The 223834-nt window shown below is 67.4% G+C and carries 207 protein-coding genes, 3 tRNA genes and 7 pseudogenes (2 of these 217 running past the window's edge); 96 read left to right on the forward strand and 121 right to left on the reverse strand.

The genetic code is table 11. From position 1 onward, the window contains the following. Both ACWHYQ_RS02870 and pnpS read left to right on the forward strand, forming a co-directional pair. Nucleotides 1-82, forward strand: the end of a protein-coding gene (locus ACWHYQ_RS02870; protein WP_447974247.1) for a response regulator transcription factor. Its footprint begins 608 nt before the window's first position; the window shows 82 of its 690 coding nt (coding positions 609-690); the start codon falls outside the window, past its left edge; its stop codon occupies nucleotides 80-82. 72 nt (nucleotides 83-154) lie between these two features. Beyond that, the gene (gene pnpS / locus ACWHYQ_RS02875; protein ID WP_447974248.1) at nucleotides 155-1996 is read left to right on the forward strand and encodes a two-component system histidine kinase PnpS; all 1842 of its coding nucleotides are present in this window, start codon (nucleotides 155-157) and stop codon (nucleotides 1994-1996) included. A 4-nt stretch (nucleotides 1997-2000) separates the two neighbouring features. On the opposite strand, the gene ACWHYQ_RS02880 is transcribed toward pnpS, so the two are convergent. The 3 genes from ACWHYQ_RS02880 to ACWHYQ_RS02890 all read right to left on the reverse strand — a co-directional run bounded on the left by ACWHYQ_RS02880 (nucleotide 2001) and on the right by ACWHYQ_RS02890 (nucleotide 4784). Further along, nucleotides 2001-2996, reverse strand: coding sequence for an anion permease (locus ACWHYQ_RS02880; RefSeq protein WP_447974249.1), 996 nt, complete (start codon nucleotides 2994-2996; stop codon nucleotides 2001-2003). Between the two features lie 111 nt (nucleotides 2997-3107). Further along, entirely contained in the window at nucleotides 3108-3725 is a 618-nt protein-coding gene (locus ACWHYQ_RS02885; RefSeq protein ID WP_447974250.1) for a DUF47 domain-containing protein, read from the reverse strand. A gap of 66 nt (nucleotides 3726-3791) precedes the next feature. After that, a complete protein-coding gene (locus ACWHYQ_RS02890; protein ID WP_447974251.1) occupies nucleotides 3792-4784 on the reverse strand; it encodes a 3-oxoacyl-ACP synthase III family protein in 993 nt (330 codons plus the stop codon). A gap of 265 nt (nucleotides 4785-5049) precedes the next feature. Between ACWHYQ_RS02890 and ACWHYQ_RS02895 the strand changes: the two genes are divergently transcribed. Continuing rightward, complete coding sequence (locus ACWHYQ_RS02895) at nucleotides 5050-5955, forward strand: outer membrane protein assembly factor BamD (RefSeq protein ID WP_447974252.1); 906 nt, start codon at nucleotides 5050-5052, stop codon at nucleotides 5953-5955. Nucleotides 5956-6027: 72 nt separating this feature from the next. Here ACWHYQ_RS02895 and ACWHYQ_RS02900 read toward each other — a convergent pair whose 3' ends face one another. From ACWHYQ_RS02900 to resB, 6 genes are all read right to left on the reverse strand, one after another. Then, a complete protein-coding gene (locus tag ACWHYQ_RS02900) occupies nucleotides 6028-7098 on the reverse strand; it encodes an NAD(P)/FAD-dependent oxidoreductase (RefSeq protein ID WP_447974253.1) in 1071 nt (356 codons plus the stop codon). A 72-nt stretch (nucleotides 7099-7170) separates the two neighbouring features. Next, nucleotides 7171-7917 carry a cytochrome c biogenesis CcdA family protein gene (locus tag ACWHYQ_RS02905; protein ID WP_447974254.1) on the reverse strand — a complete coding sequence of 249 codons (747 nt, stop codon included), beginning with the start codon at nucleotides 7915-7917 and terminating at the stop codon, nucleotides 7171-7173. A gap of 2 nt (nucleotides 7918-7919) precedes the next feature. After that, nucleotides 7920-8492 (reverse strand): peroxiredoxin family protein, encoded by a 573-nt coding sequence (locus tag ACWHYQ_RS02910; RefSeq protein ID WP_447974255.1) that lies wholly within the window; start codon nucleotides 8490-8492, stop codon nucleotides 7920-7922. Between the two features lie 9 nt (nucleotides 8493-8501). Further along, nucleotides 8502-9131, reverse strand: coding sequence for a TlpA disulfide reductase family protein (locus ACWHYQ_RS02915; protein WP_447974256.1), 630 nt, complete (start codon nucleotides 9129-9131; stop codon nucleotides 8502-8504). 77 nt (nucleotides 9132-9208) lie between these two features. Then, nucleotides 9209-10120 carry a c-type cytochrome biogenesis protein CcsB gene (ccsB, locus tag ACWHYQ_RS02920; RefSeq protein WP_447974257.1) on the reverse strand — a complete coding sequence of 304 codons (912 nt, stop codon included), beginning with the start codon at nucleotides 10118-10120 and terminating at the stop codon, nucleotides 9209-9211. Between the two features lie 61 nt (nucleotides 10121-10181). Continuing rightward, entirely contained in the window at nucleotides 10182-11615 is a 1434-nt protein-coding gene (gene resB, locus ACWHYQ_RS02925; protein ID WP_447974258.1) for a cytochrome c biogenesis protein ResB, read from the reverse strand. 427 nt (nucleotides 11616-12042) lie between these two features. Between resB and metK the strand changes: the two genes are divergently transcribed. From metK to ACWHYQ_RS02950, 5 genes are all read left to right on the forward strand, one after another. Continuing rightward, nucleotides 12043-13191 carry a methionine adenosyltransferase gene (gene metK / locus ACWHYQ_RS02930; RefSeq protein WP_447974259.1) on the forward strand — a complete coding sequence of 383 codons (1149 nt, stop codon included), beginning with the start codon at nucleotides 12043-12045 and terminating at the stop codon, nucleotides 13189-13191. 157 nt (nucleotides 13192-13348) lie between these two features. Then, complete coding sequence (ahcY, locus tag ACWHYQ_RS02935) at nucleotides 13349-14605, forward strand: adenosylhomocysteinase (protein ID WP_447974260.1); 1257 nt, start codon at nucleotides 13349-13351, stop codon at nucleotides 14603-14605. A gap of 1009 nt (nucleotides 14606-15614) precedes the next feature. Further along, nucleotides 15615-16241, forward strand: a complete 627-nt coding sequence (locus ACWHYQ_RS02940) for a hypothetical protein (protein ID WP_447974261.1) — start codon at nucleotides 15615-15617, stop codon at nucleotides 16239-16241. Next, entirely contained in the window at nucleotides 16192-16455 is a 264-nt protein-coding gene (locus ACWHYQ_RS02945; protein ID WP_447974262.1) for a hypothetical protein, read from the forward strand. The genes ACWHYQ_RS02940 and ACWHYQ_RS02945 overlap by 50 nt, the downstream gene beginning before the upstream one ends. Nucleotides 16456-16967: 512 nt before the next feature. Beyond that, on the forward strand, nucleotides 16968-17249 hold the full coding sequence (locus tag ACWHYQ_RS02950) for an OsmC family protein (protein ID WP_447974263.1): 282 nt from the start codon (nucleotides 16968-16970) through the stop codon (nucleotides 17247-17249). 233 nt (nucleotides 17250-17482) lie between these two features. Here the strand turns inward: ACWHYQ_RS02950 and ACWHYQ_RS02955 are convergent, their stop codons facing one another. Further along, nucleotides 17483-18238 (reverse strand): Tll0287-like domain-containing protein, encoded by a 756-nt coding sequence (locus ACWHYQ_RS02955; RefSeq protein WP_447974264.1) that lies wholly within the window; start codon nucleotides 18236-18238, stop codon nucleotides 17483-17485. A 285-nt stretch (nucleotides 18239-18523) separates the two neighbouring features. Between ACWHYQ_RS02955 and ACWHYQ_RS02960 the strand changes: the two are divergent. Both ACWHYQ_RS02960 and ACWHYQ_RS02965 read left to right on the forward strand, forming a co-directional pair. Beyond that, a pseudogene (locus tag ACWHYQ_RS02960) lies at nucleotides 18524-19733 on the forward strand (FAD-dependent oxidoreductase). 107 nt (nucleotides 19734-19840) lie between these two features. Continuing rightward, nucleotides 19841-20809: a VIT1/CCC1 transporter family protein gene (locus tag ACWHYQ_RS02965; protein ID WP_447974265.1), complete on the forward strand. Its 969-nt coding sequence runs from the start codon at nucleotides 19841-19843 to the stop codon at nucleotides 20807-20809. An 18-nt stretch (nucleotides 20810-20827) separates the two neighbouring features. On the opposite strand, the gene sucD is transcribed toward ACWHYQ_RS02965, so the two are convergent. The 14 genes from sucD to ACWHYQ_RS03035 form a co-directional block, all read right to left on the reverse strand. Continuing rightward, nucleotides 20828-21700 (reverse strand): succinate--CoA ligase subunit alpha, encoded by an 873-nt coding sequence (gene sucD / locus ACWHYQ_RS02970; RefSeq protein ID WP_447974266.1) that lies wholly within the window; start codon nucleotides 21698-21700, stop codon nucleotides 20828-20830. A gap of 22 nt (nucleotides 21701-21722) precedes the next feature. Beyond that, nucleotides 21723-22175 carry a HEPN domain-containing protein gene (locus tag ACWHYQ_RS02975; protein WP_447974267.1) on the reverse strand — a complete coding sequence of 151 codons (453 nt, stop codon included), beginning with the start codon at nucleotides 22173-22175 and terminating at the stop codon, nucleotides 21723-21725. Then, on the reverse strand, nucleotides 22153-22485 hold the full coding sequence (locus tag ACWHYQ_RS02980) for a nucleotidyltransferase domain-containing protein (RefSeq protein WP_447974268.1): 333 nt from the start codon (nucleotides 22483-22485) through the stop codon (nucleotides 22153-22155). Before ACWHYQ_RS02980 ends, ACWHYQ_RS02975 begins: the two co-directional genes overlap by 23 nt. A 128-nt stretch (nucleotides 22486-22613) precedes the next feature. Further along, the gene (sucC, locus tag ACWHYQ_RS02985) at nucleotides 22614-23813 is read right to left on the reverse strand and encodes an ADP-forming succinate--CoA ligase subunit beta (protein WP_447974269.1); all 1200 of its coding nucleotides are present in this window, start codon (nucleotides 23811-23813) and stop codon (nucleotides 22614-22616) included. 96 nt (nucleotides 23814-23909) lie between these two features. Then, complete coding sequence (locus ACWHYQ_RS02990) at nucleotides 23910-25490, reverse strand: FAD-binding protein (RefSeq protein ID WP_447974270.1); 1581 nt, start codon at nucleotides 25488-25490, stop codon at nucleotides 23910-23912. Continuing rightward, nucleotides 25491-26210 (reverse strand): 4Fe-4S dicluster domain-containing protein, encoded by a 720-nt coding sequence (locus tag ACWHYQ_RS02995; protein ID WP_447974271.1) that lies wholly within the window; start codon nucleotides 26208-26210, stop codon nucleotides 25491-25493. Between the two features lie 100 nt (nucleotides 26211-26310). After that, nucleotides 26311-27579, reverse strand: coding sequence for an NADP-dependent isocitrate dehydrogenase (gene icd / locus ACWHYQ_RS03000; protein ID WP_447974272.1), 1269 nt, complete (start codon nucleotides 27577-27579; stop codon nucleotides 26311-26313). 118 nt (nucleotides 27580-27697) lie between these two features. Further along, nucleotides 27698-29944 (reverse strand): aconitate hydratase, encoded by a 2247-nt coding sequence (locus ACWHYQ_RS03005; RefSeq protein ID WP_447974273.1) that lies wholly within the window; start codon nucleotides 29942-29944, stop codon nucleotides 27698-27700. 77 nt (nucleotides 29945-30021) lie between these two features. Beyond that, nucleotides 30022-31848: a citrate/2-methylcitrate synthase gene (locus ACWHYQ_RS03010; RefSeq protein ID WP_447974274.1), complete on the reverse strand. Its 1827-nt coding sequence runs from the start codon at nucleotides 31846-31848 to the stop codon at nucleotides 30022-30024. A gap of 83 nt (nucleotides 31849-31931) precedes the next feature. Further along, complete coding sequence (locus ACWHYQ_RS03015) at nucleotides 31932-33134, reverse strand: ATP citrate lyase citrate-binding domain-containing protein (protein ID WP_447974275.1); 1203 nt, start codon at nucleotides 33132-33134, stop codon at nucleotides 31932-31934. A gap of 321 nt (nucleotides 33135-33455) precedes the next feature. Then, a complete protein-coding gene (gene mutM / locus ACWHYQ_RS03020; RefSeq protein ID WP_447974276.1) occupies nucleotides 33456-34283 on the reverse strand; it encodes a bifunctional DNA-formamidopyrimidine glycosylase/DNA-(apurinic or apyrimidinic site) lyase in 828 nt (275 codons plus the stop codon). 3 nt (nucleotides 34284-34286) lie between these two features. Then, the gene (locus ACWHYQ_RS03025; RefSeq protein ID WP_447974277.1) at nucleotides 34287-35018 is read right to left on the reverse strand and encodes a uracil-DNA glycosylase family protein; all 732 of its coding nucleotides are present in this window, start codon (nucleotides 35016-35018) and stop codon (nucleotides 34287-34289) included. Beyond that, nucleotides 34945-35463: a protein-tyrosine phosphatase family protein gene (locus ACWHYQ_RS03030; protein WP_447974278.1), complete on the reverse strand. Its 519-nt coding sequence runs from the start codon at nucleotides 35461-35463 to the stop codon at nucleotides 34945-34947. Before ACWHYQ_RS03030 ends, ACWHYQ_RS03025 begins: the two co-directional genes overlap by 74 nt. Nucleotides 35464-35486: 23 nt before the next feature. Further along, a complete protein-coding gene (locus ACWHYQ_RS03035; protein WP_447974279.1) occupies nucleotides 35487-36122 on the reverse strand; it encodes a hypothetical protein in 636 nt (211 codons plus the stop codon). A 161-nt stretch (nucleotides 36123-36283) separates the two neighbouring features. Between ACWHYQ_RS03035 and ACWHYQ_RS03040 the strand changes: the two genes are divergently transcribed. Both ACWHYQ_RS03040 and ACWHYQ_RS03045 read left to right on the forward strand, forming a co-directional pair. Then, nucleotides 36284-37042: a hypothetical protein gene (locus ACWHYQ_RS03040; protein WP_447974280.1), complete on the forward strand. Its 759-nt coding sequence runs from the start codon at nucleotides 36284-36286 to the stop codon at nucleotides 37040-37042. A gap of 208 nt (nucleotides 37043-37250) precedes the next feature. Further along, nucleotides 37251-37781: a CHRD domain-containing protein gene (locus ACWHYQ_RS03045; RefSeq protein WP_447974281.1), complete on the forward strand. Its 531-nt coding sequence runs from the start codon at nucleotides 37251-37253 to the stop codon at nucleotides 37779-37781. 151 nt (nucleotides 37782-37932) lie between these two features. Here ACWHYQ_RS03045 and ACWHYQ_RS03050 read toward each other — a convergent pair whose 3' ends face one another. The 8 genes from ACWHYQ_RS03050 to gltB all read right to left on the reverse strand — a co-directional run bounded on the left by ACWHYQ_RS03050 (nucleotide 37933) and on the right by gltB (nucleotide 47924). After that, nucleotides 37933-38250 (reverse strand): type II toxin-antitoxin system RelE/ParE family toxin, encoded by a 318-nt coding sequence (locus ACWHYQ_RS03050; protein ID WP_447974282.1) that lies wholly within the window; start codon nucleotides 38248-38250, stop codon nucleotides 37933-37935. Next, the gene (locus tag ACWHYQ_RS03055; protein ID WP_447974283.1) at nucleotides 38226-38423 is read right to left on the reverse strand and encodes a hypothetical protein; all 198 of its coding nucleotides are present in this window, start codon (nucleotides 38421-38423) and stop codon (nucleotides 38226-38228) included. Before ACWHYQ_RS03055 ends, ACWHYQ_RS03050 begins: the two co-directional genes overlap by 25 nt. Nucleotides 38424-38965: 542 nt before the next feature. Continuing rightward, nucleotides 38966-39181, reverse strand: a complete 216-nt coding sequence (locus ACWHYQ_RS03060; protein WP_447974284.1) for a type II toxin-antitoxin system HicB family antitoxin — start codon at nucleotides 39179-39181, stop codon at nucleotides 38966-38968. 526 nt (nucleotides 39182-39707) lie between these two features. After that, the gene (locus ACWHYQ_RS03065) at nucleotides 39708-40244 is read right to left on the reverse strand and encodes a hypothetical protein (protein ID WP_447974285.1); all 537 of its coding nucleotides are present in this window, start codon (nucleotides 40242-40244) and stop codon (nucleotides 39708-39710) included. 596 nt (nucleotides 40245-40840) lie between these two features. Beyond that, the gene (locus ACWHYQ_RS03070) at nucleotides 40841-41482 is read right to left on the reverse strand and encodes a nucleotidyl transferase AbiEii/AbiGii toxin family protein (RefSeq protein ID WP_447974286.1); all 642 of its coding nucleotides are present in this window, start codon (nucleotides 41480-41482) and stop codon (nucleotides 40841-40843) included. Next, nucleotides 41452-41682: a hypothetical protein gene (locus ACWHYQ_RS03075; protein ID WP_447974287.1), complete on the reverse strand. Its 231-nt coding sequence runs from the start codon at nucleotides 41680-41682 to the stop codon at nucleotides 41452-41454. The genes ACWHYQ_RS03070 and ACWHYQ_RS03075 overlap by 31 nt, the downstream gene beginning before the upstream one ends. A 228-nt stretch (nucleotides 41683-41910) precedes the next feature. Beyond that, nucleotides 41911-43338 carry a glutamate synthase subunit beta gene (locus ACWHYQ_RS03080; RefSeq protein ID WP_447974288.1) on the reverse strand — a complete coding sequence of 476 codons (1428 nt, stop codon included), beginning with the start codon at nucleotides 43336-43338 and terminating at the stop codon, nucleotides 41911-41913. A 47-nt stretch (nucleotides 43339-43385) separates the two neighbouring features. Further along, on the reverse strand, nucleotides 43386-47924 hold the full coding sequence (gene gltB / locus ACWHYQ_RS03085) for a glutamate synthase large subunit (protein WP_447975512.1): 4539 nt from the start codon (nucleotides 47922-47924) through the stop codon (nucleotides 43386-43388). Between the two features lie 191 nt (nucleotides 47925-48115). Between gltB and ACWHYQ_RS03090 the strand changes: the two genes are divergently transcribed. The 9 genes from ACWHYQ_RS03090 to ACWHYQ_RS03130 all read left to right on the forward strand — a co-directional run bounded on the left by ACWHYQ_RS03090 (nucleotide 48116) and on the right by ACWHYQ_RS03130 (nucleotide 59408). Then, nucleotides 48116-49189 carry a polyprenyl synthetase family protein gene (locus tag ACWHYQ_RS03090; protein ID WP_447974289.1) on the forward strand — a complete coding sequence of 358 codons (1074 nt, stop codon included), beginning with the start codon at nucleotides 48116-48118 and terminating at the stop codon, nucleotides 49187-49189. Nucleotides 49190-49296: 107 nt separating this feature from the next. Next, nucleotides 49297-49854: an AmmeMemoRadiSam system protein A gene (gene amrA / locus ACWHYQ_RS03095; protein WP_447974290.1), complete on the forward strand. Its 558-nt coding sequence runs from the start codon at nucleotides 49297-49299 to the stop codon at nucleotides 49852-49854. A gap of 34 nt (nucleotides 49855-49888) precedes the next feature. Continuing rightward, complete coding sequence (locus tag ACWHYQ_RS03100; RefSeq protein ID WP_447974291.1) at nucleotides 49889-51214, forward strand: DUF1015 domain-containing protein; 1326 nt, start codon at nucleotides 49889-49891, stop codon at nucleotides 51212-51214. A gap of 160 nt (nucleotides 51215-51374) precedes the next feature. Continuing rightward, entirely contained in the window at nucleotides 51375-52772 is a 1398-nt protein-coding gene (locus tag ACWHYQ_RS03105; RefSeq protein ID WP_447974292.1) for a sigma-54-dependent transcriptional regulator, read from the forward strand. A gap of 50 nt (nucleotides 52773-52822) precedes the next feature. Next, nucleotides 52823-55357 carry a heavy metal translocating P-type ATPase gene (locus ACWHYQ_RS03110; RefSeq protein ID WP_447974293.1) on the forward strand — a complete coding sequence of 845 codons (2535 nt, stop codon included), beginning with the start codon at nucleotides 52823-52825 and terminating at the stop codon, nucleotides 55355-55357. A gap of 231 nt (nucleotides 55358-55588) precedes the next feature. Further along, nucleotides 55589-57322: a hypothetical protein gene (locus ACWHYQ_RS03115; protein ID WP_447974294.1), complete on the forward strand. Its 1734-nt coding sequence runs from the start codon at nucleotides 55589-55591 to the stop codon at nucleotides 57320-57322. A gap of 234 nt (nucleotides 57323-57556) precedes the next feature. Then, entirely contained in the window at nucleotides 57557-58222 is a 666-nt protein-coding gene (locus ACWHYQ_RS03120; RefSeq protein ID WP_447974295.1) for a phospholipase D family nuclease, read from the forward strand. After that, complete coding sequence (locus ACWHYQ_RS03125; protein ID WP_447974296.1) at nucleotides 58219-58818, forward strand: excalibur calcium-binding domain-containing protein; 600 nt, start codon at nucleotides 58219-58221, stop codon at nucleotides 58816-58818. Before ACWHYQ_RS03120 ends, ACWHYQ_RS03125 begins: the two co-directional genes overlap by 4 nt. 65 nt (nucleotides 58819-58883) lie before the next feature. Next, nucleotides 58884-59408 carry a hypothetical protein gene (locus ACWHYQ_RS03130; protein WP_447974297.1) on the forward strand — a complete coding sequence of 175 codons (525 nt, stop codon included), beginning with the start codon at nucleotides 58884-58886 and terminating at the stop codon, nucleotides 59406-59408. Nucleotides 59409-59862: 454 nt separating this feature from the next. Here ACWHYQ_RS03130 and hpnR read toward each other — a convergent pair whose 3' ends face one another. From hpnR to ACWHYQ_RS03145, 3 genes are all read right to left on the reverse strand, one after another. Next, nucleotides 59863-61407 carry a hopanoid C-3 methylase HpnR gene (gene hpnR, locus ACWHYQ_RS03135; protein WP_447974298.1) on the reverse strand — a complete coding sequence of 515 codons (1545 nt, stop codon included), beginning with the start codon at nucleotides 61405-61407 and terminating at the stop codon, nucleotides 59863-59865. Nucleotides 61408-61533: 126 nt separating this feature from the next. After that, entirely contained in the window at nucleotides 61534-62283 is a 750-nt protein-coding gene (locus ACWHYQ_RS03140) for a DUF72 domain-containing protein (RefSeq protein ID WP_447974299.1), read from the reverse strand. Nucleotides 62284-62341: 58 nt separating this feature from the next. Then, a complete protein-coding gene (locus ACWHYQ_RS03145; RefSeq protein ID WP_447974300.1) occupies nucleotides 62342-64003 on the reverse strand; it encodes a glycoside hydrolase family 13 protein in 1662 nt (553 codons plus the stop codon). A 120-nt stretch (nucleotides 64004-64123) separates the two neighbouring features. Between ACWHYQ_RS03145 and ACWHYQ_RS03150 the strand changes: the two genes are divergently transcribed. Further along, nucleotides 64124-64897: a hypothetical protein gene (locus ACWHYQ_RS03150; protein ID WP_447974301.1), complete on the forward strand. Its 774-nt coding sequence runs from the start codon at nucleotides 64124-64126 to the stop codon at nucleotides 64895-64897. Nucleotides 64898-64916: 19 nt separating this feature from the next. Here the strand turns inward: ACWHYQ_RS03150 and ACWHYQ_RS03155 are convergent, their stop codons facing one another. Together ACWHYQ_RS03155 and ACWHYQ_RS03160 are read right to left on the reverse strand one after the other, a co-directional pair. After that, the gene (locus ACWHYQ_RS03155; protein ID WP_447974302.1) at nucleotides 64917-65681 is read right to left on the reverse strand and encodes a nucleotidyltransferase family protein; all 765 of its coding nucleotides are present in this window, start codon (nucleotides 65679-65681) and stop codon (nucleotides 64917-64919) included. A gap of 72 nt (nucleotides 65682-65753) precedes the next feature. Continuing rightward, nucleotides 65754-66911 carry an aminoglycoside phosphotransferase family protein gene (locus tag ACWHYQ_RS03160; RefSeq protein WP_447974303.1) on the reverse strand — a complete coding sequence of 386 codons (1158 nt, stop codon included), beginning with the start codon at nucleotides 66909-66911 and terminating at the stop codon, nucleotides 65754-65756. A 124-nt stretch (nucleotides 66912-67035) separates the two neighbouring features. Between ACWHYQ_RS03160 and ACWHYQ_RS03165 the strand changes: the two genes are divergently transcribed. The 5 genes from ACWHYQ_RS03165 (at nucleotide 67036) to ACWHYQ_RS03185 (ending at nucleotide 72722) form a co-directional block, all read left to right on the forward strand. After that, nucleotides 67036-67548, forward strand: coding sequence for a TIGR03546 family protein (locus tag ACWHYQ_RS03165; RefSeq protein WP_447974304.1), 513 nt, complete (start codon nucleotides 67036-67038; stop codon nucleotides 67546-67548). Next, the gene (locus ACWHYQ_RS03170) at nucleotides 67545-69386 is read left to right on the forward strand and encodes a TIGR03545 family protein (RefSeq protein ID WP_447974305.1); all 1842 of its coding nucleotides are present in this window, start codon (nucleotides 67545-67547) and stop codon (nucleotides 69384-69386) included. The genes ACWHYQ_RS03165 and ACWHYQ_RS03170 overlap by 4 nt, the downstream gene beginning before the upstream one ends. A gap of 68 nt (nucleotides 69387-69454) precedes the next feature. Next, on the forward strand, nucleotides 69455-70426 hold the full coding sequence (locus ACWHYQ_RS03175; protein WP_447974306.1) for an aldo/keto reductase: 972 nt from the start codon (nucleotides 69455-69457) through the stop codon (nucleotides 70424-70426). Between the two features lie 173 nt (nucleotides 70427-70599). Then, nucleotides 70600-70959, forward strand: a complete 360-nt coding sequence (locus ACWHYQ_RS03180) for a PAS domain-containing protein (RefSeq protein WP_447974307.1) — start codon at nucleotides 70600-70602, stop codon at nucleotides 70957-70959. A gap of 14 nt (nucleotides 70960-70973) precedes the next feature. Beyond that, the gene (locus ACWHYQ_RS03185) at nucleotides 70974-72722 is read left to right on the forward strand and encodes a putative bifunctional diguanylate cyclase/phosphodiesterase (protein WP_447974308.1); all 1749 of its coding nucleotides are present in this window, start codon (nucleotides 70974-70976) and stop codon (nucleotides 72720-72722) included. 184 nt (nucleotides 72723-72906) lie between these two features. Here ACWHYQ_RS03185 and ACWHYQ_RS03190 read toward each other — a convergent pair whose 3' ends face one another. Next, nucleotides 72907-74679 carry a caspase family protein gene (locus ACWHYQ_RS03190; RefSeq protein WP_447974309.1) on the reverse strand — a complete coding sequence of 591 codons (1773 nt, stop codon included), beginning with the start codon at nucleotides 74677-74679 and terminating at the stop codon, nucleotides 72907-72909. Between the two features lie 376 nt (nucleotides 74680-75055). Here ACWHYQ_RS03190 and ACWHYQ_RS03195 point away from each other — a divergent pair, with 376 nt between their 5' ends. From ACWHYQ_RS03195 to ilvD, 17 genes are all read left to right on the forward strand, one after another. After that, nucleotides 75056-75334 (forward strand): type II toxin-antitoxin system Phd/YefM family antitoxin, encoded by a 279-nt coding sequence (locus ACWHYQ_RS03195; protein WP_447974310.1) that lies wholly within the window; start codon nucleotides 75056-75058, stop codon nucleotides 75332-75334. Next, the gene (locus ACWHYQ_RS03200; RefSeq protein ID WP_447974311.1) at nucleotides 75334-75771 is read left to right on the forward strand and encodes a type II toxin-antitoxin system VapC family toxin; all 438 of its coding nucleotides are present in this window, start codon (nucleotides 75334-75336) and stop codon (nucleotides 75769-75771) included. Before ACWHYQ_RS03195 ends, ACWHYQ_RS03200 begins: the two co-directional genes overlap by 1 nt. Nucleotides 75772-76182: 411 nt before the next feature. Then, nucleotides 76183-76827, forward strand: a complete 645-nt coding sequence (locus ACWHYQ_RS03205) for a hypothetical protein (protein ID WP_447974312.1) — start codon at nucleotides 76183-76185, stop codon at nucleotides 76825-76827. Nucleotides 76828-76834: 7 nt separating this feature from the next. Then, complete coding sequence (locus tag ACWHYQ_RS03210; protein ID WP_447974313.1) at nucleotides 76835-78343, forward strand: hypothetical protein; 1509 nt, start codon at nucleotides 76835-76837, stop codon at nucleotides 78341-78343. 4 nt (nucleotides 78344-78347) lie between these two features. After that, nucleotides 78348-79343 (forward strand): galactose-1-phosphate uridylyltransferase, encoded by a 996-nt coding sequence (gene galT, locus ACWHYQ_RS03215; RefSeq protein WP_447974314.1) that lies wholly within the window; start codon nucleotides 78348-78350, stop codon nucleotides 79341-79343. Nucleotides 79344-79388: 45 nt separating this feature from the next. Beyond that, nucleotides 79389-79646 carry a MoaD/ThiS family protein gene (locus ACWHYQ_RS03220; protein ID WP_447974315.1) on the forward strand — a complete coding sequence of 86 codons (258 nt, stop codon included), beginning with the start codon at nucleotides 79389-79391 and terminating at the stop codon, nucleotides 79644-79646. After that, nucleotides 79643-80605, forward strand: coding sequence for an ATP-binding protein (locus tag ACWHYQ_RS03225; protein WP_447974316.1), 963 nt, complete (start codon nucleotides 79643-79645; stop codon nucleotides 80603-80605). Before ACWHYQ_RS03220 ends, ACWHYQ_RS03225 begins: the two co-directional genes overlap by 4 nt. A gap of 362 nt (nucleotides 80606-80967) precedes the next feature. Beyond that, on the forward strand, nucleotides 80968-81573 hold the full coding sequence (locus ACWHYQ_RS03230; protein WP_447975513.1) for a TAXI family TRAP transporter solute-binding subunit: 606 nt from the start codon (nucleotides 80968-80970) through the stop codon (nucleotides 81571-81573). A 74-nt stretch (nucleotides 81574-81647) separates the two neighbouring features. Beyond that, nucleotides 81648-82952 carry an ABC transporter substrate-binding protein gene (locus ACWHYQ_RS03235; protein ID WP_447974317.1) on the forward strand — a complete coding sequence of 435 codons (1305 nt, stop codon included), beginning with the start codon at nucleotides 81648-81650 and terminating at the stop codon, nucleotides 82950-82952. Further along, nucleotides 82949-83842 carry a carbohydrate ABC transporter permease gene (locus tag ACWHYQ_RS03240; RefSeq protein WP_447974318.1) on the forward strand — a complete coding sequence of 298 codons (894 nt, stop codon included), beginning with the start codon at nucleotides 82949-82951 and terminating at the stop codon, nucleotides 83840-83842. Before ACWHYQ_RS03235 ends, ACWHYQ_RS03240 begins: the two co-directional genes overlap by 4 nt. Next, the gene (locus tag ACWHYQ_RS03245; protein WP_447974319.1) at nucleotides 83839-84654 is read left to right on the forward strand and encodes a carbohydrate ABC transporter permease; all 816 of its coding nucleotides are present in this window, start codon (nucleotides 83839-83841) and stop codon (nucleotides 84652-84654) included. Before ACWHYQ_RS03240 ends, ACWHYQ_RS03245 begins: the two co-directional genes overlap by 4 nt. Nucleotides 84655-84657: 3 nt before the next feature. Beyond that, a complete protein-coding gene (locus ACWHYQ_RS03250; protein WP_447974320.1) occupies nucleotides 84658-85743 on the forward strand; it encodes an ABC transporter ATP-binding protein in 1086 nt (361 codons plus the stop codon). Nucleotides 85744-85811: 68 nt separating this feature from the next. After that, nucleotides 85812-86885: a DnaJ C-terminal domain-containing protein gene (locus ACWHYQ_RS03255; protein WP_447974321.1), complete on the forward strand. Its 1074-nt coding sequence runs from the start codon at nucleotides 85812-85814 to the stop codon at nucleotides 86883-86885. 137 nt (nucleotides 86886-87022) lie between these two features. Beyond that, nucleotides 87023-87253 (forward strand): YgaP family membrane protein, encoded by a 231-nt coding sequence (locus ACWHYQ_RS03260; protein WP_447974322.1) that lies wholly within the window; start codon nucleotides 87023-87025, stop codon nucleotides 87251-87253. A gap of 106 nt (nucleotides 87254-87359) precedes the next feature. Further along, entirely contained in the window at nucleotides 87360-88178 is an 819-nt protein-coding gene (locus tag ACWHYQ_RS03265; RefSeq protein WP_447974323.1) for a PepSY domain-containing protein, read from the forward strand. A 141-nt stretch (nucleotides 88179-88319) separates the two neighbouring features. Further along, nucleotides 88320-89174 (forward strand): hypothetical protein, encoded by an 855-nt coding sequence (locus ACWHYQ_RS03270; RefSeq protein ID WP_447974324.1) that lies wholly within the window; start codon nucleotides 88320-88322, stop codon nucleotides 89172-89174. Nucleotides 89175-89316: 142 nt separating this feature from the next. Continuing rightward, nucleotides 89317-90990: a dihydroxy-acid dehydratase gene (ilvD, locus tag ACWHYQ_RS03275; RefSeq protein ID WP_447974325.1), complete on the forward strand. Its 1674-nt coding sequence runs from the start codon at nucleotides 89317-89319 to the stop codon at nucleotides 90988-90990. 242 nt (nucleotides 90991-91232) lie between these two features. Here ilvD and ACWHYQ_RS03280 read toward each other — a convergent pair whose 3' ends face one another. The 28 genes and pseudogenes from ACWHYQ_RS03280 to ACWHYQ_RS03415 form a co-directional block, all read right to left on the reverse strand. Then, on the reverse strand, nucleotides 91233-92210 hold the full coding sequence (locus ACWHYQ_RS03280) for a hypothetical protein (RefSeq protein ID WP_447974326.1): 978 nt from the start codon (nucleotides 92208-92210) through the stop codon (nucleotides 91233-91235). Nucleotides 92211-92215: 5 nt separating this feature from the next. After that, complete coding sequence (locus ACWHYQ_RS03285) at nucleotides 92216-93154, reverse strand: DNA-methyltransferase (protein ID WP_447974327.1); 939 nt, start codon at nucleotides 93152-93154, stop codon at nucleotides 92216-92218. Nucleotides 93155-93362: 208 nt separating this feature from the next. Beyond that, nucleotides 93363-94154: a CBS domain-containing protein gene (locus tag ACWHYQ_RS03290; protein WP_447974328.1), complete on the reverse strand. Its 792-nt coding sequence runs from the start codon at nucleotides 94152-94154 to the stop codon at nucleotides 93363-93365. A 110-nt stretch (nucleotides 94155-94264) separates the two neighbouring features. Beyond that, complete coding sequence (locus ACWHYQ_RS03295; RefSeq protein ID WP_447974329.1) at nucleotides 94265-94720, reverse strand: VOC family protein; 456 nt, start codon at nucleotides 94718-94720, stop codon at nucleotides 94265-94267. Nucleotides 94721-94767: 47 nt separating this feature from the next. Further along, nucleotides 94768-95214, reverse strand: coding sequence for a VOC family protein (locus ACWHYQ_RS03300; protein ID WP_447975514.1), 447 nt, complete (start codon nucleotides 95212-95214; stop codon nucleotides 94768-94770). A 15-nt stretch (nucleotides 95215-95229) separates the two neighbouring features. Further along, nucleotides 95230-95813, reverse strand: a pseudogene (locus ACWHYQ_RS03305) (S1C family serine protease); the annotation flags it as partial. A gap of 155 nt (nucleotides 95814-95968) precedes the next feature. Continuing rightward, nucleotides 95969-97087: a DegT/DnrJ/EryC1/StrS family aminotransferase gene (locus ACWHYQ_RS03310; RefSeq protein ID WP_447974330.1), complete on the reverse strand. Its 1119-nt coding sequence runs from the start codon at nucleotides 97085-97087 to the stop codon at nucleotides 95969-95971. A 23-nt stretch (nucleotides 97088-97110) separates the two neighbouring features. Further along, nucleotides 97111-98325 (reverse strand): glycosyltransferase family 4 protein, encoded by a 1215-nt coding sequence (locus ACWHYQ_RS03315; RefSeq protein WP_447974331.1) that lies wholly within the window; start codon nucleotides 98323-98325, stop codon nucleotides 97111-97113. Then, the gene (locus ACWHYQ_RS03320) at nucleotides 98322-99665 is read right to left on the reverse strand and encodes a protoporphyrinogen/coproporphyrinogen oxidase (protein ID WP_447974332.1); all 1344 of its coding nucleotides are present in this window, start codon (nucleotides 99663-99665) and stop codon (nucleotides 98322-98324) included. The genes ACWHYQ_RS03315 and ACWHYQ_RS03320 overlap by 4 nt, the downstream gene beginning before the upstream one ends. Then, nucleotides 99662-100723: an MraY family glycosyltransferase gene (locus ACWHYQ_RS03325; protein ID WP_447974333.1), complete on the reverse strand. Its 1062-nt coding sequence runs from the start codon at nucleotides 100721-100723 to the stop codon at nucleotides 99662-99664. Before ACWHYQ_RS03325 ends, ACWHYQ_RS03320 begins: the two co-directional genes overlap by 4 nt. Further along, on the reverse strand, nucleotides 100705-101982 hold the full coding sequence (locus ACWHYQ_RS03330; RefSeq protein WP_447974334.1) for a glycosyltransferase: 1278 nt from the start codon (nucleotides 101980-101982) through the stop codon (nucleotides 100705-100707). The genes ACWHYQ_RS03325 and ACWHYQ_RS03330 overlap by 19 nt, the downstream gene beginning before the upstream one ends. Further along, complete coding sequence (locus tag ACWHYQ_RS03335; RefSeq protein ID WP_447974335.1) at nucleotides 101979-103271, reverse strand: glycosyltransferase family 4 protein; 1293 nt, start codon at nucleotides 103269-103271, stop codon at nucleotides 101979-101981. The genes ACWHYQ_RS03330 and ACWHYQ_RS03335 overlap by 4 nt, the downstream gene beginning before the upstream one ends. Before the next feature lie 14 nt (nucleotides 103272-103285). Continuing rightward, entirely contained in the window at nucleotides 103286-104536 is a 1251-nt protein-coding gene (locus ACWHYQ_RS03340) for a glycosyltransferase family 4 protein (protein WP_447974336.1), read from the reverse strand. Nucleotides 104537-104551: 15 nt separating this feature from the next. Beyond that, nucleotides 104552-105802, reverse strand: a complete 1251-nt coding sequence (locus ACWHYQ_RS03345) for an AZOBR_p60025 family cell surface glycopolymer formation protein (protein ID WP_447974337.1) — start codon at nucleotides 105800-105802, stop codon at nucleotides 104552-104554. Continuing rightward, nucleotides 105763-106707: a class I SAM-dependent methyltransferase gene (locus tag ACWHYQ_RS03350; protein ID WP_447974338.1), complete on the reverse strand. Its 945-nt coding sequence runs from the start codon at nucleotides 106705-106707 to the stop codon at nucleotides 105763-105765. Before ACWHYQ_RS03350 ends, ACWHYQ_RS03345 begins: the two co-directional genes overlap by 40 nt. Nucleotides 106708-106717: 10 nt before the next feature. After that, nucleotides 106718-107509: a class I SAM-dependent methyltransferase gene (locus tag ACWHYQ_RS03355; protein ID WP_447974339.1), complete on the reverse strand. Its 792-nt coding sequence runs from the start codon at nucleotides 107507-107509 to the stop codon at nucleotides 106718-106720. After that, nucleotides 107506-108843: an ABC transporter ATP-binding protein gene (locus ACWHYQ_RS03360; protein WP_447974340.1), complete on the reverse strand. Its 1338-nt coding sequence runs from the start codon at nucleotides 108841-108843 to the stop codon at nucleotides 107506-107508. Before ACWHYQ_RS03360 ends, ACWHYQ_RS03355 begins: the two co-directional genes overlap by 4 nt. Further along, nucleotides 108840-109664 (reverse strand): ABC transporter permease, encoded by an 825-nt coding sequence (locus ACWHYQ_RS03365; protein ID WP_447974341.1) that lies wholly within the window; start codon nucleotides 109662-109664, stop codon nucleotides 108840-108842. Before ACWHYQ_RS03365 ends, ACWHYQ_RS03360 begins: the two co-directional genes overlap by 4 nt. 7 nt (nucleotides 109665-109671) lie before the next feature. Continuing rightward, the gene (locus ACWHYQ_RS03370; RefSeq protein ID WP_447974342.1) at nucleotides 109672-110436 is read right to left on the reverse strand and encodes an ABC transporter permease; all 765 of its coding nucleotides are present in this window, start codon (nucleotides 110434-110436) and stop codon (nucleotides 109672-109674) included. 3 nt (nucleotides 110437-110439) lie between these two features. After that, complete coding sequence (locus ACWHYQ_RS03375) at nucleotides 110440-111399, reverse strand: ABC transporter ATP-binding protein (protein WP_447974343.1); 960 nt, start codon at nucleotides 111397-111399, stop codon at nucleotides 110440-110442. A gap of 25 nt (nucleotides 111400-111424) precedes the next feature. After that, entirely contained in the window at nucleotides 111425-112345 is a 921-nt protein-coding gene (locus ACWHYQ_RS03380; RefSeq protein WP_447974344.1) for a tetratricopeptide repeat protein, read from the reverse strand. Beyond that, a complete protein-coding gene (locus ACWHYQ_RS03385) occupies nucleotides 112324-114357 on the reverse strand; it encodes an O-antigen ligase family protein (protein WP_447974345.1) in 2034 nt (677 codons plus the stop codon). Before ACWHYQ_RS03385 ends, ACWHYQ_RS03380 begins: the two co-directional genes overlap by 22 nt. Nucleotides 114358-114460: 103 nt before the next feature. After that, on the reverse strand, nucleotides 114461-114928 hold the full coding sequence (locus ACWHYQ_RS03390; RefSeq protein ID WP_447974346.1) for a type IV pilin protein: 468 nt from the start codon (nucleotides 114926-114928) through the stop codon (nucleotides 114461-114463). A gap of 335 nt (nucleotides 114929-115263) precedes the next feature. Continuing rightward, entirely contained in the window at nucleotides 115264-117123 is a 1860-nt protein-coding gene (locus tag ACWHYQ_RS03395) for a tetratricopeptide repeat protein (RefSeq protein WP_447974347.1), read from the reverse strand. Nucleotides 117124-117208: 85 nt separating this feature from the next. After that, nucleotides 117209-118570, reverse strand: a complete 1362-nt coding sequence (dnaB, locus tag ACWHYQ_RS03400) for a replicative DNA helicase (protein ID WP_447974348.1) — start codon at nucleotides 118568-118570, stop codon at nucleotides 117209-117211. Next, complete coding sequence (gene hisZ / locus ACWHYQ_RS03405; RefSeq protein WP_447974349.1) at nucleotides 118567-119853, reverse strand: ATP phosphoribosyltransferase regulatory subunit; 1287 nt, start codon at nucleotides 119851-119853, stop codon at nucleotides 118567-118569. Before hisZ ends, dnaB begins: the two co-directional genes overlap by 4 nt. Nucleotides 119854-119971: 118 nt before the next feature. Next, on the reverse strand, nucleotides 119972-121564 hold the full coding sequence (gene serA / locus ACWHYQ_RS03410) for a phosphoglycerate dehydrogenase (protein WP_447974350.1): 1593 nt from the start codon (nucleotides 121562-121564) through the stop codon (nucleotides 119972-119974). Nucleotides 121565-121647: 83 nt separating this feature from the next. Further along, nucleotides 121648-122793: a pyridoxal-phosphate-dependent aminotransferase family protein gene (locus ACWHYQ_RS03415; protein ID WP_447974351.1), complete on the reverse strand. Its 1146-nt coding sequence runs from the start codon at nucleotides 122791-122793 to the stop codon at nucleotides 121648-121650. Nucleotides 122794-123159: 366 nt separating this feature from the next. On the opposite strand from ACWHYQ_RS03415, the gene ACWHYQ_RS03420 reads away from it, so the two are divergent. After that, complete coding sequence (locus ACWHYQ_RS03420) at nucleotides 123160-124500, forward strand: transglycosylase SLT domain-containing protein (protein WP_447974352.1); 1341 nt, start codon at nucleotides 123160-123162, stop codon at nucleotides 124498-124500. Between the two features lie 30 nt (nucleotides 124501-124530). On the opposite strand, the gene ACWHYQ_RS03425 is transcribed toward ACWHYQ_RS03420, so the two are convergent. Then, complete coding sequence (locus ACWHYQ_RS03425; RefSeq protein WP_447974353.1) at nucleotides 124531-125310, reverse strand: tetratricopeptide repeat protein; 780 nt, start codon at nucleotides 125308-125310, stop codon at nucleotides 124531-124533. A 96-nt stretch (nucleotides 125311-125406) separates the two neighbouring features. Here ACWHYQ_RS03425 and bioF point away from each other — a divergent pair, with 96 nt between their 5' ends. The 3 genes from bioF (at nucleotide 125407) to ACWHYQ_RS03440 (ending at nucleotide 129060) form a co-directional block, all read left to right on the forward strand. After that, the gene (gene bioF / locus ACWHYQ_RS03430) at nucleotides 125407-126675 is read left to right on the forward strand and encodes an 8-amino-7-oxononanoate synthase (RefSeq protein ID WP_447974354.1); all 1269 of its coding nucleotides are present in this window, start codon (nucleotides 125407-125409) and stop codon (nucleotides 126673-126675) included. 59 nt (nucleotides 126676-126734) lie between these two features. Then, nucleotides 126735-127787, forward strand: a complete 1053-nt coding sequence (locus ACWHYQ_RS03435; protein WP_447974355.1) for a type IV pilus twitching motility protein PilT — start codon at nucleotides 126735-126737, stop codon at nucleotides 127785-127787. A 100-nt stretch (nucleotides 127788-127887) separates the two neighbouring features. After that, nucleotides 127888-129060: a PilT/PilU family type 4a pilus ATPase gene (locus ACWHYQ_RS03440; protein WP_447975515.1), complete on the forward strand. Its 1173-nt coding sequence runs from the start codon at nucleotides 127888-127890 to the stop codon at nucleotides 129058-129060. Here ACWHYQ_RS03440 and ACWHYQ_RS03445 read toward each other — a convergent pair. The 5 genes and pseudogenes from ACWHYQ_RS03445 to ACWHYQ_RS03465 form a co-directional block, all read right to left on the reverse strand. Continuing rightward, nucleotides 129057-129860, reverse strand: coding sequence for a chlorite dismutase family protein (locus ACWHYQ_RS03445; RefSeq protein WP_447974356.1), 804 nt, complete (start codon nucleotides 129858-129860; stop codon nucleotides 129057-129059). The genes ACWHYQ_RS03440 and ACWHYQ_RS03445 overlap by 4 nt on opposite strands. A 71-nt stretch (nucleotides 129861-129931) precedes the next feature. Then, nucleotides 129932-130462: a c-type cytochrome gene (locus ACWHYQ_RS03450; protein ID WP_447974357.1), complete on the reverse strand. Its 531-nt coding sequence runs from the start codon at nucleotides 130460-130462 to the stop codon at nucleotides 129932-129934. Then, a pseudogene (locus ACWHYQ_RS03455) lies at nucleotides 130462-131837 on the reverse strand (nicotinate phosphoribosyltransferase). Before ACWHYQ_RS03455 ends, ACWHYQ_RS03450 begins: the two are co-directional and overlap by 1 nt. A 106-nt stretch (nucleotides 131838-131943) precedes the next feature. Beyond that, the gene (locus ACWHYQ_RS03460; protein ID WP_447974358.1) at nucleotides 131944-132822 is read right to left on the reverse strand and encodes a formylglycine-generating enzyme family protein; all 879 of its coding nucleotides are present in this window, start codon (nucleotides 132820-132822) and stop codon (nucleotides 131944-131946) included. Nucleotides 132823-133007: 185 nt separating this feature from the next. Then, a tRNA-Glu gene (locus ACWHYQ_RS03465) sits at nucleotides 133008-133085 on the reverse strand. A 205-nt stretch (nucleotides 133086-133290) separates the two neighbouring features. Here ACWHYQ_RS03465 and ACWHYQ_RS03470 point away from each other — a divergent pair. Then, nucleotides 133291-134196 (forward strand): TonB C-terminal domain-containing protein, encoded by a 906-nt coding sequence (locus tag ACWHYQ_RS03470; RefSeq protein WP_447974359.1) that lies wholly within the window; start codon nucleotides 133291-133293, stop codon nucleotides 134194-134196. A gap of 14 nt (nucleotides 134197-134210) precedes the next feature. Here ACWHYQ_RS03470 and ACWHYQ_RS03475 read toward each other — a convergent pair whose 3' ends face one another. From ACWHYQ_RS03475 to ACWHYQ_RS03500, 6 genes and pseudogenes are all read right to left on the reverse strand, one after another. Next, entirely contained in the window at nucleotides 134211-134828 is a 618-nt protein-coding gene (locus tag ACWHYQ_RS03475; RefSeq protein ID WP_447974360.1) for a response regulator, read from the reverse strand. A gap of 47 nt (nucleotides 134829-134875) precedes the next feature. Continuing rightward, complete coding sequence (locus ACWHYQ_RS03480) at nucleotides 134876-135244, reverse strand: hypothetical protein (RefSeq protein ID WP_447974361.1); 369 nt, start codon at nucleotides 135242-135244, stop codon at nucleotides 134876-134878. A gap of 20 nt (nucleotides 135245-135264) precedes the next feature. Next, nucleotides 135265-136323, reverse strand: coding sequence for an Ig-like domain-containing protein (locus ACWHYQ_RS03485; protein WP_447974362.1), 1059 nt, complete (start codon nucleotides 136321-136323; stop codon nucleotides 135265-135267). Nucleotides 136324-136424: 101 nt separating this feature from the next. Continuing rightward, nucleotides 136425-136661: pseudogene (locus ACWHYQ_RS03490) on the reverse strand (hypothetical protein); the annotation flags it as partial. Next, nucleotides 136658-137257 carry a c-type heme family protein gene (locus tag ACWHYQ_RS03495; protein ID WP_447974363.1) on the reverse strand — a complete coding sequence of 200 codons (600 nt, stop codon included), beginning with the start codon at nucleotides 137255-137257 and terminating at the stop codon, nucleotides 136658-136660. The pseudogene ACWHYQ_RS03490 and the gene ACWHYQ_RS03495, both read right to left, overlap by 4 nt. Nucleotides 137258-137425: 168 nt before the next feature. Then, nucleotides 137426-138949, reverse strand: coding sequence for a putative bifunctional diguanylate cyclase/phosphodiesterase (locus ACWHYQ_RS03500; RefSeq protein ID WP_447974364.1), 1524 nt, complete (start codon nucleotides 138947-138949; stop codon nucleotides 137426-137428). A gap of 168 nt (nucleotides 138950-139117) precedes the next feature. On the opposite strand from ACWHYQ_RS03500, the gene nth reads away from it, so the two are divergent. Next, nucleotides 139118-139837 (forward strand): endonuclease III, encoded by a 720-nt coding sequence (gene nth, locus ACWHYQ_RS03505; RefSeq protein ID WP_447974365.1) that lies wholly within the window; start codon nucleotides 139118-139120, stop codon nucleotides 139835-139837. Nucleotides 139838-139920: 83 nt separating this feature from the next. On the opposite strand, the gene ACWHYQ_RS03510 is transcribed toward nth, so the two are convergent. Then, a complete protein-coding gene (locus ACWHYQ_RS03510; protein WP_447974366.1) occupies nucleotides 139921-140328 on the reverse strand; it encodes a hypothetical protein in 408 nt (135 codons plus the stop codon). Nucleotides 140329-140528: 200 nt separating this feature from the next. Continuing rightward, entirely contained in the window at nucleotides 140529-140864 is a 336-nt protein-coding gene (locus ACWHYQ_RS03515; protein WP_447974367.1) for a hypothetical protein, read from the reverse strand. Between the two features lie 407 nt (nucleotides 140865-141271). Between ACWHYQ_RS03515 and ACWHYQ_RS03520 the strand changes: the two genes are divergently transcribed. Continuing rightward, nucleotides 141272-142312 (forward strand): IS630 family transposase, encoded by a 1041-nt coding sequence (locus tag ACWHYQ_RS03520; RefSeq protein ID WP_447972380.1) that lies wholly within the window; start codon nucleotides 141272-141274, stop codon nucleotides 142310-142312. A 61-nt stretch (nucleotides 142313-142373) separates the two neighbouring features. Here ACWHYQ_RS03520 and ACWHYQ_RS03525 read toward each other — a convergent pair whose 3' ends face one another. The 4 genes from ACWHYQ_RS03525 to ACWHYQ_RS03540 all read right to left on the reverse strand — a co-directional run bounded on the left by ACWHYQ_RS03525 (nucleotide 142374) and on the right by ACWHYQ_RS03540 (nucleotide 145308). After that, the gene (locus tag ACWHYQ_RS03525; RefSeq protein WP_447974368.1) at nucleotides 142374-142796 is read right to left on the reverse strand and encodes a hypothetical protein; all 423 of its coding nucleotides are present in this window, start codon (nucleotides 142794-142796) and stop codon (nucleotides 142374-142376) included. Between the two features lie 90 nt (nucleotides 142797-142886). After that, nucleotides 142887-143411, reverse strand: coding sequence for a hypothetical protein (locus ACWHYQ_RS03530; protein ID WP_447974369.1), 525 nt, complete (start codon nucleotides 143409-143411; stop codon nucleotides 142887-142889). Between the two features lie 418 nt (nucleotides 143412-143829). Continuing rightward, a tRNA-Lys gene (locus ACWHYQ_RS03535) sits at nucleotides 143830-143905 on the reverse strand. Between the two features lie 74 nt (nucleotides 143906-143979). After that, on the reverse strand, nucleotides 143980-145308 hold the full coding sequence (locus ACWHYQ_RS03540) for an adenylosuccinate synthase (RefSeq protein WP_447974370.1): 1329 nt from the start codon (nucleotides 145306-145308) through the stop codon (nucleotides 143980-143982). Between the two features lie 288 nt (nucleotides 145309-145596). Between ACWHYQ_RS03540 and ACWHYQ_RS03545 the strand changes: the two genes are divergently transcribed. Continuing rightward, nucleotides 145597-145672: transfer RNA gene (locus tag ACWHYQ_RS03545), tRNA-Ala, on the forward strand. A gap of 159 nt (nucleotides 145673-145831) precedes the next feature. Then, nucleotides 145832-147697, forward strand: a complete 1866-nt coding sequence (locus ACWHYQ_RS03550) for an ABC-F family ATP-binding cassette domain-containing protein (RefSeq protein WP_447974371.1) — start codon at nucleotides 145832-145834, stop codon at nucleotides 147695-147697. 446 nt (nucleotides 147698-148143) lie between these two features. Here ACWHYQ_RS03550 and ACWHYQ_RS03555 read toward each other — a convergent pair. The 4 genes and pseudogenes from ACWHYQ_RS03555 to ACWHYQ_RS03570 form a co-directional block, all read right to left on the reverse strand. Further along, nucleotides 148144-148419 (reverse strand): annotated as a pseudogene (locus ACWHYQ_RS03555) (DNA methyltransferase); the annotation flags it as partial. Between the two features lie 109 nt (nucleotides 148420-148528). Further along, nucleotides 148529-149959, reverse strand: a complete 1431-nt coding sequence (locus ACWHYQ_RS03560; RefSeq protein ID WP_447973018.1) for an IS1182 family transposase — start codon at nucleotides 149957-149959, stop codon at nucleotides 148529-148531. An 82-nt stretch (nucleotides 149960-150041) separates the two neighbouring features. After that, a pseudogene (locus ACWHYQ_RS03565) lies at nucleotides 150042-150812 on the reverse strand (DNA-methyltransferase); the annotation flags it as partial. Continuing rightward, on the reverse strand, nucleotides 150809-152326 hold the full coding sequence (locus ACWHYQ_RS03570) for a HEAT repeat domain-containing protein (protein ID WP_447974372.1): 1518 nt from the start codon (nucleotides 152324-152326) through the stop codon (nucleotides 150809-150811). The pseudogene ACWHYQ_RS03565 and the gene ACWHYQ_RS03570, both read right to left, overlap by 4 nt. A gap of 348 nt (nucleotides 152327-152674) precedes the next feature. Between ACWHYQ_RS03570 and ACWHYQ_RS03575 the strand changes: the two genes are divergently transcribed. Both ACWHYQ_RS03575 and ACWHYQ_RS03580 read left to right on the forward strand, forming a co-directional pair. After that, nucleotides 152675-152950 (forward strand): AbrB/MazE/SpoVT family DNA-binding domain-containing protein, encoded by a 276-nt coding sequence (locus ACWHYQ_RS03575; protein WP_447974373.1) that lies wholly within the window; start codon nucleotides 152675-152677, stop codon nucleotides 152948-152950. Further along, nucleotides 152940-153389, forward strand: a complete 450-nt coding sequence (locus tag ACWHYQ_RS03580; RefSeq protein WP_447974374.1) for a type II toxin-antitoxin system VapC family toxin — start codon at nucleotides 152940-152942, stop codon at nucleotides 153387-153389. The genes ACWHYQ_RS03575 and ACWHYQ_RS03580 overlap by 11 nt, the downstream gene beginning before the upstream one ends. A gap of 73 nt (nucleotides 153390-153462) precedes the next feature. Here ACWHYQ_RS03580 and ACWHYQ_RS03585 read toward each other — a convergent pair whose 3' ends face one another. Continuing rightward, the gene (locus ACWHYQ_RS03585) at nucleotides 153463-154767 is read right to left on the reverse strand and encodes a replication-associated recombination protein A (RefSeq protein WP_447974375.1); all 1305 of its coding nucleotides are present in this window, start codon (nucleotides 154765-154767) and stop codon (nucleotides 153463-153465) included. Nucleotides 154768-154928: 161 nt separating this feature from the next. Between ACWHYQ_RS03585 and ACWHYQ_RS03590 the strand changes: the two genes are divergently transcribed. Then, nucleotides 154929-155720 (forward strand): alpha/beta fold hydrolase, encoded by a 792-nt coding sequence (locus tag ACWHYQ_RS03590; RefSeq protein ID WP_447974376.1) that lies wholly within the window; start codon nucleotides 154929-154931, stop codon nucleotides 155718-155720. 18 nt (nucleotides 155721-155738) lie between these two features. On the opposite strand, the gene folE is transcribed toward ACWHYQ_RS03590, so the two are convergent. The 9 genes from folE to ACWHYQ_RS03635 all read right to left on the reverse strand — a co-directional run bounded on the left by folE (nucleotide 155739) and on the right by ACWHYQ_RS03635 (nucleotide 164737). Beyond that, nucleotides 155739-156365, reverse strand: coding sequence for a GTP cyclohydrolase I FolE (folE, locus tag ACWHYQ_RS03595; RefSeq protein WP_447974377.1), 627 nt, complete (start codon nucleotides 156363-156365; stop codon nucleotides 155739-155741). Nucleotides 156366-156390: 25 nt separating this feature from the next. Next, nucleotides 156391-156798 (reverse strand): 6-carboxytetrahydropterin synthase, encoded by a 408-nt coding sequence (locus tag ACWHYQ_RS03600; RefSeq protein ID WP_447974378.1) that lies wholly within the window; start codon nucleotides 156796-156798, stop codon nucleotides 156391-156393. A gap of 163 nt (nucleotides 156799-156961) precedes the next feature. Beyond that, a complete protein-coding gene (gene erpA, locus ACWHYQ_RS03605) occupies nucleotides 156962-157282 on the reverse strand; it encodes an iron-sulfur cluster insertion protein ErpA (protein WP_447974379.1) in 321 nt (106 codons plus the stop codon). 126 nt (nucleotides 157283-157408) lie between these two features. Next, on the reverse strand, nucleotides 157409-157819 hold the full coding sequence (locus tag ACWHYQ_RS03610) for a 2Fe-2S iron-sulfur cluster-binding protein (RefSeq protein ID WP_447974380.1): 411 nt from the start codon (nucleotides 157817-157819) through the stop codon (nucleotides 157409-157411). A gap of 81 nt (nucleotides 157820-157900) precedes the next feature. Beyond that, a complete protein-coding gene (gene nuoF / locus ACWHYQ_RS03615) occupies nucleotides 157901-159202 on the reverse strand; it encodes an NADH-quinone oxidoreductase subunit NuoF (RefSeq protein WP_447974381.1) in 1302 nt (433 codons plus the stop codon). Nucleotides 159203-159453: 251 nt separating this feature from the next. Beyond that, nucleotides 159454-160050 (reverse strand): urate hydroxylase PuuD, encoded by a 597-nt coding sequence (locus ACWHYQ_RS03620; RefSeq protein WP_447974382.1) that lies wholly within the window; start codon nucleotides 160048-160050, stop codon nucleotides 159454-159456. Nucleotides 160051-160187: 137 nt separating this feature from the next. Further along, nucleotides 160188-161129, reverse strand: coding sequence for a malate dehydrogenase (mdh, locus tag ACWHYQ_RS03625; RefSeq protein WP_447974383.1), 942 nt, complete (start codon nucleotides 161127-161129; stop codon nucleotides 160188-160190). 65 nt (nucleotides 161130-161194) lie between these two features. Next, the gene (locus ACWHYQ_RS03630) at nucleotides 161195-161602 is read right to left on the reverse strand and encodes a hypothetical protein (RefSeq protein ID WP_447974384.1); all 408 of its coding nucleotides are present in this window, start codon (nucleotides 161600-161602) and stop codon (nucleotides 161195-161197) included. A gap of 93 nt (nucleotides 161603-161695) precedes the next feature. Further along, the gene (locus ACWHYQ_RS03635; RefSeq protein ID WP_447974385.1) at nucleotides 161696-164737 is read right to left on the reverse strand and encodes a VWA domain-containing protein; all 3042 of its coding nucleotides are present in this window, start codon (nucleotides 164735-164737) and stop codon (nucleotides 161696-161698) included. A gap of 211 nt (nucleotides 164738-164948) precedes the next feature. On the opposite strand from ACWHYQ_RS03635, the gene ACWHYQ_RS03640 reads away from it, so the two are divergent. Together ACWHYQ_RS03640 and ACWHYQ_RS03645 are read left to right on the forward strand one after the other, a co-directional pair. Further along, nucleotides 164949-165401: a ferredoxin-thioredoxin reductase catalytic domain-containing protein gene (locus ACWHYQ_RS03640; protein ID WP_447974386.1), complete on the forward strand. Its 453-nt coding sequence runs from the start codon at nucleotides 164949-164951 to the stop codon at nucleotides 165399-165401. Nucleotides 165402-165495: 94 nt separating this feature from the next. Next, a complete protein-coding gene (locus tag ACWHYQ_RS03645) occupies nucleotides 165496-166743 on the forward strand; it encodes a M28 family metallopeptidase (protein ID WP_447974387.1) in 1248 nt (415 codons plus the stop codon). A 377-nt stretch (nucleotides 166744-167120) separates the two neighbouring features. Here ACWHYQ_RS03645 and ACWHYQ_RS03650 read toward each other — a convergent pair whose 3' ends face one another. From ACWHYQ_RS03650 to ACWHYQ_RS03680, 7 genes are all read right to left on the reverse strand, one after another. Then, nucleotides 167121-168221 (reverse strand): AIR synthase-related protein, encoded by a 1101-nt coding sequence (locus ACWHYQ_RS03650; protein WP_447974388.1) that lies wholly within the window; start codon nucleotides 168219-168221, stop codon nucleotides 167121-167123. Next, entirely contained in the window at nucleotides 168218-168544 is a 327-nt protein-coding gene (locus ACWHYQ_RS03655; protein WP_447974389.1) for a DUF167 domain-containing protein, read from the reverse strand. Before ACWHYQ_RS03655 ends, ACWHYQ_RS03650 begins: the two co-directional genes overlap by 4 nt. Before the next feature lie 111 nt (nucleotides 168545-168655). Continuing rightward, nucleotides 168656-169867, reverse strand: a complete 1212-nt coding sequence (locus ACWHYQ_RS03660; protein ID WP_447974390.1) for an NAD(P)/FAD-dependent oxidoreductase — start codon at nucleotides 169865-169867, stop codon at nucleotides 168656-168658. A gap of 58 nt (nucleotides 169868-169925) precedes the next feature. Then, nucleotides 169926-170363: a hypothetical protein gene (locus tag ACWHYQ_RS03665; protein ID WP_447974391.1), complete on the reverse strand. Its 438-nt coding sequence runs from the start codon at nucleotides 170361-170363 to the stop codon at nucleotides 169926-169928. A gap of 203 nt (nucleotides 170364-170566) precedes the next feature. After that, nucleotides 170567-171409, reverse strand: coding sequence for an AAA family ATPase (locus ACWHYQ_RS03670; protein WP_447974392.1), 843 nt, complete (start codon nucleotides 171407-171409; stop codon nucleotides 170567-170569). Between the two features lie 77 nt (nucleotides 171410-171486). After that, nucleotides 171487-174195 (reverse strand): ATP-binding protein, encoded by a 2709-nt coding sequence (locus ACWHYQ_RS03675; RefSeq protein ID WP_447974393.1) that lies wholly within the window; start codon nucleotides 174193-174195, stop codon nucleotides 171487-171489. Further along, nucleotides 174192-175772 (reverse strand): phosphatidylglycerol lysyltransferase domain-containing protein, encoded by a 1581-nt coding sequence (locus ACWHYQ_RS03680; RefSeq protein ID WP_447974394.1) that lies wholly within the window; start codon nucleotides 175770-175772, stop codon nucleotides 174192-174194. The genes ACWHYQ_RS03675 and ACWHYQ_RS03680 overlap by 4 nt, the downstream gene beginning before the upstream one ends. A 358-nt stretch (nucleotides 175773-176130) precedes the next feature. On the opposite strand from ACWHYQ_RS03680, the gene ACWHYQ_RS03685 reads away from it, so the two are divergent. The 9 genes from ACWHYQ_RS03685 (at nucleotide 176131) to ACWHYQ_RS03725 (ending at nucleotide 183056) form a co-directional block, all read left to right on the forward strand. After that, complete coding sequence (locus tag ACWHYQ_RS03685; RefSeq protein ID WP_447974395.1) at nucleotides 176131-177735, forward strand: hypothetical protein; 1605 nt, start codon at nucleotides 176131-176133, stop codon at nucleotides 177733-177735. A 104-nt stretch (nucleotides 177736-177839) separates the two neighbouring features. After that, complete coding sequence (locus ACWHYQ_RS03690) at nucleotides 177840-178103, forward strand: glutathione S-transferase N-terminal domain-containing protein (RefSeq protein WP_447974396.1); 264 nt, start codon at nucleotides 177840-177842, stop codon at nucleotides 178101-178103. A gap of 46 nt (nucleotides 178104-178149) precedes the next feature. Continuing rightward, nucleotides 178150-179286, forward strand: coding sequence for a KamA family radical SAM protein (locus ACWHYQ_RS03695; RefSeq protein WP_447974397.1), 1137 nt, complete (start codon nucleotides 178150-178152; stop codon nucleotides 179284-179286). Next, nucleotides 179283-180461 (forward strand): 2'-deoxycytidine 5'-triphosphate deaminase, encoded by a 1179-nt coding sequence (locus tag ACWHYQ_RS03700; RefSeq protein WP_447974398.1) that lies wholly within the window; start codon nucleotides 179283-179285, stop codon nucleotides 180459-180461. The genes ACWHYQ_RS03695 and ACWHYQ_RS03700 overlap by 4 nt, the downstream gene beginning before the upstream one ends. 14 nt (nucleotides 180462-180475) lie before the next feature. After that, the gene (locus tag ACWHYQ_RS03705; RefSeq protein WP_447974399.1) at nucleotides 180476-180904 is read left to right on the forward strand and encodes a hypothetical protein; all 429 of its coding nucleotides are present in this window, start codon (nucleotides 180476-180478) and stop codon (nucleotides 180902-180904) included. 8 nt (nucleotides 180905-180912) lie between these two features. After that, nucleotides 180913-181083, forward strand: coding sequence for a glycosyltransferase (locus ACWHYQ_RS03710; protein ID WP_447974400.1), 171 nt, complete (start codon nucleotides 180913-180915; stop codon nucleotides 181081-181083). Beyond that, entirely contained in the window at nucleotides 181080-181568 is a 489-nt protein-coding gene (locus ACWHYQ_RS03715) for a TIGR04283 family arsenosugar biosynthesis glycosyltransferase (RefSeq protein ID WP_447974401.1), read from the forward strand. Before ACWHYQ_RS03710 ends, ACWHYQ_RS03715 begins: the two co-directional genes overlap by 4 nt. Then, nucleotides 181565-182296 (forward strand): TIGR04282 family arsenosugar biosynthesis glycosyltransferase, encoded by a 732-nt coding sequence (locus ACWHYQ_RS03720; RefSeq protein WP_447974402.1) that lies wholly within the window; start codon nucleotides 181565-181567, stop codon nucleotides 182294-182296. Before ACWHYQ_RS03715 ends, ACWHYQ_RS03720 begins: the two co-directional genes overlap by 4 nt. A gap of 25 nt (nucleotides 182297-182321) precedes the next feature. Next, on the forward strand, nucleotides 182322-183056 hold the full coding sequence (locus ACWHYQ_RS03725; protein WP_447974403.1) for an SDR family NAD(P)-dependent oxidoreductase: 735 nt from the start codon (nucleotides 182322-182324) through the stop codon (nucleotides 183054-183056). A gap of 192 nt (nucleotides 183057-183248) precedes the next feature. Here the strand turns inward: ACWHYQ_RS03725 and ACWHYQ_RS03730 are convergent, their stop codons facing one another. The 3 genes from ACWHYQ_RS03730 to ACWHYQ_RS03740 all read right to left on the reverse strand — a co-directional run bounded on the left by ACWHYQ_RS03730 (nucleotide 183249) and on the right by ACWHYQ_RS03740 (nucleotide 184615). Next, a complete protein-coding gene (locus tag ACWHYQ_RS03730; RefSeq protein ID WP_447974404.1) occupies nucleotides 183249-183533 on the reverse strand; it encodes a HigA family addiction module antitoxin in 285 nt (94 codons plus the stop codon). Between the two features lie 13 nt (nucleotides 183534-183546). Next, nucleotides 183547-183825, reverse strand: a complete 279-nt coding sequence (locus ACWHYQ_RS03735; RefSeq protein WP_447974405.1) for a type II toxin-antitoxin system RelE/ParE family toxin — start codon at nucleotides 183823-183825, stop codon at nucleotides 183547-183549. Between the two features lie 424 nt (nucleotides 183826-184249). Beyond that, entirely contained in the window at nucleotides 184250-184615 is a 366-nt protein-coding gene (locus ACWHYQ_RS03740) for a hypothetical protein (RefSeq protein ID WP_447974406.1), read from the reverse strand. A gap of 386 nt (nucleotides 184616-185001) precedes the next feature. Between ACWHYQ_RS03740 and ACWHYQ_RS03745 the strand changes: the two genes are divergently transcribed. Further along, nucleotides 185002-185547, forward strand: coding sequence for a transposase (locus ACWHYQ_RS03745; protein ID WP_447974407.1), 546 nt, complete (start codon nucleotides 185002-185004; stop codon nucleotides 185545-185547). Between the two features lie 17 nt (nucleotides 185548-185564). Beyond that, on the forward strand, nucleotides 185565-185891 hold the full coding sequence (locus ACWHYQ_RS03750; protein WP_447975516.1) for a transposase: 327 nt from the start codon (nucleotides 185565-185567) through the stop codon (nucleotides 185889-185891). Nucleotides 185892-185944: 53 nt separating this feature from the next. Here ACWHYQ_RS03750 and ACWHYQ_RS03755 read toward each other — a convergent pair whose 3' ends face one another. From ACWHYQ_RS03755 to ACWHYQ_RS03780, 6 genes and pseudogenes are all read right to left on the reverse strand, one after another. Beyond that, a complete protein-coding gene (locus tag ACWHYQ_RS03755) occupies nucleotides 185945-186709 on the reverse strand; it encodes an ISL3 family transposase (protein ID WP_447974408.1) in 765 nt (254 codons plus the stop codon). A 76-nt stretch (nucleotides 186710-186785) separates the two neighbouring features. Next, nucleotides 186786-186941 (reverse strand): annotated as a pseudogene (locus ACWHYQ_RS03760) (transposase family protein); the annotation flags it as partial. 230 nt (nucleotides 186942-187171) lie between these two features. Continuing rightward, nucleotides 187172-187501, reverse strand: a complete 330-nt coding sequence (locus tag ACWHYQ_RS03765; RefSeq protein ID WP_447974409.1) for a phage integrase N-terminal SAM-like domain-containing protein — start codon at nucleotides 187499-187501, stop codon at nucleotides 187172-187174. A gap of 87 nt (nucleotides 187502-187588) precedes the next feature. Further along, nucleotides 187589-187726, reverse strand: coding sequence for a hypothetical protein (locus ACWHYQ_RS03770; RefSeq protein WP_447974410.1), 138 nt, complete (start codon nucleotides 187724-187726; stop codon nucleotides 187589-187591). Between the two features lie 216 nt (nucleotides 187727-187942). Beyond that, nucleotides 187943-188275, reverse strand: coding sequence for a glutaredoxin family protein (locus ACWHYQ_RS03775; RefSeq protein ID WP_447974411.1), 333 nt, complete (start codon nucleotides 188273-188275; stop codon nucleotides 187943-187945). Nucleotides 188276-188304: 29 nt separating this feature from the next. Then, nucleotides 188305-188547: a BolA/IbaG family iron-sulfur metabolism protein gene (locus ACWHYQ_RS03780; protein ID WP_447974412.1), complete on the reverse strand. Its 243-nt coding sequence runs from the start codon at nucleotides 188545-188547 to the stop codon at nucleotides 188305-188307. Nucleotides 188548-188963: 416 nt separating this feature from the next. On the opposite strand from ACWHYQ_RS03780, the gene ACWHYQ_RS03785 reads away from it, so the two are divergent. Beyond that, entirely contained in the window at nucleotides 188964-189095 is a 132-nt protein-coding gene (locus tag ACWHYQ_RS03785) for a hypothetical protein (RefSeq protein ID WP_447974413.1), read from the forward strand. Between the two features lie 4 nt (nucleotides 189096-189099). On the opposite strand, the gene ACWHYQ_RS03790 is transcribed toward ACWHYQ_RS03785, so the two are convergent. Next, nucleotides 189100-189471: a DUF2294 domain-containing protein gene (locus tag ACWHYQ_RS03790; RefSeq protein ID WP_447974414.1), complete on the reverse strand. Its 372-nt coding sequence runs from the start codon at nucleotides 189469-189471 to the stop codon at nucleotides 189100-189102. Between the two features lie 462 nt (nucleotides 189472-189933). On the opposite strand from ACWHYQ_RS03790, the gene ACWHYQ_RS03795 reads away from it, so the two are divergent. Next, nucleotides 189934-191505: a bifunctional metallophosphatase/5'-nucleotidase gene (locus ACWHYQ_RS03795; protein ID WP_447974415.1), complete on the forward strand. Its 1572-nt coding sequence runs from the start codon at nucleotides 189934-189936 to the stop codon at nucleotides 191503-191505. On the opposite strand, the gene ACWHYQ_RS03800 is transcribed toward ACWHYQ_RS03795, so the two are convergent. The 3 genes from ACWHYQ_RS03800 to ACWHYQ_RS03810 are packed head-to-tail and all read right to left on the reverse strand — an operon-like array spanning nucleotide 191499 to nucleotide 194585. Further along, the gene (locus tag ACWHYQ_RS03800) at nucleotides 191499-192878 is read right to left on the reverse strand and encodes a tryptophanase (protein WP_447974416.1); all 1380 of its coding nucleotides are present in this window, start codon (nucleotides 192876-192878) and stop codon (nucleotides 191499-191501) included. The two genes, ACWHYQ_RS03795 and ACWHYQ_RS03800, sit on opposite strands and share 7 nt — an antisense overlap. Further along, nucleotides 192875-193837 (reverse strand): helix-turn-helix domain-containing protein, encoded by a 963-nt coding sequence (locus ACWHYQ_RS03805; protein WP_447974417.1) that lies wholly within the window; start codon nucleotides 193835-193837, stop codon nucleotides 192875-192877. Before ACWHYQ_RS03805 ends, ACWHYQ_RS03800 begins: the two co-directional genes overlap by 4 nt. 37 nt (nucleotides 193838-193874) lie before the next feature. Beyond that, nucleotides 193875-194585, reverse strand: coding sequence for a TenA family transcriptional regulator (locus ACWHYQ_RS03810; RefSeq protein ID WP_447974418.1), 711 nt, complete (start codon nucleotides 194583-194585; stop codon nucleotides 193875-193877). A gap of 300 nt (nucleotides 194586-194885) precedes the next feature. Between ACWHYQ_RS03810 and ACWHYQ_RS03815 the strand changes: the two genes are divergently transcribed. The 16 genes from ACWHYQ_RS03815 (at nucleotide 194886) to meaB (ending at nucleotide 210925) form a co-directional block, all read left to right on the forward strand. Beyond that, a complete protein-coding gene (locus ACWHYQ_RS03815; protein ID WP_447974419.1) occupies nucleotides 194886-195467 on the forward strand; it encodes a VOC family protein in 582 nt (193 codons plus the stop codon). A gap of 68 nt (nucleotides 195468-195535) precedes the next feature. Then, complete coding sequence (locus ACWHYQ_RS03820) at nucleotides 195536-196639, forward strand: homogentisate 1,2-dioxygenase (RefSeq protein ID WP_447974420.1); 1104 nt, start codon at nucleotides 195536-195538, stop codon at nucleotides 196637-196639. 10 nt (nucleotides 196640-196649) lie between these two features. Then, on the forward strand, nucleotides 196650-197642 hold the full coding sequence (locus ACWHYQ_RS03825) for a fumarylacetoacetate hydrolase family protein (RefSeq protein ID WP_447974421.1): 993 nt from the start codon (nucleotides 196650-196652) through the stop codon (nucleotides 197640-197642). Beyond that, entirely contained in the window at nucleotides 197639-198394 is a 756-nt protein-coding gene (locus ACWHYQ_RS03830) for a hypothetical protein (protein WP_447974422.1), read from the forward strand. The genes ACWHYQ_RS03825 and ACWHYQ_RS03830 overlap by 4 nt, the downstream gene beginning before the upstream one ends. A 74-nt stretch (nucleotides 198395-198468) precedes the next feature. Then, nucleotides 198469-199476: a thiamine pyrophosphate-dependent dehydrogenase E1 component subunit alpha gene (locus ACWHYQ_RS03835; protein WP_447974423.1), complete on the forward strand. Its 1008-nt coding sequence runs from the start codon at nucleotides 198469-198471 to the stop codon at nucleotides 199474-199476. After that, complete coding sequence (locus tag ACWHYQ_RS03840) at nucleotides 199473-200477, forward strand: alpha-ketoacid dehydrogenase subunit beta (RefSeq protein ID WP_447974424.1); 1005 nt, start codon at nucleotides 199473-199475, stop codon at nucleotides 200475-200477. The genes ACWHYQ_RS03835 and ACWHYQ_RS03840 overlap by 4 nt, the downstream gene beginning before the upstream one ends. Before the next feature lie 99 nt (nucleotides 200478-200576). Continuing rightward, a complete protein-coding gene (locus ACWHYQ_RS03845) occupies nucleotides 200577-201758 on the forward strand; it encodes a dihydrolipoamide acetyltransferase family protein (RefSeq protein ID WP_447974425.1) in 1182 nt (393 codons plus the stop codon). Continuing rightward, nucleotides 201755-202960 (forward strand): thiolase family protein, encoded by a 1206-nt coding sequence (locus tag ACWHYQ_RS03850; protein WP_447974426.1) that lies wholly within the window; start codon nucleotides 201755-201757, stop codon nucleotides 202958-202960. The genes ACWHYQ_RS03845 and ACWHYQ_RS03850 overlap by 4 nt, the downstream gene beginning before the upstream one ends. A gap of 23 nt (nucleotides 202961-202983) precedes the next feature. Next, nucleotides 202984-203856, forward strand: coding sequence for a 3-hydroxyacyl-CoA dehydrogenase family protein (locus ACWHYQ_RS03855; RefSeq protein ID WP_447974427.1), 873 nt, complete (start codon nucleotides 202984-202986; stop codon nucleotides 203854-203856). A gap of 45 nt (nucleotides 203857-203901) precedes the next feature. After that, entirely contained in the window at nucleotides 203902-205497 is a 1596-nt protein-coding gene (locus tag ACWHYQ_RS03860; RefSeq protein ID WP_447974428.1) for an acyl-CoA mutase large subunit family protein, read from the forward strand. An 80-nt stretch (nucleotides 205498-205577) separates the two neighbouring features. Next, nucleotides 205578-206420, forward strand: a complete 843-nt coding sequence (locus tag ACWHYQ_RS03865) for an MBL fold metallo-hydrolase (RefSeq protein WP_447974429.1) — start codon at nucleotides 205578-205580, stop codon at nucleotides 206418-206420. Further along, nucleotides 206417-206818 (forward strand): cobalamin B12-binding domain-containing protein, encoded by a 402-nt coding sequence (locus ACWHYQ_RS03870; protein WP_447974430.1) that lies wholly within the window; start codon nucleotides 206417-206419, stop codon nucleotides 206816-206818. The genes ACWHYQ_RS03865 and ACWHYQ_RS03870 overlap by 4 nt, the downstream gene beginning before the upstream one ends. 2 nt (nucleotides 206819-206820) lie before the next feature. Next, nucleotides 206821-208434, forward strand: coding sequence for a carboxyl transferase domain-containing protein (locus ACWHYQ_RS03875; protein ID WP_447974431.1), 1614 nt, complete (start codon nucleotides 206821-206823; stop codon nucleotides 208432-208434). An 8-nt stretch (nucleotides 208435-208442) separates the two neighbouring features. Next, nucleotides 208443-209237 carry an enoyl-CoA hydratase-related protein gene (locus tag ACWHYQ_RS03880; RefSeq protein WP_447974432.1) on the forward strand — a complete coding sequence of 265 codons (795 nt, stop codon included), beginning with the start codon at nucleotides 208443-208445 and terminating at the stop codon, nucleotides 209235-209237. A 3-nt stretch (nucleotides 209238-209240) separates the two neighbouring features. Next, nucleotides 209241-210164, forward strand: coding sequence for a hydroxymethylglutaryl-CoA lyase (locus tag ACWHYQ_RS03885; protein ID WP_447974433.1), 924 nt, complete (start codon nucleotides 209241-209243; stop codon nucleotides 210162-210164). Beyond that, on the forward strand, nucleotides 210164-210925 hold the full coding sequence (gene meaB, locus ACWHYQ_RS03890) for a methylmalonyl Co-A mutase-associated GTPase MeaB (protein WP_447974434.1): 762 nt from the start codon (nucleotides 210164-210166) through the stop codon (nucleotides 210923-210925). Before ACWHYQ_RS03885 ends, meaB begins: the two co-directional genes overlap by 1 nt. On the opposite strand, the gene ACWHYQ_RS03895 is transcribed toward meaB, so the two are convergent. Further along, complete coding sequence (locus ACWHYQ_RS03895) at nucleotides 210920-212014, reverse strand: AI-2E family transporter (protein WP_447974435.1); 1095 nt, start codon at nucleotides 212012-212014, stop codon at nucleotides 210920-210922. The two genes, meaB and ACWHYQ_RS03895, sit on opposite strands and share 6 nt — an antisense overlap. A 115-nt stretch (nucleotides 212015-212129) precedes the next feature. After that, nucleotides 212130-212909 carry an enoyl-CoA hydratase-related protein gene (locus ACWHYQ_RS03900; RefSeq protein ID WP_447974436.1) on the reverse strand — a complete coding sequence of 260 codons (780 nt, stop codon included), beginning with the start codon at nucleotides 212907-212909 and terminating at the stop codon, nucleotides 212130-212132. A gap of 105 nt (nucleotides 212910-213014) precedes the next feature. Here ACWHYQ_RS03900 and ACWHYQ_RS03905 point away from each other — a divergent pair, with 105 nt between their 5' ends. Genes ACWHYQ_RS03905 through ACWHYQ_RS03925 form a run of 5 tightly spaced genes read left to right on the forward strand, consistent with a single transcriptional unit; the run spans nucleotide 213015 to nucleotide 219283 of the window. Then, nucleotides 213015-214448, forward strand: a complete 1434-nt coding sequence (locus tag ACWHYQ_RS03905) for an MmgE/PrpD family protein (protein ID WP_447974437.1) — start codon at nucleotides 213015-213017, stop codon at nucleotides 214446-214448. A gap of 3 nt (nucleotides 214449-214451) precedes the next feature. Beyond that, the gene (gene prpB, locus ACWHYQ_RS03910; RefSeq protein ID WP_447974438.1) at nucleotides 214452-215363 is read left to right on the forward strand and encodes a methylisocitrate lyase; all 912 of its coding nucleotides are present in this window, start codon (nucleotides 214452-214454) and stop codon (nucleotides 215361-215363) included. Further along, nucleotides 215344-216507 (forward strand): citrate/2-methylcitrate synthase, encoded by a 1164-nt coding sequence (locus ACWHYQ_RS03915; RefSeq protein ID WP_447974439.1) that lies wholly within the window; start codon nucleotides 215344-215346, stop codon nucleotides 216505-216507. Before prpB ends, ACWHYQ_RS03915 begins: the two co-directional genes overlap by 20 nt. Continuing rightward, on the forward strand, nucleotides 216507-218456 hold the full coding sequence (locus ACWHYQ_RS03920) for an AMP-binding protein (RefSeq protein WP_447974440.1): 1950 nt from the start codon (nucleotides 216507-216509) through the stop codon (nucleotides 218454-218456). Before ACWHYQ_RS03915 ends, ACWHYQ_RS03920 begins: the two co-directional genes overlap by 1 nt. A gap of 32 nt (nucleotides 218457-218488) precedes the next feature. Continuing rightward, nucleotides 218489-219283 (forward strand): 5-formyltetrahydrofolate cyclo-ligase, encoded by a 795-nt coding sequence (locus tag ACWHYQ_RS03925; protein WP_447974441.1) that lies wholly within the window; start codon nucleotides 218489-218491, stop codon nucleotides 219281-219283. 85 nt (nucleotides 219284-219368) lie between these two features. Here the strand turns inward: ACWHYQ_RS03925 and ACWHYQ_RS03930 are convergent, their stop codons facing one another. Further along, the gene (locus ACWHYQ_RS03930) at nucleotides 219369-219758 is read right to left on the reverse strand and encodes a hypothetical protein (RefSeq protein WP_447974442.1); all 390 of its coding nucleotides are present in this window, start codon (nucleotides 219756-219758) and stop codon (nucleotides 219369-219371) included. A gap of 355 nt (nucleotides 219759-220113) precedes the next feature. Between ACWHYQ_RS03930 and ACWHYQ_RS03935 the strand changes: the two genes are divergently transcribed. The 4 genes from ACWHYQ_RS03935 to soxC form a co-directional block, all read left to right on the forward strand. Then, nucleotides 220114-220281 (forward strand): hypothetical protein, encoded by a 168-nt coding sequence (locus tag ACWHYQ_RS03935; protein ID WP_447974443.1) that lies wholly within the window; start codon nucleotides 220114-220116, stop codon nucleotides 220279-220281. 146 nt (nucleotides 220282-220427) lie between these two features. Then, the gene (locus ACWHYQ_RS03940; protein ID WP_447974444.1) at nucleotides 220428-222881 is read left to right on the forward strand and encodes an energy-coupling factor transporter ATPase; all 2454 of its coding nucleotides are present in this window, start codon (nucleotides 220428-220430) and stop codon (nucleotides 222879-222881) included. Beyond that, nucleotides 222878-223669, forward strand: coding sequence for an energy-coupling factor transporter transmembrane component T family protein (locus ACWHYQ_RS03945; protein WP_447974445.1), 792 nt, complete (start codon nucleotides 222878-222880; stop codon nucleotides 223667-223669). Before ACWHYQ_RS03940 ends, ACWHYQ_RS03945 begins: the two co-directional genes overlap by 4 nt. 15 nt (nucleotides 223670-223684) lie before the next feature. After that, nucleotides 223685-223834: the start of a sulfite dehydrogenase gene (gene soxC / locus ACWHYQ_RS03950; protein ID WP_447974446.1), read on the forward strand. 1137 nt of this gene lie beyond the right edge of the window; 150 of the gene's 1287 nt are visible here — the first part of the coding sequence; its start codon is at nucleotides 223685-223687; its stop codon lies off the right edge, out of view.

A 223834-nucleotide genomic window follows, 5' to 3' on the forward strand; every position in this document is an offset into this window, starting at 1 on the left:
CAAGCAGAAGATCCCCGCACTCAACGACGCGATCGTCTCGGTGAAATCCCTGGGATACAAACTAAAGGAACGCGACTCGTGAAGCGTCGTCCGCAAACCGGCAGAGGCAGGAATGGCGCGCTTCACGAACGACGCTTCGCGAGAGACATCCTCCATGATCCTCTCGATCCGCTGGAAGGTGGCCCTGGGCGCGCTGATGGCGGCCACCCTGAGCCTGGCAATCGCCGGGTGGCTCACCGTCCGGTCCCTCGAGCAGATCGAGCTCGCTAGCCTGAGCGACTCCCTCGCGGCCCGTACGAGTCTCGCAGCCCACACCCTGGGCCCGTTGATCTCTCCCCTGCCTGCGACCGCACGTCCCGATGCTGCGCGGGACCTCCAGCGCCTCGCGCGGGAACTGGGCCGCGCCGCCGCGGCGCGGGTCACCGTGATGGACATGCGGGGGGTCGTACTGGCGGACAGCGACACGCCGGACGAGGCGGTGACCAAGCTGGACAACCACCTGACCCGGCCCGAGGTGCAGGAAGCCCTCGCTACCGGACAGGGCACCGACATCCGCCTGAGCCAGACGACCGGCCAGCGGATGTTCTACTTCGCGCGCGCGGTCCGCACCCCGGGAGGCACCCCCGCCGGGATCGTCCGCCTCTCTCTGCCCCTCACCGCGCTGGAGGCGCGGATTCGCGACGTCCGCCGGGCATTGGCGATCGCCCTGGCGGTCGCCTTCGCGCTGTCGCTCGCCGCGAGCGTGCTCCTGGCCCGGGGGCTCACCCGGCCGCTCTCGGACATCGCGGCCGCCGCCCGTCGGCTCGCGCGAGGCGACCTGAGCCAGCGCATCCGGACGTCGGCGCACGACGAGGTCGGGGTGCTGGCCGCGACGCTGAATCAGATGGCCGAGCAGCTCGAGGCCAAGATCCGGGAGGTCTCCGAGGACCGCTCGCAGCTCCTGGCCATGCTCACGGCGATGGTGGAAGGGGTGATGGTCCTGGACTACGGCGGCCGGGTTCTGCAGGTCAACCCCGCGCTCGAGCGCATGTTCGGTTTGTGCGACGCCGGGACAAAGGGCCGGCCGCACCGCGACGTCATCCGGCACGACGAGCTCAACGAGCTGGTGGACCGCGTGCTCGAGACCCAACGGAACCAGAGCGGCGAGATCACGATCCCGCCTGGCGGCCGGACGCTGAGGGTCCAGGCGTCGGTGGCCGGCTTCCGGCGCGAAGCCGAGCCCTTCGCCGTGCTCGTGTTTCACGATGTGACCGCGCTACGCCGGCTCGAGACCGTGCGCAAGGACTTCGTCGCGAACGTTTCGCACGAGCTGCGCACGCCGCTGACCTCGATCAAAGGCTACGTGGAGGCGCTGCTCGACGGGGCGAAGGATCATCCCGAGCAGGCCGGGCGGTTCCTCGAGGTGATCCTGAAGCAGACCGACCGGCTCAATTTGATCCTGGACGACCTGCTCCAGCTTTCGCAGATCGAGTCAGGGCAGGTCCAGTTCAAGCGCGACCCCGTCCGCCTCAAGGACGTGGTCGAGCGCACGGTGGCGCTGATCGCGCCGCTGGCGGACAAGAAGGGCCATCGCCTCACCGTCGCCGTACCAGCCGACCTGCCGGCAGTCATGGGAGATGAGGACCGGCTCGCCCAGGTTCTCACCAACCTGCTCGACAACGCCGTCAAGTACACGCCGCCGAACGGCGCGATCCACGTCGCGGCGCGGGCCGCTCCCCTGCCTGAGCCGGAATCCGGCGCCGACTGGGTGGAGCTGAGCGTGGCGGACACCGGGCTCGGGATCCCCGAAGCGGATCGGCCGCGGATCTTCGAGCGGTTCTACCGGGTGGACAAGGCACGCTCGCGCGAGCTGGGCGGGACGGGGCTGGGCCTCGCCATCGTCAAGCACATCGTTGAGGCGCACAGCGGGCGCGTCTGGGTCGAGACCAACGAGCCGACCGGGAGCCGGTTCGTGGTGCGGCTGCCCGCGGCGCGCGACTCAGAGGCGGGCGCCTAGCGGGCTAGCGGAAGAGCGCGGCGAAGCCCAGGTAGATCGCCGCCCCCAGCAGCGCCGACCCGGGCAGCGTGAAGACCCACGCGTACAGGATTCGGGCGGTGACCCCCCACCGGACCGCCGAGAGCCGCTTGATCACGCCGACGCCCATCACCGAGGATGTGATGGTGTGCGTGGTGCTGACGGGCAGGCCGATGTGCGCGGTGGCGAGCAGCACGGCGGCCGCGCCGGTCTCCGCCGCGAAGCCGTGCACCGGCTCCAACGTCAGGATCCGCATCCCCAGCGTGCGCACGATCCGCCACCCGCCGGCCGCCGTCCCCAGGCCCATCGCGAGCGCGCAGGCGACGATGACCCAGGTCGGGACCTCTGGGCTCGCGATCTGACCGGCCGACAGCAGCGCCAGCGTGATAATCCCCATCGCCTTCTGCGCGTCGTTGGCCCCGTGGCTGAAGGCCATGAACCCGGCCGACACGAGCTGGAGCCGGCCGAACAGGCGCGCCGCAAACATGCGGGGCGTGCGGAAGAACAGCCAACTGATCACGACCATCAGCACGAGGCCGATCAGGAAGCCCAGCAGGGGCGACAGGACCATGGCCTCGATCACCGAGCGGAGGCCCGTGAGCTTCACCACCGCCAGGCCGCCGTGCGCCAGGCCGGCCCCGACCAGCCCACCGATCAGCGCATGCGACGAGCTGGTCGGCAGCCCCAGGAGCAGCGTGAAGAGGTTCCACGCGATGGCACCTCCCAGCGCCGCGGCGACGACCCCCTGCGTGACCACCGAGGGCTCCACGATCCCGGCTCCGACCATCTTCGCGACGGCCGTGGACATGAACGCGCCGGCGATGTTCAGCACACCCGCCATCACCACGGCGACGCCCGGGCTGAGCACGCGCGTGGAGACCACCGTGGCGATCGCGTTCGCACTGTCGTGCCATCCGTTCGAGAAGTCGAACAGCAGGGCCAGCGCGACGACCAGCAACAGCATTCCGGTTAGGTCAGGCATCAGGTGGGCGATGGGTGACGAGTTGCGTTAAGAGGGATGCGTCATACCCAGCGAGCGACACGTGATGGGGCTTAGCCCTGATCGATAATCACCCATCACGCATCGCTCGCTTCAGATGTGCTTCAGCGCGATGCGCTCGAGGATGTTCGCGACGTCCTCGCACCGGTCCGTGCCGTCCTCGAAGTTCTCGTAGATCTCTTTCCACTTGATGACGGCGATTGGATCCTTCTCCTCCTCGAACAGGCGCGAGATCGCGTCCCGCGTGATCCGGTCCGCCTCGTTCTCCAGGCTGTTCACCCGGATGCAGCACTCGGTGATGTCTGCGTGCGGCTTGCCGAGCCGGTCTATGCCGGCGCCCACAGCCTCCGCGGCCTGGTAGAGGATGTTGGCAAGCTTGATCGCGGTCTCGGTCGGCTGCGCGATCTTGAACACGACGAACCGGTCGGCCACTGCCTCGACGAGGTCCAGCACGTCGTCCAACGCGCTGGCCAGCGCGTGGATGTCCTCCCGATCGATGGGCGTGATGAAGGTCTGGTTGAGCCGGCGGGCGATGTCATGGGTAATCCCGTCGCCCACGTGCTCGATGTCCTTGATCTGGCGCGCCTGCTCCACCGGATCCCGAAACGTCTCCATCATGTCCTTGAGCAGGCGGCTGCCCTCGATCATGTTGTGGGCCGCCCTCCGGAACAGCTCGAAGAACGCGACCTCGCGGGGAATGAAGTTGAACATCGCTCCCCCTTCCCTTCCTTGCCCTCACCCCTGCGCGAACGGTGCGCCGTCCCGCTGGGCCGCCGCTCACCAGCGGAGCAGGCCGGTCGCCCAGGTCAGCCCCCCGCCGAACGTCCCGAGCAGCACGACGTCCCCGCTCTGGATGCGTCCCTCCCGGACCGCGTGATCCAGCGCGATCGGGAGCGACGCCGAGGAGGTGTTGCCGAGCCCCTCAATCACGGAATACACCTTCTCGGCCGGCAACGCCAGCCGCTTACAGAGCGCGGCCAGCAGCCGGCCGTTGGCCTGGTGGAAGATAACCTGGGCCACCTCGTCGGCCCCGACCCCGAACTCCTTGAGGATCTCCGAGACCGCCTCGGCCAGGCGGGTGACAGCGATCCGGAAGAGCGGCCGGCCGTCCATGCGGAGCGTGTGCTGCCGTTCCCGCAGGGTGCGGTCGCTCGCCGGCTGCCGCGAGCCGCCCGCCCAGACCCTGATCAGCCGATGCCGCGACCCGTCTGCGTACAGGCGCACGCCGAGGAGGCCCGGCGCCACCGGGCCGCCGCCCCGCTCCTCGACGACCAGCGCGGCGCCGGCTCCGTCGCCGAATAGCATGACGGTAGCCTTGTCCTCGAAGTCCAGATACCGGGACTTCACCTCGGCTGCGACGACCAGACACCGCCGGGCCTGCCCGCTCCGGATGAGGACGTCCGCCATGGACAGGCCGTAGAGGAACCCCGAGCAGGAGGCAGCCAGATCGAAGGCGGCGGTCCCCTTGGCGCCCAGGCGCCGGAGCAGATGGCAGGCCGTTGCGGGAAAGACCGTGTCCGGTGACGTCGTGGAGACCAGCACCGTGTCCACGGCGGAGGGCACCACGCCGGCCGCCTCCAGCGCCCGCCGCGCGGCCTGCACCGCCAGATCGGAGCTGGCCTCGTCGGCGCCAGCCCAGTGCCGCACGCGGATGCCGGTCAGCCGGTGAACGGTCGCCTCGTCCACGTGGAGCATCCGGGCGACGTCTGCGTTGGTCACAGCTCCGGGGGGAACATAGGAGCCAGTCCCGACGATTCTGCTGTGCGCCACGGTCCTCCGGATTCGATAGGGGTGACCGCGCCCTTAGGGGTTTACCCGTTGGTCCGGCGGCTCCCAGCCACCGCCGGCCAGCCCTCACGGGTCCGCCGTTGCACGGGAACGTGTGTGCTGGTGCTGACTCTTCGGCGGGATTATAGATCGCCCTTCACCCCTCGTCAATGTGGGTTGCTTTTCGGGGAGGGATTTGCTAGCTTTGCCGCGTTGTGCCCGCCGAGGCGCGGCACAGCAGAATTCTCTACTCTACTCGGTGCCGTCCATGCGATTTGGCTGGCTCGTGATGTGCACCGCGCTCCTCGTGGGTGTGGTCGCAGGCTGCTCCAATAAGCCCAAGCCGACCGACCCGAACGCGCCGGCCGCGCGCGGCACCGACGAGCAAATCTTCATCGGGGACACGATCGAGAAGAACTACGACCCGAACGTGATCATGAAGCGGGCCGAGGCCTTCTTCGACAAGGAAGAGTATCCGGAAGCGATCATCGAATACCAGCACTTCCTGGACCTGCACCGCGTCCACACCCTGGCCCCTTACGCCCAGTACAAGCTGGCAGAAAGCCACTTCAAGATGTTCAAGACGGTCGACCGGGACCCCGAGCCGGTCTACAAGGCGATCGAGCATTATGAGAAGCTCCTGAGGACCTACCCCGGGAGCCGTTACGACGCGGAGGCCACGGACAAGATCCGCCGGTGCCACGAACTGCTCGCCCAGATGAACCTGATGGTGGGACACTTCTATCGGAAGAAGGAAGCCTGGCTCGCCGCCGCCCACCGGTACGAGTACGTGGTCAACGTCTACCCCGAGATGGAGCCGGCCTCCGAAGCCTTGTATTACCTGGCCGAGGTCTACCACGAGCTGCAGATCGACGATTGGGCGCGGGAGAGGCTGATTGCGCTGGCCGAGCGATATCCCGGCAGCAAGTTCAAGGAGGAGGGACGGAAGCTGCTGGCGAAACTGGCCCCGCCTGCGGCGCCGGCCGTCGATGTCGCCGCCGGATCGGAGCCGGGCGCGAACGGCAAGGGCGCGTCCGCAGTGGCCAGGCTCGACCATCTCCCAGCCGGGGCGGGAGCGGTCGTCGCCCCGGTCAGCACCCTTCCCAACGGGGCCGCCGCCGGAAACGGGATCGCGCCCCAGGTCACGCTCTGCCGCCTCGGCGTCCGCTGCTGATCCCCTGCTACCGGTTCCGCCCGCCCTCGCTGCCGGCCTCGGCCAACAACAGGACGGCGCCCGATCACGCCGCTACGGCTTGAGATGGCGGCGGCGCAGGCGCGCGACGAGCAGTGCGACGGGGTAGAGCATCTTGCGGCAGAATGACATGTTGTAGACCTTCGTCCAGAACCGGATCGGATCGTCCGTCCGCCCGCTTCTCCTGACCAGCAGCTCGTACGCGGTATGCCCGCCGAGCTCGTACCAGAACCGGTTGACGACCGACGTGCGAAGCTGGTGCCCAAACCGGCGGCGCCAGAGGGCGTTGTAATCCACGCCCTCGATGATGCTCCGCGCGGCCAGGTAGCCCGACATCATGGCGTACCGGATCCCGAACCCGAACAGGCAGTCCTGGAACCCAGCCGCCTCGCCCGTGTAGCGGCGCCCGTCCCGGGTCGCTGAGCTAGGCACGTAGAATTGCGCGTAGCCTCCGAAGCTCCTCGGATTGCGGACCTCGAGACCGAGGACTTCCTGGAAGCGCGCAATGGTACGCTCCAGGCACTGCTTACCGAGGGCGAACCGCTCGAACAGTGTGGTGGCCAGCGTGGCGCGCCCGTCGGCCACCAACAGGTACGAGTAGCCCTTGGGAGCCAGCGCGTTGTCCAGCAGCACAGCCGCGGTATCGGGCAGGTTCGTGTCGAAGATGATCCCGACGGCGACGGCCCAGACCCGCCTGGGGCCCGTCGCAACGATGTCGGCTGCCCGGTGGTCCACGGGGCTGTTGAACCGGATATCGACGCCGGCGTTTAGCGCCTGCTTCTTCAGCGAATCGTCGAGCGAATCGAGGCTCCGGCCCCGCCGGACCAGGTAGAAGAGCGGGTTAGGGGATTTGATCGTGGCCTGGGTCTGTGGCCCATAGATCACTCCGCTGTGGAACGGACGGCAGTAGAAGTCAGGCTTGACTCCCATCTCCCGCAGGGAGTCCAGCACATCGTCCTCGCAGCTCCAGTTCTCGAGCCCCTGGAAATCGTCGTGGAAGCGCATCCCGACGTCTTCCCGCTGCTCGTGCACCACCACCCGGTATCCGGAGTTGGCCAGGTTGATGGCCGCCGTGAGGCCCGCCGGCCCGGCCCCGGCGATAGTGACGGTCTGGGCTGGAGTCATTAGGCGGCTACGCTACCAGAAATGGAGACCGGAAGAAAGCGAGATGTGCCTGAAGGGCCGACGCGGGGCGGGTCACTGGCCGACGTACCACCCGATTCCGTAGCGCTCCAGCAGGCTGGTGACCATGGTGAGGGAGTTGGCGTAGATCAAGACGCCGACGACGACCAGGAGCACCCCGCTGACCGCGGACACGCCCCAGAGATAGCCGCGCACCTGCTTGAAGCAGGCGAGAAACCGGTCCACCCCGAGCGCCGCGACGAAGAGGGGCAGCCCCAGCCCCAGCGAGTAGCTGGTCAGGAGCGCCACGCCGTCCATCAGGGCGTCCGTGGTGCTGGCATACAGCAGGATGGTGCCTAGGACCGGGCCCACGCAGGGCGTCCAGCCGGCGGCAAAGGCGACCCCGATGAGGAAGGAGCCAGCGTAGCCCGCCGGCCGGCTCCGGAACTGCAGGCGCTTCTCGGTGGTCAGGAACTGAAGGTTCAGGATGCCCAGCAGGTAGAGCCCGAACACGATGATCAGCAGGCCGCCGATTTTTCGGAGGTATTCCTGGTAGGTGATCAGCACCTGGCCGATCAGGCTGGCCGAGGCGCCGAAGGCGATGAACACGCAGGAGAAGCCCGCGATGAACAGCAAGGAGTTGATCACGATGGCCTTGCGACGCCGTTGCCGCTCCGCGGCATCGGCGAGCTGCTCGATCGAGAGGCCCGTGATGTAAGAGATATAGGACGGCACCAGCGGCAACACGCAGGGCGAAACGAACGACAGCAGTCCCGCCATGAAGGCGGCAGCCATCGAGATCGGTTGCAGGGATTCGGGCATGCTCAGCGCGCCTTCAGCAGGGCCTGGATGGACTCCTTGGTCCCGGCCGCCTGCCAGTCCCGGGCGCCGGGGATTCGGTGGGTGATGACACCCCGGCGGTCCACGATGAACGACATAGGCAGCGTCCGGACCCCGTACGCGATCCCGACGCGGAAGTCCGAGTCGTGGAGGATCGGGAACGTCAGGCCCAGCACCTCTTTGAACGGCCGCGTCACCACCGTCCCCTGCGCATCGGTCGAGACGGCCAGGATCTCGAAGTCCTGGCCTTTGAACTGCCGGTAGAGCAGCTCCATGGCCGGCATCTCCACGCGGCAGGGCCCGCACCAGGTCGCCCAGAAATTGATCAGGACCACCTTACCCCGATAGCTGGCCAGCGACACGGGCTTCCCGCTCAAATCCCGGAGCTGGAAGGGCGGCGCCAGCGAGCCCACCATAGGGACCGTCGGCCGCTGCTGCACGGGCCACGGTCCGTGCGTGGAAGCTCCGGCCAGCTCATCGCGCCCGGCGACGGGCCATGAGCCGGCGACGAGCGACACGACTACGGCGGTTGCCCGAATCCAGCTCCTCTCCAGCATGGCAGGAGGTCACGTCGTGGAGGCGGCCGGCGGCGCCGCGCCGCCGGTCTTCAGCAGTTGCGTGATCACCTGGAGATTGCTCAGCAGGGTCCAGTCGCGCGGCCCGATGACCTTCTCCCGCAGGACGCCTTGCCGGTCAATAATGTAGGTCTCGGGGACGCCCATCAACTTATACCGCTTGTCGGTCTGTCCCCACGAGTCCACTAAAATGGGGAAGCTCAGGTTCAGGGCCTGGACGAACGGCGGGATGTCCTTCTTCGTGGTAACCCGGTCAATGCTGACGGCCAAGATAACGAGGCCGTCCTTCTCGAAGTTCTTGTACAGCACCTCCATGGAGGGCATCTCTTCCTTGCAAGGCTTACACCAGGTGGCCCAGAAATTGAGGAAGACCACTTTGCCGCGGAAGTCCGACAGCCGGACCGGCTTGCCGTCGAGGTCCGGCAACTCGAAGTCGGGCGCCTCCTTCCCTACCGTGAGCGGCTCGTACTTCGAGCTCTGCAGCCAGACCACCAAGAAGGCCAGCGCGACGATCGCCAGCGAGGCCACGATGATGACGAGCCGGTTCGACCGGGGCGGCAACGCCTCCGTGTCAGATGTCACCTGCTGCTGCATCTGCCCAGTGATCGATTCTTCGGCCATATGCACGACAACGAGTAGCGAGCCGCAAACAGCCAGCATGCGCTACCGGCTATTCGCTATCAGCTCTTGGCTGCCCTTCACGCGTACGCGTGCAGGCCCGAAAGCAGGAAGTTGACTCCCCAGAAACAGAAGATCACCATCAGGAACCCGAAGACCGCGTAGATCGCGGCGCGACGCCCTTCCCACCCCCTCGTCATGCGCGCGTGGATGTAGGCGCCGTAGATCAGCCAGACGATCAGCGACCAGGTCTCCTTCGGATCCCAGCTCCAGTAACCGCCCCAGGCGTAGTTGGCCCACATGGCCCCCAGGATGATGCCGAAGGCCAGCAGTGGGAAGCCCACCATGATCGCCTTGTACCCGAGTTCGTCAATTGTCTCCAGGTCGGGGAAGGCCGCCAGCACCCGGGACCGGCTCCCCTTCTTCTCACCCCGTTCCTTGATCAGGTACATGAGCCCCAAGCCTCCGGCCATCGCGAAGGCAGCGTAGCTGGTCAGGGTGACGGACACGTGGATATAGATCCAGTAACTGTTGAGAGCCGGCACCAGCGGCTCGGCCGTCTGGTAGCGATAGGGCAGCAACGAAGCCGCCCCCATCGCGATGAACCCGATCCCGACGACGAAGGCGCCGATCGCCTTGATGCGGTACCGGTACTCCAGCAGCATGTACCCCAGGATGACCGCCCAGGCTACGTAGGACATGGCCTCGAACTGGTTGGACCAGGGAGCGAACGTGCCGGACAACTGCATGCGTTCGTACGCCCGCGTGCCCAGCGCCAGGGTGTTTACGATCCAGCCGAAGAACGTCACGATCGTGGCCACCTGCCCGATCTGCGCGGCCCAGCCGTAGTCGCCGCCGGCCGCCGACACAGGATGGCCGGCCGGCGCCAGTTGCATCGTCGGGCGCCTGGCGAAGACGTAGAGGACGTACAGCGCCAGTGCCGCCAGGTACAGCCAGAAAGTCATGTCGAAGAGGAACAGCGACTTCAGCATGGATGCCCTCCTCGTGAAACGTCAAAGGTGAAACGTTAGGGAGATGGAGACGGTTCACCTTTCATGTCTTCAGCGTCTTGATCCGCTCGGTCAGCTTTGAGAACTCCTTCTGAAAATCAATCTGGCTCTTGTGCGTGTTCCCACCGATGTGGACCGTCACACCGCCGTCCCAGGGAATCACCTTGGCCCACAGCCGTCGGTGGTAGATGAAGGACGAGAGCGTGATGCCCACCACGATCATGGTGGAGCCGATCCAGACGATGGTCACACCCGGATCCTTCGTGATCTGAAGGCCCGTGAACTTCTTCGGCTGGTAGCCGACCAGCTCGAACTGATATTGGGACCCCTGAATCTCGAAGAGGTCGGGATAGTGATAGAAGATCCAGGGCGTCGCGTGCAGCGCGTCGCGCTCGAGGATCGCAAGTCGGACTGCCGGGTTGTCGTGCTGGACTGATTTCGAGAAGACCTTCTTCTCGGCTGAGCTAAAGCTGAAGTCTGCCACAAAATCGGTCAAGGTCAGCTTGAGCGGCAGGTTGTCCACCTGCTTCTCCTTCTGCCACTCGAGGTCCACCGTCGCGAGAACTTTGTCCGTCTCCTTGTCCTTCACGTTGATCCGAGCCATCTCGATCCGGTCCCAGGCGTCCCCATAGCTGGACTGGTAGAACCAGATGTCCTTGTAGACCAGCGGATCGTTGACCGTGATGGTCTTCGTCAGCGCTTCCCGGCCCTGATCCAGGACGGTCAGCGTGCTGTTGTAGGACTTCACCGCGCCGTTGTCGTAGTAGTCAATCCAGAACTTGTCGATCCGCAGATCGAAGTTGCCCTTGGGAATGTGGTAGGTCTGGCCCTCGAGGCAGACCCCGAACTCCTGAAAGCCCCAGTAGCTGCCGATGAGCCCACCCAGCACGATGACCGTCGCGCTCAGATGGGCCATGTGCGCGCCGACCCGCCCCATGATCCCCTTAGTGGCGTACAACGTGGTCTCCTGCGGGTCGTTTCGGGCCAAGACGCGGTAGCCCTTCTCCGCCAGGGCCTGCGCGATCCCCTCGGCCACCTGCTCCTTGGAGCCGGGCACATGCAGCGCGGCAGTGTGCTTCAAGGTCTGGATGAACGGCAGGGCGACGTTCACCTTGTCCTGCATCATCGAGCGCCAGATGGCGGGAAATCGCTTGTAGAAACAGGTCAGGGAGTTGATGCAGAGCAGCGCCAGCAGGCTGGTGAACCACCAGGTGTGATAGACGTCGGTGAACCCCAGGCGGAGAAACCAGCGGTACGCCTCCTCGCCGTATTCCTTGATATAGACGTCGGGTCGCTCGCCCTGCTGGATCACCGTCCCGATTGTGGCGGTCATCGCTAGAACGAGGAACAGGAACATGGCGAGCTTGATCGAGGCGAAGAACTCGACCAGTTCGGCCGACACCTCGGCCCACCCCAACCCGGACGCCGCGCGCCGGGCCGCCTCTCCCTCCGCCAGTACCGGGGGCTTGCCGTTCATAACACCTCCGCCTCTCCTTGTTGAGAGGTGGACGTTGGAAACACGGTTCCGGGGTAGGAGCTGCGCAACCCAGGGAATTTCGCGTAACTAATGGAAAGTGCGAGGATCATGGGTTAAGATGACACAAAAAACCCTTCCGGGCCTCGGGCTCGGATCGGCAAGCCGCCCCGCTATGGCGGATGAACAGGTATCTTACAGGCCGCCTCCGAAGGGTGTCAAGCAGACCGGACGACGCCCGGCCCGGGTTAGCCCGGAATAGTCGTTGACAAACTGGGGCTTCTGGGTTAAGAAGTAGCGCCGACACCGAACCAGCGCAGGCCTGCAGCCCCACATCTATCCTTTTATTTATCGGATGCCAGTCGTCAGGACTGACGTGGCTAACTTCCCTTCCGCTAGCGAAGCTGGGTCCTAACAAACGAGGAGCCTGATGAGGAACAATTACCTCTTTACGTCCGAGTCTGTCACCGAGGGTCATCCGGACAAGATCGCCGACCAGATCTCCGACGGCATCCTGGATGCGATCATCGCCAAGGACAAGCACTGCCGGGTAGCCTGCGAGACCATCCTGACAACCGGCATCGCGTTCGTGGCCGGCGAGATCTCGACGAAGGCCTACGTGGAAATCCCAGACATCATCCGGGAAGTCATCAAGGACGTCGGGTACACCGACGCCTCCTGGGGCTTCGATTACCATACCTGCTCGGTCATCACCTCGATCCATGCGCAGTCCCCCGACATCGCCATTGGCGTGGACTCAGGCGGCGCGGGCGACCAGGGCCTCATGTTCGGCTACGCCACCAACGAGACGGCGGAGCTGATGCCCATGCCGATCGTGCTGGCCCACCGGCTGACCCGGCGGCTGGCCGAGGTCCGGAAGAAGAACCTCCTGCCCTGGGTCCGGCCAGATGGCAAGTCCCAGGTGACGGTCGAGTACCGGAACGGGAAGCCGGTCCGGATTGACACCATCGTGGTCTCCACCCAGCACAGCCCCGACGTGACCAGCAAGAAGATCGAGCGGGACGTCATCGAGCACGTGATCAAGCCGGTGATGCCCAAGGACATCTTCGATCCCGTCAGCGTCAAGTACTACATCAACCCGACCGGCCGGTTCGTGACCGGCGGCCCGATGGGCGACACCGGCCTGACCGGCCGGAAGATCATCGTGGACACCTACGGCGGCCACGGCAGCCACGGCGGCGGAGCCTTCTCCGGGAAGGACCCGAGCAAGGTGGACCGCTCCGCCTCGTACATGGCCCGCTACATCGCGAAGAACCTGGTTGCGGCCGGGCTCTGCGATAAGTGCGAGGTCCAACTCGCCTACGCGATCGGCGTCCCAGACCCGGTCTCCATCCTCGTGGACACCAAGGGCACCGAGAAGGTGGACGTGGAAATCCTCGACAAGCTTGTCCGCAAGAATTTCCCGATGACGCCGCGTGGGATCATCGAGCACCTGAAGCTGCGCCGGCCCATCTACCGGAAGACGGCCGCCTACGGCCACTTCGGGCGGTCCGAGCCGGAGTTCACCTGGGAGCGGACCGACAAGGCCAAGATCCTGCGGAAGGAAGCCGGCCTGTAGACACACCGGAGCGAGCAGCAAGTAGCGAATAGCGAGCAGCCCGAATCGGTATCCACCGTTCGCTCCCATCCTTCGTCGCTCTTTCGCTGTGCACCTGGTGAGAAACTCTGGCTACTCGCTCTTATCGATTCGCTATTCGCTGAGGAGGAAGAGAAGAGTGGATTACGACGTGAAAGACATCGCTCTGGCGGGCCAGGGCAAGTTGAAGATCGAATGGGCCGAGATGAGCATGCCCGTGCTCCGGCTGATCAGGAAGCGATTCAGGAAAGAGCGGCCCCTGGCCGGCATCCGCGTGACGGCCTGTCTGCACGTCACGACCGAGACGGCGAACCTGGTCAAGACGCTCCAGGCCGGGGGTGCCGAGGTGCGGCTCTGCGCCTCGAACCCGCTCAGCACGCAGGACGACGTCGCGGCCTCGCTCGTCCAGCATGACGGGATCGCCGTCTTCGCCATCAAGGGCGAGGACAATAAGACCTACTACCGGCACATCGAGCAGGCCATCGCCCACCAGCCGCAGGTCACGATGGACGACGGCGCGGACGTGGTCTCCACGCTGCACGCCAAGCGGAAGGACCTGCTCAAGCATGTGCTTGGCGGCACCGAGGAGACAACGACTGGGGTGATTCGGCTGCGGAGCATGGCGGCGCGCGGGGTGCTCAAGTTCCCGGTGATCTCCGTGAACGACGCGGACACCAAGCACCTGTTCGACAACCGCTACGGCACGGGCCAGTCCACGATGGACGGGATCATCCGCGGCACGAACCGGCTGGTCTGCGGCTCGACCGTGGTCGTGGCCGGCTACGGCTGGTGCGGGCGCGGGGTCGCCATGCGCGCGAAGGGGCTGGGGGCCGACGTGATCGTCACCGAGGTGGACCCGGTCAAGGCGATCGAAGCCGTGATGGACGGGTTCCGGGTGATGCCGATGGAGGAGGCAGCGCCGGTGGGCGACTTCTTCGTGACGGTGACCGGCAACCTGAAGGTGATCCGCCGGGACCACTTCGCGGCGATGAAGGACGGCGCGATCGTGTCGAACTCGGGCCACTTCAACGTGGAGCTGGACATCCCCGCGCTGGAGAAGCTCTCCCGGAAGCGGCGGACTATCCGGCCGGGCGTCGAGGAGTTCACGCTCAAGAACGGGAAGCGGATCTGCCTGCTCGGCGAGGGGCGGCTCGTGAACCTGGCGCTGGCAGAGGGGCATCCGTCGAGCGTGATGGACATGAGCTTTGCGAACCAGGCGCTGGCGGCGGAGTTCCTCGTCAAGAACTACAAGAAGCTGGAGAAGAAGGTCTATCCGGTGCCGCCGGCGATCGACAAGGAGATCGCGCGGCTGAAGCTCGCCGGCATGGGTGTGCGGATTGATAAGCTGACGAAAGAGCAGGAGCGGTACCTGGCCTCGTGGGAGATGGGGACGTGACGGAGGGCCGGGGCTGCCCTGCTCAGCAGCTCCGGCTCGACCGCGCTAAGCCTCGCCTCTGCTCGGCTGCGGAACTTGCTCCATTTCGAGCTCCGCTCGAATGCAGCTTCGAACAGTCCTCCGCCGCCGGCTTCGCCGGCCGCATCGGCTCGCTAAGTCGCGGTAAGATCCGGCCGCCTCACCGTCTCGGCGGCGCGCACAACCGTGGCGCTCTTTATTCATCGCGCCGTGCGCTCCTCGCCTTCGCTGATTGCGCGAGGCAAGCCCGGCCCTCCGTTTTTCCCTGTTGGCCGGTCGCCTCATCAGAATAATAGTAGAACGGCCAGCGGCACCCTTCCAGCCTGCTTAGCCTCTCATCCCGCCAGCGCCCGATCCTCGCGACCCCTCCCTCCCAGCCTCGCCAGGATCACACAGCACTCCCTCTCCCTCCGGGGAGAGGGTATGGATAGCCCGACCTTGACGTTTCTGCTGATTGGGATTGCATTGGTGGCAGGTTGGGGCTTGCTATACGTCCAGGAACGGAAGAGTAAGCACCGATGAGCCAGACCCAGCTTCGAAGCGAGTTTGATCGCGAAGAAGACGGCCGGTAGATTACTGAAGCGGCTGAGCCACCTGGCGTGCTGGCCTCTGGCGCAACCAAAGAGCAGGCTCTGGTTTTCACTTCACGCATTGGCGCTTCGAGTCTTGGCCAATCGCCTCGAACGCGGCGTAGCCATCCCGAGAAGATGCTCAACGTATCCTTCGCATGAGGCTGTAAAGACTCCCGCCCCCCTTTTCTCACTTTCCTAAGCTATAATTGAGTGCGGCAGGCTTGGCTCCGGCAGTTCCGAGCGAACGGCGACCCGGGGAAGGCAAGGCGATGTTGGTCACGGCGCGCCCGTCTGAGGCAGAGGCGATTCTCCGGGCGATGGGCTGGGTGGCTACGGCTGGTGGGAGGAAGCCCCTGACGGATGCCGGCCGCCGGTCGCTCCAGGCCGCCGCTCGCCATGTCTTCGGTGCGCCAGACGCAGTGGCGGGTAAGGAGCTGAAGCCGATTCCCGCTCAGGAATTGTCCGCCTCGCTGTCCGGGCGATCCCTGGCCGAAGCTGCCTTACGCTTCATGGCGGTCACGGCGCTCGTGGACGGCGTCCTCGATCAGGCCAAGATCGAGATCGTGCTGGACTATGCCGGCACGCTCGACATCCGTGAGGGCTATCTCAGGCAGCTCGAAGCCGCTATCGGTCACAAGCTGGATTGGGCTTTGGCTGATATGACCAAGCAGAACATCAGGAGCTTGTGGGATCAACCCTGGCGGGACGAAGATGACGTCATGGCGCTCATCCTGCCGTACCAGGGCGACCGGGTTGATCCGGCTCTGGTGGCTCGGCATGAGGCTCTGGGCTCGCTGCCGCAGCACTCGTTCGGCCGGGCTTATTGGGAGATCTACAAGAAGAACGGCTACGCGTTTCCGGGCGATCCGCGCGGCGTCAACGCGGCCTTCGCCCGGCCCCCACGACTCCACACACGTGCTCAGCGGCTACGACACGACGCCGCAGGGAGAGCTCCTCGTCTCCACGTTTACGGCTGGCATGCATCCCAAGCTCCCGATGGAAGGCCACATCCTGCCGGTGATCTTCAGTTGGTACCTGGGCATTGAGATCAACAAGTTCGCCGGGTCCGCCATCGGCGCGCTAGACCCGGAGAAGTTCTGGGTGGCGTGGACGCGAGGCTCTTCGGTCACGGTGGACCTGTTCTCGCCGGAATGGGACTTATGGGCCGTCGCGGAGGAGCCGATCGAGCGCGTCCGGGAGCGCTATCAGGTCCCGCCGCTCGCCCCACGGCATGCAGCCGGTCACCAACTGCACGCGTGAGGCGAAAGGAGGGTGTTCCATGACCGAGAGAGCGGAAGAAAAGGGATCGGGAGTCTTTCTTAATCAGAAGGGTAGCATCACGCCTGCGGGCGAGGAGCGGGATGAGGGTCTTTCAGCGGGGTCAAGGCCGAGACAGTGCCGTCGGCGTAGTGGATGCGGCGGATGCCGAACGGAGTGAGGCCGATCTGTTCGAGAAGCGCCCCGGAATTTGGCTGAATGGGCGCCCGAGTCCACCAGCCCTTCTAGCTCACGGGCGCGCTGCGGAGCGGCAGGATTACGGACCGTGCATTTCACGTGGAACCTCCTTCTTGGCCGGTCATCCTAGCCCCCGGGGCGTACCTCGTCAACACAGCCGCTCAAAGGCCTGCGCAGCGTGGTTGCCGACGGGCAGCGCCACGCGGAAGACACCACGCAGGGGGCCATCCGCATCGCCCACCCGAAAGTCGGCGGCAAGATAATCGGCAAGGCGAGCCGGATCGGCGGCGCCGGCCTATCGCGGGAATCCCACCCATGTGAATCCGGAGGACGCCCTGGTCGCCGCCCTGTCCAGTTGTCACATGCTGACGTTTCTGGCGGTGGCGGCCAAGCGGAAATTCGTCGTGGATCGTCACAGCGATCAGGCCATGGGCTTCCTGGAGAAGAACCAGCAGGGCAAGCTGGCCGTGACGCGCGTGATCCTGCACCCGAAGGTCGTGTTCGGCGGGCCGACCCAGCCCGCGCCGAGCAGCTCCAGAAGCTCCATGAGGAGGCGCACCACGGCTGCTTCATCGCGAACTCGGTGGCCACCGCGGTGACCGTCGAGCCGGCGTGAGGGCCGCCGCGCCGTGCCCGGATCGCCATGCGGTGTTGCTCCGAGGATCTCCGCACCGCCTTGACGCGCCACGGCTCGCGCGCGAGCCGTGAAGATTGGCCGCGCACCTCGCCCCGACGCCACACATCCAAGGCAGGGGGCCGCCCCCTGCCTCGCGCCGGGGGGGCGGCCCTTTCGGCGGCGCTTCACGCGCGGCCGAACCGAGGCCGGAGCCCCTCACTTGACCGGGAGCTTGACGCTGATGGCGCCTCCCAGGTCCCCTTCCTTGGCCCCTTCCTTCTTGTAGCCGGAGATGTCGGTCTCGCCCTTCGGCTCCCCATGACAACCCAGGCAACCCTTTCCGTAAAAGAGCGGAAGCAGGACCCGGACGGCTTTTCCGCCTTCCACGGTCTCGCTGAGAATCTTATCTCCCTGCCGGGGGTAGGAGGGATCGGCGAACTTCTTGAGTAGGCCGGCCTCGAACTCGTCGGCCTTGTTCTTGGGATTCCGCAAGAGGTTGTCCGTGGTGGTCTGCTTGAGGTAGATGCCCGTCTTGGCGCTGAACGCCGCCGCGGCCTGGGTGCCGAAGTGCGCCGGGGTGAAGCCCTTGAATCCCACCCCCTTCCGGTTGATGTTGGCCTGGTTGTCGGCGACGGTCTTCTTGGAGGCGGCGACCAACTCCGGCAGGAGCGTCTTCGCTGTCTCCGGCACCTTGGCCGCCTTCAGATTGGCCAGGTCCACGCCGGACCGGGCCTTGAATTTTTCGATCAACTGTTTCTCGAAGACCTCGGGCGTGAAGCCCTTGTCCCCCTTGCTGGCATCGTTGATCAGCGGCTGGTTGGCGCCGACCGTCACCCGGCCGGCATCCAGCAGGATGGCCAGCAAGCGGCCGGTTTCGACCAGGTCGGGGCTAGCCGCGGCGGGAGCCGGGGCAAGAGCGATTGCCAAGAGGAAAGTGCAGAAGGCGAGCAAGACGACGTTGGGCCAGCTCATGGCGAACCTCCCTGCAGTTTGAGGGTGACTGGAGCGGCATTTCCTTGTGGTCACCAGGAAGGCCGAGGATTAGTATAGGCGGGCCGAACCGCTTGCACCAGACAATTTTGTCGTAGGAATAGCTACCACTAAAGATCCAAAACTAAGTGCTGGAGCGGTGATTACTTGGGGGGCAGCCGGGTTTTGGCTTGACACCTGCCCCACCGCTTGCGGCATATTGCCATCGTTTGTACCCCTCGTCGAGCAGAGTCACCCCACGCGCAGGAGGGCGTACCCGTGGGCACGATGACGACCCACTGCTGTATCGTCGGCGGGGGCCCGGCCGGGATGATGCTGGGACTGCTCTTGGCTCGCGCCGGCATCGAGGCCGTGGTGATCGAGAAGCACGCGGACTTTCTCCGGGATTTCCGCGGCGACACGATCCACCCTTCCACGCTCGAGCTGATGCACGAACTTGGCCTGCTGGAGGAGTTCTTGAAGCTCCCGCATGAGAAGGCGCGCGTGCTCAAGGTCCAGATCGGCACCAGTCCATCCCCCTGGCAGACTTCCGCCACCTGCCGACGCAGTGCAAATTCATCGCGCTCATGCCGCAATGGGACTTCCTGAACTTTCTCGCGACGCAGGGGGCTCGCTATCCCACCTTCCGCCTCCGGCAGAACACCGAGGCGATCGGGTTGATCGAGGAGGAAGGGGGGTGGTCGGGGTTCGGGCAAGGACGGCGGACGGCCCGCTCGAGATCCGGGCGGACCTGGTCGTCGGCGCCGATGGCCGGCACTCGCTCGTCCGGGAGCAGGCCGGCTTCCACGTCCAGGAGCTCGGCGCGCCCATGGACGTGCTCTGGTTTCGCATCTCCCGGCAGCCCAGTGATCCCGAGGAGACCATGGGCCGGTTCGACGCCGGGCGGATTTTGATCATGATCAACCGGGGAACATACTGGCAGTTCGGGTACATCATCATGAAGGGCTCAGCCGAGGAGAACCGCAAGCAGGGAATCGAGGCATTCCGCCAGGCCGTGGCGACGCTCGCGCCCTTCGCCGCCGACCGCAGGAGCGAGATCCGTGGCTGGGACGACGTGAAGCTGCTCACCGTCCGCGTGGACCGGCTGGCCCGGTGGTACCGGCCCGGCCTGCTGTGCATCGGCGATGCTGCCCATGCGATGTCGCCGATCGGCGGCGTCGGGGTCAACCTCGCGGTCCAGGACGCGGTCGCCGCCGCCAACCTGCTCGCCGAACCGCTGCGCGCGGGACGCCTCACGACCGAGCACCTGCACCGGGTGCAGCGGCGCCGGCTGCTGCCCACCCGTATCGTGCAGGCCATGCAGGTGCTTATCCAACAGCGCGTCGTGGCGCAGGTCCTGAGCGGATCCGGCTCCCTGGAGCCCCCGCTGCTGCTCCGGCTGTTCAACCGCTTCCCCGTTCTGCGCCGCCTGCCCGCGCGGCTGATCGGCATCGGCGTCCGGCCCGAGCACATCGCGACGCCGGCCGTCTCCACCTAGCCCGCAGCCGTCCGCGGCGGCCCGGAGGCCAGACTTCTGTCTCCTCGGCACCGACCAGGGACCGTCGCCGTCCTTGCTGACCGCTCTTCTGCTACAATGGGCGCATCATGCCGACCGACACGTCCTCCCCACTCGATCCTCGGCTCGCCCGCACGTTGATCCTCGACGAGCTGTTCGACCTCTCCCTCTATCAAGCCCTGCGAGACGTCTCCCAAGGGGACGTGCAGGTCATGCTGGAGGAGCTGATCGAGATCGAGACCAAGCACCTGGCGTTCTGGCAGGAAGCCTTCAGCCTCAAGCTGAACGCGCTGGACCTTCCGCGCCGGATCAAGCTCTGGCTTCTCGTGACCCTCTGCCGGCTTGTCGGGGAGCCGGCCATCCACCTGGTGCTGCAGGCGATCGAGGTGTACGGGATCCGCAAGTACCTCTCGCTGTGGAAGCGCCATCAGGAGAGCCCTTTGGCGGCCGGGGTCAAGGCCATCCTGTTGGACGAGTTCAAGCACGAGGATCGGATCGTCACCCGGATCGAGCAGCGGAAGATCAACCCGGAGCGGATCCGGAACATCTTTCTCGGGCTCAACGATGGGCTGGTGGAGATCCTGGGCGCGGTCAGCGGGTTCTTCGGAGCCTTCGGGGACGCGACAACGGTCCTGATCGCGGCCGCGACGACCGCCGTGGCCGGCTCGCTGTCCATGGGCGCCGGGGCCTATGTGGCGATGGGCTCGGAGCGGGAGGTCAGGAAGGCGGAGGCGGACAAGCGCCAGTTCCTGGGAGAGGCCATGGACGGGGCGGACCCGATCGAGCGGCCGGTCGGCGCGGCCCTCGTCGTGGGGGCCAGTTATTTCGCGGGGGCGATGATTCCGGTGCTGCCGGTGCTCGTCGGGGCGACGAGCGCGCTGGCCTCGGCCCTGACCGCCGGCGCCGTGGTCGCGCTCGTCTCGACCGTCCTGGCCTTCCTGGCCGGGATGGACATCCGGCAGCGCATCCTAATCAACCTCGCCATTCTCGCCGGCGCCGTCGCCGTGACCTACGCGATCGGAACCATCGCGAGGAGCCTGTGGGGCATCCCGGTCTGACCGGGCCGCGGCGCCGGCTCAGGCGCCCAGCGCGGCCTTGACCGTGGCGCCGATTTCTGCCGGGTTCCGGACCACGCGGACGCCGGCCGCTTCCAGCACCGCCATCTTCTCCACGGCCGTGCCCTTCCCGCCCGTGATGATCGCGCCCGCGTGGCCCATGCGGCGCCCGGGCGGCGCCGTGATCCCGGCGATGAAGCCGACGACCGGCTTCCTGATGCGCTCCTTGATGAACGCCGCCGCGCGATCCTCGGCGTCGCCGCCGATCTCGCCGATCATGACGACCGCCTGCGTCTCGGGGTCCTGTTCGAACAGCTCCAGCAGCTCGATGTATCCCGTCCCGATGATCGGATCCCCGCCGATGCCGATGCAAGTCGTCTCGCCCAGCCCGAGCGTCGTGAGCTGGTTGACCGCCTCGTAGGTCAGCGTCCCGCTGCGGGAGATGACGCCCACCCGCCCCTTCTTGTGGATGAAGCCCGGCATGATGCCGATCTTGCACTCGTCCGCCGTGATGATGCCGGGGCAGTTCGGCCCGATCAGCCGCACATCGCGGCCCCGCAGCGCGCGCTTGACCCGGACCATGTCGTTGACCGGGATGCCCTCGGTGATGCAGACGATGAGTCGGATGCCGGCGTCGGCGGCCTCGAGGATCGCGTCGGCCGCGAAGGCCGGCGGGACGAAGATCAGCGAGGTGTCGCAACCGGTCTTGGCCACAGCGTCCCGCACCGTGTTGAAGACCGGGATGCCCTCGACCTCCTGCCCGGCCTTCCCCGGCGTCACGCCCGCGACCACCTGCGTGCCATAGGCCTTGCACTGGGCCGCGTGAAAGGACCCCTCCTTCCCCGTGATCCCCTGCACAACCACCCGCGTCGCCTTGTTCACTAAAATGCTCACGTCCGTCTCCCTTCGGCGTCACTCAGTGCTGAGCGTCTTCAGCCAGGATCTCCTGCTCGCCACGGCTTCGATAATGTTCGGCAACCGATGCAACAATCGCCTCGGCCGCCCTCACGGCCTGTTCCGCGGTCACTTTCCCGTAGAACTGATGAGGATATCCGCTTGGCAGCCCGTTCGGGTAACGGGACGGGACATAGTGGATGTCGAGCGCCCGCGCCTCTTCCACTAGACCGGCCACCGCCGGCACCTGCGTCCCGACCTCCCTCACCATCTCCAGCAGCGAATGAGTCAGGAGGGCGGCTCGCCTACTGCCGTGATAGTACAAAAGCGACTTGAGCGCCTTCTCGGCAGACTGTTGGGCCAGGAAACAGGCTGTATTGAAGAACCCGCCTTCAATGTTCCACGCCGCGGCCTTCAAATCGTAGTTGGCCTGCTGGAACCACCGCCTGGCTTCACCGACCCGTTGGCCCGGCATAAATCACGCGGCCTTCCTCGACGATCAACTCTGCGAAGGCGTTTCCCTCCCGCTGCATCGACGTGAACTCTTCCGGTGTATACACCAAAACATCCACGGCGCCAAGCTCGATCGGCAGCAGCTTGACGACTTCCCGCAGTCGTTCCAGAAAGGGCGTGGCAGTCCGCTTGATCACCACCACGTCGAGATCGCTCAGCTCGTCCGCCTCTCCCCGCGCCGTGGAGCCGAACAGGTACACCCGCTCCGGTTGATAGCGTTTGAGCGCCTCGACCAGCGCCTCGATCCTCGCCTCTGTCCTGGGATTGGACATCCCCTCCCCGTTCCCTCTCCATCACCCGTTGCAAGGCGAGGGCTCTTTGGCACAGCGGGCGGGCCGGGCCTGCCGTCTCGGATTGCTCTTGGGGAGCCGGCCGCCCCTCGTCAGCCGAGGCTCCAAAGCTACGCCGTCGCCGCCGCCCGCGCCCGTTTTCTCCCCGTCATCGCCACGATCTTCTGGGCCGCCTCCCACAGATCGTCGGCCACGTCCACCTTCAGGCCCGATTCCTTCAGCAGCTTTCGCCCTTCCTCGGCGTTCGTGCCTTGCAGCCGCACGACCAGCGGCACCTCGATGTTCACTTCCTTCGCCGCCTCGATCACGCCGTGCGCGATCCGCTCGCAGCGGACGATCCCGCCGAAGATGTTGATGAAGATCCCCTTTACGTTCCGGTCCTTAAGCAGGATCCGGAAGCCCGCCGCCACCGTCTCCTTCGTCGCGCCGCCGCCCACATCCAGGAAGTTGGCCGGCTCGCTCCCGGCGAGCTTAATCACGTCCATCGTCGCCATCGCCAGCCCAGCTCCGTTCACCATGCAGCCGATGTTGCCGTCCAGCTTGACGTAGTTCAGGTTGTTCTTCCCGGCCTCGATCTCCAGCGGCTCCTCCTCGTGCAGGTCGCGGAGGGCCTGCACGTCGGGATGCTTGAACAGCCCGTTGTCGTCGAAGGAAACCTTCCCGTCGAGCGCCACGAGCTTCTTGTCCGTGGTGATCACCAGCGGGTTGATCTCCACGAGCGACGCGTTCTTTTCCATGAACAGGCGGTAGAGATTTCCGAGCATAGCGACGAAGGGGGTCAGTACGGCGGGCTCGATGGCGGGCAGGCCCAACCCGAAGGCCAGGTTGCGCCCGTTGTAGCCCTGGTAGCCGACCGCCGGATCAATGGCCTCCTTGAGGACCTTCTCCGGGGTCCGGGCCGCAACCTCCTCGATCTCCATCCCGCCCTCCGTGCTGGCGATGAACACGGGCCAGCCGGAATGGCGGTCTATCAGGAGGCTGAGGTACAGCTCCTTGGCGATCCCGACCCCCTCCTCGATCAGGACGCAGCGGACCTTCCGCCCCTTCGGGCCAGTCTGGTGCGTCACCAGCGTCTTGCCCAGCAGCTCCTTAGCTAGCGCGGGGACTTCCCCCCGGTTCTTAGTGAGCTTGACCCCGCCTGCCTTGCCGCGCCCGCCGGCGTGGATCTGCGCCTTGACGACGTACACCGGCGCGTTCAGTTTGGCCGCCCACTTCTCGGCCGCCAGGGCGGTCTTGACCTCCTTGCCCGTCGGCACCGGCACACCGAACTGCGCGAACAACTGCTTGGCCTGGAATTCGTGGATATTCATGGGGTACCTTTCGAGCAAGTAGCGAATAGCTGATAGCGAGCAGCTTCCGGAACCCTTTTTCTTGCCGGCTATGTGCTGCTCGCCCTTGGCTGCTGGCTAGTCCTTTTTCGCGTAGGCCGGAAGCACCATCGGGGAGACGACCTCGGTCGTGACGCCGTGTTTCCGGGCCTCTTCCCGGAATCGGGCGAGGTGGTCGAGGGTCAGCTTGCCCTGCGGGATGGAGGCGGCCCGCGCCGCCGCGGTGAGCCCTGCGCGCTTGCCGAAGACCATCAGATCCAGGAGCGAATTCCCCATCAGTCGGTTGCGGCCGTGCAGCCCGCCGGACGTCTCCCCGGCCGCGAAGAGATTCCGGACACCCGACTCGCCGTTCACGTCAATCTGGACGCCGCCGTTCTGATAGTGCAGGGTCGGATAGACCAGCACTGGATCCTTGGCGATGTCAATGCCGTATCGCTTGTACTGGCGGACCATGGCCGGAAAGTGCTTCTCGAGCGTCCCGGGTCCGTGCTCGACCTCAAGCAACGGGGTATCGAGCCAGACCCCGATCCGGCCCGACATGGTCCGGATACCACGCCCCTCCTCGCATTCGCGGATGATCGAGGAGGACACCACGTCGCGCGTATCCAGCTCGTTGACGAACCGCTCCCCCCGCGCGTTCACCAGGTGCCCGCCCTCCGATCGGATCCCTTCGGTAACCAGCGCGCCGACGAGCTGTTCGGGATAGGCGGCGCCAGTGGGGTGGTACTGGAAGGTGTCCACCTGGACGAGCTTCGCACCTATCCGGTAGGCCATAGCGAGCCCGTCGCCCGTGGCCCCGTAGTGGTTGCTCGTCGGGAAGCCCTGGATGTGCAGCCGCCCGATCCCGCCGGTCGCCAGGATGACGGCCTTCGCGGCCACCACGATGAAGCGCTTGTTGTCGAGGTCGCGGAGGACCGCGCCCGTGCAGGCCCCGTGGCCGTCGCTCAGCAGTTCCACCGCCGCCGCAAACTCGAGAAGCTGGATCTTCTGGTTCAGCACCTCGTCCTTGAGCACCCGCATGATCTCGAGGCCGGTGTAGTCGGAGCAGGTGAGCAGCCGGGGCTTGGTGCTGCCGCCACCCTTCTTCACGTGCAGGTTGCCGTCCGGATCGCGATCGAAGAGGACCCCCAGCTCCAACAGCCATTTGGCGACGGACGGGCCTTCCTCGACCATGACCTTCAGGAGGTGATGGTCGTTCTTCATGTGCCCGCCCTTGAGCGTATCCAGGAAGTGCTGGATCGGCGAATCCTCGCTCGTGATCGCGACCTGCATGCCGCCCTGGGCCATGATGGTATTGGAGTCGCCGAGCCGGAGCTTAGTCGCCAGCAGGACCTTCGCGCCGGATTGGTGCGCGTGCAGGGCAGCGGCGCAGCCGGCCCCCCCTCCACCGACAACCAGGACGTCCACGGTGTACTGGGGCGTCAGGTCGAGGTCCGTGGGCACAGGGCTTTCGCCCTCGAGCAGCGCGGCCAGCTCGCGCACGGTCAGCTCGTCCTTGTTGGGACCGAACCGGATGCGGCGGTAGGCGGACTCACGGAAATCCGGATGGTACTTCTTGATGAGCGTGTCCCGTTCGGCGGGCGAGTATTTGGGGATGGTTTGGCTGCGCCGCTGGTCTCGGGTCTTGTGGACGATCTTTTGGAGTTCGTGGATGTCCATTCACTTCAGCTCCGCGCAGGCCTGCTTCAGCTCCTCTTCGCTCATGTTCAGGATCTTCTTCCACTCCTCGTCGTACCGGCCCTCCTCGATCTCCTTGATCCGCACGTTCAAGCGTTCTGGCTTCGGCGTGAAGAAGACGCCCTGCACCCGGCTGGCGTAAAGCGCCACGAGGTTGGGCGCGATGTCCGCGATGCAGACCGGCGCGCAGAGGCCGCACATGACACAGTCCATGAACATCTCGGAGACGGCCTTGAAGTCCCCGAACACGGCGCGCCAGACTCCCTCCCGGACGTCAATTCCCTGGGGACAGGCCTCCGTGCAGGCGTTGCAGTTCCGGCAGAGGGGAGCTTCGGGGTAGAGCGTGAAGAGGTCCTGCTTCGGGTCCTTCAGCTCCGCCATGTGATAGGTCGCCTTGCGCGCTGGGAACGGCGGGACCATCGAGAAGGACATCCCGTCCTCGACGGCGGTCTGGCAGGCCAGGCACGTCTTGACCTTCGGATCGTCCTTCGTCCGGTAGTAGGTAGCGCAGGCCCCGCAGAAGCCGCCTAAGCAGCCGGCCCCGCGGACCACCTCGTGCCCCGTGTACCAGAGGGCCTTGATCACGGTGATGCCCTCCGGCACGTGATAGGTCTTGCCGGCGATCTCCACCGAGACCATGCGGGGGCGGAGAACCTCCTCCTGGTCAATAACGTCCTGCAGATTGTTAGACTCGCTGGCCATGCTGCTCATGGGCTAGCGGCAAGGGGCGAGGGGCTAGAGGTCCAGGGCCGTTCTCTCCCCCCAGCCTCTAGCCTCGTGCTTCTCGCCTACCAGCTCGCTCTTACATGTTCTTGATGATCTCCGTGCCGTACTCCGAGCACTTGATCTCTTTGACGTCGGTCCGGCCCTCCTCCCGCATAAGCCGGGCAAAGTCGTAGGTGACCGTCCCGTTGGCGATGGCCTTCGACATACCCTTCTCGATCAGCCGGGCTGCCTCGCCCCAGCCCATGTACTCGAACATCATGACGCCCGAGAGCAGCACCGCACCGGGGTTCACCTTGTCCTGACCCGCGTACTTCGGCGCCGTCCCGTGGGTGGCCTCGAAGCAGGCATGCCCGGTGACGTAGTTGATGTTGGCACCCGGCGCGATGCCGAGGCCGCCGACCTGCGCCGCCAGCGCGTCGGAGATGTAGTCGCCGTTCAGGTTCATCGTGGCGATCACATCGTACTCCGCCGGCCGCGTCAGGATCTGTTGCAGGAAGTTGTCCGCGATCGCGTCCTTGATCAGGAGCTTCCCGGGAGGCGGATTCCCGCCGCAGTCGTCCCAGGACACGGTCTTATCCGGGAACTCCTTCTTGGCCAGCTCGTACCCCCACTTCCGGAAGGCGCCCTCGGTGAACTTCATGATGTTGCCCTTGTGAACCAGGGTCACGCTCTTCCGATTGTGGGCCAGCGCCCAGTTGATCGCCGCCCGCACGAGCCGGTGGGTCCCCTCCTCGCTGATGGGTTTCACGCCGATGCCGGAGGTCTCGGGAAACCGGATCTTCTTGACGCCCATTTCCTTCTGGAGCCACTCGATGACCTTCTTGACCTCCGGGGTCCCCTTCTCCCACTCGATCCCCGCGTAGATGTCCTCCGAGTTCTCGCGGAAGATCACCATGTCCACGAGTTGCGGCTTCTTGACCGGCGCGGGGACGCCCGGGTACCACTTGACCGGCCGCTGGCAGACATACAGGTCCAAGATCTGCCGCAACGCCACGTTGATGCTCCGGAACCCGCCCCCGACCGGAGTCGTGAGCGGTCCCTTGATGCCGATCAGATATTCCTTGAACGCGTTGACCGTGTCGTCGTGCAGCCAGGTGTTCTCGCCGTAGACCTTGTTGCACTTCTCGCCGGCGTAGACCTCGAACCACTCGATCCGGCGCTTCCCCCCGTAGGCCTTTTCGACGGCGGCGTCGAAGACACGCACCGAGGCGGCCCAGATGTCCGGGCCGGTCCCGTCGCCTTCGATGAAGAGGACGATCGGATTGTCCGGCACGCGGAGCTTGCCGTCCGGTCCCATCGTGATCTTCTGCCCCTTGGTCGGCGGTGTCAACTTGACGTAGCCCATTCCTCACCTCGCTGGTTGAAAGGAAGTCTGTGGTGGCCTGAGCCCGCTGTCCAATGCCAAGGTCCCCCACAGACGACCTCCCGCACCGGACCCCGAACCGTCTTGTCTGTCTTCTTACCTAACTCAGGGCATTCAACGCCGATCCGGCCTTGAACCACCCGATCTGCTGCTCGGTCATGCTGTGATTCGCCTGGATCCGGACCTCCCGGCCATCCGGCTTGTGGAGAATCACCGTCACGGGCTTGCCGGGCGCCAGGTCCTTGAGTCCCACGACGCTGACCCGGTCCTGTTGCTCGACCTGGTCGTAATCCTTCGGGTCCGCGAAGGTCAACACCAGGATGCCCTGCTTCTTGAGGTTCGTCTCGTGGATGCGGGCGAAGCTGCGGACCAGCACGACCTTGACGCCCAGGTACCGCGGCGACATGGCCGCGTGCTCCCGGCTGCTGCCCTCTCCATAGTTCTCATCGCCGACCACGACCGAGCCGATCCCCTGGGCCTTGTAGCGCCGCGCGATCTGCGCGATCGTGAGCCCGGACTCGCCGGTCAGCACATCGGTGCCCTTGCCCAGCTCAGGAAAGAACGCGTTGGTCGCACCCAGGAACATGTTGTCGCTGATCTTGTCGAGGTGCCCACGATACTTGAGCCAGGGCCCGGCCGGCGAGATGTGGTCGGTCGTCGTCTTGCCCTTGGTCTTGATCAGGAGCGGCAACTTGACGAAGTCCTGCCCGTCCCAACGCGGAAAGGGCTGCAGGAGCTGCAGCCGCTCGCTGTCCGGGGGGATCTCGACCTGGATCGCGTCCCCGTTCTCCGCCGGCGGCACGTAGCCCTCCTCGCCCTTCGCAAAGCCCCGCGCCGGCAGCTCCTCGCCCTCCGGCGGCTGGAACTTGATCTCCCGCCCGTCCGCCCCCTTGAGCGTGCCGTGGACCGGGTCGAAGGTCAGGTCGCCGGCAAAGGCGTAGGCCGTCACGATCTCCGGGCTGGCGAGGAACGACAACGTTTCGTTGATCCCGTCGTTCCGGCCGGGGAAGTTCCGGTTGAAGGAGCTGACGATCGAGTCGGCGCGCCCCTTCACCGCGTCCGCCCGCTTCCACTGGCCGATGCAGGGACCGCAGGCGTTGGCGAGCACGGTCGCGCCCATCTGCTCGAAGGTCTCCATGAAGCCGTCCCGCTTCATCGTGTGGTAGATCCGCTCGGAGCCTGGCGTCACCAGGAACGCGGTCCTGGCCTTGAGGCCGGCTTGGAGGCCCTGCTTCGCGACGTGCGCCGCCCGGCTGATGTCCTCATAGGAGGAGTTCGTGCAGCTCCCGATCAGCGCCGCCTTCAGCTCGACCGGATAGCCCTTTTCCTTGGCCTCCGCCGCCATCTTTGAGATCGGGCGGGCCAGGTCCGGGGTGTGCGGCCCGACGACGTGTGGCTCCAGCGCCGAGAGATCGATCTCGACGAGCTGGTCGAAGTACTTCTCTGGGGCCTGGTAGACTTCCGGGTCGGCGACCAGCAGCTCGTGGTGGGCCTCCGCCAGCGCGGCGAGCTCCTCCCGGTCGGTCAGCCGCAGGTAGGCCGCCATCTTGGCGTCGAACGGGAAGATGGAGGTGGTGGCGCCCAACTCGGCGCCCATGTTGGTGATCGTCCCCTTGCCGGTGCAACTGATCGTTTCGGCACCGGGGCCGAAGTATTCGAGAATCTTGTTCGTCCCGCCCTTCACGGTGAGGAGGCCGCAGATATACAGGATCACGTCCTTCGGCGAGGCCCAGCCGCTCAGCTTGCCTGTGAGCCGGACACCGATCAGCTTGGGGTGGAGCACCTCCCAGGCCAGCCCGGCCATGACCTCGCCCGCATCCGCCCCGCCGACGCCGATCGCCAGCATCCCCAGCCCGCCCGCGTTCGGCGTGTGCGAGTCGGTCCCGATCATGAGCCCGCCGGGGAACGCATAGTTCTCCAGCACCACCTGGTGAATAATTCCGGCCCCCGGCTTCCAGAACCCGATCCCGTACTTCTTCGCCGCGGACGCCAGAAAGTTGTAGACCTCCCGGTTCTCGTCCATCGCGCGCAGGAGGTCCTTCTGCGAGCCGACCTCGGCCCGGATGAGATGGTCGCAGTGGATCGTGCTGGGGACCGCCACCTGCTTCCTCCCGGCCTGCATGAACTGGAGCATGGCCATCTGGGCCGTGGCGTCCTGCATGGCGACGCGGTCCGGCCGCAGCGCGAGCATGGCCTTGCCTCGCTCCCAGTGCTGGGCGTCGAAGTTATCTGCGTGCGCGACCAGGATCTTCTCGGTCAACGTCAGCGGGCGGCCGAACCGCTTGCGCGCCTTCGCGACCGCCTCGGGCATCCTTGCGTAGAGGTTCTTGACGAATTCGAGCGACATGGCTTCTCCCTCGGCTTACAGCCAGCAGCTCGTAGCGAGTCGCTGCGAGCTATCGGCGGCTGGCTGCCAGCTCTCTTTCAGTTCAGCGGCGGGACCTCCCGCCGTTTCGGCGCGGCATAGTTGACCAAGTAATCGAAGAGCCGGATCAGGCGGCTCTCCTGTCGCTTCTGGTCCACCCAGTGCCCGATCAACCCGATCGTCCGCGCCAGGATGAAGAACCCGTTCAAGCTGTCCACCGGGAACCCGATATCCACGAGCACCGCGGCCATCGTCCCGTCCACGTTTAGGATCAGGTTTTCCTTCTTCGCCGAGGTGACCTTCTCGACCTCGAGCGCGAAGTCCAGGTGCGGGGTCGGGATGCCCAGGCTCTTCACGTACCCGACCAGCTCCTTGACCCGCTTGTCCGGATTCCGGACGCTCTTGACTCGGTGGCCGATGCCGGGGACGGGCCCGACCTCCTTCTTCATGAAGGCCAGGAATTCATCGACCGACATCTTGTTGTCCACCGCGTACTTGAACCAGCGGCCCGCGTCCGTGACCGCCCCGCCGAACCGGGGCCCGATCATGATCAGCCCCGCCGCCACCGCCTGGGCCAGGCCGATGCCGGCGCAGGCCGCGAGAATCGTGGCGAGCGCCCCGCTCACGCAGGGCCCGTGGTCGGCCGAGAGCATGATGATCCGCCGGATGATCTCGGCCTCCTGCCGGGAGATCAGCCGCTTGTCCCAGAGCAGCCCGATGACATGCGGGATGTCGTAGCCCTTGTTGATCAGCTCGGAGGCGGGATAGCCGTCGTAGAGCGGCTCGTCGCCGCGGTCGTCGCTGATCGTGGTCTTGATCAGCGGCGTGACGACGACCTCGCCGGCCTTCATGCCTTCCTCGACGGTCTTCGGGAGCTTGGGGAGATCCTCGGACCGCAGTTCGGGGACCGGCACGACCTGGCCGGTCTTCACCAGCTCCTCGTACACCGCCTTGATCGCCGGGCCGAGGGCGCCGAAGGTTTCCGGCACGATCGCGCCCGCCTTCTTGAGCGCCTCCGACTTGGCGCGCGCCGAGCCCTCGCCCTTCGCGCCTTCCTTGGCGCCGGCGTGGCCGAACTTCATCCCCTTCGGCAGGCTCTCCTGGCAGAAGCCGGACACGACCGCCAGCAGCTTGATCCGCCGCTTCTTCGCCCCATACCACTCGGCCGCCCGCTCCTCGAGATCACCGCCCATCTCACCGACGATCACCACGGCCTTGGTCTGCGGATCCTGCTCGAACTTCTCCAGGTAGCTGACGTAATCCGTGCCGGGATAGGCGTCGCCACCGATCCCGATCGCAGTCGTAATGCCGTCGGCGAACTGAGAGCAGATCCAGATGATCTCGTTGGAGAGGCCGCCTGACTTGGTGATGACGCCGAAGGAGCCTTCCCGGTAGAGCTTGCAGGCGACGAGGTTATCGAAGGCGCCGCCGATCACGCCCAGGCGGCAGGACCCGGCGGAGATGATGCCGATCGAGGAGGGACCGTTGAAGATCTTCCCAAGCTTGCGCGCGTGGTGGCCGAGGAGCTTCGCGTCTTTCTCCGGCACACCCTCCGTGATCATGGAGACGAGCTGGATCCGTGGATCGTTGAGCGCTTCCATCCCGGCCTGGAAGGCCCGGTCCGCCCCGATATAGACGAGGCTCGTGTTGATCTGCGGATGGTTCGCCGTCGCCTCCGCGACCGTCTTATAGACCGGCACTGTAATCAGCCCGCTCCCGTAGGGGACCTCGTTCATCTTCCCCGCCTCCGGAGGATAGACGAAGGCGTCCACGTTCAACGGCCGCTTGATCATGTAACAGAACTCCGCCATCCGGCGCGCGGCGTTCAGCCCGGCCGCCCCGCCCTGGATGACCACCCGCGTGTCCTTATTCGCCACGATGCTCATGGGATTCTCCAGCTAACAGCGAGCAGCTTACAGCAAAGCAAGATTCCGGTTCTTCTTGCTGGCTATTCGATAGTCGCAATCGGCTATTTGCTCTGTTGCAGCGCCATGTCCACGATGTCGGTGAGCGGGGTGTGGCGGTCGAAGACGTGGATATCGAATCCCTCGTCCCGGAGCGCCCGCATGGCATCCAGCCCCTCCTTCTCGCGGGGTCCGCCGCGGCGGACCCAGATCTTGACGCCGTTGAGCTTGCCCTCGGCCTTGGCCTTCCGGAAGCCCGCGATGATGCCGCCGAAGGTCTTCTTGACATCGGTGAAGTTGGCGATGGCGCCGCCCACGATGATGTTCTTGATGCCGGGTAGCGAGCAAACCTTCTCGGTCAGGACTTCCACAGCCCAGTCAGGCGGATCACCAGAGTACTCCGCGTAGTTGGCGAGTTTCCCACCCCGGGCCACGACCGCGTCGCAATAGTAGACACTGGCGCCCCCGCCCGCCGGCAGCATCGCCGTGTCGCCCCCGGGAATCTCGATGAACTTCACCGAGCCCTTGATCTTGGCATCCACCGCCATCACGTCCAGCTCGTTCTGGGTGTAGGCACGGCCGAACTCGGCGGCGAAGGGGAAGGTCCAGTCGGGATGGCGGAACTTGGCGTCCGCGTCGAGGAGGGTCACCGCATCCAGGGCGACGAGCTCGCCGTCGCCCTCGCGGACGACCACCGGGTTGACTTCCAGATATTGCGCGTCTTCGTTGTCGAAACAGGAGAAGAGCTTCTTGGCGAACGCCGCGACCTGCCCGGCGAGCGGACCGGCGAACCCGGCCTCCTGCGCCAGCTTCTCTAGCGCCGTCTCCTCGGGCGTGCGCCCGATCTCCACGGTCAGCCGCTTCACCCGGTCCCAGTTGGACTCCACCTCGATCCCACCGCAGTTGGCCAGCAGGACCTCTGCGCCCTCCCGGGTGGACTTGACCGCAGCGTAATACTCCTCCTTGTGCGGCACCATCTCGGAGACGATCACCTGGGAAACAGTAATGCTGCCCACCTGGCGACCCAGCATCTCCTTGGCCGCAGCCACCGCGCCGGGCAGGTCCAGGCCGACCTTGACCAATCCCAGCTTGAACCGGGACCCCAGCGCTTCGTGCGCCTTGACGACCAGCTTGGATTGCTTCAACCACTCGTTCGCCTCCCCGAGCTTCGCCAACTCCTCGGCCGAGGCCACCACCGCGAAGTGAGGCACCGCGATCCCCCACTTCTTCATCAACCCCATGCCGGGGCCTTCTAATACTTTCGCCATGATGCGCCGCTCCTTGCCGGGTAAGAAATCCTCGTCGGAGAGCCGCCTAGCCTAGCGGAATTCCCTGCCCATCTCAATCCGCCGAAGGGCCCACTCGGGGCGAACAAAAGCCCTACCTGGCCGGTGCCGGTCCTGGGCGCAGGGGGCTGAATTTCTTGGATGGACGGGTGGTTAAGTCTAAGGACTCCGGTGAGGCCCGGTCAAGGCCAAAGTGCGCTTGCCACCCCCGAGCCACCGGCGGGGGCCTGTGGTGGGATGCGCAGCGCCGCGCCCCGGCCAGGAAGCCGGCCCTGACCCGCGCCACGTTCCTTCCCCTACGGACTACCCCCGCTGGCAGGCCGGGCAATAGAACGAGCTGCGCTCGCCCCGCAACCGCCGGATCACCTTGCCGCATCCGGACACGCAGGGTGCGCCAGCCCGGTTGTAGGCGAGGTGTCGCTCCTGATACCGCCCACGGGTCCCGTCCGGAGCCAGGAAATCCCGGACGCTGGAACCGCCGGCCGCAATCGCCTCGGTCAGCACCGTGCGCATGGCCTCATAGAGTCGCCGAACGCTCGCCTCGCGCAAGCGGCTGGCGGTACGGTACGGATGGAGGCGGGCCCGGTAGAGGATCTCGTTCGCGTAGATGTTGCCGATCCCGGCGAGGACCTGCTGATGCATGAGCAACGGCTTGAGGCGGCCGCGCCGGGCCCGCACGAGGGCGCGAAAGGCCTCCCAGCTCGTGTCCAGCGGATCCGCCCCGAACCGACGCGCGAGAAACCGATCGAGCCCGGGCTGATCGAGCAGATAGATCCGGCCGAACCGGCGCGGATTCCAGTACCGGAGTTCCGGCTCTCGTCCGCCCTCGAGCGACAGGATGAGGTGGGTATGCTTGTGATAGTGCGGCGACGGCGGCCGGAAGAAGAAGAGCCCGGTCATCCCCAGCTCGGCGACCAGGTAGCGGGTCTCATCCGTGCGAGCCAGGGCGAGCACCACGCTCTTGCCGCGGCGATGCACCCCTGTGATCCGAGCCCCTCGATACCAGTCCAGGGTCTCGAGGCCCTGCCGCACGATGTCGGGCCGGCCGACCCACCAGTCCTTGAGCACGGCGCCGACGATGGCGCCCCGGAGCTGGCGGGCGACGATCTCGGCTTCCGGCAACTCAGGCATACATCACCGGGACCCGGGACGCGGGACGCTGGACTGCCCTCCGGCCTGCTCGAGTCTCGCAATGAGGCGCCGGAAGGTCGCGGCGAGTGCCTCTTCGAAGGCCTGCATCGTCGGATACTGCTTCTGGATCGCGACCCGGTTGCGCGGCGAGGGGTGCGGGAACGACAGCACCTCGGGGACGCGCCCGCCCGGCCCCGCCGCCTGCGCCGCGTCCAGCGCCCGGGCGACCGCCTCGGCCGCCGTTTTGCCAAAGGTGACGATCACGGCCGGCCGCAGCACGCGCAGCTCGTCGGCGAGGAAGCCCGCGCAGGCGGCGATCTCGCCCCGACTGGGGGACCGGTTGGAGGCGGAATTGTGCGGCGGCGCCGGATGGCACTTCACCGCGTCGGTCATATAGAAGAGGTCTTCCAGGTCCCGATAGCGCGGATGGCCCACGTGCCGCAGCGCGCGCCGGATCAGGAGACCCGCGGGTCCGGTGAAGCGACGCCGGTTGCGCCAGCTCACGTAGCCCGGCGCCTCCCCGACCAGCAGGTAGCCCGTCGTTCCCTTCCCGTACGCCGCGAGCCCGAACCGGCGCCAGGGCTTCATCGAAGGACAGGCGCGGCAGGCCGCGATCGCGCGCTGGAGCAGGGGCAGGGAACGCCGGCGGGCCGGGAGCAGGTCAGCGCAGGCCGGAGGTGCGGAGCGGATTGTGCCCGGTGTCCTGGTCCGGGGTGCGGTCTTGCGTCGTCCCATGGCCTTGTCTCATCCGCTGGACCGCCATGATCGTTCGCTCCAGGTTCGGGAGCGGGGTGGCGCCAGGCCGTCGGGCCTTGAGCAACTGGACCGCCTCCTCGTACTTCATGCCCTTGACGCACACCAGGTAGGCGATGACCATGGACACCGACCGCCCCATCCCGGCCCGGCAGCAGACCATCAGGCGACCGGAGGAAGCCTGCCGCTCCATCCAGTCCACGGCCTTCTTGACATCATCCGGGCTGGCTTCTCCGAACTCCTTGAGCGGCACGAACTCGTAGGCGACCCCTCTGGGCGGCTTGATGTTGAACTCCTGCGCGAGGAAGAGCACGCCGTTGACGTAGGGCGGGGGCTTCTGCGCGTCGTCCACATTGCCGACCAGCAGCGATTCGGTCACGAAATGCATGGGCGCGATTATATCCAATCGTCCGGTGCGTTGCACCATCTCTTTTTCCTAGGCCCGCCCCCCTATTCCGGCGGCGGCGCGTCGGGTCTCGCGACCCACAGCACGTCGGTCTCCGTGACCTTCCACCGCGCGCCGGTCCGGTGCAGGAGCGCAAGGAAGCCCGCCCCGCTGCCGTCGGGCCGGTCGTCGCCGACGTAGACGAGGGCCTGGTCCCGCTTCGCGCTAAAGGCTACGCGCGAGAACTCCAGCACGCCGACGGTGGCGGGCGGCGCCTGTACTAAGGCCACCGGTATCGGTGCGAGGAAGACCTCGGGACCGGCCGGCTCGTCGCCGGCCCGCAACCGATAGGGCACGCCGAAATCGAACCGCGCCTCCAGCCGGAAGGGCCGGGCGGCCTTCAGCACGAAATCCCGGATCAGCTCCTCGCTGAGCCGGCCCTCGAAGAAGGCGCCTTCACGGAAGAAGGCGAGGGTGGCCGGTCCGCCCCCCGGCACGAGCCGGGTCGCCGTGATCGGGCGGATGACCACCAAGCGGGTTTGAGACGTGAGAAACTTCTGCACGACGACCTGGTCATAGACGGGATACTCCTCGGGGGGGACGGGATCGAGCTGGTCGGTGGGCGGGGCGGCTGGTGTGCCGGCGAGCGGGACTACCGGCCCCACTCCGAGCAGCACGGCGACGAGCAGCGCAGTCCGCATGGTCGGATGGTGCCATGCCCCTCCCATGCGCAGGAGGATAGCCCGGCCGGTCAGCGGGGTCAACGGCGCACGGGGCTGGACCTCGCAGCGACCATTTGCATTGCGGAGGCATCGAGCCTAGAATTCCGCCGCAAGCCCCTCTCACCGGAGCATCGCTTGACATGACTCAGGCTCGGTTCCCGCCTCGTGACTGGCAGACCTGGACTCGGCAGTGCCATTTCCTCGCCGCATGCGCGGCGGCCGCCTGGCTCGCCGCCTGCCAGCCCAACGACCAGCCGTTCAAATCCGAAGTCGAGACGCTCCGCAAGCAACTCGCCAAGCAGGAGTCAGTCATCGCCTCGCTCCAGGACGGGTCCAAGGTCATGCAGCAGCAGATCGATCTCCTGAACCGCGAGCTGCGGGAGGCGAAAAAGGAGACCGAGCGCGTCGAGGCAGAGCGGAAGGCGCTCGCCGAGAAGCTGGCGACCCAAGCGGCGGAGAACCGCAAGCTGGCCGCCGATGTCCAGCGTGTGGCCTCTCAGCGGGCCCGGGCCGAGGAGAACCTCCGCGTGGAGGACAAGGGCGGCCAGGTGGAAGAGATCGCCAAACCGATGGCGGCGGTCTGCAAGGCGGCCGAACAGGTGCTCGCCAAGCACGGCTACGCGCTGAAGGTCGCGATGAAGACCGAGCAGAAGGCGGTCTACCTCACCGAGCGCAAGGTCACCGCCCCCGCCTCGCTGGAAGTGTCCGGCGTCCGCAACCAGTATCTTCTGTTCCTCCAGACCCTGCCGTCCCGGGCAACGCGCCTGAGCGTAAAAGCCGAGTTCGAAAAGCTGACTGCGGGCGGCGCCCGGGCGGCGGGCGCCGAGGAGACGGCGGAGATCGAGCGGCGCCTCATCGGCGAGATCGCGAAGGCCCTCGGCGCGCCGGGGAAGACCTGAGCAATCCTGCGCTCCCATGCCTGCAAGCCGGGCTTTCGGCCAGTAGGGCGGCTGCCGCTGCCCTGGCCCCGTCTCCTCAACACTCCACCCACCCAAGTGATTGGCCCCAGAGAGGGGGCGATAGTTTGGCGGCTTGCCAGGCACGGCCTTCCCTCTAAAATCCCTCCCCTGCCCTACGCGATGTTCGTTCAAACCAGGAGGGACCCCCATGACAGCGACGAGTGGACTGGCCCGCTTGACGGTGTGCCTGTTCGCGGTCGGCAGCGCCTCGATCGCCACAGCGGAGGAACGATTCCTTGCGTCGCTCTCCGGTTACGACGAGGTGCCGGCCGTCTCGACACCTGCGGTGGGCGAGTTACGAGGCAAGATCAGCGGGGATGAGCAGTCCATCGCCTACGAGCTGAGCTATGGCGGACTGCAAGCTCCGGTGCGGTTCGCCCACATCCACCTTGCGCAACCCGGGGTCAACGGAGGCATCATCGTGTTCCTCTGCCAGACGGCCGGCTTCCCCGATCCCACCGGCCTGGCTCCGCCCTGCCTCCAAGAGGGCACGGTGACCGGGACTCTGACCGCCGCCAACGTCATCGGGCCGGCCGCGCAAGGCATCGCCGCGGGGGAGTTCGGGGAGCTTCTCGCGGCGCTGAGAGCCGGGGCGACCTACGCCAACGTCCACTCGAACCAGTTCCCGGGTGGGGAGATCCGCGGCCAGCTCCGCGGCAGCCGGCGCTCCGGGCCGTAGTGGAGGTGGGAGGGACAGCCGGCGCTCCGGCGAAAGCCAGGCCTCGTTCAAGAAATGGCTGGCGGCCGCTCAGGTCCCCGCAGCAAGCGCGTCGCCAAGGCCGCCGATGCGCCTGTGATCTCCCGGGAAAGACTCCCGATCCCTTTCCCGCCTAGGATTGCTCTCGAAGCCAGCGGACGAAGTCTCGCGCCCCATCATGAAGAAAGGCGACGACTTCGATTTCGGACTCTCGGATTTCATAGATGAGGCGATAAGAATACACGAAGACTTCGCGGATAGCGGGATTCTGGATCTCAGGAACGACACGCCCGCGCTCGCTGAGCGTCTCGAGGGAATCTGCAAGGTCGAGAGCCGCGTGGAGAATCTTTTGCGCCCCCTCCAACGAGTCTTGCGCAATATAGCCGAGCGCTGCATCCAGCGCGGCCTGAGCGCTGGGAGCCCAAGTTATGCGTCGGCGCCGAGTTGCCATTTCCGCCGGAGAGCCGCGGTCACCTGCTCATGCGTGACGCCTTTTCCCGCGGCGATCTCCGCACGACCCTTCTCAATCTCTTGAACGACGTACAGATGGTAGAGAACATCATCTAGGCTGCAGTCGTCCGGCAGGCGGTCCAACAACTCCCTTACGGTTTGTTTAGCACCCATGGGATCTTCCCCTTTGCCGCGGCCGATTCCACCTCAGCGGCCCCCATCATCGGCTCCCCGTGAAAGCCAGGCCTCGCCCAAGAAATGGCTGGCGGCTCGGTCGCCCCCCCGGCAGCCGACGCACCACCGCCCCCGCCGGTAAACCTCCGTTCTTCCCGAAAGAACTGTGGGACCTTTCCCAGTTCCCTCCCGCCGATTCGGATTGCCCTGCAGGGCGCGCAGGCCATTCTCCGGTAGAATTTCGGGTTGCATCGTGGCACCGCAGGATTCGCGCTACATGAGGTCACTGGTGGAACCGCCTGACGTCGGGCGTGAGCGGCTCGCTTCGGCGAGTGGGCTCCATATCTTCGTTAGGCTTCGCTTGATTCTTGGGCCCCCAAGATCCTTGCAGATCTTCCGTGCCAAGTCATCATCGATTTCGTTATGCCTCGGAACTGCCGAACGTTTGTTCTGGCTAGGATTATGCCATCACGAATGCCGACTGCCTTCCCTCAACAACTCACACTCATGCCTTCTGAGATGACGAAGAAGTTCTTCTCGTTTCATACGGCGATCGGCTCTTCTTCTTCGAAGCCTTCGCCTGCCGCCTCAAGCGCCTCACGCCGGTTGAGCTCCAGCGCCTCCTGGAGTGTGACCTTTAGGGTCTGAATCAATTCCTCCTTCGTCCGCTCCTGGCAGTTGACCCCAGGCACCTCCTCAATCCATCCAATCCACCAAGGACCGGACTGCTTGATGACCGCTGTGCAGTTTTCCCGCACGCAAACCTCCATCGGTTGTTGCTCGTAAGGCCTAACGCCGCGGTGACCGGCCGCTGCGAGCGAATGCGAGCCAGCGGTCCGGTCGACTGCGAAGTTGAACGCGTCGGTCTCGACCCTCCGTGTTCATCCTTCGTCTCACGGCGCTCTACCTGCGCAGCGGTCTCGATGAAAACGTCGCGCGCTCGGATTAGCATTCGAAGCCTTTCGGTCGTCAGTTGCTTCGTCTCAAGAAGCTCGGCGACTAGCGAGTAGAAGAGGATGAAGGAAAACACTGGCGCGACCTCAAAGTGGCGACCTAGCCACGCTCTCGCCATTGCATCGGCGTGCTCAAGTATGAGGGACCCCTCCCGAAGGCCGGCGTCGATTGCGAGCCGCTGATGCTGACGCTTCGTCTCGGCCCTGGCGGCGATATAGGCGGGGATCATAGCTTCAGCCGCGCCGATGGCAGCACCCTCGAGAATCCTGCGAGAATCCAGAGTTCCGGAACCATGGACCACCCTCCAAGTGGATGGTTGCGTCGCCACCCCTACATCACGACGACGGGAAGCACCGCGTGCCACCTCACGACGATGGAAAGCCCCAGGCACGACTCAACCGCTCTGGATCGCGCGCACTGCGGACACAGGGACGTCAGATAGAACACATCGTCTTCCGGATCCCAAAACGCGCCACAAGCTGGGCAGAGGTGATTCAGCGCATCGCCTAGCGTCAGGACTGCCGCCAGCCACCCAAGCGCGGTGACGCAGAAGGCTCCAGCGGCGATGTAGCTCTTCCAGCCAAGGCTTTCATATACCTCGGGTGCAAACGCTATGACGAGCGGCCATGCAAGGAGCGGCATCAGCCCACGTGCTGCTTCAAGATCTCCTCGTGCTCCAGATGGCCGACTCAGCGCGCGGCGTACACGGCGCATCGCCTCGAGCACGCCGACCGTCACAACGCTCAATGCTGCCAACCCGATGCCCACCAGCAAGTCGATTTGTTCGGTGGCCAGCATGAGCATGCCGACCGCCAGCGAGCCCAACACGGTCATCAGCAACCGATTCGCTACGCGAATCCGCTTCACCGCAACCACGCTACAGTTTTGCGATCTGAAAGAGCACTGAGGTCCTGGCCTGTCGCATCCTTAGGCGCCATGTCGACGTATTCCCCATCCGTCCGAACAGTGAGTATACAGATCAGTGTATGCCCTCCGACCACCGATCGACCAGTGACCGCACTCTCATTTATTCTCAAGTACTTGTCAATTTGATCCTTGTCCCCGCGCGGCCATGATAGGCGGTTCCGTATAGCACCGCTATACCTGACAAGAGCCCACGGGGCCCATCAGCCCGTCGGCCGGACTGCGGACTCCCTCGCCCCGCGATTCAACACACGCGGCGAGATCATCGTGGTGCTGACATCCTTCTGCCCCAAGGCTCCTTGAGCGTCCGAATACACTCGAACCATGCCTGCAATCGCAGGGTCCTGGACGCGGAAGGGCTCGGGACTCGAATGACGCGGATCAGGCTACCTTGTACGGAGGCTGGTGGCCTAACGGGCGGGCGGAATAATCGGAGAGCCGAGAGAGTGCCGGGCGCCGTTCTGTTATTCCGATGAGGCGAGCGGCCAACAGTACGGTCAAGGCCGGCCGCCTGCATCAGCCCCTCTCGGTCTGGCAAATCACTTCTTCTTTTTTCGGCGTGCGGGTTTTTCGGGTTTCTTCGTTCGTGGTAGCAGCGGCTCGATATCCGTCCAAAGCTCAGGCATGTCCGTCGCCCGGGCGAATTCGCGCACGGTCGCGCGAACCCGCGAGACGTCAAGGTGCGGGTTGGCAGCAACGATCGCGCGGATATCCTCAAGGTCATGAGGCCGGTGAGCGACAGCCTTCATGATCACCAGGTCTTCCGCTGTCGCGACGGGAACGTGCAGGTTTTGGATCACCATGTCCTGTGCCCTCGCGACCGCCTCCCTCTCAAAGGGTAGACGTCCGATCGTGACATCCACACCGACTCTGGTCGGCTCGTGTTCGAGCAGCAGGACGGCGCTCCTCTTGGCGAAAGCAATGGCATCAGGCCTTCTCGGCCGGAAGCCCTCGGCACGGGCCAGCTCCAGAAAACGCTCGAGCGCGCCCTCGTCAAGGACTACTGAGACATCCACGTCTTCGGTCGCGCGAGCCTGTCCGCGCAGACTGGCCGCGACCGCACCGATGATCATGCCGGGAGTCTGGGAAGTGTTGAGCAGGTTGCAGAGTGCACGGAGGACGGGAAAAAGAGAGACGAGAACGGGAGGCTCTATGGTTTGGTTGCCTTCAGTCGAAGCCACCGCCGTCTGACCTCGTGCTCGGTTTTACGCTTCTCGGCTTTCATCCGTGGCAGAAACCCCAACCCCACGGCCATCCGGTAAGCCGCATCCATCTGTTGAAATTTAACTTCGATCGGAGTGCGCCGCAGCTCCTCTTCGAGCGCCTTATTCACCAGGCGCCAGCGCTTCACGTAGTCCCTGGCTTCTTTCTTCGTTATCATTCCAGCCCTTAGCTCCTCGCCGTTCCGATTACGTCTCGGATGGAACGGATGCTTGGCGAGCGCAGCGCCATGGCGGGCGATTGCCTGGGAGAAAGGGAATCACGGCACAGGGAGCCGGTCCGGTAGTCCTATGAGGCGAGCGGCCAACAGGACGGATCGGAGTAGCCATTGGAGCACAACGCATCATGGCGCCAGCGAGCCCAAGCGCCGTTCGTCAGCCGAGACGCCCTATCTTTTCGCCGACTTTCCCGCCCGCAGCCACGCATCCACCCCGGCGGCCATCTTGCGGCCTTCGGCGATCGCCCAGACGATGAGCGAGGCGCCGCGCTTGACGTCCCCGCCGGCGAAGACCCCGTCGACGCTGGTCATGAAGCGCTCGTCCACGGCGACGTTCCCGCGCGCGTCATACCGCACGCCGAGGCTGTCGAGGAGCGGCTTCTTCACCGGCCCGACGAACCCCATCGCAAGCAGCACGAGGTCCACCTCCAGCTCGAACTCGCTGTTCGGGATCGGGATGAACTTCCCATCCTCGAAGCGCACCCGCTGCGCGTGCAGCTTGGTGACGTGGCCGTTCCGGCCGCTGAAGGCGGTCGTCGAGACGCTCCACTGCCGGTCGCAGCCTTCCTCGTGCGCGTGCGAGGTGCGGAGCTGCATCGGCCAGAGGGGCCAGGGGGTCGAAGGGGCCCGCTGCGGCGGCGGCTCGGGCAGCAGCTCGAACTGGTGGACCTCCACGCAGCCCTGCCGGTGTGCGGTCCCCAGACAGTCGGAGCCGGTGTCGCCGCCCCCGATGATGACGACGCGCTTGCCCTTGGCCGTAATCGGCTCGTCGGCGAGCACGTCGCCGGCGTTCCGCTTGTTCTGCTGCGTCAGGTATTCCATCGCGAGGTGGATGCCCTTGAGCTCGCGCCCGGGGACGGGCAGCTCGCGCGCCTGCTCGGCGCCCATCGCGAGGCAGATCGCGTCGAACTCGTGCCGCAGTTCGTCCGCCGTGAGGTCCACGCCGACGTGCACGTTCGGCCGGAACACGACCCCCTCCGCCTTGAGCTGCTCGAGCCGGCGGTCCAGCACCCACTTTTCCATCTTGAAGTCCGGGATGCCGTAGCGCAGGAGCCCGCCGATCCGGTCCGCCTTCTCGAAGACCGTCACGCTGTGCCCCGCGCGCGCGAGCTGTTGCGCGCAGGCGAGCCCGGCCGGCCCTGAACCGATCACCGCCACGGTCTTCCCCGTACGGGCTACCGGCAGGATCGGCTCGACCCAGCCTTCGTCGAAGCCCTTGTCAATGATGTTCCACTCGATGACGCGGATCGAGACGGGGTCGTCGTTGATCCCGAGGACGCAGGCAGACTCGCAGGGCGCGGGACAGAGCCGGCCAGTGAACTCGGGGAAATTGTTGGTCGTGTGCAGCGCCTTGAGCGCGTCCTTCCAGCGACCCCGATGGACGAGGTCGTTCCACTCGGGAATCAGGTTGACGACGGGGCAGCCGTTGGCGCTCTGGCAGAAGGGCACGCCGCAGTCCATGCAGCGGGCCCCCTGGGCCTTGAGCTTCTCCTCAGGAAACGGCTCGTAGAATTCCTTCCAGTCGAGGACGCGCAGCTCGACCGGCCGCCGCTTGGGGCCTTCCCGGCGATATTTCATGAAGCCCTTAGGATCTGCCATGTTTCAGCTCAAGAATGCGCGCCGGCGTTCGCATCATCCGTCACCCATCACGCCTTAACGGTTTTGTGCGCCTGCTCCTTCGCGGCCGCCGCCTTGCGCTCCGCCAACACCCGCTTGTAGTCGATCGGCATGACCTTGACGAACCGCGGCAGCATCACCTCCCAGGCATCCAGGATTGTCTTGGCCTTGCGGCTCCCGGTGTAGCGGTGATGGGCCTCGACCATCTCCCGCAGCGTCCGCTTGTCCTCCGCAGCCGCCACCGGCTCCAGCTCGACCATCCCCAGGTTGCAGCGCGACTCGAACTTGCCGTCTTCGTTCAGCACGTAGGCGATCCCGCCGGACATCCCCGCCGCGAAGTTCCGGCCCGTCCGCCCCAGCACCACGACGACGCCGCCAGTCATGTACTCGCAGCCGTGGTCGCCGGTGCCCTCGATGACGGCCCGGACGCCGCTGTTCCGGACCGCGAAGCGCTCGCCCGCCGTGCCGTAGAAGTAGCACTCGCCCTGCGTGGCCCCGTAGAGCGAGGTGTTGCCGATCAGGATCGTCTCTTCCGGCACGAACCGCGCCCCCTTCGGCGGGACGACGATGATCTTGCCGCCGGAGAGCCCTTTGCCCAGGTAGTCGTTGGACTCGCCCTCCAGGATCAGGGTCACCCCCCGGGCGAGGAAGGCGCCGAACGACTGGCCGGCCGACCCGGTGAACTTGATCGTGATCGTGTCGGGCGGCAGCCCCTCAAGGCCGTATTTCTTGGCGATCCGGCTGGACAGCATGGTCCCGGTCGCCCGATTCACGTTGCGGATCGGCAGGTCCAGCGTGACCTTCTCGCCGCGCTCGAGCGCCGGCCGGCACAGCTCGAGGAGCCGCCGGTCCAGCACCTCGTCAATCCCGTGGTCCTGCCGCTGCACGCAGTGGCGGGCGACCTCGGGGCCCACCTGGGGCAGGTACAGCAGCGGCGAGAGGTCCAGCCCTTTGGCCTTCCAGTGATCCACCGCCTTCTGCGCCTTGAGCTTGTCCACCCGCCCGATCATCTCGTTCATCGTGCGGAAGCCCAGCTTGGCCATCAGCTCGCGGGCCTCCTCGGCTACGAAGAAGAAGTAGTTAACCAGGTGCTCTGGCTGCCCGGCGAATTTCTTCCGGAGGACCGGATCTTGGGTCGCGATCCCCACCGGACAGGTGTTGAGGTGGCACTTCCGCATCATGATGCAGCCCTCGACGATGAGGGGCGCCGTCGAGAAGCCGAACTCCTCCGCGCCGAGCAGGGCCGCGATCACGACGTCCCGGCCGGTCTTCATCTGCCCATCGGTCTCCACCCGGATGCGCCCCCGCAGGTCGTTCAGCACCAGCGTCTGGTGGGTCTCCGCCAGACCCAGCTCCCAGGGGATGCCGGCGTATTTAATAGACGAAAGGGGCGAGGCACCCGTGCCCCCGCTGTCGCCGCTGATCAGGACCTTGTCCGCCTTGGCCTTGGCCACTCCGGCCGCGACCGTGCCGACCCCGACCTCCGCGACCAGCTTGACCGAGATCTCCGCCTCAGGGTTCGCGTTCTTGAGGTCGAAGATGAGTTGCGCCAGGTCCTCGATCGAATAGATGTCGTGGTGCGGCGGCGGCGAGATGAGCTGGACACCCGGCGTCGCGTACCGGAGCTTGGCGATGATCTCGTCCACCTTGTGGCCGGGGAGCTGGCCGCCCTCGCCGGGCTTGGCGCCCTGCGCCATCTTGATCTGCAGCTCGCCCGCGTTCACCAGGTAGTGGATCGTCACGCCGAAGCGCGCGGAGGCGACCTGCTTGATGTAGGAATTCTTGGAGTCGCCGTTCGGGAGCGGGACGAAACGCTCCGGGTCCTCCCCGCCCTCGCCGGTGTTGCTCTTGGCGCCGATCCGGTTCATCGCGATCGCGAGGGTCTCGTGGGCTTCCTTGCTGATCGCGCCGAAGGACATGGCGCCTGTGGTGAACCGCTTGACGATCTCCGTGGCCGGCTCGACCTCCTCGAGCGGGATCGGCTCCGGCGCGTAGTTGAAGTCCAAGAGCCCCCGCAGGTTGGAGCGCCGCTGGCTCTCGTCGTTCACGAGCGCCGCGAACTCCTTGTAGGTGTGCGGATCGTTGGTGCGCGTCGCGTGCTGGAGCTTGTAGATCGTCTCCGGGTTCCAATTGTGGTGCTCGCCCTGCACCCGGTAGTGAATCTCCCCGCCGAAGTCGAGCTGGCGGATCGGCGCGGGCTCGTAGGCCTGCCGGTGGCGCCGCAGGGTCTCCTCGCCGATCTCGCGGATGCCGATGCCCTCGATCCGGGAAGCGGTGCCGGTGAAGTACCGGTCCACCGTCTGGCGGTTCAACCCGATCGCCTCGAAGATCTGGGCGCCGCAGTAGGACTGGACGGTGGAGATCCCCATCTTCGAGAAGATCTTGAGCAGACCCTTGTTGATTGCCTTGATGAACTTGACTTCGGCGGTCGCTGCGTCAATGCCTTCCGGCAGGAAGCCCTCCCGCTCCATGTCCACGAGCGTCTCGAAGACGAGGTAAGGATTGACCGTCCCTGCGCCGTAGCCGATCAGGCAAGCGAAGTGGTGGACGTCCCGCGGCTCGCCGGTCTCGACGATCAGCCCGACCTCCGTCCGCGTGCACTCGCGGACGAGGTGGTGGTGCAGCGCCGAGATGCCGAGCAGGCTCGGGATCGGCGCCCAATCTTCGTTGACGCCCCGGTCGCTGAGGATCAGGAACTTGTACCCCTCGCGGATCGCCTGAGAAGCCTGCTGACAGAGATCGTCCACAGCCACCGCGAGCCCGTCCGGCCCGTCGGCGACGCGGAACAGCATCGGCAGCGTCTTGCTCTTGAAATGCGGGTCGGCGATCTCGCGGATCTTCTGCAGGTCCGCGTTGGTCAGGATCGGCTGCTTGACCCGGATCCGCCGGCAGGCCTCCGGGGTCTCGGCCATCACGTTGGGTTTCGGCCCGATGTTGGTCACGAGCGACATGACCAGCTCTTCGCGGATGGGGTCAATGGGCGGGTTGGTCACCTGGGCGAAGAGCTGCTTGAAGTACTTGAACAGGAGCTGCGGCCGGTCCGACAACACGGCGAGCGGCGTGTCCGTTCCCATGGAGGAGACCGGCTCCTCGCCGGTCACGACCATCGGGGTCAGCACCATCTTCAGCTCCTCGACCGTATAGCCGAAAGCCTGTTGCCGCTGCCGGAGCGTCGGGTGGTCGGGCTGCGGGACGTTGAGCGGCTCGGGCAGCTCGTCGAGCGACACCCGGTACTGGGTCACCCAGGCCCGGTAGGGCTTCTGGCTGACGATGTTCGCCTTGATCTCCTCGTCGTCGATGATCTGCCCCTGCGCCGTGTCCACCAGGAACATGCGCCCCGGCTGGAGCCGGCCCTTCAGCCGGATGTCCGTCGCGTCGGTCGGCAGGACGCCCGCCTCCGAGGCCAGCACGACGAGGTCGTCGGTCGTGACCTGGTAGCGGCAGGGCCGCAGCCCGTTCCGGTCTAGGGTCGCGCCGATCAGCGTCCCGTCCGTGAAGCAGACCGCCGCCGGCCCATCCCAGGGCTCCATCATCGCCGCGTGGTACTCGTAGAACCCGCGCCGATCGAGGTCCATCTGCGGGTTGCCCACCCAGGGCTCCGGAATCAGCATCATCATCGCGTGCGGGAGCGACCGGCCGCCCAGCACGAGGAACTCCAGCGCGTTGTCCAGGCAGGCACTGTCGCTCTGGTGCTCGTAGACGATCGGGAAGAGCTTGGGAATGTCCTGGCCGAAGAGCTCCGATTGGAGCCGGCCCTGCCGCGCCCGCATCCAGTTCACGTTACCCTTGAGCGTATTGATCTCGCCGTTGTGGCAGATGTAGCGGTAGGGATGCGCGAGCGGCCAGGTCGGGAACGTGTTCGTGCTGAAGCGCGAGTGGATCAGCGCGAGCGCGGAGACGACGTCGGGTTCGGCCAGGTCTTTGTAGTACCGATCCATCTGGCTCGGGAGCAGAAGGCCCTTGTACACGATGGTGTTGGCGGAGAGACTCGGGATGTAGACGTACTCCCGCCCCTCGATCGCGGACGCGCGGATCGCGTTCTCGACGCGCTTGCGGATGACGTAGAGCTTCCGCTCGAACTGCGCCGCGTTGAAGCTGTCGCGGGCGATGAACACCTGCCGGATGACGGGCTCGGTCCGGCGCGCCTGGACCCCGATCGCGTCGCTGTCCACCGGGACGTCCCGCCAGCCGAGGAGCCGCGCGCCCTCCTCCGCAATCACGCGCTCGAACAGCGCCTCGCACTGCCGGCGCGGCTCCGCAGCCCGCGGCAGGAACACCATCCCCACGCCGTACTCGCCGGCGTCGGGCAGCTTCACCTTGACGTCCGCCGCGGCGCGCTTGAGGAACTCGTGCGGGACTTGCAGCAGGATCCCCGCCCCGTCCCCGGTGCAGGGATCGCAGCCCTGCGCGCCGCGGTGGAAGAGGTTCTGGAGCACCTGCAGCGCCTTGAGGACGATCTCGCGCGACTTGTGGCCCTTGATGTTGACGACGAAGCCGATCCCGCAGGCGTCACGTTCCTGCCGAGGGTCGTAGAGCCCCTGCTGGGGAGGCAATCCCGGAACGGTCATGGTCGAATGATCCCGCGTGATGGTTAAGACACGTGTCCGCGCGGCCCGACCGGCCGCCGGCTGGGAGAGGCTGGGCCCCGCGGGGCCCTGCGCGAACGCGTCGTGCACCGGTTGCGGCGTCATGCGCACCTTACTGGAACGTGCGCCGATCTGTCAAGCGAACCGCGCCCGCGACCGCAGGCTCCGCTGGCGTGCAAACGGCCCTGACCGTCCACCTCTTCGGCTTGACAAACCGGGACCCCTCCACCTACTATCCCGCCATGAAAACCGGGCCGGCCACTCCCACACTCCACACGATGGCGGACGTGTGGGACGCCTATCGGGAAGAGCTGGACGAGGTCGAGGATCAGGTCCGTAAAAACCTCGATTCGACGGTTACCTTGATCAACACGGTGGCCGCGCACCTCCTCTCCAGCGGTGGGAAGCGCATCCGGCCCCTGCTCCTGCTCCTCTGTGCCCGCCTCTGCGGCTATACCGCGAAGGACCACCTCCTGCTGGGGAGCCTCGTCGAGTACATCCACACCGCCACGCTCCTCCACGACGACGTGGTGGACGACGCCGACCTCCGCCGGGGCCGGCGGGCCGCCCGGAAGGTCTGGGGCAACCAGGTCAGCATCCTCGTCGGCGACTACCTCTATTCCAAGGCAATCTGCCACATCGTCGGGTTCCGAAACCAAGCGATCAACGAAGTGCTCTCCGAGGCTTGCCGGAAGATGGCGGAGGGGGAGGTCCTCCAGCTCTACTACAATGGAAACCCCGCGCTTACCGAGCCCGAGTACCTCCGCATCATCGAGTACAAGACCGCCAGCCTCATCGCCGCCTCCTGCCGCATCGGGGCGATCGTGGGCGGGGCAGCGCCGGACAAGCAGGAGGCCCTGTTCCGGTTCGGCCAGCACCTCGGCATCGCGTTCCAGATCTCGGACGACACGTTGGACTACGCGGCGCATGGGGACCGCCTGGGTAAGACCCTGGGCCAGGATCTCCGGCAGGGCAGGGCCACGCTTCCGCTCCTGCACCTACTCCAGCACTGCTCGGAGGAGGATCGCCGGATGATCAAGGACCGGATGGAGACCCGGACCTTGCCGGAGCCAGACCTCCTCCGGATCGTTTCGCTCATGCAGGAATACGGTTCGATCACTTACGCGATGGACCGGGCGCGGACGTTCGTCGCCGCCGCGAATCGGGATCTGACGGTGTTCGAGGACTCCCCGGCGAAGCGGGCGCTCGCCATCGTGTCGGACTATATGGTCAACCGCGATCGCTAGTCCGAAAGCGGTGACACGTGGTGTGTGACAGGTGACGCGTGGAATCAGCGCTGATAAAGTAGGGGTCGTCGCGCATCACGCATCACTCGTCGCTGCTTATGAGTCGCGTGCCTGTCACTTGTCACCTGTCACCCGTCACCCGAGATTCCCCCCATCCGCTCCTCCGGCTGGCGGCCGAGGCCATCACCGTGTATCTCTCGGAGCAGCGCATCATCGAACCGCCAGCCGGGCTGTTCGTGGCCGTCCCGGAGGCCCTGAAGCCGGCCGGGGTGTTCGTGTGTCTGAAGCGGAAAGGCGAGCTTCGGGGGTGTATCGGGACGACCGAGCCCCTGTGCGAGACCGCGGCCCAGGAAGTGATTCACAACGCGATCGGCGCCGCCACCCGAGATCCCCGGTTTCAACCGGTCCGGCTCGACGAGCTGCTGGAGCTGGCAATCTCGGTGGATCTGCTCAGCCCGCTGGAGCCGGTGGCCGGACCCGACGAGCTGGATCCCCGCCGCTACGGCCTCGTGCTCCGGTCAGGCGAGCGGCGGAGCGTTCTCTTGCCGGACATCGAGGGTATCGAGTCGGTGGACGACCAGGTGAACGCGGCGCGGGTCAAGGCTGGGGTCGGCCCGCTCGAACCAGTTCAGCTATTCCGGTTCGAAGTGACCCGATACCAGTGACGGCAAAAGGCAAGTGGCGAGGGGCGAGCGGATTATGGCCAATCTGATCCCCTTCAGGGGCGTGCTCTACAACTCCGAGGTCGTCGGCGATGTGGCGAAGGTCGTGGCCCCGCCCTACGATGTAATTGACGCCGAAGCCCAACGGGTCTTGCACGCGCGCCACCCGCACAACGTAATCCGTCTCGAGCTGGGGCTGGACGAGCCTGGCGACGGCCCCGCGCGGAACAAGTACACGCGCGCGGCCGCCTGGCTGCGCGACTGGCTGGTCAGCGGAGCGCTTCGCCGAGACCCGGAGCCGGCTATCTATCCTTATACCATCGAATACCGGGCCCCCTCCGTGGGGGCGGACACCGCGGTGCGAGTCCTCAAGGGGTTCCTCGCGACCGTGCAGTTGGAGGAGTTCGGGACCGGCCGCATCTACCCGCACGAGAACACGCGCGCCGCGGCCAAGGCCGACCGGCTCCGGCTGCTGGAAGCCTGCCGGGCCAATTTCAGCCCGATCTTCTCCCTGTTCTCGGATCCGGAGGACTCCGTGCTCTCCCTCATCCAGAAGTCGGTCAACACCGAGAAGCCGCGCCTGGACTTTCGCGACGACGAGGGATTTCGGCAGCGGCTCTGGACGATCACCGATCCCGCCGTGTTGCGCGAGATCGCGGCGGCCATGCAACCGAAGCCGCTCTTCATCGCCGACGGGCACCACCGGTACGAGACCGCCCTGACCTACCGGCGGCAGCGTCGCGAAGCGGCCGGGCTGCCACCGACGGGCGGGGACCAACCCTACGACCGCGTGCTCATGCTCTTCGCCTGCCTGGAGGATCCTGGGCTGACCGTGCTCCCCACCCACCGCGCGCTCAAGCTCGGGCTCCCCGGCCTCGGCGAGATCACGTCCCTCCTGCGGGAAGCCTTTACCGTTGAGTGCCTGCCCTTCACGCCCGAGAGCGAGGCCGAGACCCGCGCGCAGTTCCTCCGCAAGCTCCGCGCGGCGGGCGAGGCGGGCCAGGCCTTCGGACTCGCGCTGGAGGGGGCTGACTGCTACCTGTTGCTCACGCTCAAGGCGGGCGCGGCCCTCCCGGCCGGCGCGCCGGCCAGGGACCGGCTGGATGTGTCGGTCCTGCACAACTTGCTTCTCCCGACGCTGCGGGTGCCTGCACTCGAAGAGGCGGATGTCCTTTACACGAAAGACGACCGCGAAGCCCTCGAGCTGGTCCGGCGCGGCGAGGCGCGGGCGGCGTTCCTCTTGAACCCGACCAAGGTGAGCGAGGTCCGCGCGGTGGCCGCGGCGGGAGGCCGCATGCCGCATAAGTCCACCTATTTCTTCCCTAAGCCGCTCACAGGCCTCGTGCTCCACCTCATGGAATAGATGGGCTGCTCTTCGTCCCCTCCCTATTAGGGACTGCGAATTTTCCACCGTTTGGCCTAACGTACGCCTGCCGCTGAGCGTCCTCCATGGAGACGGCGGCCGGGTGTTGGCACCGGTTCCACCGGCCGCCGCACCAGCCGGGTTGCGACGAGAGCCAGCGATGAAAGGCACCGTCCTCGTCGCCGATGACGATCCCGACATCGTCACGGTCCTGCGCGACCACCTCGAATCCCTCGGCTACGCCACCCTCGGCGCGGGCGATGGCCCCCGCGCGCTCGAGCTGATCGAGCAGCACCAGCCGAATCTCCTGCTGCTCGACCTCGAGATGCCCGAGATCCCCGGCCTCGAGATCCTCAAGCGGCTCGCCCAGGGACGCCAGGCCGGCCTCGACGGCTACGACCTGCCCGTCATCGTCATGACGGCCTACGGCACGATCTCGCGCGCGGTCGAGGCCATGAAGCAAGGCGCCTACGATTTCGTCACGAAGCCCTTCGACACAGATCACCTGGCCACCGTGATCCGGAAGGCGCTCGAGCGCGAAGCGCTCCAGCGCCAGATCGCCTGCCTGCGGTCCGACGTGGCGACGCGCTACGCCGCCATCGTCGGGAACAGCCCGGCGCTCCAAGCCGTCGTGGCCCTCGCCCAGCGAGCTGCCGCCTCCGACGCAGGCGTGCTGCTGCTCGGGGAGAGCGGCACGGGCAAGGAGCTGTTCGCGCGGTCCCTACACCAGTGGAGCCCGCGGCGCGCCATGCCCTTCGTCGTCATCAACTGCGTCGCGCTCACCGACACGCTACTCGAAAACGAGCTGTTCGGCCACGAACGAGGCGCCTTCACCGGCGCCGACCGGCTGCAGAAGGGCAAGATCGAGTTGGCCGACGGCGGCACGGTCTTCTTGGACGAGATCGGCGACATGCCGCCGGCGATCCAGGCCAAGCTGCTCCGCGTACTCCAGGACCACGAGTTCCACCGAGTCGGCGGGAGTCGGCTGGTACGGGTCAACATCCGGGTCATCGCGGCCACGAACAAGGACCTTCGGCAGGCGGTCCGGGCCGGCGCCTTCCGGGAAGACCTCTACTTCCGGCTCAACGTGGTGACCCTGACGCTCCCGCCGCTCCGGGAGCGACGGGAGGACATCCCGCAGCTCGCCGAGCATTTCCTCACGCGCCACGCGCGCGACGCGAAGCGTCCCCAGCTCCGGCTGACGCCGGAGGCGCTGGCCGCCCTGCAGGCTTACGCCTGGCCCGGCAACATCCGGGAGCTGGACAACGCCATCGCCCGGGCCGTCGTGCTGAGCCCGACCGACGCGATCGGGCCCGAGGACCTGGGTCTCGCCGGTGGCGACGGGCTCAGGGGGCCGAGTGCGCAGACCCTGGACGCGCTCCTCGACCTCCCCTACCACGCCTCCATGGAGCAGCATAGCCGGCGCCTGATCCAGCGGGCCCTCCAGCGTACCCACGGCAACCAGACGAAGGCCGCCGAACTGCTCCGGCTCCAGCGGACCTATCTCGCCCGCTTGATCAAGCAGAAGAACATCATGGCGACGCCCTCCGCGGTTTGATTTTGGCCGCACGGCTGGTAGGATACAGGCAGCTTCTCTGCGAGGGTCCGATGGCCATTGATCCCGTATGCGGCATGACGGTGGACGAGGCGACAGCACCCGCCTCCGCGGAGCACGGCGGCAAGACCTATTACTTCTGCGCCCCGGGCTGCAAGCGGACCTTCCTCGCCGATCCCGAGCGCGTGCTTCGTGAAGGGCCCAAGGGCATGGCCGCACCGCCGATGGTCACGCTCCTGCCGAAAGCCAGGCGCGAGGCCAGTGGCGAGAGGCGAGGGGCACCAACTCCCCGCTCGCCGCTCGCCGCTCGCCGCTCGCCCAGTCAGACGGCGACCATCCCTATCGAAGGCATGTCCTGCGCCTCCTGCGTCGCCCGGATCGAGGACGGCCTGCAGGCGACGCCTGGCGTCCTGCGCGCCGCGGTCAACCTGGCTACCGAGCAGGCGACCGTCGAGTTCCAGCCGGACGTCACCAGCCTGCAGACCATCGCCGACACGATCCGGGGGCTCGGCTACACCCCGGTGACGCCGCCGGCCGCCCCTGCGCATCACGCCCGCACCGACGCCCCCGCGCACGAGCGCCAGGCGCAGGCCACCCAGACGCTCAAGCGGCGTTTCCTCGTCTCGGCCGGGCTGACCCTGCCCGTCATGGTCCTCGGCATGTCGGAACACCTGGGGCTCCCGATCCCGCAGACGGTGTCGTTCTGGCTCCAGCTCCTGCTCACGACGCCGGTCCAGTTCTGGGCCGGCTGGCCGTTCTATCGGGGCGCGCTCGCTGCGGCCCGGCACGGTTCCACCGACATGAACACGCTCATCGCCGTCGGAACGTCGGCCGCCTACCTCTACAGCCTCGCCGCCACCGTCGCGCCCGGCCTCTTCACAGCCGGCGGCCTCGCGCCTGCGGTGTACTTCGACACCTCCGCCGCGATCATCACCTTGATCCTGTTCGGGCGGCTCCTGGAGGCGAGAGCCAAGGGGCGGGCGTCCGAGGCGATCCGGAAGCTAGCCGGCCTCCAGCCCAAACAGGCGCGGGTCATCCGGGACGGGCGCGAGCTAGACATCCCGATCGAAGAGGTCAAGGTCGGCGATCTCGTGATCGTGCGGCCCGGCGAGAAGGTGCCCGTGGACGGTATCGTCCGCCAAGGCATCTCAGCGGTTGACGAGTCCATGCTCACCGGCGAAAGCCTGCCCGTGGACAAGCAGCCGGGCGACCCGGTGATCGGCGCGACCCTGAACCGGACCGGCAGCCTCCGGATCGAGGCGACGCGGGTCGGGGCGGATTCGGCCATGGCCCGGATCATGCGGATCGTGGAGGAGGCGCAAGCGGCCAAGCCACCGCTCGCCAAGCTGGCCGACCGGGTGGCCGCCCACTTCGTCCCGGCCGTCATCGGCGTCGCGGCGGCCACGTTCCTGCTCTGGCTCTGGCTCGGGCCGGCTCCGGCGCTCACGCACGCGGTGGTGAACTTCGTCGCCGTGCTCATCATCGCCTGCCCCTGCGCCTTGGGTCTGGCGACGCCGACCTCGATCATGGTCGGCATCGGCAAAGCCGCGGAGCACGGGATCCTGCTGCGGGGCGGCGACGCGCTCGAGCGCGCGCATCGGCTCACGACCGTCGTGCTGGACAAGACCGGCACGCTCACGCGCGGCGAGCCGTCGGTGAGCGCGGTCGTTCCGCTCGCGGCCGACTGGCCAGTGGACCGGACCGTTGCGCTCGCCGCCGCGGTCGAGCGAGGCTCCGAGCACCCAGTGGGCCAGGCCGTCGTCAAGCACGCGCAGGCGCGCGGGCTCACGATCGAAGAGGAGGTGGAGGACTTCGCCGCCGTGCCCGGGCACGGCGTCCGCGCCAAGGTCGGCACCGGAGCCGGCGCCTCGACTGTCCTGCTCGGCAACCTGCGGCTGCTGGAGGCCGAAGGCGTGCCGGTCCCCCCAGAGGCACAGCGGAAGGCCGAGCAATTGGCGCAGGCGGGCCAGACCGTCATGTACCTGGCGGTGCGGCCCGCCGCCGCGCGGGAGGGCGGCGAGCTCGTCGGCTTGATCGCGGTCGCCGATCAACTGAAAGACCACGCGCGCGAGGCGGTCGAAGCGCTGCACCGGCTGGGCCTCGAAGTGATCATGCTCACGGGGGACAATCCGCGCACCGCCCAGGCCATCGCGAATCAGGTGAAGATTGACCGGGTCGAGGCTGAGGTTCTCCCGGAGCAGAAAGCCCAGGTCGTGGGAACACTGCAACAGGCAGGCAAGGTCGTCGCCATGGTCGGCGACGGGATCAACGACGCGCCGGCGCTGGCCCAGGCCGACGTGGGTATCGCGATCGGGACGGGCACCGACGTCGCGATGGAGGCGGCGCCGGTCACGCTTATGAGCGGCGACCTGCGGGGCGTCGTTACCGCGATCGCGCTCTCCCGCGCGACCACGACTAATATCAAGCAGAACCTCTTCGCCGCGTTCATCTACAATGTGCTGTTGATTCCCGCCGCTGCCCTCGGCTACCTCAACCCCATCTGGGCCGCCGCCGCCATGAGCCTGTCCTCCGTCAGCGTCGTTGGCAACGCCCTGCGCCTCCGACGATTTACGCCGCCCCTGTCCTGACTGTTCCTCCGCAAGGCCGGTCCCCTCTAATTCCCCCCTTGTCGAGCCGCCCTCAAACCGGTCGGGACAAAAAAGTCGTCAAAACGGGACAAATGACCCTACCCGACTTTCTCAGTCTGGCGTACCACTGTGCGGGCGCTTTTGTGCCTAGGCCTCGATCTGCCTTGGCAGCGCCTGAGGGAGATCCAACCAGAAGGGCCGATCGCGCCTCAGCAAAGGAGGGAGGGCACTATGTCTACGAGAGCGTCCCGATGGAGGGCCTGGCTGGTCGGCGGTACGGCGGTTTTTCTCTGGCTTTTCATGGGGGCCGGCGAGCAGCCTGCCTCTGGCTTCGACGGGGAACCCCATTCCGGCACATTCAAGACCTGGGCCGTCGGCGCCAGCCCACTGAACGGGTTCGATCCCCATGAAACCATCGATGATGTGGCGGGCTTGACCGTGCACGTGGGTGCGCCGGCGATGGTGACCTCGATGGAGAACACCTGCGGCGGATTCTGCGGACTGCTGTTCTGGAACCCGGTGGCGAACGCGTTTAAGACCTATTGTGTGACCGGTGGCTTCCAGTTCGCTCTCGACATTGACCGACGGGCCGCCTCGGGCGCCCCCTTGACGTTCGGCGGCGGCGACACTTGGGCTACGGTTCACGGCAACTCCGCGTTCAGCCCGTATATGAACTTCGCCGGCAGCGGGAGCTTCCGCAGATGGGATGTCAGTGCTTTCGGGGCAACCAGCATCCGGGTCGATCAGTCCAATGGAAAGGTGTACTTCGGGAACAACTTTCCTGGTCAACTCATCGAGCTGGATCCGCCGACGGGCGCAGTGAGAAAGTGGGACGTCGGCAACAACCCCTACTTCCTGGTCGTTGAGAGCGGGATCGTCTTCGCCACCGCGTTTGCCGATGGCGGCAAGCCGGATCAGATCCTCCGTCTCGACCCGGCGACCGGGGAGCTCAAGCGCTGGACGATCCCGACGCCCGGGTTTGCGACGGGAGGGTTCGGCATGCCCAACAGCATCGCCAAAGACGCCGAAGGGAGCCTCTGGTTTACCGTGACCGGGGCCAACCTCATCGGTCGCCTGCGGGCCGGACCGGATGGGAGCCTGGGCACGGCGGACGATGTGATCGACGAGTACACGAAGGCGGGCATCGACATGCCCCACGCTGTCGCGGCATCGGGCTCCGGCTCGACCCTGCAGAGCTTTTTCACCGAGGCGATGGCGGATAAGGTGAGCGTGTTGACGGTCATGGCGGCGAGCCCGACCAGCACCACCGTGGCTCCGAGCACGGAGATGCTGACGCCCACCGCCTCCACGGCGACGCCCGTGGACTTCAGCCCGAGCGTCCTCGAGGCCACGATCACCCCGGTCGTCACGCCAGTCGCCAGCACGGATCCGAGCGGCATCGATCGCTTCCCCATTCCGCCCGGCACATTGGACCCGACAGGGATGACCCGCGTCGCCTTTCCGAACACCGTGTTCGGCTCCATGCACGGCAGTGACCACGTCTTCGAGTTCAAGAGCGATGTGATCGTGGCCCCGCCCCCGCCGCCGCCCGGCACGGCGAAGGGTCGCATGACCGGCGGCGGGAGCGTCATGAGCAGCACGGTGGGCCGCGTGACACACGGGTTCGAGCTTCACTGTGACGCGACCAAGAGCCCCAACAACCTCCAGATCAACTGGGGAAAGGGCAACAAGTTCCACCTCGAGAGCCTTACCATGGCCTCCTGTAGCGACGACCCGGCCATCGCGCCGAACCCGCCGGCCGCTCCGCTGGACACCTACAAAGGCGAGGGGACCGGGCGGCTGAACGGTGTCGCCGGCGCGACGGCCAAGTGGACCTTCACCGATGCGGGCGAGCCGGGCAAGAGCGACATGGCCACGATCGAGATCAAGGACGCGAGCAATACCGTCGTCCTCAGCGTCTCGGGCACCCTTCGGAACGGGAACCACCAGGCGCACGCCGACTGAGGACCTCAGCGATCCTTCACCGGGGAGCGGGCCGGCCCGCTCCCCTTCGCGGCCCTGTCACGCCACTCCGCTACCACGTGCCAGTTGCCCGCTAGCATCAGGAACGCCCTGCGCCGCTGGTTGGCGCACCTGCCACCTGGGAATTCTCCTCCCCTTATCTTGACCCCTTCATAGCGGTTACAGTACAGTTCCTACCTACGAGTTCGGCTTCACCCGCACCGCACCGGAGGCATCATGCCGGACCGGTCCCTGGCTCGCGCGGATGCCTGCCGTGTCCATCCCGCCTTTGCCCAGCATCCGTGCGCCAGCGGATCGGCCACCTCGACCAAGGAGACCACCTGTCTCTTCGCCCGCGCCACCCTGATCATTGCGCTCACCTGCTGGCTGTCACCCGCCATGACGCGAGCGGCGTGTGGCAACGGCCAGCTCGCCGCCGAGCCGCAGTGGACCGTCTGCTTCACCCCGCCGGACAACTGCACCGAGCGCATCGTCACCGTGCTGAACGAGGCCGAGACCTCGGTGCTCGTCCAAGCCTATTCCTTCACCTCCGCCCCGATTGCCCAGGCGCTCGTGGACGCGCATAAGCGCGGCGTGGCCGTCGAAGTCCTCTTGGACAAGAGCCAGCGGCGGGACCAGTACACCGTCGCCGACTTCCTCGCCCATGCCGGGGTGCCGACCCGGATTGACGCCGAGCACGCCAAGGCCCACAACAAGATCATGATCGTGGATGGGCGGCTCGTCATCACCGGCTCCTTCAACTTCACGAAGGCCGCCGAGGAGTCGAACGCCGAAAACCTGCTGCTGGTCACGGACAAGGCGCTCGCGCAGAAATACGCCGACAACTGGCGGACCCACGCCGATCACTCCGAGCTCTACGTCGGCAAGGCAGGCGCTCCATGACCGCCGCGCGGCTCGGCGTCCTCACGGCATTGCTCGCGACCACCCTGTCCGCGGCAGGCGGCAAGGTCGCCGCGGGCGAGCCCGTCCCGGTGGAGATCATCGCAGAGGACACCTACACCTATGGCGACGGCGAGAGCCTGGTGCAGGCCCGGCAGACCGCGCGCACGCTGGCCGTTCGCAAGGCCGTCGAGCAGTATCAGGTGCAGATCCGCTCGGCCTCGACCATCAAGAACGCGCAGACCGTCGAGGACCTCGTTCAGACGCTTGCACAGGGTCGCGCGGGCAACGTGACGGTGCTGGAGCAGACCGAGCGGGGCCGGACCATCCATACCAAGGTCAAGGTCACCATCTTGCCTCTGGAGCCTCATGGGAGCCTCGAGCAGGAGGCACGCTCCGCCAGCGGCGCCCGACGGAAGGACGGCCGGCCCGGGGACCTGGACTGCCAGGACTTCCCCAGTCAAGCCGCCGCGCAGGCCGAGCTGCGGAAGGACCCGTCCGATCCGCACCGGCTGGATCGGGACCGCAACGGGATCGCCTGCGAGAGCCGGCCGGGCCCCTACGACCGGACACCAGTTCCGAGGGGACGGCGGCGCTGAGCAGGGTCGAGCGACGTGAAAGGACAAGCATTGTGCTGTGAGCCTCTAACCGAGGGGGTGCTCCGATGATGGCCTGGATCCAGTCCCTGATCGTCCTCGCGGTGCTGTTCGGCGCTGCCAACGGTGTCGAAGCCCAAGTGGTGTCCATTTACAACCAAGGCGGCGATCCCACGTCCATGCTCGTCGAGGGCGCGCTCAAGCGCCACCTCCGGGCGGAGGGCTACCAGGTCAAGAGCGGGACAGTGGACGGCTTCCTGATCATCCTCAGCGCCATGGAAGCGAAGACCGTCAGGGGAGAGCGGTTCGGCGTGTTCGGCAGCGTGCTCGTGGGGTCCGTGGATTGGAGCGAATGGGCGGACTCCCTGGTCGCAGAGGGATGCAACAAAGAGCTGGCGACCGAGGTCAAACGGTATCTGGGGACAGAATTCGTCTACATAGACAACACCATCGCCACCGCCGCCAGCGAGGAAGCGCTGGCCGAGATCCTGAGCACCTTCGTCAATACCTCCGTGCGCAACGGCGCCAAGAAGGTCAACACCCTGATGAAGCAAATTGAAGAGGCCTCGCAGCGGCGCCAGCCGATGCGATAACGAGATGAGAGCCACCACAAGGCCCACACCTGCGTGTTCGGGACCGTCCGGGTTCGCGCGCCGCGGGCTTCGCGGTCGAGAAGTCCTGCTGCCCGCCACGCTCTGCCTCGCTCTGACTGGCCGCCAGTCCTTCCGTGCAGAGGTGGGGCACGGCAAGGATTTCTGGCCGGGTCTTGAGGCCTCGATTCCGTACGTGGCGCATCTGGGCCTTGCCTATCCGGGAGGCTTCCAGTACGCGGGGCATCATGACGACAGGGGCTGGCACGCGGGACGGACCGATGAACATTACGAGCACAGCGCGCCCTTGCCCCTCGTTGCCGACTGGGCCAACGACCGCTCCTTGCGGATTTCCTCGAGGCTCAAGGCGGATGCCCGGGGATCAGCATCGAAGTGATGGGCGCCAGCACTCCGGCGCCTTGACCCGGCCGTCGTGCCGAACGCCGGGCGGGGGAGGCTAGGCACTCGTCCCCATGCGGGTGGCCTCGACGAACTGCTCGGTCGCGTCGTCCAGCGCGCGGCCTTGCCGGCCGCGGGCGCTGTGGATGTAGAGGAGGTTGGACTTGACCTTGTCCTGGTGCGGCGGGGGAAGGCTCATCTCGTACTTCACGGGGCGCTGGTGGTCCGCGAGCTGCAGCTCGGGATCATAGACGCTGTTGAACTTCCAGAGCATCTTGACGAAGTTGATCTGCCCGCGCAGGAGGTGGCCGATCGCGATCTTCGCCGTGTCCTTGAGCGCCGCCCAGCCGAGGTGCTTCATGTTGAGCACCTGCTGGGTCTTGACCAGCTCCTCGTAGAACTCGCGGAGCGGGAGCGTGGTCGGCAGCACCACGTGCTGGATGTCGAAAAGCCGGTAGTCGCGGGTCTGGATCTTCCGGGCTTCCGTATGCCAGGTCTCGGTCCCCGGATAGGGTGTGTTCACGCTGATGTTGACGATCTCCGGGATTTCCAGGCACCACTGGCGGACGACCTCGAAGCGCCGCTTGTCCCAGGAGGGATCGGCGATGAGGTTGATCGCGACCGTGATGCCCAGCGAGCGGGCGTACTCCAGGGCCTCGAAGTTCTTTCCGAGCGAGATGCGCTTGCGGTGCATCTTCAGGCCGTCCTCGTCGATGGCCTCGATGCCGAGAAACATGTACTGCAGGCCCAGCGTTTTCCAGAACTCGAAGACCTCCTTGTTCCGCAGCAGCACGTCGCCGCGGGTCTCCAAGTAGTACTGCTTCTTGATGCCCTTCCGAGCGATGGCCTCCCCGATCTCGAAGCCGTGCTTGGCTTGGATGAAGGCCACGTCGTCCACGATGAAGATCCCCGGCTCCTTGATCCGTTCGAGGTCCTCGATGACCCGGTCCGTGCTGACGGCGCGGTAGCTGCGGCCGTAGAAGGTCCAGGCGCTGCAAAAGGAGCAGTCCCAGGGGCAGCCGCGCGTGAACTCGATCGAGGCACAGGGGTCCAGCACGCCGATGAAGTACTTGCGGCGGTGGCGGAGCAAGTCGCGGGCGGGCCGGAGATCGTCCAGGCTCTCCACGAAGACCGGCGGCGGCCCCTCTCCGTCCAGCGCCACGACGCCGGGCACCTTGGTGATCGCTTTGCGGTCGTGCGCGATCGCCTGAAGAAGCTGGGGCAAGGCCGCCTCCCCTTCGCCGCGCAGCACGCAGTCAATCGCCCCCTCCCCGTGAGCCAGGAAGTCCCGGGCGACGAAGGACGCGCTGTGGCCGCCGACCACGATGAAGGCCCCGGGGAGCTGCCGCTTGCTCTCCTTGGCCAGGTCCACGATCTCCGGCACGTTCGCGAGATAGTTGCACCCGAAGGCGATGACATCCGGTTGCCACCGGTCGAGCAGCTTGAAGTAGTCGCGATGCGTCTCCACCTGCAGGTCAATGAGCTGGACCGCGTGGCCGGCCCGCCGGGCCGCCTCCGCCACCAGCTCGACCCCCAGGGGCTCCAGGCGGAGATAGATCTTCGTGTACATGAGCGGGCCCGGATGGACCGCCAGGACTTTCATCGGAGCGTCACCCTTTAGAAGGTTCGCGCAGGGACGACCGCCGGCACTGGCCGGCCGTGCGCAGAGCTCGCGAGGGGGCAAAGGCCCTCAAAGGCTCCTGCTTATACTCTTTTTCGGTTTAGGGAGTCAACGTATGCCTACCAGCAGCGCTTTCAACGCCCGCGCATTGGCGACCGCGTGGCCCTCCGCGTCGTTGTTGAAGTAGGCGTACACGTCGAGCCCGTTTTTCAAGAAGCGCCGCATGGCCCGGGCTTCCGCCGCCAGCTCCGCCTCCGTGTAGCGGGAGGCGAAGAGCTTGGTCCGCCCGTGGAACCGGAAGTAGGCGAAGTCGGCGGTCATCACATCGCGGCGGGGATACCGTGGCGAGTCGGCGATGCACAGGGCCGCGCCATGCCGGCGGAGGAGCCGATAGACCGGCTCCACAAACCAGGACTCGTGCCGGAACTCGAAGACCAGCCGCAGCCCGGTCTTTCCCTGCGCCGCCTCCTGCGCGAGCGCGAGGAAGGCCGCCAGCCGCATCTCGTCCTTCGCCCAGCTCGGGGGAAACTGCAGCAGGATGGGCCCCAGCCGCTCCCCCAGCGCCCGCGCGTGCTCGACAAATTTGCCCCAGGGCTCCTCGACTCCCTTGAGCCGTTTGATATGGGTCACCAGGCGGCTCGCCTTCACGGCGAAGACGAAGCCCTCCGGCACCTGGGCCGCCCAGTTGGCGTAGGTCTGAGGCTTGGGGAGATGGTAAAAGGAGTAGTTGACCTCGGTCGTGCCGAACTCGCCCGCGTAAAAGGCGAGATAGCGCCGGCTCGGCAGGTCCTCCGGATAGAAGGTGCCCCGCCAGCCCGGATAGTTCCAGCCTGAGGTCCCGACGAACGCCCGTGCCATGGGTTGATCCCCCCATGCGGGAGCCGGTGCACCGGCCCGCCTGCCTCGTCACGGCGCGTCAGGGTGAGCCGCCCCGGGGACCCATTCGCACCAGGATGCCCTCGTCGGGCCCGAGCCGCACGCGGGCCGAATCGAACGGCCCCCACCGGACCCCGGGATCCGTCGAGAGCAGCAGCTCGCCCTCCCCGCGCAGCGAGGGCAGCGCGAAGGTCTGGCCCCGGTCGGTGAAGTTGACCGCGACGAGCACGCGCTCGGATGCCGCCTCTCTGAGATAGACGAGGCAGTCATCGGGCGCCTCGGGGACCTCCCGGTAGGCGCCGAGGCGCAAGGCCGGCGAGGCCCTCCGCAGCCGGATCAGCCGCCGGTAGAGGGCGAGCAGGGAAGCCGGGTCCGCGGACTCCGCCGCCACATTCACCCGCGCAAAGTCGGGCGAGACGGGAAGCCACGGCGTTCCCGTCGTAAAGCCCGCGTGGGGCGACGCATCCCACTGCATGGGCGTCCGCGCGGGATCGCGTCCTCGCCGGAAGGGCCAGTAGCGGCGGGTGAAGGGGTCGCGAAGCTGGCTCCGGGTCAGGCGGACGTCGCCCATGCCGATTTCCTCCCCGTAGTAGAGGAACGGCGTGCCGCGCAGCGTGAGCAACAGGAGCGCCGCGGCGCGGGCGCGGCGCGCGGCGCCCGCCGTATCCGCGCCGCGGCCGTAGCGCGTGCGGTGGCGCGACTGGTCGTGGTTGCTCAGCACCTGGGTGGGCCAGGCTCCAGGCGGCACCGCCCGATCCCACTCGCGGATGACCTGCCGGAACCGATCGGCGCGCCAAGGGGACTTGAGCAGCCGGAAATTGAATGCCAGGTGCAGCTCATCGCTCCCGTCCCCGTAGAAGACGGCCGGGCCGCCCGGCGTATCCGCGGACGCCTCGCCGATCAGCACGGCTTCCGGGTATTCCCGCAGCGCCAGCCGGAGCTCACGCAGCACCTCGTGCGTGTCCGGCTGGTCCCGGTCGTAGCGATGCACCTGCCGCGTGTAGGCGCGCAACCCAAGCCGCCGGGGATTGTCTGGCCAGCTCGTGTCCTTCCCGATCCAGTTGATCGCGTCGAGCCGGAAGCCGTCCACCCCCCGCTCGAGCCAGAACCGCACGACCGCGAGCATGGCCTCGCGCACCGCGGGGTGGCGCCAGTTCAGATCTGGCTGCTCCTTCAAGAAGGAATGCAGGTAATACTGCCCGGTCCGCGCGTCCCACTCCCAGGCCGGGCCGCCGAAGACCGATTGCCAGTTGCTCGGCCTAGTCCGCCACCACCCACCGAGGCGCCGGCGAGGCTCCGCCCAATAGTACCAGTCTCGTTTCGGGGCGGCGCGGGAGGCGCGCGCCTCCCGAAACCAGGGGTGTTGATCGGAGGTATGGTTCAACACGAGATCGAGGATCACGCGGATGCCGCGCCGATGGGCAGCCTCAACCAGCCGATCGAAGTCCTTCAGGCTGCCGAAGCGGGGATCCACGTCGCAGTACTCGGCCACATCGTAGCCAAAGTCCTTCATCGGCGAGGGGAAGATGGGCGACAGCCAGACGGCGTCCACGCCGAGACTGTCCGGCTCGCCGTTCAGGTAGCCCAGCCGAGCCACGATCCCGGGGAGGTCGCCGATGCCGTCCCCGTCGGAATCCTGGAAGCTCCACGGGTAGATCTGGTAGATCACCGCACCCTGCCACCAGGGTAACTCCTGCGTCATGCGCCTGCCCACACCTCCGCGAGCCCGTCACGCGGCCCTGCAAGAAACCGCCCTTCGGCTTCGTCCTGCCGCAACCCCGTGGTAGAAAGGAAGGAGGGCTGGCTGGATGCCTGCACCCCGATGGACACGCTGACCGTCCCGGACACGCTTCCCTACCTGTTGGCCATCCTGGGCCTGCTCCTGCTCTGGCAGCTTCACGAGATCCAGGTTCGGGCCGGACGCATCAAGGCGGTGGACATCCTCCGCCGCGACGGCGTTCGCCTGCTCATTCATCTGACGCCAGACGACGGCGCCGCCTGCGACGCCTGTCGGGCTGCGAGCGGCACCGCGTTCCTGCCCGTCTTGTTCGCCCGCAAGCCCTTCACGCCGATCGAGGGCCGCTGCGCGAACCCGGCCGGCTGCCGCTGCGTGACGATTGGGCTCGCCGGGACCTGGCCGGAGGCCGAGCGTCTGGTGGCCCAGCTTCGCCTGACGCAGGGGCGTCTCAGGCTGTCCGCGGAGCAGCTCGACCGGTTGCTCGAGGGCACGCAGGCGCGGCGAAGCGGCACCGTGGCGGACCAGGTCTCCCTCTGCGTCCTCGGGGCGCTCCGTGCCGAGGGCCGAGACCCGCAGTTGGCGATCACGCAGTATCGGTTCGCGATCGAGCATGCGCAGCAGGATCGGGATCGCCCCCTGGCTCTGGCCTGCTACCCACGGCTGGCCGATCTGCTGGAGCGGACCGGGCGGTACCAGGAGGCGCTGGGCCTCGTGGACCGATTCCTCAGGACCCACGCGCAGGGCTCACGAAAGGCGCCGGCCCCGACGGAGGCCCAACTGGCTCTCATGTCCCTCCGCAAGACCCGCCTGATGACCGCGCTGCGGCAATCGCAGCCACCGCCCGCCCGCCCTGCCTGACCTCGCCTGGCCCAGCCAGTCACAGCGGCGGGCTCAGCGCGCCGAGGGGCGCGCGCGCCCGCGCGGTCAGGTTGATCCGGCCGTGCTCCACATCCCGCAGAGCTTGCTCGTACCGCTGGAGCGTCCCCAGATCGGACCAGTAGCCTTCCATACGGTAGCCCGCGACGAGCTCACCCATCCGGATCGCCCCGACGTACGCGTCAATGATCGAGGACTCGCGGCCGGCCGGCACGTCGCGCAGCAGCCGCGGGTGGATCACGTGGACGCCGGCGAACATGAGCCGCTCCGTCTGACCGGGGGCAGCCAGCCCCCGGCCGTTGATCCGGACCACCCGCTGCCCGGCCGCCACTTCCACGACCCCCCATTGCTCCGCGTCGCGGTCGTGGCGCAGCACCATCGTGGCGAGCGCCCCTCGTTCCTCGTGCAGCCGCGCGACCGTGCCGAGATCCACCTCGAGGAGGGTGTCGGCGTTCACGACCAGGAACGGCTCCCCGCCAAAGAAGGCTTCTACTTGCTTGATCCCGCCGCCCGTGCCTAGCAACACCGGCTCGCGCGAGTATTCGATATGGAGGCCGAGCTGCCCCCCATCGCCCAGTTCCTTCTCGATCAGATGGCCCAGGTGATGGAGATTGATGACCACCTCGCGGATGCCGTGCTGGCGGAGCAGGAGCAGGGTCCAGACGATCAGCGGCCGGCCGGCGATCGGCAGGAGCGGCTTGGGGAGGCTGTCGGTCAGCGGGCGCAGGCGCGTGCCCAGCCCTGCCGCGAGGAGCATCGCCTTCATGCGTGGCACTCAGCGCCCGGCGAAGAGCCAGTCGCCCCCAGACCCGGCTTGCCGCTGGCCATTCGCTGTTCGCTACTCCAATTCCGGCACATAGGGGCTCAGGTGCTTGCGCAGCGCGGCCAGCTCCGGGTACTTGGCGAGGTTGCGGCGGACGTAGCCCAGCACGCGGGGCACGTCGGCGAGGAACTTGGGGTTGCCCTTCACCCGGTCAATATAGACAAACCGGCCCGCGGCCTTCAGGTTCCGCTGGATGCTCGTCAGGTCGTGGAGCGTCCGGAAGCCTGCCCGGTCGGAGACCGGCCGTCCCGCCGCGGCCATCCGGTCCAGGTAGTAGGCGAGCAGCTCCTCGATCAGCGCCTCGTCGAGCGCGATGTAGGCGTCCCGGAGCAGCGAGGCCAGGTCGTAGGTGGCTGGCCCCATCAGCGCGTCCTGAAAGTCCAGCACCCCCAGCCGGCCGGATTCGTCCCTGTCCGTGCGGGGACCGGCATCGCACACCATCAGGTTGCGCGAGTGGTAGTCGCGGTGCGTGAACACCCGGGGCGCCGCCGCGAGCCGTTCGGCGATCCGCCGAAACTCGGCCCGGATCGCCTGCGCGTCCTCCGCAGGTATCGGCGCCTGACGCCGGGCGAGCACCCCGTACTCGAGGAAATGCTCGAACTCCCACATCAGCAGGGGCACGTCGAAGGCGCGGTGAAAGGCCAGGCACCCGCCGTCCCGCCGGTCGGACGCCTGCACCTGGATCCGGACGAGCCCGTCAATCGCCCGCCGATACAACCCCGCGACGCGTTCGGCCGGCGCCCCCTCGCAGGCCTGAACGAGCAGAAGGTCGCCGAAGTCCTCCAGGTACAGCAGCCCGGCCTCCTGGTCGTAGTGGTAGAGCGCCGGCACGGCGACGCCAGCCTTGGCCAGGTGCCGCTGGATATTGATGAACGGCAGCTCCGTGATCGGCACCGTAGTCCCACTGAGCGCCTCCTCGGACTGTTTGAAGGCCTCGGGCTCGGCAAGCTGCATGAGGATCACGGAGGCCGGCGGGCCGCCAGCGAGCGCGAGGCGGAAATAGCGGCGGTTGGAGGCGTCCCCGGCCAGGGGCGCCATCGCGATCAGCTCGGCGAGGAACGGCAACCTGGTGCGCACGGTCTCGGCGACCCGGACACGGTCGGGTGGCGCCAGGTCCTGTTTCGGCGGCGAGGGCTGAATCATGGCCATCCCGCGCGCATTATACTTCGCCACGCGTCATCCGTCATCCATCATCCGTCATCGGTCATCCGTGCCGGAAGAAAGACCCGACCCGCTTCTGCGCGAGCGCTTGTGCAAGCTCGGAGAAACGGGGTATCCTTCGGCTGCGATGCTCCAGATGCTCGCCAGCCTGTTGAAGGTCCTCAATTCCGAGACGGAGCCCGGGCAGATCAGCCTCGCCTTCTGCTTCGCGATGATCGCCGGCTTCACGCCGTTCTGGAGCCTGCACAACCTCCTAGTCCTGTTCCTCGTCCTCGTCATCCGGGTGAATCTCTCGGCCTTCCTGTTGGGCCTCGGGGTCTTCTCCGGGCTGGCCGTCGCGCTGGACCCGCTCTTTCATCGGATCGGGCTCGCCGTGCTGACCGCTCCGTGGCTCGAGGGGCTCTGGACCGCCCTCTACAACTCGACGCTCTGGCGGCTGGAGCGGTTCAACAACTCCATCGTGATGGGCAGCCTGGTCGTCTCGCTCGCGCTCTGCGCGCCGCTCTACGCGGCCCTGAACTGGGCCGTTCGCCGGTACCGCGAGCGCGTCATGCAGTGGGTCCTCAAGACCCGGATCATGCAGGCGTTCACGGCCAGCCGGTTCTACCAGCTCTACCAGAACGTCTCGGGCTGGGGAGGCGGCCTGTGACGGCGCGCCCCACCAAGCCCGGCGGCCAGCCCCCGCCCCCTTCCGCAGCCTCCCCAAAGAAGCCGCGGCGCAAGGGCTGGATCCGCTGGCCCGGCGTCGTCGTGTTCCTCGTCCTCGTGCTGGGTCTCGGCGGCATCTGGGTCCTGCTGGTGGACGCTGCCATGAAGCGGCTGATCGAGCGGACCGGCACCGCACTCGTCGGCGCGAAGGTGGAGCTGGACGCCGCCGACCTCTCGCTGTTCCCGCTGGGCCTCACGCTGACCCGGCTCCAGGTCACGAACCCCGAGGCGCCGATGACCAACGCCGTGGAGATCGCCCGGATCGCCTTCACGATGGACGGGCTGAACCTGCTCCGCCGCAAGGTCCTCATCGAGGAGCTGGCCGCGGAGCGCATCCGGCTCAACACCCCGCGGACCAGCTCCGGGGCGGTCGCCAAGCCGGTTAAAAAGGCCCCGGACAGTCAGGCGGAGCTCTTGGCCGGCGTGAAGCTCCCGCCGCTCCAACTCCGGGACCCGCGCGACATCCTCAAGCACGAAGCGATCGAGTCGCTCAAGCTCGTCGAGTCCGTCCGCGCCGACGTGGCGGGCGCGAAGGACCGGTGGCAGAAGCAGCTCGCGGCCCTGCCGGACAAGGCTAAATTCGACGGGTACAAGAAGCGCCTCGAGGGCCTGAAGTCGGCGGGGAAGGGCGGCCTCGGAGGCATCCTGGGCGGGGCCAGCGACGCGCTCGCCATCCAGGAGGACCTCAAGCGCGACCTGGAGCAGCTCCAGGCCGTCAAGAAAGAGTTCGAGGGCTCGGTCACCCTGCTCCGGAAGCGGGTGGAGGAGGTGCAGCAGGCGCCGCAGGCGGACTTCCGCCGCCTGCGGGACAAGTACGCGATCTCCCCGCAGGGCCTGGCCAACCTGAGCGCGGCCGTACTCGGGGGCCCGTTGGGCGAGTGGACCCGGACAGGGCTCCGCTGGTACCGGAAGCTCCAGCCGGTCCTGATGCGGAACGCCGAGCGCAAGGCGGAGGTCGAGGTCGTCACGCCCCTGCGCGGCGCGGGCGTAGACGTCCGGTTCAAGGAAGTCGCGCCGCGCCCCGACTTCCTGATCCGCACCGCGCGGGTCTCGCTCGAGATCCCGCAGGGGACGATCAAGGGCGTGGTGCGGAACATCACGCCGGACCAGGACGTGCTCGGCGCGCCGCTGACCCTCGAGCTGGCGGGGGAGCAGCTCCAGGGCCTGCAGGCGGCCAAGCTGACCGGCACGTTCAGCCGGGTCCATCCGACCAGCCCGAAGGACGAGGTGCAGCTCCTCGCCCGGGGCGTGAGCCTCGGCTCGCTGACCCTGGCGGCGGGCACGGACTTGCCCCTGACCCTGCAGCAGGGGTCCGCGGACCTGGATCTCCAGGCGACGGTCGCCGGGCAGGCGCTCGATGCGGGCCTGTCGGCACGGCTCCAGTCCCTCCAGATCGCGAGCGGCGCGAAGGCCGACGCCGGCGCGCTCCAGCAGGCGATCCAGGCAGCCCTCGCCGACGTCCACGGCTTCTCCGTGAAGGCCGGGATTACCGGCACGCTCGACCAGTACGAGGTCCAGCTCTCCTCCGACCTCGACCGCGTCCTGCAGGAGGCCGTGGGCAAGCAGATCCAGGCTCAGCTCGCCAAATTCGAGGCCCAGCTCCAGGCCGCCATCATGGAGCAGGTCGGTGGCCCGCTCGCCGAGCTCCGGGGCAGCCTGGGCGGACTCGACGGGATCGCCGCCGAGCTGGCCGGCCGGCTCAACCTCGGCAAGAACCTCCTCCATCTCGCCAAGCCTGGCGGCGGCGGTGCGCCGGGCGGCTTCGCGCTGCCGTTCTGAGCCGATCCGGCTCCGCCAGACCCGCTGGAACCGGAGGCTTGGCACTGAACATGACGGGAGCAGGCAGGATGCAGTACGTTCACCTGGGCCGCTCGGGTTTGCAGGTCAGCCGGCTCTGTCTCGGCACGATGAACTTCGGCCCTTACACGGGCGAGCCGGAGAGCTTCGCGATCATGGACTGGGCGCTCGAGCTCGGGATCAACTTCTTCGACACCGCAGACGTCTACGGCGGCCGGCGCGGCGAGGGGCTCACCGAGCAGCTCCTCGGGCGCTGGTTCGCGCAGGGTGGCGGCCGCCGGGAGAAGGTCGTGCTGGCCACCAAGGTGTACGGCCGCATGGGCGACTGGCCGAACGAATCCAAGCTCTCGGCCCTCCACATCACGCGCGCCTGCGAGGCGAGCCTGCGCCGCCTGCGGACCGAGTACCTGGACCTCTACCAGATGCACCACGTGGACCGCGCGACGCCCTGGGACGAGATCTGGCAGGCGATGGAACGACTCTCCCGGGACGGGAAGATCCTCTACGTGGGGAGCAGCAACTTCGCCGGCTGGCACCTCGCGCAGGCCCAGGAGGCGGCCCGGCAGCGTCACTTCCTCGGCCTGGTCTCCGAGCAGAGCCTGTACAACCTTACCGAACGGACGGTCGAGCTCGAGGTGATTCCCGCCTGCCAGGCCTACGGCATCGGGCTGATCCCCTGGAGCCCGCTGGCCCGCGGGCTGCTCGCCGGCGGCGCGACGCCTCCCTCCCAGGGCCGCCGGGCCTCGGAGGAGGTGCAGCGGGAAGCGCAGGAGCGCCACGCGCAGCTTGCGGCCTACGAGCAGCTCTGCCGCAAGCTCGGCGAGCAGCCAGCCGATGTGGCGCTGGCCTGGCTGCTCCACCAACCGGCCGTGACTGCCCCGATCATCGGCCCCCGGACCGTGGAGCAGCTCGACCAATCCCTCCGGGCGCTAGCGATCAGCCTCGCCAAGGACACCCTGGCCGAGCTGGACCGGATCTTTCCCGGTCCCGGCGGCCCAGCCCCGGAAGCCTACGCCTGGTAGCGTCGCGCCCCCACTCCTTCAGGGATTCCTACTCAAGGTTTTCCGGTAACATTCCGACTCTGTTGCGAGGCTCTGTGCTCCGTCCTCGCCCTTGATCGAGGCCGGTTTCCCTGGATGCACCACAGGAACGGGTCCTCCGCCCGAGGAGGCCCTATTGCCCTTGGAGGCTCGCCATGGCCACCATCGCCGACCTGTGCCAGAACGCCAACGTCCCCATGTTGCTCGCGGACCATCGCGGGATCGTTGTCGGCATCAACGACTCCTTCACGAGCGCCTTCGGGTGGACCGCCGACAACCTCGTCGGCCGGCCGCTCACCACGATCATTCCGCGCGCCATGCACGACGCCCATAACCTGGGCTTCTCCCGCTTTTTGGCCACCGGCCAGCCCAAATTGCTCAACCAGCCGCTCGAGCTGAAGCTGGTCGCCCGGGACAGGCGGGAGCTCGCCGTCGAGCTGCTGATCACCGCGGACCAGCAGGACGGCCAGTGGGTCTTTGCCGCGTCGCTCCGGCCGCTCGCGGCGCGGGCGTGACCGAGAGACCGGGCATGGGCGCTGATACGCACGGGCTCATCACTTCGCTCCGGGCGACGCTGGGCAAGATGGAGGTGACGCTGGACGCCATCGCGGAAGCCATCGTCTGGACCGACGGTGACGGGGTCGTCCAATGGTGCAACGCGACCTGCGACCGCCTCGTCGGCCGGCCGCACCTCAAGGTCTTGGGCGCCAAGCTGACCACGCTCCTGCCGCTGGAGCGGCACGGGATCGTGCTCCCCCCGGAAGACCATCCGGTGACCCGCATCCTGGCCGGCGACTGCGAGGGCCGCGACACCTACGAGTTCCGGCAGGGAGACGCACGACTGGCGCTGGAAATCGCCGGCGCCTGCACCCGCTTCCGCGACGACGAGAAGACCGCCATTCTGGCCATCCGCGACGTCACCGAGCGTCAAGCGGCGCAGGCGCGCCTGGACGAGCTGGCGCACTTCGATCCGCTCACGGAGCTGCCCAACCGCCGGCTCTTCATGAGCCTGCTCACCCACACCCTGGCGCGGGCCCGCCGGACGGATCGGCTCCTGGCCCTGCTGTTCATTGACCTCGATCACTTCAAATTGATCAACGACACGCTGGGGCACGGCACGGGCGACCTGCTGCTGCAAGCCGTGCCGCAGCGGTTGCGGGATTGCCTGCGGGCCAACGACGTGCTGGCCCGGCTGGGCGGCGACGAGTTTACCCTGATCCTGGAGGATCTCCAGGGTCCCGACGACGCGGCCTGCATTGCCCGCCGAATCCAGGAGCGCCTGGAACCGGCCTTCATGATCGGGGGCCATGAGGTCTTCGTCACCTGCAGCATCGGCATCGCCCTATATCCGACCGATGCCGCCGACGGAGACGGCCTCCTCCAGTGCGCCGACACCGCCATGTACGTCGCGAAACGCCAGCGTGGCGCGGTCCGGTTCTACTCGGCAGAGATGCACCGGGCGACCACAGAGCGCCTGGCGATCGAAACGGGGCTCCGGACGGCCCTCCAGCGCAACGAATTCCTGCTGCATTACCAGCCGCTGGTGGAGGCGGCCAGCCGGACCATCGTCGGGATGGAAGCGTTGATCCGCTGGCAGCATCCCGACCAGGGATTGCTCTTGCCGAGCGAGTTCATCGCGATTGCGGAAGACACGCAGTTGATCGTCCCGATCGGCGAGTGGGTGCTCCGCACCGCGTGCAGGCAAGCCGAGGCTTGGCATGCCCTGGGCTTTCCCCTGCTGCGCGTCGCCGTCAACGTCTCCCTGCGCCAACTCGAGCAAGCCGACTTTCCGAAGACCGTCGCGCGGATCCTCAAGGACACCGGCCTGCCGGCGCGCAATCTGGAGTTGGAGCTGACGGAGCGCCTCCTCATCGAGGATCGGGGCAGCGTCATGGCCACGCTCCGGGCCCTGAGCGAGATGGGCATTCACCTGGCCATTGACGATTTCGGGACCGAGTACTCGGCCCTGGGGTACCTCAAGCGCCTCCCGATCCACAGCTTGAAAATCGACCGATCCTTCATCCGGGAGATCCCAGCCGACGGGGACGATGCCTCCATCGTGAAGGCGCTCGTCGCCATGGCGCACTGCCTGAACCTGAAAGTGATCGCCGAAGGGGTGGAAACGGAGGCGCAGGCCGCGTTTCTCGAAGCCGCCCGCTGCCACGAGCTGCAGGGGTACCACTTCAGCCAGCCGGTGCCGCCCGACGACTTCGCCAAGTTGATGGCCCGATCACGGCGGCGCGCCGGCGGGGTCCTCGCCGCCCCCGTTCCGGCATGAAGGGCCTGGCCTGTGGGATGGATTCGGCCAGGGCCTCGATGTCCTGATCGCTGCGCCACTGGGGTCGGTCCTTCGAGCAATGGCCGGTCCCTGTCTCGAATTGCTGCAAGAACCGGATCAGCTCGATAGGCCCGCGTTCCCGGGCCAAGGCGGCGCGGCCGGCGGCGGTGAGGGGACCTCGGATTCAAGATTCACAGGGAGACAGGGCTACAGCCCAGAGGGTTACCTCGGAACGTCCTGGGCACAGCGGAACCCGATCTTGACGTCCCGGTTCGGCGGTCGGACCCCGTCCCGGGCCGCATATTCCCATTCGGCCTCGGTCGGCAGCCGCTTCCCCGCCCAGCGGCAGTAGGCCTCCGCGTCGTGCCAGGAGACGGAGACGACCGGATGCTCCCGCCAGTTCGAGACGAACACCGTCTGGCCCCCCCTCCGGCTGCCGCCAGGAGGCCCCGCGGACTTCCTGCCAACCCTTGCCCCCGACGAACGCGACGGCCGTGCTCTCCCGTTCCGCCGTCGTCTGGTAGCCCGTCGCGCTCACAAACCGCTCGAACAGGCGATTCGTCACCTCGTAGACGTCCAGGTAGAAGGCATCGAGCGTGACCCGGTGGCGCGGCAGCTCCGCGCTGATAAGGCCCCGGCACTCAGATTCATCTTCATATTTGCCGACGACCCGTTGGCACTCGTCCACCACCCGCTCGACCTCGTCCTCCGTACTCCCCATCCAGAAAGTGCCGGCGGGGATCAGGACCATCGGCGCCCCGTCCCGGCCGGTGATCTCCCGCCCAGCCTGCTGGGGCGCGGCAGAGGCCGGCACCTTGGCTATCTGGATCTCCTGCTGGATCTGCTGCTTGAGCGCCTCCGCCTCGGCGCCGTGGGGGGGTGTCCTCGGGAAAGTCCGCGAGGAACTTCTCCAGCGCGGCGAGACGCCGCGCCGTTGCGAGGCTGCGGTTGCCCGCAAAGGCCCGGACCTTCGCCCACGACTGCTCCCGCTGCTCGGTCCCAGCTTGGCCAAGGTGTCCAGGTGCTCATACACGCTCACGTCCACGTCCTTGCTCGGCGACAGCAGGAGCGTCGGCGCGCTCGGCATGGCCGGAGCGGCTGGCGCCACCCGAGCCACCGGCAGGGCCGCCCGTGCACCCAGCAGCTCCTTGCCCGGTAGCAGGACAGGCGTCTGCTCGCGGTTCAGCTCCTCCACGGCCGTCTCCGCCACCTGCTTGCGGACATAGGGATACAACTCCCGCACCGTCACCACCCCGTCGTGGTCCTGATCGGCCGCGCCCTGGAGCCCTGTCAGCAGCGCGTAGGTGAAGAGCCCGTGCCTCGCCTTGTCGTAGTCCGAGCTGATCTGGTCCCCGGTGGACGCCGCCAGCACTACCACCTTGCCCGCCGCCAGGAGGGAATGCTCCAAGGAGAGCCCCATCGGCCGAGCGCCGGTGGCCAGCACGGAGCGGCCAGCGGCCCCGGAAAAGCACGAATCTAGAAATACCAGCACGTTGGAGGCGGGCAGCTTGCCAAGCGTCTCTTCCAGCTCCTTGAGGGGATAGAGGCCGTCCGGATAATCGGGCAGACCGTCCCAGGGCACAATGGAGCCGGACTGGATCTGCACATTCGGCGTTCCGTGCCCGGCATAGTACACGTAGACAATCGAAGGGGGTTTGACCCGCCTCTGGAGCCATGGGCCCAGGGCGTACCGCAGGTCACTGAGCGTCGCCTTGGCGTCAGTCAGCAACCGGATGTGCGACTTCGGAATCCCCGTCTGGGTCTCCAGGAGCTTCGCCATCGCTTCGGCGTCCTTGACCGCGTAGGCCACCTTGGGAATGACCTCTTCCCGGTACTGGCTGATCCCGATCACGACGGCGTAGGCGTCGGGCTGGCTGAAGTCGGCGGCAGCCGGCGGGAAGGCGAGCACAGCGGTCACACCGCCCAGCAGCAGTCCGCTGAGGAGAGCCTGACGCATGGCGCCCCTCCTTCCGATGACGAGAAGGCCCCGGACATCTCTATGGTAGGCAATCCAAGGGCAGTGAAGGCAAGAGTCTCCCCATACGCCGAACGGCGTACGAGGAAGGCTCTCGCGCTCGAACCAATTGCGAGACTACGTCTTCGCCGTGACGCCCCGATCGGCGGTGGAGAGGGCCTCGATTGGCGCTTGCCCGTCTTCGAGGCCAGCCGGTATCTGCTCGCCTTCGATGGCCCGCCTGCCGCGCTGCGGCGCAGACAGGCGCGGCGCGGCTGCTAGTGGAACTCTGGCGTTGGAACCGATGTGGAGCCCGTTGACGAACGCCCGGCCAACGGATAGAGTAGTGACGTCACTACCTGCAGAGGAGGCTGGCGCCATGCGCATGGGGTTGCGCGAAGCGAATCAGCACTTTTCCAAGGCGGTCAAGCTCGTGAAAGCCGGCGAAGAGGTCGTGCTGACGGAACGCGGTAAACCGATCGCGGTGATCAAGCCGTTGCACGGGGACGCCAGGGGTGAAGTGCTGATGCGGCACCTCGAAGCGAGCGGGGTTCTGCGCCCCGCGTCCAAGCCGTCACCGCTGCCGCCCTGGACCCCGCGCCCACTGCGGGGAAAGCCGTTGTCCCGGACGCTGCGCGAAGAGCGCGACGCATCGTAATGCGGCCGGCCTGGGCTTATTTCGATACCAGCGCGCTGCTCAAGCGCTATGTCCGGGCGGACACCTCGGCGCAGGCCCGGGCCCTTCTTCGACGGCATCGGTTGTTGTCCTCGGCCGTTTTTCCGGTCGAGCTGATGTCGGCGCTGAGCCGTCGCCATCGAGCCGGCCACCTGACCGACCGGCATTTCCAGGCGATCATCGCTCGCCTCCGACAGGATCGCGCCTATTGGGAATTGGTGGAAGTAAGCCCCCAGGTTCTTGCGCAGGCTGAGGACTTGGTGCGCACCCTGGACCTTCGCACCCTGGACGCGATCCATGTCGCATCGGTGATGACGGTTCAGGTCGCCTCCGGCATCCGCATCCCGTTGGTCACGGCAGACGCACAGCAGCGGAAGGCGGCCGAGCTGGTGCGGCTCTCGATCTTGTGGGTCGGTTAAGGTGGCATGGCTCTCGCCGGCGCTCGACCGGGAGGTAGCCGTGATCCGGCCTGCGTGTTGGAAGGGATCGAGGGAGCGAAGCCGACGGGCTCCCCGCCAACGAGGAGGCGCCGAAGCGAGAGCGCGAGAAGCTCCAGCGCCTGATCGGCCAGCAGGCCATGGCGATTGAGGTGTTTAAAGTCGCATCGGCTTTGGCCCGCTTCTGGAACCAGGGCCCCAGCCCAGACCGCAGGTCACTGAGCGTGGCCTTGGCGTCGGTGAGCAGCTTGCCATGCGACTTCCCGATCCCGATCCACGACGGCGGAGGCGTCCGGCTGAGCGAAGGCGGCGGCCGCTCCCGGTTGAAGGAGCGGACGCCCTGTGCAATACTGCGGCGCTCCCGCGCAAGAGCAACCAAGCGAAAGGCGAGGGATGAAAACGGTCCGGCTCTGCTTTCTCTGGCACATGCACCAGCCCCTGTACGTGGACCGAGCGACGGGCGCCGCCGCGATGCCCTGGGTCCGTCTGCACGCGATCAAGGCCTATTTCGACATGGCCTTCCTCCTCGAGCGCGTTCCCGCGGTCAAGGCCACGTTCAACTTCACGCCGTCGCTGCTCCTGCAGCTCCGGGACCTGGCAGCAGGCACGAGCGGCGACCTCTTCCTGGAGCATGCCGCGCGCCCGGCCGCGGACCTGACGCTGACCGAGCGCGCGTTCATCCTGCGCCACTTCTTCGCCGCGAACTGGGACACGATGGTCCGCCCCTGGCCGCGCTACCACGATCTCCTGCTCAAGCGGGGTACCGACATCCGGAAGCTCGACTTCGAGCGGGCGGCGCGCCAGTTCTCGACGCAGGAGCTGCTCGATCTCCAGGTCTGGCACAACCTCGCGTGGTTCGGGTTCGGCGCCGTCGCGCGGCACCCGCGGCTCGCCGAGCTGCGCCTGCAGGACCGGGGGTTCACCGAGGCGGACAAGCGGGAGGTGCTCGAACTTCAACGGCGGGTCATCGGCGAGATCATCCCCCTGTACCGGCGCCTGGACGCCGTTCTACCATCCGATCCTCCCACTGCTCCTTGACTCGGCATTGGCCCGCCGAGCGCGGCCGGAGACCGCCCTGCCGCGGCGCTTCCGGACGCCAGAGGACGCGGAGGCGCAGCTCCAGCGGGCCGTCGCGTTTCACCATGAGGTGTTCGGGCGCCCGCCGGCCGGGCTCTGGCCCTCCGAAGGCGCCGTCTGTCCCGAGCTGGTTCCGATGGTGCGCCGCGCGGGCCTGCGCTGGCTGGCCACCGACGAGGGCGTGCTGGCGCGCTCGCTCGAGGCGGCGCACCGCCCGTGGCGTCGCGCGGACGCGTTGTACCAGCCCTATACGGTTGGGGAGCCGGGTGAAGAGGTCGCCATCCTGTTCCGCGACCGCGAGCTGTCCGACGCCTTCGGCTTCGTCTACGCCAAAACTCCGCCGGCCGCAGCGGTCGAGGACGTGCTCCGCCGGGTGGAGGCCGCGGGGCGGCAGGCACCCGGGGACCAGGCGCTCGTCGCCGTCATCCTCGACGGCGAGAACCCGTGGGAGCACTATCCCGGCGGGGGCGAGCCCTTCCTGACGGACCTCTACCGACGTCTGACCGAGCCGCCGCAGCAGATCCTTCACGGCGCGGTGCTGCAGACCGAGACGGTCAGCCGGGCCCTGGACCATCACCCCCCGGCGACGCGCCTGGAGCGGCTCCACTCGGGCTCCTGGATCAACGCCGATTTCGGCATCTGGATCGGCCACCCCGAGGACAACCGCGGCTGGGACTATCTCCGCGAGACGCGCGCCCGGCTGGCCGAGGCGAGCCCCGGCTTGGCGCCCGAGCAGGCCCGGCACGCCTGGGAGGAGATCTACGCGGCCGAGGGCAGCGACTGGTTCTGGTGGTACGGGGACGAGTTCCACTCCGACTACAAGGCCGAATTTGACCGTCTGTTCCGGACGCATCTCCGGAACGTCTTCCTGCGGGCTGGGCTTCCCGTCCCAGAGTTCCTCAGCGAGCCGGTGCTCGGCGCGCGGGAGCCGGACGCGATTCGCTGGCCCGTCAGCCTGCTGCGCCCGGTGATAGACGGCCTGGTCACGGATTTCTTCGAGTGGCGCGGCGCCGGGCACATCGATCCTGCCGCGCCGCTGGGCGCCATGTGGCGCGGGCAACCGCGCTTCGCCGCGATCCTGTTCGGGTTCGATCTCGAGACCCTGTTCCTCCGCCTCGATCCAGCCACCGACCAGGCAGCCGGACCGGCCGCCGTGGACCTTCAGATCGCCACCGAGACAGCCCGCCATAAGCTGGCCTTCCCGCTCGGCCCGCCCGGGCCGGACGCGTGCACCCTCTGGTCGGCCGCACCCGGCGGCGCCTGGGTCGAGGCCGGCCGGATCGACACGATCCGCCGGCAACGGGTCATCGAGCTGGCGGTACCGTTCAAGGTCCTGGGCCTCTCGGCAGGCCAGGAGCTTAGGCTCAGCCTGCTCGTCACGCAGGAGGGGCTGGAAGTGGAACGGCACCCGTGCCACCACCCCCTTCGCCTCCGAGTGCCCGACCGGAACTTCGAGTCCATCATGTGGAGGGTCTGACGGCATGCCCGAGTTGCGCCGCGACCCAGTGGTCGGCCGGTGGGTGATCATCTCCGCCCAGCGGCCAGGCGATTTCACTCGTCACCAGCTTGCGGGGCCCGCCGCGGGCGGCCAGTGCCCCTTCTGCCCGGGCCAGGAGTCGCTGACCCCGCCAGAGATCCTCGCCTACCGCCCGCCCGGAAGCCCGGCCAACCAGCCGGGGTGGCACGTGCGCGTCGTCCCCAACCAGTTTCCGGCGCTCCAGATCGAGGGCGAGCTGGGCCGGGAGGGCGTCGGGCTCTACGACCGCATGAACGGGATCGGCGCGCACGAGGTCATCATCGAGACCCCCGAGCACAAGGCCAGCCTGGCCGACCTCCCAGCCAAGCAGATCGAGGATGTGCTCTGGGCCTACCGCGACCGCATCGTGGACCTCAAGCGGGATCTGCGCCTCCGATACATCCTCGTCTTTAAGAACCACGGCGCGGCCGCCGGCGCGACGCTGGAGCATCCGCACTCGCAGCTCATTGCGCTGCCGATCGTCCCGACCAGTGTCACGGACGAAATCGAAGGCTGCCGCGCGCACTACCAACAGAAGGAGCGCTGCATCTACTGCGACATCATCCGGCAGGAGCAGGCCGACGGCTCCCGTCTCGTCGCCGAGAATCCGGAGTTCCTCTGCGTGACCCCCTTCGCGCCGCGCTTCCCGTTCGAGACCTGGATCCTCCCCAAGCGGCACGCCGCCTACTTCGAAGAGAGCCAGAAGACCCAGTTCGAGTTGCTCGCCCGCATGCTCTCGGAGGCGCTCCGGCGGCAGGACCGGGTGCTCGCCCGCCCAGCGTACAATTTCATCCTGCACAGCTCGCCGCTGCACGAGAAGACCGGCGACTTCTACCACTGGCACATCGAGCTGATCCCGAAGCTCACGCAGGTGGCCGGCTTCGAGTGGGGGACCGGTTTTTACATCAACCCGGTCGCCCCGGAGGAGGCGGCGACGTTCCTGCGGGACGCGGAGATCTAAGAACCGCCCCTTGCCCCGCGCCGGCGCTCAGCGTATCATCGCCCTATGAAGGTGCGCCTCAGCCATCCGGACCGGGACGTCGAGGTCAAGGGGCCCAAGCGCGCGGGCGAGCTGCTGCGCGAGCTGAACCTGATTCCCGAGGCGCACCTCGTCATCCGGGGCGACGATCTCGTAACCGAGGACGAGTGGCTGCGGGACGACGACCGGGTCGAGGTGCGGCCGGTGATCTCGGGCGGCTGCGCCACGGGCACGGGGTTCGCGGCAAGGGGCAGGGGGGAACGCGCCCGACTGGAAAAGCGATGAAGTGCATCAAGTGCAAGACGAAGGCGATGATCGGGCTACCGCGCCACAATGCGGCGTTCTGCCAGCCCTGCTTCAACGGGTTCGTCCACGAGCAGGTCGCGCGCGCGATCAAGAGCGAGCGGATGTTCGGGCGGAACGACCGCATCCTGGTCGCGGTCTCTGGCGGGAAGGACAGCCTCGCCCTGTGGGACATCCTGCTGAAGCTGGGCTACCGCGCCGACGCGCTGTACGTGGACCTCGGCATCCCCGGCTATTCGGCCAAGTCCCGCGAGAAGGTGGAGCGGTTCGCCGAGACCACGGCCAGAGCCCACGGGGCACAGCTCCTGATCCACCAGGTGAAGGAAGAAGAGGGGGCAGGCATCCGGGAGTTGGCAGACCTGGTCCATCGCCCCACCTGCTCCACCTGCGGCACGATCAAGCGGTACCAGTTCAACCGGGCGGCGGTGGCCCACAGCTACGACGTCATGGCGACGGGCCACAACCTCGACGACGAGGCGGCCCGCCTGCTCGGGAACCTCCTGCACTGGCAGGAGGAGTATCTGGAGAAGCAAGGCCCCGCGCTGCCGGCCTCCGTGGAGGGCTTCGCGAAGAAGGTCAAGCCGCTCTACCGGCTGACCGAGCGCGAGATCGCCGCCTACGCCGTCCTGAACCGCCTGGATTACATCGTCGAGGAATGCCCCATGGCCAAGGGCTCCAAGATGCTCCTGTACAAGGACGTCCTCAACCGCCTGGAGATGGAGTCGCCCGGCACCAAGCAGACCTTCTACTGGGGCTTCCTCGAGCGGCAGGCCCGGGCCCTGCAACAGGCCTCAGGGCAGGCGCAGACCACTGAGGCCTCGATGGCCGAGAAGGACCGAGCCGCGCTCCGCCCCTGCGCCACCTGCGGGCAGCCCACGACCGGCGAGACCTGCACCTACTGCAAGATGATGGCGCGCGCGAAAGCCGGCGCGACCGGCTAGCGCCCCGCTCCCCCTTGCACCGGGCTGAACACTCCGCTGCGCGGCTGGTCGCGCCACTCACCCACTCGCCGGCCCCTCGACCAACCTGACGAAGGGGACCACGGGCAGCGGCCTCGCGCTCGTGTGACACTGCAGCCTTCCCCGGCTTCCCGCGCGGGCGCCGGATCATCTTCAGCAACCTGCCGTCCCGCGGCGCTGTGGAGAACGTGATGCGTATCCGGCAGGGGTAAGCGCAGCTCGCCCTGGCCGAAGAGGGCATCGAGCTGCAGAAGCAGAGCGGAGCCGCCGGCACGGGCGGCCCAGGCACGCTCGAGCCGAGCGAGATCCGGACCCTCGCCAAGCAGCCGTCCGGCAAGGCCTTTATCGGCGCGGAGGGCAGCGGGACGCGGAAGGTGGCGAGCCTCGTGCTCGATCACTACGGGTTTTCCACGGATCTCGACGGGCGGCCCGACGGGCCGGTGGACCTTGCGATCGTCGGCCACGACTGGAGCTTCGGCCTGGCCAAAGAGGCGCTGGAAGCCAACGAGATCCAGATCGCCATCTTTCTCACCGCCTACAGCACGGAAGCGGTCAAGGACCTGGCCGGCAAGGGCCGGTTTGCCCTGCTGGAAGTGGACCGTGCCGAGGGCATCCACCGGTCGCATCCGTTCCTGGACGTGACCAGCATTCCCACAGCGAGCTATCCCACCCCCGCCAAGTTCCCGCCCAAGGAAACGAAGCCCCTCGCCGTGGACGAGGTACTGATTGGCAGCAGCACGCTGAGCGATCAGGAGGCCTACCGGATCGTCGAGGCCGTCTTTCAGTCGCTGGTCCGACAACTGGAGCTCGCGCGCACCAAGGACGCTGTCCTCGCCGTCGAGGGCGAGGCCTCCCGCCTGTTCGCCAGCAAGAAGATCGACAAGGAAACCTACGAGTCCGTGAAGGAATTCGCGCGGGTCCGCCTGAGCCGGCTCGACGAGAAGGACTAGCCCGCCCCCTCCCGCCCCAGAGATTTTTGCGCAAGCCCGGCGGCTGGTGTAAGGTGGGCGGGGGAGAGCCGACGATGCGCCTACGCCAGACGCTCGCAATGTGGGCGAGCAGCCTGCTCCTGATGCCCGGCGCGGGGCCCGCCGACGCGCCCGCCGGAGCCGCCCCCGCCATCGAGCTCCGGTTCATTTCCTGGAAGCCGGACCATCCGCGGGTCTGGGAGGAGGCGATCGCCCGGTTCGCCGAGGCCCATCCGGCGATCAGGATCGTGCGCGAGATCGCGCCCCACTCCTCGACCGCCTACCACGACCTCCTGACCCAGAAGCTCAAGAACCGCGACGCCGCGGTGGACCTCTTCTTCATGGACGTGGTCTGGGTGCCGGAGTTCGCAGCGGCCGGCTGGGTGCGGCCGCTCGACGACTGGTTTGGGCCCGCCGAGCAGGCGCAGTTCCTGCCCGCCGCCGTCGAGGCCGGCCGGTATCGGGGCCGCCTCTACGGCGTCCCGAGCCGGATTGACGGCGGGCTGCTCTACTATCGTGCCGACCTCCTCGAGCGGTACGGCTTCGCACCGCCGGAGACCTGGGAGGAACTCGTACACCAGGCGCAGACGATCGTAGCCAGCGAGGCCGCGAGGCACCCCGCGCTCCGCGGTTACACTGGCCAGTTCAAGCAATACGAAGGGCTCGTCTGCAACATGCTCGAATTCATCGTCAGCGGCGGCGGGCGGCTGCTCGCCGAGGACGGCCTCCAGACGATGCTGGCCGCACCCGAGGCGCTTGCCGCCGTCCGGTTCGTCCGCGACCGGCTGCTGACTGGGTTGGCCTCCCGGGCCGTGCTGACCTATCAGGAGCCGGAGTCGCTGGCCGCCTTCGTCCGGGGCCACGCGGTCTTCCACCGGAACTGGCCCTACGCCTGGCAGATCGCGAACGATCCAGCCCGCTCCACAGTCGCGGGCCGAGTCGGCGTCGCGCCGCTGCCGCGGTTCGCGGGCGGCCGGCGCGCCGCGGCGCTCGGCGGGTGGCTGTACGGCATCAATGCCGAGTCACGCCACCCGGAGGCGGCCTGGGCCTTCATCCGGTTCCTCGCCAGCCCGGAGATCCAGCGGCTCTTCGCGGTCCAGGCGGGGATCGCACCTTCCCGGGTCGCCCTCTTCGACGAGCCGGAGGTGCGCCGCGCGGCCCCCCAGTGGAAAGCCTTGCGCCCGGCCCTCGAGGCCGCGACGCCGCGGCCGCGCACGCCGCTCTACCCCGCCCTGTCGCACCGGCTCCAACGCTACTTCAGCCGCGCGCTCGCCGTCCGGGACACGGACCTCGCGGGCGAAGCGGCCGCGGCCGACCGGCAGATCGCCCGCCTGCTCGCGCTGACCGGAGGCGAGCCGTGAGACCTGGCGGCGAGACCCGCGCCGGCTGGGTCATGGTGACCCCGGCGCTCATCTGCACGGGGCTGTTCGCCCTCTATCCGGTGGCCGAGTCCTTCGTCCTCAGCCTCCACCGGATCGTGCTGGCGCTGCCGTCGCTCGGCGAGCCCTTCGTGGGGCTGGACCAGTACCGGGCCCTTGCCGCCGATCCCGCGGCGCGGCAGGCCTTCGTGGTGACGTTCGCCTTCGTGCTCAGCTCGACCGCCCTGGAGCTGGCCCTGGGGCTCGGGCTCGCCTTGGTGATCCACGAGCGGTTTCCCGCGCGCGGCTGGGTACGGGCCGCGGCGCTGATCCCCTGGGCGATCCCCACCGTGGTGGCCTCGCAGATGTGGCGCTACATCTTCAACGACCAGTTCGGGCTCGCCAACCTGCTCCTGTTCGGCGAGCGCGTGGCCCAGTATGTGCCCTGGCTGGCCTATCCGGGCTTCGCCTTTCTGGCGATCGTCCTGGCCGACGTGTGGAAGACCTCCGCCTTCGCGGGCCTGCTCATCCTGGCGGGGCTGCAGACCATCCCGGAGAACCTCTACGACGCCGCGCGGCTCGACGGGGCCGGCTGCTGGCGGCGCTTCTGGCACGTCACGCTGCCGCTCCTCCGGCCCGCCTTGCTCCTGGCCCTGCTGTTCCGGACGATGGACGCGTTCCGGGTCTTCGACCTGGTCTTCGTCATGACCCAGGGCGGGCCCGGCGGGGCGACCACGGTGCTCCAGTTCTACGGCTACCAGGCCCTGTTCGCCGAGGGGCGGGTGGGATACGGCGCGGCGGTCTCGGTGACGGTCTTCCTCGCAATCTTCGTCCTGTCGCTCTTCTACATCCGGGCGGTGGGCTCGAGCCTGCTCGCCAAGGAGCCGCGATGACGAGACGACTCCTGCTCGGCCTCGGAATCCTGCTGACCGTGGGCGGCAGCCTGTTCCCGTTCCTGTGGTTCCTCCTGACCTCTTTGAAGACCCAGCGGGAGGTGGAGGCCGTCCCGCCGACCTGGTGGCCCTCCGGCAGCCTGGAGTTCTACCGGTCCGTCCTGGGGTCGTACCATCTCACCGACTACCTCGCCAACAGCCTGATCGTCGCGGGCCTGACGACCGTGTTGGCGCTGGGCATCGGCCTCCCCGCCGCCTACGCGCTGGCGCGGCTCCGCCTGCCGGGGACACGGTGGATCCTCGGCGGATTGCTCAGCCTCTCGATGTTTCCCCAGATCGCGATCGCGGGGCCGGTGTGGCGACTCCTGGAGAGACTTGGCGGCTTGAACACCCGCTGGGGTCTCCTGCTCCCCTACGTCACGCTCACGCTGCCGCTCGTCGTCTGGATCCTTGCGACATTCCTTAAGGAGCTCCCGGTCGAGCTGGAGGAGGCCGCCCGCGTGGACGGTTGCGGCCCCTGGCGGACCCTGCGCTTCATCCTGCTCCCGCTCGCCGCGCCCGGCCTCTTCACCGCGGCGATCCTGACGTTCATCTACGCCTGGAACGAGTTCTTCTTTGCCCTCCTGATCCTCACGCGGCCGGAGCTGCAGACCCTCCCGGTCGGGATCGCGCTGTTCCAGGGCGAGTTCACGATGCCCTGGGGGGAGCTGGCCGCCGCCTCCGTGCTCGCGACGCTCCCGCTGGTGCTGCTCGTCGTGCTGTGCCAGCGCCGGATCGTCGCGGGCCTCTCGGCCGGCGCCGTCAAGGGGTGAGCGATGGCCGAGCTGGAGCTGCGCGGCATCCGGAAGTCCTTCGGCGGCGTCGCCGCCCTGGAGGACGTCTCGCTCCGGGTCGAGGACGGGGAGTTCGCCGTCCTGCTAGGCCCCTCCGGGTGCGGCAAGTCCACGCTGCTCCGCATCGTCGCCGGGCTCGAGCCGCAGACCGCCGGCCAGGTGCTCATCGGCGGTGCCCCGGTGGACGATCGCTCGCCGGGCGACCGGGACATCGCCATGGTGTTCCAGCACTACGCGCTCTACCCGCACTACACGGTCCGCGAGAACCTGGCCTTCGGGCTCCGGATGCGCGGCGAGCCGCGCGCCGTGATCGAGGCGCGGATCGCGGAAGCGGCGGAGCTGCTCGACATCGTTCCCCTGCTGGACCGCCGGCCCGGCGAGCTCTCAGGCGGCCAGCGCCAGCGGGTCGCGATCGGGCGCGCGATCGTCCGGAAGCCCAAGCTGTTCCTGTTCGACGAGCCGCTGTCCAACCTGGACGCCCGGCTGCGCGCCGCGACGCGGGTGGAGCTGAAGCGGCTCCACCGCCGATTGGGTGCGACCATCCTGTACGTCACGCACGACCAGGTGGAGGCGATGACCCTTGGCGACCGCATCATCGTGATGGAGCGCGGGCGGATCCGGCAGGCCGACACCCCCCAGCGCATCTACGACGAGCCGGCCGATCCCTTCGTGGCCGCGTTCATCGGCAGTCCCGGCATGAACCTGCTGGACGGGGTCCTCGAACGGCAGGGCGACACCTGGCTGTTTCGCGCGGGCGCGCTGACGCTCGAGCTGCCGGACCCGCGTGAGCTGCCGGCGCGGCCGACCTGTCCCGCCACGCTCGGGATCAGGCCGGAGGACATCCGGCTCGAGCCCGCAGGCCGCCCGGAGCTGTGCGTGAAGGCGGATCCGGACGTCATGGAGGACCTGGGCGCGGACCGGCTGCTCCACGTCGTCGTCGGCGACCGCCGGCTGGCCGTGCGGCTCGCGCGCGGCGTGTCCGTGGCTCCGGGCGCCCCGCGGACGTTGTATCTCCCGCTCGACCGGCTGCACCTGTTCCTTGCGGACCGCCGCATGCCTTGGGCCTGAGGCGTTCTTCAGCTTGCAAAGCCGCCGCCGAGCCCGTAAGCTGAGACTGTCTCGGAGCTTGTCGAAGCATGGCCACGACCCAGCGTGACTACTACGAGGTCCTCGGCGTCCCCCGGACGGCGAGCCAGGACGAGCTGAAGAAGGCCTTTCGTCGCCTGGCCCGGCAGTACCATCCGGACCTGCACACGGGCGCCCGCAAGAGCCAAATGGAGCAGAAGTTCAAGGAGCTGAACGAAGCCTATGAAGTCCTCAGCGACCCCGAGAAACGCAAGAAGTACGACCAGTGGGGACACCGCTGGCAGGAAGCCGAGGCGTACGAACGGGCGAGGGCGGAGGCGGCCGCGAGCGGCGGCGCCGCGGGCTGGGCCTCGACCTTCGGCTGGGAAGCGGAGCCCGGCGCGACCAGCGGGGAGGGCTTCGAGTTTGCCGATCTCTTCGAACGGTTCTTCTCCGGCCGGACGCGCGCCAGGTCGTCTCGGGGATTCTCGGAGTCCGCTGAGCCGGGCCAGGACCTGGAAACCTCGGTGCGCGTGACGCTCCGCGAGGTGGCAACCGGGACCACCCGCCGCCTGCAGCTTTCCGAGCCGGTCCCCTGCACCGCCTGCGCGGGCACCGGGGGCCAGCGCGGGCATGTCTGCCCAGTCTGCGCCGGCGCCGGCCATCGGACCGACACGCGCACGCTCGACGTGCGCATCCCGCGCGGCGTCGAGGACGGGACGCGGCTTCGGGTTCCCGGCAAGGGCGGGCCGGGCGCGAACGGCGGGCGACGAGGCGATCTCTACCTTCAGATCCAGGTCGAGCCCGACCCGGTCTTCCAGCGACAGGGCCACGATCTGCACGTGACCCTGCCGGTCTGGCCCTGGGAGGCTGCGCTCGGCGCCGAGGTCGTCGCCCCCACCCTCACCGATACGGTGCGTGTGAAAATCCCGCCGGGCAGTTCCTCCGGCAGCAAGCTCCGGCTCAAGGGCAAGGGGCTGCCGACCCGGTCGGGCGACTCCGGTGACCTGTTCTTCGTCCTCCAGCTTGTCCTTCCCGCCGCTGGCACGGAGGAGGAGCGGCGGCTCTACGAGCAGCTCGCGCGGATCCCGCGTCCGGACCCGCGCGCTGACCTGCTGCGCAAAGCCCGGGAGCGCCCGGCATAGACCCGCAACGACGCGGCTTGCACTTCCGAGGAAGGAACGGCCATACTGGAGGGCGCAACTAGGCCGCGGAGGTACGGCCCCGCCGCGCACAATAGGCAGCGCGGCGGCCCAGGCAAGCAAGGAATGGAGGTGTGGCTATGTCCTGCAACCTCGGCGGAGTCGAGCGAGCCATCAGGATTGCGTTGGGCGCGGGGTTGATCGTGTTGGGCTATGCGGCGGGGCTACCCGGCTGGGCCGCCGGCGTCGCCTACGTCGTCGGCGCCGTCGCGCTGGTCACGGGGGCCGTCGGCTTCTGTCCGGCGTGGAAGCTGTTCGGGATCAACACCTGCCCGGCGAAGGCGGAGCCGCGCGGCCACAAAGCGGCCTAGCGCTGACCCGTCCACGAGGCGGGCGTTCGCACCCTTACTTCGGCGGTCGCAGCAGCGACCAAGGGAGCGTCCGTCGCCACGCAAGCGAGCAATGGAGGAAAGAAGGATGAAATCCCAGGTCTTCATGCGAGCATTAGCGCTGATGGCGGTACTCGGGCTGAGCGTTCAGCCGGCTTTAGCAGACCCGGAGGTTGGCCACGGGAAGATGGAGGGCTACTCGAAGGAGTCCGGTCACGGGAAGGGGTACGGGCACGAGCAGGGCTACGGCAAGGGCCACGGCGGCGGCTACGGCAGCCACGGCGGGCATAGAAGCATGGCCCACGGCAGCACCGGACATTTCATCCGCAGTCTCCTCACATATGCCAAGGGATTCGGCCTCACGGACGAGCAGGTCGCCAAGCTCAAGGCCATCCAGCTCGACCTTGACAAGACCCGGATCAAGACCGAGGCCGACATCATGATCGCCGAGCGCGAGTTGCGAGCCCTGCTCGACGACGAGAAATCCGACCTCTCCGCGATCGAAGCGAAGGTGAAGCAGAGCGAGGAGCTGGAAGTGGGGCTCCGCATGGCGGCGATTAAGGCCAAGCGCGACGCGAAGGCGGTGCTCACACCGGAGCAGCGCGACAAGCTCAAGGCTGTCCATGAGCGGATGAAACTGTACGGCAAGCGGGACGGCAGGGAAGCCGAAGCGGAGCGGGAGAGCGAGGACAAGGAGAAGGTCCGCTTCGCCGGCAAAGCCAAGGTGAGCCTTGAGGAGGCGGTCAAGACTGCCGGCCAGAAGGTGGCCGGCAAAGTCGTCGAGGCCGAGCTGGAGGAGGAGGACGGCAAGCTGCTCTGGGAAGTCGAGATTGTCACCGGCGACGGGAACCTGCAGAAGCTCCACGTGGACGCCCACGACGGCAAGCTCGTCGAGGTCAAGGACTGACATAGCGCCGCGGCGGCGGGACACCCCGCCGCCCACAAGGCCCGCCCGACTTGGTCCGCCCGATCCTTTCCGAGGTCTTGACTTCCCACCGAGCTGCATTATTCCTTGATGCCGTGATCAGCAAAGGAAGGAGGGGTGTGCATGAACAACCGCGGAGGCAAGCTGCTTCAACTCAAGACGCGTGGAGTTGCCGTGCTCCTGGCTGTTCTGCTGGCCCTACCGGCCTCTGCCGGCACAGGAGCGGTACCGTCCACAGGTCTGGAGCCTGGCAAGTCCGGTGAGACCGGGCAGGCGAGCAAGGCCCAGATCGTCCTTCTCCCTGGACACCGGCTTCTTTCCGCGACCGTGGAGCGTGTGGTCGGCGACATGGTCCGGATAAACACGGGCGAAGTCGAGCCGCGTTTCATCCCGGTCAAGGAAGCCCTAGAGAAGGGGCTGCCCCCGTTGAAGCGCGGGGATCGGCTCACGCTCGCCGTGAACGACCAGAACCTCGTCATCGATTACCGTCTTGCCGACCAGGAACCGTGGTATCGGATCGTCCTGGGCCAACTGGCTCAGCCGTTGCCCGTCGGCCACGAGTGGGCCGTGATTCGCATGGAGGACGGCAAGGAGGAGGCTGTCGCGGTGCGGCCGCTCGCGCGAAGCAAGGTTGCCGCGATTCCGACCAATGTGCCGGCCATCTTCCTGCTCGACCAGGCCAACAAGGTCGTGGATGCGACCTTCGGGAGCGAGCATGTCCTGTATCGCGCCGCAATGACCTGGAAGAAGTCCCCGCCCAAAGCGCCCTATGAAGGCGTCAAAGGCACGATCGTAAAGCCAGTGAACTGGATCACGATCAAGACCGAGCGGGGCGAGGAGAAGCCTTACGAGCTCCGGCCGTTCGTCCTGGAGAAGCTCGCGAAGGTTCCGCCAGGCGAACAGATCCTCCTGCTCATTGACGAGGAGGGCAAGGTCGCGGACATCGCCCTGCCCCGCACGATTCCCGCCCGGAGCTGACCGTGCATTGCCTTTGCCGGGGCATCTGTGCCCCGGCGGGCGGGCCTTTGGCACCGATCCGCCCGCCCAACCCATCCGATTGACCGCCTCTCCCCTTCTGTGAGAAAGTGCCAGCTCGTCGTCACCATCACAGAGGAGCCCCATGTCGAGCGAACTCAAGCGCAAGAGCCGCGACCTGACCGAAGGCCCGGGCCGGGCACCGGCCCGGGCCATGCTCAAAGCGGTCGGTTTCACCGACGAGGACTTGGCCCGTCCCCTGGTGGGCGTCGCGAACACCTGGATCGAGGTCATGCCCTGCAACTACCACCTCCGCCGGATCGCCGAGCGCGTGAAGGCGGGCATCCGCGCGGCCGGCGGGACGCCGATCGAGTACAACACGATCGCCGTGTCCGACGGCATCGCGATGGGCACCGAGGGCATGAAGGCTTCGCTCATCAGCCGGGAGGTCATCGCCGACTCGATCGAGCTGGTCGCGCGCGGCCACCTCTTCGACGCCGTCGTCGCGCTCTCCGGCTGCGACAAGACGATCCCCGGAACCGTCATGGCGTTGGCGCGGCTGAACGTCCCCTCGCTCATGCTCTACGGCGGCTCCATCCTGCCCGGCCAGTTCCGGGGCCGGCCCGTTACGATCCAGGACGTCTTCGAAGCGGTCGGTGCCCACGCGGCCGGCACGATGACCGACGCGGAGCTGAAGGAGCTGGAGGACCACGCCTGTCCCGGCCCGGGTGCCTGCGGCGGCCAGTTCACCGCCAACACGATGGCGATCGCCTTTGAGTTCCTGGGCATCTCCCCGATGGGCTGGAATGGGATCCCCGCCATGGACCCGCGCAAGGACGACGTGGCCTTCGAGGCCGGCCGGCTCGTGATGGCGCTGCTCGAGCGCGACCTCCGCCCCCAGCAGATCATCACGCGCAAGTCGCTGGAGAACGCGATCGCGGCCGTAGCGACGACCGGCGGCTCCACGAATGCGGTCCTGCATCTCCTGGCGGTCGCCCGCGAATCGGGTGTCAAGCTGACGCTGGACGACTTCGACCGAATCAACCGGAGGGTCCCGCTGCTCGCCGACCTCAAGCCCGGCGGCCGGTTCATGGCCGCCGACCTCTACGCGGCAGGCGGGACCACGCTGGTCGCCAAGCGGCTCCTGGACGCAGGCCTCCTCCACCACGACCGGCCGACCGTGACGGGACGCACCATCAGCGAGGAGGCGGCCCAGGCCGTCGAGACGCCTGGCCAGGAGGTCGTCCGGCCGCTGACCAACCCGATCAAGCCCACGGGCGGGCTCGTGATCCTGAAAGGCAACCTCGCGCCGGAAGGCTGCGTGGTCAAGGTGGCGGGCCATTCGATGGCGAAGTTCCGCGGCCCGGCGAAGGTTTTCGACCGGGAGGAGGACGCCTTCGCGGCGGTGAAGGCCCGGCAGATCCGGGCCGGCGACGTGGTCGTGATCCGGTACGAAGGGCCGGCGGGCGGGCCCGGTATGCGCGAGATGCTGGCGGTGACCGCGGCGATCGTGGGCGAGGGGCTCGGCGACTCGGTTGCGCTCCTGACCGACGGCCGCTTCTCGGGCGCGACGCACGGCCTGATGGCCGGCCACGTGGCCCCGGAGGCGATTAAGGGCGGCCCGATCGCGGCGCTGAGGAACGGCGACATGATCGTCTTCGACGTGGCGAAGCGGCGGCTGGACGTGGAGCTGACGCGGAAGGAGATTCAGGCGCGGCTCAAGAAGGTCAAGCACCCCGCCCCGCGCTACACGAGTGGCGTTATGGCCAAGTACGCCCGGCACGTGTCGTCGGCATCAGAGGGTGCGGTGACGAGCTAGCGGCCTCGGCTGACGAACGGCGCACGCGCCTAGCGGCAGCATGATGCGTTGGTGAAAGGGCCGCCTTCCGCAGCCATACTGTTGGCCGCTTGCCCGATCGGAGTCACAGCATGGCTCGGGGCGCCCTCACGGTTTTCCACAGGCAGTTTCCCGCCATGCTGCGCGCCCTCACGCACCCTCCGCTCCATCCGTGGCTCCAGCGAGAGGAAGCGAGCAGTGGCAGAAGAGCCCCGATGGATTGGTTAATAATCCCCGATGTAGAGGCCGACGGCGAATTTCTGAGGGCTTTCACGGACTAGGAGTTCAAGAAAGGTCCGGATGGGGGTCAGCTCGGTTGACAGTGAGAAGTGCATGTCCACTTCGGCGTTCCGGAATCTCCTGGTGAAGCCCTTTAACGTTAGGGCATGGACTCGTTCAAAAAGCTTCTCGCGGAGCAACTTGTACGCTTTCTGAGCCGAAATGATCCGGAATTGGCCCTCTGTCATTCGCTCGAATATTGGACGGAAGTGATCGCGGTGGCCCGTTGAGCGAAGCCGATCAACAATGGCTTCTTCCAGTGCTCGCTTACCTTCGAGGACCGCCAAAGCCCAGACATAGTCATCGGGTATGAGCGGACCCAAGTCCGCCGACCTTAGGTCTGGGATACTTAGGACAAGAAAGACATACGGCAATCGTTCAGCCTCTTGTCGCTTGAGCGCGTTGTGAATTTTGTACGTCGCCAAAGCAAAACAATCCAGCGGTTCGAGACCGACATAGCGCGCGGCGTCTCGGAACAGGGTGCCATGGAACTTGATGTTCAGGCGACAGATCGGGTTCCCATTCCCGTTAAGGAGCCTGTAGTCGGTGTCGCTCCTCGAGGGGCGATGATCCTCAATCTTCAGGACCCTCCCGCCAGTGATGATATCTGTGAGCTCTTCGAAACGGCGCTCCGCGAGCGCGCCCAGGAGCATCTGGGAGATCCCCTGTCGCCTTGCGGCCAAGTTATCCAAGCTGATCGGGTATTCGGCGACAGAGAGTCCGGCCACGTCTTTGGCGCGAACGCGGTTGGCATGGTTCTCGACCCGGCGGCGTTGGAGTTTCAGCTCAGCACAGACTTTAGCCAGGGGCTCCCCACTGAGAACTCTTCCAACCGCTAGGGCCAGACGGATTTCTCGAACGGGAGGGATGGAGTCGCCGTAAATGTCAAGGAGGGTCCGGAATAAACGCTTGAAGTGCCTCAACTGACTCAGGCTTGTGCAGCGCCTTTCCCTTTCGGCTTGTTCTTATGCATGAAAGCCAGAAGCGGAGGCTCGGCGAACCGAAACTTCGAACCTTCCAAGTAATCCCTCACCACCTCGATCGCGATCCACCGTCGGCCGAGTCGTTCGGCCGCTTCACCGGTGACGTTTGACCCGGCGAACGGGTCCAGGACGAGGTCCTCGGGATCGGTGCAGAGTTTGATGAAGAACTCAGGCAATCCCCTGGGGAACCGTGCCGGATGCACCGGCAGCCCCGCCTCCAGACAACGCTTGAGATAGTCACCGTTTGAGTCGTTGTTCCCAAGTTCGATCAAGTTTGGCGGAATCGCACCGCCGTGGTTCCTGTTGAACTTCGCGGTGATGTTGTGGCCGCTCGGGCGAGCCTTCACGCGATATCCACGAGCGAGGAGGCGGAGCATGTCGTCGCTGTACTCCTTGAGGACGTTCCGGTTGTTCGCCTTTGGCCAAGGCGTCTTGCTGAGCCACCACACTTGGTTGACGGCACATTTGACCCGAATTCGACGGACGTTCACCCACTCGGCAGGCGCAGGCATGGCACCCGGGTTGTACCAGTAGAAGTCTTGGGCGAAATGGAACCCGACTCGTTCACACAGTGCCAGCAACAAGTGGTACTGATACAAACTTCTCGTTGGGACGCCTTTGTTCCATACACCACCGATGTCAATGATCAGACTTCCGTCTTCCTTGAGCAATCGCTTCCACTGCACGGCGAAAGGGAGGATCCACTCGACGAATTTGTCCAAGCGCGCGGCCTCATAAGGCTTTTTCTTCTGAAATGTAAGAGGAAATGGTGGGGACGTCACAATGAGGTTTACGGAGTCGCTCGCCATCTCGGTCATGATGGGCAGTGCATCGCCGAGGTATGCTTTTCCGAAACCCGTCGTGTGAAAAGGTTTGAAGGTCATGGACTTGTTCGGTGGCGATGTCCTCAACAAGTGAACCTTATACTACATCTTGTGGGCTATGGGCAAGCTTTTCATATATATGGTCAAGTCTGGATTTCCGCCGCTAGCGAACCTTCTTGCCAGAAAGCGGTGAGGTTGGTCGAGAAACAGAGGCGAAGGGGTAGCGTCCACCCGGCCTAGACGAGCACGTGCAGCGGCCGGATTCGCCTCAAGCCACGCCGGAGTAGTAGCGGAGAATATTGGATACGGAGATGACCCCGATGATCTGGCCGTCCTGGGTCACCGCGAGGTGGCGGGTGGCCTGCTCCTTCATCAGGCGGACCGCCTCGATGATCGGCCGGTCCGCCTCGATCGTCACGGGCGGCTGCCGCATGCAGCGGCGCACCGGCGTGACGGCGGGATCCAGCCCGCCGGCGACGACTTCGCGGGCCAGGTCCGTGTCCGTGATGACGCCGACGTACCGGCGGTCGTCGGCGACCAGGAGGGAGCCGACCTTCCAATCCCGCATCAGCCAAGCCGCCTCCTTGAGCGACGCGTCGGCATGCACGCTACGGACGTCGGCCGTCATGTGGTCGGCCACCTGGGGCCCGATCATCGCCTGCGAGACCCAAACCGGTTTGCCGCCGACCTGGGCCCGGCGCGCTTCGAGCTCCGCCAGGCAACTTTCCAGCACCCGCTTCCGCTGGAGCAGGCTTTCGTAGCCGGCGTCGTGGGTGCCGACTTCCGGCGCCTCCTCGGTGAGATTGACCAGCCCGGAGGCGTCGCCGAGCTGAGCGTACTGGTAGGCCTCGAGCAGCTCGGAAGCCTCCCCAAAGGCCCGCGTGATCACGCGCTCGGTGTCCAGATCGAAGTCCTCTAAGTTTGGCGCGGCCTGCGCCTTCGTCTTCGTCAGCACGGCGGTCAGGTGGGCGAGCTGCTCGCGCAGCCGGCTGATGTTTTCGTCAAGCGGATCGCCCCGCTTGTCCTGACGATCCGACCTGGGTGCCAGGTGCTGACTCATGGCGTCGCCTCCACCACCGGCTCACCCCGACAGGATGGTACGCCTCTCGACGCGAGTCGGCAAGAGCCGGGGCGACGGGCGGGCGCCGCGCGGGGAATTGTGCGACAACCTCAGGGAGTTCGGTTCTTTTTCCGCCTTGCTGGTCGGCGTGCAGCCTGAGGCTCAAACGTGATCCCGAGCGACTGGACCTCCGCATACGGCAGCAGCCAGGCCAGCGATTCATCGTGGAGATCCCCGACCTGGATCCGGTTGCCCCAGGGGTCGCGAAAGTCGCACTGGAAGCCCGGCTCCAGCTTGAGGCCGTACTTCTTGACAAGCTTCTCGCGGACTTCCCGGACCTGCGCCTCGTCCCGCACCATGAGGCCGAAATGCCTGGCGCGGTCCGGCTCGAGCCTCTCCACCTCCAGGATGGCCATGAACTGGTGCTCCCCGAGCTTGCACCAGGCGGCGCCTTCTCCCCCACGCAGCATCTTCAGCCCGAATACGTCCTCGTAAAACTTCACCGCGGCCCTGACGTCCGTGACTTCGATCGCGACGTGGTTGCAGCCGTACACCTGAACCGCCATCGGGTCTCCTCCTTGGCTCTGTCCCCGGCGAGGTCTTGCGGTGGACCTTATAACCGAAGCGGCTTGATCGGCGCGAGGACCGCTTGCGGATTCTGCTTCCAGATCGCTTCGTCCGCATCCACGTACAGCTCCACTTCGTTCCCGTCCGGGTCCGCGAGATAGAGGCTCTGGCTCACCGTATGGTCGCTCATACCGGTGATCGGGATGCCCGCCTGATCCAATTCCCGCTTGGCCGCGCGCAGCTCTTCCAGGCTGTCCCCGACCTTGATCCCGATGTGGTAGAGCCCGCGACGTCGGCCCGGCGGCGGGCCCGGCGCGTCGCCCACCTCGATCAGCAGCAGCTCATGATGCGTGCGCCCCGAGGTCAAGGCGGCCGCCGCGCCACCGAATAGCCGGCCGATCTCCATGAACCCCAGCAGATCACGGTAGAAACCCAGCGACCGCTCCAGATTCCCGACATACAGCACCACGTGGCCCAGGCAGCGCGCCTTCATGAGGTCACCGTCCTTTCCGCCCAAGTTGCCGGGATTCAACGCCGCGTCAGTCTGGATGACGCTGTCAATAAGCCGCCCGGACCGCGACCGAAGCGTTCGCTCCAGCGCGCTGACGACCCCGGCCGTGACCGTGGATTAGAAGCCGTAAGGATTGCCAATCGCGACGACCAGTTGCCCCGGCCGGATGGCCTGAGAGTCCCCCAGGGCCGCCGCGACCAGGTTCGGCGCCGCGATCCGGATCACCGCGAGGTCCGTGTCCGGGTCGTCGCCGACGAGGTCGGCCCGGACACGCTGGCCGCCAGGAGCGTGACGTCGATCTCGGCTGCCCCGTGGACGACGTGGCTGTTGGTCAGGATGAACCCGTCCGGCGTCACGATAAACCCCGAGCCGCTGCCCTCCACGTCCGGCAGGCGCCTGCCCCTGGGACGGCGCCGCACGGCGATGTTTACGACCGAAGGGCCGACCCGCTCGGCCGCACGGACCACCGCCTGCGAGTAGGCATCCAGCCACTCCGCATCCCCGGCTGCCGGCTGGTCGCTGCCCCGATCCTGGTCGGGCTCCACCAGACCCGTAGCCGCGAGGGTAAGCCCCCCCTTCATCATTATCATTGTTCCCTCCCACCCAACTCGGTTTTTGATAGTATAGTCCTACATAGAACCAAGTCAACCGACCCGATCCGTCGTTCCGCGACGGCAACCCGATCCATCTCATTTCGTTGACGATTCAGCCGCTCGCAAGGGCGCTCCGGCCCCGGTCAGTGGCTTTGGTAGAAGGCCTTGATGGACTCGACGACATAGGCGAGCTGGTCGTCGGTCAGCTCGGCGTAGACGGGCAGGGAGAGGACTTCTTCGGCGGCGCGTTCCGACTCGGGGAAGGCCCCTTTCTGGTAGCCCAGCGTACGGTAGCAGCTTTGGAGGTGGAGCGGGAGCGGATAGTAGATCTCGGTGCCGACGCCGCGATCCTTGAGCCAGGCCCGCAGCTCGTCGCGCCTCTGGGCGCGGATCGTGAACTGATTGAACACGTGCTCGTTGCCCGGCTGCGTCCTGGGAAGCACGACGCGATCCAGCAGTGCCGCCTCCTCGAAGAGACGCTCATAGCGCGCTGCGTTCCGGCGCCGCCCCTCGGTCCAGCGGTCGAGGTGCTTGAGCTTGACGGTCAGCACGGCGGCCTGAAGCGCGTCCAGCCGGCCGTTGATGCCGATCCGCTCGTGCACGTACTTAGTCCGGCACCCGTGGACGCGCAGCATCGCGACCGCGTCCGCGAGACGCGGGTCGTTCGTCGTGACGAGCCCCCCGTCCCCGACCCCCCCCAAGTTCTTCGTCGGAAAGAAGCTAAAGCAGGCCGCATCCCCCAGCACGCCTGCTTTGACTCCGTTCCGGCTCGCGCCGATCGCCTGGCAGGCGTCCTCGATGACCGCCAAGCCCCGGCGTCGGGCGACCTCGTTGATCGCCTCCATCTCCGCGCACTGGCCGAACAGGTGCACGGGGATGATGGCTTTCGCCCGCGGCGTGACCGCTCGCTCGATCCGGGACGGATCCAGGTTGAAGGTGTCGGGCCGGATGTCCACAAAAACCGGTTTCGCCCCCAGCCTGGACACGGCGCCGGCGGTGGCGAAGAAGGTGAACGGGACCGTGATCACTTCGTCGCCGGGCCCGACGCCGGCCGCCATGAGCGCGAGCAGCAGCGCGTCGCTCCCGGAGGTCACGCCGACCGCGTGAGTCGCGCCCACGTAGCGGGCGACCGCCTGCTCGAGCTCGACCACCCGAGGCCCGAGGATAAACCCTTGCTCCTCACAGACCGCCTCGATGGCGGCCATGACCTCCGCCTTGATCTGCCGATACTGCGCCTTGAGATCCAGCAGGGGCACCTGCACGGGGCATGTCCTCCGAGCGCCGCTCAGCGATGCGCTGGTGTACCACAGTCACGCGCCGCGCTCAAGCCTTTTAGCCGTTCCTGCTCCAGCAGCAGCCGTTCGTACTCCCGCTCCTGCCGCCGCACCATCTCCCGGATGTCGAATTCCTGCGGCAGGGCCTGTCCGCGCCTGCCCAAATCAGCCGCCAAGTGCGGGTCGGCCAGCACGCGCAGGACGCGCTCCGCGAGCGCCGGCACGTTCCCCGGTTCGACGAGGAAGCCGTTCTCGCCGTCGCGAATGACTTCGGCCGCGCCGTCCGCCGCGGTGCCGACGACCGGCACCCCGCTCGCCAGCGCTTCTAGGTACACCCGCGGCAGCCCCTCCCAGGCGGAGGTGAGCGCGAACACGTCCAGGCACCGGAGGATCTCCGGTACGTCGCGCCGCCAGCCGGGGAGCACGAAGAGCTCGGACAGGCCAAGCCGCCGGATCTCGTGCTCGATCAGCGGCCGCAGCTCGCCGTCGCCCACCAGCAAGAACTGCGCGTCGGGTCGGCGCACCCGGACCGCGGCGGCGACCCGGACGAAATCCAGCGGCCGCTTCTGCGGCTTGAGCGGCGCGATCATCCCGACGACGGGTCGGTCCGGGCCGAGCCCCAGCTCCGCCCGCTTCGCACGGCGATCCACGCGGCACGACCGGAACGCCGCCAGGTCCACCCCGCTCCGGACCACCATACACCGGTCCGGCGGGAACAGGCCGAGCGCGACGCCCGCCCGCCGGTTCGCCTCGGACACGGCGAAGAACCGCGTGGTGAATCGGCCGGTGCAGCGCTCGAGCACGATCAAGGCGCGGCGCAGCGCCGCTGGCTGATCCGGCGTAAACCCGAACCCATGGATGGAATGGATGAGGATCGGCACGCCCGCCAGCCGGGCCGCCCAGCGGCCGAGGATGCCGGCCTTGGAGCAGTGCGTATGGACGATCGCGGGGCGCAGCCGCTTGAGGAGCGCGGTCAGCGCGAGGAGCGCCCGGAGGTCGGCGAGCGGCGAGAGGAGATTGATCGGACGGACCAGCGCGGGGACCTGATGGAATTCGACGTCGGGGAGCGCCCGGGCCTCGTCGTCCAATAGGCCAGGTTCGCCAGTGATCAGGACGGGACGGAACCGCGCGCGGTCTAGATGCGAGACCGTGTAGAGGGTGTTCTGCTGGGCTCCACCCAGCTCCAGCTTCGTGATGACATGGGCGACGGCGGCCGGCCAGGTCATGTCCGGGCCAAGGCCGGCTCCGCGAGCGGCTCGCCCTCCCGGCCCCTTTGCAGCCGCTCGGCCAGCCGTTTCCCCTGGCTGAGCGCATCCTCCATGGAGCTGTGCTCCCAGCGTCCGTAACGGCCGATCGAATGGATCCCCCGGCGCTCTAGCCATTCCAGGAGCGGCCCCACCACACGAGCCCGGTGCCGGTCGAAGAGAACGTAGGCGTAACGGATGTCCCGCACATCGGCCGCCACGATCTCCTCGTCCGGCCGGAAGATCCCCGCCCGTTCCAATCCGACCCGAACTCGCCTGAGAACCTCGGCCTCGGGGATGGCTTCCTCCGGCCGGTGCGAGATCTCCACGTAGAGGGAGCTGCACCCGGCGGGGCCGAGGGACGGCGAGAAGTTCATGGGGAAGCCGGCCCGGTAGAAGGGATACTCGGGCTCGGGGAAGTAGATCCAGTGCTTGTCCGTGAGCCGCTCGCGCACCACGCCGAGGTTCACGCTATACACCGACACGCAGCGGAGCCCCACCGCCGCCTCGCGCAGGGGCGGCGGCAGGTCCGTGCAGCGCCGCACCAACTCCGGAAGCGGGATTGTCGAGACCAGCCGGTCGTAGTCCACGACGCGGGTCCCGTTCGCGCCGCTGCGGAAGGCCGCGCGGCGCCTCGCCGTGTCCACTTCGACCAGCTCCTCCTCGTAGGCGATCTGGCCGACCGCTGGCAGCAGGGCCTTCGGCAGGATCTCGATGCCCCCCTCCACCGGGTACAGGAAGGTCGGATTGTAGCCGAACGCCTTGTCCTTGATCCCTAGGGCGCCGTTCACCACGTCCCGCAGTTCCGGCTTCGGAATGAGCCAGGAGACCCAGTCGGCCGTCAGCTCCTCCAGCGGCACCTGCCAGAGCTTCTCGTTGAACGGCACCATGAAATGTCTGGCGAAACCCTCGCCCAGGTTCTCGAGGATCCAATCCTTGAACGAGGCCGCCTGGGCGGGAAGGGGGCGGGAGGGGGTGAGCGTGGCGATGAAGCCCAGCAAGCAGTCCCGGACGATCTCCTTCGGCAACCCGTGTGTATTCACCTGGAACGGATACTCCGTATAGGTGCCGTAGGAGTAGATGTAGGAACGGCGTTGGTGTCGCGCCAGGCGGCCGGCCAACAGGCCCTCGACCAACGCCTTGATCTCCGCCTGGCGGAAATGCAGCAGATGGCCAGTCATGTCGAAGGTGAAGCCGTTGACCTGGTAGGAACGGCAGAGCCCACCGGCCTCCCGCTCCCGCTCGAACAGGCGGTAGGGCAGGGTCTGGAGATGGAAGGCGGTGCTGAGTCCGGCCAGGCCGGCGCCGACGATGGCGATCATCGGGTGCTCCCTCCGGCCTGCAAGCCCCGCCCGTTCGCGTCCGCGAGCGGCGCCGTCGCCGACGGAATCGGCATGGGGACGCGCGTCAGCGCGACTGCGGTAAACGCCAGCCCGCCAACCGTGACGCCGATCAACAGGAGGGCCGTCTCCAGCCCCACGAACATGACGGCGAGCCCGACCCCGCCCATGACCACGGAGGCCGCGCAACTGAGCGTCACCACCTGCGGGACCGTCAACCCCCAGTGCCGCAGCCGGAGCGCCATGTGGTCCGGGCTCCCCAGGAAGATCGGTAGTCCCCGGAGCGACCGGATGTATGCGACGAAGAGCGTGTCGAAGATCGGCACGCCCAGGATCAGCAGCGGCGCCGCGAGCGCGACCGGATGATCCCCGGGGTACTGGCCGATCATCGCGAGCGCGCCCAGCATGAAGCCCAGGAACAGGGCCCCCGTGTCACCCAGGTAGATCTTCGCCGGATGGAAGTTGTAGCGCAGGAAGCCCAGCAGGCTTCCGGCCAGCGCGGTCACCATGAAGGCGATCACTTGGTCGCCGTTGAGCAGCGCCACGACGAGCAGGAAGATAGCGCTCACGAGCCCGACCCCGGCCGAGAGCCCGTCCATGATGTCCAGCAGGTTGAAGGCGTTGATGATCCCGATCATCCACAGGACCGTCAGGGCCAGGGCCAGCCAGTCCGGCAGCGCCGCGATCTTGATCTGCACCCCGCTCTTGATCAGGACGAAGACGGCGAGGCCCTGGCCCGCGAGCTTGACGCCCGGCGAGAGCACGCCGAAGTCGTCAATGAGGCCGAGCAGCACGAGCAGCGTGCCCGCTAGGATCATCCCGAGCACGTCCTGGCGGAACTCGAAGGTGAACGCGAGGCTCACCAGGAAGGCCAGGTACACGGCGAGCCCGCCCAGGTAGGGCACCGGCTCCCGTTGGTGCTTGAGCCGCCCGTCCGGCGCATCCACCAGGCCGTACCTGAGCGCCGCCCGGCGCGCCACGGGGACGCCGTAGAGCGCGAGCAGGAACGCGAGGACGAAGGTCAGGAGGAGCAGGACCATGAGAGAGCCTCCTTCTGGTCTGATGCCAGCGGCGCAGGAACGGCCCGAGACTCAGCCCGTTGCTCCGACGGGCCGCCGGCGAGCTTCGCGCCATCGGGCCGGCGCCCGATCAGGTGCGCGTAGAGAGCTTCGTGCTGCCGGACAATCGTCTCGATGGAGAACCGCGCCCGCACGTGCTCCCGGCCCTGCCGGCCCAGCACCCGGGCCCAACCGGGCGCTGCGAGCATCATCTGCAGGGCCCGGCACAGGGCCTGGGGATCGCCGGGCGGGACGAGCAGCCCGGTCTTCCCGTGGGTGACAATCTCGGGGATGCCGCCCACGGCCGTGGCCACCACCGGCGTCCCCGCCGCCAGCGCCTCGAGGATCGCGATGCCGAACCCCTCGTGGAGGGAGGGCAGGACGAACAGATCCATCAGCGGCAGCAACCTCGGAATATCCCGGCGGAGCCCGGTGAACCCCACGGCCGGCTCGATACCCAGCGCCGCCGCCTGCCGCCTGAGCGGCTCCAGGGCCGGCCCCTCCCCGACGATGAGGAGCCGACAGGACGTTTCAGGGCGCTCCCGGGTCAATTGGGCGAACGCGCGGAGCAGGACCGAGAGCCCCTTGGTCGGTTCCACCAGTCGGCACACGGTTCCGATCACCGGCCCCTCGGCCGGCAGCCCGAACTCTCGCCGATCGGCCGCGGGCACGTCCCGGAACCGCTCTGGGTCCACCCCGAAGGGGATAGTCACGTACCGCGCCGGGTCCCCGCCGACGCGGTCCAGGATGAACGTGCGTACGGCCTCGGAGCAGCAGCTCATCGCCGAGGACCACCGGGCGGTCCACCGATCCAGCAGCCGGTAGCGGAGCACGCGCAGCAGCTCCAGCTCGTGGTAGGAGGAGATGACGACGGGCACGCGCAGGAGCCTCCCTGCCACGCGCGCCAGCAGGTTGGCTCGAAACAGGAACGCATGGAGGACATCCGGGCGCTCGCACCGGATGAGGCGCAGGAGCCGGGGCAGGACACGGACATCGAGCCGGCCGGCGCCCCCAAGCGTTGCGACCGGGACCCCGCGCCGCCGGAGTTCCGCGGCGAGGCAGCCGTCCCCTTTGAGGCCGCAGACAGTCGCCCGATAGCGGCGGGGGTCGAGCCGCGAGGCCAGCTCCAGGACGTGCGCCTCCGTCCCGCCGACATCCAGCCCGACGGTCAACAGCATCACCTTGACCGGCCTCGAGGCAGCAGCCGCGCCGGCCATCGCCCTCCCGTGCCTCTCGGTCATCGTCCCGCCTCTCCGCAAGGCTCACCCGGCCCACCGGCGGATCCCGCGACCGGCTCCGACTCCTGAAAGATCCGCCGCAACTCGCTCCGGATGAGCGACCCGACGGCGGCCGGAGCCAGCCGCGCGCGGATATCTGCGGCGGCGCGCCGGCCCACTTGCCGGGCCGCCTCCCGGTGGGCAAAGACGTAGCGCATCCACCGGGCTGCGTCGTCCACCTCCGGCTCCGCCCAGACCTGCCCCTTCTCGTAGGCCCCGTAGCTCCGCGCAAGCGCCGTCAATCGGGCTCGCACCAGGAAACTGTTCTCCGGGGTCATGAAGTCCCGGTTCCCCGAATAATCGGTCGCGATGACGGGCTTGCCCAAGGCCATGGCCTCGGCGAGGGTCAGGCCGAACCCCTCGGCCCGGTGCAGCGACACATAGGCGTCGCAGCAGGCCAGCAGGACCCGGAGCGTCTCCTGAGGCATCCAGCCGTCCAGCAGACGCACGTTCGGTCGTCGGGCCGCCTCTCGCAGCCGCGCATGGCCAGCCGGATTGATCTCCGCGTTATAGAACTTGAGCACCAGCAGCACCGGCTCGGCAGGCGCAAAGGCGCGCTGGAAGGCCTCCACGACGGCGAGGGGATTCTTGCGCTCGAACACGCTGTAGAAGTCGAACATGAACAGAAACACGAACCGGTCGTCCGGCAACCCGAACCGCCGCCGAGCCGGCGCCCCCCCGTTGCCGCTCGCGATCGGATGCGGGACGACCCGCACCGGGACCGGCGCGACGGCTTCCAAGGCCTCCCGGCAGAACGTGCTGGGCGTCCAGATCTCGTCGAAGTAGGCGAAGCGATCCAGCCAGCGCCGCGGGAACGCGGCGAGCTCCCAGGCCCAGAATCCCACGTTGTACCGGCCCGCGGCATAGTCCCGCCCCATTGCCCGGAAGAACCGGGGGACCTGGTTCGGATTGAGGTGCACGAGGTTCACGCCGTAGGGGTTGTCCCGAGATGCCCGGTGCTCAAGGGCTCGATCCGCGTACCGCGGCACCCCGATGTCGAACCGGTTCACGACGTGGGGAATCGCCCCCGCCTGGGCCGCCCGGATGATCCCGCGCGCCCCCTCGGCCACCCCGCCTTCGGAGACGACCGAGCCGGCGATGTTAACCCCAAACGTGGCCCGGTCACGGCGGAAGCCTGGCGTCGCCCTCCGGGGCCCACCCCCGGCCGACAGGCTCCCGAGGCGCTCCAGGAGCGCGTGCGCGGCCAGAAAGCCCCGCTCGCCGACCACGCGGCAGAACAGTCGCCGCACCATGCTGGGCACGGGCCTCATCGGGCCAGCCTCGCCGCCGCCACGTTGAGGGTCTCCAGCACCAGGCGGGCGCTGTCCTCCCACTTCGGCGGGACGAACTGGGTGCGAATCGCCGCCGCGAGCGCCGCGTACCGGGCCGGATCGTTGCACAGCCGCTCGATCCCGTCCGCGATGTCCCGTGCATCCCGCGGATCCACGTACACTCCGAAGGGGCCGACGACTTCTCGGAAGACCGGAATGTCGCTGCACACACAGGGTTTCCCCCGCGCGAGCGACTCGAGGAGCGGCAGACCGTACCCCTCGATCACGCTCGGCAGGACCGTGACGTCGCACCGCCGGTAGAGCACTTCCAGCTCGCTGTCGGGGCATCCGGGGAAGTAGAAGAGCCGGTCTCCCCACAGCCGATGCCGATGGATCCGCTCCATGAGGTCCTCGTAGTCGAAGGACGGGATGCCGACCAGGACCAGCGAGAGGTCCACCCCGCGCTCCCAGAGGAGGTCGAAGGCGTCTAAGAGCACGCGATGGTTCTTCCGCGGCTCGAACGTCGCGACGCAGAGCGCGAACCGTCCGGCCGGAATCCGCGGCTCGTGGTCCGAGGGCGCCTCCCTGTCTGGCTGGGAGAATCGGTACCCCATCGGGATCGTCACCACATGGGGGGGCACCGGGTGCCCGCGCTCCCGGCAGAACTGGATCAACTGCTCCCGCACGAAGTTCGAGATGCAAAAGACGACGTCATAGGACGGCAAGGCCGCGGCATAGGGCACGAATCGGATGCGATTGTTAACATGGACCAGGTGCGGATGGGTGATCGGGATCAGATCGAGGAGCACGATCGCCGTCCGCACGCCGCTGGCCTTGAGCAGGGGCAACTGGTCGAAGATCTCGGGACTCGTCCAGATCGAATCCGCGGTAAAGTACCAGTCCCCGGCCGTAAGCTTGAGCGCCGTCTTGCGGCTTTCGACGATCTCGAGGCACGAGAACATCCACCGCTTGAGCCGCAAGAGGGTCCGATTGCGATTGCTCAGCCGCCGCAACGCGGCCAGCGGGCCATCCCCCAGCTTCCACGCCAGCTTGCGAACGCCGTGCGACACGGTCCCGTCGAGCTGTCCCCCGATCGGAAGGGGATAGAACCGGCCATTGCGCCGCACGCTGGGCACGATGAGCCCTGGCGCCTGCTCTTCCAGGGCCCGCCCCAGTTGCCGAACCACCCGCTGGATCCCGGTGTTCAATCCGCTGTGGACGCAGTCGGTCTGGTCATAGACGATCATGCGGATTCCCTCTCGTCAGAGCCTGCCCGTCAGGAGCGACAGACCGATGACCCCCCAGAGGGCACCGGCCCCCGCCAGCGCCAGCCGTGCCGGCCCCGGCCACGCCTGCAACAGCACGAGCGCGCCCAGCCCGTAGCCCTCCGAGAGGGCGCGCATGAACGCCCAGTCCTCCACCCACACCGCCTGGGTCAGGAGGCAGGCCAGCCCCACGTACAACGCCCAGGACAGTTTTTCGTGAGCGGCCGCCCCGGTCCTGCGCAGATGGCCGAAGACCGCGACGGCAAACGCCAGCATGACGAAGACTTCGACCAGCCGCCGGGGGCTCCGGGGCGGCGCGAACGACGCGAACAGGAACTCGCCGAGCCCCTGGAACGGCGGGCCCAGGTTGCCCGAGCCGTGGTGATGGCCGGCCAGCACGGCGGAGACCGACTGTTCCCAGTTCACGGCCAGGAGGCACTGCCAGCCCGCATAGGTCAGGATCGGAACCCATCCCACGGAGGGCGGTACGCCCCCGGGCCGGTCCCGGGCATCCGTCCCCCGGCCGCTCGCCACGCCGACGAGCCACAGCAGGAGCAGCGCGACGCTCACCAGCAGCGTCGTCTCCTTCGCGAGCGCCGCGAGCGCGAGCAGGACCGTGGCGCCGACATCGCGGCGCTGCCGGAGCAGCAGCAACGCGGCCAGGAGGACGCACGCGGCGACGATCTCCACCAGGTTCCGCGAGAGCGTCAACAGAAACCCGGGATAGAAGGGAAACACCAGCCCCCAGAGGGCCGAGGTTCCGGCGCTCCTCGCCAGCAGGCCTCCGATCCATCCCAGCAGGCAGAGGGCAGCGAAGTTCACCCCCACCATCCAGCGCAGCGCCGCCTCCGGGTCGCCCCCCGACAAAGCCCGCACCAGCACCGGGTAGAGAATCCGCTGGTGCCGGTACATCGGGCTGTCCAGTTCGATGCCGAATTCCCTCCGTTCCGCGGTGAAGGGATTGAGGGCCAGCCGATAGTAGAACTGACCGTCGTAGCCATCCTGGTTCCTCAGCACGCTCAGGGGCTCGGGAACCTCCGCAGGGTTCGAGAAGCGATCCCCCGCCGTGACGAACCGGGACAGGTCCATGCCCGGCTGACTGAGCCGGAGCGCCAGGAACAGCGCATAGAGCACCGCGGTCACCAGGGCGGGAGCCCAAGGCGACACCATCAGGTCCGCGCGGCGCCGCAGCCGCCAGGCGCCGATCGCTACTCCAGCATCCCCTCCGGGTAACTTCGGTAGAGCCATCTGGGCTTCTTGGTTCTCGCCGCCCGCGCCTTCCGGCACCGGGCAAAGAGGTACTGCCCGAGATCTCGGGACCGCGCGGCCACGAGCGGGATCATGCGCCTCACGTCGCAGGACGAGGCCGCGCTGTTCGGATGGACGTCCGCGGAGAACAGGGTCTCGACGTGAAACCCGCAGTGCTCGAGCAGGAGCACCAGCTCCTGCCTGTTGTACTCCCGGTTATGCCGCCCGTACGGGCCGTATCCGGAATAGGGGTCATACAGGTTCTCGCCACCGATGAGCCGGGCCACGTTCTCAAGCCGGGCGACGTTGGGCGTCGTCAGAATCAGTACACCGTCGTGCCGCAGAACCCGGTGTACCTGATTCAAGGCGAACACCGGGTCGCTCACCAGATGCTCGATCACCTCGCACAACAGCACCGTGTCAAACTGCGCATCGGGATACGGAAACGGCTCCGCCTCCAGGTTGAACTGGTCGAACTCCAGCGTGTCCGTCACCTCCCGCCCGTCGAGGTCCACGTAGACGACCCGCTGGGCGCCCCAGGTCTGGGACCAGCCGAAGTAATTGGCCAGCCGCAGCTCGCCGCGCCGAAAGAGCTTGAGCAGGAGCGTGGTGAAGTAGGGGTTGGCGCCCAGCTCCAGGATCCGGCCTGCGTCCGTCGGCACCAGCTCCAACGTATAGACAAATCGCCGAAAATCGGTTCGGCAGTAAGTCTCGAGCTCCGCGGCGACCGGCCGCTCATCCGACAGCCGCAGCGAGGACAGCACGCGCACCAGCTCCGCCTCCGACACCCCCGCCGGCAGGGGCAGCGGGGGGCGCAGCGGAAGCCTGTCCAGGGCGTCACGCGAGGCCAGGCGGTCGCGCCATCGCCGGACTCGGCCTGTGGCCCGGCGCAAGACCTCCCACACGCGATGCCCCTCACGACTTCTCACAAATGACCGCATAGTCCTCGCACTCGTGATAGCGGTCCGGGACCAGCTCGTTGCCCCAGAGATACCACGTGGTGATCTTCGTGAACCCGCTAGACCGGCCCAGGAACTCGACAAACTCGGGGAACAGGGGCGCCTTGTGCGTCGGGTCCAAATGGAACAGCTTGAACGCGTGGAGACAATGGGGATTGATCGTTTCGGCCACCAGCACCCCTCCCGGCCTCAGCTTCCTGTACCCCAGCTTGAAGAAGGCGTTGAGCTGCTCGAGATCGAGATGCTCGATGACCTGCGCGCAGAAGATGCCGCCCAGGTGATCGTCCGGCAGCCGTCGGAGATAGTCCTGGAAGTCGCCTAGCTCGACGTTGGGGAGGCCTCGCTTCTGGCATTGGGCGATCATGTCCGGGTTGCTATCAACGCCACTTCCTTCGACGCGGTGCTCGCGAAGCAGCTCGAGAAATTCCCCCCGACCGCAGCCGACGTCGAGCACAGGCTCCTTGCCGAGGAAGAACGGCACGTAGAGCTTTTGCCGCTCCCGGACGACGACCTCGTCGTGGAAGACCTCCTCGAACCCGAAGTAGTCGAACCCTTCCAGGACGCGGGCTGGGCCGGCGGCCCAGGCCTTCGAGAGGTGCGGCCGGATCCGGAGCCGCTGCTCGAGCACCGTGAGGCGGTTGTCCACCCCCTGCAGGTGCGTCTGCAGCCCGTAGAGCATCTGGATGTCTTCTCTCAGCACGCGCCGGAGAACCGCGCGCAGGAGCTGCCCCAGGCGACGCGTGATCATTCCGTGCCCCTCCGGCCACCCCTTCCCATCCGCTCCCGGTCTCCTCTCGAGAGATCCTGCCGTCCCAGGCCTCGGTTCCCAAGCTGCACCCCCTCGAACTCCCAGGAGTGGGCGAGCGTCATCACCCCTCTCCCGGTCGGCCGCACCTGCCGGATCGTGAACGCAAACCGCCGGGCCCGCCAGCTCACGTAATCCAGGTCCAGGTAGTGCCCGTGCAGGTCCACCTGCGAGGCCGCCACCTCCACGAGATACTCCCCGGCCTGCAGCGGCACCCGGTTCAAGGTCACTCGGATGACCCCCGCCCCTTGAGCGACATCGAGCACGTGGCGGTCCAGATGGGTGTTGAACCCGAAGCAGGGCACTCCAGCCTGGGAGAACACGCCGATCCCGAACACGGCATTCCGGACCGCCACGTGGGCCGTGAAGCCGATTTCAACCCGAATATCCTCCCCCTGCTCGAAGACGTGCGTCTCCTCACCGGCGGCCGTCAGCAACCGGCACGACGTAATCTCGATCTCGCCGGAGCCCCAGCGATAGTCGTCCTGCCCACCGGGAGCGCGCGGCCTGGCCCTCGCATCACGCTCCCGGCTCCGCTGGGTCTCCAGATCCCGCACGTAGGCGTCAACGACCTCGGGCGGCGGCCCGAGGCGACGGACGCGGCCCCGGTCCAGATAAATCGCCTTATCGCACCATTGCTCGACTGTCCCCAGATCATGCGAGACGAAGACGATGGTCTTGCCACGGTCCTTGAGCGATGCCACCTCCTCCGTGCACTTGCGGCTGAAGGCCGTATCGCCGACCGCCAGGACCTCGTCAATCAGCAAGATGTCCGCCGTCACATGCACGGCCACCGAAAAACCCAGCCGGGCCAGCATCCCGCTGGAATAGGTCCGGATCGGCTGATCCAGGAACTCCGCCAGCCCGCTGAACGCCACGATCTCGTCCAGGCGCGCCAGCACTTCCCGGCGCGTCAACCCGAGCAGAACCCCGTTGAGCACAATGTTCTCCCGCCCGCTCAGCTCGGGGTGAAACCCGGCCCCCAGCTCCAGGAGCGGGCAGACGCGTCCGTGTACTTCCACCTGGCCTGCCTGCGCCGCCAGGACGCCGGCGATGAGCCCGAGCGCGGTGCTCTTGCCCGAGCCGTTCGGCCCGATCACCCCGACCGTCTCCCCCTGCTCGATCTCGAACGAGACGTCATCCAGCGCCAACAACCGCTGTCGGCGGAGGGACCGGACCGTCTCGGGCAGACGGACGAGCGAGGCCTTCACTCCGCAGAGAAGTTGATGGTACCGCGGGTACCACTTGGAGACATGCTGGAAGCGAATGGCCGTCACAGGACCTCGGCGAATCTCGGTGCCAGCTTGCGAGAGACCAGCACACCCACCCCGCAGGCCGCGAGCCCGTAGACCCCGCTGAGGGTGGCGAGCGTCCAATCGAGGCTGCCGTGCAGAAACAGCCCTTGCCAGCTCAGCATCAGGGGCGCGACCGGGTTCAGGTACATGAGGTCCCGGTACCGCTCCGGAATCATCGTGCTCGAATAGGCGATCGGGGTCAGGAAGAACAGGAACGTCACGAACAGCGTCGTCAGTCGGTCCAGGTCCCGGAAGAACAGGTTGACGGAAGCCACCGCGAGGGCGGCTCCGTACACCAGCAGGAACTGGACGGCGAACAGCAGGGGGAGCCCGACGAGCCAGGTCCAGGACGGGAGCGCCCCGTAGGCGAGCACGAACCCCAGGATCACGGGCACGGACAGCAGCAGGTGGAGCCCGTCGGTGAGGACGGTCGCGGCAACCAGGATGTTGTGCGGAAACCGCACCTTTTTGACGAGGGTGGCGTTCGCGAGAAAGATCGTCGGCGCCGCGCTCAACGAGTGGGCCAGCCAGTGCCAGGGAAAGAGGCCGGCGATGAGAAACAACGGATAACGCGGAATGTCCACCCGCATGACGAGCCCGAACACCATGAAATAGAGCAAGGCGAAGACGAGCGGATTGACCACGGACCAAGCGTATCCCAGCCAACTGCTCTTGTAGCGGGCCTTCAGCTCCTTGGCGGTCAGCACGAGGAACAGGTCGCGCAGGTGCGCGGCGCGCGCCCCGGGTCCCGCCGCCAGCCGCAGCCAGGGGGGCGCAGCCACTGTGTGCAGTCCCTCCGCCATTCGGACCTCAGAAGTCCCGCCGTTGAAACACCGCACAGGAACCCGTGAGCAGCAGCACGATATAGACTGCGCCGTACGCCGTGGCGAGCGCCTGGTATGACAGGCTGACCGGCTCGCCGTAGGCCGCTGCCCCCTTCACGTTGAACAGCTCCAGGTTGGGAAACAGGTAGTACAGCCCGCTCGTCACCGCCTTGACGGCCTCGCTGTGGCTCTTCTCCGCGATCCCCTTGAGGTCGTTGGTGAGGTGGCCGATCACGTAGAGTCCCAGCGTCATGATCGCGCTGAGCGTCGTCGTGCTGAAGGTCGAGAAGAACAGCGCGAGCGCGGTCACCAGGAGGATCTCGACGAACATGAGCGCCACCGCCTGGAGCAGGCCCGCGTGCACCGGCGCCTGGACCATCCAGAGGACGGCCAGGAAGACGACCAGCATGACGGTCACGTTCACCAGCAGGGTCAGGGCCAGGCCGGCATACTTGCCGAGGATGAACTCGCTTCGGCTGATCGGCCTCGCCATGATCGTGTAGATCGTCCGCCGGTCAATCTCCTTGCTCACAAGCCCGATCCCGACGAAGATCGCGATGACCACGCCGACCAGGTTGATGGCCGCCAGCCCCGAGTCCGTCACGATCTTCTCCTGCTCCGCGATGGTCAAGCCGCCCAGGACGACCGACGCGCCGATGAGCAGCACCGCGAACACCAGCAGGTTGTACAGGATCCGGTCCCGGACGTTCTCCCGGAAGGTATTGAGCGCGATGACGCCAATCCGCCACACGGCCTATGCCCGCCCCTCCGCCCCAGGCGGCGTCCGCTCGTCGAACAGCTCCTCGAGCGAGCCTTTCTCGGGCGTCACGGAGACAAGTCGGCCACCCTGCGCGCGGATCGCCGCAAGGACCTCCTCCAGGCGCTCCGGCCCAGGCAGGACAATCAGCGATTGCCGCCCCTGCTGCAGGACCCTGGTGGCCGCCCCGGCGATCGCGGGGATCCGGGCGACCGAGAGCCCCTCGCAGACGACCTCTACGGATTGCGTGCGGCCGCGGCCGACCAGCTCGTCAATCCGCCCCTCGGCCCGGAGCCGCCCCTTGACGAGGACGCCCACGCGGTCACAGAGCAGCTCCACGTCGGGCAGGATGTGCGTGCTGAAGAATACGGTCTTGCCCTGGTCCCGCAGGCTCAGGATCAGGTCGCGCACCTGCTTGCGGCCGATCGGGTCCAGCCCCGACATGGGCTCGTCCAGGATCACCAGCTCGGGATCGTGGATCAGCGCCTGGGCCAGGCCCACCCGCTGCAACATGCCCTTGGAAAATTTCCTGAGCTGCCGCGCCCGGGCGTCCGCCAGCCCGACCTGATCGAGCAGGCGCGTCACGCGCTCCGCCAGCTCACGCCCCCCCAGCCCCGCCAGGCGTCCGTAGAAGGTCAGGAACTCTTCCGCGGTCAGGTAATCGTAGAAGTAGGGCGCCTCTGGCAGAAAGCCGATGCGGGCGCGCGTCCGGACGTCTCCGGCCGGCTTGCCCAGCACCTCGGCGGTGCCACCCGTCGCCCGTGCCAAGCCCAGCAGAATCTTGAGCGTGGTCGTCTTGCCGGCGCCGTTCGGCCCGAGAAAGCCGTAGATCTCGCCCCGCTGCACGGAGAGAGAGAGCCCGGCCAGCGCCATCACCGGTGGCAGCCCCGGCCAGCCCGGCTGATAGACCTTCTGCAGCCCCTCGACCAGCACGACGTCCATCGCGTCGAGCCCCACCTCCTCTTCTCTTCCTCAGCGCTTCCTATGGCACCGGTTGCGGCAGGGTCCGATGGACCCGGAGCCGCTCGCCCAAGCCGGTGCTCGTCACGGTCCCGTCGGCGACGTTGAGCCGGTACTCGCCGCCGAACGGCTCCTCGGGAATGCGGGGGAGGATCCCGCCGGTCACCAGGTCCTCGAGCCGACCAGGCAGGGCCCCGTACCGGGTGCGGTAGCGGCGCACGCCCTCCTCGAGCAGCCGGATATCCCGCTCCGCCACGACTTCCTTGATGCGCCGCGCCAGGCCATCCCGCACCCGGTCGTCCTGCGTCTGCGCGTACAGCCGCTGCAGCAACTCCAAGGCGGCGGCCGGGTCACCCGCCTCGACGCTCATCCGCGCAGCGAGCCTCGGCAGATACTCCGGGGCGCCGGGCAGCGCGGAGGCCAGGCGGAAGTACTTCGCCGCTTCGGCCGGATCGTGCAGCTCGAAGTAGTAGTTGTAGCCCAAGAAGAACGGGAGCTGCCAGACGTCCGGGTTGTGCTGCATCCCTTTGGCGAGCAGCACGTTGCTTTCCTTGGGCAGGCGGGCCCACACGCTCAGGATGCTGCCCGTCGCCTGGTAGGCAAAGGCGAACTTGGGATCCAGATCGGTCAGCACGTCCACTGCATGGAAGGCCCAGCGATAGCCGGCGACCGTCTGGCTCCGCTCGCCAAGCTGCTGGACGACCTGCAACCAGATCAGGTCGGCGACGAGCTGGCGGTACCCCAGGACCGCCACTTTCAGATAGTCGCCCTTCGGCAGGTAGGAGAGCTCGGTCGCGCGGACCGCCGCCGGCCGCTGGCGTTCCAACGCGACGAGCAGGCCTGCGGCCGCCGCGGCGCAAGCCAGGAGCAGCGCGGCGGTCCGCAGCCCGGTTCTGCCGATCGCAGCGGTCGCCGGCGGACTCACGTGCGGGCCCTTTGCCACGCGGCCCGCTGCAGCGCGGCCGCCAGCCCAGCCGCGTCGGCCGTGAGGAACCGCTGCGCGATCGGGTCCTTCGGCCGGTTCGCATACCGTTGCTGGCGGACCAGGATCTCCCGATGCTCGAGCTGCGCCGCCTCGAGCCGGCCGATCTCCAGGTACAGCCTCGCCAGCCACTCCCGGCCCGGGAGGAAGTTCGGCTCGACCTCGACCGCGTGGCGGACCGAGGCCTCGGCCCGATCCCGTTCCCCCAGGGCCAGGTACAGCCGACCGAGATCGAACGGATAGGAGGGAGAAAAGGGCTCCAAGGCCGCGGCCCGCTCGTACAGGGAGACGGCGGCGCGCAGCCAGGCGGCCCGTTGCGCCTCGCTGAACTCCGATCGGCTCATCGCCAAGGCCACGGACACGTGCCCGAGCAGCGCAGGCAGCCGGCCGTCCAGCGGGTTCAGCGCCATCGCGGCCTCCAGCGCCTCGACGGCGGCCTTGGCCGCCTCGACCTGGCCGGTCTGCTCGTAGAGCCGGAAATACACGGCCGCGAGCGCGCTCCGATACAGGGCCTTGCCCGGATCCCAGGCGACCGCCGCGCCGAGCCGGGCGAGCGCGCCACGCACGTCCTGGCGCGCCGCCGCCCGCTGTCCCACCTCGTAAGCCGCCCACCCCAGCCCGATCCGGAGAACCTGCGCGGCCGCCACGATGACCACGAGCGCGCCCGCCGCGGCCCACGCGAGCCGGAACCGGAGCGGAACGGTCCGGAGCGCCGCCGGCCCGCGGCCCCCCAGCCGCCGGACCGAGAGGATCACCGCGACGCACAGCGTCAGCACGATCGCGATCGCCGGCTCATGGAGGTTGGAGTCCACGGCGGCGTGCACCAGGATCGAGGCGGCTCCGCCCGTGACGCCGGCGAGCACGCCCCGTTGCCAGCGCCGGAGCCGCGTCCGCCAGCCGGCGGCGGCTTCCCGCACCACGAGGGCGAGTCCCCAGCCGAAGGCCAGCAGGCTCGCCGGGCCGAGCTCCACGCCCATTTGCAGATATTCGTTGTGCGGGGTCACGGCCATCCGGCCGTAGCGGGCCACCTCGCCGTCCACCGGAAACGCGTAGCGCGGGTACACGTACTGGTAGAGGCCGAGCCCGACCCCGAGGGGATGGTCGGCCATCTGGCGCAGGGCGGCCTCCCACATCTGCCAGCGGGCGTAGCCCACCGGGTTGGTCAGATGCTCGGTGACGATCCGGTCGCGGACCGGATTTGGCGCGACCGCGCCGAGCAGCGCTACCAGCACGATCGCGAACAAGCCGGGCCGGCCGAACCGCAGCACGCACACGATCCCGGTTCCCGCCAGCAGGGCCAGAGCGCCGCCGCGGGATCCGGTCCCCACGATCGCCAGCAGGAGCAGCGCGAGGGCGCCCGCCGCCGCGACCGCGTGCATCCAGCCACGCGCCCCCCAGCGGCGGATGCGGTTCCACCGGCGGTAACTCAGGAACGCCAGGACGATGCAGGCGATCGCGGCCAGGTACCCGGCCAGGAAATTCGGGTTGAAAAACGTCCCGGTCGGCCTCACCTTCCCCATCCATCCCCACTGGACCAGCGCCAAACCGGCCTCGAACAAGCCCACGCCGGCCACGACTAGCAGGAGCGCGGCCGTGCGACTCCAGGCATCCAGCAGCAGCACGAGCAGATAGAGCAGGGCCGCGTAGCCGAGGAGGATCAGCAGCCAGTGGTGGCTCTGGTTGACGTAGGGTGAAGTCGCGACGGAGACGGCGGCCAGCCCCAGGTAGGCCGCGACGGCCAGCCCGAGCGCCATCCGCGGCCAGGCCAGCCGGCCGGCGCGGATGGCGCTCGCCCAATAGAGGCCCAGCAGCAGCAGGATCATCAGCCGGATGACGAGGGCGGCGCCGTGGGTGGTGCCGCCTTCGATCAGCGGGGAGAAGATCAGCAACGCGCCGACGATGAGCAGACCCGCCGCCCGGAAGCCCGAGCCTCGAGGATGAAGGGAGGAGGCGGTGCCCGACAGACCTTCCATCGAGAAATTATGTGCCCGTCACACGCGAAGGATCCTCGCGGCAAGTCGCTATGGAGGGGACCCCTGCACCGTGGGTCCCCTCCGCAGGACGAGTCATCGGCGCCTAGTTCGTGGTCACATCGTTCGGGTTATTAACCATGCTCTTCTGATCGTTGATGGTCCAGCCATCGCAAGTGGCATCGTTGTCAATGTTGCCGGCCGCGCCAGCGGTAAAGCCGGGCGGCGTGGTCCCCGAGGCCGCCTGGACTCCGATGCCGCTCGGCAGCGTGCAGCCGTTCGTCGTGGCGCCAATCGCCGTGCCGCCAAGCGAGTACTGGTAGCGCGCCGTGGACCCGGCGATGGTGAACCCGATCTGCCCGAAGTCGTTGCTGTATGCGTTGTTTTCGCCGAAGTACGAGACTTCGGAGGTGTAGACCGCGCCCAGGTTCGTCTTGGCCTCCGACTGTTTAGCCTTCGCCTGGTAGCTGAGGAAGTTGGGGATCGCGATGGCCGCCAGAATGCCGATGATGGCCACCACGATCATCAACTCGATGAGGGTGAAGCCCTGCTCCTTCCGAATTGCGGTCACCATGTCGTCTCCTCCTGGTTGTTGGGGTTGACCTGTCAGCAGCAGACAAGAGGACCCTCATCTCCCCTCAGTTCAGGCCCTCCACTTTGCAGGAGCAAGGAACGTACTTAAGCAGATTCCATGCCCCGCTGAGCCAGCAACACAGACAGTTCCTTTCTCAGGATTCCAATGGGTTAGGGCCCGCGGTCGAGCCGAAGCGGGGTCAAGCGGGCGGGTGCACGTCCGATTTCTGTCCGCCTGAGCCAAAAATTGGCACGCCACGGGAACGTGCAGGGGGCCGTCATTCGTCGGGTTGCCAGGGGTGGGCGGGAAACCGGCGGACGAGAAGGCAAGGGCTGTCAGGGCGCGGGCTTGGCACCAGAATTGTTCTGGGACACCTTGCGCTGCGCCTGTCGCACCCGTTCGTCGAGCATGGGATCGCCCCAGCCCTGCGCCCGGTAGCGCTCGGCGAGCTTGGTGTTGGAAGGATCGAGCATGAGGGAGCGCAGCCAGGCTTCCCGGGCTTCCTGGATCTGGTTCTGCTTTAGATAGATTTCGCCGAGGTGCTCGAAGATGACTGGGTCGTCCTCGACCAGCGAGGCCGCCCGCTTGAGCTCCGCGAGGGCCTCGTTCAGCTTGCCCATCTTGTAGAAGGCCCACCCGAGGCTGTCCACATAATACCCGTTGTTGGGTTTCAGGGCGACGGCGCGCTGGGTGAGCGCCACCGCCTCCTCGATCCGGATGCCACGCTCGGCGTAGGTGTACCCGAGGTAGTTCAAGGCGTCCGCATGCTTCGGGTCGAGGCGGAGAGCCGCTTCCATCGCGCGCACGAGGTCATCAAAGCGGTTCAGCTTGTCGTAGGCCGTCCCCAGGTTGAAGTGCAGGTCCGGGTTGTCCGGGTTCTGCCGGACCCCCTCCTCGAAGGTTTCGGTGGCCTTCGCATACTGCTCTGTCTGCAGGTAGGTCAGCCCGAGCAGGAGGTACGCGTCCGGGTGCTTCCCGTTCAGCTTCAGGACCTGGGTGAGGTGGGTGATGGCCTCCGGATAGCGCTTGAGTTTGTACAGGAGAAAGCCCATGTGCATGTGGCCGTCAACGTAGCTCGGCTGGATCTTTAGGTTCTCCTGGTAGGCCTGGATTGCCTTCTCGTAGTCCCGCTGCTCCTCGTAGATCATGCCGAGGTAGTCGCGCACCCGCAGCTCCGCGGGCCGCGCGGCCAGAACCTTGTTCAATTGCGCGATCGCCTTGGCATATTCCTTGGTCTCACCGTAGACGAGACCTGCGCGGAGCTGGGCGTCGAGATCGTCGGGGTCCTGCGCGAGGATGACCTCCAGTTCCGCCAGCGCCTCCCTGTACTGCTTGCCGTGCAGGTACAACCGCACCAGGTGCTGGCGGACCTCCTTGCTGTTCGGATTCACCGCCTGCAGGTACCGGCGGTACACCGCCGCCGCGCGCTCGTAGTCTTGGCGCGATTCGTGGACGCTCGACAGGGCGACATAGGCGGGCTCGAAGCTGGGGTTCACGGCGATCGCGCGCTCAAAGCTCTCGATAGCCCGCTCGTACTGTTTCAGCTCGAGCCCGATGCGCCCCAGGTAGTAGAAGCCCATCGGCGACCCGTTCGCCTTCTGGACCCCCTGCTCGAACGCCTGCTGGGCCTCCTCGTAGCGCTTCAGGTTCATGAGGAGGAGCCCTTTGGAGAAATAGGCGTCACCCCCTTCCCCGCTCGCCGCGATCGCGCGGTCGTAGAGAGAGAGCGCCTGCTGGACCTGGCCCGCTGCGGCATAGACGCCCGCAACCGACAGCAGGACCGAGACGTCGCGGACGTCCGCCTCGGCGACGCGCTCGGCGAAGCGGAGCGCCGCGGCGGTATCTCCCTTCGACAGGTAGAGGGTGGCCAGCCGGGCTTTGAGGAACATCGAGGCCGGATCCGCGCGCAGCGCGGTCAGGTATTCGCTGATCGCCCGTTCGTGGTCCTGGGCCAGCTCCGCCTGATGACCGAGGATGAAGTGGTAGTAGGCCAAAGGGTCCGACGGCGCGGGCGGCTTCGGGGGCGGTGCGGTGGCGGCCTGCCCGACGCCGTTGCCGCCCGTCCCAGCCTCCGGGACGGCGGCGCAGGAAACGACGACCAGCGGGATGGCGAGGACGGCGAGCAGCCCCCGGCCGCAGCGACACGGCAGGTCCCCTCGCAGCGCTTTCCCCTGCCTGGTGGTGCTTCCGGTCATCAAATTGGAACCTCGGGAACCTCGCTCACGCTCAGGGCCGCCGAGGGCGCGTAAGGCGGATTATACGAAGCCCGCTCGGAGGGTGTCAAACCTCCCGGTCCGAGCGGTTTGCGAACTTCGCGTACTTCTCCAGGAAGGTCAGCTCGATGTCGCCGGTCGGGCCGTTGCGGTGCTTGCGGACCAGAATGTCCGCCACGCCCGGTTTCTGGGTGGTGTCCGGATTGTACACCTCGTCCCGATAGATGAAGATCACCACGTCGGCGTCCTGCTCGATGGCGCCCGACTCCCGGAGGTCAGCGAGCACGGGGCGCTTGTCCTGGCGGGTCTCCACTGCGCGGCTGAGCTGCGACAGGGCGACGATGGGGATGTCCAGCTCCTTGGCCAGGGCCTTGAGCGAACGGGAGATGTCCGAGATCTCCTGCTGGCGCGACTCCGCGTCGGCCCGGCCTTGCATGAGCTGCAGATAGTCCACGACCAGGAGATCGAGCCCGCGTTCGGCTTTGAGGCGCCGCGCCTTGCCCCGCATCTGCTGGACGGTGAGGGCGCCGGAGTCGTCGATGAAGATCGGCGCCTGCGAGAGCTTGTCGGCCGCCGCCGTCAACCGCGTCCAGTCCCCCGGGGAGAGCTTGCCGGTGCGCAGCAGGTGGGAGTCCACGAGGGCCTCCGAGCTGAGCATCCGGAGCACGAGCTGGATGCCGGACATCTCGAGGCTGAAGACCCCGACCGCCTTGCGGTACTCGAGCGCGGCGGTCTGAACCATCCCGAGCGCCAGGCTGGTCTTCCCCATGCTGGGCCGGCCGGCGATCACCACGAGGTCGGAAGGCTGGAGCCCGGCCGTGATCGCGTCGAGATCGAGGAAGCCGGTTGGGATACCGGTGATCTGCTCCTTCTTCTTGTACAGCTCGTCAACCCGATTGATGCCCTCGAGGATGAGCTGCTTCATCTCGGCGAACGACCGGCTAATCTTGCCTTGCGCCAAGCCGAAGATCGAGCGCTCGGCGAACTCCAGCAGCTCGTCCACAGAGCCCGTCCCCTCGTACCCGCGCGCGATCACCTCGGTCGCCGTGCCGATCAGCCCGCGCAGCATCGCCTTGTCCCGGACGATCTTGGAGTGGTAGCGGATGTTCGCGGCCGAGGGGACGACCTGGACCAGCTCCGCCAGGTAGGCCGCCCCGCCCACGGCCTCCAGCTCACCGCGGGTTTTGAGGTGCTCCGAGAGCGTGATGAGGTCAATGACCTCCCCGTGCTCGGACAGCTCGAGCATCGCCTGAAAAATCTTCTTGTGGGCGGTCCGGTAGAAGTCGTCCTCGGTGAGCAGCTCCATCGCCTTGGCGAGGGCGGCGTTGTCGAGCAGGACCGCGCCGAGGACCGACTGCTCGGCCTCGAGATTCTGGGGCGGCAGCCGCGGCTCCGACAGGTCGCGGAGGCGGGCGGGTTCCGCGGTCATGAGGCCCCTCCCCCAAAGGCCCCTCCCCTGAGCGCGGCGGGAAGGTCCTCGATCTTGACGATCCGCGACGTCCTGGTGCCCGCGCCGAGCAGCAGCGCCTCGTCGGCAGCGCAGCCCGGCAGTCCCACGAGCACCGCGGCCAGCGCTCCGGCGCGGCGCGCCGCGGCCAGCGCCGCCTGCTGCGCCGCGGGCCCCGCGGGCCCAACCGTGTCCTGCAGCACGCGCAGGCCCGCCGCCCGCAGGCGTTGCGCCGCCTGGAACAGCCGCGCACCCGCCCGGGCCTGGGCCGCGACCAGGACGTCGGCCCGGACGGGCGGGCTTCCGTTCCCGCTCCGCTCCATTGCCCGGAACAGGCGGTCCACGTCGAAGGCGAACCCGGTGGAGGGCTGCGGCCGGCCGAACCGACCGATCAGGTGATTGTAACGGCCGCCGCCGCCCAGCTCGCACCCCAGCCCCTCCGCGAACACGTCGAAGACGACCCCGTCGTAGTATTCGAAGCCTCGGAACTCCCCCAGGTCCAGCAGCAGATGCCCTTTGAGCCCGGCCGCGTCCAGCAGCCGGTAGACCTGCGTCAGCCGGTCCAGCGCCGCCCGCAGCTCGCGGTTCCGGCCGGCCAGCGCGCGGCCACGCTCCAAGACCTCGTCGCCTCCGAAGAGCCTGGGCGCCTCCAAGAGGGCCCGCGCGGTCCGCCCCGGCACCCGCTCCCGGAGCAGAATGTCCGCGAGCTTGGGAAGATCTTTTCGCGCGGCGGCCTGCTCGGCCCGCTTTTGCCCCTCCTGCGAGAGGCCGGAGCGGGCGAGCAGGCCCTTGAAGAACCCCACGTGTCCGAGGGAGATCCTAAACGCAGACAGACCAAGCTGCCGGAGGCAGTCGCCCATCAAGGCGATGATCTCCCCGTCCATCGCAACCGAGTCCACGCCGATCAGCTCCGCGCCGACCTGGAAGATCTCGCGCTCCCGGCCCGCATGCTCGGGTTCGTAGCGGAACACCGTGGTCCGGTAGCAGAGCCGGAGCGGCACCTCCGCGCCCGCCATGCCCATCGCCACGATCCGGGCGATCTGCGCGGTGACGTCCGGCCGCAGGAGCAGGATCCGGCCGGTCGTCCGGTCGGCGATCTTGTAACACTTCTCGATCAGCTCGGGTTCCAGGCCCGCCGCGAGGACATCCAGGTACTCGAAGGTCGGCGGAATGACCTCTTGGTAGCCCCAACGGCCCAGGCAGGCCAGCAACGTGTCCTCCAGCCGGCGGACCCGCTGGGCCGTGTGGGGCAGGATCGTGGCCATCCCCGAGGGGATAAGCGAGCGGGCGTCCCGGGACGAGGACGGCGCCTCGGGCCGAGGCGGCTGACGCGAACCGCTGGATGAGGATCGGCGTGGCATAGGCTGGGCAGGGTTGCCCGGGCTACAATCCCCGGGTGAGATCAGCGAGCTTGACCGACAGGATGTGCTTGAGCGTTTTGATCGTCTCGAACACGCCGGCGGGCAGCGCGGCATCGAGCCCGATGATGAGGAGCGCGGTGCCGCCGCGCTCCTCCCGAGCGCATTGCATCCGCGCGATGTTGATCTGATGGTCGCCCAGAGCCTGGCCGACCGCGCCGATCACGCCTGGCTTGTCTTCGTTCAGAATCAGGATCATGTGCCCCTCCGGCACCACCTCGACCTGGAACTCGTCGATCTCGATGATGCGGGGGTCCTTCCGATGGTAGAGGGTGCCCGCGACGCGACGGGCCTTCCGGCCCGCCTCGACCCGCACGCGGACGACGCTGGTGTAATCGCCGGCGTCGCTGCTCTTGACCTCCTTGACCTCGATGCCCCGCTCCTTCGCAAGCACGGGTGCGTTGACGTAGTTGACCACGTCCTCGAGGATCGGCGTCAGCAGCCCTTTGAGCACCGCGATCGTGAGCGGGGCCGCCGCAAAGCCGGAGACCTCCCCATAGTACTCGACCGTCACGCGCTCGATGCCCCCCTCGCAGAGCTGGGCCTGCAGCAGGCCGATCTTCTCCGCCAGGCTGAGGTAGGGCTGGATCCGCGGGAGCACCTCGGGCGGGACGGAGGGGATGTTGACGGCGCCACGCGCGATCCCCTTGGTGAAGTAGTCCACGATCTGCTCGGCGATGCCGATCGCGACGTTCTCCTGGGCCTCGCTCGTCGAGGCCCCGATGTGCGGCGTGCAGATGAAGTTGTCCAGCGTCAGTAGCGGATGATCGGGCTTGACCGGCTCCTCCTCGAAGACATCGAAGGCGGCCGCGGCCACCCGCTTGCTCTTGAGCGCCTCGTAGAGATGGGCCTCGTTGACGATCCCGCCGCGCGCGCAGTTCACGATCACGACGCCCGGCTTCATCTGCGCGATCGCGTCAGCGTTGATAAGTCCCCGAGTCTCGGGCGTGAGCGGCGTGTGGACCGAGATGACGTCCGCGCGCCGGAATAGCGCCGGCAGCGCCACCAGCTCGACGCCCATCTTCCGCGCCCGCTCCTCGGCCAGGTAGGGGTCGTAGGCGATCACGTTCATCGCGATGCCCTGGGCCAGCTTGGCGAGGTAGCCGCCGATCTGCCCCATGCCGACGATGCCGAGCGTCTTGTTGTACAGCTCCATCCCCATGAACTTCTCTTTTTCCCACCTGCCCGCCTTCATGGAGGCCGTGGCCTGGGGGATGCGGCGAACCGCCGAGAAGATCATCGCCAGCGTGTGCTCGGCCGTGGTGACCGTGTTGCCGCCCGGAGTGTTCATCACGACGATGCCGCGCCGCGTCGCCGCCGGCGTGTCCACGTTGTCGAGGCCCGAGCCGGCCCGCCCGATCACCTTCAGGCGCTGGCCCGCCTCGATCACCTCGGCCGTGACCTTCGTCGCGGACCGGACGATCAGCCCGTCGTACTGCGCGATCTCCTTGAGCAGCTCCTCCTTGGAGAGCTTGGGCTTCACGTCCACCGTGAAGCCGGCCTTCTGGAGGATCTCGATGCCCTGCTTCGAGAGGCTGTCGCTAATGAGGATCTTCATGGTCTGTTCCAGCTAGCAGCTCGTTGCGAGCCGCGAGTAGTTCCGGGCGAGACGCGATGGGCTATTCGCTGCTTGCTAGGCTCTCAACCCTTCACCATCAGCAGCTCCTGGGCCTTGGCGACCCCGCTGCCCAGCGTGACCGGATAGCCCAAGCCCTTCAGCACCATCTCGATCGCGGCGAGCGCCGTGATGATGTCGAAGGTGTCCGCGTAGCCCATGTGGGAGATGCGGAAGATCTTCCCCTTGAGATGGTCCTGCCCGCCCGCCGCGGTGATCCCGTACTGCACGCGGAGGTTCTTGTAGATCGCCTGGCCATCCACGCCCTCCGGCGCCGAGATCGCGGTGAGCGCGTTGCTCGGCGCCTGCTTGGGGAAGAGCGCCAGCCCCGCGGCCTTGGCGCCCTCGCGCATCGCCTGGGCCAGCCGCGCCTGCCGCCCGAAGACCTGGGCGAGGCCTTCGGCCTTCAGCATCCGCAGCACCTCTCGCAGGCCGAGGATCATGGAGACCGCCGGCGTATAGGCGGTCTGGTTTTTGATCTGGGACTCTCGCTCCTTCTTGAAATTGAAATAGAAGGCAGCGTTCTTGGCCTTCTCCGCCAGCCGCCAGGCTTTCTCGCTCACGCTCACGAAGGCCAGGCCCGGCGGCAGCATCAGGGCCTTCTGCGACCCGGTGATGACGACGTCCAGGCCCCAGGCGTCGGTCTGGATGTCGAAGACGCCCAGCGCCGTGATCGCGTCCACGACGAGGATCGTGTCCTCCAGCGGCCGGACCACTTCGGCCAGCGCCCGAACGTCATGGGCCACCCCGGTCGAGGTCTCACTTGCCTGGACGTAGACCGCCTTGATGCCGGGATCCTTCTTGAGCGCGTCGGCGACCTGCTGGGGATCGACCGCGTAGCCCCACTCCACCTTCAGCTCGATCACCTGGGCCCCGAACGTCTTGCAGAGTTTCCCCCAGCGCTCGCCGAACTTCCCGCCGTTGACGACCAGCGCCTTGTCGCCCGGCGAGAGGAAGTTCGACACCGCCCCTTCCATCGCGCCAGTGCCCGACGCGGCCAGAATCAGAACGTCGTTGCGCGTCTGGAACAGCCACTTCAGGTCCTCACGCACCTCGCCGAACAATTGCGCGAACTCGGGCGCCCGGTGATGGATCATGGGCTGAGCCATCGCCAGCAACACCTCCGGCGGCACGGCCGTCGGCCCCGGAGCTAACAGATAGCGCTTCAGCATCGTTCCGCTCTCCTTACCAGCATCGTGAACTGATCATCCGGCAGACCGGTTGGACGGGTCATGCGCTGGCGGCGTGGGGAGCCCGCACGCTACCACACCCCCTACCCTGTCAAGGCGACTGCGGAGCGGGCGCTGGGGCGGCGGCGAGACGGCGTCCCCCCGCAAAACGGACTGCCCAAGCGATGCCGCCAGGGACACCGGTTCGACCGGTCCCGTCCCCGAAAGGGAGCAGGCTGCGATCTTTTTATTGACAACGTCGCCGTTCGCCGCTAGGCTCACCGGCTGTGCCGGACGTCCCCCGGTACTGGACAATCCCTAGGAGTGCCCATGTCGTGTCCCCAAAGAGATCGGATCAGCCCGGGCCGCATGGCGATCGTATTGGCGGCGGTCGGGCTGTCCTTCGGCCTCGCCCCGGCTCCGGCAGCGGCCCAGACTCTGCCCGCCGACGCCAAGGCGACGGCGCTGGCGATGGCCGCGGACCCGCCGGCCCCTTCTGCCAACCTCCCGTCGGAGCCTGCAAGCCAGGAGGCGGTCGCCGCGGCAGAGGAGGACGCCGACGGCCCGCTCACGCTCCTGAGCCCCAATGCTCCCGTGGTCCAACTCAGACCGGAAGGCCAGCTTTCACGGTACGGCGAGTTGTTCGAGCCCGGGCTGGACTCCGGGCCCGCACAGGACAGCACCGCCCCTGAGCCGAGCCTGACCGCCCAGAGCCCCGACAATCCCTTCGACGTCCCGATCATCCGCAACGAAAAGGTCGAGACCCACATCCGGTTCTTCAACGTCGCGATCCGCGACCGGTTCGAGCAGTGGCTCCACCGGCTGGGCCGCTACTGGCCACACGTCGAGAGCATCTTCAAGGAATTCGATCTGCCCAGCGACCTGGTGTACCTCTCGCTCGTCGAGAGCGGCTTCAACCCGCATGCCTACTCCCGCGCCCGAGCGACCGGCCCCTGGCAGTTCATCAAGAGCACCGCCCGCCTGTACGGGCTGCGGGTGGACGAGTACGTGGACGAGCGGCGCGATCCGATCAAATCCACGGTGGCCGCCGCGCGCTACCTCCGCGACCTCTACGATCTTTTCGGGACCTGGCCGCTCGCGCTCGCCGCCTATAACGCCGGCGAAGGGAAGATCCAGCGGGCCCTGGAGAAGGCGCGGGCTGAATCGTTCTGGGAGATCGCCAAGACGCGCTACCTGCGGCGGGAGACCAAGGACTACGTTCCCCGCTTCATGGCCGCCACCATCATCGCCAAGCACCCCGACCAGTTCGGCTTCTCCGCCGTTCCGCCCGACCCGCACGAGTTCGAGGAGGTGGCGGTCCGCCGTCCGCTTCACTTGAGCGAGATCGCGAAGGTGACCGGCGTGCCTTACGCCGAGTTGCGGCGGCTGAATCCGGAGCTGCGCAAGGACGTCACGCCGCCGACGGATCCTGTCTATCTCCTGAAGGTGCCCGTCGCCATGAAGGAGCAGATCGCGCAGGCGCTCGATCGCGTGCCGACCTGGAAGCCCGCCCGCACGTCCCCGTCCAAGAAGAGCCGGAGCCTCGTCCGGCACGGCAACGCCAACGGCAGCTGGTATCGGGTGCAGGCCGGCGACAGCCTGTGGAAGATTGCCAAGCGATTCCAGATGAGCGTGAAGGACCTGGTCGCGCTCAATCGCCTCGCCGGCCGCAAGATCAAGCCGGGCGACCTCCTCGCCGTCCAGCGGTGACGGTGTCTTCCCGTTCGGGCCGCGCAGCAATCAGGGTGTCGGTGGCGGGTTTGTCGGGGCGGCCTGGCCCGCCGCGGATGCAGGCGCAGCGGGCGCCGGGCCCTTCTTCGCTTCCAGCGCCTTCAGGCGCACCGAGGCCTCACCGGCGAAGGGAGAGTTGGGATAGCTCTTCATCAGGTCCTGGTAGCGGGCCAGGGCGCCTTCAGGCCGATCCATCGCCTCCTCCAGCTTGCCCAGCTCGAAGAGGGCCTGATCCTTGTTGACCGCGCCGGGGACCTCCAGCACCGCCGTAAAGGCCTTGAGCGCCTGCTCGCGGTCTCCGTTCACCAGGTGCGCGTAGCCCATCCGCTGATACACCAACCCGAGCAGGGTCTTGTTGGCCCCGTAGGCCGCGATGAACTTCCGATAGGCCTCGAGCGCGCCCGTGACGTCGTTGGCCTGCATCAAGGCGTTCCCCAGCTCGAAGAGGGCGATCGGCGCGCTGGGGCTACGCGGGAACTGCTCCACGATCTGCCGGTACAGCGCGATGGCCTGCTTGAGATTATCGCTGGCCTTGGCCGGCTGGTCGAGTGGGCGGTCCAGGTACAGCCGGGTCGCCTGCGCGCTCAGCTCGGCGGCGCGCTCTGCATTGCGCAGGTCATACCAGATCACACCGGCGATCCCCGCCACCACGAGCAGGAAGACGGCCAGCCCGACCAGGACGGCCTTTCGGTTCTGCTCCACCCAGAACAGAAAGCGCTCCGCCCCGCTCAGCAGGTCGGCTTCGTCCACCGGCGCGCGCTTGGACTCGATTTTGATCTTGTACGGCATGGGTGAACGGGTTATACGCGCGTCCTGCGCGTCTTGTCAACGCCGCGTTCCGGAGGATGCGCAGCGCCGCTCGTCGCTCGTGAAGCGTCGCTCGCGGTGGCGTGCATCCGCCGCGCCGGCGTTGACAGGGCCGAAGCCACGGGGGTAGCGTACCGGGCCATGTTCGACGAGGAGCTGCGCCAGCTTGCCGACCGGGGACTGCTGCGCCGCCTGCGGCTCGTGGCGTCGGCGACCGGCCCGGTCGTCACGGTCGAGGGCCGCGCGGTGATCCTGCTGGCCTCGAACGACTACCTGGGGCTGGCGGCGCATCCGCGGCTCAAGCAGGCGGCGATCGAGGCGATCGGCCGCTACGGCGTCGGCGCCGGCGCCGCGCGCCTGATCTCCGGGACGCTCCCGCCGCACCAGGAGTTGGAGGCGGCGCTGGCGCGCTTCAAGCACACGGAGGCCGCGCTGGTCTTCGGCTCCGGCTACCTGGCCAACCTCGGCCTGATCCCGGTCCTCGCCGGCCCGGACGACGTGGTCTTCGCGGACCGCCTCTGCCACGCGAGCCTGATCGACGGCTGCCGGCTCAGCGGGGCGACCTTCCGGGTGTTCCGCCATCGGGACCTCAACCACCTGGAGCACCTGCTGGCCAAGCACGCGCGCCGCCGGAAGCCGCTCATCGTCACCGACGGGGTCTTCAGCATGGACGGGGACCTCGCGCCCCTGCCCGACCTCTTGGCCCTGGCCGACCGGTACGGCGCGCGGCTCCTCGTGGACGACGCGCACGGGACCGGGGTGCTGGGCGCGCACGGGCGCGGCCTCGCCGAGCACTTCGGCGTGGAGGCCCGCCTCCCGTTCCAGATGGGGACGCTCGGCAAGGCCCTCGGGACGAGCGGCGCCTACGTGGCGGGCCCGGCCAGGTTCATCGAGTACCTGATCAACCGGGCGCGGCCCTTCCTCTACACGACCGCGCCGCCGCCGGCGCTCGCCGCCGCGACGGTCGCCGCGCTGGAGCTTGTTGCGCAGGAGCCGGAGCGCCGGGCCCGGCTCTGGGAGAACCGCAAGCGCCTCCACGCCGGGCTCGTCGCCTTGGGGTTCCGGACGACGGAGACGGAAAGCCCGATTATCCCGGTCCTGATCGGCGACCCGGCGCAAGCCCTCGCGCTGGCGGAGCGGCTGTGGCAGCTCGGCGTCTTTGCGCCGGCGATCCGGCCTCCGACCGTCCCCAAAGAGACGAGCCGGATTCGCACGACCGTGACGGCCGAGCATACGCCGGAGCAGATCGAGACGGCGCTCAACGCCTTCGAGACTGCCGGCCGCGAACTGGGGTTGATCGGCGAAGCCGGCCCGGGGTCGGCCTGCACCAAATCCCCGCCTGCGTAGCCGGCCCCGGCGAGCTGTGCTATCATCGCTCCCCATCCGGTCCTTAGGGGGAGGAACCGATGGACATCACCCAGTTACTCACCTTCGGCGTTGAGCAAAGCGCCTCGGACTGCCACCTCAGCGCGGGCGAGCCGCCCATGCTGCGCATCCATGGGGACCTCAAGAAGCTGGACCATCCGCCGCTGACCAAGGAGGAGGTCCATGCGATGGTCTTCGACATGATGAACGACGCGCAGCGTCGCGTTTTCCAGGAGACCCACGAGTGCGATTTCTCCTTCGAGCTGGGCGAAATCGCCCGGTTCCGCGTCAACGTCTTCCTGCAGCGGCGGGGCGAGGCGGCCGTCTTCCGGACGATCCCGACGAAGATCCTGTCGCTCGAGCAACTCGGCATGCCGCCGGTCATCCGCCAGCTCTGCGACAAGGAGAAGGGCCTGATCCTGGTGACCGGCCCGACCGGCTCCGGTAAATCCACGACCCTGGCCGCCATGCTGGACTACCTGAACGACACCTTCGAAGGCCACATCCTGACGATCGAGGATCCGATCGAGTTCGTCCACAAGTCCAAGAAATGCCTGGTCAACCAGCGGGAGCTGGGCCCGCACACCCATTCGTTCGCGAATGCGCTCCGGTCCGCCCTCCGCGAGGACCCCGACATCATCCTGGTCGGCGAGCTACGGGACCTCGAGACGATCCAGCTCGCACTGACCGCCGCGGAGACCGGCCATCTGGTCTTCGGCACCCTGCACACCTCCAGCGCGCCCAAAACCGTGGACCGTATCATCGACGTCTTTCCGCCGAACCAGCAGGCGCAGATCCGCGCCCAGTTCGCCGAATCCATCGAGGGCGTCATCACGCAGACCCTGCTGAAGAAGAAAACCGGCGGCCGGGTGGCCGCGCTGGAGATCATGGTCGCCACGACGGCGGTCCGGAACCTAATCCGCGAGGCCAAGCTCCACCAAATCCCGGGCATCATGCAGGCGAGCAAGAAAGACGGGATGCAGACCATGGACATGGCGCTCATGGACCTCGTAGCCAAGGGGCTGGTCACGAAGGCCGAGGCCCAGAGCCGGAGCATGACCCCGAACTTGTTCGGCGCCGCCGGCGTCGCATAATTTCCGAGTTTTGCATTATGCATGTTGAGCGTTGAATCGGAGAAGCCTCGACTCATACCGCAACACTCACAACGGTTCGGCCACGCGAGGTTCGCATATGGTGGACATCCGCGAGCTCCTGAAGGTCATGGTCGAGCGCAACGCATCCGACATCTATTTGACCGTAGATCTGCCGCCCATGTACCGGATCGAGGGCGTCACCCAGCCCATCGGGACCACTCCCTTCACGAACGAGGAGCTCGAAGGCCTCGCCCGCGAGATCATGCGGGAGAAGCAGCGGAAGGAGTTCGAGGAGCAGATGGAGATGAACCTTGCGCTCCACTATCCCGAGCTGGGCCGGTTCCGGGTGAACATCTTCCGGCAGCGCGGCAACGTCGGGTTCGTCATCCGGCAGATCAAGGTGGAGATCACGCCGATTGACAAGCTCGGGCTGCCCCCGATCATCAAGGACATCGCGATGAGCAAGCGCGGGTTGGTCCTGTTCGTCGGGGCCACCGGCTCCGGCAAGTCCACCTCGCTCGCAGCGATGATCGACCACCGCAACACCACGGCCCCCGGCCACATCGTCACGATCGAGGACCCGGTGGAGTTCGTCCACCGGCACAAGCAGTCGGTCATCACCCAGCGCGAGGTCGGGTTTGACACCCTCTCGTTCTCGGCCGCGCTCAAGAACACGCTCCGCCAGGCGCCCGACGTCATCCTGATCGGCGAGATCCGCGACACCGAGACCATGGAGGCCGCGATCGCCTTCGCCGAGACCGGCCACCTCTGCCTCGGGACCTTGCACGCGAACAACGCGAACCAGGCGATCGAGCGTATCATGAACTTCTTCCCCGCCCAGCGGCATCCCCAGATCTACCTGCAACTCTCCATGAACCTCCGGGCCATCATCTCGCAGCGGCTGATCCCCGGCGTGGACGGCAAGCGCGTGGCCGCGCTCGAGATCCTCATGGACACGCCGCGGGTGAAGGACCTGATCAAGAAAGGCGAGGTGGACAGCCTCAAGGAGGCGATGGAGCAGGGGGTACAGGAAGGCTGCCAGACCTTCGACCACGTCCTCTTCCAGTTTTACAAGGAAGGCAAGATCAGCCTGGACCAAGCCCTGGCCAATGCGGACAGCGCCAACAACCTGCGGCTCAAGATCAAGCTGGCCGGGTTGTTGAAGGGGGAGGACGAGGAAGGCGCGGGCGTCGCCGCCAAGGACGAGCTGGGCAAGACGCCGGGGTTCCAGATCAAGGGCCTGCCGCCGGGCGGACCGGTGAGAAAATTCTAGCGCAGCGCGTCGAACAACGCGTCCACCCCCCGCGCCGTGCCCAGGATGGTCGGGTGCCCGACCCGCTCGTTGTGGCGGTTCTCCCGGACCCGCTTGAGGTTCAGCACCAGGTTGTGGAAGTCCTCCAGCTTCGCAGTCTCGAAGTAGGTCACGAAGTCCCAGTCGTCCAGCCCCGTCGAGTGGTACAGCTTGCGCCGGACCGTTTTCAGATACCCCAAAGTCGCTTCGGTGTGCTCCTTCATCATCTCTAGACGCGACTCCTCGGAGCTCAGCCACCAGGCCGCATCCTTCTTGATCGGGACCACGATCGCGTAGGGCATCGGCCCCGCGTCCGTCAGCGCCGCCTTCATCTTCGCGCTCAGGTCTTCGAGCTTCGGCAGGTAGTTTAGCGGCTTGGTCAGCCCGTTCAGCGTCTGGGTGTTCCGGAGGTAGTGGCCGAACTCCGTCGCCATCAGATCCACCAGCAGCTCCTGATTCCGGGCCAGCTCGTAGGCGTGTAGCCGGAGGAGAAAGTCCGCGTTCTCCAGCAGGCCCCGCACCAGGTACGTCTCGACCAGCACCGTGTCCGCGTGCCGCGCGAGCACCGCCTTGGCCTCCGCGACGCCCCGGTCCCGCGAGGCGCGGTCGAGTCGGTACCACTCGGGATCAATCCTGAACAGCGCGTAGGTGCCGTAGACGCCCGTGTCCGTGAGGATCTTCGCACGGTCAATCGGGCCCGCTGCCCGAAGCGGCGAGGCCCCGGACAGCGCGAACGCCACGAGGCAGGCTCCGACGATCAGCGCACGCATGCGCGTTCCCATGAGCGACCTCCTTTCCACAGAGAACCGACTGGCACCCGGGAGCGGCAGGGTTCCCTCGGGACCCCGTCGGCTCACGAGCCCGCCAGCGGCTCCTCCTTCAGCCCCTCCAGATAGGCTGCGATCTTGTCCAGGGCAGCCGCGCTCAACTTCTGCCCGTACCAGCGCGGCATGGCGCGCTTAGGGAACCCCGGCACCTCGTAGGCACCGGGATCGAGGACGGACTCGACGATGTATTCCCGCACCGTCTTGGCCTTGCCGCGGTATTTGGGATTGGCCAGGCGCTCCGGTCCGGTAGTCCCCAGCACGAGCTTTGGCCCCACCCGTCCGTCAGCTCCCGGGATGCCGGGGATCGTGTGGCAGACCGCGCAGCCGGCCTTCGTGAAGATGGTGCTGACCGTTTCTTCCCCGGTCACCAGCGGCACCGACTCGGGCGTCACCTGGACCGGCGTCTCGGGCGGCGGCGCCGGGCCCTTTTTCTTCGGCCCGAGGTACAGGAACGACAACAGCATGAGCCCCAGCGAGATCGTGACGACGATCAGGGTCCACTCCTGCTCGGTGCGCGGCCGCTTGGGGCCACGCTCGGCGTCCTTGACCGGTTCCATTAGGTCCCGTGGGCCGCCCGGTCGGTGGCCACCGCCTCCGTCCCTCCCCCGATCGCCTGCCGGCAGGCCTCCGTCAGCCGCGCCAGCCCTGCGCTGACCCGGACCGGATAGGGCCGGCTCACCTCCAGCCGTCGCAGGCGCGCCGGGAGCGCGGCCCGCTCATGGGCCGCGTGCCGGCGGCTTTCCGCGAGCGTCGGCAGCGGGGCGACCGGCCGGCCCCGCGCAGCACCGGGCGCAGCAGGGGCCGCCCGCGGACGGGCTCCCCTTCCAGCGCCAGCACGTCCTCGAGCAACCGCCCGTCGCGCTCGCGCCGGTACACCTGCTTCCGGCCGGGAAAGGTCTGCTTCCCGGGGCTGAGCTTGAGCGCGGGGACCCAGCGCCCGTCGCGCTCGACTTCGCTCAGCTTGTAGACCGAGTCCAGGCTCGGCGCATCGCCGGAGACGCTCAGGTCGGTACCCACGCCGAACGCGTCAATCGGCGCCCGCTGGCGGAGGACCTCGGCCACCCGGGCCTCCGTGAGGTTCCCGCTCGCGAAGATCTGCACGTCGTGCAGGCGCTGGGCGTCGAGGATCCGCCGCACGCGCCGGCTCAGCTCCGCCAGGTCCCCGCTGTCGAGCCGGACGCCCCCGAGGCGGCGCCCGCGGCGCGCCAGCTCCCGGGCCACCTGCCCAGCCCGCCGGGCGCCTTCCAGCGTATCATACGTATCGATCAGGAGGGTGGTCCCCTCCGGAAAGGTCTCCACGAAGGCGCGAAAGGCGTCCAGCTCGGAGGCGTAGGCCTGGACGAACGCGTGCGCCATCGTCCCGAAGATCGGGAGCCCGTAGAGCTGTCCGGCCAGCACACTCGAGGTCCCGACGCATCCTGCGAGGTAGGCGCTGCGGGCGGCCTTGACCGCCGCGTCCAGGCCCTGTGCCCGGCGCTGCCCGAACTCCACGACCGGGCGGCCCTGCGCGGCCTCCACGACCCGGGCGGCTTTCGACGCAATCAGCGTTTGGAACGTCACCGTGTTCACCAGGAAGGTCTCCACGAGCTGGGCTTCCACGAGCGTCGCCGTCACGCGCAGCACCGGCTCGTTCGCGAAGAAGACGGTCCCTTCCGGCATCGCGTCCACGTCCCCGCGGAACCGCAGCCGGCTCAGGTACGCCAGGAACGGCTCGGCAAACAGCCGCGTGGCGCGCAGGTAGCGGATCGCTTCGGCGCCGAACGAGAGGCGGGTCAGGTAGAACAGCGCCTGCTCCAGGCCGGCGAAAATCAGATACGAGCGCTGGGGCGGCAGCCGCCGGACGAACAGGTCGAAGGTGGCCCGGTCCCGGGGCCGGTGCTCGAAATAGCTGGCGGCCATGGTCAGCTCGTACAGGTCCGTGAGCAGCGCCATGTTCTCTTCGGTGACGAAGCCTGGTCGCATGGGGCTGCCTATCTCAGAAGGGGAACTCGTGGCGAGACGGGGCAGGCGCCGCGGGCCCGCGGCGCCCTTCGCAAGATCACTTTGGCGCGTCCATCGCGCACCGGAATCCGATCGTTTGATCCTCGTAGGAAGGCTCGGCGACAAACCGGGCGGTCACCCGCAGGTTGCGGGGCGGGTCGTTCCAGCTCCCGCCGCGGAAGACCTTGCGGTCCCCGCTCACAGGTCCGGTTGGATTGTCCTTGGGGCTCTTGCTGTAATAATCGCGCTCGTACCAATCGGCCACCCATTCCGCTGCATTGCCCGCCATATGGTACAGGCCGTAGGGGCTGCGCCCTCCCTGCTTCGTGCCGTGGCGCACGCTCATCCCCGCGATGCCGCTCTTGACTGGTGCCAGCGTGATCGGATAGCTCACCCACTGGCCGCGGTTGTAGTTGGCGATGTCCACGAACGGCTGCATGTGCCCCCAAGGATAGCGCCGTCCGTCCGTCCCGCGGGCAGCCTTCTCCCACTCGGCCTCCGTCGGCAACCGCTTGCCCGCCCACTTGCAGTAGGCCTCGGCCGCCGTCCAGGTCACGCCGACCACCGGGCGATCGCCCGCCGTCGCGACCGCCTCGTCGTCCCAGAGCGAGGGAGGATCGTATTTGGTCTCCTCCAGGAACTTCGCGTAGAGAGCGATCGTGACCTCGAACTGATCAATGTAGTAGGGCTTCAGACAGACGGTGTGCTCGGGGCTCTCGTTGGGAAAGCCCTGGAACTGCTCCGTTCCCACGTTGTCCGTGCCCATTTTGAAGCAGCCTTCGGGGATCAGAATCATCGGCGCGCCGTCCTTCCCCATCGGAATCCCCTCCTGATCGGAGGCACCCGCGCTGTCCTTGCCATCGGGCTGCCCGCCAGCCCCCAGGGTCAGGGTCCCGGCCAGGATCAGGACGCCGGCCTGCAGGATCGTTCTGGTCACGCTTCTCATCGCCGCCCCCCGCTCATGAAAGCTCCGGAGTGAAGGATGGATCGGCCGGAAGAGATCCGGCCTCAGGAAATGCAAGTATGAGGATGGGTCAAATGCGGGCGGAAGTCAACACCTCTGGACGGAGCGGCAGGAGCCGCTCGCCACAGGATCGGGGGCTCGCGGCCGCGCAAGCGAGGTGGCGTCCCCAACGGGATTTGAACCCGTGTTGCCGGCTTGAAAGGCCGGCGTCCTAGGCCTGGCTAGACGATGGGGACGACCGTTGGTGATGGATGATGCCAGCAATGACCGTCCAGGAAGTCCGCCGTGCGCCCATACAGTAATGCAAACAAGCTGAAATCGCAACCGGGAACCGCGCCGGCGGTCGGGGCTCCTTGCGCAGCGCCCGGCGATCTGCTAAGAACTGCTGCGCCGCAGCCAGGGTCTGCCCCCGTGAGCGCGGTGCCGACTGGGAGTCACACGATGGGTGGCCGTACAGCCCGGGAGCTCTGCACCGCCGCCTGCTGCGCTGCGGTCTTCCTCTCCGCGTGGCTGCCCCCCCGTTCGGCTGGCGAGGGTCCCCAGGCCGGCCCGACCCTGCAGTTCGACCTCCCCGGAGGAAGCGAGACCGGCCCACTCGCCCCGGGACAGGCCTTCGCCCTGTCGGTCCGCTTGATGGAGTGGAAGTCCACCGGCGCGGAAGAGCTCGTGGCCATCTTCGAGAGCCCCGCCTTCCCCAGAAGGCTCGCGCCCCTGCTGCCCGATGGGCCCTCAGGGGCCCCTGTCACATCCGTGGTGTTCGAGCCTCGGCCCTTCGCGGTGGGGATGGATGACCGCGCCCTGCGGATTGAGGTCGCCATCGCCCGCCTCCGGGGGATGCGCATCGAGCCGGTGCTCAAGCGCACGGTGTACCTCACGGTCGGAACTCAGCCCCCTGCGACACGCCCCGACGCGGCCGACCCCGCGCCCAGCGCGGACAAGCCAGCGCCCATGCCGGATCCCGCCTCGGCCCCTGAGCAGCCAGCGGCCCAGGGCCAGCCCGTCCTGCCCCCCGAGGAGGTGCAAGAGGAGGATCTCGGCAGCGGTTCTCCCGCGGCCCAAAGCCCGGTGTACTGGAGAGCGGTTCGGGAAGCGCTGAGCCGACGCTGGCAACATCAACTCGCGCAGATCGGGTCGCGCGCTGCCGCCCGCGGCCTTCGCGTCCGGTTCAGACTCTACGCCGACGGGTTCGCGCAACTGATCCAAGTCGAGCGCAGTTCAGGAGACCCCAGGGTGGACGAGGCCGGCCTGCAGGCGGTGCTCGCCTCTCTGCCCTTCCCCCCCTTCCCGCCCGCCGTCCGCGAGTCCTCGGTCGAGGTCCATCTCGATTTGCCAGGCGCTCGGCGCTGAGCCCGCGCCCCTTCCTAGCCCGGCGGCTCCGCGGGGCCTGCGTCTTCCCGGCCCAGGAGCGCGCGAATTCTGGCGATCAGTACTTCGACCGTGAAAGGCTTGGGCAGGTAGTGGGCAGCCACCCGGGCGATCCGTTCTGGGTCGCCGCCACTGGGGAAGTGGCCGGACATGAAGAGCACCTTCACCTCGGGATGGGCCACCGCGAGGCGTTCGGCCAGCTCGAGCCCGTCCATGCCGGACATTTGGACGTCCGTGAGGACGAGATGGATCGGCTCCCAGTTGTGCGACAGCAGTTCAAGAGCTTCCGCGCCGTCTGAGGCTTGCAGGACCGTATACCCGAACTGCTCGAGCGCGGATTGGAGCCATTGCCGGATCATGGGCTCGTCATCCACCACCAGGATCGTGCCCCGATCCAGCGCCGGCGGCTGGAAGAGCGTCCCGCGGTCATGGATGGGCCCGCACCCGGTCTGGCGGCGCTCGTGCCGCCGCCGTTCCCCCTGTCGCCGGTCGGCCATCCGGCGATCCTCGCCGCCTCGGCAGACTCCCCGCCGCTCGCCCACTCGGCGCTCCGACCGGCGCCGGTCCTGTCCGGTCCTCCGGTCCCGGCCTGACCGCTTCTCCTCAATCTCCATGGAATGGCCTCCACCAGGGATCGTGCGTTGAATGGGGCCCGAGTCGCTCACTCGGCCGTCGCAAGCGGCAGGCCTACGTACCCCTCGGGGGTGTAAGTCAGCGGCGACTGCGCGCCATTGGTCATGAGTGGGACCGCGTCGGAAATGTACGCGTCGAGTTCCGCGACAGTGACCCGCCGGTCCTTATTGAGATCGCCTTTGCCTTCGGCACCGAGCCCCGTGACCAGCGCGAAAGCGAAGGCGCCGCGCCCCCAGCGCTCGTACTCCTGCGACAGCTCCCGTCCACGGGTCGCCGCGAACACCGCCGCGTTGAACTCCTGCAGGTCCTTCACGAGCCGGTCGCCGTCCAGCGGGCCGACCTTGGCCTCGGTCGCCAGCTCGGCGCGGCTGACGTCCAGAAAGATGACCTTCTTCATTGGAAGCTCCAGAACCGGCTTCAGATCGTGCCAGGTGATCGCCCGGGCCAGGCCGGACGTGCCGGCGCTATGCAACGCGGCGTCGGCCGGCAGGAACACGAAGCTGCCGGCGGCATCACGCACCCCCTGTCCCGCGAGGAACAACACCAGCAGATCCGGCCGGCCTGGCCCAGCAGGGCGAGCTGGCGGAGGATGTTCTCATGGGTCGGGGCCATGCGGCTGCTCGACGAGTCCTGAGGGGCAGGTGGCCCGTCCGTCAGCCGGAAGGCACGGACCTCGCGGAACAGCTTGCCCGCCTGCTGCTCGAAGGCCTTCCCCACCGCCTCGGCGTCCGCCGCGGCATAGGCGAGTGAAGGGATCGCACGGTCCTGATAGATATTGATCCCGATGGCGATGACCCACAAGGTGGGCAGGTGACGGGCCGCCGCATCCCGCCGGGGCGGCGGGGCGGTCACCCGGAGCGTCCGGCGCATGTCGGCGAAGCCGTTCGAGGCCACCACTTCCAGCACATTCACCCCGGGTTCGAGCCGCACGGGGATCGAGAGGTCTGTAGCCCGCTGTCCGGCGGGGAGCGGAAGCGCGGCGAGGACGGTCGTGCCCCCGATCGGCCGCGGCGCGGCCGCGGCGCCCGCCTCAGCGACCTGCGCCCCGTTCACATAGACCCGGACCGACTGGATCGGGCGATGCCCGTCCTCCACTCGGATGGAGAGCGTGGCCTCCGGCGCGGGCAGCGTCGCGCCGTCGGCCGGCGCCTGCACCGTCACCCGTGGCGGCTCGATACCATGGAACCGGAGGTCGGGCCCGGCTGGCGGCCCGTCTTTCGTCCCGCCGAGGCCCTGGGCCAACGCCTGCGTGCTACTGCCGAGCCGGAGCGCCGCTTCAACGACTTCCGGGCGATAGAGCGTGGGGCGAAAGCGATCCAGCCCATACACGCGGGAGCCGATCCGCACACTCATGTCCGCATCCCCTCCGACCGAGGCCTTGTAGTACCCCTGAGGGGTGAGCACGATCCACTCGCCGTCGCGAAACCCGACGAGCGTCGCGATTGGAAGGCCGCTCTGGAGCTCCCAGAGCCGCATCGTGCCGTCGAGGCTGCCGGATAAGACCAGGCAGCCGTCACCACGCCTTGGTGCCCGCTGAAGGAGCGGACTTCCTGCCCGGTCGCCACGTCCCAGAGCTTGAGCGTCTGGTCCTCGCTCGCCGAGAGCGCCTGCCGCCCGTCCGGCGAGAAGGCCACCGCTATGACCCCGCCCGCATGGCCCAACGGCACGAAGACCTCGCCGGGCTCATCCGAGACATGGGCTCCGGCCCGCCCGGCCAAGGCCAGCATCCCGCCCAGCAGCGCCGTCGCCAGCGCCCCCGCCGTCCCTACCCGGCGCAGCGCCTGCCCGGCTCCTCTGGAGCGCCCCCCTCTCATCGCTTGATCCTGACGATGATCGCGCCCATGACGTCACCCTTCTTGAAGTCGCGCTTCGGGCTGTTCGGATGGGCGTTGTGGCAATCCACGCAGGATTGGACAATCGCGAAGTCGGCCGACAGGCCCTTGAACTGGTCGCCGTCGACGAAGGTCACGATCTTCTGCTGGGGATTGGCGATCATCTTCTCGAGCGCGTCGGCTTCCGCCTGGGTCTTCGGAAGATTCGACTTGTACACGGGCGTGAGGCCGATGAGCCCGATCTCGAAGCTGCCGATGTCCGCGCCCGCTACCTTGACGAACTGGGCCGGCAGGGGAATCGCGTGGACATCCTTGACCCACTCTTCTTTGGGCAGGACGCCGGAGTCCTTGACATGGTCCACCACGAGGAGGACGTAGGCGGTCCGAAAGGCCTTCACCGTTTCCAGGATGTACCGCGCAAGCTGATCGTAGGTGACCTGGGCCCCTCCGCCAGTCGGCGCCCCGAGCCCGAGGGCCAGCGCCAACAACCCGACGCCCGCCGGCCATCGCATCTTGCGCATCGTGCGAATCGTGCGCATCCCACTCGTCCCGCCGGCCTCGCCGATCGCGCGTGTCATGGATTCCTCCCCGCCGCCTCGTCGCCCCGGCCTGGTCCGGACACAGGGCAGAGACTATTGCAGAGCCGGGTACGCGCGTCAAGTGCAACATGGGCGAGACCTCGGCAACAGGCGGGAGGGGACTGCCCGGACGCCGGTGCGTGGCGGGTGGGAGCAAACTGATGCGGATTAGGCGCGCGGGCCGGCGATCGCGAACTCGCCCAGGTGCCGGGCGCACTCTTCCGCAGACAGGGGCGGGCTGAAGAGAAAGCCCTGCATCTCGAAGCAACGCTGCATGCAGAGGAAATCGGCCTGTTGCGGCTCCTCCACCCCTTCAGCGGTCACCTGGAGCCTCAGGGACCTCACCAACATGATGATGGCCTTCACGATCGAGACGTCCCGGTCGTCGCCCGGGATCGAGCGCAGGAACGCACGGTCAATCTTCACGCGGTCCACCGGGAGGTGCTTGAGGTAGCTGAGCGACGAGTAGCCGGTCCCGAAGTCGTCAATGGACAGCCGGATGCCCCGCTCGTGCAGGGCCTGCAGCGTCGAGAGGATCTCCGGGGAATGCTGCATGAGGAGGCTCTCCGTCAACTCCAGCTCGAGCCGGCGCGGATCGAAGCCCGTCTCCCGGAGCGTTCGGGTGATCGTGGCGAGCAGGTCGCCCTGCGCGAACTGGCGGCGGGACAGGTTGACCGCCAGGCGGAGCGACGGGCGGCCGGCCGTCTGCCAGGTCTTGACCTGCGCGCAGGCCGTGCGCAGGACCCATTCGCCGATCGGGACGATCAGGCCGGTCTCTTCCGCCAGGGGGACGAACAGGTCGGGCGGCACGAGCCCTCGCTCGGGGTGCTGCCAGCGCAGCAGGGCTTCGACGCCGACAATGGCGCCGGTCCGGACGTCCAGCAGCGGTTGATAGTGCAGAACCAGCTCGCTCCGCGCGAGCGCCTGCCGCAACTGCATCTCCAGAGCCAGCCGCTCGGCGGTCCGCTGGTTCAGTTCCGCCGAATAGAACCGGAAGCTGCTCCCGTTCTGCTTGGCGGCGTGCATCGCCGCGTCGGCGGCGGCGACCAGGCGATCGAGGTCGGCGGCGTCCGCCGGGGACAGCGCGACCCCCACGCTGCCCGTCACGTGGAGCTCCTGCCCATCCACGACCAGGGGAGCCGCCAGCGCATCGAGCAGACGGCGGGCGACCTCGGCGGCGTCATTCGCGCCGCCGAGGTCCTCCACGATCACAGCGAATTCGTCGCCGCCCGGTCGAGCCACGACATCGGCCACCCGCAGGCATCCCCGTAACCGCTCCGCGACGGCCGCGAGCAGCCGGTCCCCGGCCGCATGGCCGAGCGAGTCGTTGATGAGCGTGAAGCGGTCCAGGTCGAGGGCGTAGAGGGCCATCGCCCGGCCCGTCCGCTGCGCGCGGGCCAGCGCCTTCCGCAGCAGGTCCAGGAACAGCCGCCGGTTGGGCAAGCCCGTCAGCGGATCGTAGTGCGCCAGCGTCTCGAGCGAGGTCTCGGTCCGCGTGTGTTGGGTGCGCGCCTGCGCCAAGCGGACCGAGGCCCACAGGGCGAAGGCAAGCAACGGCAGCAGCGCGGGCAGCCCAAGCCCGCCGAGGCACCCCAAGAGGCCCAGGGCACCGACCAACCCCAGCGACACGAAGGGCGTCACGCGGTCAAGGCCCGCGACGGCGGGCACGCGCCAGCGCCTACATGGCGGCACAACCTGCTCCTATGTGATCGGGCGGGTCCGGCACGGCCCCGCCCGCAATCGTCACAAGCCTCCAGACCCGTTGTCGGCGGAAGCGGGCCAAAGCTGAAGCGGGGACCCGGCTTGCCTGAGCCGGAGCGACTGTGTCATGCTTCGAGCGCGGCGAGGCGGGTCGTACCAATGGGGCGAACGGAGTCCGCGGAAGCCAAGAAACGCCGGGTCCGAGAGATCTACCGGATACTGGACCGCACCTATCCCGACACTCGGCTGGCCTTGCGGTTCACGACTCCACTCGAGCTGGTGATCGCGCTGATCCTGGCCGCCCAATGCACGGACGAGCGGGTGAACCAGGTCACCGCGGAGCTGTTCAAAAAGTATCGGACGCCCCAGGATTGGGCCGGCCTTGACCGGCGCGTGCTGGAGACGGAGATCCGGAGCACCGGCTTCTACCGCAACAAGGCGAAGGCGATTCAAGAATGCTGCCGGGAGCTGATCAGGCGTTTCGGCGGGACGGTCCCGGACCGGCTGGACGACCTCATCTCGCTGTCTGGCGTGGGGCGCAAGACCGCCAACATCCTCAGAGGCAACGCCTTCGGCCAGCCGGCGATCGGCGTGGACACCCACGTCGGGCGCTTGGCGCAGCGCCTGGGGCTGACGACCCAGACCAATCCGGACAAGATCGAAGCCGAGCTGAATCCGCTCGTCCCGGACCCCCAGAAGGTCCGGTTCTGCCACCTGCTGCAGGCCCACGGGCGAGCGGTCTGCCTGGCGCGCAAGCCGGACTGCCCGGCCTGCCCTGTCAACCGGCTTTGCCCCTACCCGACCCAGACCGCCGCCGCGTCGGGAACGACCCGTGGCGCAAGGCAGGTCCCGCGTCAGGAAGCGTCCCAGCGATCTTAAAAAAACGCGGGCACCCGCCACCCCGATGAGCAGGGAAGGCGCGCCCGCGCCACGATACGCGACCGGCCGGTCTGAGGCAGCGCTTAGCCAGCCTGCGCGGCTACCTTTTCATAATGGTTCTTGAGGAGCTTCAACATCGCATCCACGCTGTTCCGCATCTGCTCGGCCGTCCACTTGGACCCCTCCGGCTGGTTCTCGATCTTGTAGATCTCCCGCAGGACATTGTCACGCGTCTGCATGAGATCGAGGACTGCAGCCAGCGCCTTGGCGTTGTCCTTGTTCTTGCCAATCAGCGCATCCACCTTGGCGATAATCTGATCCACCTGCGCCCGGTAGGCCTTCGCATCCTTTGGGAGATTCTCGACGTTCAGCTCCTCTGCCGCCGCAGAGCCGAAGCCTCCCCACTGCCCCAGCGGGCTGCCAAGCCATGTCCCCAGGCCAGCCAGCACCGCAACCAAGACTACAAGCCCTCGCATCACCGTCCTGCCCATGCCATCCTCCTTTCTCGCAGAGAACCTGTCCTGTCCAAGACGTTTCCCGTTCCCGTCCTTTCCTCCCCCCGGTCCTTTCGAGGGGCCGCAAAGGCGAGTGAGGGTATTAATCAATCTCTTGGCGGTTGTCAATGGGTGGGCGGGCCACCCCCGGGCGAAGTTGAGGCAACGGGACCGAGGCGCGGCCATTCGAGGTGGGATTACTTCGGCCGTGCGACCCACACCGTATTGCCCTGCTTGTCGAAGAGCGTGAGCTGCGGCTCGCCGCCGGCGTCAACCAGGAACTGCCCGCTGACCGTCTGACCGTTCCGCCGCATCATGTAGAGGCCGGTCGCGCCTTCCTTCGTCGCCGTCCAGATCCCACGCACGGTGCCGCTTTCATCGAGCAGCACGAAGGAATTGGCGGAGACAATTCGGGGGGCGGTACTCGGCGCAAAGGCCCAGAGCGGCGGATCCAGCACCAGGACCGCGGCCAGGACACCCCCCAGAAACCCAGCGAGCATGGGAACCAGCAACATGAAGGCTTTCGATTTCACGGTGCCTCCTTGCGTTGATCGGAACGCCTTGGCCCGATGGCCCTCCCTACGGGGCCGCCTCCCGCCCTATCGCCCCCACCGATCGGAGGGAAGTGTAACAGGTCACGAGAGAAAAGCAACCGCACGGCTCCCCGGCCGCCGCTAGCCCCTATAGGGGGAAGCGTGAGCCTCGCCGGGCGAGATATACTCGCCCCCATGCTTCATTGTCCTGACTGCCGCAGCACACATCTCTGGCGACTCCGCCGGAAGGGCTGGGAGCGCGTCCTGAGCCTGCTGGGCTTCTTCCCCTTCCAGTGTCAGAACTGTGCTCGCCGCTTTCGCGCCAGACCGCTCAGGTATCGGATCATCTTTTATTAATCGGAGCATGAAATACTTGACATTTGACGGGCGATGGTTATCACGTGGCCATGCGTGCTCGAACCCGGGATGCGCGGCACCTGTCGCCCGAAGCTCAAGAAGTCTTGCGCGAGAAGGCCGTGGCCGCTGTCAAGCAGCAGGGGCGCTCCAAGGCCGAAGTCTGTCGGCTCTTGGGCATCAGTCGGCAAGCCCTGTACACCTGGTTGAAGCGCCATGCGCGGGGGGGCCGGCACCCGCTGAAAGCGCGACCCCGGGGCCGACCGCGCGGCGGCCAGCTCAAGGGCTGGCAAGCGGCCCAGGTCGTCCGCACCTTGACCCACTGCTGTCCGGAGCAGATGCACTTGCCGTTCTACTTGTGGACCCGCGAAGCGGTCGGCGAGCTGATCGCGCGCCGGTACGGGCTTCGGCTGTCGGTCTGGACCGTCGGTCGCTACCTGCGGGCCTGGGGCTTCACCCCGCAGAAGCCGCTGCGACGGGCCTACGAGCGGGACCCGAAGGCGGTGCGACGCTGGCTGGAGGTCGAGTACCCCCGAATTCGGGCAGCGGCCAAGCGCGCGGGGGCCCAGATCTACTGGGGTGATGAGATGGGGCTGCGCTCGGATCATCAGGCGGGGACCAGTTGGGGCAAGCGCGGCCAGACCCCGGTGATCCGTGGCCCCGGTCGGCGCTTTCGCTGCAACATGATCTCGGCCATCACCAATCGCGGCCGGTTGTACTTTATGGTGTTCCGGCATCGCTTCACCGCACGAGTCTTCCTCCGATTCTGCCACCGCTTGCTCCGGCACGTGAGGCATCCGGTCTTTCTGATTGTGGATGGGCATCCCGTGCATACCGCGGCTGTCACCCAGCGGTGGCTCCACCGTCACCGCGATCGGCTGCGTCTGTTCTTCCTGCCACCCTACAGCCCGGAACTGAATCCCGACGAATATCTGAACCAAGACGTCAAGACCAACGCGCTGGGCCGTCGGCCGCCCCAGGACGCAGATGAGCTGGCGGTCAACGTCCGTCGCTATCTTCGCAGCACCCAGCGCATGCCGGCCGTGGTGCAATCCTTCTTCCATCACCCTGCGGTCCGCTATGCGGCTGAGTGAAAGGCGTCAAGTATTTTGCGCTCCCGGTAATAAGGCGGCCGGAGACCGCCTTGGAGGATGCTCACAGACAGGCGGGATCGGCGACCAGATCGCAGGCCAGCGGTCCAATCACCAGGGGGCTCATGTAGCGGGCCGAGGGGTCACCAGCCCCCATCGGCGCGTTGACGGGCGGGCCACCGGACATCCCCGGTAAGCCGTGGCCGGCGGAGGGCGACAACCTCCCGGAGCTTGAGGCCTGGAGTTGGGTCACCCCAGGCACTTGAGCCGTCCCCTGGACCTGGACGGCCCCAGGAGCCTGGCCCGGCATCGGGCCAACCCCGCCGCCGGGCAACGCGGGCAATTGCGACCCGACGGCAGGGGTCTGCGCGACCTGCCCCTGGGCGCCGACAGCACTTGGCGTCACTTGCGCGGCCGCCGGCAGAGCTACGGCCCCCACACCTCCGAGCGCGCCAGCCACCAAGACGATCACCAACCGCTGGGTCATGCCCCTCTCTCGTGCCCCCTGCTCCGCCAGGCTACTCGGCAGACCGCCCAAATGGCAAGCCAGGCGGCCCCCCACCGTGCAGCCTGCCCGCTAGAACTTGCAGACCTCCGGTGACGGCATCCCGGGCCGCTGTTCGATCCCCTTCCACAGTGCTCGGCAGTCCTCCCTGGCCGCCTCCCGCTTTGCGTATCCCTTGGCGACCGCAGCCTTCCAGGCCGCGATCTTCTCGCCGAGGGGATCGTACCGGCAGGCCGCTCCGTCGCCACCTGTCACCGCGCGGCATTCCCGTTCCCAGTCGGCGACGGTCATGAGGCCGCGCTCCACCGCCTTCGTGAGCTCATACTTCTTGGCAGCCGGCGAGTCGAACGCACACACCTCCTCGGTGTAGGGAGGGGGCGCCTTGTGCCCGGCGTGCACGGACCGCAGGAGGAACCGGCAGGTGCGCTCGGCATCGGCCTTGGCCATCCGGCCGGCCTCAACTTGGTGCTTCAGGGAGGTGCGCGCCTCGTCGAAGTCGCTGTGCGTCGCCTGAGGACCCCAGAACTCCGGAAACAGGCAGCCGGCGAGGGCGCCGAACAAGGCGCCGAGGATGAGGATCCGAGTTGCGAGCTTCATGATTGATTCAACGGTTCAAGTCCTCTGCAAAGTGTAGAGCCAACTTGCCGGGCTCGGTGCAACTCCGCGTTGACTTCCTTCTCCGACGACTCGAGCTGCGTCAGGCGCGGCACAGTCACCAAATGTTCTGCAATCGGCGGCGGCTTCGTCCCCCGGCGTGATCGTGCCGACCAAGGGCGTGACGGTCATACCCTGACGCCTTCACGCAAGACGGCTTGGAAGAACGAGCCTCACCCAGCCGGAACTTCTCCTCTCGGTGCTTCCTTCTCGTAGAATGGAGATGAACTTCCGTTCCCGATCGGCGGCACAGGCAAGGCAGGCGCGACTGTCGTCCGAGGTTCACGGGCTGCGATCGTAAAGTTGGGGTCAGACAGCCCGGGAGGACGGGACCTCAGGACCTCATGCGCCGGGAAGGACATGGTGAGCCGGCTGGGGGTCGAACCCAGGACCCTCGCCTTAAAAGGGCGATGCTCTACCGGCTGAGCTACCGGCTCATCTGCCTATTTGATATTTGATGAAGAGAGTGTCCAGAAATGCGCGCCTCCTTGCGGAGGATGCCGAACGCCGATTACCGGCGCGGGCGCAACCCGGTCGGCCGGCGCCGCGCCGACGCGAGCGGGTTCCGCAGCATGATGGTTTCGTCCCGGTGCGAGCCCGTGGAGATGATATCGATCGGGCACTCGGCCAGATCCTCGATCCGGCTCAGGTAGCGCCGCGCTTGGAGCGGCAGGGCCTTGTAAGCCGTCACCCCGGTCGTCCCGGTCGTCCACCCCGGCATGACTTCGTAGATCGGCTCGCACTCGGAGAGCACCTGGAGATCCGCCGGCATCTCCCGGTACACCCGGCCCGCATGCCGGTAGCCCACGCAGATGCTGATCTCGGGGCAACCGTCCAGCACGTCCAGCTTGGTGACCGCCAGCGACGAGAGCCCGTTGATCCGCGTCGCGTACCGGACGAGCACGGCGTCGAACCAGCCGCAGCGCCGCGGCCGTCCTGTCGTTGCGCCGAACTCCCTGCCGCGCTCCTGCAGCCCCCCGCCCACCGCGTCCTTCAGTTCCGTCGGGAAGGGGCCGCTGCCCACCCGGGTCGTGTAGGCCTTGGCGACGCCCATCACGGCGTCAATCGCGGTCGGGCCCACGCCGGTCCCCGTGCAGGCGCCACCGGCCGCCGCGCTGGAGGACGTCACGTAGGGGTAGGTCCCGAAGTCCACGTCCAGGTGCGTCCCCTGCGCGCCCTCGAACAGGATCGTCTGCTTTCGCGCCACGGCCTTGTGCAGCAGCAGGGCGGTATCGGCGATGTGGCCCTTCAGCCGCTCGGCGTAGGCCATGTACTGCTGGAACACCTTCTCGAGCTGGAACCCATCCACCTTGTAGAGGCGCTCGAGGAACCAGTTGATCTCGACCAGGTTCTCCTCCAGCTTGCGCCGGAAGAGCGGCGGATTGAGCAGGTCCCCCATCCGGATGCCGATCCGGGCCATTTTGTCCGCGTAGGAGGGGCCGATTCCGCGGCCGGTCGTGCCGATCCGCCGGGACCCCTTGGACTGCTCCGACGCTTTCTCAATGGCCTTGTGGTAAGGCATGATGAGATGGGCGCGCTGGCTGATCGCGAGGTTCTTGCCGATCTTGACGCCCTTGGCCTGGAGCCGGTCCATCTCCTCGATCAGAGCCTCGGGGTCCACGACGACGCCGTTCCCGATCACGCAGAGCGTCCCCCGGTACAGGATGCCTGAGGGGACCAGGTGGAACACGAAGGTGTCGAGCCGGTTGACCACGGTATGGCCCGCGTTGGACCCGCCCTGGAAGCGGACGACGACGTCCGCATCCCGAGCCAGGATGTCCACGATCTTCCCCTTCCCCTCATCACCCCATTGGGTCCCGACGACCACCAGGTTCGGCATGGCCTGAGCTTCCAGCCAGCAGCAAACGCACCGCCTACCACGAACTTGGTCGCTATGCGCCGCGGGCTGCTCGCTTTCTCCGCAAAAAAAGAGCCCTGACCGCATCGATCAGAGCCGACGCCCAATACCCAAGGCGCCGGTCATACTATGATGCCCCCCGGGGTTTGTCAAGCAAGCCGGTCTCTGCGTCGGAGAGCCAAGCCGCGCCTTGACTGCCTCCCGGCTGCGTGTTAGCATGCGCGAAATTTCGCGGGTTTCGTCGAACTCTCCTCGTCAGCGCACTGGGGTGGGGCTGTGGCGCAGTTGGGAGCGCGCGTGAATGGCATTCACGAGGTCGCGGGTTCAATCCCCGCCAGCTCCACCAACCGTTCGGCAGGCGAGAGGCGCGAGGCGAGAGGATAGAAGGGAAGCCTCGTGCCCGGCTCTCGTTGCGCCGGTTCCTTAGTCGTTTACCCCCTACCCTCTAGCCCCTAGCCCCGCGCCGTTTGCCCGTCGCCACTAGCCGCGAGCCCAGGCTGTTTGTATGCTCCAGATCGAATCGGTTAGCAAGCAATTCGCACACCGTGTCCTGTTAAAGGAGGCGTCGGCCCACCTGCGTCCCGGCTCCCGGGTCGGCCTGGTCGGGCCCAACGGTGCGGGCAAGACGACGCTGCTCCGCATGATCCTCGGCGAGGAGTCTCCGGACAAGGGAACGATCCGGAAACGCCCCCGGCTCCGGATCGGCTACCTGCCGCAGGAGCTCGAAGCCCTGACCGGGACGACGGTGCTCGATGCCACCCACCGGGACCAGTACCCGGAGCACGAGGCCAAACGGATCCTCTCCGGCTTGGGCTTCGCGGAGGCGGACTTTGGCCGGCCCGTCGAGTCCCTCTCGGGTGGCTACCGCATGCGCGTCGCGCTCGCCCACCTGCTCCTCAGCCAGCCCGACGTGCTGCTGCTGGACGAGCCGACCAACCACCTGGACAAGCCCACCCAGGCCTGGTTCGAGCAGTTCCTGCTCAAGTCGCCCATGACGATCCTCGTGATTAGCCACGACACCGGCTTCCTGGACCGGATCGCGACGCACATCTGGGAGATCCGCCACCACCGCATCCTGGAATGCCGGGGCAACTACTCCACGTACCTCGCGTGGCGGAAAGCGCGGGAGGCGCAGCAGGAGGCGGCCGCCGACCGCCAACAGAAGGAGATCGCCCGCGTCCAGAAATTCATCGACCGGTTCCGGTACCAGGCGAACAAGGCCAGCCAAGTCCAGTCCCGGATCAAGCAACTCGAAAAGATCAAGCTGATCGAGCGGACGCGCGACCCTAAGCGCGTGCGGTTCAAGTTCCCGGACCCGCCGCCGAGTGGCCGGCTGGTGCTGGAGCTGCGCGGGGTCGCCAAGCGGTACGGAGAGACCGTCGTCTACCGGCACCTGGACTTCGTCGTCGAGCGCGGCCAGCGGGTCGCGCTCGTCGGGGAGAACGGCGCGGGCAAGAGCACCCTGCTCAAGATCCTGGCCGGCGTGCTCCCCTTCGAGCGGGGCGAGCGGCTCGTCGGGCACGGCGTCACCCTGCACTACTTCGCTCAGCACCAGGCGGAGGCCCTGAACCCCGAGCACACGATCCTGGAGTCCCTGGCCGAGATATCCAACCAAGCGGAGATGAACTTCCTGCGCGGGATCGCGGGCGCCTTCCTCTTCTCCGGGCCGGATCAGAAGAAGCCGATCAAGGCCCTGAGTGGAGGCGAGCGCAACCGTGTGGCGCTCGCGCGCATGCTGGTCGAGCCAGCCAACACCCTGCTGCTCGACGAGCCGACCAACCACCTCGACCCCGCCTCGGTGGACGTGCTGACCGACGCGCTGACGGCGTTCCCCGGCACGATCGTCTTCATCTCGCACGACCCGACCTTTCTCAGTCGGGTCGCCACCCGCGTCGTCGAGATCGAGGCCGGTCAAGCCCGGGACTACTTCGGCGACTACGAGTACTACCTGTGGAAGCGGGCCCAGGAGCTGGAGTCCATCAAGGAGACGCGCGAGGAGCTGGCCGCGGCACCCGCGCGACTCGGAACGGCCAACCCGGCTGGGAAGGCCGCCCCGACCGCGGCGCCGACCGCGCAGCAGGCCGTCCGGAGCCTCGGCGGCGGCGAACGGCGCGAGCTGTCGAAAAACCAGGCGCGGCTGGAGAAGCAGGTCGCCAAGGCCGAGGAGGAGATCGCGGCGTTGGAGGCGAAGGTCCGCGCGCGCGACCAGGAGCTGGCCGACTCCACGCTCTATCAGGACTACGGGCGCTGGCACGCGCTCTACGAGGAGCAGGAGCGCTGGAAGCGGGAGCTGGACCGGCTGACGGGCCGCTGGGAGACCCTGTCAAAGGAACTGGAGGCGGTCAAGCAGAGGCTGGCCATCGCGACGTAAGCCGCATGATGCCATTCCCGCGCAGGCGGGCATGCGGCATCTTGCCCTTCAACGGTCCGTTGTCCTTCCGCGCCCAGCATCGTGCTTGCCTCCAACCTTGCTGCAAGAACGGCGTGTTCCTCTTCCAGAATGCGGCGGCTGCGTCACACCGATGGACGCCGGAGGTGTGCCCACGACAAGGGAAGCATTACTCTCCCGCATCTCGAGCGATCCCAAGGTGTGCTTCGGCAATGGGTCTCGCTGATTCTGGACCTGCTCGGCGCACGAGCGCCAGCGAGCTGCCTTGGCCGGGCGGTCAGTACAAGTTGCCTCAGGTCGGCAACGTGGAGACGCCCAGAACGGCAACGGCTGGACAAGGCACTGGAACGGGGCCGAGGAGCGGCCGACTGCCGTGGAGCCGGGCCGACGCCCCGATTCAGCGGCGGACCGTCCGCTGCAACCGGTTGTTAGACGCTACCTTCCACCTTTGCTTGATCGAACAACATGGGTGGTCCGGCAAGGTTAACGGGGGTGCTCCTTGAACTTGCCGACAGTCGGGCGAAGCATGCTGCCACTTCACTCTCCGGAAGGTGGTCCATGAACCGAAGTGCCGAACTAGCCACGTAGCCCGCATCTATCTCCATAGCAATCCACCTGCGTCCAAGTTGCTCTGCCACTCTGCCCGTCGTGTTTGAGCCTGCGAAGATGTCCAGAACTAGGTCATTCTCAGTCGTTAGGAGCCTGTTGCTCAAACTCATGATCGAGCCCTCTGGTCACCAGACATTGATTCGCTTCGCTCCCATGTGGGCTTCTCGCTGCCGAGACCGCGAGGGAGCGTGGCCTTTGAGAGAGTCATCCCCTTGTCTTCTTTCCGCTTCCCCGGCCAAGCCGTCGCGGTTCGCTGCCCCTGCGCCGACCGGTCCAGGCCGCCTTCCCACTCCGCCAGAGCTTCAACAAGTTATGCGTGGCGCAGAGCAGCTTCCACTCGCCGTCACAGGCTTGGCGGCCACGGCGCATGAAGCGATCACAGCCACGGGTGCTCTTGATCTGGCCGAATACCGGCTCCACCGTCTGGCCGCGCTGCGTGTACAGACGACGTCCGCGCTGCGTCAGCAGCGTGCGCTCCATGCGGTCGCGGGCCGTCAGCCCCTTCGGACAGCGGCCTCGTGGCGGTGGCTGCTCCCGCAGCGCCTTGCGCTGTTTCCAATCTTGGTTCGGCGCGATCAGCAACTCAGGTCCGGCGGGATCGGCCTCCGTCAGGTTGGCCTCGCTGCAATAGCCGGCATCTGCCAGGGCGGTCTTGATGGCCTGCGGGTGCTCGATGGCCTGCAGATTCTCCTGCGCCTGCGTCAGCATCGGATGCAGTTGCCGGACATCGTTCGCCTCCTGCGTGACGGCGGCCGCCACGATGATCTGCGCCTCCGTCACGACCGCTTGGGCATTGTAGCCTTGCACGTACCCGGCCTGGGTCTTCATGATGCGACTGTCCGGGTCTGTCACGTTCGCCTTGGCCGTGGCATCCGCTGCCGCTTCGGCCGCCTTCGGCTTGCGGCCCCGCTTCTTCTGCCCGGTGGCGGCTTCCTCGGCCTGGCGGGCCTCAAGCTTGGCCTGCTGCTGCGCGGTCGCCTCGGCCGCCGCCTGCGTCAACCGTGCCTGGCACGCCTTCAACCGGGCCAGTCGGCTCCGCCGATCCCGCAACGCCTCCGGCAGTTCGTCGCCCCGCTGCTCCGGTCCGTACAGCCGATCCTCGGCGGCATCGGTGGCCTGAGCCTCGGTCAGCATCCGCGTCACCTCCGCCGCAATCGTCTCGGCGGTCCGATTCGCTGCCAGCGCCGCGTCGGCCTTGATCTTCGTGCCATCCAGGGCCACCACCCCGACCTTCACCAACCCCGCCGCCGCACACAGCGTCAGCACCTGCGTAAACAGGGCGGCCAACGCGGCCTCATGGGTCTGCCGGAATCGGGCGATCGTGGTGTGATCGGGCCGCTGATTGGCCGCGAGCACCCGAAAGGCCACATCCCGCTCGCACAGCCGTTCGATCCGGCGGCTGGAGCGCTCCCCCAGGCAGTACGCATACAGCAGCAGCGCCACCATCATGGCCGGCTCGTAGGCCGCTTGGCCCCAGCCATCGGCTCGGTACGTCCGCTCGATCTTCGTCAGATCCATCTGGGCCACCGCATCCAGGATGAACCAGGCCAGATCGCCCTCCGGCAGCCAATCCTGCAACGCCGGCGGCATCAGATACAGTTGCTCGCGCTCACACGGCAGAAAGTTGTAGCCCATCGCATCCTCCCTTCGGTCATGACTCGGGAAGACAGTATACATATAATTGCCTAGGTGTCAAGGGGTTTGTGCAACAGGCTCTTAGAAACTTGATGAAGAACTCTGGAAGCCCCGCGGGGAAGCGCGCAGGATGTGCTTCGATCCCTACGAGCGTGGAGAGCCGTAGATAGGAAGAGTTGCTTTCGGTATTGGGAATCTGCAGCAGGTTTGAAGGGATAGCACCACCGTTGTCAGATCCAAAGCCTTTACTGATGTCGTGGCCTGACGGACGGTCCTTTGGCTTGTAGAACGCATCCGGGTTTTTCAGAAGCGTTTTCATACGCTCGGAGTAAGGGGCAAGAACCCGTTGCACGTCGGCCTTCGGCCACTCGGATTTTGAGAACCACCATACGGTGTTTACGGAATCCTTCACCCGGAGTTTTCGCTTGTTAACCCACTCAATAGGAGAAGGCAGTTTCGCAGGGTTGTACCAGAAGAACTCTTCCGCGAGGTAAAAGCCGACCTCATCGCACATCCTCAGGAGCACGCGATACTGATACAGCGAGCGTACCGGAACGCCTCGTTGATATGCACCACCCAGGTCGAGAACAAAGCTGCCCGTTTCGCGAAGCACACGACGCACTTCAGCCCCGAACTGACAGAGCCACTCGACGTATTCGGATTGATCCTTATTGCCGTATGCCTTCTGCCGCAGGAGGGCGAATGGAGGAGATGTGACAACAAGGTCAACGCAGTCGTCCGGGAGGAGCTTGAGAAGTTCGAGAGAATCACCGAGGTAGCACGCCCCACGCCGGGTGGTATAGACCGGCGCTGGTAGTGCCCAGAAGGGCGTGGTGGTGTTGATTCTTGTCATGGTGTTGCCCTCGGCGTCCAGTCGTTGGCGATCCAGCTCTCTAGGAAGTTCCAGAGCACAGATATCGCGTAATGGACGTCTGGCCGCTTGCTTTGCAGGGCTGCGACGTAGGGGGCGACCGCATCCTTGGAGAGATGCGCGAGCGTCCAAGTCGGCCAAGTGGAGCTGAATTTTTCTGCTAGTGCCGCAATCTCTTTTGCTGGTGCGCCGCGAATCCGGCGCAACGACTCTGCAGCACCCGCGGCGATTGCTGCGGAGGACGCCTCCAGCCCCCTCAAAAGTGGATCGAATCCGACGGCCCCAAGATCATGGAGCGCAACGAGTGCCTCTTCACGAATCTCAGGAGCAACATCTGCAAACGCCTGAACGAGAACTTGTGCAGCCTCCTTGGTCCCGTGGCACCCGATTGCCCAAGCGCAAGCGCTCCTTAGAAAGAGCGGTTGTGTGACGTCCTCAAGCACTATGCGTAGGAGATTGAAAGAGGTCGGAGTGCGCGTCTCGGCCAAGGTCACCGCAGCCTCTAATCGCATCTGTTCGTCGTGGTCTTCGAGCAGAATTTCGCGGAATTGATTGTCAGCGGAGTCTCCGGCAACCTCGCAGAGGTATGATTTCGCCTCCATGCGAACGTAGGCGTCTTCTTCGCTGTCTTCTGCCAGTTCCCGGACTTCATTCACAAGCGCGGCCGCTTTCGCCAACCTAGCGAGTTTGCAGCCAGTGAAACGGACGGTGCGCTCGCGTGAAGCAAGCATCTGCGCAATCTTAGCTGTGTCACATCCTCCTACACAGCGAGATGCGGCAGTTCTCAAGGGCTCGATTTGGCCAGCGAGTACTTGGTTGGGCTGAAAGTTCTCTCCGGCGGCCAAGAATGGTCGCTCATCTGTGGCAAGCCGGAAGTGCCGGGGTTTACTGGGGTCGTCATCCAGCAGATAGTCCAGACGCCCGCTATTTGCCACGACGACTCTCCCGCTGCTGGCCGCGAAGCGAGCCTTCCACTTCACCTGGACCTCGGACCCCTCACTGACTCCCTTGGGTTTGAGCTGTTTCGGTGCGACACGTCTAAAAGATGCCACCGTGAACAAGTTTATCCAACCTTCGACGTGCCAAGTCGTCAACGTACGCTCTCTCCAGAGTGAGCGCTGCTCATGCAGACCGCCCGCACTCCAGACGCTTTCGTCCGCTGAAAGGATAGGAAAGGCAACCCAGTCCGAGTCGAGCATACCGTAGTGCCAGGCTCGCTCCGCGTCGCTGGGCGAGTGCGACATGCTCAGGTCTGCGTTCGTCTTCGCGCGCGACTCGATGCGTACTCCACATCGCGTACAACACAGGTCGGGTATTCGAACGCGTTTTCGCTTCACATCGCGCCAAATCCGGGTCGCAAGCGATTCGCGCTCCAGCTCGACGATATCGTGTCCGAGCGAATTCAAATACTGTTGGACCGTCAGGGCACCGACAGCGCCGACTGCCAGCATTCGGAAGAAGCTAGAGTTCGTCTTAAATGCGTTACGCTGGGCCACTCGGTCTCCTCATGCTGCCTCTCGTCATAAGCGAGTCTTGGCGCCCTAACCACCGAGTATACTGACCTGCCTATCCCGCTCTGGCGAGACCGGGGGGCGGCTGAGCGATTCTCCACCGGTCTCGGAGGCTTGTCAACGATCTCCAGATCGCGTTACCAGCGCGTTCAACCGACGGGCATGGTTCCGTTAGAGCTGCGAAGGGCTTTGTTCTTCATCAGCCCAACGACTTGACTCTCTCCTCCTGTCGGTCCCAATCCAACGCGTGCGCGTAGATCAAGGCACCGAAGGCAATCTTGACCTCAGGCTTGTGACATTGTAATCTTGTATCACTGTGTAGGAGGGTCACAAGTGGCCAGGATCGTGAAACGGGATGGTCCCCTTCTCGTGGCGCTGCGAACCGAGGGGGCTGTGATTATCCCCAAGGCACTCCGGGAGCGGCTTGGGTTGCGAGCCGGTGATCTACTCGAAGTGGCAGTCAAAGAGGGCGACTTGATTCTGCATCCCAGACCGGTCAGGCGGCTCGGGTTGGAGGGCGTCCCGGCCAACCGGTCCGACAAGCTGACGGGATTGGTCCGGGTGGGGGGCGACGCGCTCAAGGACAAGCAGCGACTCTATGACCGATAAGGTCCTTGTGGACGCGAGCTTTCTGGTTGCGCAACTGGACGAACGGGACGTTCATCATCGAGCCGCGCGGGCGCTGCACGAAGCTTTCCGGGCCCGTGAGGCAGTTTATATCTATCTGGATTTCGTGGTGAATGAAACCGTGACTGTCCTCGCGAGGCGAGCCCGGGAGCGAAAGCTGGAGAGCAAGCCCATCATTCGGCGGGTCCGGAGCGAATTGCCGGTGGCGCAGTTGGCCTGGACCGGGAGTGAGGTTCCTAGACTATGGGAACGCGCCCTGGACACGCTGGAGGAACACCAGGGTCATCTGTCGCTGAATGACTGCCTACTGACGCTCATCGCCCAGGAAGGAGGCGTCCAGTGGATAGCGAGTTTCGACAAGGGGTTCGATCGGGTTCCTGGTATCAAGCGGATCAGGAAGGCGGCCGACTTCCACACGTAACCAGCCCGCGCAAGAAGGGCGCCGAGTGCCTGCAGAGCAGCCGCCCGCGCTGCAGCAGCCATCCAATTGGCCTTTATCCCTGTTTCTTCGGCCGGTAGTAGCGCTTGCCCTTGAGCGGCGGCGGGAGGTGCTTCTGCTCCTTCTTCGCCGCCGGGTCCTCGTGGACGTACCGGTAGCCCTTCCCGTACCCCAGGTCCCGCATCAGCGAGGTGACCGCGTTCCGCAGGTGCAGCGGCACCGCGAGGTTCCCGTGCGCCCGGGCGTCCTGAATCGCCTCCAAGAGGCCGGCGTAGGAGGCGTTGTCCTTCGGGCGCGTGGCGAGATAGGTGGTCCCTTGGGCCAGGTTGATCTGGGCCTCCGGCAGTCCCACGAATTCCACCGCGTGAGCCACCGCCGTGGCAACGAGCAGCGCCAGCGGGTCGGCGTTGCCGATGTCCTCCGAGGCGAAGATGATCATCCGGCGCGCGATGAACCGCGGGTCCTCCCCGCCCTCCAGCATCCGCGCGAGCCAGTAGAGCGCCCCGTCCGGATCGGAGTCCCGCAGGCTCTTGATGTAGGCCGAAATCAGGTTGTAGTGCTCCTCCCCGCCCTTGTCGTAGCGGAGCGCCTTCTTGAGCAGCGCCGCATCGAGCGCCCGCTCGTCCAGCCGGATCCGGCCGTCCGCGCCCGGCGGCGTCTGGGTGACGACGAACTCGAGCGCGGTCAGCGCCGCCCGCGCGTCGCCGTTCCCGAAGCCGATCAGTCGGCGACGGGCCTCGGGCGCCAGGTCCACCCGCCGCCGGCCCAGCCCGCGCGCCTCGTCCGCGAGCGCCCGGTCGAGGAGGCGCCCGATCGCCTCGTCGGAGAGCGGCTGGAGGACCACCACCAACGAGCGCGAGAGCAGCGGGCCGATCACCTCGAACGACGGATTCTCGGTCGTCGCGCCGAGCAGGATGATCGTCCCCCGCTCGACGTGGGGCAGGAAGGCGTCCTGCTGCGCTTTGTTGAACCGGTGGATCTCATCCACGAAGAGGATCGTGCGCTGCCCACGCAGCGCGCGGCGCTGCTCGGCCGCCTTGATCACCTGGCGCAGCTCGGGCACACCGCTCGTCACGGCCGAGAAGGGCACGAAGGCGGCCTTGGTGTGCCGCGCGATCAGGCGGGCGAGCGTCGTCTTCCCGCAGCCGGGCGGGCCCCAGAGAATGACCGAGGAGAGGGTGTCGGATTCGATCGCGCGGCGGAGCGGCCGGTCCGGCGCCAGGATCTCCTCCTGGCCGACGAACTCCGCGAAGTCGCGCGGGCGCATCCGCTCCGCCAGCGGCGCCCCGGCCGCCGGCTCGGGCTCGGCGGTCTCGGACGCGGGCTGAAACAGATCGGGGCTGTCCGCATCATCCTGCATCGCGCACCACGTCGGCATGAGGTCCAAGAAGAGGATTCTAGCCGGAACGGCCGGGGGCCGCAAATGCGGCCTGCCGTCGGCGCTTCGATCCCGCACGATCGGTTGACGCTCCGTTCCCCGTTGTGCTAGCAAGGCGCGGCGAAGCTTCGAGGAGGCGAGGCATGAAGGCGCAGATCAACGGCATCACGCTAGCCTACACCGACGAGGGGCAGGGGCTGCCCATCGTTCTGCTCCACGCCTTTCCGTTGAACCGGCGGATGTGGGAGCCGCAGATCCCGGCGCTGCGGGAGCGCTACCGAGTCATCGCGGTGGATCTCCGCGGGCACGGCGAATCGGACGCGCCCCTGTGGCGCTACTCGATGGACGAGTTCGCGGACGACGTGAAGGGATTGCTGGACCACCTGGGCATCGAGCGGGCAGTCCTGGCCGGGCTTTCGATGGGCGGCTACATCCTGTTTGCCTTCTGGCGGCGGCATGCGGGCCGAGTCAAGGCCCTCGTGCTCGCCGACACGCGGGCGACCCCGGACACCGAGGAGGGGCGCGCCAAGCGGATCGCGATGGCGCAGGCCCTGTACAAGGACGGCCCGGCGGCCGTCGCCGACCTCATGATGCCGATCATGCTGAGTCCTCACGGCCAGACGGGTCGGCCCGATCTGGTCGAACGGATCCGGGGCCTGATCGTGAGCACGCCGTTCAGCGGCATCCTCGGCGATCTCCTCGCCCTGCACGACCGCCCGGACTCCGTGCCGACCCTCAAGGCGATCGCCTGCCCGACGCTCGTCATCGTGGGCGAGGAGGACGTCGGTACCCCGCCGTCGGACGCCCGCCTCATCGCCGAGGGCATCGCGGGCGCGCGCCTGGCGCTCATCCCCGGCGCCGGCCATCTCTCCAACCTAGAGCAGCCCGAGGCGTTCAATGCCTCCTTGCTGTCGTTCTTGGAAACGGTGGGATGATAGGCACGAGGCTCGGGGTCAGAACGGATTACTGGCGGGACCGCTGCGAATCAGCCGGAGGAATTCGTCGCGGGTCTGCTGCTGGGTCCGGAAGGCGCCGAGCATCTCGCTCGTGACGGCCAGGGTGTTCTGCTTCTCCACCCCCCGCATCATCATGCAGAGGTGGCGCGCCTCCATCACCACCCCCACGCCGTGCGCGTCGAGCTTGGCCTGGAGCGTCTCGGCGATCTGGACGGTCAGGCGTTCTTGCACCTGCAGGCGCCGGCTGAACGCGTCCACGACCCGGGGGATCTTGCTCAGGCCGACGACCTTCTTGTTGGGCAGATAGCCGACGTGGCAGCGACCGTAAAACGGCAGGAGATGGTGCTCGCAAAGGGAGAAGAAATCAATGTCCCGCACGACCACCATCTCGTCGTACTCGACCGGAAAGAGGGCGCCGTTCAGCAATGCGTCAATGTCCTGGCTGTAGCCCTGGGTCATGAACCGGAGGGCTTTCTCGACCCGCTCGGGTGTCTTTTGCAAGCCGATCCGGCTCGGATCCTCGCCCAGCATGACGAGCAGGCGCGCCACGAGGTCCCGCAGCTCGTCCGGACCCCCGTTGCCCCGCACGTCCAGCTTCTGGCTCCCCAGCTTCTTCGTCCCCACGGGCCCGCCGTCCTCTCTCCTGAACCTACCCGGCATATTCGAAATAGTTGTCGCGGGTCTCGATCAGGCCGACTTTCTCCAGCCGCCCCGCGGGAATCCGCTTGACTAGCAGATCCCAGATGAACCGCACCAGGTTCTCGCCGGTCGTCACGCGGGCGGCGAACTCCGGGTCGCCGTTCAGGTCGCGGTGATCGAATCGCTGCACCACCGTCTCGGTCACGAGCCGGTCCAGCTCGTCGGCGTCGGTGACCTGGCCGGTCCGCGGATCCACCGGTCCCCGCACAGTCACCAGCACGACGTAGTTGTGCCCGTGTCCATTCGGATTGTTGCACTTCCCGAACACGCGCCAGTTCTCTTCCTCGGACAAGCGATCCGAGTGCAACCGGTGCTGTGCGACGAACCGGTATCGCCGCGTGGTGCTGACTTCGTCCATGGAAAACCCCGGCTGTCTGCGCTCGGCTTTCAGCCGTCAGTCAAGGAGGCCCAAAAGAACGAAGCCGGATTGGGCTTGGCCATCCGCCCGCAATCCGGCCCCTTCTGCAGCCTTGCTCCTCCGTTTGCTGACGGCTGAGCGCCGACGGCCGATGGCTCTTCGCTTACGCGCTAAACGAGCTGCCGCACCCACAGGTGGTCTTGGCCTGCGGGTTCTTGATCGCGAACCCCGATCCCTGGAGACTGTCCACGTAGTCCACTTCCGCGCCCTGGAGCAGCGGGGCGCTCTGGGAGTCCAGGATAACCTTCACCCCGCCCTTCTCGAGGACGGTGTCGTCGTCCGAGACCTTGTTCTCAAACGCCATGCCGTACTGGTACCCGTGGCAGCCGCCGCCGCGCACGTAGATGCGCAATCCGACGGCGTCCTGCTCCTCCTTCATCAGCTCCAGGATCTTCTCTTCCGCCTTCGGCGTGATCGTGACCATCGCGTCCTCCATTCCACGCTTGCCTGGGCCGCTCGCCGAGGGGACCCCTTGCTCTCCCTCGTGCAACGGGTCAAGCGCGCGGCGGGGCCGCACCACCCTACGCTTTCCGGCCCGCTCCTGTCCTCCCTATGTAGCCACCGACCGAGGATCGGCCGTCGAGGCCTCCGACACCGCACGCCCCCCGGCTTGGTCCATCTCCACCTGCCCCGCCCGGGGCTCCCCGCCCGAGGTCGGACGCTCCCACTTGTGCTCCGGAACCCGGACCACCACGTCGCCCAGAATCCGCGACTGGCACCCCAGCCGGTGGTAGGGCTCGGTCAAGCCCTCGCGGTCCAGGAGGTCCTGCTCGTCGAAATCAATTTCGGATAGATTCTCCAGCCCGACCTGCACCTCGACCCGGCAGGTCGTGCAGGAGGCGTTGCCGCCGCAGTCGTGGTTCAAGGGAAACCCCAACTCCAGCGCCGCCTCGAGCAACGTCAGGTTGGCCGCCACGTCGCCGCTCTTGCCGTCCGGATGCAGAAACGTGACTTTCGGCATAGGCTTCACGCGCGAACAGCGAATAGCTCGCCGCGAATCGCTGAGGCCGCGAGCGTCTGGGTCCCGCCCGCGCGCCGTGGGCTATTGGTTGTTCGCCGCCAGCACGTTTTCCGGCTTGAAGGGACATCGCCCCAAGGCGATGTGCTCCTCGAACTCGTGGCGAAACAGCCGGAGGGCGCTCTGCACGAGCACCGCCGCGCCGGTGACCAGCGTGCAGTACCCGGTGCCCTTCACGAACCCGCACACCTGGAGCAGCGTGTCCAGATCCTTCGGGGTACCCTCGCCGTGCTCGATCTTGGCCACGAGCGTCGCCAGGTTGATCGTGCCCATCCGGCACGGCGGGCACTGGCCGCAGCTCTCGGTCTTGAAGAACTCCGAGAACTTGAGCGTCTGGGCCACCATGCAGGTGGCGTCGTCCACGACGATCACCCCGGCGGAGCCCAGGCCCGTGCCAGCCTTCTTCAGCGAGTCGAAGTCCATCGGCAGGTCCAAGTCCGCCGGGGGCACCATGGAGAAGGCCGGTCCGCCCGGAAAGACCGCCTTGACGTTTCGGCCTCCGGCCACGCCGCCGCCGAACTCCTCGATCAGGCGCCGCAGCGGCGTCCCCAGGGGCATCTCGTACACGCCCGGCCGGTTCACCGCGCCGCTGAGCGAGAACAGCATAGTGCCAGGGGACTTCTCCGTGCCCACCGAAGCAAACCAAGCGGCGCCGTGGCGAAGCACGAGCGGGATGTTGCAGAGCGTCTCGACGTTGTTCACGAGGGTCGGCTTGCCGTAGAGCCCGAAGTCCGTGGGATAGAAGGGCGGCTTCTGGCGCGGCATCGCCGGCCGGCCCTGCATGGATTCGAGCATCGCCGTCTCCTCGCCAGCGACGTAGCTGCCCTGCCCCGAAAAGATCTCGATCTCGAGGTCGAGCCCGGTGTCCAGCACGTTCTTGCCCAGGAAGCCCCGGGCTCGGGCCAGCTCGATGGCCTGCTCCAGATGCTTCCGCTCCTCCTCGTACTCGTGGTTGAGGTAGATGAAGGAGGCCTTGGCCTGGACCGTGTAGGCGGCGATCAGGCAGCCTTCTAGCAACCGGTGCGGATAATGCCTGAGGAGGTAGCGGTCCTTAAACGTGCCGGGCTCGTGCTCTCCCGCGTTGCAGACGAAGTACCGCTCCTTGATCCGGTGATTGAGGACCTTGTCCCACTTGACGCCCGTCGGAAACCCGGCCCCGCCGCGACCGCGCAGCCCCGATCGTTTGACCTCGGCCACGATGGCTTCGCGGCTCAGCTCCGTCAGGCATTTGCGCCAAGCCTCGTAGCCGCCCAGCTTGAGGTAGGCCTCGATATCCCAGGGAGCCCCGTTCAGGGGTTGCAGGAGCCGTGGTGCAGCGGCCGTCACTCGCCAGTCCTCCAAGGGCAACTCACATCTAACCGAATGGCTAAGAGTCCCTCACTATAAAGCCGCCTTCTCGCTCCCGTCAAGGCCGAATCGTCCCCTTGGGCCTGAAAGTCAATCACTTAGGGCCACAGCCTCATCCCGGTCTGGACCGGTCGGGCCCGCGCCGCCGCAGCATCGGCCTGGAAACAGGCTCGCCCCGAGCCCCTCCTGCCGAGGGACCGGGGCGAGCCGCATCCGACCGGTCTATGCCCTTATTTCACGGGAAGATGGCTGGCGGCGCCCATGAAGAAGAGCATCGGGATCGAGAGCATGAAATTGATCCGCGAGGCGTAGAGCGCCTTCTTGGCGAGGGCGGCCATCTCGGGCGGCGTCGGCTTCCCGCTCTCCGCGGCTTCCTTGGTCATGCGGATGATCTCTTTCTGGCAGGGCCAGATGATCGCGTGCACGTTGATCATCATGACGATGCCCAGCAGACCGCCAAGCCAGATGGCCTTGTCGCCCGTCCCCGCCAGGGTCGGATGGAGCATGAAGATCAACACCAATCCGGCCAGCACCGTCACCGTCGCGCCATGCCGGAACCAGGCGAGCGCGACCGGCATGAGCCGCGGGATGACCACGCCCTTCTGCCCCGCATCCAGGGACTTGAGGAAGCCCGCGTTGATCAGGTTGAAGAAATACAGGAGGCCAATCCAGGTGATCCCCGCCAGAAAGTGCGTCCATCGGAACAGTTGTTCCACCCAGGCGCCGCCCTCCGGCATCCCCGCGATCGCCACCCACAGTCCGGCCAAGACCACGGTCAGGCCGAATCCCGCCCCCATCGTCTTGTATGGGTCTTCGAGGAACGTCATCGCTTCACCACCCCTAGGTTAACTGCTGACGGGGAACTCTCTAACGCAGTCGGACCGGAATGTCAAGGGCGCAGCCCGCGCAAACGGGGCGGCGGAACGCGGCGACGGGAGCGATCTGTGGTGGGTACGTACGGCTGTCAGTGACCGAGCAGCCGGTCCACCACCGCGCACAGCTCCCGCACGGCTGCAGCCGAGGTCTGGAGGGCCGCCCGCTCCGCGTGAGTCAGCTCGTACTCGACGATGGCCTCGACCCCACCGCGGCCGAGCCGCACGGGGACACCGACGAACAGCCCCTGGATGCCGTATTCCCCGTCGCAGCGGGCGGCGCAGGGCAGGATCTTCTTCTGGTCCTTGAGGATGGCCTCCACCATCTCGACGACGGCCGCCGAGGGCGCGTAGAAGGCGCTCCCCATCTTGAGCAGGCTGACGATCTCCGCCCCACCGTCCCGGGTCCGCTGGACGAGCGCCTCCAGGCGCTCCTTCGGCAGCCACTCGCTCACGGGCCGGCCCGCGACCGTCGTGTACCGGATCAACGGCACCATCGTGTCGCCGTGCCCGCCCAGGACCATCGCCGCGACGTCGTCGCCGGCCACGTTCAACTCCGCGGCGATAAAGCTCCGCAGCCGCGCCGCGTCCAGCACGCCGGCCATGCCCATGACCCGGGCTTTGGGGAACCCGCTCACCCGGTGCGCCACATAGGTCATCGCGTCCAGAGGGTTCGTGACGAGCATCAGGATCGCCTCCGGCGACTGGGCTGCCGCTTGACGAACGACGTCCTGCACGATGCGCGCGTTGGTCTCCAACAACTGGTCGCGGCTCATCCCCGGCTTGCGGGCCACCCCGGAGGTGACGACGACCACGGCGGAACCGGCCGTTTCCTCATAGCTGTTGCTGCCCACGATGGCAGCGTGGTACCCGCAGATCGGGCCGGCCTGGGCGAGGTCCAAGGCTTTGCCCTGCGGCAACCCCTCGACGACGTCCACCAGCACCACGTCGTAGCAGTTCCGCTCCACCAGCCGCTGCGCGACCGCCCCCCCGACGTTCCCGGCCCCCACCACCGTGACCTTCGGTCGTCCCATTGCTTCTCCCTATGGAGCGAGTAGACAACAGCAAACAGCGGGCAGCTCTGAGCTATTCGCGTCAGCTATTGCTGTGCGCTGGTTTCGTGCTCCGTCCAGCCGCCCACCTTGAAGTTGATCGTGCAGACAAAGTTCTCGCCGTCGTAGAAGTTGACCTTGATCTTCTTCTTGCCGTACGTCCTGGCCAGGAACTCCTCCGGATGGTCAATCAGCTCCTGGTAGGTGCCGGGCGGATAGCTCCCCAGCTCGTTGAACGCGACGATCATGCCGGTTTTCACTTCCTCCAGCACCTTGGCCGTGCACCGGGGGAAGATCTCCCAAAACTTGGCATCAATCTCCTCCTTCGTGGGCTCCCGGCGCTCCTCGCCCGGCACCGAGGCTGTCCGCGCGAACTTCGCCTGCCGGCGCACGTAGGGATACTGGTGCCCGGTGAAGAGCTTGTAGAGCCAAGGGGGCACGGTGCGCTCAGTCATCGCAAATAGCCGCCACCTGCTAGCATAGAGCAAGAAGCAAACCCGCGCGCTCCTTTTCCGAATCCGAAGGTGCTCGCCGTTCGCCGCTGGCTTCTAGCTGCGAGTCAGGCGTTGGTACATACGTGGCAGCCGCTCGGGGAGCGCGGCCGCGCGGTCTATGATCAGGAACCGCACCTCGCCGTACATGCGGCGCAAGTAGCCGTCGGCCTCGCGGTCCACCGTGATGCAGAAGGGCTCCACCCCCTGCATCCGCGCCTCCCGCAGGGCCATCTTCGTGTCCTCCAACGAGTACTCGTCCGCATACCCGTCGTCAAGGGGCCGCCCGTCGCTCAGGAGCACGAGCAGGCGGAGGCGGGCGCGCCGCCCGAGCAGCTTGCGCGTCACGTGGCGGATGGCCGCGCCGTCCCGGTTCTGCTGGAGCGGGGCCGCGGCGCCGATCCGGGCGCCCGCGATCCCGCGGCCCCGCTCGTCGAAGTCCTTGAGCACCAGAAAGTCCACCTGGCGGCGGCCCCGGCCCGAATAGCCGTAGACCGCGTATTGGTCGCCGACGGCCTCCAGCGCCTCGCAGAGTAGCACGAGCCCTTCCTTCTCCACGTCAATGACCCGGCACCCGTCCGGCTCGATCCGGCGGCTGGTCGAGCCGCTCAGATCCACGAGGAAGGCTGCAGCGACTTCCCGCTCCCGCTTCTCGCGGCGGACGTAGATCCGGTCCGCGGCATCGGCCCCGGCTGCGCGGTCCGCCCGGCGCGCTACGGCCGCGTCCAGGTCGAGGTCGTCGCCGTCCGCCTGGCCGCGCACTCGGCGCAGCCCCGGCGGGCGCAGCGACTCGAAGTACCGGCGCAGGAGCCGCACCGCAGGGCCATGGGCGGCCAGCGTCTCGGCCGCGAACCCGGCGTCGCCGGCGGGCGCCGCCCGTTCCACGACCCGACACCAGGCGGAGCGGTAGTCCCGAATGAGCCCGTCCCATTCCTCGTACAGAAAGACCCGCCCGTCCGCCGGCCCCGTGTCCTGCCGCTCCCGGCGGTCCTCTGCGACCTGTAAGATCTGCTCGACCGCCGATGGGGGGCTGGCGCCGGCGGCGCCGCCGACCTCCTGACCGTGACGGGTGCCGCCTGTCAGCGCACCGCCCGCGGCCCCGGCGCCCGCCAGGCCCGGCTCGTCCTGGGCGCTCTCACCTGCTTGCCCGCTCGCGCCAGCCTGGGCGTCATCGAGCGCCTCGCGGGCACCGATCAGCTCCGGACGCATCTCCCCGCGGTAGGCCCAGTTGGTGACCGGCCGGTAGGTCGTCGCCATCGGCTCAGACGCCTGGGGCCCGGCGCCCACGTCTGACTCCGTGGCCGTCCCGCTAGCGGCTCCTTCGATGCCGGACGCAGATGGGAGCAGCTCGTCCAGCAGCCCGTAGATCCGGTCTGCGATCCTGACAGCGTCCTCGGCGGTGGCCCCGGGGGCGAAGACGCGCTGAGCGACCGTCCAGGCCCGTTCCACCACGTCGGCGATCGCCTCGGGAATCCGGATCGCGTCAGGCTCGGCGGTCGTGCGCAGGAGCAGCGCATCCACCACCAGCTCGCGGACCGACATGCCGTGCCGCAGCGTGCGGGTCGTCACTGCGTCCCGCGCGAGCGCCGCGAGGTCTCGGCTGAGACCGGGATAGTCCTGGCGCAGCCGGTGCTCGACCCGCGCGTCTTCGAGCACAGTCCACAGGTCCCGGATCACGCCGGGTTGCGGATAGAGCCGGAACAGGTCGTCCAGATGCCGGACGGCGAGAGCAGACTGAAGGGCGGAGGCGGAGCGGCGCCGCACGGCCTCGATCAGGTCGGCCAGCCGCGCGAGCGAGAGATCATAGGTTCCGAACTCCAAGTGTCCCGCCTCGTGGGCCACCATGACGAGGTACAGCCGGACGTTCTCCTCCCGCGTCGGATAGCGGCGCAGGATCGCCGGCAGCGCGATCGTGCGCCCATCCGGGCTCACCGCCGGCCGCGCTGGCTTCTGCTCCGGCTCCACCGGCTCCGGCAGCGAGCGGATCGTCACGTCTCGGCCGCACAGGGCCTGGACAAAGAGCGTGAGCGACCGGGCGACCTGCCGGAGCGGCACGCCGCTCAACGCCTGCTCGACCGACGCCAGCGCGCGCCGGGTCTCCAGGGCGAAATAGGCCCGGGCCCCTTCGGCACTGTACTCCAGCACCTCCATCCCACCCTTGAACCAGGTCTCGAAGGCGGCCGCGGCGCCCGCCGCGCTCCCCAGGAGGCCGAGGATCTCCGGGCACCGGCGCAGGTAGTCTAGCGCCGCGCCGGCGTCCTTTTCCGCCACCAGGGCGCCATACCGAATCGCCCGAAGCCGCCACTCTTCGCTCGGGATCCGCCGGACGAGGGCTGGCACCTCGGCCAGCCAGGCGATCGCCGCGGCGGGCTCGTGGTCGGCCAGCAGCGAGCCGACGTCAAGGACGGCTTGGCGCAGGGCCGCGCCCTCCAGCTCGCCGAGGATGGCCGGGCTCGTCCGGAAGAACTCCAGGGTGCCGATATAGTCGGGCTTCCCGAGGCTGTTCCTCGTGATCAGCTTCATGCCGAACCCGACCCAGGCCCGGACCTGATCCAACGGGATCACGCGCGCCGCGGCGGGGCTCTGTTTGAAAAACTCGATGCCGAGCACGTAATCCCACCGGGCGAGCTCGACCCCGACCTCGACCCAGGGCTTCAGCTCGGCCCCCGATAGCACCCGGAGCAGGTCGGGCGCCTGGCGGAAGCACTCGAGCGCGACGTTGGCGTCGTGCTCCGCTAGCTCGAGCGCCAGGGCCAGGGCAGTCCGGCGCGCGGGCGGCGGCGCGATCAGGGCCAGCCCTGCGGGGCTTTCCTTGAAATACCTGAGCGCCGCCGCGCCGGAGGAGCCGGCCAGCGCCACGCCCAGATCCAACCACGGGACGACCACGTCCAGCCCGCCGTGCCGCGCTAGCTCCGGGAGGGCGGCGAGAGCCGCCCCGGCAGCCTTGGGCGACGCCTCGGCGAGTTCATCGAGCAACGCCAGCACGGCGGCGAGCGCCTGGGGCCCCGCGGCCCGCGCCAGCTCGGCCGTCAGCGCGGCCGCCTCGGCCCGACCGAGCGAGCTGGCAAGACGGGCGGTCAACTGTTCATCCGGCGTCATACCTTTTCCCCGCGCCCTGCCCTTGAGGTTCCGGATTCTATAGGGAGCCATCTCCGCTTGTAAACGTCGAAATGGCCCCGCCTCTTGACTGGCAGATCCCGCCGAAGCCAGGGCCCCAATGGCGATCGGTCTGCAGGGGATGGTAAGATACGCGCCGCCGGACGGTCCGGAACCAAGGCCACCGCACTGACCAGAGAGAAAGGACCACAGGATGGGCGCTCCGTCGCAACAGAGCCTGGACCGGATGTGGAAATTTGTGACAGGGTTCGCCGAGAAGAGCGGGACGACCTTCCATCCCAACAAGGCGGTGACCGAGGCCGTGGTGCATGGGCTCGCCGCACACGTGGACGAGCTGGGCAAGCCGCTCTGTCCGTGCAACTTCTACCCGGACAAGCAGGCCGAGGCCAAGCTGCGCCGGTGGATCTGCGCCTGTGACGAGATGCAGATCTATAAGTACTGCCACTGCCTCCTGTTCGTGCGCGAGGATGGGCTGCCGATCACCGAATATCTCCCCGCGGACCACGAGGGGCGCCAGGTCTACGGGCTCGTCCGCGACCCGACGCCGGACAAGGGCCGCGCGCTCCGGCACCGGGCCTCCGCGCCGCCGGCGGCGAGCCCCGAGGAGGCCGCGGCCGGCCCGCCCGAGGCGTCGGCTCCGCCTTGAGCCGGCCCCCTCGCCGCACCGCGGGCCGCGGGCCGCGCCGGCCGCTCTCCTTGCGATCGCCGGTACGGCGACCGTCGCGTTCGCCGCGGGCCTCATGGCCATGGCCGCGATTGATCCCTGCACGCTCCCCCTGGCCAGCGACCTGGCCCAGCAGCTCCGCGCCCATGTCCGCTACCTCGCCAGCCCGGAGCTGGCGGGTCGCAAGCCAGGCACGCCGGGGAACCGCGCCGCCGCGGCGTACCTGGCCGCTCGCTTCCGCGAGCTGGCCCTGCAGCCGCTCCCTTCGCTCGGGGGGTACGGCCAGCGGATCTCCGAGGCGCTGGGGGACAACCTGATCGGCGTCCGTCCCGCAAGCGGCGCGGGCACTGGACGCTGGCTCCTCCTAGGCGCCCATTACGACCATTTGGGTGGGGCTTACCTCGGCGCGGACGACAACGCCTCGGCCGTCGCCATCCTGCTGGAGACCGCGCGGCTCCTGCCGCCGCTCTCGAACTATGCCCTCCTCTTCGTCGCCTTCAACACGGAGGAGCCGCCCTACATCCGCACCCCGCAAATGGGCTCGCAATACTTCGCCGACCACCTGCCGGTCGAGATCGGCTCGCTGGCCAACCTCCAGGCCGCGGTCATCATGGACCTCATGGGCGGCGCGCACTGGGAGCCCCTGCGGGACTCCGTCTTCGCGGCCGGTGCGGAGAAAAGCCCCGGGCTGTATCGGCGCGTGAGAGAGGCGGCACCGGCTAGAGGCAAGGAGCTAGAGGCTCGCGGAGGGCTTTCTCCCGCTAGCCCCGAGCCCCAAGCCCCGAGCCCCGGACAGCGGGGAAAGCGCGCAGACGCAGGCGAGCTTTCCGTACTGCCCGTCGGCATGCACCTGGTCGAGGCGGTTCCCCTCGTGGGGCCGGTGTCGTTCAGCGATTACGACGCCTTCCGGAACGCGGGCGTGCCGTTCCTGTTCCTCTCGGCGGGGCGGACGCCGCGCTACCACCGGCCGACCGACCTGCCCGACACGCTGCATTATGAACGGATGGCCGCGACGGTCCGGTGGCTGGTCGCGCTCTTCCAGCGGCTCGACCAGGACCGGGCACCCTACCGGTTCGAGCCGAACCGGATCGAGCTGGCCGACGAGGTGGCCACGCTCCGCCCACTCGTGGCGCTCGCCGCGCGCTGGGAGACGCGCATTCCTGGCACCTCGCCGCTCTCGCTCCTGAAGCTGAAGTGGGACCACGAGTGGCTGCAGACGTTTGACCCCGCCGAGCCGACGGCCGCGGACCTCACGCGGCTGGAGCGGCTCTCCATCCGGATGCAGTGCCTGCTCGCGGATTTCCCGGGGTGCTTTCTGCTCTAGGCGCCGGCCCGCAGAAACTCTTGAAGCGGTTTGCCGGCCAGCTTGCGCGTCACGAGCTCGACATCAATCATGAGGAGGTCCGGTATCGAGCCAGCCGGCGCTCGAGCTCTAGGAACCGGCGGTGGTCCTGATACCGCTTGAACGCGGAGAGCCGGAGCCGTTGGACTCCCTCGGATCTCCGTAGCGCAGACGACAGGACTCCAGCATCGTCTTGAGGAACAGGGGGTCCGCGACGAATCCCATGCCGGCGGGCGAGCGCTTCCAGATCGGCTCGGCTTGGCGCCACGTCCTGCACGCGACTTCTCCCCCTCCCCGGCTAGAGCCGCTGGCGCATCGCGCCGCATCGGGGCAGATCCTGCGAGACCGAGCGTAGTCCCCTACGGCCCCTGACGCAAGCGGTCAGGAAGCGCCTGTGCGAGGCGGCCGCAAGGACGGGACCGGCCGGGCGCCGCCAAAGCTCGTGCGACTTCATCAACGCGGAAGCGAGGGAAGGCCCGCTGGCGCCCGTCCCGGGTCGCCAGCCGCACCCCGTCGCGCCGCGGCCGCACCATTCCGATGCGAACGGCCGGCACGCCCGCCCGGACCAGACGGTGCAGGATGGCTGGCGCCCGCCGCGGGTCCGCGCAGATGAGCAGGGCCCCGGAGGCAAGGGCGCCGAGCGGGTTGAGCCCGAACGCGGCGCAGAGCGCCGCCCCCTCCGGCAGCACGGGAATGGCGCGTTCCTCCACCAGCAGCCCCACCCCGGCCGCCTCAGCCAGCTCGTAGAGCGCCGCGCTCAATCCGCCCTCGGTGGGATCGTGGAGGGCGTGCACGCCGCCCGCAGCGAGAGCAAGCCGGGCGTCGCGGACGATGCTGATGCCCGGGTCGGTCAGGTAGCGCCGGCAGCGCGCGACGAAGCGCGCCGAGTGGAGTCGCCGCAGCGCAGCGGCGCGCTCTCGCGCCAGCACGGACACGGCCTCGATCGGAATGCCCTTGGTGAGCAGGAGCACGTCGCCGACACGGGCGCCGGCGGCGGTGATCAAGCGCCCCTTGGGACAGTCGCCGAGCAACGCGCCGGCGATCACCGGCCGCGTGACCGCGTCGGTGACTTCCGTGTGGCCGCCGCAGAGCGCAACGCCGAGCGCGCGGCAGGATCGGCTGAGCTGGCGGAAGATCCGCGACACCGTGCCGGCGCGCGTCGCGCGGGCCGGAAGGAGCACCGTTGCCAGCAGCCAGCGCGGGCGCGCACCCAAGCAGGCCAGGTCGTTCGCATTGATCGTCAGCAGGTAGGCAGCGGCATCCTCGGCGAGGAACGTGATCGGATCGGTTTTGGCGACCAGGTACCGGTCACCGAGGTCAATCGCCGCCGCATCCAGGCCGATTCCCGGCCCGACGGCTACGGCCGCCCGCCGGGTGGTTCCTCGCCGGACGGCAGTCAACAGGGAGCGGAGCAGACGCACGGGCAGCTTGCCGACCGGGAGGGAGGGACCCGCTGTCATCGAGGGGCCAGCCCGGCGTTCGGGAGCCGATCCAGAGCTTCGCGGACTCGGTGGGCGGACAGGCCACGGAGCAGGACGCGTTTCTCCCGCGCGGCCCGGCCCAACCGCACCTCGACGGCGCCCTTGGGGAGGCCGAAGCAGGCGGCGAGGTAGGCGCAGAGGGCCTCGTTGGCCGCCCCCTCAGCCGGCGGCGCGGCGACCCGAATCTTGAGCGCCGCCCCGTGCAGCCCGGCATATTCGGTCTTTGCCGCCTTCGGCTGCACATGGACGCTCAGCACGGCCCCTTCCGGGGTGTCGCGGATGAGGGGACTGGCATTAGTCATGGGTCCTGGTGACACGTTATTGGCCAGTTGTTTTTCCTGCGAGAGGGCAACGCCATCGGGTCTTCGAGGCGTGCCTGGGCTGAACGACTGACGAGCAACGAATAACGAGGCTCAAATCTTCCCCATCAGACCGACCCGAAGCTGGTAGAGCACCAGCCGGAGGCCGCCGATCGAATACAGGTATTTCAGGGAGATCAGCAACTTGAGCAAGGAGGCGAGCCGGCCGAAGAACCGCAGGCGGCCGATCACTGCCACGGCGGCGTCCGCCCCCAGCGCGATGACCACGCCGGTCGTGTGGGGGACGAAGGGGAAGCTCCAACGACCCGTGAGGTAGCCCGCGAGCCAGGCGGCCTCATTCAGCGCGAGCCGCGCCGAGGGGACGCAGGGCTGGCCGGTCTGCGGATGGAGCACGAGCGCGCAGTCGCCGATCGCGTACACGTCGGCCTGCCCCTCGGCCTGCAGGTAGCCGTTGACGCGGACGCGCCCCTGCGCGTCCAGCGACAGCCCCGAGTCGGCCAGCACCCCGGGCCCGCGCACCCCGCCGGCCCAGACCAGCAGCGCCACCGCCACTTCCTCCCCGGAGGCGAGCACGAGCCGATCCGGCTCCACGCGCACGATCGGAGTCCGGACCCGGATCCGCACGCCCTTCCGTGCCAGCACGGTGGCGGCATAGTCGGCGATCCGGGGATGGACCCCGGGCAGGATGCGGTCCTGCGCTTCCAGGAGCCACACCTGAATTGCGTCGGGCGGGAGCCGGTATTCGCGGCACCAGTGACCGGCCTCGTCAGCCAACTGCCCAGCGACTTCGACCCCCGTCATGCCCGCCCCGCCGACCGCGAGGATCAGGGGCTTGGGGCCACGGCCGTCCTTCGCATAGCGATAGACCGTCTCCTGCAGCCGGGCTTGGACGGCGTTGGCCTGCTGCATCGTCTGGATGCCAATGGCGTGCTGGCGGAGACCCGGGATGCGTGGGGCGGGCACGTCGAAATAGTCCACTTCGCCCCCCAGGGCGACCACCAGAACATCGTAGACCAGGGGGCCCAGGGTCGTGACGACCCTGCGGTCGGCGAGGGCGAAACCCGTGACTGCGGCCTGGCGGAACGCGATGCGCCGGCCGCCCAGGACCTTGTCCAGAGGAACCGTGACGAAGTCGGAGAGGACCGAGCCGGCGGCGACCTGGTGCATCTCGGTCACAAGCTGGTGGAGCGGGTACTGGTCCACCAGCATGACCTGCCCCTTCCACTGCCCGCGGCGCAGGCCGCGGTCCAGCTCCAGCGCCAGGCGAAGGCCACCGTACCCCGCTCCGAGGATCAGGACCCGCATAGTGTCGTCGGGGCGGAGCCCAGTGAGGCGGGCGCCGCAGCCCAGGCCAGGTTCGGGTTCAGCCCTTGACCCCCTGGAGGGCGTCCCGAAGCTCCTGGACCCGTTTGGCGAGCAGCTCTAGGTGCATGTCCCGCAGCGCCTGGTCCTCCCGGTTCTTCCAGAGACGGTGGAAGACGGTGCCGACCTCCCGCCGCAGCGTCACGGCCTTCGCGTAGGCGACCGTCTTGGCTTGCCTCTCCGTGACCTGGCAGCCAGCCTTCTTGAGGGCGTAGAGCTGATTGTGCAACCTATCGAGCCCGGCCTCGTAGTCGGACTTGCCCTGAAGCTCGGCTATCGTCCTCTCGATCATGGTCGTGAGATTGATCGCGGTCTCGACGCCGCTGGCCCCCCTCGCCTGCGCCAGGAACTCGCCCGCCTTCGGATGCATCAGGCTTCCGCACCCCGCCAGCATGAGCGTCATGAGCCCTATCGCTGCCAATCGTCCCGACCTCGTCATGTCGCCTCCTGATCCCGACTCACTCCTAGAAGTCGTTTCCAAAACCCTCCGTTCACCCTTCGACAGGCTCAGGGCGAACGGAGTGCCATGGAAACCATGCGCGTGTTCCGTTCGCGCTGCGCCGATGAAGCATGGCCCTGAGGTTTTGAAACGACTGCTCGCGGTCCGCAACCAGCCCCCAGGCACGCCTCGCCCGTCGCTCGTCACCCGAAAATTGCCCCGACCAGGTCCAGGATGCTCCGCTGCATGTCGGGATCGTCCGTGATCGGCCGCGCGACCGCCGCTTCGCAGGCGCGGGCCGGCGGCACGCCTTGCCGGATCAACTCGCCTGCGTAGATCAGCAGCCGGGTGCTGACGCCCTCCTCCAGCCCGTGGTTGCGGAGGTTCCGGACCTTCTCGCCGAGCTTGACCAGCCGCAACGCGGTGTCCTTGTCCACGCCCGCCTCGTGCTCGATCACCCGCGCCTCGATCTCGCGCGGCGGATAGCCAAACTCGATCGCCATGAACCGCTGTTTGGTGCTCTGCTTCAGGTCCTTGAGCACGCTCTGGTAGCCGGGGTTGTACGAGATCACGAGCATGAAGTCGTCCACCGCGGCGATGACCTGCCCCTTCTTCTCGATCGGGAGCAGGCGCCGGTCGTCGCTCAGCGGATGGATGATGACGGTCGTGTCCTTGCGCGCCTCGACGATCTCGTCAAGATAGACGATCGCGCCATGCTTGACGCCCAGGGTGAGCGGTCCGTCCACCCAGACCGTCTCGTCACCCTTGAGGAGATAGCGGCCGACCAGGTCGGAGGCGGTCAGGTCCTCGTGACAGGCCACGGTGATGAGGGGGCGGCCGAGGCGATAGGCCATGTGCTGGACGAACCGCGTCTTCCCGCAGCCGGTCGGCCCCTTCAACATGACCGGCATCTTGCTCCGCGCGGCGATCGTGAACAGGCCGATCTCGGCGCTCACCTCCTGATAGTAGGGCTCCTCCCGCACCCGGAAGCGTTCGATGTCCAGCTCCTGCCCCTTGACTGGCACGATGCGATCCTCCTGGTCCATCCCGGTCCTACCTTCGAGGCGCGATGCGCGGCATTATATGCCCCCGCGCACTCCTCTCACAAGGCGGAGGGTCCGCGTCACGGATCGCGGGGCCTGCTGAGGGTCTCGCGGACCCGTCGCGTCAGCGTCTCCGGCGTGAAGGGCTTCTGCAGGAAGTCCGCGCGCTCGCCCAGCACGCCGCAGCTCACATCGGCGTTGTCCGTATAGCCGGAGATGTACAGCACGCGCATCTCTGGATGGGCCGCGGCGAGCGTGGCGGCCACCTCCTTGCCGTTCATGCCCGGCATGACGACGTCGGTCAGCAGCAGATGGATCGGCTCGCGGGCCTCCGTCCCCAGGCGCACCGCCTCGCTGCCGTCGCGGGCTTCTAGCACTCGGTACCCCCGCGCGCGCAACACCCGGCTCACCATCGTCCGGATCATGTCCTCGTCCTCGGCCAGCAGGATGGTCTCGGAGCCCTGCTCCGCGCGGTCGCCGCCGTCGTCGCGCGTCGGCTCGACGGCGCCCCCCTCGTCCATCCGCGGGAGGTAGATCGTGAAGGTCGTGCCCGCCCCCGGCTCGCTCTCGACGACGATGTCGCCGTCGCTCTGCTTGACGATTCCATAGACGGTCGAGAGCCCCAGCCCCGTTCCCTTGCCGATCCCTTTCGTGGTGTAGAACGGTTCGAAGATGTGCGAGCGGACCACCGCGTCCATGCCGGTTCCCGTATCGCTGACGAGCAGGACGACGTAGGAGCCCGGTGGGAGATCCGGCCGTTGCGCGGAGGCACCCGAGAGATCGGCGTTGGCCGTTCGGATCGTGAGGCGGCCGCCCTGCGGCATCGCGTCCCGGGCGTTCACGACCAGGTTCATGACGACCTGTTCCATCTGCCCAGGGTCCGCCCTGATCTGCCCCAGGTCCGGCGCCAACTCGGTGACCAGCTCGATGTGCTCGCCGATCAGGCGCCGGAGCATCGGCTCCATGGCCGCCACGGTCCGGTTCAAGTTCATCGGCTTCGGCTGCAGGAGCTGCCGCCGGCTGAAGGCCAGCAGTTGCTGGGTGAGCCCGGCGGCGCGGTCGCTCGCCTTCCGAATCTCCTCGATGTCGGCGCGGAGGGAGGCGGGCATCTCGGGCCGCCGGAGCATGAGCTGGCAGTAGCCGGCAATCACCGTGAGCAGGTTGTTGAAATCGTGCGCGATGCCACGGGCGAGCTGCCCGACTGCCTCCATCTTCTGGGCCTGCCGGAACTGCTCTTCGAGCTGCTTGTGCCCGATGAACTGGCCGATCTTGCCGCCGATGTCGGCGAACAGGAGGAGGAGATCCTCGTCGGGCTGCCGGATCTCATGGCTGAAGAACTCGATGACGCCGAGGACCTGCCCCTGGAGGCGGATCGGGAACCCGAACGCTGCGTGCAGGCCGGCCCGGGCGGCGGCCGGCGCGCGGGGGAAGTTGCGATCCGTCACCACGTCCGGGATCCAGGCGGGCTCCCCGCTCGCCCAGACCCGCCCGGGCAACCCGATGCCGAGGCTGAAGGTCCGCTGTCGCGTGGCGGCCTCGAACTCCCCAACGTCGCGGGTCCGGGCACGCCAGAGGTCCACGCACCGGAGCACCTGGGCCGGCCGGTCCACGATCCAGATCACCCCGAGCTCCCAGTCCAGGCTCTCGCAGATCGCCTGCAGGATTCGTCCGCCCGCCTCCTTCATGGTCCGGGCTTCGGCGAGCACCTGCGTCGCGGCGTGCCGCGCGCGCAGCCGTCGCGCGCCCTCCCGCAGCGTCGCCTCGGCTTCCCGGGCGCGGGCGCTCTCTTGTTGGGCCTGCGCGTACTCGCGCCGCACCCGTCCCACGGCCCAGAGCAACAAGACGAACATCGGCCCCCAGATGAGCGCACCGACCAGCGTGAGCTTCAGGAGGACCGCACGGATCGGGGCCAGCACGTCGGCTTCGTCCATCCGCACGAGCACGCCCCAGCCCAAGCCCTCGAACTCCCCCAGGCCCTGCGTCCGGGCGTAGCCGGTCAGGACCGGCACGTGGCGGCGCAGGTGCGCTTCCAGGGTGTAGCCGGGCGCTCCCGCCTCGAGCAGGCGCGCCGAGGGTAGCCCGAGCCGCTTGAGATTCACGCCGCCCTTGTGCGCGAGGTCCGAATCCACAAAGGCCAGCCCGTCCCGGGTCAGGAACTGATATTCAATGGTTCCCAAAAAGCTCTCCCGCTCGCGGAAGGACCGGATCGTGCGCGTCACCATGCCCTCGATCGCCGGGAGCCCCACCCGGGTCATAACGACGCCGGCAAACTCCTCCTTCGGCCCCAGCAGTGTCGCCGTGAAGGCGACAGAGTCCATCCCGCCCACTAGCTCGTAGGGCTCGACGTCCCCCACCAGCACCACGGGCCCGGCGCGGGCGGCCTGAAACCAGGTCCGGCGACGGACGTCCATGCCTAGGGTCCCGGGATCCGTCGCGGCGATCACGCGGCCCCGCTCGTTCGCGACGCCTAACCAGAGATAGACGCCATAGGATTGCTTCATCCGCTGGAGGTACCGGGTCAGTTCCGAGGGATCCGGCCGCCGCCCGCTGAAGGCCTGCGCCATCATCCGCACATCGCCGTACCGTTCGAAGAGGAACCGGTCGAGCTTGTCTGCCACCTCGGCGGCGGCCAGGGAGAGGCTCTCGCCGGCCATCGCGACGAGGCGGGCCTCGACATAGTGGAGGGCCAGCACGCCGGCCCCCACCGCAACGACCGTCATGACGAGGATCAGCACCGTGAGCCAGGCGTAGGGCCTCCGGTGCGGGCGGGGCGCCGGCGAGGCCTTCATGGAGACGCCTCCGTGACGACGTAGCTCGAGACCAGGCAGACAGGACGGTAGGCGCGCTTTGACGCGGCGAGGCCGGGCAGCCCCGAGTCGTCCAGGCTGTTGATGAACTCGTACCCCGCCTCCGCCGCCTCGCGGCAGAACTCCCGGAAGAGGAACTGGGCCAGGCCCGGCAGGTTCCGGTCCGCCACCTCCAGCAGCACGCAGAAGACCGACGGCGACCGGCGATACCCGAACGTATAGGCCGCGACTGTTTCGCCCACGCGGACCACGCGCCCCACCAAGCCCAAGGCCTCCGCATGGAAGAGCGCCTCGTCATGGGCGAGCGCCGCGTCCTCCAACATCTGCCGGGCCATCGAGGGCAGCTCTCGCGCCGCCTGCTGCTCCGCCCACCGACGATAGAGCGCCAGGCAGGCCTCCCGGTCCTCGGGCCGGTAGGGCTCGTACTCGTACCGGTAGAGTCGCATGAAGCGGTTACAGGCCGCGCGCTGGGACTTGTACCGGTCGCCCGCGAGGCGCGCCAGGTTCCGGGCGCGGTAGAGGTACTCCGCGTCCTTAGGCACGACCCGATAGCCGGCCGCCTCGACGAGCGGGCGCAGCTCCTCCGGGACGTTCTCGATGCGGGTCACCGCGCGTGCCCCGTTCCGCTCCCGCATGAAGGCAAACACGTGGGCGAGCACCTCGCGGAACGACGAGCGGTCTCCCGCATCCCCGGCCGGCAGCGGCGGCAAGGGCATGAACCAGCCGTCCGGGGACTCCGCGAACAGGCAGAGATAGCCGGCACAGTCGGCCGCCGAGTAGGCCAACAGACGATGCCAGATGAAATGATAGGCGAAGCCATAGGCCCCGAGCGGGGTCGTGACCGCGGCCGTCGCCTGCTCGAACCGCGGGCGGTCCTGAAGGGTGAGGGATGAGGGATGAAGGGCGAAGGAGGCCTCTGAGACCGAGGACCGGTTGCTCAGCGAACGGCAAGGGGTGCCGCTGGCGCGCACCCGCTCGGTGAGCTGCGGCAGCGTGCGGACGATCACGACGTCGTCCTGGAACGGGCCGACCAGCCGGGGATGTCGCGCGACGGCGTCGAGCGTCTCCGCGTGCTCCAGCAATTCCGCGAGGCGCTCGGCCTGCGCCTCAAGATCGGGCTCCATGCCTCGCCCGCCCTGCCCCGAGCTTGCACGTTGCGCCATGAACGGACATTTTGTGTCCCACCCCAGGACCACCTGGTCCCCCGTGGCGCTCCACATCAGGGCGAAGGGATAGAGCTGGCAATCCAGCGGCCGGACCTCGTAGATGCGACAGTGCGAGGTAGCCGGGTCGAAGGCCGGACACAGGTACCCCTCGCCTGCAGGGTTGGGGACGACCCGGACCTGGCCCCCCTGGGGATCGGGAAACGAGGCAGGATCCACGCCGGCTGCGACCGCCCGGCGGATCTCCTCCGCGGTGAAATAGGGACGCAGAAAGCTGTCCGGCTCCGGGAACCGGCAACAGACCTCGCACCGGAGGCAAACCTGGCTGGGAACGATCTGAGGGAGCACCCGGAGTCGGGCAGGTTTCGGCGGACAGGCCTGCGCCTGAAAGTCCATAGGCGGAATCATACGCCCCGAGCCCCGATGAGGCAAGGCGCAGGCCCCCCGCCTCCCCCTAGTTCAAATTACCGAGCGCCCTTCAGTCCGGAAAGCGCGTCGGAAGAGCTCGCGGCGCTCCACGTTGTGCGCCCCCGCGCCGCTCTTGTCTGGACGCGAGGCGCCATGTTACGATCACCGCCGTTCTCGAGGGGAGCCGCATGCAGCCGACCGATCCGCTCCATCCCGCCGGACGATCTCATCGCGATCACCGTGCTGACCGCGCTCACCGTGCCTACCCCGACATCCAGAGGCAGCCGGACAGTCCCGGTCCGGCCGGTGCGGCCCCGGCCGGCGGTGCCCGGTGATGGGAGGGCCTTTGGCACTCGCACACGACCTTTCGAGTCCGGCCGCAGCCGAGGCGCGTCAGCGCCGCTGCGCCGAGATTCGAGCTCAACTGATCGGGGACGGCTTGTACGACGAGTCGCCGGAGGAGGGAGCCCCCTGCGCGCGACAGGCCGGAGATCAGCCCGGCATCACCACCCGCTGGCGCATTGCACCAGAGCCCTTCTTCCTGTCCCGAGGCGACGTCGCCTTTTTCGAGGACTTGGGCGGCCGCCTGCTGGCCTTTTACCGGGCCTTGAATCGCCTGTATGTCGAGAGCGTCCGAGGTGCGCAACCGGCCTGGGTCGCCGACTATCTCGACCAGGGCAAGCCGGACTCGCTCGTCTCGTTCGCGCGCATGAAACGGTTCCGCGACCAGCTCCCCGCGGTGATCCGGCCGGACATCATTCCCACCGAGCAGGGTATGGTCATCACCGAGCTGGACTCAGTCCCCGGGGGCATCGGCCTGACGGGGGCGCTGGCCGAGGCCTATGGGCAATGGGCGATGGGCAATGGGCGATGGGACGCGAGCAAAGCCCAACCCTCATCTTCCACCCCTCGCCCATCACCGGGCCCCATGGCTCCGAAGCATGCAATGGGTGCCCCCCTTCACCCTTTCGAACTGGTCGGCGGGGCCGACGGTATGGTCCGGGGCTTCGCGGCGATGCTGCGTCACCAGGTCGGCGACCGGCCTGGCTGCGTCGCCATCGTCGTGTCGGACGAGGCCAAGGGCTACCGCCCCGAGATGGCCTGGCTGGCGGGCCGCCTGCGCGAGCGGGGGCTCGACGCCTGGTGCGTCGAGCCGCGCGACATCCGATTCACCGAGGAGGCCCTGCTGCTGGCCGCCGCCGACGGTCGCGAGCGCCCCGTCGCGGTGGTGTACCGGTTCTTCGAGTTGTTCGATCTCAAGAACGTCCCCAAGGCGGAGCTGATCATGTACAGCGCCAAGAAAGAGCGGACGGTCGTCACCCCGCCCTTCAAGCCGGCGCTGGAGGAGAAGCTGGCCTTCGCCTTACTGCACCATCCAGTCCTCGCCCCCTTCTGGGCCGACGAGCTGGGGACGGAGACGTTCAAGATCCTGGCCGCCCTCATGCCCCGGACCTGGGTGCTCGATCCGCGCCCGATTCCACCGTCGGCGGTCGTGCCTGACCTGCGGGTCCGGGGACGCGCCGTGAACGACTGGCGCGCGCTCGCGGAGCTGACGCAGAAGGAACGTCGCTACGTCGTCAAGCCGTCCGGCTTCTCCGAGTTGGCCTGGGGGAGCCGGGGGGTGTCGGTCGGCCATGATCTCCCGCAGGCCGAGTGGGCTCGGGTGCTGGAAGCCGCGCTGGCTTCGTTCTCGACGACGCCCTACATCCTTCAGGAATTCCACAAGGGCCGGCAGTTTATGCTGGCGTACGGCGAGCCCGGCTCGGGGGAGATTGTCCCGATGGCGGGACGGGCGCGGCTCTCGCCCTACTACTTCGTCGCCGGCAACCGCGTGGAACTGGGCGGCATCCTGGCCACGGTGTGCTCGCTGGAGAAGAAGCTCATCCACGGCATGCGCGATGCGATCATGGTGCCCTGCGCGTTCGAGACACCCGTGATGGATGACGAGTGACTGGTGACACGCGTGGGAAAGAACACACAAACAACCCGTTTGGACGCGTCTCCGGGCCCCATGGCTCTGAAGCATGCCAGGGGTGCCCCGCCTCACGTGTTACCATGCCTGTGACGCTCTATCACGTGACCTGGTGCCCCGAGTGCGCCATCGTGCGGGAGAAGCTGAAGGAGCTGGGCGTCCCGTACGAAGAAGTCCTAGTCCCGGACTTCCGGCCGTTTCGCCAGCAGGTCTATGAGGTGTCGGGACAATACTTCGTGCCGGTGCTCAAGGACGGCGACCGGGTTTTGACCGAGACACGGGACATCCTCGAGTATCTCGACGCGCACTACGGGAACAGCGAACCGCACACAGCCGAGAGCGAATAGCGCCGCGCGGCGCGCTGGTGGCCGTTCACTACTTGCTGGAGCGCCCATGGAGGAATGGAGACGGATCCTGGCCGAGAGTGTGGTGAAACCGAAGGACCTGGCCGATCGGCTCGGCGTGGACGAGAAGGAGATTGAGGAGGTCGTCGGCGAGTATCCGATGCGCATCACGCCCACGGTGCTGGGGATGATCAAAGAGCGGGGCGACGCCATCTGGAAGCAGGTGGTGCCCGATCCGGCCGAGATGGAGGACTTCGACGCCCCTGACGACCCGCTGGAAGAGGACACCATGAGCCCGGTGCCGCACCTGGTGCACCGGTATCCCGATCGGGTCCTGCTCATGGTGACCAACCAGTGCCCGATCTACTGCCGCTTCTGCACGCGCAAGCGCCTGGTCGGCAAACCCGGGTTCCTCAAGAAGGGCGAGCTGGATCGGGCCATCGCCTACTTGCGCGAGCACCAGGAAGTGCGCGACGTCGTCCTCTCGGGTGGTGATCCGCTGCTGCTGCCGGACCACCTGCTGGAGCGCGTGCTCAAGGCCCTCCGGACGATCCCCCATCTGGAGATCATCCGGATCGGCTCGCGGGTGCCGGGGACGTTGCCCCAGCGGATCACGCCGCGGCTCTGCGCGATGCTCAAGAAGTACCACCCGATCTACATGAACCTGCATTTCAACCATCCCGACGAGCTGACCCCGGAGGTCAAGGAGGCCTGCGGCCGGCTCGCGGACGCGGGCGTGCCGCTCGGCGCCCAGACCGTCCTGCTGAAAGGCGTCAACGACGACCCGGAGGTAATGAAGCGGTTGGTCCATCAGCTCCTGCTCGCGCGGGTCAAGCCTTACTACCTGTACCAGGCGGACCTGACCAAGGGCACCAACCACTTCCGCACGACCGTGGAAACCGGGCTCGCCATCATCCGCGCCCTCCAGGGGCACACGAGCGGCATGGGAGTCCCGCACTTCGTCATTGACGCACCCGGCGGCGGCGGGAAGATTCCGCTCCTGCCCCAGGAGTACCTGGTCAGCCTGGATCAGGACGGCGTGGTCCTCCGCAACTACGAGAACCAAACCTTTCACTATCCGCAGCCGCCCTCGTCCGGAGGGCCGACGGGCCTGCGCGAGCTGCCAATGGTCGCCGCCCAATCCCGGTTCGGCGACTGCTGCGAGGGAGCGCTGGACGACCTGTGAGCCGCGGCCGGGACCGGCAGGGGATCCTGCCCTACCAGCGCCTGAAGCAGCTCATCGCCACGGGCGTGATCCGCGCGGAAGCGCCGATCGAGCCGCGCCAGATCCAGCCCGCGAGCCTTGATCTCCGGCTGGGCACCAAGGCCTACCGGCTGCTCAGCAGCTTTCTGCCCGAGCAGTCCGAGATCCGTAGCCGGCTCGACCCTTCGACCGGCTCAGGACAGGACGTGCTGGACTTCTACCAGTCCGACCTCGTCATGTACGAGATGGACCTGAGGGGCGGCGCGATCCTGGAGCGCGGGCACGTGTACCTGGTGCCGCTGCTCGAGAGCCTGCGTCTGCCGAGGATGTTGCGTGCCCGGGCGAACCCGAAGAGCACGACCGGGCGGCTCGACGTCTTCACGCGGGTCATCACGGACCTGAACGCAGGCTTCGACGAGATCCATGCCGGTTACACCGGCCCGCTGTACCTGGAGGTCGTCCCACGCTCGTTCACGATCAAGGTCCAGACGGGCATGTCGCTGAACCAGATCCGCCTGATCCGGGGCTCTCCCACAGTGGCGGACGTGGATCTGCGGGCCGTGCACCGCCGGACGCCGTTGCTCTACCACAACCAGCCGGGGGGCAAGCCCGTGGCGGAGGCTGCGCTCCGCACGGACCGCGGCCTCTTCCTGCGCATCGACCTTCAGGGCGCGGACCGGGCCGCCGATCCGATCGTCGGCTACCGGGCCAAGAAGAACAGCCACGTCATTGACCTCTCCAAGATCGGCTACTATGCCGCCCTGGACTTCTGGGAACCGATCCGCCGCCATCGCAACGGCAGTCTCCTGCTCGAGCCGGAAGAGTTCTACATCCTGGCTTCCAAGGAGCGCATCCGGGTCCCACCCGGGTTCGCCGCCGAGATGGTGGCCTACGAGGCGGCCTGCGGGGAGTTGCGTACCCACTACGCGGGCTTCTTCGACCCCGGCTTCGGCTACGGGCACGGCGAGCTGAAGGGCACGCAGGTGGTGCTCGAGGTGCGGCCGCACGACGTGCCCTTCCTGATCTACGACGGACAGACTTTCTTTAAGGTTGTCTATGATAGGATGGTGGAGCCCCCCACCCAGGTCTACGGAGCCTCCCTGGGGTCTTCCTATCAGCGACAGGGGCTGACGCTGAGCAAGCACTTCAAAGCCTGACCCGAGCAGGACTCATGGACGAGCCGAGGCAGCAGGACCGGACCGAGGCGCCGGAGGGGACCGAGGCGCCGCTGCGGCCACCGCCGCACGCCCCGAGCGAGGCCGAGCCCGACACGAGCGAGGAGCGGCAGCTCGCCACCGCCGAGAAGCTTATCGGCACGGCGATGATGTTTATCGGCTTTCTGAACGTGCTGCTCTCGATCAGTGGGGGCTTCGAGATCAACGTGTTCCCACTGATCCTGTACTTCGCGGGTCTGGCCATCTGGGCCCATTCGGCGATCCGGAACCCCTCGGTCCGTTACGGGGTCATCACGGTCGCGATCGTCCTGGCCCTCGGGTTCTTCCACTACGGGGAAGTCCACTTCTGGCACAAGCAGGCCATCTTCTGGGCGACGGTCCTGATGGTCAGCTTCTTCATGTTCAAGAGCGCCGCGAGCAAATAGCACCGCCCATGCGCGTCTCCGTCGTCGTTCCGGCGCTGAACGAGGAGCGGGTCCTGGCCGACACGCTTCGGCGCGCGCTCTCGCTCGGCTTCGACGAGGTGATCGTGGTGGACGGCGGGAGCCGCGACGGGACGCGCGCCGTGGCCGAATCGGCGCTCGCCGGCGCGCCCGGCAGATGAACGCAGGGGCCGCGGCGAGCAGCGGCGACGTGCTCCTGTTCCTCCACGCCGACACCCGGCTGCCCGACGACGCACGCGGGGCGATCGAGCAGGCCTTGCGCGACCCCGCCTGCGTCGGGGGCCGCTTCGACGTGCGTTTCGATCGGGATTGCGGGGCGGCCTGGCTCGTGAGCCACCTGATGAATCTGCGCTCCCGCTGGACCGGGATCGCCACGGGCGACCAGGCCATCTTCGTCCGTCGGGAGGTCTTCGAGCGGCTCGGCGGCTTCGCGGACGTGCCGCTCATGGAGGACGTGGACTTCTCGCGGCGGTTGAAGCGGGCCGGCCGCCTGGTGCCGCTCCGGTCCACGGTCGTCACGTCCTTCCGCCGATGGGAGGCCTGCGGCCCCGTCCGGACGATCCTCCTGATGTGGCTGCTGCGCTTCCTCTACTGGCTGGGCGTGAGCCCGCACCGCCTGCAGCACCTCTATGGTCACGTGCGATGAACGCTGCTCTGGTCATCTTCGCCAAGGCCCCGGTGCCCGGCCAGGTCAAGACGCGCCTCTGCCCGCCGTTGACGCCGGACGAGGCCGCGAGCCTCCATGGCAGCCTCGTGCTGGACGCGCTGGAGCGCGCCCGGGCGGCGGCCCGGATGGACCGGTTCGTCGCCTGCGCCCCGACGTCCAACCATGTCTTCTTCAAAATCCTGGAGGAACGCTACAGCGTCCGCCTGCTCGACCAGGTCGGCGAGGACCTCGGCACCCGGATGCGCCGAATCTTCGACCTCCTCTTCGCTCGGAGCTACGGGCGGGTCGTGCTGACGGGCACCGACGTGCCGCGGCTCCCGGCCTCCGCCTATGAGCACGCGCGCGGCCTGCTGGGCTCGCATGAGCTGGTGCTAGGCCCCGCCGTGGACGGCGGGTACTATCTCATCGGCCTGAGCCGGCCCGCACCGGACCTGTTCGCGGGCATCCCCTGGTCCACCGATCAGGTGCTCGCGTGCACGCAGCAGAAGGCCCGGGCGCTCGGGCTCAAGACGGCCCTCTTGCCGCCCTGCCGCGATCTGGATACGATCGAAGACCTGAGGGCCGTGATTCGGGAGTGCGGGCTCGACCGGAAGGGCACGAGTGGCAAGCCGGCCGCCGGGGTTCCGGACCTCTCCAAGCGGACGGCCGGGGTGTTACGGTTGCTGGCTGAGCGGCTGCCCGCCCGGACGGACCAACCGGACGGCTGAACACTTATGACCGGGGAGGCTCCCTATGGAGGACCGAGTTGCCTTGATCACCGGGGGCGCCCGCGGGATCGGGCGCGCGATCGCGCTGGACCTGGCCTCGCCCCAATGGGCCGTGGCGATCTGCTATCGAACCAGTCAGAAGGAGGCGGAGGAGACCCGGAAGGCCCTCGAGGAGCGCGGCGCCCGCGCGCTCGCGGTGCGCTGCGACGTGTCCGACCCCGCGGCCGCCCGGGCCCTGGTCCAGCAGGTTGAGCAGACCTGGGGCCGGCTGGACGTCCTCATCAACTGCGCCGGGCCCTATCATCGGATCAGCTTGCTGGAGGAGACCCCCGAAGGCTGGACGGAGATGTTCACGAACAACCTCCACCCGGTCTTCTACCTCGCGCAGGCGGTCGCGCCGGGCATGAAGGCCCGCCGCTACGGCCGGATCGTCACGTTCAGCATGGCCAACGCCGACCAGATGGTCGCGCAGCCGGACGTGACCGCACACTACATCGCGAAGGCCGGCATCCTGATCCTGACGCGGACCCTCGCCAAGCTGCTCGCGCCGCACGGGATCACGGTCAACGCGATCTCCCCGGGGTTCATTGATTCGGGCAGCGCCCCGCCGGGAGAACTGGTCGGCGTGGTCAAACGCATCCCCGCCGGCTACGTCGGCGAGGTCACGGACACGGTGGCCGCGGTCCGCTTCCTGCTCTCGGACGAGGCTCGCTACGTGAACGGCACGAACATCCACGTCAGCGGAGGGTGGGGGGTCTGAGAAGGTTGAGGCTTAGGTTAAGGCTCAGGAACTCCCCTCAACCTCAACCTAAGCCTTCTCGAGGGCAGCTTTCAAGAGCGACTCAACCTCGCCCTTTCCCAAACCCCTATCGCAGGGGCCTCGAATTGGCCTCACGCCAAGCTCAGCCGCGCATTTTAGCGAGTCGGCTGGAGCGCAAAGTTAGGCAACTTGCTACACCGCGAGCTTGGACACGCGAAGCTGTTTTCGGCGCTGCTCGACGTGCCACAAATCATACTGGGTCTGCTGGTTGAGCCAGCTCTCAGCCGACGTGCCGAACGCGATGGACAAGCGAACGGCCATCTCGGGACTGATGCCCGCACGGCCATTCAGAATAGCCGACAGGGTCTTTCGGCTGACACCCAGCGCCTGAGCTGCCTGCGTGACACTCACACCAAGTGGGTCGAGGCAAAGGCGCTTGATGATTTCACCGGGGTGGGGGGGATTGTGCATACGCATCGTGACGACCTCGCTAGTGATAATCCTCATAATCCACGGCATCCGCGTCCTTTCCGATAAAGCGAAACGTGACCCGCCAGTTCCCGCTAACCGATACAGCCCAGGTACCCTTGCGGTCACCCTTGAGCGGATGGAGGTCTAACCCTGGGAGGGCCATGTCTCGCGGGGCTGTGGCCGCGTTCAGTCGAGCCAAGATGAGGCGAAGCCGTTCAACGTGCTGGGCCTGGATACCTGATTTGCTGCCTGTCTCGAAGAATCGATGTAAGCCCTTGTGCCTGAACCCGCGGATCACGCGATCGACTGTAACCGATTGGGTTACGGATTGCAAGGCGCCGGAGGATCAAGGCCGAACGGGCCGCAACCAGGTCAGGAAGGACGGGGGGTTCGGATTTCCTCAGCGAGGATTTGGCTCCGCCCGGCTGACTCCTCAGAACGGAGAAACAAGAGCACGGACGGGGCCTTGGATTGTCGGAACCCCCAACCGCGATCGTCTCAGTGTCCACAGCGGCGCAGAAAGTCGAGACATTCTCGGCCCATTCAGCCAGAATTCCCGATCGGGTCTTGGTATCAACGTGTGCCGCAAACGGAAAACGATACGTCGGAGCCATGATGGCACCTAACGCTCCGGTTCAGCGGCGGGCCGCGCAGCGGACCGTCCGCTGCAACCGGCTGTTATGCCGCCTTTGAATCGAGTCCCGTGGCATTCTGGTACCGCCTCAGGCCTCCTTGATCTTCGGCTCGAAACCAAGAGCACGCTGCCAGTCCTCAACAGCCGCGCAGAAGTAGTCCCTGTCGCCGTGTCGTGCTTCATGGACCGCCGCCTCACCGAGAATCTTCTTGAGCAGCTCCTTCTTCAGCCGATCTTCTAGCTGCAAGACCTCTTCGGATTTTAGGTCTTTGATGACGTGGTAAAGCTGGCCTGATTTGATTCCCACACCGTCTTTGCCTCCTGGCAGCGCGCTGGGTACACGTACCCACTTGATCTTCGGATCCTTCAGGGCCGCCCGAAGCTGGTCGGCCATGCGGTCCAAGGCTCCAGCGAGATACTGGGCAAGCCGTCGCGCCTTCACATCGTGGAGCATCGCCTCCTGAGGATCATCCTTGACGTTCTTCTTGTAGAGCGCCTCGAAGTTGCGGGTGATGTCCTATACTTCCTGTAAAAGTGAGTTGAGCAGAAACAACAATGGCGTAAGATTCCTCCGGCGTCTATCAACCCGGGGCCAAGGCCCCAAGCTGAAAGGAGGACTGACGCCATGCGGAAGCGGGGACCACCGAGCGAACAGTTGAAGCAAGCCCTGACGACGATCCTGGAGCACGGTAGCGAGAGCGCGGAGCATCCGTTGGATGAGCTCATCAAATTGGGCGCCCGGTACGTGTGGCCGGTGGCCTCCGAGCACGAAGTGACGGAGTGGTTGGGCCGCGCCCATGATCAGCGGGGCGCCCGGCGGCGGCGCGGCTGGCCGCCCGGATGTGGGTGCGCGGGCTCTCGCAGGCCGATGTGGAGGCGCTGTTCTTGGAGACCGTGGGGGACCGCGTGATCTCCCGCACGGGGGTGAGCGAGCTCAGCCGCCAGTTGCAGGCGGACTTCGAGGCCTGGCCGCGGCGGGATCTGAGTGCTCTGAAGGTCGTCTCTCTGGGCCTGGACGCGATCTATCTAGCCGTGCGGCAGGGGACGGACGAGCAGGAAGGGGTGCTCTGCGCGTACGGGATTCTGGAATCGGGCCAGCAGGTCCTGCTGTCTCTGGCCCTGGGCAGCCGCGAGTCCTCCGACGCCTGGTTGCGCGTCCTGCATGATCTGACCGCGCGCGGCCTGGCGGCGCCGTTGCTGGGAATCTCCGATGGCCCGCCGGGCCTGCGCAAGGCCGGCGGGAGGTGTTCTCCCGGGCGTCCCACCAGCGGTGTCGGGTGCAGAAGATGCGGACCAGCCTGGCCAAGCTGCCGCAGGCCGCACGGGCGTTGCTCAAGCCCCTCATCCGCCAGGTCTTCTGTGCCGCCACCTAGGAGCAAGGTCTGACTCGGGGCCGGGCGCTGATCGCGCGGTGGCGAACCCGCTATCCAGCGGCGATGGCCTGTCTGGAACAGGATCTGGAGGCCTGCCTGGTCTATCTGAAGGTTCCCAAGGAGCATCACAAGAGTCTTCGGACGACGAATCTCCTCGAACGGACGTTCGGGGAAGGACGGCGCCGCACGAAGGTGATTCCGCGGTTCCCGACCGAGCCCGCCTGTCTGACGCTGGTGTTCGCCCCCTGGCTCACGGCGGCACAACGCTGGCGCGGGTTGCGGATGACCTCGCGCCTCCGGCGCGAGTTGGACACGATCCGCCAGGAGCGCGATCCGGTCCAGCGTCAGGTGGCTTGAAGCGGACAGCCGGAGTGATCAGCGCCATGACCACTTCTACAGGAAAAGGCTCTTCAGGCTTTCGTGTGGGTTGGATACAGATCCAGTCCTTCACAATGGAAATAGATCGCGGTCTTGAAATGCTCGCTGTTCCGGAAGCCGCGGGCGGTCTTCTTGACCCACTGGATCGTGGCATTGACCGCTTCCAGCCCCGCGTTGGTGAGCCGATGCCTCAGATACGTCAACACATTCGGAAGATGGCGCCGGATCAGGTGGGCGACGGCGGCCATTGGGCGCAGCCGACTGTGCGTGGCGCGCCAGAACCAGCGGGCAAAGAAGTTCTGCGCGGCACCGGGGGAGGCATCGTCCCAGAACTGGCGGAAGCGCTCCTTGAGGGTCCAGGCCCGGGCCACCGTCCGCTCACTGCGCTGCCGGGTGCGGAAGGTGGCGTGCTGCTCGGCCGTCATGGCCTTGGGCCGCATGAGCCAGAGGGACTTCGTGCCCGTCAGCCGCTCGTCGCCCGCCTGCTTCAGCGCTCGGGGCTCGGCCTTCCGCCCCCGATCCCCGGCCTCATGGACGTGCTTGGCCACGTGGACCTTGTCGAAGACGCTCGTCGTCTCGGCCTCGGGGAGATGGGCGTGGGTGGCCTGGACGTAGGGCGCCCCCATGTCCATGGCGACCGCCTGGATCCCGGCCAGTTGCTCGGGCGTGAGCGTGGCCCAGAACGCGTCCAGGCTCTCCTGCTTGCGGTCGTCGGCCAGGTAGAGGACCCGGCTCCGGTCCCGGTCCGCCACCACCGTGAGGTAGCGATGGCGCTTGGCGAGCGCCTGCTCGTCCACGCCCCAGATGGGCCACGCCCTCCTGCTTCCGCCGGGCCAGCCCGCGTCGGACGGCGCGCTCCTTGATCCCCCAGGCCTCGTCCCACGTGAGGCGCCGCAGCCCCGCCGCGCCCGTTCCCGAACACTCCCGGAGCAAGTCGATGGCCCACCGCTCGAACCAAGCCGTGCATTGGCTCCCCGGCTCGGCCCAGGGCCCCGCGATCTGCTTGACCCCATGGGTCGGACCGCTCACGCGGGGCAGGTCCGCCTGGATCCACGTCGTGACCTGACAGGGACTCCAGATGCCGCCACCGGCGGCGCTTGCGATCAGAGCCCGGGACGGGCTCCTGACACTCGGGGCCGGGAGAGGGACCCGGCCCCGCCTCCACGGTGACGGTCACCGGCTGCCCCGTCACATCCAGTTCCACGTTGGCCACGGTCCAGGGGGCTTGCAGCCCCAGCACAGCTTGAGAGCGTTCAACGTCACGCATCGCTCGGGCCCTCCTTTCGAAGGTCCAAGCAGAGCGCACGCGGAGTCAGTGACCCACACGATTTCCTGAAGAGCCCAGGAAAAAAAGGACTTGACCCCTCTTCATCCATCTCTGCCGGATGTCGCTTGTAGTTGGAAATGATGAATCGCCTGATCCACCCAACATACGCATCCTCGGTTCGATGACTAAAATGTCGAGCACGAATCGCCTGGCGGACCCGGTCCAAGAGCTGGGGAATGGTCGCCACCGCGTGCGGGGTTACCGGCTCATGGGACGGCTCCCGATTGCCGGGGATGTTCACGGAACGGAGTGTGGGCTCCACCTCAACTGGCTCGCCGGCAAAGAGCGTCAGCAGATGGCGCAGCGCCTTATCGTTGTGGGGAACAGACCAGCACTTCTCCCCCTGATGTCAGTGGCGGCCGGCGACCGTCTTCATTTTCGCCACGCGCTCGGGAGCATACGGCACGAGTACGATGAGCCGTCCCGCGCCCCCCGGCTTGATCTGAATCGGGTCCGTTCGCACCGTCGCCCCTTGTGCCCCGTTCACGTCGGGAGCGATCCTGGGCCTGGAACTGCGCGCCCGTCCCAGGTTCTTGCGCGGCTCCGCTTACGCCGAGAAAAGTAAACTGAATGCCAGAACGGGAGATGTGACCAGATTGGTCAGATGCGGCGCTCAATCGCACACGACGTGATGAAGAAGAGGAACGGATGAAGAACACCTGGGCGGCAAGCCCAGCCCTTCCTCCGCCCGCCGCCAACCGCCTTAGCCCATCTTGTCGCCGAAGGCAGCTTTCAAGAGCGGCTCGATCTCGCCCTTCTTCTCCATCGGGTCGAGGATGTCGGTATCCCCGTAGAATTGGCCGTTGATGAAGACCTTGGGCAGCGTCGGCCAGTTGGTCAGCCGGGTCAGCGCCTCGCGCTTGGCCGGGTTGTTGAGCACGTCGATCACTTCGTAGGGATACCCGTACTTGTCGAAGAACTGCATGGTCTCGCGGGTGAACCCGCACATGGGCATCTGTTTGGTGCCCTTCCCGTAAATCAGGATCTTGTGGGTCTTGATCTCCCGCTGGATTTCCTCATCGATCGGGTCCGCCATGGTCCGGCCTCCTTCTTCCCCATCACTCATCATGCGCCCTCGCCCGGGGCAACCGCCGTCAACTCCAGCGCATGGATCCGCCCGTCCTTCATCGGCTCATCGAGCGCCTGGTAGATCATTCGGTGCCGGTCGAGCAGGGTCTTGCCCTTGAAGAGCTCCGAGACCACCCGCACCGCGAGGTGGTCCATCGTCCCGGTCCGGTCCGCGACCGAGACCTGGGCGTCCGGGATCGCCTTGCGAATGTAGTCAGTCACGGCTTGAGCAGTGATCACAGCCCCCTCGTCGGATGAGACGGGCCATTAGGATAACGCAGTCTCTCCACACGATTCAACGTGGGGAAAGATCCCGAAATGAGCCTTTGAGTCACTTGCCCCATCATGGCATGCTGCGATTCCCCGGCAGGAAGGAGGACCGGCCATGGCCCAGTTTCCAAAGTGGCAGAAAGTCCGCTATGAGAGGGCACCGGCTCCGGCTACAAGGGCCGCCTCGCCATCGCCCGCCACGAAGACTTCGCCGCCAAGGCCTCGCCTGCGAGGCTGAAGAAGATGTCGCAGTTTGCGGTGGACCGGTTCGCGTACCCCTACGATGACGAGGAAATCGCCCGCATCACCGCCCGCATCGTGGGGAGCGCCCTCGGATTCAGAAGAGCGAGATCAAGCGGGATCAGGAATACATCCGCTCGGAGTACGTGTTCGAATGCTATAAACGCCTCGGCATTGACATCCCCTATGATAAGCGCGGGTTCGTCACGCCCGCCGATTTTGCGCGCGACGAAAAGGTCTCCTTGCTCTGGGAACTCCACGTCAGCCGGGAAGCCTAGCGCGCTACCGGAACGTGCCTTCGAGGTCCCGGTCCAGGGTGAACACGAGCACCCGCTCGCCGACCTGAGTGTCAATGTCCGTGAAGAGCGCAGTCACCTCCGAGCCGGTGATGTCGCGCAGGTGCTCGCAGAGCTTGTCCCGTCCCTGCGCAATCAAGGTCTGACGCAGCCGCTTGACCATTTCCACACCCTCGGGCGTCTTGGCGAGCTGCCGCTCCGCCGCTGTCAGCACGCCCTTCAGCCGGATGAGCACCATATCGCGCACGATGAACGCTCGGACATCGTCGGGGCCGCGGCCCATGAACTCCTGCTCGAACTTGATGACGGCGTTGCGAATGGCTGCTTCGACCTCACCGCGGGTGCGCCCTTCCCTCATCGGATATTCCCTCCAGCAGAGTGGCGCGCCATTATAGGAGTGGCCACAGGCCTCAGACAATCACTTTTGGACGGCCAGAACGACCCGCTGATGGACCTTTCGGCTCATAGGCGAGATGGGCCGAACGCGGCAAGCAATATTCGGATTGCACCGGCGGGCGGTGCCGCGGCCTTGGCGGTCGTGGCGTCGGCCGGCGGCTCGCCGAAGCCACGATCACGCGCGCCCGCGGCATGGGGTACGCCCGACTGGTCCTGGACACCCTCCCCAGCATGACCGAGGACTCAGACGCTCTACGAGTCCCTGGGGTTCCGGGAGACCACCGCGTACTATCCGAACCCCCTGGCCGGTGCCCGGTACCTGTTGCGCGAGCTGGCGGCCCCGTGAATAATGGGCTGAAGATCTCGCCGCTGCCCAGGCCGCTTGCCCAGCAGCAACCAGAGCAAGAGGAAGAGGGTTCCGTCATTGTCGCCGCTGAAGCTGCTCCGTCTCGCCCTCGCCGCCTGCCTCCTGTGGGGCGGGCTGCCGACCGCCGCGCTCCCCGAGACTCTCACGATCCTGCACTCCAGCGAGCACCACGGCGCGGCGCTGCCCTTCGGCCCCCGGGGCCAGCCGAAGGTCGGCGGCCTGGCGCGCCGCGCGACGCTGGTCGAGGCCGTCCGGCACCAAGCGGACGCGGTCCTGCTGGTGGATTCCGGGGACATCCTGATCGGCACCGCACTCTCGTCGTTCTTCCGCGGCGAGCCGGATATCCAGGCCATGAACCTCATGCGCTACCAGGCGATGGCTGCGGGCAACCACGACTTCGACTTCGGCCTGGACCACTTGCGCCGCCTGCAAGAATGGGCCACGTTTCCGATCCTCTGCTCGAACGTCGGTGGAAAGACCACCGCGCTGCCGTGCAAGGCGTTCGCGGTCGTGCGGGCCGGCCCATTCACGGTCGGGGTGATTGGGCTGCTCGGGCGCAGCAATTTCCCGGACACGTTCAACCGCGAGGTCGTCAAGCTGCTCGAGTTCCGCGACCCGGTTGACACCGTCCGGCGGCTGGCCGGAATCCTCAGGGTCGAGCACAAGGCCGACCTCGTCATCGCGATCACGCACCAGGGCACGGAGGAGGACCGGGCGCTCCTAACGCAGGCGCCGGAACTCGCCGCGATCATCGGCGGCCATACGGAGGGGTTCGACGGCCTGCTCACCGCCGGGGCCGCTGCCCCGGCGGCGGACGCGACCCGTCCGGGCCCGGTGCTCGTCAAGACTCACCGGCAGGGCCGGACCCTGGGCCGGCTGGATCTCACGCTCGAGCGGCAGGCGGCAGGCGGGGAAGGCGGAGCAGCCAGATGGACGGTCGCGCGCGCCGTCGCAACGAATCTGCCGGTGACGCCCGAGGTCGAGCCGCATCCCCAGGTCAGGGCGCTCCTGGACAATTTCGCGAAGCGGCTGGACGCGCTCGCCGGAACAGTCGTCGGCAAGGCAGCGGTTCGCCTGGAGGGCGCAAGCCCCGAGGTCCGGACGAAGGAGACCAATCTGGGCAACCTCCTGGCCGACCTCTTGCGGGCGGAGTACGGCACGGACGTGGCGCTCGTGAACGGCGGGCAGATCCGGGACAGCATCCCCGCCGGTCCCGTGGAGGCCAAGCACGTGCTGCAGGTGCTCCCCTTCGATTCGCCCGCCGTGACCTTCTCGATCACCGGCGAGCAGCTCCGCCTGGCCCTGGAGCACAGCGTCGCCCAGCTTCCCAAGGCCGACGGCCGCTTCCTCCAGGTGTCCGGCCTGGCCGTCACCTACGACCTCACGCAGCCGCCCGGCGCACGGGCGCGTGTGGTCACGGTCAGGGGGCGCCCGCTGGAGCCGACGCGGCGGTACACGGTCGCGACGGACGCCTTTCTGGCCGACGGAGGGGACGGGTTCACGATGTTCGCGGACGCGCGCGACCGGATCGAGCGGCAGACCCCTCTGCGAGACTTGCTCTTGAACGCGCTCCGCACGCGGCCGCTGAATGCGGCGATAGACGGGCGAATCCGGTTCACCGGTCAGTGAAGCAGCTCTTCGAACCGGGCGGTGAAATGCCGCAGGACGGGCGCTTCGTAGACCATCTTGAGCCCGCGGATCTCGTCCCGGCGGCGGAAGAGGTCCACGATGGATTCCGCGACATAGGTGATCTGCATGTTGGTGTAGACCCGGCGGGGGATCGCCAGCCGGACCAGCTCCAGCTCCGGATGGATCGTCCGGCCGGTCACCGGATCCTTCTTCCCGAACATCACGGTCCCGATCTCCACCCCGCGGATCCCGTGCTCCCGGTACAGGGCCACGGCCAGCGCCTGCGCGGGGAAGGCCTCGGGGGGAATGTGGGAAAGAAATTCCTTTGCGTTCAGATAGACCGCGTGGCCGCCCACCGGCTTGAGGATCGGGACCCCCGCCTGGTCAAGCAGCTCGCCCAGGTACCGGACCTGGCTGATTCGGAACCGCAGGTACTCCTCGTCCAGCACCTCCTGGAGCCCGCGCGCCATGGCCTCCAGGTCCCGGCCCGCCAACCCGCCGTAGGTCGGGAAGCCCTCGACGAGGATCAGCATGTTGGTGATCTCCTGCGCCCACTGCTCGTTGTTCAGGCTCAAGAAGCCGCCGATGTTGACCAATCCGTCCTTCTTCGCCGACATGGTGCAGCCGTCCCCGTAGCTGAACAGCTCGCGGGCGATCTCCAGGATGGAGGCCCGCTCGTAGCCCGGCTCGCGCTCCTTGATGAAGAAGCAATTCTCCGCGAACCGGCAGGCGTCGAAGAAGAGGGGGATGCCGTACCGGTTCAGCAGCGCCCGGGTCTGCCGGATATTATCCATCGAGACCGGCTGGCCGCCGCCGCTGTTGTTCGTGATCGTAATCATGGCCAGCGGGATCCGCTCCCGCCCCACCCGGACGATGGTCTCCTCCAGCTTGACCAGGTCCATGTTCCCCTTGAAGGGCAGCTCGCAGCGCGGGTCATAGGCCTCCTTGACGACCAGGTCGAGCGCCTGCGCGCCCTGATGCTCCACGTTGGCCCGGGTCGTGTCGAAGTGGATGTTGTTGGGGACGACCATGCCTGGCTTGACGACGGTCGAGAACAGCAGGTTTTCCGCCATCCGGCCCTGGTGGGTCGGAATCACGACCCGGTAGCCGAAGATGGACCGGACGGTCTCCTCGAAATGGAAGAAGTTCCGGCTCCCCGCATAGGACTCGTCCCCCAGCATCAGGCCGGCCCACTGGTTGTCGCTCATCGCAGCGGTGCCGCTGTCTGTCAGGAGATCCACATACACGCTCTCGGCCGGCACCTTGAACAGGTTGAAGCCGGCCTCCCGGAGCAGCCGGTCGCGCTCCTCCCTGCTGGTCCGCTTGATGGGCTCGACGACCTTGATCTTGAAGGGTTCCGACGGGAATCTCACGGGGAGCTCCTTAGAAATCGGGCCAACTGCGCTTTAAACGGCTTCGCGCCGTCGTACTCGAATACGTACCGGGTCATGTCGAAGAGGGGGGCCGGGTCCAGTTCTCGGATCAGCTCGGGCTTCCAGGTGATCTGCAACTGGTTGATCATCGTAATGGGGGTCGGCTTGCCGACCACGCCCAGCGGCACCTGGCCGTAGGAGCGGGAGAAGATGAGGATCTCGCCGTCGAACATCGCGGCGTTGATGTCCTGCGCGGCGCCGTGCTTTTTGAAGTCCTCGGCCAGCCGCTGGAAGGTCGGCGAGCGCCCCAGCTCCTCCCGGAACGCATAGTAGATCTTGATCCCCGCCCGGTGCTGATCGTCCATGACCTGGATCGCGTCGGCCACCTGAGCCGGCTGCTGCATCTGCGCCCGCGCGAGGATCAGCAGGCGCCGGATCGCCACGTTGCGGCGGGCCGCCGCTTGGTTGGCGAGCAGGTAGTTCGGATAGAGCGCCTCGCCCTTCTTCCAGATGTTCCAGCGCTCCATGATCGCGTCCACGGTCCGCTCCGCGGACTCCATCAGACGCACCGCCTCGGCGCTCGCGGCGGCGCCCTCGTAGACCAGGCTCTGGGACTCGAGCTGGCGCAGCTCCCGGCCGATGGCCTCGACCTTGCGAGGGATGTAGCGGGGGCTCTGGGGGACGTGGAGCATCACGTCCACAGCGGTGAGGGCGACGGTCCAGTACTCCTTGGCGGCGGGCGGGGCCTTGTCCTTCTGGGCGACGAGGAGCAGCTCCACAGGATTCCGGTCCAACAGCTTGGCGATCCGGATGCAGACTTCCGGCTTGGGGACCTTGCGCCCGCGCCGCATCAGGTTGGCTTCCGGCTGAGCGATCCCCAGCTTGGCCGCCAGCGCATAGTCGCTGGGCAAGCGGTAGCGCCGCTTGACCTCCTCGACATAGTGGGCGATCTCAAACAAGCGGAGCCTCGATGGGCGAGTTTCGTATGGGTGACGGCTAGCCCGCGAGGGCGGTGGGGCGGCGGGCTTCCAGCCCCATCCAGAATCCTTCGAGATAATCCAGCACTGCCCGGACGCCGCGGTGGAACTGCTCGCGCTCCTCACCCGACAGGCGGCCGCCGGCCTCCCCGCCGTCCACGGCCACCACCGCCTTCTGCATCGCATCCTCGTGTGTCGCTTCCAGCTCGCGATGGTACGTGAAGTAGGTCATGTCCATGCAGGGGTAGCGCGCGTCGCGGAGCTTCTTCAATCCTGGGATGAGATGGTCCCACATGGTGATGGCCATGTTCTCCAGCCCGAAGGATGCGCCCAACGCCAGATGGTGGTTCCCGCTGCTGTAGAGCTGCTCCATGCCCTCGATATAGGCGCGCGTGGAGGGAAGCATGGGCCGGGTCATGGCCTCGTGCACGTCAATCCCGATGGACCGCAAGAAGTCGCGATAGAGCAGCTCGTGGCGGTTTCTGGCCCGCCCTTCCCCCAATTCCGAGTAGAGCACCCGCGTCAGCTCTTCCGCCACGGTCTCATCCTCCGTATTGACGAGCTGCGACACCAGGATCTTGGGGAAGAACCGCGCGAAGTTGTAGAACTCGACGGCGAACTCCCGGAATTCCTCGTCGGTCAGCTCACCGGTCCGAAAGCGGTCCAGATACGGATTATTGATGGCCCCGTGCCGGAGGACGAACGCCCGCATTTCCTGATAGAACGACATGGCCGACCTCCCCGCCCCCGCGCGACTCGCACCGCGCACCTTGTAGCCCTTGATAGCGCCTATGATATAACTTTCTTATGATAACTGCAACAATTTTCTTGCATTCCCGGCCATCAGGGCGGGAAGCCGTCCGATTGATGGACTGAACACGATTTTATATCAATTAGTTATGTGAAACTCATGATCATAAAAAATTTTTATTGCACAATGCACTATCTCTGTTATACTGGGACATATTGCTTCAGCGAGTCCGATGCACACCGCTTCGACGAACCATGGCCGGATCCAGGAGGTCGCATCATGAGCGCTGCGATGGGGATTGATCACATTACCCTCCTCGTGAAAAATCTCGCCGCTGCGGAGTATCTCTTTACCAAGATCCTCGGATTCGACGTCGTCTGGTCGGCGTTCGGCGTCGGCACCGAGAAGTCCTGCATGGACACCGTCGTCGTCCAACGGGGCAGCGCCAAGATCGCGCTCATCCAGGGCCGGGACAAAATGGTCAAGTCTCAAATCACCGAGTTCATCGAGCGGTACGGGCAAGGCGTGCAGCACGTGGCAATTGAAGTGGACGACATTGAAGCCGTCTGCCGCGAGTGGGAGGCCAGGGGGGTCCGGTTCAGCGGGCCGCTCAAAGAGGGACGGGACGGCTTCGGCCCGCTCAAACAGCGGTTTACCTATCCGCTGTTCCCCGACAGCGGGGTGTTCCTGGAGCTGACGCAACGCCAGCACGGGGGTGAGCAATCCAAGACCTTCGTGCGCGAGACGGTCGAGGCCCTTTACAAAGACATCGAACGGGATCAAATTCAGGGGGTCCAGCAGACCATCATTGATTACGAGGCGATCCTGGCCGAAGACCAGCGGTTCCAGCGGGCTTCATAGGGCAACGACGAGCGCTCAGCGACGAGCCTTGAACGCCGCGGTCAAGAGGGATCACGGGGAGGGACGCGATGTATCTCCTAAAGCGAGGGCAGGCCCCGGCCCAGGCCCATGTGGCCATTCCCGAGGGCCTCTGCGAAGAAGAGCACGGCCGCCGCGGGTTTTCCGGACCGTCATCGCACCTCTACAGGCGACACCCCCCCACCAGGTGGGTGCGAATTGACGGTCCCCTGCGGCCCCGTGCGTTCGCCTGCGCGGCCCTCCCCGCCCCCGACGAGCGGGCGGCGGACGCCCTACCCGTCGAGATCCTCCGCAGCCCGGACGCGCGCGTCTTCCTGTCCCGCCGCGCGGAGACCATGCCGTACCTGTTCCGGAACGCCGATGGCGACGAGGTCCAGTTTGTGCACCGCGGCCGGGGTCGGTTCGAGACCGACTACGGAATCCTCCCCTACGAGCCGGGCGACTACCTCGTGCTCCCCAAGGGGACGACCTACCGCGTCGTCGTGGAGGCGGGGCCGTCGCTGTTCTTGATCGTGGAGACGCCCGAGCCTATCGAGCTGCCGGACCGCGGCCTGCTCGGCCACCATGCCCTGTTCGACCGCGGCGTGCTCGCGGCCCCCGAGCTGGACGCTCACCCGTGGACAGAACGGGACGGGCGCGAGTGGGAAGTTCGTATCAAGCGGAACGACGAGGTCACCCGGGTCGTCTATCCCTTCTGGCCGCTGGACGTGGTGGCCTGGAAGGGTGACTTGTGGGCGGCCAAGCTGAACGTGCGGGACTTCAGGCCGGTCACGAGCCCGCGCTACCATCTGCCGCCCAGCGTGCACACGACGTTCCAGGCCGGTGGGCTGCTCGTCTCCACCTTCGCGCCCCGCCCGCTGGAGAGCGATCCGCAAGCGCTGCGCGTGCCGTTCTATCACCGGAACATGGACTACGACGAGGTGCTCTTCTACCACGCGGGAAGTTTCTTCAGCCGCGCGGGCATCCAGGCAGGGATGCTGACGCTGCACCCGCAGGGCATCCATCACGGTCCGCAGCCACAGGCCGTGGAGGCCAGCAAGAGCAAAACGCAGACGGACGAAGTGGCAGTGCTGATCGAGTCCCGGCGGCCCTTCGCCGTGCTCCCGGCGCTCGAGCCGGCCGAGGTCAAAGACTATGCGATGAGCTGGAGCTGAGTGGGCCGCCATGAAGCTGGTCAGCTTTGAGATCCGAACCCCGGTCGGCCGGTTCGTCCGGACCGGCGCCCTCCATCAGCACCGGATCGTGGACCTGAACATGGCTTACGCGCGGCTTCTGGCCGATTGCCAGGAGCCGCAGCCGCACCGGCTCGCGAACTGCACCGTGCCCTCGTCCATGCTGGCGCTGCTCGAGGGCGGAGACTCCGCCATGCGTGCCGCGCGCGAGGCGCTCGACTACGCGATCCGCTGCGGCGAGGGAATCGAGGGACCGGACGGCGAGACGATCTTCTACGAGCCGGACCGCGTGCGGCTCCGGGCGCCGTTGCCGAACCCGCCCTCGCTGCGCGACTTCATCGCGTTCGAGGCGCACATCGCCGCCACCTCGAAAAAACGGGGCCAGCCGATCCCGCCGGAGTGGTACAAGGCCCCGGTCTATTACAAGGGGAACCCCCGCACGATCATCGGGCCGGACGAGGATCTGCCCTGGCCGCTGGAGACGACAAAGCTGGATTACGAGCTGGAACTGGCCTGCGTCATCGGCCGCCAGGGGATCAACGTAACGGAGCGGGACGCCCCGGCCTACATCGCGGGCTACACGATCATGAACGACTTCAGCGCCCGCGACGTCCAGTTCGAGGAGATGGCCTGTCGGCTGGGCCCCGCGAAAGGAAAGGACTTCGCCACGGCCATCGGCCCTTGCCTGGTCACGCCCGACGAGATCCCGGACCTCGCCGCACTGCGGATGGTCGCACGGGTCAACGGGGAGGTCTGGTCGGAGGGCCGCTTCGGGACCATTCACTGGACGTTTCCCCAGATGATCGCGCGGGTCTCCCGCGACGAGGCGATCTACCCCGGCGAGCTGTTCGGCTCCGGCACCGTCGGTGGCGGCTGCGGGCTGGAGCTGGACCGGTTCCTCAGCCCGGGGGACGTGGTCGAGCTGGAGATCCAGCCGATCGGGATCTTAAGGAATCGGGTGGTACAGCAAGAGAGGAAATCATGACTGTTCAGGCCACACACAACGCCGCTTTGACCCAACTGATCGAGCACCATCGCCGACTCTACGACGGCCCGGCGGTCGAGCCCAAGCTCAAAGGCATCATCCGCGACGCGCCGCAATCCAAACTCTCGGATTGGGACGTGCACCGGATCCTGCGCAGCTCGCGCTCAGTGTTCTTCGACGCGCACGTGGAGGTCGTCTCCGGCCACCATACGGCGACCTATCTGCGGTTCGAATCCATCACGCGGTTCCCGCAACTCGTCACGCTGATCGCGCGCGACATGGCCGACTGGCTCCGCCAGCACTACGAGAAGGACCCCCTGGTCGGCCTGGTGGCACCCGCGTCGGGCGCCCACGTCCTCGCCGAGCGCGTGGCGGACCTGCTCCATCAGAGGATGCGCCTACGGATCGTCCTGACGCCCTACAACCCCGAGACCGGCCGGATCGGGACCGAGATCGCTACCGGCGCCATCCGGACCGGCGAGCGGTTCGTCGTGCTCAACGACGTCACGACACGCGGCAACTGCGTGAGCAAGCTGGGCCAGGTCGTCACCGACCACGGCGGCATCCTAGCCGGCATGCTGGTCTTCGCCCGCCGCGACAGCGGGCAGTTCCCGCTGGTGGACGAGCTGGCGTCCACCTACCCGTTCTACTACACGGCGGACCTGGACATGCCGCAGTGGGAGCCGGCCCAGTGCCCGCTCTGCCGCGCCGGACAGCCGCTCCTGTCGTGGAAGGACATACCGGAATTCTGAGGGGCGGTGGCGATCAGCCTCTGCCGATCGCTAGCTCGTAGGCTGACAGCGGTGGACTTTTCCAAGGAGGACCTATGGCCAAGGCACTCGAGGACATCGCGGCGGCGATCAAGCGGGCGGAGCTGCTACAAATGTACTACTACCTGCGCCTGACCCGGTCGCTGGAGGACCGAATCACGGCCCTCTACCGGCAGGGCCGGATCGTGGGCGGCGTGTACACGAGCAACGGCATGGAAGCCATCGCCGTCGGCTACGCCTCCGCGCTCGAGCGGGATGACATCATCGCACCCTATCACCGGGACGTAGGCGCGTTCCTGGTCCGCGGCATCACCCCCGGCGAGATCGTGGCGCAATACCTCGGCAAGCGCACCGGCCCGACCAAAGGCAAGGATGGAAACGTGCACATCGGCGACCTGAAGCGCGGCGTCATCGGCTTCGTGAGCCACCTGGCGGACAACCTGCCCGTCGCAGCCGGGGCGGCCCTGGCGTTCAAGATCCGAGGCGAGGCCCGCGTCGTGGTCACGAACACGGGCGACGGCGGGACCAGCCGCGGCGACTTCCACGAGGCGATGAACTTCGCGGCCGTCCGCAAGCTACCGGTGGTCTTCTTCTGCAACAACAACCAATACGCCTACTCCACCCCGCTGTCCCTGCAGATGGCGATCCCCGACGTCGCCGACCGGGCCAAGGCCTACGGCATGCCCAGCGAGATCGTGGACGGGAACGACGTGGCCGCGGTCTTCCTTGCGGCGAAGCGGGCGATCCGCCGCGCGCGCGAGGGCGGCGGGCCGACGTTCATCGAATGCAAGACCATGCGGATGCACGGCCACTCCGAGCACGACTCGGCCAAGTACGTGCCGCGCGCGCTGCTGGAGGAGTGGAAGCCGAAGGATCCGATTCCGCGGGCCGAGCGCCTGCTGCGCGAGCTGGGCTACGCGGACGAGGCGACATTCCAGGAGGTCGGCGAGCGGGTCGTCAAGGAGGTCGAGGCGGCCGTCGAGTTCGGCGAGCGGAGCCCGCTTCCGGAGGGCCCAGAGGTTCTGACCGGCGTCTTCGCGACCGACGAGGAGGTAAGGCCATGACGACCGCGACCGCACCCCACACGACGGGGCAGGAGGTCACCTATCTGGAGGCGATCTCCCAGGCGCTCGACGAGGAAATGGCCCGCGACGAGCGCGTGTTCCTGATGGGCGAGGACATCGGCCCCTACGGCGGCGCCTTCCGAATCACGGAGGGGTTCCAGGCCAAGTACGGGGAATGGCGCGTGCTCGACACGCCGCTGTCCGAGTCCGGGTTCGTCGGAGCCGCCATCGGCGCGGCCATGATGGGCCTGCGGCCCGTCGTGGAGATGCAGTTCGCCGACTTCATCTCCTGCGCCTTCGATCAGATCACCGAGGTGGCCGCGAAGAACCACTACCGGTGGGGCGCGCCGGTCCCGCTCGTGATCCGCGCCCCCTTTGGCGGCGGGGTGCACGGCGGCCCCTTCCACTCGGAGTGTCCCGAGGGCTGGTTCTTCCATTCGCCGGGCCTGAAGCTGGTCGCGCCCTCGACGCCCTACGACGCCAAGGGATTGCTCAAGGCAGCGATCCGCGACCCGAACCCTGTACTCTACTTCGAGCACAAGTTCCTCTACCGACGCATCAAGGCCCTGCTGCCGACGGAGGACTACATCGTGCCGATCGGGGTCGCCGACGTCAAACGAGCCGGGCGCGATATCTCGGTCATCACCTACGGCGCCATGGTGCACGTCGCGCTAGAGGCTGCGCAGGCCCTGGACGAGGAGGGCATTGACCTGGAGGTCGTGGACCTCCGCACGCTGACGCCGCTGGACAAGGAGACGATCTACGCCTCGGTGCGGAAGACCAGCAAGGCCATCCTACTGCACGAGGACAACAAGACCGGCGGGATCGGCGCCGAGATCGCCGCGCTGCTGGCCGAGGACTGCTTCGAGCATCTGGACGGCCCGGTCCTCCGGATCGCCGCGCCCGACACGCCGGTCCCGTTCAGCACGCCGCTTGAGGAGTACTTTCTCCCGAAGGCGGGCGACGTGATCGCCGCGGCCCGGAAGCTGGCCGCCTACTAGAAACGGTGATGGGTGATGGGTGCTGTGTGAGGGGTCGGATTCTTAGGCTCTCTCCCTTAACCCGTCACCCATCACCGATCACTCATCACGAGGGCTTCGGTGGCGACTGATATCATCATGCCCCAGCTCGGGGAGAGCATCGCCGAGGGCACCGTCATCAAGTGGCTCATTCCCATCGGCGGGCGGGTCGAGAAGGACCAGGCGCTCGTCGAGGTGGAGACCGACAAGGTCTCGCTAGAGATCCCCTCCCCGACGGGCGGCTTCTTGTCCGAGGTCCTCGTCCGGGAAGGCCAGACGGTCCCGATCGGGACCCTGCTGGCACGCCTGGAGGAGGAACGGCCCGCCGCAGGGGTCGTCAACCGCGTCGGCGGGGTGGTCGTCAAACCCGTGGCTCCAGCCGAAGGGGCAGCAGACCACTACTCGCCCGCCGTGCGGCAGCTCGCGAAGGAGCGCGGGGTGGACCTCTCGCTGGTCAAGGGCACGGGGGCCGGTGGGCGCGTGACCAAGCGGGACGTGCTCGACTTCCTGGAAAAAACGGGGGCGTCGGCCACATCGGCTCCCGCAACGGCGCAACCGACGCCCGGCCCTCAGGCGACTGCCCAGAGCCTCCCGCGCGAGGGGGAGGAAATCCTCCCGCTCACCGCCATGCGGAAGACCATCGCCGAGCGGATGCTCGCAAGTCGCCGCACCGCGGCCCACGTCGCGACGTTTTTCGAAGCGGACTTCTCGCGCATCGTGCAGGTCCGGGAAGGGCTGGCGTTGACCTACCTGCCCTTCGTCATCCATGCCGTGGCCCGCGGGATCCGAGAAGTCCCCATTCTGAACAGTTCGTGGGGCGACCAGGGCATCCTCATCAAGAAGGACATCCACATCGGGATCGCGGTCGCGCTTGAAGACGGGCTCCTGGTGCCGGTGATCCGCCACGCGGACCAGAGGGGGCTCCGGCAGCTCGGCCAGGAGATCGCCGATCTTGCCGAGCGGGCCCGGACCAAGCGGCTGAGCCCTGAGGAGGTGCAGGGCGGCACCTTTACGATCACCAACCACGGCGGCGGCGGGAGCCTCTTCAGCACGCCGATCATCCACCAGCCTCAGATCGCTATCCTGGGCGTCGGGGCGGTTCAGAAGCGCGCGGTCGTGCTCAACGACGCGATCGCCATCCGGCCGATGGCCTATCTCAGCCTCTCCTTCGACCATCGGGTTATTGACGGGGCTACGGCCGACCGGTTCATGGCAAAGGTCAAGGCCTTTTTGGAGCAAAGCGATTGGGAGAAGTTCCTGTGAAGAACCGAGCAGCCGTCATCGTCAGCGCCGTCCGCACCCCGCTGGGCAGCTTTAACGGTGTCTTCAGTTCCGTGCCCGCGACCAGGCTGGGTAGCCTCGCGATCGCCGAGGCGCTCCGGCGCATCCGGCTCCCGGGCGACCGGGTGGACGAGGTGTACATGGGCTGCGTGCTCGCCGCGGGGCTGGGCCAAGCCCCTGCGCGGCAGGCCGCGATCGGCGCGGGCATCCCGACCGCGGTCGGGGCCACCACGGTCAACAAGGTCTGCGGCTCGAGCCTCATGACCATCATCATGGCCGCGCAGGCGATCGGGATGGGCGACGCCCAGATCGTCGTCGCCGGCGGGATGGAGAGCATGACCCGCGCGCCCTATCTGCTGGAGAAGGCCCGCCAGGGCTACCGGCTCGGCCATGCGGAGCTGGTGGACAGCCTCGTCAAGGACGGGCTCTGGGACGTCTACAACAACTTTCACATGGGCAACGGCGGGGAGCTCTGCGCAGCCAAGTACCGCTTGACCCGGCAGGAGCTGGACGACTTCGCGCTCGAGAGCTACCGGCGGGCGCGCGAAGCCATCGCCTCGGGCGCCTTCAAGCGCGAAATCGTCCCCGTGGAGGTCCCGCAGAAGAAAGGCGGGCCGCTGACCGTGACCGAGGACGAGGAGCCGAACCGGGTGGACCTGAGCCGCCTCCGCGACCTGAAGCCGGTCTTTCAGGCGGACGGCGTGCTGACGGTCGGCAACTCTCCCTCCTGCAACGACGGCGCGGCGGCCCTCGTCGTCATGGCAGAGGACGAAGCGAAGACCTTGGGCCTGACGCCAATGGCCCGGATCGCCGGCTACGCTGGCGTGGCGCTGGATCCGGAATGGTTCACGATCGCACCGGTGGAGGCGATCCGCCGGCTGCTCAAGAAGACCGGCCTGTCCCTCGGCGACATTGACCTGTTCGAGATCAACGAGGCCTTCTCGGCGGTCTCGCTGGCCATCAACCGCGAGCTCGGGCTCGACCCGGCGAAGGTGAACGTCCACGGCGGGGCCGTGGCGCTCGGCCATCCGATCGGCGCGACGGGTGCGCGGATCCTGACCACGTTGCTCTACGCGCTGGAGGCGCGTGGCGGGCGGCGTGGGATCGCGAGCCTCTGCATCGGCGGCGGGGAGGCGCTGGCGATCCTGGTCGAACGGGGCGAGAGGGAAGCGGCAAGGGACTAGCGGGAGGATCGGTTGGGCGTCAGATGAACGCCGACGAGATCAAAAGCATCGGGATCGTCGGAGCGGGGCAGATGGGCGCCGGCATCGCCCAGGTCGCCACGGCGAGCGGGTGGTCCGTGCTGCTCTACGACGTGAGCGAGGCCGCGCGGCGGGCTGCCCTGCGCCGACTCGGCGAGGGATTGGCGCGAGCCGCCGAGAAGGGAGGGCTGCCGCCGGACCAGATCGAACCGTGCCTGGCCCGGATCCGGCCGACAGACCGTCTCGACGCACTGGCGGAGGCGCAGCTCGTCATCGAGGCTGCCCCCGAGGACGCCGCCCTCAAGGGGGAGCTGTTCCGGGAGCTCGGCCGGCTCTGCAAGCCCGAGGCAGTCCTGGCCAGCAACACCTCGGCGATCTCGATCACGAAACTGGGCGCGGCCTCCGGCCGGCCCGACCGCGTGGTCGGCCTGCACTTCATGAACCCCGTGCCGGTGATGCGGCTGGTCGAGGTGGTCCGCGGCCTCGAGACCTCGGACGCGACCACGGCGGTCGCCCTTGCGGTCGCGCAGCGCCTCGGCAAGACCCCCGTCGTCTGCCGGGACGGGCCCGGCTTTATCGTGAATCGGGTCCTTATGCCGATGCTGAACGAAGCGATCTTCCTGCTCCAGGAGCAGCCCGAGCTGACCCCAGAGCAGATTGACCAGGCGATGACCGCAGGCACCAACCAGCCCGTCGGCCCGCTCGCGCTCGCCGACCGGATCGGGCTCGACACCGTGCTCGCCATCTGCGAGGTCCTGCACCAGGACCTGGGCGACCCGAAGTTCCGCCCCTGCCCGCTCCTGCGCCGGTACGTCGCGGCTGGCCGGCTGGGACGAAAGAGCGGCCGGGGGTTCTACGTCTATGACCGTCGTTCGTGACGCGTCGCTCGCAGCGGTGAGACTCCACACTCCGAAGGCGTCGTGATGGACGAGAGAAAACAGCACTTTGCGTCCCTCTCCGGCCTGCCCATCGCGCGGGTCTATACCCGCGAGGACCTCAAGGACTGGGATCCCGCGACTGACCTCGGCGAACCGGGCGGCTTTCCCTACACCCGCGGCGTCTATTCGACCATGTACCGGGGCCGGCTCTGGACCATGCGCCAGTTCGCCGGCTTCGGGTCGGCCGAGGCTACCAATCGCCGATTCAAATACTTGCTGGAGCATGGGCAAACCGGGTTGAGCGTCGCCTTCGACATGCCGACCCTGATGGGGCTCGACGCGGACGACCCCCGCGCGCACGGCGAAGTCGGCCATTGCGGCGTGGCGGTGTCCTCGCTCGCCGACATGGAACGGCTCTTCGCGGACATCCCGCTCGACCAGGTCACCACCTCGATGACGATCAACGGGCCGGCCGCGGTCCTCTTCGCCATGTACCTCGCGGTGGCGGAACGGCGCGGGATCCCCTTCGACCGGCTCGGCGGTACGCTGCAGAACGACATCCTCAAGGAGTACATCGCCCAGAAGGAATGGCTCTTCCCGCCCGAGCCGTCCCTTCGGCTGATCACCGACACGGTCGCCTATTGCGCGGCCCACGTCCCGAAGTGGCACCCGATCAGCATCAGCGGCTACCACATCCGGGAGGCCGGCTCGACGGCGGTCCAGGAGCTGGCCTTCACGCTCTACGACGGCCTGACCTACGTGGAACAGGCGGTCAAAGCCGGCTTGGACGTGGACGTGTTCGCACCCCGCCTCTCGTTCTTCTTCAACGTCCACAATGACTTCTTCGAGGAGATCGCCAAGTTTCGGGCCGCCCGGCGGCTCTGGGCCCGCGAGATGCAGCGGCGCTACCACCCGAAAGATCCGCGCTCGCTCCAGCTCCGCTGTCACGCGCAGACGGCCGGCTGTTCGCTGACCGCGCAGCAGCCGCTGAACAACGTCGTCCGCACGACGCTCCAGGCCCTCGCAGCCGTGCTCGGCGGGACGCAGTCGCTCCACACAAACTCGATGGACGAGACGCTGGCGCTGCCCACCGAAGAGGCGGTCAAGCTCGCCCTCCGCACCCAGCAGATCATCGCCCACGAGAGCGAGGTCGCAAACACGGTGGACCCGCTCGGCGGGTCCTACTACGTCGAGCATCTCACGAACCAATTGGAAGAAGGCGCGCGGGAGTATTTTCGCAAGCTGGACGCGATGGGCGGGATGGTCGCGGCGATCGAGCGGGGGTATCCGCAGCGGGAGATCCTGGAAGCTTCCCAGCGCTACCAGCGCGAAGTCGAACAGAAGGACCGGATCATCGTGGGCCTCAACGAGCACGTGGAGCCCGAGGCGCGCCCGATCCCGATCCTGAAGATCGGCCCGGAGGTGGAGCGGGAGCAGGTCGCACGGCTGTCGGACCTGCGGAAGGCCCGCGATCCCTTCAAGATGGCCGGTGCGCTAGAGGCCCTGCAGGAGGCCGCGACCTGCGGCGAGAACGTGATGCCGTACTTGATCGAGGCGGTGAAGGCGAAGGCGACGCTGGGGGAGGTGTGCGCGGCGCTAAAGGAGGTGTTCGGGACATACCGGGAGCCGGTAGTGCTGTGAGACCTCGGCTGGCGAAGGGCGGGCAAGAGTGTCGCGGCTGACGAACGGCGCGTGGGCTTGTTTCCGAATAGTGACGCGTCATGAAGCTCGGGGCATTTGAGATATTTCCGGTCAGCGACGGTCGGTTCCGGCTGGACGGCGGAGCGATGTTCGGCGTGGTGCCGAAGGTACTCTGGGAGCGCTGCTGCCACGCCGACGAGCGCAACCGCATCCCGCTGGCCCTGACCCCCCTGCTCATCCGCGCCCACGGCAAGCACCTCCTCGTGGACACGGGCATCGGCGAGCAGGGGGACGGGAAGTTCCGGGACCTGTACGCGGTGGACCGGACGCCGCCGTTGCTCGACTCGTTGAAGCGGCTGGGCTTGGGACCGGAGGATATTCACCTCGTGATCAACACACACCTGCACTTCGACCATGCGGGCGGGAACACCCGGCGGGAGGCGGGCGGCCGGCTGGTTCCCGCCTTCCCCAAGGCGACCTACCTCGTCCAGCGGGGCGAGTACGAGGACGCGGTCCTGCCCAACGAACGCACGAAGGCCAGTTACCGGCCCGAGACGTTCCTGCCGATCGCGCAGGCCCGCCGCTGGGAGTTCGTGGAAGGGGACGCCGAAATCCTGCCGGGGGTCTCCGTAGTCGTGACCCACGGCCACACCGCGCACCACCAGGCCGTCCGGATCGAGTCCGAGGGCCAGGTGGCCTTCTACCTCGGCGACCTGATTCCGACGAGGGCACACCTGCCGCTCCCCTACATCATGGGTTACGACCTCTACCCGGTCCAGACGCTGGAGGCGAAGCGCCGTGTGCTCGAGCGGGCTTACGACGAGCAGTGGCTGCTCGTGTTCGAGCATGACCCAACCGCCGCGATCGGGCGTCTGCGGAAGGCGCGGGACGGGAGGTATTCGCTCGAGGAGGTGACGGCATGACCGTGGCCAGCAAGCCGATCCGGGTCCTGCTGGGCAAGGTCGGGCTGGACGGGCACGATCGGGGCATCAAGCTGGTCGCCCGCGCGCTGCGCGACGCCGGGATCGAGGTGATCTACACCGGCCTGCACCAGACCCCGGAGCAGGTCGTCAGCACGGCGATCCAGGAGGACGTGCAGGCGATCGGCCTGAGCCTGCTCTCCGGCGCCCACAACTACCTCCTGCCGCGCGTGATCGAGCTGCTTGAGGAGCAGGGCGCGGAGGATATCGCGGTCTTCGGCGGCGGGATCATTCCGGATGAGGACATTCCTCGGCTGAAAGCCGCCGGGGTGCGGGCGATCTTCCGGCCGGGCACGCCGATGAGCGAGATCGTGGACTTCGTGAAAGGGCTCCGACCGTAACCATGCGGGTGCTGCAGACAGCCGTCGCGCCGGCCTCTGAAGACTTCAAGCGGAATCGTGCCCATTACCAGGGTCTGCTCGCCGACCTCAAGAAGCACCTCGCACAGGTCCAGGCCGGTGGGCCTCCCGACGCCGTCGCCCTCCACAAGCAGCGCGGGAAGCTCACGGCCCGCGAGCGGCTCGCCGCACTCCTCGATCCGCAGGCCCCCTGGCTGGAGCTGAGCCCCCTCGCCGCCTTCGGCCTCTACGACAACCAGGTCCCCGCCGCCGGTCTTATCACGGGCATCGGCTATATCGCGAAGCGACCCTGCGTCATCGCCGCGAACGACGCGACGGTCAAAGGCGGCACCTATTTCCCCATCACGATCAAGAAGCATCTCCGCGCGCAGGAGATCGCGCTGGAGAACCGGCTCCCGGCGATCTACCTGGTGGACTCCGGCGGGGTCTTCCTCCCCCTGCAGGCCGAAGTCTTTGCGGACAAGGAGCACTTCGGCCGCATCTTCTACAACCAGGCGCGGATGTCCGCGCTGGGCATCCCCCAGATCGCCGTGGTGATGGGCATGTGCACCGCCGGTGGGGCGTACGTGCCGGCCCTGTGCGATGAAAACGTGATCGTGCGAGGGACCGGCACGATCTACTTGGCGGGCCCGCCGCTGGTCAAGGCCGCGACCGGCGAAGAGGTGACCCCGGAAGAACTCGGCGGCGCGGATGTGCACACGCGGCTCTCCGGCGTCAGCGACCATCTGGCCGACAACGATCGGGAGGCCCTGGCGCTCTGCCGGTCCATCGTGGCCACGCTGGGCCGCCGACCTGTCAAGCTCCGCCACGCGGACCGCACGGCGATCGAGGAGCCCCTGTATCCGGCGGACGAGCTGTACGGCCTCATCCCGAGCACCCCGCGCCAGCCCATCGAAGCGCGGGAGGTCATCGCCCGCTTGGTGGACGGGAGCCGGTTTCACGAGTTCAAGGCCCGATACGGCCCTACGCTCGTCTGCGGGTTCGCGCACTGGATGGGCCATCTGGTCGGCATCCTCGCAAACAACGGCATCCTCTTCGGCGAAGCTGCGCTCAAGGGTGCCCATTTCGTCCAACTGTGCAACCAGCGCCGCGTACCGCTGATCTTCCTCCAGAACGTGCCGGGCTTCATGGTCGGAAAAGAGTACGAGGCGCGCGGGATCATCAAGGACGGGGCCAAGATGGTGCAGGCCGTCGCGACCGCCGAGGTGCCGAAGCTCACCGTGATCATTGGCGCCTCGCACGGTGCGGGCAACTATGCGATGTGCGGGCGGGCGTATGCGCCGCGGTTCTTGTTCACCTGGCCGAACGCCAGGATCTCGGTGATGGGCGCCGCGCAGGCCGCGCAGGTGCTGACGACGATCAAGCACCAGCAGGGCGAGCGCGGCCGGCCGCCCCTGTCCGCGGCGGAAGAGCGACGGATCGCCGACGGCATCCACCAGCAATACGAGCAGGAAGGCAGCCCGTACTTCAGCACGGCGCGGCTCTGGGACGACGGGATCCTGGATCCCGTGGACACCCGGCGCGTGCTCGGCCTGTGTCTCGATGTCGCCCTGGCGGCGCCGGTCCGCGAGACCCGGGCCCCGGTCTTCCGGATGTGAGGCGAAGGATGGGCTGCGGGACGGCGATCGCGGTGGAGACTCGCGAGGGGGTCGCACATGTCACCCTGAAGCGGCCGGAGCGGCGCAACGCGTTCGATGCGCAGATGGCCGTCGAGCTGCGCGACGCTGCCGAAGCCCTCGGCCGGGACCCCAGGCTCCGAGCCATTGTCCTCGCCGGGGCGGGCCCCGCCTTTTGCGCGGGAGCGGACCTGCGCTGGCTGCGGCCGGAGACGCCGGTGTCGGAGGCGCAGGCGCGGGACGATGCGGACCGGCTGACCCGCCTGTACCAGGCGATCGACGAGTGTCCCTGCCCGGTGATCGGCAGCATCCACGGCGCCGCGTTCGGCGGCGGCGTGGGGCTGGTCGCCGTCTGCGACATCGCCGTCGCCGCTGAGGAGACCGTCTTCGCGCTCAGCGAAGCCCGCCTGGGATTGGTCCCAGCGATCATCCTGCCGTACCTGCTGCGAAGGGTGGGGGAATCCTTCTTGCGGCGCTACGCCCTGACCGGCGAGTCCTTCTCCGCCCTCGTGGCCCGACAGGCCGGTCTCGTCCACGACGTGGTGCCGAAGGACGCCCTCGATAAAAGAACCGACGAGTTGGTCGGAGCGATCCAACGGGCGGGCCCTCAGGCCGTTCGTGCCACCAAGGCGTTGCTCCGCCGCCTGGCCTCGCTCCCGGACGCAGAGCGATCGGCGGCTTGCGCCCAGGCCAATGTCCAGGCCCGGCTCTCGCCGGAGGCCAGCGAGGGTCTGCGCGCGTTCTTCGAGAAGCGCCCGCCGGCCTGGGCCCGCGGCACAGGGTAAAGTATGGCGCAGCCGACCGGACCGATCCGGATCATCGAAGTCGGCCCGCGCGACGGGCTGCAAAACGAGCCGCGGCCGGTCCCCACCGAGGCCAAGGTCGCGTTCATCAACGCCCTGGCGCGGACCGGGGTCGGGGAGATCGAAGCCGGCGCGTTCGTCTCGCCACGCGCCGTCCCGCAGCTCGCGGACTCCGACGACGTGTTCCGCAAGATCGAGCGGGTGCCCGGCGTGACCTACTCGGCATTGGTGCCCAACCAGCGCGGCCTGGAGCGCGCCCGCGCGGCGGGCGTGCAGAAGATCGCGGTCTTCACCGCAGCCTCGGAGACCTTCGTCCAGCGCAACATCCGCGCCACGATCCAGGAGTCGCTCGACCGCTTCAAGCCGGTGGTCGCTGCGGCGAAACGGGAGGGGATGGCGACGCGCGGCTATGTCTCGAGCGCGGTGTTCTGCCCCTACGAGGGCCGAATCCCGCCCGCGCGTGTGCTGGAGGTCACGCGCCGGCTCTTGGACCTCGGCGTGGAGGAGATCTCGTTAGGCGACACGATCGGCAAGGCCTCGCCCGCGGACGTGCGGCGGTTGCTGGACGCCGTGCTGCCCCACCTGGGCCGGGCCGGCCTGGCCTTGCATTTCCATGACACTTACGGAATGGCCGTGGCCAACGCCCTGACCGCCTGGGGGGAGTACGGTCTCACCGCCTTCGACAGCTCCGCCGGAGGCCTGGGAGGCTGTCCCTATGCGCCGGGGGCAACCGGGAACGTGGCCACTGAGGACCTCGTCTATGCGCTCAAAGCCTCAGGCGCGACCGTTTTGGTGGACGAGCTGCGCGTGGTGGACGCGGCGCGGCAGCTCAGCGCGGCCTTGGGACATGCCTTGCGGTCCCACCTCGCTCAGGTCTGTGGCCCAGGGCCGGACAAGGAAGATGGCTGATGACCGCGCCCACGTCCGGTCCGCACAACAGAAGCCCCCTGGATGTCTCGCTTCTGGCGCAGCAGGTCGCAGCCGGAGCGGTCCGGGCCATCTCCCGGACGATCAGCCTGCTGGAGAACCAGGAGCCGGAGGGGCTCGCTGTGCTGGAGCGATTACCGGCACCGGCCAGGCCGGCCCAGATCGTCGGGATCACCGGCTATCCCGGCGCAGGCAAGAGCACGGTGATAGACCAACTCGTCACCGCCTACCGGCGGCAGGGCAAGCGCGTCGCCATCCTCGCCGTGGATACGTCGAGCCCGGTCACCGGCGGCGCCCTCTTGGGCGACCGGATTCGGATGCAGGCGCACGCGGCGGACCGCGGCGTGTTCATCCGCAGCATGGCGACCCGTGGCCACCAGGGCGGCATCGCGCGGGCGACCGGCCAGGCTGTCCGGGTGCTGGCGGCGGCCGGCTACGAGACGATCCTCATCGAGACCATCGGGGTCGGGCAGCAAGAGGTGGGTATCCGACACCTCGCTCGCACGGTTGTGGTGGTCGTGGCCCCTGGGCTCGGGGACGAGGTGCAGGCCATGAAGGCGGGGCTGCTGGAGGTTGCGGACCTCGTCGTGGTGAACAAGGGCGACCACGAGGGCGCGGACGCGACAGTCCGCGACCTGGCCGGCTGGGTGCCGCGGGTCCTCCGCACGGTCGCCCTCAAGGGCGAGGGTATTCCTGAGCTGGTCGAGGCCATCGCCGCGCTCCAGCCCAGCGGGTCGTCATGAGCCTGAGACCGCCGGCCCAGCCGGCTCGTCCTGCGGCAGGTACTCCTCACGGTAGATCTCAAGCGCCGTCAGCAGCAGCGCCACGAGGATCGGCCCCAGGAAGATGCCGATGAGGCCGTAGACCGCCAGGCCGCCGAGCACGCCGAAGAACACGGCGACGGCGGGGATCCGGGCCCCCTGGCCGATCACCAGGGGCTTGAGGATGTTGTCCGCCAGCGTTACCACCCCGGCGCCCCAGCCCAGCATCACCAGCGCCTTCCACAGCGGTCCCGCCCAATAGAGGGACAGCGCGACCGGTGCCCACACCAAGGCCGTCCCGCCGAAGGGCAGCGGGGCCAGCACCATGGTCATGGCCGTCAGGAAGACTGGGAACGGCGCGCCGAGGGTCGCGTAGGCGACACCGGCGAGCAGGCCCTGCACGACCGCCGTCAGGAGCACCCCCTTGACTACCGCCCGCAAGGTCTCGTCCAGCCGGGTGAAGATCCGCTGCTTATGGGCGTGATCGAGCGGGATCACCTGGTACAGGGCCGCGTAGAGCCGGCGACCGTCCCGGAAGAGGACGAACAGGGTGAAGATCATGACGAAGAAGTCAGCCGCCAGCCGGAAGGCGTTGGTCACAAGGCCTGCGGCTTGGTTCACCACGAACTCGCTGAGCACCCGGCCGCTCTGGAGCAGAAAGGCCTCCAGCTTCTCTGGCGTCACCAGCGACCAACTCCACAGGGGCTGCAGGAGCGGCCCGCCAAGCGTCCCGGAGCCGAGTTCGCCGAGGAGCTGCTGCATGCCCCCGGCCCGGATCCACTCGGTCAGGGCCGCGTAGGCGGAGCCGACCTCGCGGACCAGGAGCAGGCCCAGGATCAGGACCGGCACGACGCCGAGGACCATGATCGCGGCGGTCAGGAGGGCGGCGGCGACGCCGTCGCGCCCGCCCGCTAGGCGGGCGAGCCGCACGTGGGCAGGCATGGCGAGGTGCGCGAGGATCGCGGCCCAGAGCGCTGGCCAGAGGAACGGCTGAAAGACCAGCGCGAGTTGGTAGAGGAGGAGCGCGACCGCCGCAAAGAAGCAGACCGTGAAGACCTGGCGGCGCGTCATACCACCGGGTCCGTCAACCAACAACCGGGACGGCCCGGCCTGGCCGACGGACAAGGGATCGGAGCCTGATGAAGGAGGCGTTGCATGGATTGCCGGCGCAGGGCGCGATAAAGGCTCAGGAATCGGGAAAGATCGGCTTGCGCTTCTCGAGGAAGGCGGTCGTGCCCTCCTTCTTCTCAGGAGTCTCGCACAGCTCGCCGAACAGCTCGGCCTCGCGCGCAAGCCCTTCCGCTAGCGGGCTGTCGAGCCCGGTCCGAATCGCCCGGAGCGCCGCCTGGGTGGCCAGTCGGCCCTTGTTCGTGATCAGACCAGCCAGCACCTTCGCCTGCGCCACAACCTCCTGAGCGGGCACTACGCGGTTGACCAATCCCAAGGTGAGTGCCTCCTCCGAGGTGATGGCTTCGCCGGTGAGGATCAGCTCGGCTGCCCTGGACGGACCGATAATCCGCTGCAGCCGCTGCGTCCCGCCGAACCCCGGGATGAGGCCCAACTTGATCTCGGGTAGGCCGAGCGAGATCCCGGCCGCGGCCACGCGCATGTGGCAGGCCATCGCCAGCTCGAGGCCGCCGCCGAAGCAAGCGCCGGTGATCGCCGCGATGACCGGCTTGTCGAACCGCTCGATCCGGTTGAGCAACGCCTGGCCGCGGGCGGAGAACTCGAAGCCCTGGTGGGCAGTCTGCAGCGTGGCGATCTCCTTGACGTCGGCGCCGGGGCAAAAGAACCGGCCGGCCGCGGTCAGGACGACCACCCGCACGGCTCGGTCCGCCTCCAGCGTGCTGAACAGGTGATCCAGCTCGACCAGCACCGCGGTGTTGAGCACGTTCGAGGGCGGGTTGTCCAAAGTCACGGTGGCGATGCGGTCCTGGGTGGTCACGGTCACATAGGCATCGGCCATATTTCTTTCCCCCCTTGCGCCGGGTCCGTCGTCCCATCCTAGCAGAAATGCGCTCCTCCGTCATGACGGTGTGTTAGAATAGCCTCCATTGGAGGTATCGCCTCCGTGATTGCGGATCGGTTGGCCGACTACGCGCACTTCCTTTCCGCCGCCCGCCTGCCCGCTGACGTCGTCCACGAAGTCAAGCGCCGGATGCTGGACAGCCTGGGCTGCGCCTTCGGCGCCTGGGACGCCCCTCCGTGCCGGATCGCTCGCCGGGTCGCCCGAGTCGTGACGGGGCCAGGCGGCGCGACCCTGTGGGGCACGCGGTATAAGACCTTGCCGGACCTTGCGGCTTTCGCGAACGGGGCGCTCGTCCGCTATCTCGACTTCAACGATACGTATCTCTCCCGGGAGCCGGCTCATCCCTCGGACAACCTCTCCGCGGTTCTGGCGGCTGGCGAGGCGGTCGGGGCCTCGGGCCGGCAGGTGATCCAGGCGCTCGCCCTGGCCTACGAGGTCCACTGCCGCCTCTGCGACGCGGCGGCGCTGCGCCCGCGCGGCTGGGACCACGTCACCTATGGCCCGATCAGCGCGGCCCTCGGCGTGGCCAAGGTCTGGAAGCTGTCCCGGGCCCAGACGGTGCAGGCGGTGAACCTCGCCACCGTGGCCAACGTGGCGCTCCGGCAGACCCGGGTCGGCGACCTCTCGATGTGGAAGGCCTGCGCGTTCTCCAACGCCGCCCGCAACGGCGTCTTCGCCGCAGGGCTTGCGCGGGAGGGCATGACCGGGCCTTCGCCGATCTTCGAAGGCGAGAAGGGCTTCATGAAGCTGGTCTCAGGCCCGCTGGAGCTGGGTGCATTCGGCGGCGAGCGCGAGGCCGGCGGGGCGCCCGCGCCGTTCAAAATCCTCGACACCTACATCAAGCACTATCCGGTCGAGTACCATGCGCAGACGGCGGTCGAGGCCGCCCTCGTCGTGCGGGACTCGCTGCTCGACGCCGAAGGGCGCGCGGGCCTGGCGGGCATCACGGAGGTGGAGATCGGGAGCTACGACGTGGCGATCGAGATCATTGGGCGCGATCCCGAGAAGTGGCGCCCCGCCACGCGCGAGACCGCCGACCATAGCTTTCCCTACTGCGTGGCCGTGGCGCTGCTGGACGGCACCGTCACGCTGGAATCCTTTACGCCGAAGCGGCTGCGCAGGGCGGACGTCCAGGCGCTCATGCAGAAGGTGCGCGTGGTCGAGCTGGAGGACTTCGCCGGGTGGTATCCGCAGGCGATGCCGACGCGCCTCACCGTCCGGACCGGCGCGGGCAAGGAATACGTCAAGCAGGTGGACTTCCCCCTTGGCCACCCGCGCAACCCCATGTCGGACCGGGAGGTGGAAGAGAAGTTTCGGTTCTTGGCCGCCGGCACGCTCGACCGTGCCCGGGCCGGCAAGGTCATTGACTTCGTCTGGAAGCTGGATCGCTGCGGGGACATCGGCGAGCTGATGCCGCTGCTCCGGATCGTGACGCGCACACCCGTTGCTTCGAAGCATGCAACGGGTACCCGGTGACGGATGACGGGCGGGAGACACCTTACGAAGGCGCGCCGCCTGCGGGAGCTGATCGCCCGCGGGCCCGTCGTCCTGCCCGGTGCGTTCAACGCGCTGACCGCGCTCCAGATCGAGCGCGCCGGCTTCGAGGCACTCTACGTCTCCGGCGCTGCGTTGGCCGCGTCCCGCGGGCTCCCGGACATCGGGCTGCTCTCGATGAGCGAAGTCGTCGCCGACGCCAGGACGATCGCGAACGCGGTCGCGCTCCCCGTCCTGGCCGACGCCGACACGGGTTACGGCGAGCCGCTCACCGTCATGCGGACGGTCCGGGAATTCGAGCGGGCGGGGCTCGCCGGCCTGCATCTCGAGGACCAGGAGCTGCCGAAGAAGTGCGGCCACCTCCCAGGCAAGCGGCTGGTGACACCGGACACCATGGCTGCCAAGATCGCCGCCGCCGTCCGCGCGCGGGAGGATCCGGACTTCTTGATCGTGGCCCGAACGGACGCGCGCGCCGTCGAGGGGCTCGAGGGCGCAGTGAGCCGGGCGCGCTGCTACGTCGAGGCGGGCGCCGACGCAGTCTTCCCTGAGGCCCTGGAGTCACAGGACGAGTTCCGGGGCTTTGCGGAGGCCCTCGCCCGGGACGGCGTGAAGGTCCCGCTCCTAGCCAACATGACGGAGTTCGGGAAGACGCCCTATCTGACCGTGGAGGAGTTCGCCGCGCTGGGCTACCGGCTCGTCCTCTTTCCGGTGACAGCGCTGCGGGCCGCGGCCAAGGCGGTTGAAGGTCTTTTGATCGAGCTCAAGCACCTCGGCACCCAACGCGAGTCGCTGGGCAAGCTGCAAACCCGGCAACAGCTCTACGACCTGCTGCGCTACGCGGACTACGAACGGGTGGATCGGGACCTGCACGAGCGACATGGCAGAGACACTGCCTGACAAGCTGGCCTATTCGCCGGGGCTGGAGGGGGTGATCGCAGGCGAGACCGCCCTCTGCTCGATTGACGAGGGCGCGGCGGGACTCCGCTATCGCGGGTACGCAATCGGCGACCTGGCGGAGCAGGCCTCCTTCCTCGAGGTCGCCTATCTGCTCCTGTTCGGCAAGCTGCCGACGCGCAAGGAGCTGGACGACTTTACCGGACAGGTCCGGCGCCATGCCGCGCTGCCCGGCCCGGTGGAGGCCTTCATCGGCGTCGTCCCGCCGGACGCCCACCCGATGGACCTCCTGCGGACCGGCGTCTCGCTCCTCGGAATGACCGACCCGGACGGGGCCGACGGCTCCCACGAGGCGAACCTCCGGAAATCGGTCCGCCTGCTGGCGCAGATCCCGCTGATCATCGCTGCGGCCTACCGCCTGGCCCACGGCAAGCGGCAGGTCCGGCCCAGGGAAGACCTGGGGTTCACCGAGAATCTGCTGTACCTGCTGACCGACCAGGCCCCGCAGGGCTCCGGCGACGACTTGGCCCGCGCGATGGCGCGAGTCCTCGATGTCTCGCTGATCCTCTACGCCGAGCACGAGTTCAACGCCTCGACCTTCGCGGCCCGGGTCGCCGCCTCCACCCTCACGGACCTGCACGGGGCCGTCACCGCCGCCATCGCAGCGCTCAAGGGGCCGCTCCACGGGGGCGCGAACGAGGCGGTCGCAGCCATGCTCCTGGAGATCAAGACCCGGGACCGGGCCGAGCGCTGGGTGCGGGACGCGCTGGCCCGGAAACAGCGGATCATGGGCTTCGGGCACCGGGTGCTCAAGACCGGCGACGCTCGGTCCGGCATCATCCAGCGGCATGCGGAGGCGCTCAGCCGCGCCTGCGGCGACACCCGCTGGTACGAGATCGCGACGATCGTGGAACGGGTCATGCGGGAGGAGAAGGGCCTCTATCCCAACCTGGACTTCTACACCGCGGTCACCTATCTCCTCATGGGCATCCCGCGCGAGCTCTACACCCCTGTCTTCGTCTGCTCCCGCATCACGGGCTGGTGCGCGCATATCATCGAGCAACAGGACCACAACCGGCTGATCCGGCCCCGGAGCCGCTACACCGGGCCGCCGCCCCAAGCCTTCGTCCGCATCGAGCACCGCTGATGACGGCCCTCTGGCAACCCTCCCCCGAAGTCGTCCGCCGGAGCCGACTCGCCCGTTTCATGCAGCGCCATCGGATCGCCGACTATCCCACGCTGTACGCCCGCTCGATCGCCGAGCCAGATTGGTTCTGGCCGGCGGCCCTGGAGGAGATGGGGATCGCCTGGACCCGTCCGTACACCCGGGTCCTGGACCTGAGCCGGGGGCTCCCCTGGGCGCGCTGGTTCGTGGACGGCGGCCTCAACCTCGTGCACAACTGCGTGGAGAAGCACCGGGCCGGGCTAGATGCCGCTCGCGCGGCGATCCGCTGGGAGGGGGAAGATGGAACGCAACGAATCCTCACCTACCGGGAGCTGGATGCGGCGGTGTCCCGCGCGGCGGCCATCCTCAGGCGTCTGGGCATCGGGCGGGGCGACCGCGTGGCGCTCTTTCTCCCTATGCTTCCCGAAACAGTCTTGCTCGCGCTGGCCTGCGCCAAGCTGGGGGCCGTCTTCATGCCGGTCTTCTCCGGCTACGGCGCAGAGGCCGTGGCGGCACGGGTGCAGGACTGCGAGGCCAAGCTGCTGGTCACCGCCGACGGCTGCTTCCGGCGCGGCAGTGTGGTGCTGATGAAGCCGGTCGCCGACGAGGCGGCCGCACGGTGCCCGACGGTCGAGCACCTGCTGGTCGTGCGACGAACCGGCTGTCCGGTGTCCTGGCAAGCTGGCCGCGATGTCTGGTGGCCCGGAGGCACGGAGGCCGAGGCGGATCTTCCGCCCACCGAGGACACGGAGGCCGACGAGCCCTTCATGATCCTTTACACGTCGGGCACGACCGGGCGCCCCAAGGGCACCGTGCACGTCCACAGCGGGTTCCCGATCAAGGCCACACATGACCTGGCCTTCCACTTCGACCTCCAGCCGGACGACACCCTGTTCTGGCTTACCGACATGGGCTGGATGATGGGCCCCTGGGAGATCCTCGGCGCCCTGACTCTGGGAGCGACCGTCCTGTTGTACGAGGGAGTACCCGACTGGCCGCATCCGGGCCGGCTTTGGGAACTCATCGAGCGGCACCGGGTGACCATCCTGGGCCTGGCGCCCACCGCCGTCCGGGCGCTTATGCGGCACGGAGAGGCGTCACTGCGGCGGGCTGACCTTAGCTCGCTTCGCGTCCTGGGGTCCACCGGCGAGCCGTGGACCCCGGAGGCCTATCGCTGGTTCTTCCACGAGGTCGGCGGCGGGCGCTGCCCGATCATCAACTACTCCGGTGGCACGGAGATCTCGGGCGGCATCCTGGGCGGCACGGTCCTGCAACCCGGCAAGCCCTGCGCCTTTACTGGTCCCTGTCTCGGGATGGCCGTGGAGATCTTCGACGCCGAGGGCCGGCCCGTCCGCGGGCAGGTCGGCGAGCTGGTCGTGACGAAGCCCTGGCCCGGCATGACACGGGGATTCTGGCGGGACCCGGAACGCTACCTTGAGACGTACTGGGCCCGGTGGCCTGGGGTCTGGGTACACGGCGACTGGGCCATGACCGATGCGGAAGGCTTCTGGTACATCCTCGGCCGTTCGGACGACACGATCAAGGTGGCCGGCAAGCGCCTCGGCCCGGCCGAAGTCGAGGCGGTCCTGACCGGCCATCCTGCGGTGAGCGAGGCCGCCGCGGTGGGCGTCCCGGACCCCGTGAAGGGCGAAGCGCTCGTCTGCCTAGTGGTACTCCGGCCCGGGTGGGCCCCCGGCGAAGCACTGGAGCGCGAGCTGACCGTCCGGGTCGCGGAGCAGTTGGGGAAAGCGCTCCGGCCGGCCGCCGTCCACGTCGTGCCCGAACTGCCCAAGACCCGGAACGCCAAGATCCTGCGTCGCGTCATCCGGACAGCCCTCCTGGGCCAAGACCCGGGGGATCTCTCCAGCCTGGAGAACCCGCAGGCCGTCGCGGTGATCCGCCAGCTCGGCTCGCACCCAACACTGGGCTAAGCCGTGATCGCGGGCGAGCCCAGGTGACGTCCATGCCCCAGCGCTTCACCGACAAAGACGAGGCCCGGCAGGCCGTCTGGGATCGCCTCCAGGCGGAGGGGTTGGCGCGGTTCCCCTTCCCGCCACACGGCCGGATTCCCAACTTCGCCGGGGCGCAGGAAGCGGCGCGGCGGCTGTACGAGCTGGAGCCCTGGCGGTCCGCGCAACGGATCAAGGTGAACCCCGACGCACCGCAACGGCACGTACGCGAAGAGGCGCTCCGCCGCGGGATCACCGTCTTCGTCCCGACGCCCCGGTTGCACGGCGGGTTCAAGAAGCTCGATCCGGCGAAGATCCCGGTTCAGAAAATTCCCGAGGCCGCGGCACTCACCAAGAGCGGCTGCTGGACGGAGGAGGTGCCCCTTGACGAGCTGCCGAGGCTGGATGCCATTGTCTGCGGATCCGTGGCCGTGACGCGGGATGGACGCCGGTGCGGAAAAGGTGAGGGCTACAGCGACCTCGAATACGCGATCCTGCGCGAGCTGGGACATCCGCCCGTGCCGGTCGCGACGACGGTCCACGACGTGCAGATCGTGGAGGCCTTGCCGTGGGATCCGACCGACTTGCCCCTCTCGGTTATCGTCACGCCGACGGAGACGATCCACGTGAAGCGGCCACCGCCGACCCCTGCCGGTGTCGCATGGGGCCGGCTGACCGCGGAGGACCTTGAGGCAATGCCGGTGCTCAAGGAATTGCACCGGTTGACGCGCGGGGAACGGGCTCCGGCAGGGAACCCACGCCTGCCGGTACCAGGCCGGCGGCCCAAAGCACGTGGCACGCGCCGCTGAGCCGTAGGCGCCCCCGCCTGCCCACACCCGGGAGGCGGCCGGCGGCGCCCGCGCAGGCCGACCGACCACTCCCGGCGCGCCGTGATCACATCTTCACGGGGACGTGGGACTTGATATACCTGATGATGGGCTCGACATCCGCCTGGGTGTAATAGTTCTTGGCGACTCCCGTCTCGAGCACGTTGATCGCCTCGCGCACGAACTGCTGCGCCAGGCTCTCATTCTTCTCGTCGTACGCCATCGCGGCCTGATTGAGCAGCTTCAACACGGAGGCTTGCGGCGTGCGAGGGTCGTTCAAGAACATCTCGCGGTAGTCCTGCTTGTAGAGCTCCTGCTCGATCTCCTTGACCCACGACGCGGCAAAGGAGTCGGTCCGCGAGATCCACCCGGCTGCGTGAGCCGTCGTAGGGGTCAGCACCGCCCAGCCAAGGAGCAGGGACAGGGCATACCCCGCAATAAGGACGCGTTTCAGCATACGTCTGTCCCTCCTTTCTTGGATCCAGAGTTGTTGTAAGCGTTGCGTCGAACCGACGCCAGGTCGCTGACGGCGGCTCCTCCGTGGCGGAGCCGCCGGGCCCGGCTCGTCGTACCGCGTACTGCAGTAATCCGGATTTCTCGGGAGTCAAGGCCCAGCCGCCGGGCCCTTGATCGTCGCGCCAGGGACATTATTCAACCTCTGGGAGCTGCCCGCCGCCGAGGCCCTCGGCTCGAGCCCTCCGGCCAAACCCTAACCCTTGGCTCCGTTTCCGCACTCCGACTCGCCGGACGCCCCGCGGCGGGCAGCACCTCCCTCAGGAGCAGACGTGCGGATGAGTAAGGAGGTGAGGGCGATGACGTGCCGGCGCTGCAACGGATTTATGGTCAGCGATCAGATCTTCGATCTGCGGGTGAGCCCGGACGGATGGCTCCATGTCTGGCGGTGCGTCAACTGCGGCGCGGTCGTCGAACAGGAGAAGCGCGCAGCGTCGGGCCAGGCGACACAGAACCAGCCGAGCTAGCCGCTCGGCCGACGGGCCCGGCGCAGCACTCAGGCCCGGAGAAGGACGAGAAGTTGGTACTGTGACAGGAGCAGGAGCCGGGCGTCCTCAGGCGCAGCATCGAGCCAGGCCAGCCGCATTGACCGCCAGGGATCGCCCGTTCGATAATGCGGCCGCGTCACGCGAAGGGGGACGCTCTGCGCTCGGCTCGTCAGCATCTCGACGACCTCATCGGGGTCTGGCGCGACACGCGCCTGATCGTGTTGGTCGCGCAGACCGCCGCCGTCTATGCGGCCGTCCTGATCCCTTTCAAGGTTGGCATCCCGCTGATCCCCGGCTTCGTCGAGCTGCGCCCCGCCAATGCCCTGCCGGTCGTCGCCTCCCTGCTCTTCGGCCCGGCCGCGGCCTGGGGCGCCGGGCTCGGCAACCTCATTGGGGATTGTTTCGGCACGTTGGGCCCGGCCAGCCTGTTCGGCTTTCTCGGCAACTTCCTGTACGGCTACGTCCCCTATCTGCTCTGGGGCCGCCTGGGCCCGCTCTCCTCCGGCCAAGAGCCCGAACCCCGCTCCTGGAGGCAGGTGCTGGAGTTCGCGCTGGTCTGCGTCGCCGCCTCCCTCGCCTGCGCCTTGCCGATCGCCTGGGGCGTGGAGCTGCTCGGCCTGGTCCCGTTTACGGTCCTGGCCGCTGCGATCTTTCTCAACAACGTCTTCATGTCGTGGCTCCTGGCGCCACCCCTGCTGTGCTTTCTGCACCAGCGCGTGAAGCGGTGGGGGCTCCGGTACGAGGATATTCGTGAAACGTTAGACGCGAGACGCGACGGGGCGGCGGTAAGAACGGGGCTGCAAGACACCGCGTCGGAGACGTCTCCTCCTGCCATTGTCGCCCTGCAGCACGTTTGCTTCACCTACGCGGGCTCGGCCCGGCCGGCGCTCCACGACCTGTCGCTCCGTCTGGACCGCGGGGAGTCAGTGGCGCTGATGGGCCGGAGCGGTGCGGGCAAGTCCACGCTCTGCTACACGCTCAACGGGCTCATCCCCCGCCTGCTCGGCGGCGAGTGGTCCGGCCGGGTCGTCGTGAGCGGGCACGACTCCCTCGCCCGTCCTGTCTGGCAGCAGGCCAGCACGGTCGGATTGGTCTTCCAGGACTTCCAGGCGCAGCTCGTCTCGACCAACGTCGAATCGGAGTTGGCGTTCCCGTTGGAGCAGGCCGCCGACGCGAGCCGGCCGCTCTCACGCGCCGCGATGCGGGATCGGATCGCGCGGATGCTCGCGCTGGTTGGCCTCGCGGGCCTGGAGCGGCGCAATCCGCTTTCGCTCTCCGGGGGCCAGCGCCAACGGCTGGTCATCGGCTCGATCCTGATCCGGGAGCCCGCGCTCGTCGCGCTCGACGAGCCGTTCACGGACCTAGACCCCGACGGGCGCCGGGCACTGACGGCGTTGCTCGCCCGGCTGAAGGCGTCGGGCACCGCGCTGCTCCTGGTGGAGCACGACCCGGAGGTGGCCGCGACAGTCGATCGAGTCTGCGTGCTCGACCAGGGTAAACTGATCTGGGAGGGACGGCCCCGGGACCTCTTCGGCCGCGGCGACCGTGCCGAGCTCCCGGCGCAGCTCGGCCTGCGGCCCCTGCCCTTGGCGCAAGCCTTTGCCCGGCTCGGGCTCTCCGATCTCCCGCTCACCGTCGAGGAAGCCTGGCAGCTTACCGACGACCACCGGCTGACCCTCGCCCCGCGGCCCGACCCGCCGGAGTCGCCGCCCGCCGCCGAGACGCCGGCGATCATCGAGGTCCAGGAGGTGTCCTATGGCTATGATCGCGGCGCCCCGGTCCTGACGGACGTCACCCTCACGATCCGGGCGGGCGAATTCGTCGCGCTTATCGGCCAGAACGGATCGGGAAAGAGCACGTTGGCCAAGCTCCTGAATGGTCTTCACCTGCCCGACCGCGGCCGGGTCCTCGTCGAAGGACTGGACACGCGCCGGCTCGGGGCCGGCCAGCTCGCCGCCCGTGTCGGCTACGTCTTCCAGGACCCCGACGACCAGATTTTCGCCGAGACGGTGGAGCACGAGGTGTCCTTCGGAGTCCGCAACCTAGGCCTTTCCCGGGAGGAGTGCGAGAAGCGCGTCACCACAGCGTTGCACGCGGTAGGACTGGACCGGCCGGAGGTCCGCCGGCTGGACCCGTTCTCCTTGACCAAGGGCGACCGCCAGCGAGTGGCGGTCGCCTCCGTGCTCGCAGCCCGGCCAGCGGTCCTAATCTTCGATGAGCCGACCACCGGCCTGGACGCCGAGGAGACCGACCGCATGATGCGGATGCTCCAACGGCTGAACCGGGCAGGGCATACCGTGCTCATGATCACGCACACGCTCTCCCTCGCCGCGGCCTACGCGCGGCGCTGCATCGTCCTGCGGGACGGGCGGATCGTCGCCGACGGCGCGACGCGCGCGATCTTCCGACACCTGGCCGGCCCGTCGGGCCAGGCCGCCGACCGGGCGGCCGAGCTGGGACTCGCGGTACCGCCGCTCACGCGATTCGCGGCGCGCTGGGGTTGCACACTCCTGACCGTGGAAGAAATCCAGGCCGCCTTGGTGAAACCGTCACGCGCGACCGGCAGCGCAACGCCATGACCCAGTATTTCCTCTACCTGGACCGGGGTACCTGGCTCCACCGGCTGGACGCACGGACGAAGATCCTGAGCGTCACGGGCCTCTTTGCGGTCGCCCTGCTCTTCTCCGACCCGCGGTACCTGGCCGCGGCTACCGGGGGCGCGCTGGCGCTCGTCGCGGCGGCCCGTGCCGGGGCCAACCTTCGCAAGCTGTGGCTGCTGTTCACGCTCCTGTTCCTGTACTGCCTGCTGCTCTGGCCCTTCTTCGTGACGGGGAAGACGCCGCTCGCCGAGCTGCGGACGCTCCGGCTGACTAAAGAGGCCGCCCTCTTCGGCCTGGGAATGGGGCTCCGCCTGGACCTGATGTTGATCGGCGGGCTCCTTCTGCTTTCGACGACGACGATCGAGGAGCTCACCCTGGGACTCGAGCGGCTGGGGTTGCCGGGCGTCGTGGGCTTCGCCCTGTCCCTGGCCTTCCGGTGGGTCCCCAGCCTGATCGGCTCGGCGGCGGCGATCGTCCAGGCCCAGCGGTCGCGCGGGCTGGATCTCGCCGCGGGAAGTGTGATGGCGCGCTTGCTCCGCTATCCGCCCCTGCTCGTCCCGCTGATCGGGCATACGCTCCGGCACACCCGGTTGCTGGCCATGGCGCTGGAGGCCAAGGGCTTCGGGCCCGGCGGGCGGCGGCAGACGCTCCTGGAGCTGCGCCTGCGCGGGACGGATTACACCGCCCTCGCCCTGACCGGCGCCGTGGTGCTGCTCAGCCTCTGGCTTCGGCTGAGCGGCTATGGCATTGTAGAGGTCGCCTTCTGACCGACGGAGACCAAGATGGACAACAAGGACGCAGCAGACACCGGCCATTCGGCTCCAACGACGAGGCAGCCCGAGGACAGGGCCCGCTCGCACCGCCCCGGGCTCAACCGCCGCGCCTTCCTGGCTGGCGCCGCCACGCTCGCGGGACTGACCGTCGCGCAGCTC

It is taken from the genome of Nitrospira sp. Kam-Ns4a (assembly GCF_965152595.1).

Excerpts from the sequence above, each read along its gene's own strand:
- pnpS (WP_447974248.1), top strand. The coding sequence starts at position 155 with ATGATCCTCTCGATCCGCTGGAAGGTGGCCCTGGGCGCGCTGATGGCG.
- ACWHYQ_RS02880 (WP_447974249.1), bottom strand. The coding sequence starts at position 2,996 with ATGCCTGACCTAACCGGAATGCTGTTGCTGGTCGTCGCGCTGGCCCTG.
- ACWHYQ_RS02885 (WP_447974250.1), bottom strand. The coding sequence starts at position 3,725 with ATGTTCAACTTCATTCCCCGCGAGGTCGCGTTCTTCGAGCTGTTCCGG.
- ACWHYQ_RS02895 (WP_447974252.1), top strand. The coding sequence starts at position 5,050 with ATGCGATTTGGCTGGCTCGTGATGTGCACCGCGCTCCTCGTGGGTGTG.
- ACWHYQ_RS02900 (WP_447974253.1), bottom strand. The coding sequence starts at position 7,098 with ATGACTCCAGCCCAGACCGTCACTATCGCCGGGGCCGGGCCGGCGGGC.
- ACWHYQ_RS02905 (WP_447974254.1), bottom strand. The coding sequence starts at position 7,917 with ATGCCCGAATCCCTGCAACCGATCTCGATGGCTGCCGCCTTCATGGCG.
- ACWHYQ_RS02910 (WP_447974255.1), bottom strand. The coding sequence starts at position 8,492 with ATGCTGGAGAGGAGCTGGATTCGGGCAACCGCCGTAGTCGTGTCGCTC.
- ACWHYQ_RS02915 (WP_447974256.1), bottom strand. The coding sequence starts at position 9,131 with ATGGCCGAAGAATCGATCACTGGGCAGATGCAGCAGCAGGTGACATCT.
- ccsB (WP_447974257.1), bottom strand. The coding sequence starts at position 10,120 with ATGCTGAAGTCGCTGTTCCTCTTCGACATGACTTTCTGGCTGTACCTG.
- resB (WP_447974258.1), bottom strand. The coding sequence starts at position 11,615 with ATGAACGGCAAGCCCCCGGTACTGGCGGAGGGAGAGGCGGCCCGGCGC.
- metK (WP_447974259.1), top strand. The coding sequence starts at position 12,043 with ATGAGGAACAATTACCTCTTTACGTCCGAGTCTGTCACCGAGGGTCAT.
- ACWHYQ_RS02945 (WP_447974262.1), top strand. The coding sequence starts at position 16,192 with ATGGAAGGCCACATCCTGCCGGTGATCTTCAGTTGGTACCTGGGCATT.
- ACWHYQ_RS02955 (WP_447974264.1), bottom strand. The coding sequence starts at position 18,238 with ATGAGCTGGCCCAACGTCGTCTTGCTCGCCTTCTGCACTTTCCTCTTG.
- ACWHYQ_RS02965 (WP_447974265.1), top strand. The coding sequence starts at position 19,841 with ATGCCGACCGACACGTCCTCCCCACTCGATCCTCGGCTCGCCCGCACG.
- ACWHYQ_RS02975 (WP_447974267.1), bottom strand. The coding sequence starts at position 22,175 with ATGCCGGGCCAACGGGTCGGTGAAGCCAGGCGGTGGTTCCAGCAGGCC.
- ACWHYQ_RS02980 (WP_447974268.1), bottom strand. The coding sequence starts at position 22,485 with ATGTCCAATCCCAGGACAGAGGCGAGGATCGAGGCGCTGGTCGAGGCG.
- sucC (WP_447974269.1), bottom strand. The coding sequence starts at position 23,813 with ATGAATATCCACGAATTCCAGGCCAAGCAGTTGTTCGCGCAGTTCGGT.
- ACWHYQ_RS02990 (WP_447974270.1), bottom strand. The coding sequence starts at position 25,490 with ATGGACATCCACGAACTCCAAAAGATCGTCCACAAGACCCGAGACCAG.
- ACWHYQ_RS02995 (WP_447974271.1), bottom strand. The coding sequence starts at position 26,210 with ATGGCCAGCGAGTCTAACAATCTGCAGGACGTTATTGACCAGGAGGAG.
- icd (WP_447974272.1), bottom strand. The coding sequence starts at position 27,579 with ATGGGCTACGTCAAGTTGACACCGCCGACCAAGGGGCAGAAGATCACG.
- ACWHYQ_RS03005 (WP_447974273.1), bottom strand. The coding sequence starts at position 29,944 with ATGTCGCTCGAATTCGTCAAGAACCTCTACGCAAGGATGCCCGAGGCG.
- ACWHYQ_RS03010 (WP_447974274.1), bottom strand. The coding sequence starts at position 31,848 with ATGAGCATCGTGGCGAATAAGGACACGCGGGTGGTCATCCAGGGCGGG.
- ACWHYQ_RS03015 (WP_447974275.1), bottom strand. The coding sequence starts at position 33,134 with ATGGCGAAAGTATTAGAAGGCCCCGGCATGGGGTTGATGAAGAAGTGG.
- mutM (WP_447974276.1), bottom strand. The coding sequence starts at position 34,283 with ATGCCTGAGTTGCCGGAAGCCGAGATCGTCGCCCGCCAGCTCCGGGGC.
- ACWHYQ_RS03025 (WP_447974277.1), bottom strand. The coding sequence starts at position 35,018 with ATGGGACGACGCAAGACCGCACCCCGGACCAGGACACCGGGCACAATC.
- ACWHYQ_RS03030 (WP_447974278.1), bottom strand. The coding sequence starts at position 35,463 with ATGGTGCAACGCACCGGACGATTGGATATAATCGCGCCCATGCATTTC.
- ACWHYQ_RS03035 (WP_447974279.1), bottom strand. The coding sequence starts at position 36,122 with ATGCGGACTGCGCTGCTCGTCGCCGTGCTGCTCGGAGTGGGGCCGGTA.
- ACWHYQ_RS03040 (WP_447974280.1), top strand. The coding sequence starts at position 36,284 with ATGACTCAGGCTCGGTTCCCGCCTCGTGACTGGCAGACCTGGACTCGG.
- ACWHYQ_RS03045 (WP_447974281.1), top strand. The coding sequence starts at position 37,251 with ATGACAGCGACGAGTGGACTGGCCCGCTTGACGGTGTGCCTGTTCGCG.
- ACWHYQ_RS03050 (WP_447974282.1), bottom strand. The coding sequence starts at position 38,250 with ATGGCAACTCGGCGCCGACGCATAACTTGGGCTCCCAGCGCTCAGGCC.
- ACWHYQ_RS03055 (WP_447974283.1), bottom strand. The coding sequence starts at position 38,423 with ATGGGTGCTAAACAAACCGTAAGGGAGTTGTTGGACCGCCTGCCGGAC.
- ACWHYQ_RS03075 (WP_447974287.1), bottom strand. The coding sequence starts at position 41,682 with ATGATAACGAAGAAAGAAGCCAGGGACTACGTGAAGCGCTGGCGCCTG.
- ACWHYQ_RS03080 (WP_447974288.1), bottom strand. The coding sequence starts at position 43,338 with ATGGCAGATCCTAAGGGCTTCATGAAATATCGCCGGGAAGGCCCCAAG.
- gltB (WP_447975512.1), bottom strand. The coding sequence starts at position 47,924 with ATGACCGTTCCGGGATTGCCTCCCCAGCAGGGGCTCTACGACCCTCGG.
- ACWHYQ_RS03100 (WP_447974291.1), top strand. The coding sequence starts at position 49,889 with ATGGCCAATCTGATCCCCTTCAGGGGCGTGCTCTACAACTCCGAGGTC.
- ACWHYQ_RS03105 (WP_447974292.1), top strand. The coding sequence starts at position 51,375 with ATGAAAGGCACCGTCCTCGTCGCCGATGACGATCCCGACATCGTCACG.
- ACWHYQ_RS03110 (WP_447974293.1), top strand. The coding sequence starts at position 52,823 with ATGGCCATTGATCCCGTATGCGGCATGACGGTGGACGAGGCGACAGCA.
- ACWHYQ_RS03115 (WP_447974294.1), top strand. The coding sequence starts at position 55,589 with ATGTCTACGAGAGCGTCCCGATGGAGGGCCTGGCTGGTCGGCGGTACG.
- ACWHYQ_RS03120 (WP_447974295.1), top strand. The coding sequence starts at position 57,557 with ATGCCGGACCGGTCCCTGGCTCGCGCGGATGCCTGCCGTGTCCATCCC.
- ACWHYQ_RS03125 (WP_447974296.1), top strand. The coding sequence starts at position 58,219 with ATGACCGCCGCGCGGCTCGGCGTCCTCACGGCATTGCTCGCGACCACC.
- ACWHYQ_RS03130 (WP_447974297.1), top strand. The coding sequence starts at position 58,884 with ATGATGGCCTGGATCCAGTCCCTGATCGTCCTCGCGGTGCTGTTCGGC.
- hpnR (WP_447974298.1), bottom strand. The coding sequence starts at position 61,407 with ATGAAAGTCCTGGCGGTCCATCCGGGCCCGCTCATGTACACGAAGATC.
- ACWHYQ_RS03140 (WP_447974299.1), bottom strand. The coding sequence starts at position 62,283 with ATGGCACGGGCGTTCGTCGGGACCTCAGGCTGGAACTATCCGGGCTGG.
- ACWHYQ_RS03145 (WP_447974300.1), bottom strand. The coding sequence starts at position 64,003 with ATGACGCAGGAGTTACCCTGGTGGCAGGGTGCGGTGATCTACCAGATC.
- ACWHYQ_RS03150 (WP_447974301.1), top strand. The coding sequence starts at position 64,124 with ATGGACACGCTGACCGTCCCGGACACGCTTCCCTACCTGTTGGCCATC.
- ACWHYQ_RS03155 (WP_447974302.1), bottom strand. The coding sequence starts at position 65,681 with ATGAAGGCGATGCTCCTCGCGGCAGGGCTGGGCACGCGCCTGCGCCCG.
- ACWHYQ_RS03165 (WP_447974304.1), top strand. The coding sequence starts at position 67,036 with ATGCTCGCCAGCCTGTTGAAGGTCCTCAATTCCGAGACGGAGCCCGGG.
- ACWHYQ_RS03175 (WP_447974306.1), top strand. The coding sequence starts at position 69,455 with ATGCAGTACGTTCACCTGGGCCGCTCGGGTTTGCAGGTCAGCCGGCTC.
- ACWHYQ_RS03180 (WP_447974307.1), top strand. The coding sequence starts at position 70,600 with ATGGCCACCATCGCCGACCTGTGCCAGAACGCCAACGTCCCCATGTTG.
- ACWHYQ_RS03185 (WP_447974308.1), top strand. The coding sequence starts at position 70,974 with ATGGGCGCTGATACGCACGGGCTCATCACTTCGCTCCGGGCGACGCTG.
- ACWHYQ_RS03190 (WP_447974309.1), bottom strand. The coding sequence starts at position 74,679 with ATGCGTCAGGCTCTCCTCAGCGGACTGCTGCTGGGCGGTGTGACCGCT.
- ACWHYQ_RS03195 (WP_447974310.1), top strand. The coding sequence starts at position 75,056 with ATGCGCATGGGGTTGCGCGAAGCGAATCAGCACTTTTCCAAGGCGGTC.
- ACWHYQ_RS03200 (WP_447974311.1), top strand. The coding sequence starts at position 75,334 with ATGCGGCCGGCCTGGGCTTATTTCGATACCAGCGCGCTGCTCAAGCGC.
- ACWHYQ_RS03205 (WP_447974312.1), top strand. The coding sequence starts at position 76,183 with ATGAAAACGGTCCGGCTCTGCTTTCTCTGGCACATGCACCAGCCCCTG.
- galT (WP_447974314.1), top strand. The coding sequence starts at position 78,348 with ATGCCCGAGTTGCGCCGCGACCCAGTGGTCGGCCGGTGGGTGATCATC.
- ACWHYQ_RS03220 (WP_447974315.1), top strand. The coding sequence starts at position 79,389 with ATGAAGGTGCGCCTCAGCCATCCGGACCGGGACGTCGAGGTCAAGGGG.
- ACWHYQ_RS03225 (WP_447974316.1), top strand. The coding sequence starts at position 79,643 with ATGAAGTGCATCAAGTGCAAGACGAAGGCGATGATCGGGCTACCGCGC.
- ACWHYQ_RS03235 (WP_447974317.1), top strand. The coding sequence starts at position 81,648 with ATGCGCCTACGCCAGACGCTCGCAATGTGGGCGAGCAGCCTGCTCCTG.
- ACWHYQ_RS03245 (WP_447974319.1), top strand. The coding sequence starts at position 83,839 with ATGACGAGACGACTCCTGCTCGGCCTCGGAATCCTGCTGACCGTGGGC.
- ACWHYQ_RS03250 (WP_447974320.1), top strand. The coding sequence starts at position 84,658 with ATGGCCGAGCTGGAGCTGCGCGGCATCCGGAAGTCCTTCGGCGGCGTC.
- ACWHYQ_RS03255 (WP_447974321.1), top strand. The coding sequence starts at position 85,812 with ATGGCCACGACCCAGCGTGACTACTACGAGGTCCTCGGCGTCCCCCGG.
- ACWHYQ_RS03260 (WP_447974322.1), top strand. The coding sequence starts at position 87,023 with ATGTCCTGCAACCTCGGCGGAGTCGAGCGAGCCATCAGGATTGCGTTG.
- ACWHYQ_RS03265 (WP_447974323.1), top strand. The coding sequence starts at position 87,360 with ATGAAATCCCAGGTCTTCATGCGAGCATTAGCGCTGATGGCGGTACTC.
- ACWHYQ_RS03270 (WP_447974324.1), top strand. The coding sequence starts at position 88,320 with ATGAACAACCGCGGAGGCAAGCTGCTTCAACTCAAGACGCGTGGAGTT.
- ilvD (WP_447974325.1), top strand. The coding sequence starts at position 89,317 with ATGTCGAGCGAACTCAAGCGCAAGAGCCGCGACCTGACCGAAGGCCCG.
- ACWHYQ_RS03285 (WP_447974327.1), bottom strand. The coding sequence starts at position 93,154 with ATGACCTTCAAACCTTTTCACACGACGGGTTTCGGAAAAGCATACCTC.
- ACWHYQ_RS03290 (WP_447974328.1), bottom strand. The coding sequence starts at position 94,154 with ATGAGTCAGCACCTGGCACCCAGGTCGGATCGTCAGGACAAGCGGGGC.
- ACWHYQ_RS03295 (WP_447974329.1), bottom strand. The coding sequence starts at position 94,720 with ATGGCGGTTCAGGTGTACGGCTGCAACCACGTCGCGATCGAAGTCACG.
- ACWHYQ_RS03300 (WP_447975514.1), bottom strand. The coding sequence starts at position 95,214 with ATGAAGGCGCGCTGCCTGGGCCACGTGGTGCTGTATGTCGGGAATCTG.
- ACWHYQ_RS03315 (WP_447974331.1), bottom strand. The coding sequence starts at position 98,325 with ATGACCTGGCCGGCCGCCGTCGCCCATGTCATCACGAAGCTGGAGCTG.
- ACWHYQ_RS03320 (WP_447974332.1), bottom strand. The coding sequence starts at position 99,665 with ATGATCGCCATCGTCGGCGCCGGCCTGGCCGGACTCAGCACCGCCTTC.
- ACWHYQ_RS03325 (WP_447974333.1), bottom strand. The coding sequence starts at position 100,723 with ATGGTCCTGCTCCTCCTGACCTTCGTCCTCGCGTTCCTGCTCGCGCTC.
- ACWHYQ_RS03330 (WP_447974334.1), bottom strand. The coding sequence starts at position 101,982 with ATGACCGAGAGGCACGGGAGGGCGATGGCCGGCGCGGCTGCTGCCTCG.
- ACWHYQ_RS03335 (WP_447974335.1), bottom strand. The coding sequence starts at position 103,271 with ATGGTGCGGCGACTGTTCTGCCGCGTGGTCGGCGAGCGGGGCTTTCTG.
- ACWHYQ_RS03340 (WP_447974336.1), bottom strand. The coding sequence starts at position 104,536 with ATGATCGTCTATGACCAGACCGACTGCGTCCACAGCGGATTGAACACC.
- ACWHYQ_RS03345 (WP_447974337.1), bottom strand. The coding sequence starts at position 105,802 with ATGGCTCTACCGAAGTTACCCGGAGGGGATGCTGGAGTAGCGATCGGC.
- ACWHYQ_RS03355 (WP_447974339.1), bottom strand. The coding sequence starts at position 107,509 with ATGATCACGCGTCGCCTGGGGCAGCTCCTGCGCGCGGTTCTCCGGCGC.
- ACWHYQ_RS03365 (WP_447974341.1), bottom strand. The coding sequence starts at position 109,664 with ATGGCGGAGGGACTGCACACAGTGGCTGCGCCCCCCTGGCTGCGGCTG.
- ACWHYQ_RS03385 (WP_447974345.1), bottom strand. The coding sequence starts at position 114,357 with ATGGAAGGTCTGTCGGGCACCGCCTCCTCCCTTCATCCTCGAGGCTCG.
- ACWHYQ_RS03390 (WP_447974346.1), bottom strand. The coding sequence starts at position 114,928 with ATGGTGACCGCAATTCGGAAGGAGCAGGGCTTCACCCTCATCGAGTTG.
- ACWHYQ_RS03395 (WP_447974347.1), bottom strand. The coding sequence starts at position 117,123 with ATGACCGGAAGCACCACCAGGCAGGGGAAAGCGCTGCGAGGGGACCTG.
- dnaB (WP_447974348.1), bottom strand. The coding sequence starts at position 118,570 with ATGACCGCGGAACCCGCCCGCCTCCGCGACCTGTCGGAGCCGCGGCTG.
- hisZ (WP_447974349.1), bottom strand. The coding sequence starts at position 119,853 with ATGGCCACGATCCTGCCCCACACGGCCCAGCGGGTCCGCCGGCTGGAG.
- serA (WP_447974350.1), bottom strand. The coding sequence starts at position 121,564 with ATGAAGATCCTCATTAGCGACAGCCTCTCGAAGCAGGGCATCGAGATC.
- ACWHYQ_RS03415 (WP_447974351.1), bottom strand. The coding sequence starts at position 122,793 with ATGCTGAAGCGCTATCTGTTAGCTCCGGGGCCGACGGCCGTGCCGCCG.
- ACWHYQ_RS03420 (WP_447974352.1), top strand. The coding sequence starts at position 123,160 with ATGGCGATCGTATTGGCGGCGGTCGGGCTGTCCTTCGGCCTCGCCCCG.
- ACWHYQ_RS03425 (WP_447974353.1), bottom strand. The coding sequence starts at position 125,310 with ATGCCGTACAAGATCAAAATCGAGTCCAAGCGCGCGCCGGTGGACGAA.
- ACWHYQ_RS03435 (WP_447974355.1), top strand. The coding sequence starts at position 126,735 with ATGGACATCACCCAGTTACTCACCTTCGGCGTTGAGCAAAGCGCCTCG.
- ACWHYQ_RS03445 (WP_447974356.1), bottom strand. The coding sequence starts at position 129,860 with ATGGGAACGCGCATGCGTGCGCTGATCGTCGGAGCCTGCCTCGTGGCG.
- ACWHYQ_RS03450 (WP_447974357.1), bottom strand. The coding sequence starts at position 130,462 with ATGGAACCGGTCAAGGACGCCGAGCGTGGCCCCAAGCGGCCGCGCACC.
- ACWHYQ_RS03470 (WP_447974359.1), top strand. The coding sequence starts at position 133,291 with ATGGGTGGCCGTACAGCCCGGGAGCTCTGCACCGCCGCCTGCTGCGCT.
- ACWHYQ_RS03475 (WP_447974360.1), bottom strand. The coding sequence starts at position 134,828 with ATGGAGATTGAGGAGAAGCGGTCAGGCCGGGACCGGAGGACCGGACAG.
- ACWHYQ_RS03480 (WP_447974361.1), bottom strand. The coding sequence starts at position 135,244 with ATGAAGAAGGTCATCTTTCTGGACGTCAGCCGCGCCGAGCTGGCGACC.
- ACWHYQ_RS03485 (WP_447974362.1), bottom strand. The coding sequence starts at position 136,323 with ATGCGGCTCTGGGAGCTCCAGAGCGGCCTTCCAATCGCGACGCTCGTC.
- ACWHYQ_RS03495 (WP_447974363.1), bottom strand. The coding sequence starts at position 137,257 with ATGACACGCGCGATCGGCGAGGCCGGCGGGACGAGTGGGATGCGCACG.
- nth (WP_447974365.1), top strand. The coding sequence starts at position 139,118 with ATGGGGCGAACGGAGTCCGCGGAAGCCAAGAAACGCCGGGTCCGAGAG.
- ACWHYQ_RS03510 (WP_447974366.1), bottom strand. The coding sequence starts at position 140,328 with ATGGGCAGGACGGTGATGCGAGGGCTTGTAGTCTTGGTTGCGGTGCTG.
- ACWHYQ_RS03520 (WP_447972380.1), top strand. The coding sequence starts at position 141,272 with ATGCGTGCTCGAACCCGGGATGCGCGGCACCTGTCGCCCGAAGCTCAA.
- ACWHYQ_RS03525 (WP_447974368.1), bottom strand. The coding sequence starts at position 142,796 with ATGACCCAGCGGTTGGTGATCGTCTTGGTGGCTGGCGCGCTCGGAGGT.
- ACWHYQ_RS03530 (WP_447974369.1), bottom strand. The coding sequence starts at position 143,411 with ATGAAGCTCGCAACTCGGATCCTCATCCTCGGCGCCTTGTTCGGCGCC.
- ACWHYQ_RS03540 (WP_447974370.1), bottom strand. The coding sequence starts at position 145,308 with ATGCCGAACCTGGTGGTCGTCGGGACCCAATGGGGTGATGAGGGGAAG.
- ACWHYQ_RS03550 (WP_447974371.1), top strand. The coding sequence starts at position 145,832 with ATGCTCCAGATCGAATCGGTTAGCAAGCAATTCGCACACCGTGTCCTG.
- ACWHYQ_RS03560 (WP_447973018.1), bottom strand. The coding sequence starts at position 149,959 with ATGGGCTACAACTTTCTGCCGTGTGAGCGCGAGCAACTGTATCTGATG.
- ACWHYQ_RS03580 (WP_447974374.1), top strand. The coding sequence starts at position 152,940 with ATGACCGATAAGGTCCTTGTGGACGCGAGCTTTCTGGTTGCGCAACTG.
- ACWHYQ_RS03585 (WP_447974375.1), bottom strand. The coding sequence starts at position 154,767 with ATGCAGGATGATGCGGACAGCCCCGATCTGTTTCAGCCCGCGTCCGAG.
- ACWHYQ_RS03590 (WP_447974376.1), top strand. The coding sequence starts at position 154,929 with ATGAAGGCGCAGATCAACGGCATCACGCTAGCCTACACCGACGAGGGG.
- ACWHYQ_RS03600 (WP_447974378.1), bottom strand. The coding sequence starts at position 156,798 with ATGGACGAAGTCAGCACCACGCGGCGATACCGGTTCGTCGCACAGCAC.
- erpA (WP_447974379.1), bottom strand. The coding sequence starts at position 157,282 with ATGGTCACGATCACGCCGAAGGCGGAAGAGAAGATCCTGGAGCTGATG.
- ACWHYQ_RS03610 (WP_447974380.1), bottom strand. The coding sequence starts at position 157,819 with ATGCCGAAAGTCACGTTTCTGCATCCGGACGGCAAGAGCGGCGACGTG.
- ACWHYQ_RS03620 (WP_447974382.1), bottom strand. The coding sequence starts at position 160,050 with ATGACGTTCCTCGAAGACCCATACAAGACGATGGGGGCGGGATTCGGC.
- mdh (WP_447974383.1), bottom strand. The coding sequence starts at position 161,129 with ATGGGACGACCGAAGGTCACGGTGGTGGGGGCCGGGAACGTCGGGGGG.
- ACWHYQ_RS03630 (WP_447974384.1), bottom strand. The coding sequence starts at position 161,602 with ATGACTGAGCGCACCGTGCCCCCTTGGCTCTACAAGCTCTTCACCGGG.
- ACWHYQ_RS03635 (WP_447974385.1), bottom strand. The coding sequence starts at position 164,737 with ATGACGCCGGATGAACAGTTGACCGCCCGTCTTGCCAGCTCGCTCGGT.
- ACWHYQ_RS03640 (WP_447974386.1), top strand. The coding sequence starts at position 164,949 with ATGGGCGCTCCGTCGCAACAGAGCCTGGACCGGATGTGGAAATTTGTG.
- ACWHYQ_RS03645 (WP_447974387.1), top strand. The coding sequence starts at position 165,496 with ATGGCCATGGCCGCGATTGATCCCTGCACGCTCCCCCTGGCCAGCGAC.
- ACWHYQ_RS03650 (WP_447974388.1), bottom strand. The coding sequence starts at position 168,221 with ATGACAGCGGGTCCCTCCCTCCCGGTCGGCAAGCTGCCCGTGCGTCTG.
- ACWHYQ_RS03655 (WP_447974389.1), bottom strand. The coding sequence starts at position 168,544 with ATGACTAATGCCAGTCCCCTCATCCGCGACACCCCGGAAGGGGCCGTG.
- ACWHYQ_RS03660 (WP_447974390.1), bottom strand. The coding sequence starts at position 169,867 with ATGCGGGTCCTGATCCTCGGAGCGGGGTACGGTGGCCTTCGCCTGGCG.
- ACWHYQ_RS03665 (WP_447974391.1), bottom strand. The coding sequence starts at position 170,363 with ATGACGAGGTCGGGACGATTGGCAGCGATAGGGCTCATGACGCTCATG.
- ACWHYQ_RS03670 (WP_447974392.1), bottom strand. The coding sequence starts at position 171,409 with ATGGACCAGGAGGATCGCATCGTGCCAGTCAAGGGGCAGGAGCTGGAC.
- ACWHYQ_RS03675 (WP_447974393.1), bottom strand. The coding sequence starts at position 174,195 with ATGAAGGCCTCGCCGGCGCCCCGCCCGCACCGGAGGCCCTACGCCTGG.
- ACWHYQ_RS03680 (WP_447974394.1), bottom strand. The coding sequence starts at position 175,772 with ATGGACTTTCAGGCGCAGGCCTGTCCGCCGAAACCTGCCCGACTCCGG.
- ACWHYQ_RS03690 (WP_447974396.1), top strand. The coding sequence starts at position 177,840 with ATGCCTGTGACGCTCTATCACGTGACCTGGTGCCCCGAGTGCGCCATC.
- ACWHYQ_RS03695 (WP_447974397.1), top strand. The coding sequence starts at position 178,150 with ATGGAGGAATGGAGACGGATCCTGGCCGAGAGTGTGGTGAAACCGAAG.
- ACWHYQ_RS03705 (WP_447974399.1), top strand. The coding sequence starts at position 180,476 with ATGGACGAGCCGAGGCAGCAGGACCGGACCGAGGCGCCGGAGGGGACC.
- ACWHYQ_RS03710 (WP_447974400.1), top strand. The coding sequence starts at position 180,913 with ATGCGCGTCTCCGTCGTCGTTCCGGCGCTGAACGAGGAGCGGGTCCTG.
- ACWHYQ_RS03715 (WP_447974401.1), top strand. The coding sequence starts at position 181,080 with ATGAACGCAGGGGCCGCGGCGAGCAGCGGCGACGTGCTCCTGTTCCTC.
- ACWHYQ_RS03720 (WP_447974402.1), top strand. The coding sequence starts at position 181,565 with ATGAACGCTGCTCTGGTCATCTTCGCCAAGGCCCCGGTGCCCGGCCAG.
- ACWHYQ_RS03725 (WP_447974403.1), top strand. The coding sequence starts at position 182,322 with ATGGAGGACCGAGTTGCCTTGATCACCGGGGGCGCCCGCGGGATCGGG.
- ACWHYQ_RS03730 (WP_447974404.1), bottom strand. The coding sequence starts at position 183,533 with ATGCGTATGCACAATCCCCCCCACCCCGGTGAAATCATCAAGCGCCTT.
- ACWHYQ_RS03740 (WP_447974406.1), bottom strand. The coding sequence starts at position 184,615 with ATGCTCCACGATGTGAAGGCGCGACGGCTTGCCCAGTATCTCGCTGGA.
- ACWHYQ_RS03745 (WP_447974407.1), top strand. The coding sequence starts at position 185,002 with ATGTGGGTGCGCGGGCTCTCGCAGGCCGATGTGGAGGCGCTGTTCTTG.
- ACWHYQ_RS03775 (WP_447974411.1), bottom strand. The coding sequence starts at position 188,275 with ATGGCGGACCCGATCGATGAGGAAATCCAGCGGGAGATCAAGACCCAC.
- ACWHYQ_RS03790 (WP_447974414.1), bottom strand. The coding sequence starts at position 189,471 with ATGAGGGAAGGGCGCACCCGCGGTGAGGTCGAAGCAGCCATTCGCAAC.
- ACWHYQ_RS03810 (WP_447974418.1), bottom strand. The coding sequence starts at position 194,585 with ATGTCGTTCTATCAGGAAATGCGGGCGTTCGTCCTCCGGCACGGGGCC.
- ACWHYQ_RS03815 (WP_447974419.1), top strand. The coding sequence starts at position 194,886 with ATGAGCGCTGCGATGGGGATTGATCACATTACCCTCCTCGTGAAAAAT.
- ACWHYQ_RS03820 (WP_447974420.1), top strand. The coding sequence starts at position 195,536 with ATGTATCTCCTAAAGCGAGGGCAGGCCCCGGCCCAGGCCCATGTGGCC.
- ACWHYQ_RS03825 (WP_447974421.1), top strand. The coding sequence starts at position 196,650 with ATGAAGCTGGTCAGCTTTGAGATCCGAACCCCGGTCGGCCGGTTCGTC.
- ACWHYQ_RS03830 (WP_447974422.1), top strand. The coding sequence starts at position 197,639 with ATGACTGTTCAGGCCACACACAACGCCGCTTTGACCCAACTGATCGAG.
- ACWHYQ_RS03835 (WP_447974423.1), top strand. The coding sequence starts at position 198,469 with ATGGCCAAGGCACTCGAGGACATCGCGGCGGCGATCAAGCGGGCGGAG.
- ACWHYQ_RS03840 (WP_447974424.1), top strand. The coding sequence starts at position 199,473 with ATGACGACCGCGACCGCACCCCACACGACGGGGCAGGAGGTCACCTAT.
- ACWHYQ_RS03855 (WP_447974427.1), top strand. The coding sequence starts at position 202,984 with ATGAACGCCGACGAGATCAAAAGCATCGGGATCGTCGGAGCGGGGCAG.
- ACWHYQ_RS03860 (WP_447974428.1), top strand. The coding sequence starts at position 203,902 with ATGGACGAGAGAAAACAGCACTTTGCGTCCCTCTCCGGCCTGCCCATC.
- ACWHYQ_RS03865 (WP_447974429.1), top strand. The coding sequence starts at position 205,578 with ATGAAGCTCGGGGCATTTGAGATATTTCCGGTCAGCGACGGTCGGTTC.
- ACWHYQ_RS03870 (WP_447974430.1), top strand. The coding sequence starts at position 206,417 with ATGACCGTGGCCAGCAAGCCGATCCGGGTCCTGCTGGGCAAGGTCGGG.
- ACWHYQ_RS03875 (WP_447974431.1), top strand. The coding sequence starts at position 206,821 with ATGCGGGTGCTGCAGACAGCCGTCGCGCCGGCCTCTGAAGACTTCAAG.
- ACWHYQ_RS03880 (WP_447974432.1), top strand. The coding sequence starts at position 208,443 with ATGGGCTGCGGGACGGCGATCGCGGTGGAGACTCGCGAGGGGGTCGCA.
- ACWHYQ_RS03885 (WP_447974433.1), top strand. The coding sequence starts at position 209,241 with ATGGCGCAGCCGACCGGACCGATCCGGATCATCGAAGTCGGCCCGCGC.
- meaB (WP_447974434.1), top strand. The coding sequence starts at position 210,164 with ATGACCGCGCCCACGTCCGGTCCGCACAACAGAAGCCCCCTGGATGTC.
- ACWHYQ_RS03895 (WP_447974435.1), bottom strand. The coding sequence starts at position 212,014 with ATGACGCGCCGCCAGGTCTTCACGGTCTGCTTCTTTGCGGCGGTCGCG.
- ACWHYQ_RS03900 (WP_447974436.1), bottom strand. The coding sequence starts at position 212,909 with ATGGCCGATGCCTATGTGACCGTGACCACCCAGGACCGCATCGCCACC.
- prpB (WP_447974438.1), top strand. The coding sequence starts at position 214,452 with ATGACGGGCGGGAGACACCTTACGAAGGCGCGCCGCCTGCGGGAGCTG.
- ACWHYQ_RS03915 (WP_447974439.1), top strand. The coding sequence starts at position 215,344 with ATGGCAGAGACACTGCCTGACAAGCTGGCCTATTCGCCGGGGCTGGAG.
- ACWHYQ_RS03920 (WP_447974440.1), top strand. The coding sequence starts at position 216,507 with ATGACGGCCCTCTGGCAACCCTCCCCCGAAGTCGTCCGCCGGAGCCGA.
- ACWHYQ_RS03925 (WP_447974441.1), top strand. The coding sequence starts at position 218,489 with ATGCCCCAGCGCTTCACCGACAAAGACGAGGCCCGGCAGGCCGTCTGG.
- ACWHYQ_RS03930 (WP_447974442.1), bottom strand. The coding sequence starts at position 219,758 with ATGCTGAAACGCGTCCTTATTGCGGGGTATGCCCTGTCCCTGCTCCTT.
- ACWHYQ_RS03935 (WP_447974443.1), top strand. The coding sequence starts at position 220,114 with ATGACGTGCCGGCGCTGCAACGGATTTATGGTCAGCGATCAGATCTTC.
- ACWHYQ_RS03940 (WP_447974444.1), top strand. The coding sequence starts at position 220,428 with ATGCGGCCGCGTCACGCGAAGGGGGACGCTCTGCGCTCGGCTCGTCAG.
- ACWHYQ_RS03945 (WP_447974445.1), top strand. The coding sequence starts at position 222,878 with ATGACCCAGTATTTCCTCTACCTGGACCGGGGTACCTGGCTCCACCGG.